The organism is Ruegeria sp. H3 (genome assembly GCF_056533095.1).
The window spans coordinates 222,700-446,298 of the sequence record NZ_JBQFOD010000001.1; the positions used below are offsets into that span (position 1 = coordinate 222,700).

The 223,599-nt window shown below is 56.9% G+C and carries 227 protein-coding genes, 5 tRNA genes, 1 pseudogene and 1 riboswitch (2 of these 234 cut by a window edge); of the genes and pseudogenes, 117 read left to right on the forward strand and 116 right to left on the reverse strand.

The genetic code is table 11. The annotated features are described in order from the left end of the window. The 5 genes from ACR0JE_RS01150 to ACR0JE_RS01170 all read right to left on the reverse strand — a co-directional run. Positions 1–2,175, reverse strand: partial view of a TRAP transporter permease gene (locus ACR0JE_RS01150; RefSeq protein WP_480862392.1) — the 5' portion only. Its footprint begins 438 nt before the window's first position; 2,175 of the gene's 2,613 nt are visible here — the first part of the coding sequence; its start codon is at positions 2,173–2,175; the stop codon falls past the left edge of the window. 102 nt (positions 2,176–2,277) lie between these two features. Further along, complete coding sequence (locus tag ACR0JE_RS01155; protein ID WP_480541320.1) at positions 2,278–3,246, reverse strand: TAXI family TRAP transporter solute-binding subunit; 969 nt, start codon at positions 3,244–3,246, stop codon at positions 2,278–2,280. A gap of 319 nt (positions 3,247–3,565) precedes the next feature. Then, complete coding sequence (locus tag ACR0JE_RS01160) at positions 3,566–4,777, reverse strand: glycosyltransferase family 2 protein (RefSeq protein WP_480862779.1); 1,212 nt, start codon at positions 4,775–4,777, stop codon at positions 3,566–3,568. 239 nt (positions 4,778–5,016) lie between these two features. After that, complete coding sequence (locus ACR0JE_RS01165) at positions 5,017–6,042, reverse strand: formylglycine-generating enzyme family protein (protein ID WP_480862394.1); 1,026 nt, start codon at positions 6,040–6,042, stop codon at positions 5,017–5,019. Positions 6,043–6,099: 57 nt separating this feature from the next. Then, positions 6,100–6,185 (reverse strand) — tRNA-Leu (locus ACR0JE_RS01170). 145 nt (positions 6,186–6,330) lie between these two features. Here ACR0JE_RS01170 and ACR0JE_RS01175 point away from each other — a divergent pair. Next, entirely contained in the window at positions 6,331–6,909 is a 579-nt protein-coding gene (locus ACR0JE_RS01175; protein WP_170532969.1) for a YqaA family protein, read from the forward strand. Then, positions 6,906–7,373 (forward strand): disulfide bond formation protein B, encoded by a 468-nt coding sequence (locus ACR0JE_RS01180; protein WP_480862396.1) that lies wholly within the window; start codon positions 6,906–6,908, stop codon positions 7,371–7,373. Before ACR0JE_RS01175 ends, ACR0JE_RS01180 begins: the two co-directional genes overlap by 4 nt. Here ACR0JE_RS01180 and ACR0JE_RS01185 read toward each other — a convergent pair. Beyond that, entirely contained in the window at positions 7,370–7,957 is a 588-nt protein-coding gene (locus tag ACR0JE_RS01185; RefSeq protein ID WP_353007716.1) for an HNH endonuclease, read from the reverse strand. The genes ACR0JE_RS01180 and ACR0JE_RS01185 overlap by 4 nt on opposite strands. Before the next feature lie 212 nt (positions 7,958–8,169). Here ACR0JE_RS01185 and ACR0JE_RS01190 point away from each other — a divergent pair, with 212 nt between their 5' ends. Together ACR0JE_RS01190 and ACR0JE_RS01195 are read left to right on the forward strand one after the other, a co-directional pair. Beyond that, positions 8,170–8,775 carry an rRNA large subunit pseudouridine synthase E gene (locus tag ACR0JE_RS01190; protein ID WP_480549107.1) on the forward strand — a complete coding sequence of 202 codons (606 nt, stop codon included), beginning with the start codon at positions 8,170–8,172 and terminating at the stop codon, positions 8,773–8,775. A gap of 32 nt (positions 8,776–8,807) precedes the next feature. Next, the gene (locus tag ACR0JE_RS01195) at positions 8,808–9,233 is read left to right on the forward strand and encodes a VOC family protein (RefSeq protein ID WP_480862398.1); all 426 of its coding nucleotides are present in this window, start codon (positions 8,808–8,810) and stop codon (positions 9,231–9,233) included. A 6-nt stretch (positions 9,234–9,239) separates the two neighbouring features. Here ACR0JE_RS01195 and ACR0JE_RS01200 read toward each other — a convergent pair whose 3' ends face one another. Genes ACR0JE_RS01200 through ACR0JE_RS01215 form a run of 4 tightly spaced genes read right to left on the reverse strand, consistent with a single transcriptional unit; the run spans position 9,240 to position 11,336 of the window. Next, positions 9,240–9,542 (reverse strand): putative quinol monooxygenase, encoded by a 303-nt coding sequence (locus ACR0JE_RS01200; RefSeq protein WP_480862400.1) that lies wholly within the window; start codon positions 9,540–9,542, stop codon positions 9,240–9,242. Next, complete coding sequence (locus ACR0JE_RS01205) at positions 9,542–10,039, reverse strand: N-acetyltransferase family protein (protein ID WP_480827490.1); 498 nt, start codon at positions 10,037–10,039, stop codon at positions 9,542–9,544. Before ACR0JE_RS01205 ends, ACR0JE_RS01200 begins: the two co-directional genes overlap by 1 nt. 2 nt (positions 10,040–10,041) lie before the next feature. After that, complete coding sequence (locus tag ACR0JE_RS01210; RefSeq protein ID WP_480541308.1) at positions 10,042–10,707, reverse strand: alpha/beta hydrolase; 666 nt, start codon at positions 10,705–10,707, stop codon at positions 10,042–10,044. Next, complete coding sequence (locus tag ACR0JE_RS01215) at positions 10,704–11,336, reverse strand: DNA-3-methyladenine glycosylase family protein (RefSeq protein ID WP_480862402.1); 633 nt, start codon at positions 11,334–11,336, stop codon at positions 10,704–10,706. The genes ACR0JE_RS01210 and ACR0JE_RS01215 overlap by 4 nt, the downstream gene beginning before the upstream one ends. A 97-nt stretch (positions 11,337–11,433) precedes the next feature. Between ACR0JE_RS01215 and ACR0JE_RS01220 the strand changes: the two genes are divergently transcribed. After that, on the forward strand, positions 11,434–12,660 hold the full coding sequence (locus ACR0JE_RS01220) for an MFS transporter (RefSeq protein WP_480541304.1): 1,227 nt from the start codon (positions 11,434–11,436) through the stop codon (positions 12,658–12,660). Here ACR0JE_RS01220 and ACR0JE_RS01225 read toward each other — a convergent pair whose 3' ends face one another. From ACR0JE_RS01225 to cysS, 3 genes are all read right to left on the reverse strand, one after another. Then, positions 12,661–13,443, reverse strand: a complete 783-nt coding sequence (locus ACR0JE_RS01225; protein WP_480549100.1) for a squalene/phytoene synthase family protein — start codon at positions 13,441–13,443, stop codon at positions 12,661–12,663. Then, positions 13,440–15,074, reverse strand: coding sequence for a citramalate synthase (gene cimA / locus ACR0JE_RS01230; RefSeq protein WP_480549098.1), 1,635 nt, complete (start codon positions 15,072–15,074; stop codon positions 13,440–13,442). Before cimA ends, ACR0JE_RS01225 begins: the two co-directional genes overlap by 4 nt. Positions 15,075–15,138: 64 nt before the next feature. Continuing rightward, a complete protein-coding gene (gene cysS, locus ACR0JE_RS01235; protein ID WP_480862404.1) occupies positions 15,139–16,536 on the reverse strand; it encodes a cysteine--tRNA ligase in 1,398 nt (465 codons plus the stop codon). Positions 16,537–16,743: 207 nt separating this feature from the next. On the opposite strand from cysS, the gene ACR0JE_RS01240 reads away from it, so the two are divergent. Beyond that, positions 16,744–17,088, forward strand: coding sequence for an MmcQ/YjbR family DNA-binding protein (locus tag ACR0JE_RS01240; protein WP_480862406.1), 345 nt, complete (start codon positions 16,744–16,746; stop codon positions 17,086–17,088). A gap of 44 nt (positions 17,089–17,132) precedes the next feature. After that, complete coding sequence (locus ACR0JE_RS01245) at positions 17,133–18,320, forward strand: pyridoxal phosphate-dependent aminotransferase (RefSeq protein WP_480862408.1); 1,188 nt, start codon at positions 17,133–17,135, stop codon at positions 18,318–18,320. Between the two features lie 5 nt (positions 18,321–18,325). Here the strand turns inward: ACR0JE_RS01245 and ACR0JE_RS01250 are convergent, their stop codons facing one another. After that, on the reverse strand, positions 18,326–18,853 hold the full coding sequence (locus ACR0JE_RS01250) for an outer membrane protein (RefSeq protein ID WP_480862410.1): 528 nt from the start codon (positions 18,851–18,853) through the stop codon (positions 18,326–18,328). Between the two features lie 400 nt (positions 18,854–19,253). On the opposite strand from ACR0JE_RS01250, the gene ACR0JE_RS01255 reads away from it, so the two are divergent. Continuing rightward, positions 19,254–20,798 carry a trimethylamine methyltransferase family protein gene (locus ACR0JE_RS01255; protein WP_480862412.1) on the forward strand — a complete coding sequence of 515 codons (1,545 nt, stop codon included), beginning with the start codon at positions 19,254–19,256 and terminating at the stop codon, positions 20,796–20,798. Between the two features lie 51 nt (positions 20,799–20,849). Here the strand turns inward: ACR0JE_RS01255 and ACR0JE_RS01260 are convergent, their stop codons facing one another. Both ACR0JE_RS01260 and ACR0JE_RS01265 read right to left on the reverse strand, forming a co-directional pair. Next, positions 20,850–21,095 (reverse strand): EF-hand domain-containing protein, encoded by a 246-nt coding sequence (locus ACR0JE_RS01260; protein WP_353007741.1) that lies wholly within the window; start codon positions 21,093–21,095, stop codon positions 20,850–20,852. A gap of 542 nt (positions 21,096–21,637) precedes the next feature. Further along, on the reverse strand, positions 21,638–25,258 hold the full coding sequence (locus tag ACR0JE_RS01265; RefSeq protein WP_480862414.1) for a vitamin B12-dependent ribonucleotide reductase: 3,621 nt from the start codon (positions 25,256–25,258) through the stop codon (positions 21,638–21,640). A 520-nt stretch (positions 25,259–25,778) separates the two neighbouring features. On the opposite strand from ACR0JE_RS01265, the gene ACR0JE_RS01270 reads away from it, so the two are divergent. Continuing rightward, positions 25,779–26,213, forward strand: coding sequence for a hypothetical protein (locus tag ACR0JE_RS01270; protein ID WP_480549085.1), 435 nt, complete (start codon positions 25,779–25,781; stop codon positions 26,211–26,213). 229 nt (positions 26,214–26,442) lie between these two features. Here ACR0JE_RS01270 and ACR0JE_RS01275 read toward each other — a convergent pair. From ACR0JE_RS01275 to pdxH, 4 genes are all read right to left on the reverse strand, one after another. Beyond that, positions 26,443–26,519: transfer RNA gene (locus ACR0JE_RS01275), tRNA-Pro, on the reverse strand. A 43-nt stretch (positions 26,520–26,562) separates the two neighbouring features. Further along, positions 26,563–27,027 (reverse strand): DUF192 domain-containing protein, encoded by a 465-nt coding sequence (locus tag ACR0JE_RS01280; protein WP_480862416.1) that lies wholly within the window; start codon positions 27,025–27,027, stop codon positions 26,563–26,565. A gap of 10 nt (positions 27,028–27,037) precedes the next feature. Beyond that, positions 27,038–27,544 (reverse strand): cold-shock protein, encoded by a 507-nt coding sequence (locus ACR0JE_RS01285; RefSeq protein WP_353007746.1) that lies wholly within the window; start codon positions 27,542–27,544, stop codon positions 27,038–27,040. A gap of 142 nt (positions 27,545–27,686) precedes the next feature. After that, positions 27,687–28,292, reverse strand: coding sequence for a pyridoxamine 5'-phosphate oxidase (gene pdxH, locus ACR0JE_RS01290; RefSeq protein ID WP_480862418.1), 606 nt, complete (start codon positions 28,290–28,292; stop codon positions 27,687–27,689). Positions 28,293–28,427: 135 nt separating this feature from the next. Between pdxH and fabI the strand changes: the two genes are divergently transcribed. From fabI to trpE, 5 genes are all read left to right on the forward strand, one after another. Further along, a complete protein-coding gene (gene fabI, locus ACR0JE_RS01295) occupies positions 28,428–29,234 on the forward strand; it encodes an enoyl-ACP reductase FabI (protein ID WP_480862420.1) in 807 nt (268 codons plus the stop codon). A gap of 4 nt (positions 29,235–29,238) precedes the next feature. After that, a complete protein-coding gene (gene gpt / locus ACR0JE_RS01300; RefSeq protein WP_480549079.1) occupies positions 29,239–29,748 on the forward strand; it encodes a xanthine phosphoribosyltransferase in 510 nt (169 codons plus the stop codon). An 81-nt stretch (positions 29,749–29,829) separates the two neighbouring features. Further along, on the forward strand, positions 29,830–31,005 hold the full coding sequence (locus ACR0JE_RS01305; RefSeq protein ID WP_480862422.1) for an aminotransferase: 1,176 nt from the start codon (positions 29,830–29,832) through the stop codon (positions 31,003–31,005). An 80-nt stretch (positions 31,006–31,085) separates the two neighbouring features. After that, entirely contained in the window at positions 31,086–32,927 is a 1,842-nt protein-coding gene (locus ACR0JE_RS01310) for a peptidyl-prolyl cis-trans isomerase (RefSeq protein WP_480862424.1), read from the forward strand. Between the two features lie 9 nt (positions 32,928–32,936). After that, positions 32,937–34,448 (forward strand): anthranilate synthase component I, encoded by a 1,512-nt coding sequence (gene trpE, locus ACR0JE_RS01315; RefSeq protein ID WP_480862426.1) that lies wholly within the window; start codon positions 32,937–32,939, stop codon positions 34,446–34,448. 46 nt (positions 34,449–34,494) lie between these two features. Here trpE and ACR0JE_RS01320 read toward each other — a convergent pair whose 3' ends face one another. After that, positions 34,495–35,904, reverse strand: a complete 1,410-nt coding sequence (locus ACR0JE_RS01320) for a divergent polysaccharide deacetylase family protein (protein WP_480862428.1) — start codon at positions 35,902–35,904, stop codon at positions 34,495–34,497. Between the two features lie 196 nt (positions 35,905–36,100). Here ACR0JE_RS01320 and ACR0JE_RS01325 point away from each other — a divergent pair, with 196 nt between their 5' ends. From ACR0JE_RS01325 to lexA, 6 genes are all read left to right on the forward strand, one after another. After that, positions 36,101–36,682 (forward strand): anthranilate synthase component II, encoded by a 582-nt coding sequence (locus ACR0JE_RS01325; RefSeq protein WP_480862430.1) that lies wholly within the window; start codon positions 36,101–36,103, stop codon positions 36,680–36,682. Next, positions 36,679–37,698: an anthranilate phosphoribosyltransferase gene (gene trpD / locus ACR0JE_RS01330; RefSeq protein ID WP_480862432.1), complete on the forward strand. Its 1,020-nt coding sequence runs from the start codon at positions 36,679–36,681 to the stop codon at positions 37,696–37,698. The genes ACR0JE_RS01325 and trpD overlap by 4 nt, the downstream gene beginning before the upstream one ends. Continuing rightward, positions 37,695–38,507, forward strand: coding sequence for an indole-3-glycerol phosphate synthase TrpC (gene trpC, locus ACR0JE_RS01335; RefSeq protein ID WP_480862434.1), 813 nt, complete (start codon positions 37,695–37,697; stop codon positions 38,505–38,507). Before trpD ends, trpC begins: the two co-directional genes overlap by 4 nt. Next, positions 38,507–38,980: a cyclic pyranopterin monophosphate synthase MoaC gene (gene moaC / locus ACR0JE_RS01340; protein ID WP_480862436.1), complete on the forward strand. Its 474-nt coding sequence runs from the start codon at positions 38,507–38,509 to the stop codon at positions 38,978–38,980. The genes trpC and moaC overlap by 1 nt, the downstream gene beginning before the upstream one ends. Continuing rightward, on the forward strand, positions 38,977–40,149 hold the full coding sequence (locus ACR0JE_RS01345) for a molybdopterin molybdotransferase MoeA (RefSeq protein ID WP_480862438.1): 1,173 nt from the start codon (positions 38,977–38,979) through the stop codon (positions 40,147–40,149). The genes moaC and ACR0JE_RS01345 overlap by 4 nt, the downstream gene beginning before the upstream one ends. A 78-nt stretch (positions 40,150–40,227) precedes the next feature. Beyond that, on the forward strand, positions 40,228–40,926 hold the full coding sequence (gene lexA, locus ACR0JE_RS01350; protein WP_170532872.1) for a transcriptional repressor LexA: 699 nt from the start codon (positions 40,228–40,230) through the stop codon (positions 40,924–40,926). Here the strand turns inward: lexA and ACR0JE_RS01355 are convergent. After that, the gene (locus ACR0JE_RS01355; protein ID WP_480862440.1) at positions 40,920–42,971 is read right to left on the reverse strand and encodes a ComEC/Rec2 family competence protein; all 2,052 of its coding nucleotides are present in this window, start codon (positions 42,969–42,971) and stop codon (positions 40,920–40,922) included. The two genes, lexA and ACR0JE_RS01355, sit on opposite strands and share 7 nt — an antisense overlap. 78 nt (positions 42,972–43,049) lie before the next feature. Between ACR0JE_RS01355 and gltX the strand changes: the two genes are divergently transcribed. Together gltX and gltA are read left to right on the forward strand one after the other, a co-directional pair. Beyond that, positions 43,050–44,450, forward strand: a complete 1,401-nt coding sequence (gltX, locus tag ACR0JE_RS01360; RefSeq protein ID WP_480862442.1) for a glutamate--tRNA ligase — start codon at positions 43,050–43,052, stop codon at positions 44,448–44,450. Positions 44,451–44,572: 122 nt separating this feature from the next. After that, positions 44,573–45,868, forward strand: coding sequence for a citrate synthase (gene gltA, locus ACR0JE_RS01365; protein ID WP_480541260.1), 1,296 nt, complete (start codon positions 44,573–44,575; stop codon positions 45,866–45,868). A 45-nt stretch (positions 45,869–45,913) separates the two neighbouring features. On the opposite strand, the gene ACR0JE_RS01370 is transcribed toward gltA, so the two are convergent. Continuing rightward, positions 45,914–46,981, reverse strand: a complete 1,068-nt coding sequence (locus tag ACR0JE_RS01370) for a PA0069 family radical SAM protein (RefSeq protein ID WP_480862444.1) — start codon at positions 46,979–46,981, stop codon at positions 45,914–45,916. A gap of 287 nt (positions 46,982–47,268) precedes the next feature. Here ACR0JE_RS01370 and ACR0JE_RS01375 point away from each other — a divergent pair, with 287 nt between their 5' ends. After that, complete coding sequence (locus ACR0JE_RS01375; protein ID WP_480541258.1) at positions 47,269–47,967, forward strand: corrinoid protein; 699 nt, start codon at positions 47,269–47,271, stop codon at positions 47,965–47,967. A 192-nt stretch (positions 47,968–48,159) separates the two neighbouring features. After that, positions 48,160–48,816 carry a DUF1638 domain-containing protein gene (locus ACR0JE_RS01380; protein WP_480862446.1) on the forward strand — a complete coding sequence of 219 codons (657 nt, stop codon included), beginning with the start codon at positions 48,160–48,162 and terminating at the stop codon, positions 48,814–48,816. A 9-nt stretch (positions 48,817–48,825) separates the two neighbouring features. Here ACR0JE_RS01380 and ACR0JE_RS01385 read toward each other — a convergent pair whose 3' ends face one another. Then, positions 48,826–49,236, reverse strand: coding sequence for a SufE family protein (locus ACR0JE_RS01385; protein ID WP_480862448.1), 411 nt, complete (start codon positions 49,234–49,236; stop codon positions 48,826–48,828). A gap of 140 nt (positions 49,237–49,376) precedes the next feature. Here ACR0JE_RS01385 and ACR0JE_RS01390 point away from each other — a divergent pair, with 140 nt between their 5' ends. Next, on the forward strand, positions 49,377–49,901 hold the full coding sequence (locus tag ACR0JE_RS01390) for a hypothetical protein (protein WP_480827507.1): 525 nt from the start codon (positions 49,377–49,379) through the stop codon (positions 49,899–49,901). A gap of 6 nt (positions 49,902–49,907) precedes the next feature. Here the strand turns inward: ACR0JE_RS01390 and rnd are convergent, their stop codons facing one another. The 3 genes from rnd to purM all read right to left on the reverse strand — a co-directional run bounded on the left by rnd (position 49,908) and on the right by purM (position 52,819). Then, a complete protein-coding gene (gene rnd / locus ACR0JE_RS01395) occupies positions 49,908–51,065 on the reverse strand; it encodes a ribonuclease D (RefSeq protein WP_480862450.1) in 1,158 nt (385 codons plus the stop codon). 114 nt (positions 51,066–51,179) lie between these two features. Further along, positions 51,180–51,776 (reverse strand): phosphoribosylglycinamide formyltransferase, encoded by a 597-nt coding sequence (gene purN, locus ACR0JE_RS01400; RefSeq protein ID WP_480862452.1) that lies wholly within the window; start codon positions 51,774–51,776, stop codon positions 51,180–51,182. Further along, positions 51,773–52,819 carry a phosphoribosylformylglycinamidine cyclo-ligase gene (purM, locus tag ACR0JE_RS01405; RefSeq protein ID WP_480862454.1) on the reverse strand — a complete coding sequence of 349 codons (1,047 nt, stop codon included), beginning with the start codon at positions 52,817–52,819 and terminating at the stop codon, positions 51,773–51,775. Before purM ends, purN begins: the two co-directional genes overlap by 4 nt. 107 nt (positions 52,820–52,926) lie before the next feature. Between purM and ACR0JE_RS01410 the strand changes: the two genes are divergently transcribed. Beyond that, positions 52,927–53,003, forward strand: a tRNA-Ile gene (locus tag ACR0JE_RS01410). Positions 53,004–53,128: 125 nt separating this feature from the next. Beyond that, on the forward strand, positions 53,129–53,629 hold the full coding sequence (locus ACR0JE_RS01415; RefSeq protein WP_480862456.1) for a flavin reductase family protein: 501 nt from the start codon (positions 53,129–53,131) through the stop codon (positions 53,627–53,629). Here ACR0JE_RS01415 and ACR0JE_RS01420 read toward each other — a convergent pair. The 3 genes from ACR0JE_RS01420 to ACR0JE_RS01430 are packed head-to-tail and all read right to left on the reverse strand — an operon-like array spanning position 53,626 to position 55,858. Beyond that, positions 53,626–54,105, reverse strand: a complete 480-nt coding sequence (locus ACR0JE_RS01420) for a DUF6505 family protein (protein ID WP_480862458.1) — start codon at positions 54,103–54,105, stop codon at positions 53,626–53,628. The genes ACR0JE_RS01415 and ACR0JE_RS01420 overlap by 4 nt on opposite strands. Further along, positions 54,102–54,800, reverse strand: a complete 699-nt coding sequence (locus ACR0JE_RS01425) for a biotin/lipoate--protein ligase family protein (RefSeq protein WP_480862460.1) — start codon at positions 54,798–54,800, stop codon at positions 54,102–54,104. Before ACR0JE_RS01425 ends, ACR0JE_RS01420 begins: the two co-directional genes overlap by 4 nt. Next, positions 54,797–55,858 (reverse strand): Mrp/NBP35 family ATP-binding protein, encoded by a 1,062-nt coding sequence (locus ACR0JE_RS01430; protein ID WP_480862462.1) that lies wholly within the window; start codon positions 55,856–55,858, stop codon positions 54,797–54,799. Before ACR0JE_RS01430 ends, ACR0JE_RS01425 begins: the two co-directional genes overlap by 4 nt. Before the next feature lie 108 nt (positions 55,859–55,966). Between ACR0JE_RS01430 and ACR0JE_RS01435 the strand changes: the two genes are divergently transcribed. Continuing rightward, positions 55,967–56,695, forward strand: a complete 729-nt coding sequence (locus tag ACR0JE_RS01435) for a hypothetical protein (RefSeq protein ID WP_480541240.1) — start codon at positions 55,967–55,969, stop codon at positions 56,693–56,695. On the opposite strand, the gene ACR0JE_RS01440 is transcribed toward ACR0JE_RS01435, so the two are convergent. Further along, entirely contained in the window at positions 56,689–58,644 is a 1,956-nt protein-coding gene (locus tag ACR0JE_RS01440; RefSeq protein ID WP_480862464.1) for a 4Fe-4S binding protein, read from the reverse strand. The genes ACR0JE_RS01435 and ACR0JE_RS01440 overlap by 7 nt on opposite strands. A gap of 232 nt (positions 58,645–58,876) precedes the next feature. Between ACR0JE_RS01440 and ACR0JE_RS01445 the strand changes: the two genes are divergently transcribed. The 10 genes from ACR0JE_RS01445 to ACR0JE_RS01490 all read left to right on the forward strand — a co-directional run bounded on the left by ACR0JE_RS01445 (position 58,877) and on the right by ACR0JE_RS01490 (position 68,115). After that, positions 58,877–59,458 carry a DUF3305 domain-containing protein gene (locus tag ACR0JE_RS01445; RefSeq protein WP_480541236.1) on the forward strand — a complete coding sequence of 194 codons (582 nt, stop codon included), beginning with the start codon at positions 58,877–58,879 and terminating at the stop codon, positions 59,456–59,458. Then, on the forward strand, positions 59,455–60,036 hold the full coding sequence (locus ACR0JE_RS01450; protein ID WP_480541234.1) for a DUF3306 domain-containing protein: 582 nt from the start codon (positions 59,455–59,457) through the stop codon (positions 60,034–60,036). Before ACR0JE_RS01445 ends, ACR0JE_RS01450 begins: the two co-directional genes overlap by 4 nt. A 3-nt stretch (positions 60,037–60,039) precedes the next feature. Then, on the forward strand, positions 60,040–60,651 hold the full coding sequence (locus ACR0JE_RS01455) for a TorD/DmsD family molecular chaperone (RefSeq protein ID WP_480541232.1): 612 nt from the start codon (positions 60,040–60,042) through the stop codon (positions 60,649–60,651). A 58-nt stretch (positions 60,652–60,709) separates the two neighbouring features. After that, positions 60,710–60,898, forward strand: coding sequence for a ubiquinol-cytochrome c reductase iron-sulfur subunit N-terminal domain-containing protein (locus tag ACR0JE_RS01460; protein WP_480862466.1), 189 nt, complete (start codon positions 60,710–60,712; stop codon positions 60,896–60,898). A gap of 153 nt (positions 60,899–61,051) precedes the next feature. Beyond that, positions 61,052–63,946, forward strand: coding sequence for a formate dehydrogenase subunit alpha (locus ACR0JE_RS01465; RefSeq protein WP_480862468.1), 2,895 nt, complete (start codon positions 61,052–61,054; stop codon positions 63,944–63,946). Positions 63,947–63,961: 15 nt separating this feature from the next. Further along, a complete protein-coding gene (fdh3B, locus tag ACR0JE_RS01470) occupies positions 63,962–64,558 on the forward strand; it encodes a formate dehydrogenase FDH3 subunit beta (RefSeq protein ID WP_039530246.1) in 597 nt (198 codons plus the stop codon). Between the two features lie 73 nt (positions 64,559–64,631). Then, the gene (locus ACR0JE_RS01475) at positions 64,632–65,840 is read left to right on the forward strand and encodes a formate dehydrogenase subunit gamma (RefSeq protein WP_480862470.1); all 1,209 of its coding nucleotides are present in this window, start codon (positions 64,632–64,634) and stop codon (positions 65,838–65,840) included. After that, the gene (locus tag ACR0JE_RS01480) at positions 65,841–67,103 is read left to right on the forward strand and encodes a c-type cytochrome (RefSeq protein ID WP_480862472.1); all 1,263 of its coding nucleotides are present in this window, start codon (positions 65,841–65,843) and stop codon (positions 67,101–67,103) included. It abuts the gene before it with no gap. Positions 67,104–67,116: 13 nt separating this feature from the next. Then, the gene (locus tag ACR0JE_RS01485; protein WP_353007795.1) at positions 67,117–67,242 is read left to right on the forward strand and encodes a hypothetical protein; all 126 of its coding nucleotides are present in this window, start codon (positions 67,117–67,119) and stop codon (positions 67,240–67,242) included. Continuing rightward, positions 67,243–68,115, forward strand: coding sequence for a substrate-binding domain-containing protein (locus ACR0JE_RS01490; RefSeq protein ID WP_480862474.1), 873 nt, complete (start codon positions 67,243–67,245; stop codon positions 68,113–68,115). Between the two features lie 39 nt (positions 68,116–68,154). On the opposite strand, the gene ACR0JE_RS01495 is transcribed toward ACR0JE_RS01490, so the two are convergent. The 10 genes from ACR0JE_RS01495 to ACR0JE_RS01540 form a co-directional block, all read right to left on the reverse strand. After that, positions 68,155–68,970 (reverse strand): ABC transporter substrate-binding protein, encoded by an 816-nt coding sequence (locus tag ACR0JE_RS01495; protein WP_480541221.1) that lies wholly within the window; start codon positions 68,968–68,970, stop codon positions 68,155–68,157. A 19-nt stretch (positions 68,971–68,989) separates the two neighbouring features. Next, a complete protein-coding gene (locus ACR0JE_RS01500) occupies positions 68,990–69,724 on the reverse strand; it encodes an ATP-binding cassette domain-containing protein (protein ID WP_480862476.1) in 735 nt (244 codons plus the stop codon). After that, the gene (locus ACR0JE_RS01505; protein ID WP_353007800.1) at positions 69,717–70,430 is read right to left on the reverse strand and encodes an ABC transporter permease; all 714 of its coding nucleotides are present in this window, start codon (positions 70,428–70,430) and stop codon (positions 69,717–69,719) included. Before ACR0JE_RS01505 ends, ACR0JE_RS01500 begins: the two co-directional genes overlap by 8 nt. 160 nt (positions 70,431–70,590) lie before the next feature. Further along, positions 70,591–71,580, reverse strand: coding sequence for an ABC transporter substrate-binding protein (locus tag ACR0JE_RS01510; RefSeq protein WP_480549017.1), 990 nt, complete (start codon positions 71,578–71,580; stop codon positions 70,591–70,593). 62 nt (positions 71,581–71,642) lie between these two features. Further along, positions 71,643–72,488, reverse strand: a complete 846-nt coding sequence (locus tag ACR0JE_RS01515; RefSeq protein ID WP_480862479.1) for an ABC transporter permease — start codon at positions 72,486–72,488, stop codon at positions 71,643–71,645. After that, entirely contained in the window at positions 72,485–73,417 is a 933-nt protein-coding gene (locus tag ACR0JE_RS01520; protein ID WP_480862481.1) for an ABC transporter permease, read from the reverse strand. Before ACR0JE_RS01520 ends, ACR0JE_RS01515 begins: the two co-directional genes overlap by 4 nt. Continuing rightward, on the reverse strand, positions 73,414–73,848 hold the full coding sequence (locus ACR0JE_RS01525) for a GNAT family N-acetyltransferase (protein WP_480862483.1): 435 nt from the start codon (positions 73,846–73,848) through the stop codon (positions 73,414–73,416). Before ACR0JE_RS01525 ends, ACR0JE_RS01520 begins: the two co-directional genes overlap by 4 nt. Then, positions 73,841–74,638, reverse strand: a complete 798-nt coding sequence (locus ACR0JE_RS01530; protein ID WP_480549009.1) for an ABC transporter ATP-binding protein — start codon at positions 74,636–74,638, stop codon at positions 73,841–73,843. The genes ACR0JE_RS01525 and ACR0JE_RS01530 overlap by 8 nt, the downstream gene beginning before the upstream one ends. A gap of 53 nt (positions 74,639–74,691) precedes the next feature. After that, positions 74,692–76,146, reverse strand: coding sequence for a dihydropyrimidinase (gene hydA, locus ACR0JE_RS01535; RefSeq protein ID WP_480862485.1), 1,455 nt, complete (start codon positions 76,144–76,146; stop codon positions 74,692–74,694). Positions 76,147–76,239: 93 nt separating this feature from the next. After that, the gene (locus ACR0JE_RS01540; RefSeq protein ID WP_480862488.1) at positions 76,240–77,490 is read right to left on the reverse strand and encodes a Zn-dependent hydrolase; all 1,251 of its coding nucleotides are present in this window, start codon (positions 77,488–77,490) and stop codon (positions 76,240–76,242) included. A gap of 170 nt (positions 77,491–77,660) precedes the next feature. On the opposite strand from ACR0JE_RS01540, the gene ACR0JE_RS01545 reads away from it, so the two are divergent. Then, entirely contained in the window at positions 77,661–78,269 is a 609-nt protein-coding gene (locus tag ACR0JE_RS01545) for a TetR family transcriptional regulator C-terminal domain-containing protein (RefSeq protein WP_480549003.1), read from the forward strand. A gap of 47 nt (positions 78,270–78,316) precedes the next feature. Here the strand turns inward: ACR0JE_RS01545 and preA are convergent, their stop codons facing one another. The 3 genes from preA to ACR0JE_RS01560 are packed head-to-tail and all read right to left on the reverse strand — an operon-like array spanning position 78,317 to position 81,856. Next, positions 78,317–79,621, reverse strand: coding sequence for an NAD-dependent dihydropyrimidine dehydrogenase subunit PreA (preA, locus tag ACR0JE_RS01550; protein ID WP_480862490.1), 1,305 nt, complete (start codon positions 79,619–79,621; stop codon positions 78,317–78,319). Positions 79,622–79,641: 20 nt separating this feature from the next. Then, the gene (locus ACR0JE_RS01555; protein WP_480862492.1) at positions 79,642–80,478 is read right to left on the reverse strand and encodes a methyltransferase domain-containing protein; all 837 of its coding nucleotides are present in this window, start codon (positions 80,476–80,478) and stop codon (positions 79,642–79,644) included. Between the two features lie 43 nt (positions 80,479–80,521). After that, positions 80,522–81,856 carry an NAD(P)-dependent oxidoreductase gene (locus tag ACR0JE_RS01560; protein ID WP_480862494.1) on the reverse strand — a complete coding sequence of 445 codons (1,335 nt, stop codon included), beginning with the start codon at positions 81,854–81,856 and terminating at the stop codon, positions 80,522–80,524. Between the two features lie 300 nt (positions 81,857–82,156). Between ACR0JE_RS01560 and ACR0JE_RS01565 the strand changes: the two genes are divergently transcribed. The 3 genes from ACR0JE_RS01565 (at position 82,157) to ACR0JE_RS01575 (ending at position 85,230) form a co-directional block, all read left to right on the forward strand. Further along, positions 82,157–83,152: a hypothetical protein gene (locus tag ACR0JE_RS01565; protein ID WP_480862496.1), complete on the forward strand. Its 996-nt coding sequence runs from the start codon at positions 82,157–82,159 to the stop codon at positions 83,150–83,152. A 71-nt stretch (positions 83,153–83,223) separates the two neighbouring features. Beyond that, entirely contained in the window at positions 83,224–84,516 is a 1,293-nt protein-coding gene (locus ACR0JE_RS01570) for an O-acetylhomoserine aminocarboxypropyltransferase/cysteine synthase family protein (RefSeq protein WP_480541192.1), read from the forward strand. Between the two features lie 3 nt (positions 84,517–84,519). Next, positions 84,520–85,230, forward strand: a complete 711-nt coding sequence (locus ACR0JE_RS01575; RefSeq protein ID WP_480541190.1) for a GNAT family N-acetyltransferase — start codon at positions 84,520–84,522, stop codon at positions 85,228–85,230. A gap of 2 nt (positions 85,231–85,232) precedes the next feature. On the opposite strand, the gene ACR0JE_RS01580 is transcribed toward ACR0JE_RS01575, so the two are convergent. Then, a complete protein-coding gene (locus ACR0JE_RS01580; RefSeq protein ID WP_480862499.1) occupies positions 85,233–85,928 on the reverse strand; it encodes an SIMPL domain-containing protein in 696 nt (231 codons plus the stop codon). Positions 85,929–86,091: 163 nt separating this feature from the next. Between ACR0JE_RS01580 and ACR0JE_RS01585 the strand changes: the two genes are divergently transcribed. Both ACR0JE_RS01585 and ACR0JE_RS01590 read left to right on the forward strand, forming a co-directional pair. After that, positions 86,092–88,053 carry a hypothetical protein gene (locus ACR0JE_RS01585; protein WP_480862501.1) on the forward strand — a complete coding sequence of 654 codons (1,962 nt, stop codon included), beginning with the start codon at positions 86,092–86,094 and terminating at the stop codon, positions 88,051–88,053. Next, the gene (locus tag ACR0JE_RS01590) at positions 88,046–88,672 is read left to right on the forward strand and encodes a class I SAM-dependent methyltransferase (protein WP_480862503.1); all 627 of its coding nucleotides are present in this window, start codon (positions 88,046–88,048) and stop codon (positions 88,670–88,672) included. Before ACR0JE_RS01585 ends, ACR0JE_RS01590 begins: the two co-directional genes overlap by 8 nt. Here ACR0JE_RS01590 and hppD read toward each other — a convergent pair. Further along, positions 88,669–89,766, reverse strand: a complete 1,098-nt coding sequence (hppD, locus tag ACR0JE_RS01595) for a 4-hydroxyphenylpyruvate dioxygenase (protein WP_480541184.1) — start codon at positions 89,764–89,766, stop codon at positions 88,669–88,671. The two genes, ACR0JE_RS01590 and hppD, sit on opposite strands and share 4 nt — an antisense overlap. Positions 89,767–89,904: 138 nt before the next feature. Between hppD and ACR0JE_RS01600 the strand changes: the two genes are divergently transcribed. After that, positions 89,905–90,369, forward strand: coding sequence for an Lrp/AsnC family transcriptional regulator (locus ACR0JE_RS01600; protein WP_480862780.1), 465 nt, complete (start codon positions 89,905–89,907; stop codon positions 90,367–90,369). Positions 90,370–90,388: 19 nt separating this feature from the next. Continuing rightward, a complete protein-coding gene (locus tag ACR0JE_RS01605; RefSeq protein WP_480862505.1) occupies positions 90,389–92,269 on the forward strand; it encodes a cation:proton antiporter domain-containing protein in 1,881 nt (626 codons plus the stop codon). Between the two features lie 28 nt (positions 92,270–92,297). Here ACR0JE_RS01605 and cobT read toward each other — a convergent pair whose 3' ends face one another. Continuing rightward, entirely contained in the window at positions 92,298–93,308 is a 1,011-nt protein-coding gene (gene cobT / locus ACR0JE_RS01610) for a nicotinate-nucleotide--dimethylbenzimidazole phosphoribosyltransferase (protein WP_480862507.1), read from the reverse strand. A 78-nt stretch (positions 93,309–93,386) separates the two neighbouring features. Between cobT and cobS the strand changes: the two genes are divergently transcribed. Further along, a complete protein-coding gene (cobS, locus tag ACR0JE_RS01615) occupies positions 93,387–94,151 on the forward strand; it encodes an adenosylcobinamide-GDP ribazoletransferase (protein WP_480862508.1) in 765 nt (254 codons plus the stop codon). 349 nt (positions 94,152–94,500) lie between these two features. Here cobS and ACR0JE_RS01620 read toward each other — a convergent pair whose 3' ends face one another. From ACR0JE_RS01620 to ACR0JE_RS01640, 5 genes are all read right to left on the reverse strand, one after another. Continuing rightward, the gene (locus tag ACR0JE_RS01620; protein WP_170532727.1) at positions 94,501–95,016 is read right to left on the reverse strand and encodes a CarD family transcriptional regulator; all 516 of its coding nucleotides are present in this window, start codon (positions 95,014–95,016) and stop codon (positions 94,501–94,503) included. A 283-nt stretch (positions 95,017–95,299) separates the two neighbouring features. Then, positions 95,300–95,638, reverse strand: a complete 339-nt coding sequence (gene fdxA, locus ACR0JE_RS01625) for a ferredoxin FdxA (RefSeq protein WP_170532724.1) — start codon at positions 95,636–95,638, stop codon at positions 95,300–95,302. 65 nt (positions 95,639–95,703) lie between these two features. Continuing rightward, complete coding sequence (locus ACR0JE_RS01630; RefSeq protein WP_480862510.1) at positions 95,704–96,069, reverse strand: RNA-binding S4 domain-containing protein; 366 nt, start codon at positions 96,067–96,069, stop codon at positions 95,704–95,706. 6 nt (positions 96,070–96,075) lie between these two features. Beyond that, the gene (locus ACR0JE_RS01635; protein ID WP_480862512.1) at positions 96,076–98,886 is read right to left on the reverse strand and encodes a helicase-related protein; all 2,811 of its coding nucleotides are present in this window, start codon (positions 98,884–98,886) and stop codon (positions 96,076–96,078) included. A 22-nt stretch (positions 98,887–98,908) separates the two neighbouring features. Next, positions 98,909–99,478 carry a tetratricopeptide repeat protein gene (locus ACR0JE_RS01640; protein WP_480541172.1) on the reverse strand — a complete coding sequence of 190 codons (570 nt, stop codon included), beginning with the start codon at positions 99,476–99,478 and terminating at the stop codon, positions 98,909–98,911. Positions 99,479–99,547: 69 nt separating this feature from the next. Here ACR0JE_RS01640 and ACR0JE_RS01645 point away from each other — a divergent pair, with 69 nt between their 5' ends. The 3 genes from ACR0JE_RS01645 (at position 99,548) to ACR0JE_RS01655 (ending at position 102,709) form a co-directional block, all read left to right on the forward strand. Next, positions 99,548–99,838: an SCP2 sterol-binding domain-containing protein gene (locus ACR0JE_RS01645; RefSeq protein WP_480548969.1), complete on the forward strand. Its 291-nt coding sequence runs from the start codon at positions 99,548–99,550 to the stop codon at positions 99,836–99,838. Next, on the forward strand, positions 99,838–100,785 hold the full coding sequence (locus tag ACR0JE_RS01650; RefSeq protein ID WP_480862515.1) for an alpha/beta hydrolase: 948 nt from the start codon (positions 99,838–99,840) through the stop codon (positions 100,783–100,785). Before ACR0JE_RS01645 ends, ACR0JE_RS01650 begins: the two co-directional genes overlap by 1 nt. Positions 100,786–100,888: 103 nt before the next feature. After that, positions 100,889–102,709 (forward strand): M3 family oligoendopeptidase, encoded by a 1,821-nt coding sequence (locus ACR0JE_RS01655; RefSeq protein WP_480862517.1) that lies wholly within the window; start codon positions 100,889–100,891, stop codon positions 102,707–102,709. 77 nt (positions 102,710–102,786) lie between these two features. On the opposite strand, the gene ACR0JE_RS01660 is transcribed toward ACR0JE_RS01655, so the two are convergent. The 5 genes from ACR0JE_RS01660 to ACR0JE_RS01680 form a co-directional block, all read right to left on the reverse strand. Then, complete coding sequence (locus tag ACR0JE_RS01660; RefSeq protein ID WP_480862519.1) at positions 102,787–103,953, reverse strand: formylglycine-generating enzyme family protein; 1,167 nt, start codon at positions 103,951–103,953, stop codon at positions 102,787–102,789. Between the two features lie 130 nt (positions 103,954–104,083). Continuing rightward, entirely contained in the window at positions 104,084–104,353 is a 270-nt protein-coding gene (locus ACR0JE_RS01665) for a DksA/TraR family C4-type zinc finger protein (RefSeq protein WP_480862521.1), read from the reverse strand. Between the two features lie 56 nt (positions 104,354–104,409). Continuing rightward, on the reverse strand, positions 104,410–105,384 hold the full coding sequence (locus ACR0JE_RS01670; RefSeq protein ID WP_480862523.1) for a Gfo/Idh/MocA family protein: 975 nt from the start codon (positions 105,382–105,384) through the stop codon (positions 104,410–104,412). 141 nt (positions 105,385–105,525) lie between these two features. Continuing rightward, positions 105,526–106,422 (reverse strand): RNA polymerase sigma factor RpoH, encoded by an 897-nt coding sequence (gene rpoH, locus ACR0JE_RS01675; RefSeq protein ID WP_480541160.1) that lies wholly within the window; start codon positions 106,420–106,422, stop codon positions 105,526–105,528. A gap of 146 nt (positions 106,423–106,568) precedes the next feature. After that, on the reverse strand, positions 106,569–107,603 hold the full coding sequence (locus tag ACR0JE_RS01680) for an RluA family pseudouridine synthase (protein WP_480862525.1): 1,035 nt from the start codon (positions 107,601–107,603) through the stop codon (positions 106,569–106,571). On the opposite strand from ACR0JE_RS01680, the gene ACR0JE_RS01685 reads away from it, so the two are divergent. After that, positions 107,602–107,907, forward strand: a complete 306-nt coding sequence (locus ACR0JE_RS01685) for a DUF6476 family protein (protein WP_480862527.1) — start codon at positions 107,602–107,604, stop codon at positions 107,905–107,907. The two genes, ACR0JE_RS01680 and ACR0JE_RS01685, sit on opposite strands and share 2 nt — an antisense overlap. A gap of 12 nt (positions 107,908–107,919) precedes the next feature. On the opposite strand, the gene ACR0JE_RS01690 is transcribed toward ACR0JE_RS01685, so the two are convergent. The 4 genes from ACR0JE_RS01690 to ACR0JE_RS01705 all read right to left on the reverse strand — a co-directional run bounded on the left by ACR0JE_RS01690 (position 107,920) and on the right by ACR0JE_RS01705 (position 113,582). After that, positions 107,920–109,827, reverse strand: coding sequence for an ATP-grasp fold amidoligase family protein (locus ACR0JE_RS01690; RefSeq protein ID WP_480862528.1), 1,908 nt, complete (start codon positions 109,825–109,827; stop codon positions 107,920–107,922). A gap of 25 nt (positions 109,828–109,852) precedes the next feature. Further along, complete coding sequence (locus tag ACR0JE_RS01695) at positions 109,853–110,908, reverse strand: glycosyltransferase family 2 protein (protein WP_480862530.1); 1,056 nt, start codon at positions 110,906–110,908, stop codon at positions 109,853–109,855. 31 nt (positions 110,909–110,939) lie between these two features. Continuing rightward, on the reverse strand, positions 110,940–111,602 hold the full coding sequence (locus ACR0JE_RS01700) for a class I SAM-dependent methyltransferase (protein WP_353007850.1): 663 nt from the start codon (positions 111,600–111,602) through the stop codon (positions 110,940–110,942). A gap of 96 nt (positions 111,603–111,698) precedes the next feature. Continuing rightward, positions 111,699–113,582: a glycosyltransferase family 2 protein gene (locus tag ACR0JE_RS01705; protein ID WP_480862532.1), complete on the reverse strand. Its 1,884-nt coding sequence runs from the start codon at positions 113,580–113,582 to the stop codon at positions 111,699–111,701. 351 nt (positions 113,583–113,933) lie between these two features. Here ACR0JE_RS01705 and ACR0JE_RS01710 point away from each other — a divergent pair, with 351 nt between their 5' ends. The 8 genes from ACR0JE_RS01710 to ACR0JE_RS01745 all read left to right on the forward strand — a co-directional run bounded on the left by ACR0JE_RS01710 (position 113,934) and on the right by ACR0JE_RS01745 (position 121,075). Further along, on the forward strand, positions 113,934–115,043 hold the full coding sequence (locus tag ACR0JE_RS01710; protein ID WP_480862534.1) for a glycosyltransferase: 1,110 nt from the start codon (positions 113,934–113,936) through the stop codon (positions 115,041–115,043). Further along, the gene (locus tag ACR0JE_RS01715; RefSeq protein WP_480862536.1) at positions 115,030–115,812 is read left to right on the forward strand and encodes an FkbM family methyltransferase; all 783 of its coding nucleotides are present in this window, start codon (positions 115,030–115,032) and stop codon (positions 115,810–115,812) included. Before ACR0JE_RS01710 ends, ACR0JE_RS01715 begins: the two co-directional genes overlap by 14 nt. 716 nt (positions 115,813–116,528) lie before the next feature. Continuing rightward, entirely contained in the window at positions 116,529–116,810 is a 282-nt protein-coding gene (locus ACR0JE_RS01720) for a hypothetical protein (RefSeq protein WP_480862538.1), read from the forward strand. Next, positions 116,807–118,072 carry a relaxase/mobilization nuclease domain-containing protein gene (locus tag ACR0JE_RS01725; RefSeq protein ID WP_480862540.1) on the forward strand — a complete coding sequence of 422 codons (1,266 nt, stop codon included), beginning with the start codon at positions 116,807–116,809 and terminating at the stop codon, positions 118,070–118,072. The genes ACR0JE_RS01720 and ACR0JE_RS01725 overlap by 4 nt, the downstream gene beginning before the upstream one ends. Before the next feature lie 24 nt (positions 118,073–118,096). Further along, positions 118,097–118,432: a hypothetical protein gene (locus tag ACR0JE_RS01730; RefSeq protein WP_480862542.1), complete on the forward strand. Its 336-nt coding sequence runs from the start codon at positions 118,097–118,099 to the stop codon at positions 118,430–118,432. 30 nt (positions 118,433–118,462) lie between these two features. After that, positions 118,463–119,812, forward strand: a complete 1,350-nt coding sequence (locus ACR0JE_RS01735; RefSeq protein ID WP_480862544.1) for a type IV secretory system conjugative DNA transfer family protein — start codon at positions 118,463–118,465, stop codon at positions 119,810–119,812. 12 nt (positions 119,813–119,824) lie between these two features. Then, positions 119,825–120,388, forward strand: a complete 564-nt coding sequence (locus ACR0JE_RS01740; protein WP_480862546.1) for a DUF7678 domain-containing protein — start codon at positions 119,825–119,827, stop codon at positions 120,386–120,388. A gap of 39 nt (positions 120,389–120,427) precedes the next feature. Then, on the forward strand, positions 120,428–121,075 hold the full coding sequence (locus tag ACR0JE_RS01745) for a hypothetical protein (protein WP_480862548.1): 648 nt from the start codon (positions 120,428–120,430) through the stop codon (positions 121,073–121,075). 81 nt (positions 121,076–121,156) lie between these two features. On the opposite strand, the gene ACR0JE_RS01750 is transcribed toward ACR0JE_RS01745, so the two are convergent. Then, positions 121,157–122,482, reverse strand: a complete 1,326-nt coding sequence (locus ACR0JE_RS01750) for a hypothetical protein (RefSeq protein WP_480862550.1) — start codon at positions 122,480–122,482, stop codon at positions 121,157–121,159. A 156-nt stretch (positions 122,483–122,638) separates the two neighbouring features. Further along, positions 122,639–123,343, reverse strand: a complete 705-nt coding sequence (locus tag ACR0JE_RS01755) for a recombinase family protein (RefSeq protein ID WP_480862552.1) — start codon at positions 123,341–123,343, stop codon at positions 122,639–122,641. Positions 123,344–123,413: 70 nt separating this feature from the next. Between ACR0JE_RS01755 and ACR0JE_RS01760 the strand changes: the two genes are divergently transcribed. Beyond that, positions 123,414–124,169, forward strand: a complete 756-nt coding sequence (locus tag ACR0JE_RS01760; protein ID WP_480862554.1) for a hypothetical protein — start codon at positions 123,414–123,416, stop codon at positions 124,167–124,169. A 72-nt stretch (positions 124,170–124,241) separates the two neighbouring features. Here ACR0JE_RS01760 and ACR0JE_RS01765 read toward each other — a convergent pair whose 3' ends face one another. The 4 genes from ACR0JE_RS01765 to ACR0JE_RS01780 all read right to left on the reverse strand — a co-directional run bounded on the left by ACR0JE_RS01765 (position 124,242) and on the right by ACR0JE_RS01780 (position 126,819). Continuing rightward, entirely contained in the window at positions 124,242–124,565 is a 324-nt protein-coding gene (locus ACR0JE_RS01765) for an H-NS histone family protein (RefSeq protein WP_480862556.1), read from the reverse strand. 134 nt (positions 124,566–124,699) lie between these two features. After that, positions 124,700–125,206 carry an antirestriction protein ArdA gene (locus tag ACR0JE_RS01770; RefSeq protein WP_480862558.1) on the reverse strand — a complete coding sequence of 169 codons (507 nt, stop codon included), beginning with the start codon at positions 125,204–125,206 and terminating at the stop codon, positions 124,700–124,702. Positions 125,207–125,499: 293 nt separating this feature from the next. Then, the gene (locus ACR0JE_RS01775) at positions 125,500–125,970 is read right to left on the reverse strand and encodes a hypothetical protein (protein ID WP_480862560.1); all 471 of its coding nucleotides are present in this window, start codon (positions 125,968–125,970) and stop codon (positions 125,500–125,502) included. Between the two features lie 18 nt (positions 125,971–125,988). Continuing rightward, entirely contained in the window at positions 125,989–126,819 is an 831-nt protein-coding gene (locus ACR0JE_RS01780; RefSeq protein WP_480862562.1) for a hypothetical protein, read from the reverse strand. Positions 126,820–127,417: 598 nt separating this feature from the next. Between ACR0JE_RS01780 and ACR0JE_RS01785 the strand changes: the two genes are divergently transcribed. The 6 genes from ACR0JE_RS01785 to ACR0JE_RS01810 all read left to right on the forward strand — a co-directional run bounded on the left by ACR0JE_RS01785 (position 127,418) and on the right by ACR0JE_RS01810 (position 132,124). Further along, the gene (locus tag ACR0JE_RS01785) at positions 127,418–128,404 is read left to right on the forward strand and encodes a hypothetical protein (RefSeq protein WP_480862564.1); all 987 of its coding nucleotides are present in this window, start codon (positions 127,418–127,420) and stop codon (positions 128,402–128,404) included. Positions 128,405–128,557: 153 nt separating this feature from the next. Next, a complete protein-coding gene (locus tag ACR0JE_RS01790) occupies positions 128,558–129,031 on the forward strand; it encodes a TIR domain-containing protein (protein ID WP_480862566.1) in 474 nt (157 codons plus the stop codon). Beyond that, entirely contained in the window at positions 129,028–129,648 is a 621-nt protein-coding gene (locus tag ACR0JE_RS01795) for an Nmad2 family putative nucleotide modification protein (protein WP_480862568.1), read from the forward strand. The genes ACR0JE_RS01790 and ACR0JE_RS01795 overlap by 4 nt, the downstream gene beginning before the upstream one ends. A gap of 8 nt (positions 129,649–129,656) precedes the next feature. Further along, complete coding sequence (locus ACR0JE_RS01800; RefSeq protein WP_480862569.1) at positions 129,657–130,784, forward strand: hypothetical protein; 1,128 nt, start codon at positions 129,657–129,659, stop codon at positions 130,782–130,784. 1 nt (position 130,785) lies between these two features. Then, positions 130,786–131,469, forward strand: a complete 684-nt coding sequence (locus ACR0JE_RS01805; RefSeq protein ID WP_480862570.1) for a hypothetical protein — start codon at positions 130,786–130,788, stop codon at positions 131,467–131,469. Positions 131,470–131,503: 34 nt separating this feature from the next. Beyond that, complete coding sequence (locus tag ACR0JE_RS01810) at positions 131,504–132,124, forward strand: hypothetical protein (protein ID WP_480862572.1); 621 nt, start codon at positions 131,504–131,506, stop codon at positions 132,122–132,124. On the opposite strand, the gene ACR0JE_RS01815 is transcribed toward ACR0JE_RS01810, so the two are convergent. After that, positions 132,114–133,355: a hypothetical protein gene (locus ACR0JE_RS01815; RefSeq protein ID WP_480862574.1), complete on the reverse strand. Its 1,242-nt coding sequence runs from the start codon at positions 133,353–133,355 to the stop codon at positions 132,114–132,116. The two genes, ACR0JE_RS01810 and ACR0JE_RS01815, sit on opposite strands and share 11 nt — an antisense overlap. Before the next feature lie 244 nt (positions 133,356–133,599). Continuing rightward, complete coding sequence (locus ACR0JE_RS01820; RefSeq protein ID WP_480862576.1) at positions 133,600–134,319, reverse strand: hypothetical protein; 720 nt, start codon at positions 134,317–134,319, stop codon at positions 133,600–133,602. A 64-nt stretch (positions 134,320–134,383) separates the two neighbouring features. On the opposite strand from ACR0JE_RS01820, the gene ACR0JE_RS01825 reads away from it, so the two are divergent. The 4 genes and pseudogenes from ACR0JE_RS01825 to ACR0JE_RS01840 form a co-directional block, all read left to right on the forward strand. Then, a complete protein-coding gene (locus ACR0JE_RS01825; RefSeq protein ID WP_480862578.1) occupies positions 134,384–134,635 on the forward strand; it encodes a type II toxin-antitoxin system ParD family antitoxin in 252 nt (83 codons plus the stop codon). Continuing rightward, the gene (locus ACR0JE_RS01830) at positions 134,632–134,928 is read left to right on the forward strand and encodes a type II toxin-antitoxin system RelE/ParE family toxin (RefSeq protein ID WP_480862580.1); all 297 of its coding nucleotides are present in this window, start codon (positions 134,632–134,634) and stop codon (positions 134,926–134,928) included. The genes ACR0JE_RS01825 and ACR0JE_RS01830 overlap by 4 nt, the downstream gene beginning before the upstream one ends. 327 nt (positions 134,929–135,255) lie before the next feature. Next, a complete protein-coding gene (locus ACR0JE_RS01835) occupies positions 135,256–135,555 on the forward strand; it encodes a hypothetical protein (RefSeq protein WP_480862582.1) in 300 nt (99 codons plus the stop codon). After that, a pseudogene (locus tag ACR0JE_RS01840) lies at positions 135,543–136,514 on the forward strand (recombinase family protein); the annotation flags it as partial. The gene ACR0JE_RS01835 and the pseudogene ACR0JE_RS01840, both read left to right, overlap by 13 nt. A gap of 550 nt (positions 136,515–137,064) precedes the next feature. On the opposite strand, the gene ACR0JE_RS01845 reads toward ACR0JE_RS01840, so the two are convergent. Continuing rightward, positions 137,065–137,151, reverse strand: a tRNA-Leu gene (locus tag ACR0JE_RS01845). Positions 137,152–137,291: 140 nt separating this feature from the next. Here ACR0JE_RS01845 and ACR0JE_RS01850 point away from each other — a divergent pair. Both ACR0JE_RS01850 and lipB read left to right on the forward strand, forming a co-directional pair. Then, positions 137,292–137,951 carry a DsbA family oxidoreductase gene (locus tag ACR0JE_RS01850; RefSeq protein WP_480862584.1) on the forward strand — a complete coding sequence of 220 codons (660 nt, stop codon included), beginning with the start codon at positions 137,292–137,294 and terminating at the stop codon, positions 137,949–137,951. A gap of 39 nt (positions 137,952–137,990) precedes the next feature. Then, complete coding sequence (gene lipB / locus ACR0JE_RS01855) at positions 137,991–138,644, forward strand: lipoyl(octanoyl) transferase LipB (RefSeq protein WP_480862587.1); 654 nt, start codon at positions 137,991–137,993, stop codon at positions 138,642–138,644. Between the two features lie 485 nt (positions 138,645–139,129). Here the strand turns inward: lipB and ACR0JE_RS01860 are convergent, their stop codons facing one another. Both ACR0JE_RS01860 and ACR0JE_RS01865 read right to left on the reverse strand, forming a co-directional pair. Further along, positions 139,130–139,549, reverse strand: coding sequence for an HIT family protein (locus ACR0JE_RS01860; RefSeq protein WP_480541138.1), 420 nt, complete (start codon positions 139,547–139,549; stop codon positions 139,130–139,132). An 84-nt stretch (positions 139,550–139,633) separates the two neighbouring features. Further along, entirely contained in the window at positions 139,634–140,389 is a 756-nt protein-coding gene (locus tag ACR0JE_RS01865; protein ID WP_480862589.1) for a glutathione S-transferase family protein, read from the reverse strand. Between the two features lie 189 nt (positions 140,390–140,578). Here ACR0JE_RS01865 and ctaD point away from each other — a divergent pair, with 189 nt between their 5' ends. Beyond that, entirely contained in the window at positions 140,579–142,237 is a 1,659-nt protein-coding gene (gene ctaD, locus ACR0JE_RS01870) for a cytochrome c oxidase subunit I (protein ID WP_170532655.1), read from the forward strand. 119 nt (positions 142,238–142,356) lie between these two features. On the opposite strand, the gene ACR0JE_RS01875 is transcribed toward ctaD, so the two are convergent. After that, positions 142,357–143,454, reverse strand: coding sequence for a S41 family peptidase (locus ACR0JE_RS01875; RefSeq protein ID WP_480862591.1), 1,098 nt, complete (start codon positions 143,452–143,454; stop codon positions 142,357–142,359). A 278-nt stretch (positions 143,455–143,732) separates the two neighbouring features. Between ACR0JE_RS01875 and ACR0JE_RS01880 the strand changes: the two genes are divergently transcribed. Both ACR0JE_RS01880 and ACR0JE_RS01885 read left to right on the forward strand, forming a co-directional pair. Further along, complete coding sequence (locus ACR0JE_RS01880; protein ID WP_480862593.1) at positions 143,733–144,332, forward strand: DsbA family protein; 600 nt, start codon at positions 143,733–143,735, stop codon at positions 144,330–144,332. A gap of 43 nt (positions 144,333–144,375) precedes the next feature. Continuing rightward, positions 144,376–144,867, forward strand: a complete 492-nt coding sequence (locus ACR0JE_RS01885) for a DUF2244 domain-containing protein (RefSeq protein ID WP_480541130.1) — start codon at positions 144,376–144,378, stop codon at positions 144,865–144,867. Between the two features lie 24 nt (positions 144,868–144,891). On the opposite strand, the gene ACR0JE_RS01890 is transcribed toward ACR0JE_RS01885, so the two are convergent. Next, positions 144,892–145,377 (reverse strand): GatB/YqeY domain-containing protein, encoded by a 486-nt coding sequence (locus ACR0JE_RS01890; protein WP_170532647.1) that lies wholly within the window; start codon positions 145,375–145,377, stop codon positions 144,892–144,894. A gap of 183 nt (positions 145,378–145,560) precedes the next feature. Here ACR0JE_RS01890 and carA point away from each other — a divergent pair, with 183 nt between their 5' ends. Both carA and ACR0JE_RS01900 read left to right on the forward strand, forming a co-directional pair. Next, positions 145,561–146,727: a glutamine-hydrolyzing carbamoyl-phosphate synthase small subunit gene (gene carA / locus ACR0JE_RS01895; RefSeq protein ID WP_480862596.1), complete on the forward strand. Its 1,167-nt coding sequence runs from the start codon at positions 145,561–145,563 to the stop codon at positions 146,725–146,727. Positions 146,728–146,808: 81 nt separating this feature from the next. After that, positions 146,809–148,689 (forward strand): glycosyltransferase, encoded by a 1,881-nt coding sequence (locus ACR0JE_RS01900; protein ID WP_480862598.1) that lies wholly within the window; start codon positions 146,809–146,811, stop codon positions 148,687–148,689. 3 nt (positions 148,690–148,692) lie between these two features. Here the strand turns inward: ACR0JE_RS01900 and ACR0JE_RS01905 are convergent, their stop codons facing one another. After that, a complete protein-coding gene (locus ACR0JE_RS01905; protein WP_170532641.1) occupies positions 148,693–149,340 on the reverse strand; it encodes a GntR family transcriptional regulator in 648 nt (215 codons plus the stop codon). Positions 149,341–149,439: 99 nt separating this feature from the next. On the opposite strand from ACR0JE_RS01905, the gene ACR0JE_RS01910 reads away from it, so the two are divergent. The 3 genes from ACR0JE_RS01910 (at position 149,440) to ACR0JE_RS01920 (ending at position 151,689) form a co-directional block, all read left to right on the forward strand. After that, entirely contained in the window at positions 149,440–150,084 is a 645-nt protein-coding gene (locus ACR0JE_RS01910; RefSeq protein ID WP_480541122.1) for a pyrimidine 5'-nucleotidase, read from the forward strand. 86 nt (positions 150,085–150,170) lie between these two features. Then, the gene (locus ACR0JE_RS01915) at positions 150,171–150,419 is read left to right on the forward strand and encodes a hypothetical protein (RefSeq protein ID WP_480541120.1); all 249 of its coding nucleotides are present in this window, start codon (positions 150,171–150,173) and stop codon (positions 150,417–150,419) included. A 73-nt stretch (positions 150,420–150,492) separates the two neighbouring features. Then, positions 150,493–151,689 (forward strand): UbiH/UbiF family hydroxylase, encoded by a 1,197-nt coding sequence (locus ACR0JE_RS01920; protein ID WP_480862601.1) that lies wholly within the window; start codon positions 150,493–150,495, stop codon positions 151,687–151,689. Positions 151,690–151,701: 12 nt separating this feature from the next. On the opposite strand, the gene ACR0JE_RS01925 is transcribed toward ACR0JE_RS01920, so the two are convergent. Beyond that, a complete protein-coding gene (locus ACR0JE_RS01925; protein WP_480862603.1) occupies positions 151,702–152,829 on the reverse strand; it encodes an aminotransferase class V-fold PLP-dependent enzyme in 1,128 nt (375 codons plus the stop codon). Between the two features lie 234 nt (positions 152,830–153,063). On the opposite strand from ACR0JE_RS01925, the gene ACR0JE_RS01930 reads away from it, so the two are divergent. After that, the gene (locus tag ACR0JE_RS01930) at positions 153,064–153,765 is read left to right on the forward strand and encodes a GntR family transcriptional regulator (RefSeq protein WP_480541114.1); all 702 of its coding nucleotides are present in this window, start codon (positions 153,064–153,066) and stop codon (positions 153,763–153,765) included. A gap of 6 nt (positions 153,766–153,771) precedes the next feature. Here ACR0JE_RS01930 and ACR0JE_RS01935 read toward each other — a convergent pair whose 3' ends face one another. After that, positions 153,772–154,230, reverse strand: coding sequence for an Lrp/AsnC family transcriptional regulator (locus ACR0JE_RS01935; protein ID WP_480827552.1), 459 nt, complete (start codon positions 154,228–154,230; stop codon positions 153,772–153,774). Beyond that, positions 154,227–154,682, reverse strand: coding sequence for an Lrp/AsnC family transcriptional regulator (locus ACR0JE_RS01940; RefSeq protein ID WP_480541110.1), 456 nt, complete (start codon positions 154,680–154,682; stop codon positions 154,227–154,229). Before ACR0JE_RS01940 ends, ACR0JE_RS01935 begins: the two co-directional genes overlap by 4 nt. Before the next feature lie 131 nt (positions 154,683–154,813). Here ACR0JE_RS01940 and ilvC point away from each other — a divergent pair, with 131 nt between their 5' ends. Further along, positions 154,814–155,836 (forward strand): ketol-acid reductoisomerase, encoded by a 1,023-nt coding sequence (gene ilvC, locus ACR0JE_RS01945; RefSeq protein ID WP_480547896.1) that lies wholly within the window; start codon positions 154,814–154,816, stop codon positions 155,834–155,836. Positions 155,837–155,881: 45 nt separating this feature from the next. Here the strand turns inward: ilvC and ACR0JE_RS01950 are convergent, their stop codons facing one another. Together ACR0JE_RS01950 and ACR0JE_RS01955 are read right to left on the reverse strand one after the other, a co-directional pair. Next, positions 155,882–156,337, reverse strand: coding sequence for an SRPBCC domain-containing protein (locus tag ACR0JE_RS01950; protein ID WP_480862605.1), 456 nt, complete (start codon positions 156,335–156,337; stop codon positions 155,882–155,884). Continuing rightward, positions 156,334–156,645 carry an ArsR/SmtB family transcription factor gene (locus tag ACR0JE_RS01955; protein WP_480862607.1) on the reverse strand — a complete coding sequence of 104 codons (312 nt, stop codon included), beginning with the start codon at positions 156,643–156,645 and terminating at the stop codon, positions 156,334–156,336. The genes ACR0JE_RS01950 and ACR0JE_RS01955 overlap by 4 nt, the downstream gene beginning before the upstream one ends. A 79-nt stretch (positions 156,646–156,724) precedes the next feature. Here ACR0JE_RS01955 and ACR0JE_RS01960 point away from each other — a divergent pair, with 79 nt between their 5' ends. Continuing rightward, positions 156,725–157,627: a DMT family transporter gene (locus ACR0JE_RS01960; protein WP_480862609.1), complete on the forward strand. Its 903-nt coding sequence runs from the start codon at positions 156,725–156,727 to the stop codon at positions 157,625–157,627. Here ACR0JE_RS01960 and glmM read toward each other — a convergent pair. From glmM to ACR0JE_RS02005, 9 genes are all read right to left on the reverse strand, one after another. After that, a complete protein-coding gene (gene glmM, locus ACR0JE_RS01965; RefSeq protein ID WP_480862611.1) occupies positions 157,624–158,967 on the reverse strand; it encodes a phosphoglucosamine mutase in 1,344 nt (447 codons plus the stop codon). The two genes, ACR0JE_RS01960 and glmM, sit on opposite strands and share 4 nt — an antisense overlap. A 33-nt stretch (positions 158,968–159,000) precedes the next feature. After that, positions 159,001–159,999: a dihydropteroate synthase gene (folP, locus tag ACR0JE_RS01970; RefSeq protein WP_480862613.1), complete on the reverse strand. Its 999-nt coding sequence runs from the start codon at positions 159,997–159,999 to the stop codon at positions 159,001–159,003. Beyond that, a complete protein-coding gene (locus tag ACR0JE_RS01975; RefSeq protein WP_480862615.1) occupies positions 159,996–160,916 on the reverse strand; it encodes a dihydroneopterin aldolase in 921 nt (306 codons plus the stop codon). Before ACR0JE_RS01975 ends, folP begins: the two co-directional genes overlap by 4 nt. A 101-nt stretch (positions 160,917–161,017) precedes the next feature. Further along, on the reverse strand, positions 161,018–162,388 hold the full coding sequence (locus ACR0JE_RS01980) for a multicopper oxidase family protein (protein WP_480862617.1): 1,371 nt from the start codon (positions 162,386–162,388) through the stop codon (positions 161,018–161,020). 73 nt (positions 162,389–162,461) lie between these two features. Beyond that, the gene (locus ACR0JE_RS01985; RefSeq protein WP_480547888.1) at positions 162,462–163,103 is read right to left on the reverse strand and encodes a cell wall hydrolase; all 642 of its coding nucleotides are present in this window, start codon (positions 163,101–163,103) and stop codon (positions 162,462–162,464) included. Between the two features lie 186 nt (positions 163,104–163,289). After that, entirely contained in the window at positions 163,290–165,830 is a 2,541-nt protein-coding gene (locus tag ACR0JE_RS01990; protein ID WP_480862619.1) for a putative PEP-binding protein, read from the reverse strand. Positions 165,831–165,894: 64 nt separating this feature from the next. Continuing rightward, on the reverse strand, positions 165,895–168,141 hold the full coding sequence (glyS, locus tag ACR0JE_RS01995) for a glycine--tRNA ligase subunit beta (RefSeq protein ID WP_480862621.1): 2,247 nt from the start codon (positions 168,139–168,141) through the stop codon (positions 165,895–165,897). Positions 168,142–168,150: 9 nt separating this feature from the next. Beyond that, positions 168,151–169,362 carry a sodium/glutamate symporter gene (gene gltS / locus ACR0JE_RS02000; protein ID WP_480862623.1) on the reverse strand — a complete coding sequence of 404 codons (1,212 nt, stop codon included), beginning with the start codon at positions 169,360–169,362 and terminating at the stop codon, positions 168,151–168,153. Positions 169,363–169,371: 9 nt separating this feature from the next. Next, complete coding sequence (locus ACR0JE_RS02005; protein ID WP_480862625.1) at positions 169,372–169,893, reverse strand: DUF6446 family protein; 522 nt, start codon at positions 169,891–169,893, stop codon at positions 169,372–169,374. A 75-nt stretch (positions 169,894–169,968) separates the two neighbouring features. Here ACR0JE_RS02005 and ACR0JE_RS02010 point away from each other — a divergent pair, with 75 nt between their 5' ends. Further along, positions 169,969–170,601 (forward strand): MarC family protein, encoded by a 633-nt coding sequence (locus ACR0JE_RS02010; RefSeq protein WP_480862627.1) that lies wholly within the window; start codon positions 169,969–169,971, stop codon positions 170,599–170,601. A gap of 8 nt (positions 170,602–170,609) precedes the next feature. On the opposite strand, the gene ACR0JE_RS02015 is transcribed toward ACR0JE_RS02010, so the two are convergent. Next, positions 170,610–171,539, reverse strand: a complete 930-nt coding sequence (locus tag ACR0JE_RS02015) for a glycine--tRNA ligase subunit alpha (protein WP_480862629.1) — start codon at positions 171,537–171,539, stop codon at positions 170,610–170,612. Between the two features lie 207 nt (positions 171,540–171,746). Between ACR0JE_RS02015 and ACR0JE_RS02020 the strand changes: the two genes are divergently transcribed. Next, on the forward strand, positions 171,747–173,486 hold the full coding sequence (locus ACR0JE_RS02020) for a serine protease (RefSeq protein ID WP_480862631.1): 1,740 nt from the start codon (positions 171,747–171,749) through the stop codon (positions 173,484–173,486). 55 nt (positions 173,487–173,541) lie between these two features. On the opposite strand, the gene ACR0JE_RS02025 is transcribed toward ACR0JE_RS02020, so the two are convergent. Together ACR0JE_RS02025 and ACR0JE_RS02030 are read right to left on the reverse strand one after the other, a co-directional pair. Beyond that, a complete protein-coding gene (locus tag ACR0JE_RS02025; protein WP_480862634.1) occupies positions 173,542–175,116 on the reverse strand; it encodes a 5-guanidino-2-oxopentanoate decarboxylase in 1,575 nt (524 codons plus the stop codon). Next, entirely contained in the window at positions 175,116–176,564 is a 1,449-nt protein-coding gene (locus tag ACR0JE_RS02030; RefSeq protein ID WP_480862636.1) for a TrkH family potassium uptake protein, read from the reverse strand. Before ACR0JE_RS02030 ends, ACR0JE_RS02025 begins: the two co-directional genes overlap by 1 nt. 224 nt (positions 176,565–176,788) lie before the next feature. Between ACR0JE_RS02030 and ACR0JE_RS02035 the strand changes: the two genes are divergently transcribed. Next, entirely contained in the window at positions 176,789–177,217 is a 429-nt protein-coding gene (locus ACR0JE_RS02035; RefSeq protein ID WP_480862638.1) for a hypothetical protein, read from the forward strand. A gap of 415 nt (positions 177,218–177,632) precedes the next feature. Here ACR0JE_RS02035 and folE2 read toward each other — a convergent pair whose 3' ends face one another. Then, on the reverse strand, positions 177,633–178,733 hold the full coding sequence (folE2, locus tag ACR0JE_RS02040) for a GTP cyclohydrolase FolE2 (protein WP_480541074.1): 1,101 nt from the start codon (positions 178,731–178,733) through the stop codon (positions 177,633–177,635). 199 nt (positions 178,734–178,932) lie between these two features. After that, positions 178,933–180,123 (reverse strand): O-succinylhomoserine sulfhydrylase, encoded by a 1,191-nt coding sequence (gene metZ / locus ACR0JE_RS02045; protein WP_480862640.1) that lies wholly within the window; start codon positions 180,121–180,123, stop codon positions 178,933–178,935. Positions 180,124–180,187: 64 nt separating this feature from the next. Continuing rightward, positions 180,188–180,265, reverse strand: a riboswitch (SAM riboswitch). 133 nt (positions 180,266–180,398) lie between these two features. Between metZ and ACR0JE_RS02050 the strand changes: the two genes are divergently transcribed. The 5 genes from ACR0JE_RS02050 to ACR0JE_RS02070 all read left to right on the forward strand — a co-directional run bounded on the left by ACR0JE_RS02050 (position 180,399) and on the right by ACR0JE_RS02070 (position 184,281). Then, on the forward strand, positions 180,399–181,334 hold the full coding sequence (locus ACR0JE_RS02050; protein ID WP_480862642.1) for a DUF726 domain-containing protein: 936 nt from the start codon (positions 180,399–180,401) through the stop codon (positions 181,332–181,334). Between the two features lie 23 nt (positions 181,335–181,357). Next, complete coding sequence (locus tag ACR0JE_RS02055) at positions 181,358–182,047, forward strand: glutathione S-transferase N-terminal domain-containing protein (RefSeq protein WP_480862644.1); 690 nt, start codon at positions 181,358–181,360, stop codon at positions 182,045–182,047. Positions 182,048–182,195: 148 nt separating this feature from the next. Further along, positions 182,196–182,945 (forward strand): creatininase family protein, encoded by a 750-nt coding sequence (locus ACR0JE_RS02060; RefSeq protein ID WP_480862646.1) that lies wholly within the window; start codon positions 182,196–182,198, stop codon positions 182,943–182,945. A 257-nt stretch (positions 182,946–183,202) separates the two neighbouring features. Next, entirely contained in the window at positions 183,203–183,526 is a 324-nt protein-coding gene (locus tag ACR0JE_RS02065; RefSeq protein WP_039534845.1) for a 2Fe-2S iron-sulfur cluster-binding protein, read from the forward strand. Then, positions 183,526–184,281 carry an FG-GAP repeat domain-containing protein gene (locus tag ACR0JE_RS02070; protein WP_480862648.1) on the forward strand — a complete coding sequence of 252 codons (756 nt, stop codon included), beginning with the start codon at positions 183,526–183,528 and terminating at the stop codon, positions 184,279–184,281. Before ACR0JE_RS02065 ends, ACR0JE_RS02070 begins: the two co-directional genes overlap by 1 nt. 80 nt (positions 184,282–184,361) lie before the next feature. Here ACR0JE_RS02070 and purD read toward each other — a convergent pair whose 3' ends face one another. Further along, a complete protein-coding gene (gene purD, locus ACR0JE_RS02075; RefSeq protein WP_480862650.1) occupies positions 184,362–185,624 on the reverse strand; it encodes a phosphoribosylamine--glycine ligase in 1,263 nt (420 codons plus the stop codon). Positions 185,625–185,699: 75 nt separating this feature from the next. Here purD and xseA point away from each other — a divergent pair, with 75 nt between their 5' ends. Continuing rightward, the gene (xseA, locus tag ACR0JE_RS02080; protein WP_480862652.1) at positions 185,700–187,184 is read left to right on the forward strand and encodes an exodeoxyribonuclease VII large subunit; all 1,485 of its coding nucleotides are present in this window, start codon (positions 185,700–185,702) and stop codon (positions 187,182–187,184) included. Between the two features lie 3 nt (positions 187,185–187,187). Then, on the forward strand, positions 187,188–187,829 hold the full coding sequence (locus ACR0JE_RS02085) for a glutathione S-transferase family protein (protein ID WP_480862654.1): 642 nt from the start codon (positions 187,188–187,190) through the stop codon (positions 187,827–187,829). A gap of 2 nt (positions 187,830–187,831) precedes the next feature. On the opposite strand, the gene ACR0JE_RS02090 is transcribed toward ACR0JE_RS02085, so the two are convergent. Continuing rightward, a complete protein-coding gene (locus ACR0JE_RS02090; RefSeq protein WP_480827576.1) occupies positions 187,832–188,227 on the reverse strand; it encodes a hypothetical protein in 396 nt (131 codons plus the stop codon). Between the two features lie 129 nt (positions 188,228–188,356). Here ACR0JE_RS02090 and ACR0JE_RS02095 point away from each other — a divergent pair, with 129 nt between their 5' ends. The 5 genes from ACR0JE_RS02095 (at position 188,357) to ACR0JE_RS02115 (ending at position 192,605) form a co-directional block, all read left to right on the forward strand. Beyond that, entirely contained in the window at positions 188,357–188,992 is a 636-nt protein-coding gene (locus tag ACR0JE_RS02095; protein WP_480862656.1) for a lysoplasmalogenase family protein, read from the forward strand. Positions 188,993–189,049: 57 nt separating this feature from the next. Continuing rightward, positions 189,050–190,189 (forward strand): signal recognition particle-docking protein FtsY, encoded by a 1,140-nt coding sequence (ftsY, locus tag ACR0JE_RS02100; RefSeq protein ID WP_480862658.1) that lies wholly within the window; start codon positions 189,050–189,052, stop codon positions 190,187–190,189. A gap of 87 nt (positions 190,190–190,276) precedes the next feature. Then, entirely contained in the window at positions 190,277–191,179 is a 903-nt protein-coding gene (locus ACR0JE_RS02105) for an EamA family transporter (protein WP_480862660.1), read from the forward strand. Positions 191,180–191,195: 16 nt separating this feature from the next. Then, entirely contained in the window at positions 191,196–191,801 is a 606-nt protein-coding gene (locus ACR0JE_RS02110) for an inner membrane-spanning protein YciB (protein WP_480862662.1), read from the forward strand. 135 nt (positions 191,802–191,936) lie between these two features. Beyond that, complete coding sequence (locus ACR0JE_RS02115; RefSeq protein WP_480541044.1) at positions 191,937–192,605, forward strand: Crp/Fnr family transcriptional regulator; 669 nt, start codon at positions 191,937–191,939, stop codon at positions 192,603–192,605. A gap of 191 nt (positions 192,606–192,796) precedes the next feature. Here ACR0JE_RS02115 and ACR0JE_RS02120 read toward each other — a convergent pair whose 3' ends face one another. The 7 genes from ACR0JE_RS02120 to rpiA all read right to left on the reverse strand — a co-directional run bounded on the left by ACR0JE_RS02120 (position 192,797) and on the right by rpiA (position 200,166). Then, positions 192,797–193,783 carry a DMT family transporter gene (locus tag ACR0JE_RS02120; protein ID WP_480862664.1) on the reverse strand — a complete coding sequence of 329 codons (987 nt, stop codon included), beginning with the start codon at positions 193,781–193,783 and terminating at the stop codon, positions 192,797–192,799. 180 nt (positions 193,784–193,963) lie between these two features. Then, on the reverse strand, positions 193,964–195,433 hold the full coding sequence (locus tag ACR0JE_RS02125; RefSeq protein ID WP_480862782.1) for a Do family serine endopeptidase: 1,470 nt from the start codon (positions 195,431–195,433) through the stop codon (positions 193,964–193,966). Positions 195,434–195,583: 150 nt separating this feature from the next. Then, positions 195,584–195,778, reverse strand: a complete 195-nt coding sequence (locus ACR0JE_RS02130) for a DUF2065 domain-containing protein (RefSeq protein WP_480541743.1) — start codon at positions 195,776–195,778, stop codon at positions 195,584–195,586. Then, complete coding sequence (gene hflC / locus ACR0JE_RS02135; RefSeq protein ID WP_480862666.1) at positions 195,778–196,674, reverse strand: protease modulator HflC; 897 nt, start codon at positions 196,672–196,674, stop codon at positions 195,778–195,780. Before hflC ends, ACR0JE_RS02130 begins: the two co-directional genes overlap by 1 nt. Then, the gene (hflK, locus tag ACR0JE_RS02140) at positions 196,674–197,819 is read right to left on the reverse strand and encodes an FtsH protease activity modulator HflK (RefSeq protein WP_480862668.1); all 1,146 of its coding nucleotides are present in this window, start codon (positions 197,817–197,819) and stop codon (positions 196,674–196,676) included. Before hflK ends, hflC begins: the two co-directional genes overlap by 1 nt. A 72-nt stretch (positions 197,820–197,891) precedes the next feature. Further along, positions 197,892–199,250, reverse strand: a complete 1,359-nt coding sequence (gene gor / locus ACR0JE_RS02145; protein WP_480862670.1) for a glutathione-disulfide reductase — start codon at positions 199,248–199,250, stop codon at positions 197,892–197,894. Positions 199,251–199,377: 127 nt separating this feature from the next. Continuing rightward, positions 199,378–200,166, reverse strand: a complete 789-nt coding sequence (gene rpiA, locus ACR0JE_RS02150) for a ribose-5-phosphate isomerase RpiA (protein ID WP_480541034.1) — start codon at positions 200,164–200,166, stop codon at positions 199,378–199,380. Between the two features lie 167 nt (positions 200,167–200,333). On the opposite strand from rpiA, the gene ACR0JE_RS02155 reads away from it, so the two are divergent. From ACR0JE_RS02155 to ACR0JE_RS02170, 4 genes are read left to right on the forward strand one after another with little or no spacing between them, the layout of a single operon-like run. After that, complete coding sequence (locus tag ACR0JE_RS02155) at positions 200,334–201,035, forward strand: glutathione S-transferase family protein (protein WP_480862672.1); 702 nt, start codon at positions 200,334–200,336, stop codon at positions 201,033–201,035. 1 nt (position 201,036) lies between these two features. Continuing rightward, positions 201,037–202,413 carry an L-serine ammonia-lyase gene (locus ACR0JE_RS02160; RefSeq protein ID WP_480862674.1) on the forward strand — a complete coding sequence of 459 codons (1,377 nt, stop codon included), beginning with the start codon at positions 201,037–201,039 and terminating at the stop codon, positions 202,411–202,413. 21 nt (positions 202,414–202,434) lie between these two features. Beyond that, a complete protein-coding gene (locus ACR0JE_RS02165; RefSeq protein ID WP_480862676.1) occupies positions 202,435–202,851 on the forward strand; it encodes a GFA family protein in 417 nt (138 codons plus the stop codon). A 45-nt stretch (positions 202,852–202,896) separates the two neighbouring features. Beyond that, a complete protein-coding gene (locus ACR0JE_RS02170) occupies positions 202,897–203,811 on the forward strand; it encodes a DMT family transporter (protein ID WP_480862678.1) in 915 nt (304 codons plus the stop codon). Here ACR0JE_RS02170 and ACR0JE_RS02175 read toward each other — a convergent pair. Then, on the reverse strand, positions 203,756–204,433 hold the full coding sequence (locus tag ACR0JE_RS02175) for a thiamine diphosphokinase (RefSeq protein ID WP_480862680.1): 678 nt from the start codon (positions 204,431–204,433) through the stop codon (positions 203,756–203,758). The genes ACR0JE_RS02170 and ACR0JE_RS02175 overlap by 56 nt on opposite strands. 151 nt (positions 204,434–204,584) lie before the next feature. Here ACR0JE_RS02175 and ACR0JE_RS02180 point away from each other — a divergent pair, with 151 nt between their 5' ends. After that, positions 204,585–206,108: a hypothetical protein gene (locus tag ACR0JE_RS02180; protein WP_480862682.1), complete on the forward strand. Its 1,524-nt coding sequence runs from the start codon at positions 204,585–204,587 to the stop codon at positions 206,106–206,108. A gap of 51 nt (positions 206,109–206,159) precedes the next feature. On the opposite strand, the gene ACR0JE_RS02185 is transcribed toward ACR0JE_RS02180, so the two are convergent. From ACR0JE_RS02185 to nthA, 5 genes are all read right to left on the reverse strand, one after another. Then, positions 206,160–206,396, reverse strand: coding sequence for a DUF2842 domain-containing protein (locus ACR0JE_RS02185; RefSeq protein ID WP_480541021.1), 237 nt, complete (start codon positions 206,394–206,396; stop codon positions 206,160–206,162). Then, positions 206,396–207,691 carry an adenylosuccinate synthase gene (locus ACR0JE_RS02190; RefSeq protein WP_480541019.1) on the reverse strand — a complete coding sequence of 432 codons (1,296 nt, stop codon included), beginning with the start codon at positions 207,689–207,691 and terminating at the stop codon, positions 206,396–206,398. Before ACR0JE_RS02190 ends, ACR0JE_RS02185 begins: the two co-directional genes overlap by 1 nt. A 214-nt stretch (positions 207,692–207,905) precedes the next feature. Further along, entirely contained in the window at positions 207,906–208,244 is a 339-nt protein-coding gene (locus ACR0JE_RS02195) for a nitrile hydratase accessory protein (RefSeq protein ID WP_480862684.1), read from the reverse strand. After that, entirely contained in the window at positions 208,241–208,918 is a 678-nt protein-coding gene (gene nthB / locus ACR0JE_RS02200; RefSeq protein WP_480862686.1) for a nitrile hydratase subunit beta, read from the reverse strand. Before nthB ends, ACR0JE_RS02195 begins: the two co-directional genes overlap by 4 nt. Beyond that, positions 208,915–209,529: a nitrile hydratase subunit alpha gene (gene nthA, locus ACR0JE_RS02205; protein ID WP_480862689.1), complete on the reverse strand. Its 615-nt coding sequence runs from the start codon at positions 209,527–209,529 to the stop codon at positions 208,915–208,917. Before nthA ends, nthB begins: the two co-directional genes overlap by 4 nt. 151 nt (positions 209,530–209,680) lie before the next feature. Between nthA and secG the strand changes: the two genes are divergently transcribed. The 11 genes from secG (at position 209,681) to ACR0JE_RS02260 (ending at position 218,242) form a co-directional block, all read left to right on the forward strand. Beyond that, complete coding sequence (secG, locus tag ACR0JE_RS02210; protein WP_170533101.1) at positions 209,681–210,046, forward strand: preprotein translocase subunit SecG; 366 nt, start codon at positions 209,681–209,683, stop codon at positions 210,044–210,046. Between the two features lie 159 nt (positions 210,047–210,205). Further along, positions 210,206–211,849 carry a CTP synthase gene (locus ACR0JE_RS02215; RefSeq protein ID WP_480862691.1) on the forward strand — a complete coding sequence of 548 codons (1,644 nt, stop codon included), beginning with the start codon at positions 210,206–210,208 and terminating at the stop codon, positions 211,847–211,849. A gap of 97 nt (positions 211,850–211,946) precedes the next feature. After that, positions 211,947–212,720, forward strand: a complete 774-nt coding sequence (locus ACR0JE_RS02220; RefSeq protein WP_480862693.1) for an isocitrate lyase/PEP mutase family protein — start codon at positions 211,947–211,949, stop codon at positions 212,718–212,720. A 74-nt stretch (positions 212,721–212,794) separates the two neighbouring features. Further along, the gene (locus tag ACR0JE_RS02225; RefSeq protein WP_353007966.1) at positions 212,795–213,088 is read left to right on the forward strand and encodes a DUF1330 domain-containing protein; all 294 of its coding nucleotides are present in this window, start codon (positions 212,795–212,797) and stop codon (positions 213,086–213,088) included. A gap of 42 nt (positions 213,089–213,130) precedes the next feature. Then, on the forward strand, positions 213,131–213,580 hold the full coding sequence (locus ACR0JE_RS02230; RefSeq protein WP_480862695.1) for a tellurite resistance TerB family protein: 450 nt from the start codon (positions 213,131–213,133) through the stop codon (positions 213,578–213,580). Positions 213,581–213,600: 20 nt separating this feature from the next. Further along, positions 213,601–214,038 (forward strand): tellurite resistance TerB family protein, encoded by a 438-nt coding sequence (locus ACR0JE_RS02235; protein ID WP_353007967.1) that lies wholly within the window; start codon positions 213,601–213,603, stop codon positions 214,036–214,038. A 5-nt stretch (positions 214,039–214,043) separates the two neighbouring features. Further along, entirely contained in the window at positions 214,044–214,772 is a 729-nt protein-coding gene (locus ACR0JE_RS02240) for a phosphate/phosphite/phosphonate ABC transporter substrate-binding protein (protein ID WP_480862784.1), read from the forward strand. Positions 214,773–214,912: 140 nt separating this feature from the next. Beyond that, positions 214,913–215,689 carry an ABC transporter ATP-binding protein gene (locus ACR0JE_RS02245; RefSeq protein WP_480827591.1) on the forward strand — a complete coding sequence of 259 codons (777 nt, stop codon included), beginning with the start codon at positions 214,913–214,915 and terminating at the stop codon, positions 215,687–215,689. 34 nt (positions 215,690–215,723) lie between these two features. Continuing rightward, positions 215,724–216,473, forward strand: a complete 750-nt coding sequence (locus ACR0JE_RS02250) for a transporter substrate-binding domain-containing protein (protein ID WP_170532516.1) — start codon at positions 215,724–215,726, stop codon at positions 216,471–216,473. A gap of 78 nt (positions 216,474–216,551) precedes the next feature. Beyond that, positions 216,552–217,439: an ABC transporter permease subunit gene (locus ACR0JE_RS02255; protein WP_170532514.1), complete on the forward strand. Its 888-nt coding sequence runs from the start codon at positions 216,552–216,554 to the stop codon at positions 217,437–217,439. After that, a complete protein-coding gene (locus tag ACR0JE_RS02260) occupies positions 217,436–218,242 on the forward strand; it encodes an ABC transporter permease (RefSeq protein WP_480862697.1) in 807 nt (268 codons plus the stop codon). The genes ACR0JE_RS02255 and ACR0JE_RS02260 overlap by 4 nt, the downstream gene beginning before the upstream one ends. Positions 218,243–218,322: 80 nt before the next feature. Here the strand turns inward: ACR0JE_RS02260 and ACR0JE_RS02265 are convergent. Together ACR0JE_RS02265 and ACR0JE_RS02270 are read right to left on the reverse strand one after the other, a co-directional pair. Beyond that, positions 218,323–218,399: transfer RNA gene (locus ACR0JE_RS02265), tRNA-His, on the reverse strand. A gap of 47 nt (positions 218,400–218,446) precedes the next feature. Further along, a complete protein-coding gene (locus ACR0JE_RS02270) occupies positions 218,447–218,929 on the reverse strand; it encodes an N-acetyltransferase family protein (RefSeq protein WP_480862699.1) in 483 nt (160 codons plus the stop codon). A 77-nt stretch (positions 218,930–219,006) separates the two neighbouring features. On the opposite strand from ACR0JE_RS02270, the gene ACR0JE_RS02275 reads away from it, so the two are divergent. Then, positions 219,007–219,195 (forward strand): DUF6324 family protein, encoded by a 189-nt coding sequence (locus ACR0JE_RS02275; protein WP_480540997.1) that lies wholly within the window; start codon positions 219,007–219,009, stop codon positions 219,193–219,195. 6 nt (positions 219,196–219,201) lie between these two features. Here the strand turns inward: ACR0JE_RS02275 and ACR0JE_RS02280 are convergent, their stop codons facing one another. Further along, positions 219,202–219,633 (reverse strand): MmcB family DNA repair protein, encoded by a 432-nt coding sequence (locus tag ACR0JE_RS02280; RefSeq protein WP_480862701.1) that lies wholly within the window; start codon positions 219,631–219,633, stop codon positions 219,202–219,204. Between the two features lie 113 nt (positions 219,634–219,746). On the opposite strand from ACR0JE_RS02280, the gene ACR0JE_RS02285 reads away from it, so the two are divergent. Both ACR0JE_RS02285 and ACR0JE_RS02290 read left to right on the forward strand, forming a co-directional pair. Next, positions 219,747–220,067: a metalloregulator ArsR/SmtB family transcription factor gene (locus ACR0JE_RS02285; protein ID WP_170532504.1), complete on the forward strand. Its 321-nt coding sequence runs from the start codon at positions 219,747–219,749 to the stop codon at positions 220,065–220,067. Further along, on the forward strand, positions 220,064–220,489 hold the full coding sequence (locus ACR0JE_RS02290) for an SRPBCC family protein (protein WP_480862703.1): 426 nt from the start codon (positions 220,064–220,066) through the stop codon (positions 220,487–220,489). Before ACR0JE_RS02285 ends, ACR0JE_RS02290 begins: the two co-directional genes overlap by 4 nt. Positions 220,490–220,888: 399 nt before the next feature. Here the strand turns inward: ACR0JE_RS02290 and ACR0JE_RS02295 are convergent, their stop codons facing one another. The 4 genes from ACR0JE_RS02295 to ACR0JE_RS02310 form a co-directional block, all read right to left on the reverse strand. Continuing rightward, the gene (locus ACR0JE_RS02295) at positions 220,889–222,025 is read right to left on the reverse strand and encodes an adenylate/guanylate cyclase domain-containing protein (protein ID WP_480862705.1); all 1,137 of its coding nucleotides are present in this window, start codon (positions 222,023–222,025) and stop codon (positions 220,889–220,891) included. 313 nt (positions 222,026–222,338) lie between these two features. Next, positions 222,339–222,626 (reverse strand): hypothetical protein, encoded by a 288-nt coding sequence (locus ACR0JE_RS02300; RefSeq protein ID WP_480862707.1) that lies wholly within the window; start codon positions 222,624–222,626, stop codon positions 222,339–222,341. Between the two features lie 59 nt (positions 222,627–222,685). Then, a complete protein-coding gene (gene nusB / locus ACR0JE_RS02305; protein ID WP_480862709.1) occupies positions 222,686–223,168 on the reverse strand; it encodes a transcription antitermination factor NusB in 483 nt (160 codons plus the stop codon). Then, positions 223,165–223,599 carry the 3' portion of a 6,7-dimethyl-8-ribityllumazine synthase gene (locus tag ACR0JE_RS02310; protein ID WP_480540983.1) on the reverse strand. 117 nt of this gene lie beyond the right edge of the window, so only the last 435 of its 552 coding nucleotides appear in the window; the start codon falls outside the window, past its right edge — the gene reads right to left on this strand; the stop codon is at positions 223,165–223,167. The genes nusB and ACR0JE_RS02310 overlap by 4 nt, the downstream gene beginning before the upstream one ends.

The window sequence follows — 223,599 nt, forward strand, 5'->3', positions numbered from 1 at the left end:
CATGAAGTAATCTGGCCGGAACAGCGCAAAGGCAACAAAGATCAGCGCGATGCTTTCATAAATGCGGCTGTGGGTCAGGAAGTACCCCATGGTGCCAGCAGTGAAGACCAGAATGGCAATGGTCGCAAATATGGCGACGATTATCCCTTCGACCCACGTCACATCGATCAACAGAAGATCCGTGTTGAAGATGAAAACAAAAGGCAGCGCTACGGTCCGCAAGCTGTAAAAGAACGCGGTGAAACCGGTCTTGATCGCATCACCGCCCGATACTGCAGCGGCCGCGAAGCTTGCCAAACCAACTGGCGGCGTCACGTCCGCCATGATCCCAAAGTAGAATACGAACAGGTGCACCGCGATCAACGGCACGATCAGCCCGCTTTGCGCACCCAGTTCAACAACCACTCCGGCCATCAGTGAACTAACGACGATATAATTCGCAGTGGTCGGCAGGCCCATCCCCAGGATCAAGCTGAGGATACCGACCATGATCAACATCAGGATCAGATTGCCGCCCGACAGGAACTCGACCAGATCGGCCATCACCTGGCCCACACCGGTCAGGGTCACGGTGCCCACGATCACGCCTGCGGTGGCCGTGGCCAGAGCAATCCCGATCATGTTGCGCGCCCCGTCGATCAGGCCTTGCCACAAATCAGCAACACCGTCGATGAAGCGGTTGTAGACCTCGCTCTCGCCCCGGAAGATCGCCTTGAGCGGCTTCTGCGTCAGTAGGATCACGAACAGCAGCGCCGTTGCCCAGAAGGCCGATAGACCCGGCGATTTCTGCTCGATCATCAGGAAGTAGACCAGCACGATGATCGGCAGCAGATAATGCAGACCAGCCTTGTAGATGTCGGCGATAACCGGCAGCTCGACCTCTTTGGCGTTTGGATCGTCCGGCTCAAGGTCAGGGACCTGCGCGGCCAGATACAGCAGAGCGACATAGACCGCACAGACGATCAGGCTCAGCACCATGCCAGCGGCCGTTGGCACCATGCTGGTGACCGCATCGACCGGGTATTGCGAGCCGTAGCATAGGCCCGCAAAGACGATGAAGAAGGACAGCATCCCAACCACGGTCCGCGCAAGGTGAACCTCACGGTTGCCCAGCGTCGGCATGTTCCGCTTCACGGCTTCCAGATGCACGATATAGACCAGCGCGATGTAAGAGATCGCAGCCGGCAGGAAGGCATGGGTGATGACCTCAACGTAGGAAATACCCACATACTCCACCATCAGGAAGGCCGCAGCCCCCATCACAGGCGGCATGATCTGGCCGTTCACAGACGAGGCAACCTCGACCGAGCCTGCCTGTTCACTGCTAAAGCCCACGCGCTTCATCAGCGGGATGGTGAATGTGCCTGTGGTGACAACGTTGGCGATGGACGAGCCAGAGATCAGGCCGGTTGCTGCCGAACCCACAACAGCCGCCTTGGCCGGGCCGCCCCGCAGGTGGCCGAGGGCGCCGAAAGCCATCTTGATGAAGTAGTTCCCTGCCCCGGCCTTGTCGAGCAACGCTCCGAACAGCACGAACAGGAACACAAATTTTGTCGAGACACCAAGCGCGATGCCAAACACGCCCTCGGACGTGATCCACATGTGGCTCATCGCCTTTTTCAGGCTGGCCCCTTTCCAGCGGATAACCTCAGGCACCCATTCGGAAGATCCAAAGAATACATAGGCGAGGAAAATCGTTGCAATGATTGCCATTGCCGGGCCAAGCGCGCGTCGCGCGGCCTCAAACAGCAACAGCAAACCGCACAATGCAACCCATTTGTCGGTATCATCTGCAAGACCGCCCGCATTGACGATTTTGTCATAGAAAAAATAGCCATAGAGCGCGACAAACGCCCCGAGCAGGCCCATGATCCAATCCTGTATGGGGATATAGTCTCGCGGGCTGGATTTCAGTGCCGGATAGGCTGCAAAGGCCAGAAACATCGCAAAGGCCAGATGAAACTGCCGTGAGTTGTTCACGATACTACCTGGCAGCACATAGTTCGCTATGGGCGAGGCCAAAACGACCTGAAAGATCGACCAGATCGCTGCCACAATGGCCAGGAAAATCCCGACATTGCCGACCGGATTACGTCCGCCCGCATCGGATGACGCCACAAGATCCTGAAGCTCTTCTTCGGATAGCGGACGATTGGATTGTGTGTCGGAACTCATGCAAATGTCTCCCCGTCGCGACCATTTTTGGCCTTCTGAAATACCCGCTTTGTGCGGGTTTGGGTTGCAGGGCGCCCATAGGCGCCCTGCTTTAGGTCTGGCTTACTGAATCCAGCCTTTTTCTTTGTAGTACTTCTCGGCGCCCGGATGCAGCGGAGCCGACAGGCCGTCCGCGATCATCTCTTCGGGCTTGAGGTTCGCAAATGCCGGGTGAAGCTTTTTGAAGTCATCGAAGTTTTCGAAGACCGAGCTGACAACCGCATAAACCGCGTCATCCGACACATCCGCCGAGGTCACGAAAGTCGCGCCCACACCGAAGGTTGCTGTGTCGCCGTCCGAACCACGGTACATGCCACCAGGAATGGTCGCAGTCCGGTAGAACGAGTTGTCGTCGACCAGCTTGCTTACCGCGTCACCGCTGACGTTCACCAGAACCGAGTCGCAAGCTGTGGTCGCTTCCTGGATCGAGCCCGAGGGGTGACCCACGGTGTAAACCATCGCGTCGATCTGGTTGTCGCACAGAGCCGCCGACTGTTCGGCCGCCTTCAGCTCGGTCGCCAGTTCGAAATCGTCGGTGGTCCAGCCCATTTCGCCCAGCAGAACCTCCATGGTACCGCGCTGACCGGAACCGGGGTTGCCGATGTTAACGCGCTTGCCCTTCAGGTCTTCGAAGTTGGTGATGCCGGAATCGGCACGCGCCACAACGGTGAACGGCTCGGGATGAACCGAGAAGACGGCGCGCAGGTTCTCGAAAGGACCGGCCTCTTCGAACTTCGAGCTGCCGTTATAGGCGTGGTACTGCCAGTCAGACTGCGCCACACCAAACTCCAACTCGCCTTCGCGGATGGTGTTGATGTTGTAAACGGAACCGCCGGTCGATTCGACCGAGCAGCGCACGCCATGTTCCTTGCGGCCTTTGTTCACCAGACGGCAGATCGCGCCACCGGTTGGATAGTAAACGCCAGTCACGCCGCCGGTGCCGATTGTGATGAACTCTTCGGCATAAGCCGCAGGTGCCATCATCGCAGCGGTCACAAACGCGCCGAGGCTAAGCTTGCTGCTGTTTTTCATGTAAAAAACTCCCATTTTTTAGTGTGCGCGGTAAAAGCCAAAAACCCTGCAATAGCGAGGGAGCGCGCTGGTATCTTAGAACCGGCTGCCCTGCAACTGCTGCTACTTTTGAATTTTTCCAATGTCTCCCAACATCTTCGAGGTTTCATTCAGATACAATGAATGTCAAGACCAGCCCCGCGTAGATCGCGCCAAAGCAGCATATCTGAGGCTGTTTTTTGAACTTTCCCCGTTAAGCCATCAAAGACGAAGCGGGCTGCCCGCTTACACGGACAGCCCTGTGAAACTGTTGGTCAGCATTCTCCTAAGATCGGAAAAGTCAGTCGGAATCGGTGTTCTGTTCCCGGGTTGGAATCTCAATAATCCCGAACAAGAATGCGGCAAAGGCGGTTTGCACCGAAACGGCCATCAAGCTGAACCCGGCCACGGTGAGGCGTGTTGGCAAGGGGTTTTCGATATTCCCAAACCCCAGGCGCGCCCATTGGCCGAACGCCACGCCGAACAGGATTACACCGAACAGGAACAACCAAAACGCAAACAGGGCGATATTGTCGGTGGTGGCCCAAGTTCGAAGAATGCGGCTGGGCTCACCCACTGGCAGCAATCCGCTCCGGGTCGCCATCATCCGCGCCAAGGCGCCAAAGGTCAGTAGCTGGGTTCCAAGGATGGTGATCACACAGGCGGCGATAAAGGTGTTTGTGCCCAGCTCGACCGAACCCGCAACCTGAACAGGACCGAACATCAGGATCAGGGCGGCCAGCCCGCCCAAAACGCTGAAAAACAGCCCCGGATAGACAAACAGCCAGCGCGGATTGTGCATAAGCAAAAACTTGAGGTGGCGCCACCCATCCCGCCAAGTACGCAGATGCGGCGGGCGGCTTCGGCCATCGGGCCGCAGGGTGGTCGGCACCTCAGCAATTTTCAGACGCGACATCGCGGATCGCGTCACCATCTCGGAAGCAAATTCCATACCGGAAGTGTGCAGTTGAAGATCCCGGATCGAGTCACGCCGAAATCCGCGCAGGCCGCAGTGGAAATCACCAATACTGATGTTGAACAAGAGCCGGCCAATGAAGCTGAGCACCGGGTTGCCCAGATATCTGTGCAGAAACGGCATCGCACCATCCGAGATACCACCTTTGAACCGGTTGCCCATGACCAGATCGTTTCCGGCCCGCAGCGCCTCGACAAAGGGATCCAGGCTCGAGAAATCATAGCTGTCATCTGCATCGCCCATGATCACATAAGTGCCCAAGGCCGCATCGATCCCGCCCGACAGCGCCGCCCCGTATCCTTTTTGCGGGACATTCACAACACGCGCACCCAGAGCTTGTGCCATTTCAATCGAGCCATCGGTGCTGCCATTATCGGCAATCAGCACCTCGCCCTTGATCTGCGCACGCTCAATAAAATCCTGCGCTTTCTTGATACAAATCTCGATTGTCTCCGCCTCGTTCAGACAAGGCATCAAAATCGTCAGTTCAAGCGCGTCAGTCTGGCTGACGGGCTTGGCGGTTTCTGAATTACCCACCAATGGAACGCACCTTTCAAATCAATACACTAATCAATATTCCACGCGCAGATCAGATTTGTAAGTGAACGATATCCTACATCTGCAGGTGTTTGAGTAAATATTGGCAACAAAATAACTACAAACCTGGCATTAGTTCCTAAGGACAAAAAACACACACAATCCAATCAGCGCACCGAACCTAGGTGGTTTTTTGATTCAGGTACAGCCTCGTCACACGCTGTGGCTCGCTAAGTCAGCTAAGGTTTCTCGATGAGTAATGCCCTCGCCACCCGGAATCCATGACTGTCATTGCGCCATGTCACACGTGTGCGACCGCGTGCAGCGGGCCTCAATGCATCTATACCAGTGGCGTAGCTGCCACCCTTCAAGACCGGTCTACAAGATCCAAACTCTTGAACATAAACCAAGTATTCACTGCTGCTTTCCAAGCCTAGATGAGTATCAGACCAGCAAGATTGGGTCATCTCACGAACGTTTCCGGACATGTGCCTTAAACCCCAGCCATTCACCGCATCCAGTTCCGAAACCGGAACGGACAAACCTAGATCCGTCAAATCCGGTCGCTCAACGCCAAGCGTCGTTTCTGTCGCGTCTCCCGAGAAGTTCGCTTGCTGCGATGTTACTTCCTCGCCCTGCGCATATCTGGTTTGAGTCCCCGCTTTCGCGGCATATTCCCACTCTGCCTCGGTCGGTAGTCGATAAACGTCCTTACCGACGATAGAATTCAGCCAGCTCAGATATTCCTGCACGTCCTCAAAAGACACGTTGATAACCGGATGCTCCGGCCCCAAAAGCGTATACCCACCTAGCCGAAGAATCTTGTGGTCGGGACTATGCGAACACCCTCCAGCATTCACACATTGCATCCATTCGGCATAAGTCACTTCGTTACGGCCGATAGCAAAGGGAACATCCATTTCGACTTCATGGCGCGGATGCTCGTGCGGAATGATGTGAATTTCATCCGGTTCGCGCCGTGTCATCGTGGCGTTTTCGCCGTAGAAATCGAAGGGATTACGTGACTCTTCCGCCGTCGCGCCCATCATGAACGACCCAAGCGGCATGACGATCATCTCAGGGCATTGCTCGCATTCTTTGAACATAACGAGGGGTGCGACCTGACGTCCATCAGATATGTCATAGGACACACCATCCTCGGCCGCAGCAGTACTATAAATGCTCAATCCAACGCCTACGATCAGGATTTTGACAATCAAAGCCAGATCAGATCGGCAATCCGAAACACCGAGGTCAAATTTCATTGTATCTTCGTCCCTTGAAAAAAAGTGTTTCGGAAAATCGGAGAGACATTGAAAATGTGGTGCCCAAGGAGAGACTCGAACTCTCACGCCCGTGAAGGCGGGGGATTTTGAATCCCCTGCGTCTACCATTCCGCCACTTGGGCCACGGACACTGGATTAGCGCCCCCGCGCGGGAAGGTCCAGAGGCAAAAATCAACCAGCTTTCGGTTTGTTTGACCACCAGCAGTTGACGGGTCCGTGGGTGCATGATTTGGCTTGCATGGGCAAAGACCGGGATTTGAGTAGACTATGTTGCGATCGCTTTACGACTGGACCATTCGACTGGCCGAGCACCCCCATGCCCTTTGGGCGCTGGCGATTGTAGCGTTCATCGAAAGCTCATTTTTCCCGATCCCGCCGGATGTGCTGATGATCCCGATGATTCTGGCACGCCCTTCGCGCGCTTGGCTTATCGCGGGTGTTGCGCTGGTTGCGTCGGTGCTGGGCGGTTTGTTGGGTTATGCGATCGGGGCATTTGCCTATGAAAGCATTGGCCAACCCATTCTGGAATCGATGGGCAAGGCCCACGCGATGGAAGAGTTCAACACCCGCTTCAACGATTTCGGCTTCTGGGCTGTGCTGGCGGCGGGGGTGACGCCCTTCCCTTACAAGGTCATCACCATTATGTCGGGCTGGACGGGCATGCCGCTTGGCACCTTCATAGCGACGTCGATTCTGGCGCGTGCGCTTAGGTTCTTTCTTGTGGCAGGCCTTCTTTGGAAATTTGGCGAACCAATCCGCGATTTCATTGAAAAGCGCCTGGGCCTGATGTTCACATTGTTCATCATTCTACTGTTCGGCGGCTTTCTAGCGGTGCGATACCTATGACACAGCGCAGTATTCTGATTGGTCTCGCCGCCGGCGGTTCGGCAGCATTGCTGTTAGGGGCCTGGGGTTTCCAATATCTCGGCGGGCTCGCACCCTGCCAAATGTGTGTTTGGCAACGCTTTCCACATGGGGCCGCATTTGTCATCGGGCTGATCGCACTGATGCTGCCCTTTGTCCGCCTGCTGCCATTGGCGGGCGCACTTGCAGCGCTGACGAGCGCAGGCATTGGCCTGTTTCACACGGGTGTCGAACAAGGCTGGTGGGAAGGCCCAACCAGTTGCACGTCCGGCAGCATTGGCGGCTTGTCGGCGGAAGAACTGATGAACCAGATCATGTCCGCCCCGCTGGTGCGATGCGACGATATCCCGTGGCAAATGCTGGGCTTGTCTCTGGCTGGCTGGAATGCCGTTATGTCTTTGGGTTTAACGTTGATCTGGATCGCGGCCTGGCGGTCCAAATCCTAGAACTCATCCAGTTCTGCATCCCAGTACAGGAAGTCGATCCAGCTGTCGTGCAGGTGGTTTGGCGGGAATTTGCGGCCAATGTTGCGCAAAGCCTCCGCATCGGGCTGGCGCGGGGGCTTGCGCAGGGACATCCCCGCCTGACGCAGGGATTTGGACCCTTTCCTCAAGTTGCAAGGGCTGCACGCCGCCACCACGTTCTGCCAGCTTGTCACCCCGCCTGCTGCGCGCGGAACCACATGGTCAAAGGTCAGATTGTCCCGGCTGCCGCAGTACTGACAGCGAAACTCATCCCTCAGAAATAAATTAAAGCGCGTGAAGGCCACGCGCTTTCTGGGTTTTACATAGTCTTTCAAAACAACGACCGAGGGTATTCGGATCTCGGTACTCGGGCTTCGGACGACTTCGTCATATTCGGCCACGATATCCACCCTGTCCAGCCAGGCAGCTTTGATCGCCTCTTGCCAGGGCCACAGCGACAGCGGGTAGTAGGACAAGGGGCGGTAATCGGCATTCAAAACCAAGGCCGGGTGATGCTTGAGCGTCCCCGGCTCTCTTACAAATTCGGTCCTGAAGTCTCCGTCCATCACAGAATCGCTCCTCGCTCTCAGCTGCCCGTTTGTGACACCAGAGCGGAGAGCACCCGCCCCGGTCTTAAGATAACTATATATCGTGGTAAATCTCTGACAAGCCCTGAGTTTCCACAATATGTCGCTGATTGGGTAAGCCGAATCCGTAACAGGCGCATGACAGTTATCCACAGGTTGCGCACAGCGTGTTTTGCAGGCTATGGCGGGGCATGTCCTGGTTCATTCGATTCAATAAACCCTTTGATGTTCTGCCGCAGTTCACCGACCGCGCGAATGCAGACTCGCCGCGCAGCACCCTGTCGGACTTTATCGACCTTCCCGGCGTCTACCCTGCAGGACGGCTGGATCGGGACAGCGAAGGGCTAATGTTGTTAACCGATCATGGGAGATTGCAGGCACAGATATCGGATCCCAAGCACAAGATGGCCAAAACCTATTGGGTTCAGGTTGAGGGTGAACCTGACGCGGGCGCAATGAACGCGCTGAGGGACGGTGTTGAGCTGAAGGATGGCCTGACCCGCCCCGCCAAAGTACGTCAGATGGATGAACCAGCGGACCTCTGGCCCCGCACCCCGCCAATCCGAGAGCGCAAGACCGTGCCCGACAGCTGGATTGAACTGACGATCCGCGAAGGCAAGAACCGGCAGGTGCGCCGGATGACGGCCGCTGTCGGCCTGCCGACCTTACGCCTGATCCGCTATCGCGTCGGCGACTGGACTTTGGACGATCTTGAGCCCGGCCAATGGAACAGCCTACCCCTGCCCACCCTGAATGCGGCCCCGCAACGTAAACGAGACAGACGCGCACGGCGGTGACACAGCCCGCTTCTTTCTGCTAGAATACGGCCATGAAACTTACGCCAGACATCCCTGCCCCGTCAGGCATTCTGGAGGCTGCGCTATATGTCGATGATCTGGGCGCGGCAGAACAGTTTTATGGTGAAATACTGAGGCTGGAGCGCATTCAGCGGATCAAGGACCGGCACGTGTTTTATCGTGTTGGCGGGTCCGTTCTATTGCTGTTCAATCCGGATCAAACTGAACAACCGCCCCTGAACCCGGACCTGCCCGTGCCGCCTCATGGCGCGCGGGGTCCGGGGCATGTCTGCCTTGTGCTGAACCGTGACGAGATCGCCGCCATGCGCAAACACCTATTGGATTGGAATGTCCCGATCGATGCCGAGTTCGACTGGCCCAGCGGCGCACGGTCACTCTACATCCGCGACCCCGCAGGCAATTCGGTCGAGTTTGCCGAGGGCCATTTGTGGGGCTGATCCAGATCAGCCGAGCGGCTGCTTCTCACCGCCGACAACTTTGTAAATCTCGCTGGAAATCAGACCAACCTCGGCCAAAGTTGCGCGAAAAACGGCCATATGAGGCGTTGCAAAATGCGCCTCAAGCGCGGCTTGATCCTGCCATTCCTCGTAAACGCGAAACCGGGTTTTGTGGCCCAGCACCTGACTGAATTCATAGACCAGACAGCCGGTCTCTTTCACGGTTTCCGCAACCATCTGCTGGGCAGCCTCGCGGGCCCGTTCAACCCCGGCCTCGTTCACTTCCACAACGCCCGTGACAACCAGCATCATCTATCCTCCGTCAGATCATAGCGTTTCGATATGCGATTGACCGGAGTGCCGTCCCGCAGCGGAACGCCGTATTCAACCGAGTAGTCGCGGAAACCCATTTTTTCATAATAGCTTAAGCCAAGAAGGTTGTCCGCTCGGATCGTGGCATTGATCGCGGCAAATCCCAATGCACCTGCCGTTTTGACAGTCTCGGCAAACAGGGCCCGGCCTGCGCCCCGCAGCACCGGGTTTCGGCGGGTGAACGTGGCGACATCGGCGCAATTCTCGGGCAAGGCCTGATGCGTGCCAAGCCATTGAAACCCCGCGACCTCGCCTTGATGATCCAGTGCGACATGGCAACAGACCTTGTCGGCCCCGTTCAGATAGCTCTGCGCAAACAGCGCGTCCGAGAACGGGATTTCGAATGCAGTCGTACCACCCGCCGCGATGATATCGTTAAGAATAAGCCGAGCCTCGGCCACATCCTCTGGCATAATCGGGCGGACGGCAATCATCGCTAAAAGCTCAGCTTGTCACGCATGAAAGCCAGTGCCACACTTAGCCCGTCCGGTGCGATACCGTGGCCGGTTCCCTTCATCACATGCGCATAGACCTCTTTGAAATCAGCAGCTTGAAGGGCTTCGGCCGCCTCGGGCAGCGATTGCGGCGGAACCACATCATCGGCGTCGCCATGAACCAGCAAGATCGGCATCCGGCTGACGGTTTCATCGGGCAGTAGATCGGGTTCCAGCAAGCGGCCCGAGAACGCAACGATCCCGGCTACCGGGTCTTCACGCCGCGGGGCAACATGCAGGCTCATCATCGTGCCCTGAGAGAAACCGAACAGAACGACCTGCTCGGGCAGGACATCTTCATCCACCATCAGTGCGTCGAGGAAGGCGTTGAAGTCGTCGCTCGCCATCTCCATGCCGCGGCGCGCTTCTTCCTCGGACGAGCCGTCAATCCAAGGGATCGGAAACCATTGAAAGCCATTTGGCATTCCGGGAATCTGTTCGGGTGCATCGGGCGCGACGAACAGCGTATCGGGCAGATGTTCACCCAGCGGATCAGCAAGACCCAGCAGATCGGCCCCGTTGGCGCCATAGCCGTGTACGAACACCACGACCGAGCGTGTATCGCCTGAAACCGGCTCTTTCCGGAGCGCGTTCAAAACCCGTGTCATCTGATCCCTTCTCTTTTCTTGGCCACCCGGTAATAGGCCCACAAAACGCGTGCCGCAACCGACCGCCAAGGCGACCATGCCTCGGCCATCTGGCGCAGTTCCTTGTCGGTTGGACGTTGGGGTAGATCGTAAAGCACCCGTGCGGCCTCCTGCAGGGCCAGATCACCCGGCGCGATGACGTCCGCGCGACCAAGCGAGAACATCGCGTAAATCTCAGCGGTCCAGACACCGATGCCCGGAACTTGGATCAATGTCGTGATAACATCCGCATCAGGAGCGTCGCGTAACGCTTTGTAATCAATACGCGCCTCAGCCAACGCCCGCGCATATCGAACCTTCTGACGGCTCAGACCTACAGCCCGCAGATCGTCATCGGTGGCCCACATGATCTTGCGCGGCCCGGTCAGCTTTGCATCCTGCATGCGCTTCCAGATCGCATTGGCCGAGGCCACGCTGACTTGCTGGCTGACAATCGCGCTGAGCAGTTGGGCGAATCCATCGGGCTTGCGCCGCAGGGGCAAAGGGCCGGTCTGCTCCATCGCATAGGCCATGCGCGGGCAGGTGTTGGCCAGCCACTCGGCCCCTTCCGTCACGCAATCGGGCGTTTCAATGATGCGACCTACGGACATGCGCTCTCTGCCTTGTGATACGGGTTGCACGTTAGGGGGATCAGCCTCAGATGCAAGCCGCTTGTGCCTCGGCGCGTTCACCGATACGCATTGGCGCATGACACTGACGACAGCCACCCCGGACGACTCGCAAGCCAAACGCAACGTAGCGGTTTTGGTTGCTGCGCAATCGATCTTGGGCGCGCAAATGCCGATGATCTTTATCGTCGGTGGATTGGCCGGCCAGTCCCTGGCCAGCAACCCCTGCCTAGCGACCCTGCCAATCTCGCTGATCGTTCTGGGATCGATGCTGGCCGCCACGCCTGTCTCGGCCATCATGCAACGTTGGGGGCGCCGGACCGGCTTCCTTGTCGGGGCAACAGCCGGGGCCTTGGGCGGCCTTATCGGAGCCTATGGCCTTTATCTGGGGTCCTTCCCGATCTTCCTGCTCGGCAGCCTGCTGACCGGTATCTACATGAGCGCGCATGGGTTTTACCGTTTTGCCGCAGCGGATACCGCATCAGATGAGTTCCGCCCCAAGGCGATTTCCTATGTGATGGCAGGCGGTTTGGCCGCTGCGATCATCGGACCACAAATCGTCAAACTGACGTCAGAGTCATATGTGATCCCGTTCCTCGGCACATACGTGGCAGTGATCGCGCTGAACGTGATTGGATCGGCGCTGTTCTTCTTTCTCGACATCCCCACCCCGCCGAAACCGACCGAAGATGCGCCCAAGGGCCGCTCGCGGCTAGAGCTGCTGAAAACCCCGCGCATTGCTGTTGCGATCATCTGTGCGATGGTGTCCTACGCGTTGATGAACCTTGTGATGACCTCGACCCCACTGGCGGTTGTGGGCTGCGGCTTCTCGGCCAATGACGCGGCGGATGTGGTCACCTATCACGTGCTGGCCATGTATGTTCCCAGCTTTTTCACGGGTCACCTGATCGCGCGCTTTGGGGTGGAAAAGATCGTGGCTCTTGGCCTTGCGATCCTGGCCGGTGCCGGAGTTGTCGCCTTGCAGGGTGTCGAGTTGGAGAACTTCTTCATCGCTCTGATCCTGCTGGGGATCGGCTGGAACTTTGGCTTTATCGGTGCGACCAGCATGCTGGCCGCGTCGCACGAAGTGCATGAGCGTGGCCGGATGCAGGGCCTGAACGACCTGTTGGTATTCGGCGGTGTGACCGTTGCTTCGCTGGCATCGGGCGGATTGATGAACTGTTCCGGAGGGTCACCGGTTGAAGGCTGGACAGCCGTCAATCTCGCCATGATCCCGCTGTTGACCCTGGCTGGTGGCGCATTGCTGTGGCTTGTCCTCAGACCTGCCGATGCGAAACCGGCCTAATCACCAGCGACCAGTCGCAGCAGTCCACATCAATGACAACCGCCGCCGCACCTCGCTCTGCGCCAAGTCACCTACCGCAACCCGGTCGGGCTGTGCGCTCACCCGTTTCAAAATCCATTCTGCCTGCCATCCGAGATAAAGCGCCGGACGCGCCGCATCTGACACTCCAGACCGGTTTGATCGTGCCCGAGCCAGTCGCGCCAACGCCGCTTCTGCCAGTACCTTCACGCCTTCGGGTCTGCCATCCAGCAATGGTATACGCCCACGCGCCTCAAGCTCTGGGATCGCGCGAAACCAATTCGCCACGCCCACGCCATAGCCGAAATCGCGCAACACATCCTCATCTGCCGCCCCAAGGGACTGAGCTGCGGCCACCAGCAGCGAGCCGGAACTGTGATTGATATAGGCGTCAAAATGTTCCTGATCCTCAAAAGGATCGCGATAGATGTCCCACCGTCGCACCGCCACATATTCATCAAGCATCCTGGCCAAATGAGGCGACAGAACCTGCGACAGAGGCGTTACAACCTCGTGCCGCCGCACGGTGGGCCCTTGCGAGATCTCCTGCAGGGCATCGCGCCACCATTGCAGGCGCATTTCGGCAATCATCGGCTCTTGCGTCACCCAAGGGGCGCGCGCGACCTCGACATTCAGTGCATAGATCGGAAACAAAACCGCCCGCGCCGCAACCGGAGCAGCCATTGCCGCCAGAAACCGATCGGGATCGGCCTTGTGCACCAAAGCGGCACAGGCTTTGACATCCTCGTCAAATGCAGCCGTCACTCTGCCGCTGCCTGCTGAGGGTCACAATCGCGCACCAGTTTCCATTGAATCGCCTCCAGCAGCGCCTCGAAGGACGCGTCGACTATGTTCGCGCTGACCCCAACGGTGGACCACCGCCGCCCCTGCCCGTCTTCGCTGTCGATGATGACACGCGTGACGGCCTCGGTCCCGCCCTGGGTGATCCGCACTTTGAAGTCGACCAGCCGCATATCCGCCAATACCTGCGAATATTGCCCCAGATCCTTGGCCAGCGCCTTGGCCAGCGCGTTCACCGGCCCCCGATCACTGCCTTGCTCGTCCAGAGACTCGCTGACCGACAGTTTCTTTTCACCATCGACCTTCACCACAACCACGGCCTCGGACAGGCTGACCATGTTGTTGTACTTGTTCTTGCGCCGCTCGACGGTGACCTTGTAGCGCTTGACCTCGAAGAACTCGCGCAACTGCCCTAGTTCATCCCGCGCCAGCAGTTCGAAACTGGCCTGCGCGGTGTCATAGGAATAGCCCTCGGCCTCGCGCTGTTTGATCCGCTCAAGAATGCGCCCCAAAGCCGGGTCTCCGTTTTCCACGGACAGCCCGGCCTCGGTCAGGCGTTTGCGCAGATTCGACTGCCCAGCCTGGTTTGACATCGGAATGATCCGTGCATTGCCCACCGTTGCCGGATCGACATGTTCGTAGGTCGATGGATCCTTGAGGATCGCGCTGGCATGCAGCCCCGCCTTATGCGCAAAGGCCGAGGCTCCCACATAGGCCGACTGCTTACTGGGCACCCGGTTCAGGATATCGTCCAGCATCCGGCTGATCCGTGTCAGACCGGCCAGCGCCGCAGGGCTGACACCGATCTCGAACTGCGAGGCATAGGGTTCCTTCAGCAACAAGGTCGGGATCAGAGCCGTCAGGTTCGCATTGCCACACCGCTCTCCTAGCCCATTCAAGGTCCCTTGAATTTGTCGCGCCCCCGCATCGACAGCGGCCAAAGAACAGGCCACCGCATTCTCGGTATCGTTGTGGGTGTGTATACCCAAACGATCCCCCGGCAGGCCCGCTGCGATCAGCTCTGATACAATGCGTCCGACCTCGGCGGGCAAAGCGCCGCCATTGGTGTCACACAACACAACCCAACGCGCGCCCGCATCCAGTGCGGCCCGACAGACCTCAGTCGCATAGGCCGGATTGTCTTTGTAACCGTCAAAGAAATGCTCGGCATCGAACAGAGCTTCACGCCCCTGCGCCACCAGATGTGCAACCGAGGCGCGGACGTTCTCGACATTCTCCTCCAGCGAGATGCCAAGCGCGTGGGTCACGTGATAATCATGCGACTTGCCGACCAGACAGACCGCCTGCGTGCTCGCATTCATCACCGCCGCCAGCACGTCGTCATTTTCTGCCGACCGACCCGAGCGCTTAGTCATCCCAAACGCCGTCAACCGGGCCGAGGTCTTCGGTGCGACGTCAAAAAACGCGCTGTCGGTCGGATTCGCCCCGGGCCAGCCGCCCTCGATGTAGTCGACACCCAACTCGTCCAACGCCTGCGCGATCTGCACCTTCTCAGCAGTCGAGAATTGAACCCCTTGCGTTTGCTGCCCGTCGCGTAGGGTTGTGTCATACAGATAGAGGCGGGTTTTGGTCATTGGTCTGGCTCTTTGGCTTGTTCGGGCATCGCCCCGCCCGGACAGTTCCGGGCGAAGCATCTGATTATACGCTTTCCAGCTTCGACGCGTCGAAACCCGATCCGGCGATGATCTCAACAGCGTCCTTGCTCATGCGCACTTCCAGACCTGCGGCAAGATAGGCGGATTTCAATCGATCCACTTCCGAGAAATCCTTGCTCACCATGGCTTCTACACGCGCGGCTGCCAGCCTTTCTTCGTATTCAGAGAAATCCGCCGCCGGAATGGCAGCCCAGCCGCCCATCTCATCCGTCAGCAGGCCCAGCACTTGCGCACTTGCCAGCAACGCCGCAGCGTCCCCGCCCGAAGCGAGACGGTGAAGCTCGGCGATGGCACCCGCTGTGTTCAGATCATCCGCAAGTGCTGCGATCACCGAGGGTGCCGCGCTGGCGGCGGGCTCGATGCCCGCTGTCAGCGCCCGCCACTTGCGCAGCGTTGCTTTGGCTTCGCGCGCCTTCTTCTCGGTCCAATCCATCGGCTTGCGATAATGGGTCTGCAAGAACACAAACCGGATCACCTCACCCGGCACGCCCTGTTCCAACAGGTCATGCACGGTGAAGAAATTGCCCAGCGATTTGGACATTTTCTTGCCCTCGACTTGCAGCATTTCATTATGCATCCAGACCCGAGCGAACTCACCCTCGGGATGCGCGCAGCAGCTTTGGGCGATCTCGTTCTCATGGTGCGGGAACATCAGATCGTTGCCGCCACCATGAATGTCGAAACTGTCGCCCAGCAGTTCATAGGACATGGCCGAGCATTCGATGTGCCAGCCCGGACGCCCCCGGCCCCAGGGCGACTCCCACCCCGGCAGTTCATCGGTCGAAGGCTTCCAAAGCACGAAATCCATCGGGTTTTTCTTATACGGCGCAACCTCGACCCGTGCGCCCGCGATCATGTCATCGACCGACCGCCCCGACAGCTTGCCATAGTTGTCCTTCCACGAGTCCACCGCAAACAACACGTGACCTTCTGCTTCATAGGCATGGCCCTTCGAGATCAGGTCTTCGATCATCTCGATCATCTGAGGGATGAACTCCGTTGCGCGTGGCATCTGGTTCGGTTCCAGCGTCCCAAGCGCGCCCATATCGTGCAGATACCACCCGATGGTCTCATCCGAGCGTTCGTGGACCAACTGCTCCAAAGACCCTTCGGCCCCGGCTTGTTTGCGCTTCAGCGCGGTCACGTTGATCTTGTCGTCTACGTCGGTGAAATTGCGCACATAGGTGACGTGATCCGCACCATAGACATGGCGCAGCAACCGGAACAGCGTGTCGAACACGACCACGGGTCGCGCATTGCCCAGATGAGCCCGGTCATAGACAGTCGGCCCACAGACATACATCCGCACGTTGTCAGGATCGATCGGAACGAAGTCTTCCTTCGTCCGTGTCCGTGTGTTGTGCAGTTTGAGTGTCGTCATCACTTAGGCTCCTAAAGCGTGCGCGTTGGCGCGGGCTTAGCAACTTGTCTCAGGGATGAAAACGAAAGATACCGGCCCGCTTGATAAATCAGCAGGAAATGCAGCAGATAATGATGCAGGTCATCCGGTTCATGTCGCTGGCATACCACGCGCAACACGCCAAGCCAAGGCTTGAGTTTGCCTCACCTCCCCTGCATGGTGCCAAACATGAGCCGGGATTTCGTCAACTCTGTGTGCCGCGCCCTACCGGGTGCTGAATGGTCCGACCCTTGGGGCGGCGGCCATGATGCTTGGAAGGTGGGCGACAAAATGTTTGCCTGCATCGGGGTTGCCAATGATGGCGTCTCGGTCAAAACCGCCGATATCGAAACCGCACAAATGCTGATCGATGCAGGTGTCGGCGTCAAAGCCCCGTATTTTCACCGCAGTTGGATCCGCCTACCCTTTGACGCGGACGAGGAAGAACTGAGGCACCGCCTGACAGCGTCTTATGATCTGGTCCGTGCCTCTTTGACGAAAAAGGTTCAGGCGACCCTTCCCACGCGCAGCTGATTGACCATCGCGCGCCGTTCGAAACTTCGCAAGCAGGTGTTCAGATGAAAGTGTCAAATCGCATCTCTCAGATCACAGCAGGCGGCAGTGATGGCTGGGATGTGTTCTACCGGGCGCGCCGGATGGCCAGCGCCGGACACGCCGTGACCGAGCTGACAATTGGCGAACACGACACCCGAACCGATATATCGATTTTGCGCGCCATGGACCACTCGGCGCGAAACGGACACACCGGTTACGCAATGGTCCCAGGAACCGATCGACTACGCGACATGGTTGCCGCAAGAACTCAGGCACGAAGCGGTTTACCCACCACGCGCGACAATGTTCTGATCACGCCCGGCGGACAATCCGCCCTGTTCGCAGCACATACGGCCCTGTGTGATCCTGGGGATGTGGGGCTGTACATTGATCCATATTACGCCACTTATCCCGGTACGATCCGCGGGGTTGGCGCAATCGCCCGCCCCATCCAGGCGCAGGCCGAGGAGTCATTTCAACCGCGCGCCGAAGACATCGAAGCTGCGGCGGACGGAGCTGTGTCCCTGCTGATCAACTCACCCAACAATCCAACCGGCGTGGTCTATTCCCACGAAACACTTGAAGGCATCGCGGGGGCCTGTAAACGGCACGATCTTTGGCTGATCTCGGACGAGGTTTATGACACGCAGATCTGGGAGGGTGCACATATCTCTTCCCGTGCCTTGTCGAATATGGCCGAGCGCACGCTTGTTGTTGGGTCCATGTCCAAATCCCATGCCATGACAGGCTCTCGCTGCGGATGGGTTATTGGTCCAGAAGAAGTGATTGCGCATCTGATCAATCTGGCCACGCACACGACCTGCGGCGTGCCAGGTTTCATTCAGGATGCCGCCTGTTTTGCACTGAAGGCCGGCCCGGAGTTAGAGGCTGGTATCGCCGCCCCCTTCCGTCGCCGTCGCGCGCTTGCCATAGAGATTCTGAGCAAGCAGAACGTCGTCAGCCTCGTGCCCGCACAAGGTGCGATGTATCTGATGCTGGATATCCGCGCGACCGGCCTATCCGGTGAAGGTTTTGCAAACGCCTTGCTGGATAATCACGCCATCGCTGTCATGCCTGGCGAAAGCTTTGGCCGGGCCGCAGCAGGCCATATTCGCGTGGCAATGACGGTAGAGGACGCGCGTTTTTCGCAGGCTCTGCAGACCTTGTGCGATTTTGCGGCTGGTCAGGCAAAACATCGCGCGGCTGGGTGAAAGGCTCAGAACCGGAAGGTTGTCCTTAGGTTGAAAACATTCGTGCCCAGTCCACCCTCGGATCGGGTGGCATCGTCGAAGTTCTGGCGCAATGCCTCACCACTAATCACAAGGTTTTCGCCAATCGGATAAGCGACACCGATACCGTAAACCGCCGCTGTATCGCTGTCGGTCGAGGTTTCCGCGCGGGCCGCACCGACGACCACGTATCCGAGCGCGTTGCCAAAATCATACCCGCCACGCAGTTTAACAAGTGACATACTGTCCAGGCTTCCCTGATTTTCGCTGAGGTTCAGGGACAAGCGATTATATTCCAACTCACCCCCCAAAACGAAATTGCCAAAATCCTGATCAAACCCGATATGGGCACCAAATGTGCCTGTGTCCCCGCTGGAGCTGTCAGGGCCGCTTGCCTCGGCATAGCCGAAACTGAAACCCGCATAGGCACCTGTCCAATCCTCTGCCATGGCAGGGCTGGCGCATGTGATCGTCATCGCGACGATCAGGGCCCAACGTGATTTCCAATCCATCATCACCAGTGTTCATCCGTGTCTGGAGCAGCAACAGTCACACTTTTAAACTGGAATGCAGTTTCCAGATTTCAATTCTGATCACAGGATATTCAGTAGTAAGTTAATAAAGTATAACAGATTTCGCCCAAAGCGGGAGAAAATGTGCTCAGAACACGCATTCAACGAGGCCAGCGATACAATCTGTCGGTTTTTGACACCAAAGTCGCAAACGGAACAGAACAGGGTGTGGCCGTCTGACAGCCTATCGGGCAACTGAGAGGTCTCATGGCAAACGAGATTTGGAAAATTCGTCTGATCAGTCGTACCATTGGTGCGGATCGTGGGCGCGCGGCAAGGGGTCGGCCTGGCTTGTCTTGATCGCTCATGCTCAAGATACCTCTTTAAAGACCGGACTTATTCAATGAACACGCAATCTCGTAGTGCCTCTCGTAGCGGTGGACGTTCTGCACGTCGCGCAGCCCGTGCATCCGCCCTTCCAGAACATCTGCGCCCGATCCGCCCCGGCATGGAAGGCGGCACATACAAACCTCTGACCCCGACTCAGGTGGAACAAATCCACAATGCCGCCCTACAAGCCCTTGAAACCATTGGTCTTGCAGACGCCCCCCAAAGCGGTATCGACTATCTGGTCGGTGCAGGCTGTACACTGGGCGACGACGGGCGCATTCGGTTCCCGCGCGCATTGGTCGAAGATACGATCGCAAAGGCCAACCGGTCCATCACGCTCTGCAGCCGCGACGGCCAGACCGACCTCGACCTAACCGGCACCAAGGTTCACTATGGTACAGCCGGGGCCGCTGTAAGTATGGTTGATGTCCATGGCCGCCAATACCGCGATTCAACCGTACAGGATCTGCACGACGCCGCGCGAATTTGCCAGCAGCTGGACAATATCCACTTCGTCCAGCGCCCTATGGTCTGCCGCGACATCCTCGACAATCTCGAGATGGACTACAACACAGTTTACGCTGCATGTTCAGGGACTTACAAACACATCGGAACATCCTTTACCGAGCCGTCGCATGTAGCACCTGCCATCGAGATGCTGCATATGATTGCCGGTGATGAGGACAAATGGCGCGAGCGGCCTTTTGTGTCCAACTCGAACTGCTTTGTCGTTCCGCCGATGAAATTTGCCACCGAAAGCTGCGAAGTGATGGAGGAATGCATCAAGGCCGGAATGCCAGTTCTGTTGCTGTCTGCTGGCATGGCCGGGGCAACCGCCCCATCCACAATTGCCGGGGCGATCACGCAAGCCACAGCCGAATGCCTCGCCGGTTTGGTTTATGTAAACGCCGTAAAGCCGGGCGCTCCCGCGATTTTTGGCACTTGGCCCTTTGGTCTGGACCTGCGCACCGGGGCCATGTCAATCGGATCTGGCGAACAAGCCCTGCTGAGTGCGGGCTGCGCGCAGATGCACCAGTTCTACGACCTGCCGGGAGGCGCCGCCGCGGGCGCGTCAGATTCGAAACTGCCCGATATGCAAGCCGGGTGGGAGCAGATGTGTTCGAACGTCATGGCCGGGTTGTCCGGGCTGAACATGGTCTATGAAGCGGCGGGCATGCATGCTTCGCTTCTGGGCTTTTGCTTTGAAAGCCTGATCCTTAGCGATGATCTGATCGGTCAGGCACAGCGCTGCGTGCGCGGCATCGAAGTCAATGATGAAACACTGGCGCTGGATCAGATTGCCGAGGTCTGCATGGGCGGGCCGGGCCACTACTTGGGAACTGACGCAACGCTCAGCCGGATGCAGGCCGACTATGTCTATCCGATATTTGGCGACCGAACGTCACCAAAAGAATGGGCCGAAATGGGTAAACCAGATTTGCTGGAGAAGGCTAGCGCCCGCAAGGAAGAAATTCTGAGCGCACCGTCGTCCGCTCAGTTTGATCCGTTGCTAGATGCCGAAATTCGCGCCAAGTTCAACATTCACTTACCCGCGTAACCATTTGTAAAGGCGGCCCGAAACCCTCGGGCCGCCCTTATTCAATACAAATCAGCCGTTGCTGGGGGGCAGCAAACCGGCTTCTTGCGCAACTGCGATCTCATCCTGATCCAGCGCGCCATCACCATTTGCATCCATGGCCGAGAACGTATCGGTATCCACTTCTGGTACCACAGCCTGCACTTCTTCGATGGTCAGAACGCCATCGCCATTCGCATCAGCGCTCGATTGCGCCAAAGCCAACGAGGGCAAGCCAAGTGCGAATGCCGAGATAACGGCCAGATGTTGCGGTTTCATGATAGTGCCTCCTGAGTGAGTTTTGCGTTGTTACGTCCGGACAAGCACCACAGACACCATCTTGCCCTTCGCAGTCACCCGCATCCCTTTCATCCCCGAATTTCGCGCCATTCTTTGCGGATTTCCCCGAGTCGGCCCTGCGATCTCCCGCCGGGCGAAATCCGCCGATCTGCTTTCGGCGGTTCTTGCCCGATGACTGCCCGGAGATCCGGCAAGGCTCTGCTGACAACCGCGGTAAGGGGTTGAAAAAAGAAAGGGGGCCGAAGCCCCCTGTCAGTTTCGCCTTCCAGGCTCATTTCGTTGACCGCCCGGTGTTTTTTTGCCTGCGGCCTGGACTGCGCATGGGGCGAGCGCACCCGCCCCGTGAGAGAGTGGGAGGGAGCAAATATTCCGCCCCACCCTGTTCCCGGCCAACACGGGCATGTCGGCCGAGTGGACCAAGGCATCGAAGGTAAGTCTCAGCGCCTTGATCCGTATTCGTCGGGGTCGGTACCTGTGGCAGCTATCCGACCCCTGCGCCCCGGGGTGCCGGGGCGCTGAACTCAGCTACACCCGCTTGTCGCGCCGCAGGTGTTGCATTTCATGCAGGTGCCGTTGCGCACCAGCGTGTAGTTTCCGCATTCGCCGCACGGGTCGCCCTCGTAGCCCTGCATCTTGGCTTTGGTACGAGCGTCCATGGTGGTTGCGACGGCAGTTTCTGCGGCCGGAGCTTCAAATGCAGCGGCTGTTTCTGCCATGCCGTTCAAATCAGCCTGACCCGCGTTGAACACCGCCAGATCTTGCGGCAGGCGCTTGCGCAGATAGCCGGTCGAGCTGATTTGCTTCAACACTTCCAAAGACTTGGACGCCGCACTGTCGCTGATTTCTGAAACGTTCGAGACGTTTTCGTCCTCGCCACGACCCAGATCATCGAAGGTTGCGCCTTCAGGTTTCACATGGGCCAGATCGGTGCGGTCCAAATAAGACACGGCCAATTCGCGGAAAATGTAGTCCAGAATCGACGTCGCGTTCTTGATCGAGTCGTTGCCCTGCACCATCCCCGCCGGTTCGAATTTGGTGAAGGTGAAGGCATCGACAAACTCTTCCAGCGGCACGCCATACTGCAGGCCGACCGAGACCGCGATGGCGAAGTTGTTCATCATTGCCCGGAAGCCAGCGCCTTCCTTGTGCATGTCGATGAAGATCTCACCCAGCTTGCCGTCTTCGAACTCACCGGTGCGCAGGTAAACCTTGTGGCCGCCCACGATCGCCTTCTGGGTATAGCCCTTGCGGCGATGGGGCAGTTTCTCGCGATGACTGCGGATCATTTCCTTGACCACAACCTTCTCAATCACCTTCTCGGCCAGAACGACAGCTTTTTCCTGCGTCGAACCGCTTTCCAAAACTTCTGCCGCTTCGTCGTCGTCCTCGACCAGCGCCGCCGCCAGAGGTTGCGACAGTTTCGAGCCGTCACGATAAAGCGCGTTAGCCTTCACACCCAGCGACCAGCTGAGTTCATAGGCCTTCTGGCAATCCTCGATGGTCGCGTCATTGGGCATGTTGATCGTCTTGCTGATCGCGCCCGAGATAAAGCTTTGCGCTGCCGCCATCATGGTGATGTGGCTATCAACCCCTAGGAAACGCTTACCTTTCTTGCCGCACGGGTTGGCGCAGTCGAAGATCGAATAGTGCTCTTCCTTCAGATGGGGTGCGCCTTCCAGCGTCATGGTTCCGCAGACGTGATCGTTCGCTTCGTCGATATCCGCTTTGGTAAAGCCAAGATGGCGCAGCAGGTCGAAAGTAGGATCGTTCAGCTTGGTCGCCGGGATGCCCAGTACGCCGGTGCAGAAATCCTCACCCAGTGTCCACTGGTTGAAGACGAACCGGATGTCGAAGGCGCTTTCCAGCGCGGCGTCCACTTTGGCCAGTTCATTCGGGCCGAACCCGTGACCTGTCAGCGAGGTGTGGTTGATCCCCGGCGCGTTGCCGATGGTGCCGTGCCCAACCGCATAGCCCACGATCTCTTCGATCTGAGACGAGGAGTAGCCCAGCTTCTCCAGCGCCGACGGTACCGAGCGGTTGATGATCTTGAAGTAACCGCCACCGGCCAGCTTTTTGAATTTAACCAGTGCGAAGTCCGGCTCGATCCCGGTCGTGTCGCAATCCATCACCAGACCGATGGTCCCGGTGGGCGCGATCACGGTGGCCTGTGCGTTGCGATAGCCGTTCTTCTCGCCGAGGCTCAGCGCCTCATCCCAGGCCGACATGGCCAGATCGATGAGACGTTTGTCTGGGCAGTTGCCGTGATCCAGAGGCACAGGCTTGACGGCCAGTTTCTCGTACCCGTTGGTCACACCCTGCGATGCGCGGCGGTGGTTACGGATGACGCGCAGCATGTGCTCGGCATTGCGCTCATACCCTTTGAACGGACCCAGCTCTCCGGCGATCTCAGCCGAGGTCGCATAGGCCACACCAGTCATGATCGCGGTCAGCGCGCCACAGATCGCCCGACCTTCGTCCGAGTCATAGCTGTAGCCCATGTTCATCAGCAGCCCGCCGATATTGGCATAGCCCAGACCCAAGGTGCGGAAATCATAGGAGAGTTTCGCGATTTCCTTGGACGGGAACTGCGCCATCGTTACCGAGATTTCCAGCGTCAGGGTCCACAGGCGCGAAGCGTGCATGTAATCCGCCGCTTGGAACTCGTCATCCTTAAGGAAGGTCAGCAGGTTCATCGACGCCAGGTTGCAAGCCGTGTCATCGAGGAACATGTATTCCGAGCACGGGTTCGAGCCGCGAATCTCGCCATCATTGGGGCATGTGTGCCATTCGTTGACAGTGTCGTGGAACTGGATGCCCGGATCAGCACAGGCCCAAGCGGCATGGCCGACCTTCTCCCACAGATCGCGCGCTTTGACCGTACGGGCAACCTTGCCATCCGTTCGGTTGATCAGTTCCCAATCGGCGTCTTTCTCAACGGCGGTCAGGAACGCATTGGTCACGCGGATCGAGTTGTTCGAGTTCTGGCCCGAGACCGAGCTATAGGCTTCCGAATCCCAGTCCGTGTCGTAGGTCGGGAATTCGATACTGTCGTGTCCCTGCCGTGCGTAGTCCAGCACGCGTTTGATGTAAGTCTCAGGGATCGCGACCTTTTTGGCCTCACGAACCGCTTTCTTCAGACTGTCGTTCGCGTTCGGATCATAAGCGTCATCAGCAGAGCCATCCCACGAACGGATGGCCTCAAAAATGCCGTTCAGCATCTTCTCGTGCATCTTCGATCCGGCAACGATCGAGGCCACCTTCTGTTCTTCGAGCACCTTCCATTCGATGAATTGCTCGATGTCCGGGTGATCTGCATCGACGATCACCATCTTCGCTGCTCGACGGGTTGTCCCGCCTGATTTAATCGCGCCAGCGGCGCGGTCGCCGATCTTGAGAAATCCCATTAGGCCCGAGGATTTGCCGCCGCCCGACAGCGCCTCGCCCTCAGCCCGCAGATGGCTGAAGTTGGTCCCGGTGCCTGAACCGTATTTGAACAAGCGCGCCTCGCGCACCCAAAGATCCATGATGCCGCCCTCGTTCACCAGATCATCATCGACGGACTGGATGAAGCATGCATGCGGCTGCGGATGCTCATAAGCGGATTTCGATTTGGTCAGCTTGCCGGTTTTGTAGTCGACATAGTGGTGACCCTGCGCAGGGCCGTCGATCCCGTAGGCCCAGTGCAAACCGGTGTTAAACCATTGCGGGCTGTTCGGAGCGGCGCGTTGGGTCGCCAGCATATAGCGCATCTCGTCAAAGTAGGCGCGCGCGTCTTCCTCGGTTGAGAAATAGCCGCCCTTCCAGCCCCAGTACGCCCACGCGCCGGCCAGACGATCGAACACTTGCTTGGAGGATGTCTCGCCATCGAATTCAGCGCCATCGGCCGGAACCGAACGCCACAGGAATTCGGGAACGTCTTTCTCTTTGACCTTTTTCAGCTTGCTGGGAACACCGGCCTTGCGGAAATATTTCTGCGCGATAACGTCGCTGGCCACCTGGCTCCAGCTCGACGGAACTTCGATATCATCAAGCCGAAAGACAATAGTGCCGTCGGGATTTCGAATCTCGGACGTGGCCGAAATGAAATCCAAGTCTGCGTATGCATCCTGCCCCGGTTTGGTGAACTTTCTTTCAATTTTCATTTCCGCTGCCTTCGAATTAATGACCGTCTACCCAGCTTCGGGCCTGAGAAATGCCAAGCCCCCCACCTTGCCGAACTCGACAGACGCAAAGGTCCGGACGCTGCCGCGCGCAGCGCAAAACCGCATCAGCGGTTGCACAATCAGTTGGTGTGCGTCCCGTCCCTGCCCTGCGCCTTCTCTGATTTCATACCAGATGTAGTGGCGTCATATTCGGCTCATACAATCTGGCGTATCCACCCATAGAAGGTCAACGGCCTTTTTGAGTCATTTTTGAAATCTTTTGTGTTGACCCGATCATCGCGCCGGGTCTTGCGTGGGGCGTTTCCGATTCCTCCACAGAATGATCCACGGCAAAATCCCGCCGATCCCAAACTCATCAGAATGAAATTCCTGTTTTTACCAGCATGTTTATAAGCGTTTGATGAACCAGACCACTGCTGGTTAGGCTGGAACAGAATCATCGCGAGCCTTCCAAGGGTCGAGGTGGTTAACGCGAAAATCACTAAGGGCTTACAATCAGATGCGGCTGTTTCACTTTCTATCGCCAGTGGCCCTATTCGTGGCGTGCACACCACAAGATGTGTCCGAACCATCACGCAGTGCTCAGTTCAACGACTACCCGACGCGTCTGTTCGAAACCTTCGAAACGAGCTGCACCGGCCCGGGCGACAGTTTTCGCAAGCTGCCCGACAGAAGCTTTGAATGCAGCGAATACCTGCCCCCCGAAGCAGCCGCTTTCCTGATACTAACCTATGATGGCTCGCCTCAGAACCTGCCCAAAAGCGTCATGCGATTGAACCCGAGCAAAACCGCATCTGGCTACCGCGTGGATGCCTCGCTGGTGTTCAGAGTGCCACAGAAAGCAGGATCAGTTGTTGAGGTTCCCGTCGAAAGCGAAGCGTTGGACCAAGCTCTTAGCAGGCTTTATCGCACGATGGGCGGGTTGCCGGGCTGACTATATTTTTACGGCCGCTGTGTTGCTTGCATTATTCAAACAGCTTGTTGTTGGTCCAGTCAAAACTACCTTCGTCCCGCCCCTGAATCGCTGCCTTCCAACCGACCTTTTCCACACGGGCTTTGAAGTTTGGCCCCTCGGGAGAATGGCGTGCAATACACACTATGTGCCAATCAATATCTGGTTGAGTGCACAATACAGCGTGCGCGTAATTTAACATTTTTGGAAGTGGTCGGGGCGGCAGGATTCGAACCTACGACCCCCTGTACCCAAAACAGGTGCGCTACCAGACTGCGCCACGCCCCGGACCGTGCGCCTTCCTAAACGTGCCGATCTGATTTGAAAAGCCCTAACAGGGCCAAATTGCGGGGCCTTGTGAAAAAATTTCATGGCGCATCTGGGTTCCAGCTGCGATTCCATAGCGTGTGGCCAATCCAGCATTGATTTCGAGCACCGCAAACACGGAATCGCCGCCCTCAATCGGGGTCAAATCACCCGGAATCGCGCCTTCATGCACGCTGCTAACCGCCCCGGTTTTGTCGATGAAGATCATGTCCAGCGGAATCAGGGTGTTCTTCATCCAGAACGCCACGCGCTGAGGCGGGTCGAAAACAAACAGCATCCCCGACCTGTTGGGTAAGGACTCTCGAAACATCAAACCACGCGAACGCTCTTGGGGTGTTATCGCCAGTTCAACGTCGAAACGTATCTGAGTCTGATCATTCTTCAGCTCAACCCGGTCAGGGCGGCAGTCCGCCAACGCGCCCCCGGCCCAAAAGGTAAAAATCAGGGCAGGAGCGATTAGGCGACTCATCATCGTGGAATCATTCGTCCAGCGCAGCTTCCCAGGCAAGTACCTGAGCTGCCATCCGGCCCCGTTTGCCATCGATCACACGCATGGCCAGCGCTTCGCCGGGTTGCAGATCGGCAAGGCCTGAGCGACGCAAAACTTCGATATGCAGAAACACATCCTCACCACGACCAAACACATTGGCAAAGCCAAAGCCTTTGCCCTTGTCGAACCATTTCACCCGCGCGGCCTCCATCGGGGCATCTGCGATCACGTCTGGATCAAGTTCGGCGAAATCGGCCAACAGCATCGAATCTGCGCGTGCCGGCGGATCAACGCTGATCACCTCGACCGCCTGAACGCCCCGGTCTGTGCGATGCGTCATAATTTCGATGCCCGCGCCATCCGCGACGGAGCTTTGGCCAAAATTGCGCAAGACGTTCACATGCAACAGAATATCCGGACCGCCTTCGTCAGACACAACGAACCCGTACCCTTTCGCAGGGTCGAACCATTTCACGTGTCCACGTACGCGATACATATTATTCAGATCGTCCGGCACTGTATTCCTTACGCGCATTTATTAAGATCGTTAAGGTTTGTCTGTTTATGGGAATGGCCCGCAAATTCAAGCTGAAAAAACTCATTGTTTTCTGAGCGTTGCATTTCACGTAACGCGAAGATCATGGATTCAGCCTTTCCACTTGCCAGACTGAATCGGACCGATCCCTCGTCCACCTAAAGCGATCATGCAGGCGAAAGGCCCCATCTGCCCAGAATTCAATTTCAGTCGGCGCGATTCTGTACCCTCCCCAAAATGGCGGTCGCGCAGGGTTTGGCCCATGTTTCGCAGTTACCTTTGCAACCTCGGCCATCAGCGCGGCGCGACTGCTCAGCGGCTGAGACTGCCGCGAAGCCCAGGCCCCCAATCGGCTTTTGAGCGATCTGGATGCATAATACTCATCCGCTTTCGGACCCGTTTCGCGCGTTATTATACCACGAACTCGAATTTGACGCCGCAAAGATTTCCAGTGCATCACAAATGCCGCTTTGCCCGCACCATCCAGCTCTGACGCTTTAGTGCTTTCGTAGTTTGTGTAGAAAACGAAGCTGTCCGGTTCGATCTCTTTCAAAAGAACCATACGAACATTGGGCAGACCGTCCTGATCGACAGTCGCCAACGCGATTGCGTTCGGATCATTGACTTCATTCTCTTCAGCCTCACCTAGCCACCGAGCCGCTATTTCAAACGGATCGGAGCCAGCAAAGATGCCATCGCGCTCGTTCATTTCCATCCCCAGGAAAGTACTGAGAAGGAACCTAAGGCGATAACCCGCTACGGGCAAGAGTGGATGGCCTTGATGCAGCGCTAACGATGGCATAAACCAACGCAATACAACGCGAAGACAGGCGGAGAACCAAACATGGCAAATCAGTTGATGGCCGGCAAACGCGGCCTCATCATGGGACTGGCCAATGACAAATCAATCGCATGGGGAATCGCGCGCGCTTTATCCGATGCCGGGGCCGATCTGGCTTTTTCTTATCAAGGCGACGCTCTTAAGAAACGGGTCGACCCATTGGCAGCGCAACTTGGCAGTGAAATCGTCTTGCCGTGCGACGTCAGCGACGAGGCGTCAATCGACGCATTGTTCACCGCGCTTGAAGCAAAATGGGGCAATCTGGATTTTATCGTTCACGCCATCGGGTTCTCGGACAAGAACGAGCTGCGCGGGCGCTATGTCGACACCAGCCGCGCGAATTTCAATTTGACCATGGATGTGTCTGTCTTTTCCTTCACAGCCGTCATGCAGCGCGCGGAAAAAATGATGGGCGAAGGCGGCAGCGCCGTGACCCTGACTTATTATGGCGCCGAGCAGGTGATGCCGCATTATAATGTCATGGGGGTCGCCAAGGCCGCGCTGGAGGCGTCGGTCAAATACTTGGCCGAGGATCTGGGCAAGGATGGCATCCGCGTGAACTCGATCTCGGCCGGGCCGATCAAGACTCTCGCCGCCAGCGGCATTGGCGACTTCCGCTATATCATGAAGTGGAACGAGTATAACTCGCCCCTGCGCCGCAACGTAACCATCGATGATGTCGGCAACTCGGCGCTGTATCTGCTGTCTGACCTCAGCAGCGGTGTGACGGGCGAGAACCTGCATGTGGATTCGGGCTATCACATAGTCGGCATGAAAGCCGTCGATGCCCCAGACGTCGAGAAGGGCTAAGATCATGAGCGCCAAGGATCGCCTGCCCCACGAAAAGGGCTTTCATATCAGCTGGGATCAGATTCACCGCGATTCCCGCGCTCTGGCCTGGCGGCTGGATGGGCAAGGCCCCGATGATGGATCCTGGCGCGCGGTTGTCGCGATCACCCGTGGCGGCATGGCCCCGGCCATGATCGTCAGCCGTGAGCTGGACATCCGCACTGTCGATACGATCAGCGTACGCTCCTACCACCATCAGGAACAGGGCGAGGCCGAGGTGCTCAAGGCCCCAGATGCCCAGTTGATGAGCGATGGCGAAGGCGTTCTAATCATCGACGATCTGGTCGACAGCGGCAAAACCCTGGATCTGGTGCGCAGGATGTTTCCAAAGGCGCATTTCGCGACGGTCTATGCCAAACCCAAGGGCCGCCCGATGGTCGACACGTTTATTACCGAGGTCAGCCAGGACACCTGGATCTTCTTTCCCTGGGATATGGCCTTGCAATATGTCGAACCTTATCGCGGCACGGACTAACTTCTTCTGTTCAAAAATACCTCGGAGCGCGAGGCAGAGCCTCGCACAAGCCCTGCTGGCCCTGTCCAAGGACAAAACCCAATGACTCAAACCCGCACCAGCGTCACCTTTCCGCCCCCGGTGATGGAGGCGCGTCGCTGGCTGGACGGGGTTGCATTTTCAGATGACCAGCCGCTGATCAATGTTAGTCAGGCGGCTCCCGTCGATCCACCACCGCTGGCCATGCGTCAGGCCATGGCCGAGTTTGCAGTAGAGCAAGATAGCGCCCATCTCTATGGGCCCGTCTTGGGTAACAGTGATTTACGCGCGGAGCTGGCCAACCAGATCAGCACCCACTACGCGGCTGAGATCGCCGCGAACCAGGTTGCCATCACCTCGGGGTGCAATCAGGCGTTTTCGGCCGTCATCTCGGCGATCACGGATCAGGGGGATGAGGTCGTCCTACCTACCCCATGGTACTTCAATCACAAAATGTGGCTGGACATGGCAGGCGTGCACTCTGTCGACTTGCCAACCGGCGCTGATCTTTTGCCTGATCCCGAACAGGCGCGTGCGCTGATCACCGACAAAACCCGCGCTATTTCCTTGGTCACGCCCAACAATCCCGGCGGGGTCGAATACCCGGCGGACCTGCTTCGCGCCTTCTACGATCTGGCCCGCGAGGCTGGCATCTACCTGCTGGTCGACGAAACCTACCGCGATTTCGACAGCCGCAGCGGCCCGCCGCATGAGTTATTCCAACAACCGGGCTGGGATCAGACGCTTGTGCATCTCTATTCTTTCTCGAAAGCCTACCGCCTGACCGGTCATCGCGTCGGAGCGATTGCGTCCAGTGCCGCCCTGCTGGCCGAGATCGAAAAGTTTCTGGATACGGTCGCGATTTGCCCCGGCCAGATCGGCCAATTCGCAGCCTTGTGGGGCATGCAGAATCTCAGCCAATGGCTGGCCGGGGAACGCGATGAAATCCTCGACCGGCGCGCCGCGATCGCCGATGGGATGCCCAAGCTGACCGCCAAGGGTTGGCGGTTGTTGGGCCTCGGCGCATATTTCGCCTATCTCGAACACCCGTTCGATATCGCCTCGGATGAACTTGCCCGCCGCCTCGTTCCCGAAGCCGGTATTCTCCTGCTGCCCGGTACGATGTTCATGCCCGCAGGCGATCCTGCCGGTCAGCGCCAGGTGCGCATCGCTTTTGCCAATCTGGATCGAGCTGGGATTGGCCAATTGTTCGACCGCTTGCAGGCAGTTTCCTTCTAAGCTTGCCCCCCGGCGGTGCCCGTCGTATTCAGGGCGGCGACCAACAGGGCAGAGACCTGCCAAAACACCAAGAGGGCATCATGGCTGCAGGCAAGAACAGTCTTTCGAAAACCTTTGTCTGGATATTGATGGGCCTTTTGTTCGTCGGTCTTGCCGGCTTTGGCGCCACCAATCTCAGCGGCACCATCCGCACCGTTGCACAGGTGGGTGAAGAAAGCGTCTCGGTCGATGCCTATGTACGCGAGTTGCAACGCGAGATCCGTGCTGTTGAGGCCCAGACCGGACAATCTCTGCAAATGTCTCAGGCCCGAGAGCTGGGTTTGGAACAGCGCGCCTTGTCCCGCCTGACCGCCCTCGCCGCGTTGGACAACGAAGTCAGCCAGTTGGGCATTTCGATTGGCGACGAAAACCTGCAGGAAGAGATCGTTGCGATCCCAGCCTTTCAGGGCGTTGATGGAAGTTTTGACCGCGAAGCCTATCGGTTCCAACTGGATCAACTGGGTATCTCGGATACCGAATTCGAATCGGATCTGCGCAAGGAATCTTCGCGCACGATCCTGCAGGCAGCTGTGACCAGCGGTGTAGTCATGCCCGATACGCTGACACAAACGCTGGTCGATTATCTGGGCGCACGGCGCAGCTTTACCATCGCGACCCTTGGGGTTGAGGCGCTGACGACGCCGGTTGCGGATCCAACCGATGAACAGGTTCAGGCGTTTTATGATGAAAACACCGATTTGTTCACCCTGCCCCGCACCAAACGACTGACCTATGCGATCCTTTCGCCCGAGATGTTGATCGATACGGTCGAAGTCGACGAAGATACACTGCGCCGGCTCTATGACCAGCGCGCGGCTGAATACCAGCAACCCGAACGCCGGTTGGTCGAACGGCTGAACTTCCCCAGCGAAGAGGCCGCAAATGACGCAATGGCACAGCTTGAAGTCGGGGGTACCACATTTGAACAACTGGTGCGCGACCGCGAGCTTGAGCTTAGCGATATTGATCTGGGTGATGTCACCCGCGACGATCTGGGCGACGCCGCCGATGCCGTATTTGCGGCAGAACTGGATCAGGTTGTCGGACCTCTGCCCTCGGTATTTGGCCCGGCTTTGTTCCGGATAAACGGCTCACTGGCCGCCAACAACGTTCCTTTCGAAGAGGCTGAACCAAGCTTGCGCGGAGAACAGGCTTCCGAGCGCGCGCGACGCCTGATCGAAGCCCAATCTGAGGATATCAACGACCTGCTGGCCGGTGGTGCCACGCTGGAAGAGTTGGCTGCTGAAACCGAGATGGTGCTGGATCAGATCGACTGGACCCGCGACAGCAGCGAACAGGTTGCAGCTTATGACGGGTTCCGCGTGGCCGCCCAAGCGGTACAGGACGGTGACTTCCCAGAGATCGCGTTCCTTGAGGATGGGTCGATCTTCGCGCTGCGTTTGGAAGAAGACCTGCCCCCGCGCCCCGAACCCTTGAACAGCGCACACGACCGCGTCGCTGCGGCCTGGATCGCGGCCGAGACAAATACGGCACTGCAGGATCAGGCGGCCTCGGTCCTCTTGGATCTGGCCACCGATGGAGACTTCACCGCAACCGGCCTGCCTTTCCGCGTGGAAAACGCCCTGACCCGCACCGCATTTCTTGAGGATGTGCCCCCCAGCTTCATGGCAGACGTTTTCGAGATGGAGCCCGGCGAACTGCGCGTGGTCAGCGGCAATGGCGCCGCCTTGATCGTACGTCTGGACGAGATCCTGCCACCGGATGAAACTGACGAGTTGCGACAGCTGCAAGAGGCCCTCAGCGCTCAACTGGATCAGGCCCTGGCGCAGAACATCTTTGACGCCTATGTCCGCGACGCACAGACCCGCGCACGCCCTGTGGTCGATCAGCAAGCCCTGAACGCCGTGCAGGCGAGTTACTAAGAGACCATCATGGCACTGACACCCGATTTCGACACGTTCGCCCGCGCCTATGAGGCGGGTGAAAATCAGGTCGTTTACACGCGCCTTGCTGCTGACCTGGACACACCGGTGTCATTGATGCTGAAGCTGACCGGTGCGCAAAAAGATGCCTTTATGCTGGAATCCGTCACGGGCGGAGAGGTGCGCGGGCGTTATTCGATTGTTGGCATGAAGCCTGATCTGATCTGGCGCTGCCGGGGCGAAACATCCGAGTTGAACCGATCCGCCCGGTTCGATCCCGAGGCGTTTGACCCGCAAACCGGCAACCCAATGGACAATCTACGCGCCCTTCTGTCCGAAAGCCGGATCGCCCTGCCCGATGATCTGCCGCAGGCGGCTGCCGGGCTGTTTGGCTATCTGGGCTACGACATGGTGCGTCTGGTCGAGTATCTGCCGGATGTGAACCCTGATCCGCTGGGATTGCCCGATGCGATCATGCTGCGCCCTTCGGTCGTGGCGGTTTTGGATGGCGTCAAAGGCGAAGTTACAGTGGTCTCTCCTGCATGGTCTAGCGACGGGCAATCGGCCAAAGCAGCCTATGCGCAGGCCGCCGAACGCGTGATGGACGCTGTCCGCGATCTGGAACGCGCCATGCCAGCGGAAACCCGCGATCTGGGTGACGCGTCCGAGGTGGCCCCGCCTGTGTCGAATTTCACCAAATCCGGCTATATGGAAGCGGTTGAAAAGGCCAAGGAATACATCCGAGCAGGCGACATCTTTCAGGTCGTCCCGGCACAGCGCTGGACACAGGATTTCCCGCTGCCGCCGTTCACGCTCTATCGGTCTTTGCGCCGCACCAACCCTTCGCCGTTCATGTTCTACTTCAACTTCGGTGGCTTTCAGGTCGTGGGCGCCAGCCCCGAGATTTTGGTGCGGGTTTTTGGCGATGAAGTCACCATTCGACCCATCGCAGGCACCCGCCCGCGCGGCGCGACACCTGAAGAAGACAAAGCAAACGAGTTGGATTTGCTGGCCGACAAGAAGGAATTGGCCGAACATCTGATGCTGTTGGATTTGGGTCGCAACGATACAGGCCGTGTCGCCAAGATCGGCACTGTGCGGCCAACCGAAGAGTTCATAATCGAACGCTACAGCCACGTGATGCATATCGTGTCGAACGTGGTAGGTGAATTGGCCGAGGACAAAGACGCGCTGGATGCCTTCTTTGCTGGGATGCCTGCGGGTACAGTCTCGGGCGCGCCAAAAGTCCGTGCGATGGAGATTATCGACGAGTTGGAACCCGAAAAGCGCGGCGTTTATGGCGGCGGTGTCGGCTATTTCAGCGCGGGTGGTGACATGGATATGTGTATCGCCCTGCGCACGGCCATCGTGAAAGACCAAAAGCTCTACATTCAGGCAGGCGGTGGCGTGGTCTATGACAGTGACCCCGAGGCAGAGTTTATGGAAACGGTCCATAAATCAAACGCCATCCGGCGGGCAGCAGCAGATGCGGCACGGTTTACCTCAACAGGCAACAGCTAAACAGAAAAAGGGCGGCGATCCCGGATCAGCCGCCTTTCGTCAGCCCTTACTGAACCTCGCGCTTCATCACCGCAGAAATTGGCGCCATGGCGACCCGACTGGCGCGATCCTCAAGCCCCCAGAGCAGCAAGGCCGAGATCGTTTCAGGACGCACGCGACCCAGCATCACGACAGTGCCCTCCTGCCCGGCGCGGAAAACGGCCTGGTCCAGAAAGCGGCGCATGATCTTGGGGTCCTGACGGGCCCCGTCGATATCGCGGAATATAACGCTGGATGGGATGCCGTTGCGCGCGGCGATCTTCTGGACGGTATTGAGCCCGTTGTCTTGTGTGATCAACCCACGGCCTGTGACTCCTGCAATCTCGGCGACCTGATCGGCCAGTTTGCGATTGCCCTGAATGCCGGTTTCAACCCCTTCTAGAATTCCTACAGTTTCCGGCAGGGTTTCCAGCCAGACGGCCATCGAAACTTCGGCATCCTGTGCGCTGGCAGCCTCGGGTAGATCAGCCAGGGCCATCACCTCAAACCCGGCAGCGCGGTGGCGCGCCATTTTTTCGGCGGCGTTTGGATCAGACGGGCTGACGGCAAAGCTGATCGGATAGGGAAAGTCCTGCAAGGCCTCGGCCCCAAAGGACTGTTCATCATCGATCAGGATAATGGACATCAGCGGCTTGGATTCGGCATTTTCAAATGCGGCGGCGTAGGCTTCGATGGGTTTGCCCATAGGGATCAGCCCTGTGACATCACCTGTTTCCTCAGCCGGTGGGTCGTCGCGTTCGGTCAACGGCACCACACGCTTGCCGACGATCGTGCTGGTGCTGGTCTCGTTCTCTCCACCAATCTGAGGCAAGGCGGCAATACGCGGCAAGGTTCGGGGCAGCGTATCTTCGTCCCCTTCCACAGCAATTGGGCTATTTTCAAACGGGTTTTCTTCGGTACTGTCTTCGGTCGAGCCTGGAACGTCGAGGCTTGGCACTGGTTCCAAAACCGCAACTTCTTCAGCTTCAGGCGCAGCGGGTACCTCACCAATAACCTGTGGCTGCACCTCATCCTGAGGGGTTTCAGGCGCGGCTCCGGGCAGAGGCGGCGCAACAGGCGGGTTTGTCAGCACCGCAACCTCATCCGCTGTGTCGGGATCCGGCTGTTCGGGCTGTTGCCCCGGCCCGGTGATGTTTGGCTGGGCATCTGTCTCTTGCTCAAGGCCCGACAGATCGGCCACATCCTCTTCTTGGAAATCGGCAGCTTTTGGCCCAGCGGGTTGTGCATCGACCAGATCGGCGTCCGATCCGGTCTCGGTCACACTGGCCGAGGCTTCGGATGTGGTGACATCCTCGGGCTGTGGTGCCTCGGTTGCCACAACCGGTTTTTGGGTCAACGGTGCCTGCAACGACAAAACCGCGCCCAAAATCAAAACAACGACCGCACCTGCGACCATTCCTCCGACAAATCCGCCCATGTCCAACGCCTTTCGCCTGTCTACTGCTACGCCCGTTCTTACGTCATCTTTTGCAACGCTTGGCCTGATGGCGCGTACGGAACGGGTTGTCCTCTTGACGCTGCCGCCCAAGCCTGAGCATGTATGTCCCGACATTATACCGTGGCCGGGGGCTGTATCGCCAGCCTGAAATGCCCAAGCTAAGATAAGTGCCCAAATGCTGCTGCTGATCGACAACTACGATTCGTTTACCTACAACCTGGTGCATTATCTGGGCGAACTTGGGACCGAAATGGTCATTCGCCGAAATGATGCGCTGGATGTGCAGGAGGCCATGGCGATGAATCCCGCCGGTATCCTGCTTAGCCCCGGCCCTTGCGACCCTGATCAGGCCGGGATTTGCCTGGCCTTGACTGAAGCTGCCGCCGAGACAAAAACACCTTTGATGGGTGTGTGTCTGGGTCATCAGACCATCGGTCAGGTTTTCGGCGGCAAGGTCGTGCGTTGCCATGAGATCGTACATGGCAAGATGGGCACGATGAAACACACGGGCAAAGGCGTCTTTGCGGGCCTGCCCTCACCCTTTAAGGCGACACGCTATCATTCGCTTATTGTTGAGCGTGAGAGCCTGCCGGACTGCCTTGAGATCACAGCAGAATTGGATGACGGCACGATCATGGGTCTGCAGCATAAAGAGCTGCCCATTCACGGGGTTCAGTTCCATCCAGAATCCATCGCATCCGAGCATGGCCACGCCCTGCTCAAGAACTTCCTGCAAGAACTGAAAGTACCCGCATGAGCGACGCATTGAAACCGCTGATCGGTGCGTCTGCCGACCGGCCCCTGACCCGCGCCGAGGCGGAACAGGCCTTTGGCATTCTGTTCGATGGCGAGGCCACGCCCAGCCAGATCGGTGGGCTGCTGATGGCCATGCGCACACGTGGCGAAACCGTGGACGAATACGCCGCCGCCGCCGCTGTGATGCGCGCCAAGTGTAACGCGGTCACCGCCCCGGCGGGCGCGATGGATATCGTGGGCACCGGCGGAGATGGCAAAGGGACACTGAATATCTCGACTGCGACGGCCTTTGTCGTGGCGGGTACCGGTGTCACCGTGGCCAAACACGGCAACAGGAACCTCAGTTCAAAATCCGGCGCAGCAGATGCGCTTGGACAGATGGGCATCAACGTAATGGTCGGCCCGCAAGTGGTTGAAAAGGCGCTGAATGAGGCGGGTATCTGTTTCATGATGGCCCCTATGCATCACCCTGCCATTGCTCATGTCATGCCGTCTCGACAAGAACTGGGAACGCGCACGATCTTCAATATTCTCGGCCCGCTGACCAATCCGGCGGGCGTCAAACGGCAACTAACGGGCGCCTTCTCGCGCGACTTGATCCGTCCGATGGCGGAAACGCTGGGTTTATTGGGTTCAGATCGCGCATGGTTGGTCCATGGATCGGACGGGACGGATGAGCTGACCATCACCGGTGTCAGCTGGGTCGCCGCCCTGGAAGACGACACCATAAAAGAGGTTGAACTGCACCCCGAAGACGCAGGCCTGCCCGTACATCCATTCGAAGAGATCGTTGGCGGCACCCCGGAAGAAAACGCCGTTGCCTTCGGCGCATTGCTGGATGGTACGCCGTCGGCCTATCGTGATGCTGTTCTGCTGAACTCTGCCGCTGCTTTGGTCGTGGCTGAGGCCGCGAGCGATTTGCGCGAAGGCGTTGAAAAGGCAGCCGAAAGCATCGACAGTGGCAAAGCCAAAGAAAAGATCACCGCCCTTGCGCGGATCACACAGGAAGCCGCATGACCGAGACTGTTCTGGACAAAATCAAAGCCTATAAGCTGGAAGAGATCGAAGCGGATAAGGCACAAAAACCGCTGGTCGAGCTGGAAAGCGAAGCACGAGATGCGCCTGAGGTGCGTGGCTTTGCCGAGGCGCTGTACAACGCCTCGCGCACCGGCTACGGTTTGATTGCCGAGGTCAAAAAGGCCAGCCCCTCCAAAGGTTTGATCCGCCCGGATTTTGATCCGCCCGTTCTGGCAAAAGCCTATGAAGACGGCGGCGCAGCCTGTTTGTCGGTTCTGACTGACACACCCAGTTTTCAGGGTGCCAAAGAATATCTGACTGCTGCGCGCGCTGCGACCAATTTACCCGCTTTGCGCAAGGATTTCATGTACGATCCCTATCAGGTCATCGAAGCCCGCGCCTTGGGGGCTGACTGTATCCTGATCATCATGGCCTCGGTCGAAGATTCGCAGGCCGCCGAGTTGGAACAAACCGCGTTTGACTGGGATATGGATGTTCTGATCGAAGTTCACGACGAAGCCGAGCTTGTTCGCGCGACGCAGCTGAAAAGCCCCCTGATCGGGATAAACAACCGCAATCTCAAGACCTTCGAGACCACTCTTGATACCACCCGGCGCCTGTCAAAACTGGTGCCAGGAGATCGGACGATTGTTTGCGAAAGCGGTCTGGGCGCGCCGGAAGATCTGGCCGATATCGCTCGCTACGGTGCACGGTGTTTCCTGATCGGCGAGAGCCTTATGCGGCAGGATGACGTCAGTGCGGCAACCCGCCATATCCTCTCGAAGCCGCTAATCCCCGGGGTGATGTGATGCCGCTTACGCATTTTGATGCCGAAGGTCAGGCGCATATGGTCGATGTCTCGAACAAGGATGTCACCGATCGCGTTGCAGTGGCTGCCGGATACATCAAGATGGCGGCAGAAACCTTTGATTTAATTTCAGAAGGCCGCGCCAAGAAAGGCGATGTTCTAGGCGTTGCGCGTCTTGCGGGGATCATGGGGGCAAAGAAAACACCCGACCTGATCCCGCTGTGCCACCCGCTACCCGTGACCAAGGTCGCGGTCGAACTGACGCTGGACCCTGATCTGCCGGGTGTCCGAATCGAAGCCACGGTCAAAACCTCGGGCCAAACTGGCGTTGAGATGGAGGCCTTGACCGCCGTCTCAACTTCCGCGCTCACGGTCTATGACATGACCAAAGCTGTGGACAAGGCAATGGAGATCGGCGGCATACGCGTTTTGCTGAAAGATGGTGGTAAATCAGGGCGTTACGAAGCGCAATGATCTCGGTCGAAGACGCACGCACCCTGCTGTTTGATCTGGTCGCCCCGCTGCCGGTCGAGCATGTGCCACTTGCCAAATCGGCGGGTCGCGTACTGGCCGAAAACGTCGTCGCAACCCGCGATCAGCCGCCCTTTGCCGCCTCATCGATGGACGGCTACGCAGTCAAAGCGGCCGAGGTCGAACGTCACGCGATGTTCAAAGTTGTAGGCGAGGCCGCCGCGGGCAATCGGTTCGATGGTAGTGTCAGCCCTGGACAAGCCGTGCGGATATTCACCGGCGCGCCGGTGCCGGAAGGGGCTGATTTCATTGTCATACAGGAAGATGTGGATCGTCGCGACGACCTGATCATCATCACCGACGCGCCCGGCCCCAAAACCAATATCCGTCCCGCAGGGGTGGACTTTGCCAAAGGCACCAAGATCTCGGCTCCACGCCTGATCCGGCCCGAGGATGTGGCGCTTATGGCCGCAATGAACATCCCGCAGGTCCCGGTTGCGCGGAAGCCGCAGATCGCCCTGATCTCAACCGGGGACGAATTGGTGATGCCGGGTGAGACCCCGGGCCCAGATCAGATCATTGCCTCGAACACGTTCGGCCTGCATGCGCTGCTCGAAGGGGTTGGCGCCCATGTCCGTGTTCTGCCCATCGCACGGGACACGGTCTCTTCGTTGGAAACCGCGTTTGGACTGGCGAAAGGGGCTGATCTGGTGGTCACGATCGGCGGTGCTTCGGTCGGGGATTATGATCTGGTTTCCGAGGTATCCGAGGCACAGGGGATGGAGCGGTCCTTCTACAAAATCCGGATGCGCCCCGGAAAACCGCTGATGGCTGGACGGATGGGCGATGCCGCGATGGTTGGCCTGCCGGGGAACCCTGTCAGCGCAATGGTGTGCGGCTATCTGTTCCTGATTCCGATGGTACGACGGATGTTGGGGCTCGATACAGTCGTCACGCCCTTCCAGCGAGCGGTTTTGGCCGAAGCGCTGCCTGCAAATGGGCCACGCGAACACTATATGCGTGCCATTCTCGACGAAAACGGCATCCGCGCCTGCGCCGACCAGGACAGTTCCTTGCTGAGCGTTCTGGCCGAAGCCAATGCTTTGATCATGCGTCCGCCCGAAGACCCGGAGCGCGCTGTTGGGGCCGAAATCCTGTATCTGCCGATCTAGAACATCTTCAAATTCGTTGACACAAAACGTGAACATGCGTAGAACAAAAGAAAACGCATGAGCGACGAGGTGTGAGCGATGCTGACCAAGAAGCAGTTGGATTTGCTGGAATTCATCCACAAACGCGTACAGCGGGATGGCGTTCCGCCCAGTTTCGACGAAATGAAGGCCGCTCTGGATCTGCGATCCAAATCCGGCATCCACCGATTGATCACAGCGCTGGAAGAACGGGGCTTTATCCGCCGTCTGGCGCATCGAGCCCGCGCGATTGAGATCGTGAAACTGCCCGAAAGCCTGGGGGGTGAGCCCACGACCGGATTTACCCCAAGGGTCATCGAAGGCGACAAGCCCGAAGGCCCGCGCCCTGCAAATTTCGAACCGGTCTCGGTCGATGCGCTGGAATTGCCGGTCATGGGCCGCATCGCTGCTGGTGTACCGATCGCTGCCATCAGCCACGAATCGCACCGCGTGGCCGTGCCTGGTCCGATGGTATCCGGCCAAGGGTCGCATTACGCGTTGGAAGTGCAAGGCGACTCGATGATCGACGCTGGTATCAATGACGGTGATGTTGTCATCATCCGGGAAACGTCGACCGCAGACAATGGCGATATCGTGGTTGCACTGGTCGAGGATCAGGAGGCGACGCTGAAACGCTTCTTCCGCCGTGGCAATGCCATCGCGCTTGAAGCCGCAAACCCGGCCTATGAAACGCGCGTTCTGCCTGAAGACAAAGTTAAGGTTCAGGGGCGTCTGGTCGGGCTGATCCGCAGCTACTGATCACCAGACTTGTTACGGTCCCCGATAAATTTCGGGGACCAGAGCCGATATCCTGTCAGATCGGCACTGGTGATCACTTTACCATCCGAGATTGACAGGCTGCCTGTGCGGTACAGCCGATCCGGGTCAAACACCCCGCAATCGCCCTGGATGGTCAACTCTACTGCCGAGACCACAATCTGGTTCGCGTTACATTCCGTAAATCCGCGTGCCGCCCGTTTACCGGTGATGTGAACAACCTCTGTCCCCTGCACGGCGATACGCTGGATCAGATCGGCCTCGCCCGGCCAGCGCCCGGCCGCCTGCCCCTGATCCTGCCCGTCTCCGTCATTCTCCAGCCAGACGGTTGCGACAAAGCCGCTGCCTTTCTTCTTGCTCAGCGCCCGACCCTCTTCAGTCATGACACCAACTAGGCCGCCGGATTCTGCAATCAAAACCTCGGGGCGATGGTCTGATGTCCAAAGCAGGAACGCCGCTGCCACAGGGCCAAGGCCCACCCAGCGCATCCGCCCCTGCCAGAGCGCCATCCAAAGCCCACCAAGGGCAATGGCGGGCAACACGAACCAAGGCGGGCTGACCACGTAGCCTTGCGCCCCCTCAAGGCTCGAAACCCAATCGGCAACCAACAAAATCCAGCTTAGCCCGATCCCCATGACCTCGAGTGCGATCCAGTCCAGACCAAATGGCGCCAGCAACGCAGCAACCACGGCAGACGGTACAACAACCGTCCCCATCACGGGCACGGACAACAGATTTGCTAAAAGCCCGTAGTGAGACATGGTGTTGAAATGCGCTGCCCCAATCGGGGCGGTGGCAAGACCTGCTATGGCGGAAGACAACAGCACACCCAGAATGGGCCTGAGCCATTTCGGACCCGGCGTCGGACCAAAATCGCGCAACGTGCCAAATACAGCTACCAGCGCGGTCGTGGCAGCAAACGACATCTGAAAACCGGGGCTGAGCAATGTCTCAGGGCGCAAGATCAACACGATCAACGCAGCCACCGCCACCGCCCGTAACGAAATCGCCCGGCGATCTATCAAAATGGCTCCGAACATGACGCTGACCATGACGAACGCGCGCTCGGTCGCCACATTGCCTCCCGACAGCATCAAGTAAATAACTGCGGCCACAAGAGCACATCCGGCCGCCAGTTTTCGCACTGGCATCCGTAACGCGAGGGTCGGGATCATCGACAGTCCGATCCGGCAGGCCACGAAGACAAATCCGGTCAACAACCCCATGTGCAGGCCGGAGATCGCCAACAGATGCGCAAGGTTCGACGCCCGCAGCGCGTCCAGCGACGCCTGTCCCATGCCGCTGCGATCTCCGGTTGTGACCGCGGCGGCAAACCCGCCGACCTCACCCGGCAGGAGACTGCGCACATGGCCCGAGATCGCCATCCGGATCGCCGTGATCCGAACGCCATCCAGCGCATCCTGTGGCGGGGCGATGGTGAGGACCGGAACGCGTGTGTACCCGACCGCGCCCAAGCGTTGAAACCAGGCATGGCGCCGGAAATCGAACCCTCCGGGCTCGACCGGGCCTTGTGGCGGGGACAGATGGGCCGTGGTCATGATCCGTTGCCCGGGTGCGACACGTCCAATGTCGGAATGGATGGAAAGGCGGATGCGCTGCGGTCGCCGGTCGTTTGGTACGTCCCCTAGTCGCACCTGATCCAGTGTCAGTCGCAGCGCATCCGAGGCAGACCGGTCCATGGCCACCACACGCCCTTCAACTGGCCCGTAGTAACGCCATGACAGAACCGGTTCTGCCACCATATGGGCGCGCGTGCCGGCCAGCACAAAGCCCACCGCAAGCAGCGCCCCCCCGATTGCCAACGAACCCCAACCCGAAGGAAGCACTCGGGTCAGCCAGATCAGACCCAGACCCATACAGCCAAGGCCGAAATAGGCCGTCCAATCCGGCTCGAACCGAAGTCCGAAATAGAGGCCAATCCCGAGCGCAAGGCATACCGGCGACCAGGGAAACAAGAACCCCGTCTGGTTCAGCAGCGCGGCCTGGGCCCGTGCAAGAACACGCATGGTTGCCCCCGTCCTTCGGGCTCGTTAGACAGGCGCCAAACTAAGCCCGACACGGTTACCAAAAGGTTAATCCATACAATGTCCGATCAGGTCGTCACCCGTTTCGCCCCCTCGCCCACCGGCTTTCTGCACATCGGTGGCGCGCGCACCGCGCTGTTCAACTGGCTTTACGCGCGCGGGCGTGGCGGCAAGTTCCTGCTGCGAATCGAGGACACAGACCGCGAGCGTTCGACACCGGAAGCAACTGCCGCCATCCTGCAGGGCATGGCCTGGCTGGGGCTGGATCATGATGGCGATGTGATCTCTCAGTTCGAAGGTGCTGCACGCCACGCAGAGGTGGCGCATCAATTGCTGGCCGAAGGCAAGGCGTATAAGTGTTTCTCAACCCAGGACGAAATCGCTGCTTTTCGCGGGCAGGCCCGGGCCGAGAGCAAATCAACCCTGTTCCGCAGTCCCTGGCGCGATGCCGACCCTGCAACCCATCCGAATGCGCCCTTTGTGATCCGAATAAAGGCCCCGCAGGACGGCTCCACGGTAATCCGCGATCAGGTGCAAGGTGATGTGACGATCCGCAATGATCAATTGGACGACATGGTCCTGCTGCGTTCTGACGGCACGCCAGTCTATATGCTGGCCGTTGTGGTGGACGATCACGATATGGGCGTTACCCATGTTATTCGCGGCGACGACCATCTGAACAATGCCGCGCGTCAGATGATGATCTACCAGGCCATGGGCTGGAAAATCCCCGTTTGGGCGCATATCCCGCTGATCCACGGCCCGGATGGCAAGAAACTGTCCAAGCGCCATGGCGCATTGGGTGCGCAGGAGTATCAGGCGATGGGTTATCCCGCTGCAGGTATGCGCAACTATCTGGCGCGTCTGGGATGGAGCCATGGGGATGACGAGTTTTTCACCGACGCACAAGCTAAAGAGTGGTTTGATCTGGACGGCATAGGCAAAAGCCCGGCGCGTTTCGATCTGAAAAAACTGGAAAATCTGTGTGGGCAGCACATTGCGATCTCTGACGATACTGCACTGCGGCATGAGATCGAAGGGTATCTGGCCGCTGCTGCGCTGCCCGCTCTCACACAGACACAATCGGGTGATCTTGAACGGGCAATGTTTTGTTTGAAGGATCGCGCACGGACCTTCCCGGAACTCCTTGAAAAGGCGTATTTTGTTCTGACTGAACGCCCTATCGTTCCAGATGAGAAGGCGTCCAAGGCGCTCACAAATGTATCCGATGGTATACTGGGAGAATTGACGCCGCAGCTGCAAAATGTTAGCTGGTCGCGAAACGAGCTGGAAGAGGCGCTGAATTCCTTTGCCGAGGCACGGGAACTCAAGTTCGGCAAGCTGGCAGGTCCACTCAGGGCCGTTCTGGCAGGCCGGGCCGTCACACCTTCGGTTTTTGACATGATGCTTGTGCTGGGACGCGATGAAACCCTGGCGCGGCTTTCTGAGGCAGCGACATAAACCCAATCTTCATAAACGGGTAACGCTGCTCCGCTAACACCCGGACTGCGCGCCCGCGCGCAGTCATTGCCCGCATGGTTCGGCGACGATCCGGCCTGCGCACGAATGAAGAAGGGACAACTATGACTGATAGCAGCAAAACAGCCACTCTGACCGTACATGGAAAAGAGTATGAGTTGCCGGTTCACTCACCGACGGCCGGGCCTGACGTTGTCGATATCCGCAAATTGTACGGTCAGGCGGGTGTATTCACCTATGACCCGGGCTTTACCTCAACCGCCAGCTGCGACAGCACCATCACCTATATCGATGGCGAAAAAGGTGAGCTGCTGCACCGCGGCTATCCGATCGACCAACTGGCTGAGAAATCCCATTTCCTGGAAGTGTGCTACCTGCTGCTTTACGGAGAGCTGCCGAGCGCCAAAGACCTGGAAACCTTCGAGACCACGATCACGCGACACACGATGCTGCACGAGCAGATGCTGTATTTCTATCGTGGCTTCCGCCGTGACGCGCATCCGATGGCGATTATGGTGGGTGTTGTTGGCGCCATGTCAGCCTTCTACCACGACTCGACCGACATTTCTGACCCGCACCAGCGTGAAGTCGCATCGCACCGTCTGATCGCCAAGATGCCGACGATTGCGGCCTGGGCTTACAAGTATCACATCGGTCAGCCCTTCGTGTATCCACGTAACGATCTGGACTACGCATCGAACTTCCTGCGCATGTGCTTTGCTGTTCCGGCTGAAGAGTATGAGGTCAACCCGATCCTGAGCCGCGCGATGGACCGTATCTTTACCTTGCATGCGGATCACGAACAGAACGCCTCAACCTCGACCGTGCGTCTGGCCTCGTCTTCGGGTGCCAACCCGTTTGCATGTATCGCCGCCGGTATCGCCTGCCTATGGGGGCCGGCGCATGGCGGTGCAAACCAAGCCTGTCTGGAAATGCTGGAAGAGATCGGCAGCGTCGATCGCATCCCGGAATACATCGCCCGCGCCAAGGACAAGAACGACCCGTTCCGCCTGATGGGCTTTGGCCACCGCGTCTACAAAAACTTTGACCCGCGCGCCAAGGTGATGAAGCAGTCGGCGGATGAAGTTCTGGATCTGCTCGGTGTTGAAAACAACCCGAAACTGCAGGTTGCTAAAGAGCTTGAGAAAGAAGCTCTGCAAGACCCATATTTCGCCGAGAAGAAGCTGTTCCCGAATGTCGATTTCTACTCGGGCATCATTCTCGAGGCGATGGGCTTCCCAACATCAATGTTCACGCCGATCTTTGCGTTGTCGCGCACCGTTGGCTGGGTCAGCCAGTGGAAAGAGATGATCGCCGATCCACAGAACAAGATCGGTCGCCCGCGCCAGTTGTATCTGGGCGAGACGAACCGCAACTATGTGGATATCGAAAAGCGCTAAGCAACAGACCCAAGCAACGCCCCGGATCATCCGGGGCGTTTTGTTTTAGAGCAGGCTCAGCTGATCGCCTGCCTGCGGTGGCTTGGAAAATAGGTCCGTCCGCAAAGGGGCCCCTTCTATGCGCAACCCCAATCGTTTGACCGCCAGTTTGAACCTTTGCGCGACTACCTCGGCATATTCGCCCTCGCCCCGCATCCTATGGCCCCAACGCGGATCATATTCCCGCCCACCATGCATTTCACGCAGGCGCGACATGACCTTTTCCGCGCGCGCCGGTTCATGTTGCGCCAGCCAATCCTTCCACAGCACCGACACTTCGCGCGGCAGACGTAGCATGATCCAACTGGCGGTATCAGCCCCGGCATCCCGTCCCGCCTCAAGCAGCTGTTCCAGTTCATGATCGGTTAACCCGGGAATAAGTGGCGAGGTCATGACCCTCACCGGAATCCCTGCCCCGGTCAGCCGTTCTATCGTCTGCAAACGCCGCTTGGGCGATGGGGCCCGAGGTTCCATCCGGCGCGACAGTTTCGCATCCAGCGTCGTCAGCGATATGCCGACACGCACCAATCCACGCACGGCCATCGGCGCCAAAACATCCAGATCGCGCTCGATCAGCGCTCCTTTGGTCACAATCGCCAACGGATGGTTGAAATCTCGCAAAACCTCAAGGCAGCCTCTTGTTATCAAACGGATTTTCTCGATGGGTTGATATGGATCGGTATTCGTACCCAGCGCCATTGTTGCCACGCGGTATTTGCGCGCCGAAAGCTCTTGCCGCAGCAGATCAGCCGCATTCGGCCGCGCGATCAGCCGTGTTTCGAAATCCAGCCCCGGTGACAGCCCCAGATACGCGTGGCTTGGCCTAGCAAAGCAATAGACACAACCATGTTCACACCCTCGATACGGATTGATCGACCGATCAAAAGGCAAATCCGGGGACCGGTTATAGGAAATGATACTGCGAGCAATCTCCTCCCGAACTTCGGTGCGAAGCGGCGGAAGATCGTCATCCTGAGGCCATCCGTCGTCGGTTTCCAACGTTGTAAAACGTTCGAAGCGCCCGGCATCATTTGATGCCGTTCCTCGCCCCCGTATCCTGGATTGATCGACCATATGTTCGCTCTTTGTTCTCATCCCGACGATACGCAAAGAGCGCAGATCCATCAAGAGCGCTTGAATAGTGCCGTGGCCAATTATCGAGATGAATTTGCCTAACAATCTGAACATTATGCAGAATGATCTTGCAGAAATTTCAGTCGCCCTGTGCAGATTTCTATCTTATAGGTCGGTCCCGAAACGACTGAGGTCGCAATCGTCACAGTCAAACTGCGGCGTTTTGGCCAAAACGGAAAAAATGCCATCTTGGTGCCATTGGCCCACACAGCTCAGGGAAACGCCCCATGTCTGATGAAGAAGATATCGTCCTGTCCGAACTGAATGACGATGAACTTGTCGAACAGATGTTCGATGATCTTTATGACGGCCTAAAAGAAGAAATCGAAGAAGGTGTGAACATCCTGCTGGAACGCGGATGGGCGCCGTACGATATTCTGACCAAAGCGCTTGTTGGCGGCATGACCATCGTGGGACATGACTTCCGCGACGGTATTCTCTTCGTACCCGAAGTTCTTCTGGCGGCGAACGCTATGAAGGGCGGCATGTTTATCCTCAAGCCGCTGCTTGCCGAAACCGGTGCGCCGCGCGTTGGCAAAATGGTCATCGGCACCGTCAAAGGTGACATCCACGACATCGGCAAAAACCTTGTTTCGATGATGATGGAAGGCGCAGGTTTCGAAGTTGTCGATATCGGCATCAACAACCCGGTCGAAAACTATCTGGAAGCGCTGGAAAGCGAAGAGCCTGATATTCTGGGCATGTCCGCCCTGCTGACCACAACCATGCCTTACATGAAAGTCGTGATCGACACATTGGTCGAGCAAGGCGTGCGTGATGACTATATCGTTCTGGTCGGCGGCGCGCCGTTGAACGAAGAATTCGGCAAGGCCATTGGCGCTGATGCCTACTGCCGTGATGCGGCTGTTGCTGTTGAAACCGCCAAGGAGTTTGTTTCGCGCAAGCACAATCAGATGGCGGGTTGATCCGGCAAAGCAATCCAAAACAAAGCCGCCCGATCTTGGGCGGCTTTTTTATGCGCGGCAGTGGCACGTCCCTGGTCTGTCATCAGTTTGTGCAGCAAACGCGTCGGTGGCCATAGGCAGAAAGTCGGCACCAGACTTGCCTTCCTGTACGAAAGATCATTCTTTTATCCAGAAGCTGACGGGTTCAAAGCCATGCCACAGAACACTTTACCTGACGATGCAAGCCTGACCACCGATGGATATTCCGAGAACGATGGCCAGCAGCAGATATTGCTGATCGCGTGCGGGGCTCTGGCGCGTGAGATTCTGGACCTGAAAAAACGCAACGGCTGGGACCATATGGCCCTGACCTGTTTGCCCGCGATCCTGCATATTCACCCGGACCGCATCACTCAGGCAGTCGAAGATGCGGTGGCAAAACACCGCAATGACTATCACCAGATCTTTGTCGTCTACGCAGATTGCGGCACCGGAGGGCTGTTGCAAAAAGCCTGCGAAGAGCTGGGGGTCGAGATGATCAAAGGCCCTCATTGTTATTCGTTTTTTGAAGGCAATCAGATCTTTGCCGACCGCGGCGATGATGAAACAACGGCCTTTTACCTGACGGACTTTCTGGCCCGGCAGTTCGACGCCTTTGTCTGGAAACCGCTGGGCCTGGACCGTCACCCAGAACTACGCGATATGTATTTCGGAAACTACACCAAACTGGTTTATCAGGCTCAGACGGATGATCCGGTCCTCACCGAACGCGCCCGGGCATGTGCCGAAAAAATGGGGTTGGCGTTCGAGCGTCGTCTGACCGGTTATGGCGATCTTGAAGTCACGCTAAATGACTGGGCCAACCGCTAAGGGAGGTTATCAGAGGTTTTGTTGTGCGACTTCTCGGATGCGCTCGATCATCGATCGCAAACCGTTTGAACGTTGTGCAGACAAGTGATCATGCAGGCCAAGGCGGGTCAACTCACCCCCTGCATCCACCTTCACCACCTCTGCCACAGGCAAACCGTTATACAAGGATCGCAATACCGCGATCAGTCCCCGCACGATCAAGGCGTCGCTGTCGCCATCAAAATGGAACGTGCCATTCTCGATCATTGGTTGCAGCCAGACCTGACTGGCGCATCCATCCACCTTGGTCGATGGCACCTTGAAGGCGTCATCCAATGGTTCCATCGCCTTGCCTTGTTCGATCACATGCCGATACCGGTCTTCCCAATCTTCGAGAAACTCAAAATCCTCAACGATTTCTTCAAAGGCGGGCGTTGCCATGGTGGGGCGATCCTTGCGTTGTCTTCACAATTCTGACCTAAGCTCAGCCATCATCGCTGTCCAGCCCCTGCCGTGGCTTTTCAAGGCGTGGAAATTGCGCTAACCCATTGGCTGAACTGCCATCATAAAGCTGTGGGTCCATGCTGAAACCTCTGTCCCTACTTGTCGTCGTATCACTGACCCTGTCCGCCTGCGGCTGGCGGGATTCGCGGGTTAACCCGTCAAACTGGTTCGGCGGCAGCAGATCGACCCCGGTTGAAGCCCCTCCTGCCGAAGAGGCAAATGCACTGATTCCGCAGGAGCGTCAGGGTGGTGGTCTGTTCGCCCGCCCCGAAGAAGAAGATACCAGCGTACCGATTGCTAAAGTCGATGAGTTGCGAATTGAACCGATCCCGTCGGGCGCCATCGTCTATGCCTCAGGCACGGCAATCCGGCAGGGTGCGTTTGATGCGCGGTTGGTCCGGGTGGAGTCGGAAGAGAACCAGAAGAACGGCATCTTGGAATACACCTTCCGTGTCGACTACCCCAAAACCCAGACACCGCAAGGGTCTGAGCGGACGCGTATGGTGTCGGATGCAATCAATGTCTCGACGCAGGAATTGGAAGGCATTCGCCTGGTGCGCGTGGTCGGACAGCAAAACGCATTGGAATCGCGCCGACGCTAACCGTACCTAGAGCGAGACAACTTTGACGTTTTGCCCTTTGGCGGCCAGCGCAATCTTACCTTCGCAAAGTTTCAGCGCGTCTTCACCAAACACTTCAAAGCGCCATCCAGACATGGCGGGCAGTTCACGCTCGCCCGCCGCGATCTGATCCAGTTCCGAACTTGTGGCGATCAGCTTGGCCGCCACCCCGGAGCTTTCGGTCTTTGATTTCAATAGCACGCGCAACAGGTCAGCCAGCGCCGGGTTAACCTTGAGTTTGTCCCGCGAGGTATCGACTTTGGGCAACCTGTCCGCCGGGCAATTCACGCCGCGTTTCACCGCGGCCAGAATTCCGTCGGCAATCGCACCTTTGCGCGCCTCGCGCAGCAACAGGCGAGAGCCACCCAGATCAGAGGGTGTTTTGGGCTTGGTCGAGGCCAACTCAATCAGGGCATCATCCTTGAACACCCGATTGCGCGGCACGTTGTTTTCCTGTGCATACGCCTCGCGGAATTGTGCCAGCTCTCGCACAACGGCCAGAAACTTGGCCGAATTGGTGCGCGTCTTTACCCGTTTCCAGGCATCTTCGGGCTGTATGTCATAGGTCTGCGACTGAGTCAGGGTGCGCAACTCTTCCGCGACCCAGTGGCTGCGCCGGGTCTTTTCAAGTTCCGCCGCCAGATGTTCATAGATCTTCCGCAGATGCGTGACATCCGCCAGGGCATAAGTTTTTTGCGCATCCGTCAGCGGCCGCCGCGACCAATCGGTAAAGCGAGACGTCTTGTCGACACCCTGTTTACAGATTTTGCGTACAAGGGTTTCATACCCCACCTGCTCGCCAAAGCCGCAAACCATTGCGGCAACCTGCGTGTCAAACAAGGGTGTTGGGAAGACGTTGGCCTCGACCCAGAAAATCTCAAGATCCTGCCGAGCGGCGTGGAACACTTTGACCACGCTGTCGTTGCGAAACAAGTCGTAAAGCGGCTCAAGCGACAGACCATCTGCCAATGGGTCGACCAGAACGGCGCTGTCCTCATCTTCTGACGGCACGGCCAGCTGCACCAGGCACAGTTTCGAGTAATAGGTCCGTTCGCGCAGAAACTCGGTGTCTACTGTGACATAGGGATAGCCTGCAGCAGCCGAGCAAAACTTGGCCAGCTCTTGCGTCGTCGTCAGGGTTTTCATGCGCCGTACTATTCTTGCTCTTGTTCTTTATGTGACTGCCCGTTTTTCCGCGTCCCGAGCGATAGATGCGACCATAGGACGAATTTTAGGGATCTGTAAATCACTCAGGGGCGATCAGGGCAGCATAAGGGGTGAACTGTTGCCATCCGCGAAACGACGCAGCACTGCGGGGTATAATTTGTGCTCCCACACCAATACCCGTGCAGCCAGATCATCGGGCGTATCGCCCGGCGAAACCTCAACCCGCGCCTGACCAAGGATCGGGCCGTCATCCAAAGCGGCGGTCACCTCATGCACGGTGCAACCATGCTCGGCATCCCCCGCATCAATAGCGCGCGCATGGGTATTCAGGCCCTTGTATTTAGGCAGCAGCGACGGATGGATGTTCAGCATCCGCCCCTGAAAGCGTGAGACAAAATCAGCCGTCAGAACCCTCATGAACCCTGCCAGGCACACGATATCTGGCTGCGCCTGTTCCAGTGGTTTCAGAAGCTCGGCCTCAAAGGCGGCACGATCGCCCTTGAAGGGGCGATGGTCCACTACGGCGGTTGCAATGCCACGATCCCGGGCCTTCGCTATCCCGCCCGCCTGCGCCTCATTGGACAAGACCAGACAGGGCCGCGCCGGATGATCGCCGGTCATGCTGTCGACAAGCGACACCATGTTGGAGCCACCCCCGGAGATCAGGATCGCAACGCGCTTGTGGCTCACAGCAGTTTGCCTGAATAGGCCACGCCTTCCGCGTCGATGACAGTGCCGATGCGCGAGACGTCCTCACCCGCATCCGCCAACAAAGTTGACAGCGCGTCTGCTTGGTCGGCCGCGCAAACCACGATCATGCCAATGCCGCAATTAAAGGTCTTCAGCATCTCAGCCTTAGAAATCCCGCCGGTTTCGGCCATCCAGCTGAACACAGGGGGTAAATCCCAGGCATCCAGATCAATCTGGGCCCCTAAACCTTCGGGCAAAACGCGCGGCAGGTTCTCGGTCAAGCCACCGCCTGTGATATGGGCCAGCGCATGAACGCCCCCTGCCCGGATCGCAGCCAAGGCGGGTTTTACATAAAGACGTGTCGGCGTCAGCAGCGCCTCTCCCAGCGAGCCGCCACCGAAAGGCGAGTCAGTCTCCCAACCCAGCCCCGAGATCTCAACCAGTTTGCGGACCAGCGAATAGCCGTTGGAATGCACCCCATTCGAGGCAAGCCCCAACAGAACATCGCCGGCCTGGACACCGTCGGGCAGGTCAGCGCCCCGTTCCATTGCACCAACCGAGAAGCCCGCCAGATCAAAATCGCCATCGGGATACATACCCGGCATTTCGGCGGTTTCGCCACCGATCAGCGCGCAACCTGACTGCGCGCAACCTTCGGCAATCCCTTCGATGATCCGCGCGGCCGTATCTGTGTCCAGCTTACCGGTTGCGAAATAGTCGAGGAAGAACAAAGGCTCAGCTCCCTGACAGATCAGGTCGTTGACGCACATGGCGACCAGATCGATACCGACGCCGTCAACAACACCTGTATCAATCGCGATCCGCAGCTTGGTGCCAACACCGTCCGTCGCGCCTACCAAGATGGGGTCGTCATAGCCTGCTGCCTTCAGATCAAACAGCGCGCCAAAGCCGCCCAGACCGCTCATCACACCGGGGCGGTTCGTCCGCTTGGCGGCGGGTTTGATCCGATCGACCAGAGCGTTGCCTGCATCAATATCCACACCTGCATCAGCATAGGTGATTCCGTTCTTGCCCGCTGTCATGGTAGGTCCCTCAAGAATGCTTTGCGGGCGGGTTAGTCGATTGTGCGTCTTGTTGCAACGGTCAGGCTTGACGCGGGCGTTCACCGTGATACTCAAAGCGCTCAGGCGGGCCTGTAGCTCAATTGGTTAGAGCAGAGCGCTCATAACGCTTTGGTTGCGGGTTCAAGTCCTGCCGGGCCTACCAAATTCCCAATTCGCCTGTTGAAGCGTTGATCCGGCATTCGGGTCGAATAGCTGCCGTGCACAGCTTTTGATGGACAAAGCCGTTGCTGCATGGCACCTGAGGCGCGGCGAAGACAAGAGCGTGCGATGACCGAGAAGACCTTTATCCCCGGCCCCGATCAAAGCAGCGATTTTCGCGCGGCATTGGGCTGTTTCGGGACCGGTGTTACGGTTGTGACTACGCATACGGCAAACGGCCCCCGTGCGATTACGGTCAACTCATTTGCATCCGTGTCGCTGGATCCGCCTTTGGTGCTGTGGTGTCTGGCCAAAGATTCGTTTCGCTTCAACGCGTTCAATTCCTGCCAGCACTATGCGATCCACGTCATGGCGCAGGAACAACAGGACGCAGCGCTGAAGTTTGCCCGCGACGGTACCGATTTCTCACATGCCAAGTGGGAGCTGGACGCAGCCGGTCGCCCGCAACTGGCCGAATGTCTTGCTAGGTTCGACTGCGAGCTGCACACCAAACATGAAGCCGGGGATCACCTGATCCTTGTGGGTCAGGTCGAACAGGTGATGTATCGCACCGGCAAAGGCCTGATCTTCAAACGCGGTCAGTTCGGTGGTTTTGTCGACAACGTCTAATCGTCAAGCGACCCATGCACGGCCAGCGCCTCTAACTGCGTCTCTTGCGGTGTGATCACGCGAAATGCTTCATGCACGCCGCTTTCCGTCAGCTCGCGTGCGACGGTTAACAGCGTATTTGGCGCGTGGTCCTCGCAAAGCTCCGACATATGATCGATTTCCGATTGCGCCACGCCATGTGCCGCTTCGACTGAAGGCGCACCGTAGAACTGCACGAAATGCTCGGCCAGATTCTGAATGATCTGATCTTTTTCTGCCGCTTCAATCTGGGTCACCGCGACAAAGGTCACTCGTCCGAAGGTTTCCAGCCCCAACCAACCATTGGCAAAAGCTTGTCGGGATTTCCCTTCAAGATCGCCCTGCCCCCAGTTCGAAAACTCGAACCCGCCCGAGATGCACCATTCCCCGGTCCGCGCAGGGGAATGAAACACGTTCATATCGCTTTCATCGAAATGGATCGCGCGGGCGAGTTTCATTGGTTTGCCTCCAATAGCTCTGTCAGCGGGCGCAGGTGGGTCTCTTCACCATTCCGGATCAACATGCCAAATCGTTCATCCGTACCTAGGAAGACGCCCCCATCGGTGAGAGGCTCCCCCACTCCGCGCAAAAGGCCCAGCCATTCGCCATGCAACGGCGCGTTGCCATCCTCTTGCCAGCGGTTGAGCCAGGTCAGCATGTGCCGTGACCAGCTTTCCACCAGTTGAGTAGCAGACACGTCGGCGCAACCTTCGTCGTAAAGCGCGGTAATATCAGGCGTGTTCCCGGGCGCATCACTGGTTTGCAGCAGTGCCAGCTCCCATCCGATCACCAGCCAGTCAGGCATCTGAGCGGGATCGGAGGACGAGGCTGCAACGTGGAACTGTCCACATGTTGCGCCGTTCACGCAAATCAGTCCGTCCCATCCCAGATGCACAGCCACTTCGGGCGGGGCCAGCGCGCCCAAAGCGTTCTGAAACCCCACCGCACACAGCGGCAACATCGCCATCGCGTCTTGCAATGGCACTTCGGGCGCGAACACGACAGCCACGCGCAGGCGGTCAGCCTGAACGTTGTGGATCACCGTGCCCGCATCACAGCCCAAAGCCGCCATGGCCTGCGCTTTTTCGAACGGATCCTCGCCCCCCTTCGCGGCGAGACCTGTCAGCAGCGGAGGGAAGACCGGATCACTCATGCGTTGCCTTTGGCAATCAGGTCACGGGCAATCTTGCGGAAAGAATCTGCCTGAGCGCTGTCAGGTTTGCTGACGACAATCGGCGCGCCGCCATCTGCGGCCAGTCGGATGTCCAGATGCAGCGGGATTTCCCCTAAAAGGGGAACGCCCAGCCCCTCAGCCTCCGACGCGACACCGCCATGGCCAAAGATATGTTCCTCGTGCCCGCAGTTCGAACAGATGTGCGTCGACATGTTTTCGATCATCCCCAGGATCGGCGTCTTGAGCTGATTGAACATGTCGATCCCTTTGCGGGCGTCGATCAGGGCTACGTCCTGAGGGGTCGATACAACGATCGCGCCGTTCACCTGGAATTTCTGGCTGAGTGTCAGTTGCACATCGCCGGTGCCGGGAGGCAGGTCGACGATCAGCACATCCAAGGCACCCCATTGCACCTGACTCATCATCTGTTGCAGCGCGCCCATCAGCATAGGGCCCCGCCAGACAACCGCCTGCCCTTCGTTGGTCATTAGACCCATCGACATCATGGTGACACCATGATTGCGTAGCGGCAGGATCGTCTTACCATCGGGGCTGGCCGGGCGTCCTGACACGCCCAGCATCCGAGGCTGCGACGGACCGTAGACATCCGCATCCAGCAGACCCACCCGCCGGCCTTCGGCAGCCAGAGCACAGGCGAGGTTCGCGGATACGGTGGATTTACCCACCCCGCCCTTACCCGAGGCCACGGCGATGATCCGATCCACACCGGGGACTGCCTGCGGACCGGTTTGCGAAGGTTTGGGCTTGGGCTTCAAATCCGGCGGGGCCTTATCGGAATGCGCGGTCATCATGGCTGAGACCTTGGCGACCCCATCCACCATCTGTGCGGCCTGTTCGGCTGCCGCGCGCACGGGTTCCATACGCTCGGCATGTTTGGGATCGATCTCGATGACAAACCGGACGGTATCGCCTTCGACATTCAGTGCACGGACAACCCCTGCGCTGACAATATCCTGACCGGAGACCGGGTCAGTGATCTTTTTCAGGTTCGCCAGAACCGCGTCACGGACACTCATGCCTTCATCCCCAAAACCTGCTCCATCGCATGGCTGCATTTCATCGCACCTGTCTCCGTCTTACCTGGTTCATTTGACGCATTTGCCTGTTGGCCGTTAGGTTTGGCCATGCGCTTTGTCCTGTTGTGCCTCAGCCTGACGCTCACCGCCACCCCTTCCGGGTCGCAAGAGGCCATCGGCCTCGCCGCCCCGTCCGAGGTGACAGACACCGGCCTGTTGCAACATATTCTTCCACGCTTTTCGCTCAAGACCGGGATACGGGTTATTGCGGACGAAAGCGGTGTTATGTCGCTGACGGCGGGTCCAACTGGTGATCCGGTCTTTGCCCGCGAAGGTGTGATCTACCATCTGAGCATTCAGGACGACCCCCGGCAGGCCCGATTCCGGGATTGGCTGACATCCGACATCGGGAAACGCACAGTCGAAAGCTTTGCGCCTGATCAGGGCGCGCCCTTTAGCGCCAGTTTTGAGGTCGCCGTCACCGGTAGCGTAACGACAACCGATGGTGACGTGACCCTGGGCGAAGAACTTTCGATGACCCATTGTGGCCGCTGTCACGTGATCGGTCCAAAAAACCGGATGAACGGGTTGGGCTCGACTCCCTCTTTTGCGGTTTTGCGCAGCCTTCCGGATTGGGATGAACGGTTTCAGGCCTTCTTTGCGCTGAACCCTCACCCTGCCTTCACTCAGATCGATGGGCTGACGCCGCCCTTCGATCCGGCGCGCCCATCGCCCATTCATCCGGTTGAGATGACATTGGACGACCTCGACGCCATCCTCGCCTTTGTTTCGATCATTGAAGCGGCGGATCTTGGCAAGCCGCTGCAACATCAATGATCCTTCCGCTTGGAGAAATAGTCATCCGTCGTAATCACCCGAGGTTTGGGATTGGACTGGAACGGATTGTCCTCCATCTTGAATTGCGCGCCGACCCGGCAATTGTCACACATCTGGATCATCCGTGCCTGTTCGGACGAGGCAAACATCGGATGCGTGCCTGAAAGCTTCTCCATGATGCGTTCCACCGTCGATTTCACACCGAACAGGGCACCACATTCGACACAGGCAAAAGGTTCTTCTTCGTTAAGCACCTGCTGAGACAGGGCCGTGTCGCTCAGATCCAGCTGCGGCACCAGTGTGATCGCATCCTCGGGGCAGATGTTGCGACACAGGCCGCATTGCAAGCAAGCATCCTGCTGAAAGTTCAGTTGCGGTTTGTCCGGATTGTCGATCAACGCCCCCGAGGGGCAAAGCGACACACAGCTGAGACACAAGGTACAGGCATCCGTATCCACTGCGACCGCACCATACGGGGCGCCCTCTGGTAAGGATAGCGGCTCTTCCAACATTGGGTTTAATGCTTGTGCCGCCAGCCGCGTGATCTGTCGGCGATTGCCCAGGGGCAACACAGGGTCTGTCAGCGGTGCCAGAACAGACTGCGCATATAGCAGATCAGACAACGCGTCCGGGTCGGCCTCATTAATAAGGCTCAGACCGGCATCTGTGGCGATGGCCGAAGCCAGCGCAAGTTCCCGATCCAGCGCATCCCGCTCAGTCGTTGGCGCAAGCAGGATGTCCACCCGCGCAAACCCGTGGGCCAGACCCGCCAACATCTCGGCATGGCCGAACCCCGAGATGACACTCAGCTCCATCGGGATCACATCGGCGGGCAGGCCACGGCCAAAACGTGCGGCCAACCGGATCATCTCAGCCCCATGGGCATCATGCACCAGCAAGCGCGGTGCACTGCCACCGGCCCGACGATAGGTGCGCGCCAGAACATGCATGCGAGACAGGATCGCGGATACCGGCGGATCCTCGTAAGTGATCGCGGTCGAAGGGCACAAGGCGGCGCAGGCCCCACAACCCGCACAGATCATCGGGTCGATTGCGACATGCTCTCCGGCTGATGTGATCGCCCCGGTTGGGCAGATATCAAGGCAGTTGGTGCAGGCGACCTGTTCGGCGCGCGAATGGGCGCAGAGCGTTTCCTCAAGCCGCACATAGAGCGGTTTTTCAAACGTCCCCACCAGTTGCGCCGCGTCATACGCCAGGCGCGCAACAGCCAACGGATCGCGCGGATCGGCCCGCAGATACCCTTCGCGTTTGGCAGGGGCCTGAACCAACGGCGTGTCACCTGCTAAATCAATTAGAATGTCACAGGCGGATCTGGCCGCATCACGCGGAACGGACCAGACGAAAGCGCCGCGACCCCCAGGCTCCATTTGCTGCAGCTGGTCGATCCGCAGCGCAAATCCTCCCAACGCGCCAGTAACCGACCGCACCTGCCCCTGAACCACGTCAAAAGACCGCGTCATGGGATGCCCGCCATCAGTTGTCAGAACTGTCACGGCCAGCACGCCGGCCAGACGATCCGCGAGTTCGAACGCAACTTCGGAGGGTCCGATGATGCAGCAGGTCCCTTCGCTAATCACATCCACGCTGGGTGTGATGGGCATCGGGATCATGGCCTCGGCCGCCAGAGCAGCCATTTTTGGGGCCGCATCCTGCGCCTGCTCTGACCAGCCCGCGCGATCCCGGATGTCCACGAAAGCGGGCGATTCAACACCCAGATCCTCGGCAAGGTCCCGAAACACATCCTGCTCTTGCCCACAGGCAATCAGCACCAGGTCTTCGCCTGTCAGAAAATCGGCCATCAAACCAAGCTCGCGCGTACACAGTCCAGTGTGAACCTTCGAACACTCCAGATCGCAAGCCGATCCGATCCGCTCAGCATCAACGGGCTGTGACCCCTCACAATCGCAAAGTAAAAGCTTGGTAGTCATATCCCCTCCCCGACTTACTCGCCCCCCACCGCACTGTAGGCTGTATTGCGGGTACGGCAATGTAAACGCCTAACCTCGGCAAAGATCAAACTGCGTTCACACGGGAATTTAGCGATTCCGGCCAATCGATAAATTCCCACATGAAAGGAAAACATCGAAATACGACTAAAGTCGCAGTGCAGGGGCTTGGCAGAACAACAGGTTGTGTACCATAGTGGACATGAGGCCAGGCATGGGAGAGCCTGCCGGGGAGGAGCCAGTGGCCAAGGCCGCAAGCTGTATCGAAATGCCAGTTGGCGTCATTGTGCGCAAAACGCCCGGGGTCACCCGCTGGGCCAAGTGGAATTGGCGCGCGGTCGCTGCCCTGCCGGGTGCAGGCCCTGCGGATTGGGTTGAACTGCGCCGCGAGGGTGATGCTGTCGAATATCACGCCGCCACCCTGCCATTGACCCTCTGGGTGGATGAGACTGAGGCCTACATGGTCAACCTGTCTGATGGGCAACCGTCGATCTATCTGGTTCTGCGCGATGCATTGGACGGGAAACGCCCGATGGATGCGGTGCTGATCACAGCCTCTCCGTTCGAAGGTCAGGACTATGCGGATACGGGTGAGGAACTGGTCGAGAAAATCCCGATGTCCGAAGGTTTGATTGCCTGGGTGCGCGATTTTACCTTGGAACATCACCGCGACGAGGTTTTCATCAAACGCCGCCGCGACAAGAAACGGACCGATCTGGTTGAGGATGGCAAAGGCGATGCGCGGATCCGGCAAGATTCAGACGTATACCGCGCGCCGCGGAGGGTTGTGCAATGACCCAGACCCGCGATTTCTGGTCCCGCCGCAAGGCTGCCGTTCAGGCCGAAGCTGAGGCCGAGGTCATTGCCGCAGAAGAACAGGTGATTGCCCTTCGGCAGGCCGAGTTGGAAGAAAAAAGCGATGCCGAGATATTGGCCGAGTTTAACCTGCCGGATCCTGATCACTTGCAGGCGGGCGATGATGTGTCGGGTTTCATGGCCAAAGCTGTGCCAGACCGTCTGCGCCGCCGCGCTCTGCGACGTCTTTGGCGGCTGAACCCGGTGCTGGCCAATGTGGATGGTCTTGTCGACTACGGCGAGGATTACACCGACGCCGCCTGCGTGGTTGAGAACCTGCAAACCGCGTATCAGGTTGGCAAAGGCATGCTGGCCCATGTCGAGGCGTTGGCGGCTGAGACCGAGGAAGATGAAATCGAGGCTGAGATTCAAGAGCCGGAGGATGAGCCTGAGGTCCAGCCAATCATGGCTGCGGAGTCAGCCCCGAAACCTGTCCCAATGGCCGAGCTCGATGCGGAGGACGAGATCACAGAGCTTCCCCCTGCCCCGCGTCGCATGAGATTTGAATTCGAAGGATAACGCATGACCGCAGATAACGCGCAAACACTGGATATCTCAGCCGAGGATCGGCTGCGCGCGGATTTCTACAATTTCCTCGGTCTGCTTCTGGCCGGTCCACCGGATCAATTGCTGCTGGACCAGATGGCGGGGCTAAGCGGCGATGAAACCGATCTGGGACAAGCCATTCAGGCGATGTCTCGCGTGGCCAAGGTTACCAAACCCGCCGCCGCCGAGCGCGAGTTCAACGCGCTGTTCATTGGCTTGGGGCGTGGCGAGTTGCTGCCCTATGCCAGCTTCTACCTGACAGGTTTCCTGAACGAAAAACCTTTGGCGCAACTGCGCAATGATATGGCCGTGCGCGGCATCACTCGGGCGCAAAACGTGTTCGAACCCGAAGACAATATCGCCTCATTGATGGAGATGATGGCAGGCATGATCGTTGGACGCTTTGGAGCGCCTGCCTCGTTGGATGACCAGAAAGCGTTCTGGAACAAACATATCGGCCCCTGGGCCGCGCATTTCTATTCGGATTTGGAAGCCGCTGAAAACTCGGTTCTCTATGCTTCGGTCGGTACTGCCGGTCGGGTGTTCATGGAGATCGAGCGCGAGGCTTTCCGAATGACGGCGGCATAACCCGCCACTCGCCAGCGCCCGAATTGGCGCTAGATCGCAAATGGGAGAGGAGACACCCATGAGCAAGACCAAGGAAGAAGGCGCAACGCGCCGCGACTTCCTGAAACTGGCTGGAACCGCAGCGCCTGCTGCTGTTGCTGCTGCCAGCCTGAGCGGTCAAGCCGAAGCAGCCGAGCTGCCGACGGATGAGACCCGTATGCAGGATACGCCGCATACCCGCGCGTATCTGGAAAGCGCGCGCTTCTAAGCCACTTGAAAGCGCGCTTTCAGCACGACGACCGCGCCCGGCGCACCAGCCGGACGATGTCATCACCCGACTGACGGTTGCGATTGGCCCTGACGTCGGCATCAACAGTACCAAGCCAGCCATGATCATCATGGCCAGCAAGGGAGGAAAGAAATGCTTAGGAAAAAGACCAACGGGGTTGCGAGACGCCCCCAGCGGACAAGTATCCTGTCCCAGGTCGGCGAGAAAACCGTCGATCGCCGCGCATTCTTGCGTGGCTCGGGCCTGACGATCGGCGGCCTTGCCGCGATCAGCGCCACGGGTGGAACCGTGACGCCTGCCAGTGCCCAGACAGCGGCCAATCAGGCCGTTGAAAACATCAAATCCGTATGCACCCACTGCTCGGTCGGCTGTACAGTCGTAGCCGAAGTTCAGAACGGTGTCTGGGTCGGGCAGGAACCCGGCTGGGACAGCCCGTTCAACCTGGGTGCGCACTGTGCCAAGGGGGCCTCGGTCCGCGAGCACGCCCACGGCGAACGCCGCCTCAAGTATCCGATGAAAAAGGAAGGGGGCGAGTGGAAGCGCATCAGCTGGGAACAGGCGATCGACGAGATCGGCGATGGCATGATGAACATCCGTCAGGAATCCGGGCCGGACAGCGTGTACTGGCTGGGCTCCGCCAAACACAACAACGAACAGGCCTATCTGTTCCGTAAGTTCGCCGCCTACTGGGGTACGAACAACGTGGACCATCAGGCCCGTATCTGCCACTCGACCACTGTTGCGGGTGTTGCGAATACATGGGGCTACGGCGCCATGACCAATTCGTACAATGACATCCACAATTCTCGGGCCATCTTCATCATCGGTGGCAACCCAGCCGAGGCGCACCCCGTCTCGCTGCTGCATGTTCTGCGCGCGAAAGAGCAGAACAACGCGCCGCTGATCGTTTGCGACCCGCGCTTTACCCGCACCGCAGCGCACGCGGATGAGTACGTCCGGTTCCGTCCCGGCACAGACGTTGCCCTGATCTGGGGCATGCTGTGGCACATCTTTGACAACGGATGGGAGGACAAAGAGTTCATCCGCACCCGTGTCTGGGGCATGGACCAGATCCGTACCGAGGTTGCCAACTGGACGCCGGAAGAAACCGAGCGTGTAACTGGTGTGCCCGGATCGCAGCTCAAGCGCGTTGCCCGGACCATGGTCAATAACCGCCCCGGCACGGTGATCTGGTGTATGGGCGGGACCCAGCACACCAACGGCAACAACAACACCCGCGCCTATTGCGTGCTTCAACTTGCCTTGGGCAACATGGGCACCTCCGGGGGTGGCACCAACATCTTCCGCGGCCACGACAACGTGCAGGGCGCGACGGATCTTGGTGTTCTGTCCCACACCCTGCCCGGCTACTATGGCCTGTCGAAAGGGGCTTGGGGTCACTGGGCCCGTGTCTGGGGTGAAGATCCCGAATGGCTGGCAGGTCAGTTCGCGACGATCAAGGACAAGGACGGCAAGGATAAACCGCTGCAGAATGAGCGCGGCATTCCTGTTTCCCGCTGGATCGACGGTGTTCTGGAAGACCCGGCCAACATGGATCAGGACAACAACGTCCGCGCCATGGTTCTGTGGGGCCACGCGCCCAACTCGCAGACCCGGATGACGGAAATGAAAACGGCGATGGAGAAGCTGGACATGCTGGTCGTGATCGACCCGTATCCCACCGTCTCGGCCGTGCTGCATGACCGCACCGATGGCGTCTATCTGTTGCCAGCCTGTACGCAGTTCGAAACCCGTGGCTCTGTCACCGCCTCGAACCGCTCGCTCCAGTGGCGCGACAAGGTTGTGGATCCGCTGTTCGAAAGCCTGCCGGACGAGGTCATCATGGCCAAGTTCGCCAACAAGTTCGGCTGGGCGGATCGGTTGTTCCGCAATATCGATATGGACGACCCGGAAACCCCGAATGTTGAAAGCATCACGCGTGAGTTCAACGCCGGTCTCTGGACCATCGGCTATACCGGTCAGTCGCCGGAACGTCTGAAAAGCCATATGGCCAATCAGCACACGTTCGACAGAACCACGCTGCAAGCCATTGGTGGACCAAACGACGGCGAGTATTACGGTCTGCCCTGGCCTTGCTGGGGAACGCCGGAGATGGGTCATACGGGGACACCAAACCTCTATGACATGTCCAAGCCGGTGGCCGAAGGTGGCCTGACCTTCCGCGCTCGGTTCGGGGTGGAACGGGACGGCGACAACCTGCTGGCCGAAGGGGTCTATAGCGTTGGATCGGAAATTCAGGATGGCTATCCCGAATTCACGATGCAAATGCTGATGGACCTTGGCTGGGACGGTGATCTGACGGCTGAGGAACGTGCAGCCATCGACGCCGTTGCAGGACCAGAGACCAACTGGAAAACCGACCTGTCTGGCGGTATCCAGCGGGTGGCGATCGAGCATGGCTGTGCGCCTTTCGGGAACGCCAAAGCCCGCGCGGTTGTCTGGACCTTCCCGGATCCGATCCCACTGCACCGCGAGCCGCTTTATACAAACCGGCGCGATCTGGTGGAGGACTATCCAACCTACGAGGACCGTCAGGCCTATCGTCTGCCTACCCTTTATGCTTCGATCCAGAAGAACGACTTTTCAAAGGATTACCCGATAATCCTAACGTCAGGTCGTCTGGTCGAATATGAAGGCGGTGGCGATGAGACACGGTCGAACCCGTGGCTGGCCGAGCTTCAGCAGGACATGTTTGTCGAGATCAATCCGCGCGATGCCAACAACCTTGGTATTCGGGACGGATCACAGGTCTGGGTCGAAGGTCCTGAAGGCGGCAAGGTTAAGGTGATGGCGATGCTGACCAACAGGGTCGGTGCCGGTGTGGCCTTCATGCCGTTCCACTTTGGTGGCCATTTCCAGGGCGAGGACCTGAGGGAGAAATACCCCAAAGGTGCCGATCCCTATGTACTGGGTGAAAGTACAAACACCGCCCAGACCTATGGCTACGATTCAGTGACCCAGATGCAGGAGACCAAAGCGACTCTCTGCAAGATCTGGTCAGCGTAAGGAGGAGAAGAGAAAATGGCAGCAAGAGCAAAATTTCTCTGCGACGCCGAACGCTGCATCGAGTGCAATGCCTGCGTCACCGCGTGTAAGAACGAGCACGAGGTACCGTGGGGCGTGAATCGCCGCAGGGTGGTGACGATCAATGACGGTGACCCGGGCGAACGCTCGATCTCGGTGGCCTGTATGCATTGTTCAGACGCGCCCTGCATGGCGGTGTGCCCGGTCGACTGCTTCTATCAGAACGAAGAAGGGGTCGTCCTGCATTCCAAGGACCTGTGCATTGGCTGTGGTTATTGCTTCTACGCGTGCCCGTTCGGCGCGCCGCAGTACCCACAGGCAGGCAACTTCGGATCGCGCGGCAAGATGGACAAATGTACCTTCTGCGCCGGCGGCCCCGAGGAAACGCACTCGACCGCAGAGTTCGCCAAATACGGTCGCAACCGGATCGCCGAGGGCAAACTGCCCATCTGTGCCGAGATGTGTTCCACCAAGGCCCTGCTTGCCGGTGACGGCGACGTGGTCTCGGCCATCTACCGCGAGCGCGTCGTCGCGCGCGGGTTTGGCTCGGGCGCGTGGGGTTGGGGCACCGCCTACGACCAGAAAGACGGTTAAGACCGCTTTCATGAACCAAACAGGCGACCCGCACCCGTGGGTCGCCTGATCTGGAATTTTGACCGAGGTTCAGATGTTCCGCTTACTCATCGCATTGCTTTTGACCATTGGGATGGCTCAAGCCGTCGTCGCACAAACCGACGAGACCGAGGCGCCAGCCACCACAAATGAACGCACCTCGACCGGAGGTGCGTCAACGCTCGAAGATATCCTTGCCCGCCAGCGCGGCGAAAAAGTGGATAACAGTTTTCGATCGGAGAACACCGGCCAGGGCAATGTCGAAGGCCTGTTGGGGCAGTTTGGACCTAGCGGCGTATCCTCGGACAGCGATGTCTACCGCGCGCTGCGCTTTGGGTCGGCAGATGTCACCGTGTCATCGCGCGGCCCGGCAGACAGTGTTCTAATTCAAGACGGCGGGATGTGGTGGTGGCAATTCCGCACCGGACCATTGCGCGAATACGGCACCTATATCATCGCCGGAATGCTGGGTCTGATCCTGCTCTTCTTCCTGATCCGAGGCCGCATTCGCATAGATGGTGAAAAAACAGGCCGAACAGTCACGCGTTTTAAAAGTTTCGAACGCTTTGGTCATTGGCTTTTTGCCGGATCCTTTATCATCCTCGGAATAACCGGATTGCTCACCCTCTATGGTCGCGACGTCCTGATCCCGATTTTTGGCAGGGAAGGGTTTGCGGTGATCGCCCAAGGGTGCAAATGGCTGCACAATAACCTGGCCTGGGCCTTTATGCTGGGCCTGGTCATCGTCACGGTGAACTGGATTTCACACAATATTCCAAATCGGACTGATCTTAAGTGGCTCGCTGCCGGAGGGGGGCTGTTCACCAAGGGCAGCCATCCGCCCGCTAAGAAGTTCAATGCAGGCCAAAAGATCATCTTTTGGGCCTGCATAGTGCTGGGTACCTCAATCAGCCTGTCCGGCCTATCTTTGCTGTTCCCCTTCGAATTGCCGATGTTCGCCAAGACATTCGCCGTTGCCAATTCAACCGGCATTCCGCAGGCTTTGGGCCTGAGCCTGCCGGTCCAGATGTCACCGCAGGAAGAGATGCAATACGCTCAGGTCTGGCATGTGATGGTTGCCTATGTGTTCATCGCGATCATCGTGGCGCATATCTACCTTGGCTCCATCGGCATGGAGGGCGCGTTTGACGCCATGGGCACCGGTGAAGTCGAGGAGCAATGGGCGCGCGAGCACCACTCGCTGTGGTTGGAAGAGGTGCAGGAAAAAGAGGCCAGCAAGGCGGCGGCCTCACCCGCAGAATAGATGCGCGCGCTGGTTCTGGTTTTTGCTCTGATCCCCCTTCCTGCTTGGGCTGATTTCTTCACGCTTAAGGGGCATGGTGGCCCCATCATGGGAATTGCCACCGCATCGGATGGTCGGATCGCGACGGCCAGTTTCGACAATTCAGTCGGGCTGTGGTTAGACCAGACACCCAAATGGCTGGAGGGCCACGAAGCGGCGGTCAATGCGGTCGTGTTCAACGGCACCGCGATCTATTCAGCCGGGGACGATTTCACTCTGCGCCGCTGGCCGGGCGGAGAAATCGTTGGCCAGCACAAAGGCAAGATCGTCGGCATCGCAGCCTCAAAAACGCATGTGGCCACCGCCAGTTGGGATGGCACCATAGGCGTTTGGCCTGTTGACGGTTCAGACGCAATTCTGCTTGGGCCAACCGGCAGCGGGGTAAATGCGGTGGCGTTTTCGCGCGATGGTACACAGCTTTATTCTGCCGGGGTCGATGGCAGCCTGCGGAAATGGGATGTCTCGAACGGGCAAGAGGTGCTGCGACCGGTCGAACACGGGTTTGGCTTGAACGAGTTGATCCTGAACGAAGATGACGGCTGGATCGCCTATGGCGCGGTCGATGGCGTGACCCGCATCCGCGATCTGTCAACAGGTGCGGAACGGGATTTCACACTGGATCGCCGCCCGATTCTGGCCCTTGCCCTCAGCCCGGATCGCTCGCTTTTGGCCGTCGGTGACGGCGAAGGCTATATCATGGTGATCGACACGGAAAACTGGCGCATCGCCAGCGATTTCCGCGCTACCGTGCGCGGCCCGGTCTGGGCCTTAGCGTTTTCAACAGATGGGCAGAATATCCATGCCGGCGGCATCGATGAGGCAATGTATAGTTGGCCGGTATCTGCCCTTGGTGACCAGGAACAAATGGTGGCAGCCGAGCCCAGCTTTCTGAAAGATCCCGCTGAAATGAGCAATGGAGAGCGCCAATTTGCCCGCAAATGCTCGATCTGTCACAGCCTGACACCTGATGGGCAACGCCGCGCAGGCCCTACGCTTCATGGTATCTTTGGGCGGCAAGCCGGCACCCTACCTGGCTATTTCTACTCGGAAACGCTGCAAGACTCTGATATCATTTGGAATGACGAGACGATAAACGCTCTTTTCGACGTCGGGCCAGATCACTACATTCCAGGGTCAAAGATGCCGATGCAGCGGATCACGCAAGCGCAAGACCGGGACGACCTGATTGCTTTCCTGCGCCGAGCAACGGTTGATCGAAACTGAACCGGAGGAGACCATGAAAGCCTTTCTTGCCGCCTTAGCCGCGATGGTCGTCATCACCGTTGCCGCCCCCTACACGCTGGACCAGATGGGTTTCAGCGCGGAAGAAGCCACCTCTGGCGCAGCTGTACGTCTGGATTAAATGTCCGAATATCTGACCACCAAAGAACTGGCCGACCTGCTTCGGATCGGCGAGCGCAAGGCCTACGATCTGGCCTCATCGGGTGAGCTGCCTTGCGTCCGCGCCATGGGCAAGCTGCTGTTTCCCCGGGCCGAGGTCATCGCTTGGCTCAACGCCTCACGGTCGGGCCCGCATGTGGCCGAACCACCCCTGCCCCCAATTGTCGCCGGTAGCCATGATCCCTTGCTGGACTGGGCACTGCGCGAAAGCGGATCGGGACTGGCGACTTACTACGACGGTTCCTTCGACGGTCTGACCCGGCTTGCCGAGCGCAGCGCGCAGGCCGCTGTCTTGCATATCCACGAAGAACACGGGTTCAACACCCAATCCTTACGCGACACGCTGGGCGAGGCGCCTGTTGTTCTGGTCGAGATCGCACAGCGCCAACGGGGTCTGCTTCTTGCACCGGGAACCTCAGGTATCGCGGGTTTTGCTGATCTCAAGGGCCGACGCGTTATCTTGCGTCAGGACAGTGCAGCCAGTCAGCGCCTGTTCGATGCGCAGCTTGAAGCTCATGGCATGACCCGGGATGATCTGGACGCCCTGCCAAACTGCGCCCGCACCGAAGAAGAGCTGGCCATCACCCTGCATGATGGTAAAGCCGAGGCAGGTTTTGGCCTCGGGGCTTTGGCCGGACTCTACAACCTTGGATTTTCGCCGACCCATTCCGAAAGACTGGATCTGGCGATCTGGCGGCGCGCTTACTTTGATGCGCCCATGCAGAAACTGCTGCGCTTTCTGCGCTCAGACCCGTTCAAAGCCCGCGCATCCGAGTTTGGCGGCTACGACCTGACCGGACTTGGACAGGTCCACCACAATGGCTCCAGCGGCTAGGGACTGATCCTATAAAGGACAGTCTAGCCACAAGTCCATTCAGCGCGCGTTGGGAAAGAACACCTGCTGCCCTTGCAAGCGGTATGACTCGATGGCCATTTGTCCGTCCGGCCCCGTCAGCCAATCGACAAACCTCTGCCCGGCCTTGGCCCGCACTTTGGGATGTTTGTCCGGATTCACAAGGATCACCCCATATTGGTTGAACAGGCGCGGGTCTCCCTCGACCAAAATCTCAAGATCGCCCTGATTGCCAAAGGACAACCATGTCGCCCGATCTGTCAGAGTATACGCCCCCATACCGCTGGCCACATTCAGAGTCGCCCCCATGCCCGAGCCAGTTTCACGGTACCAGGTGCCAGACGCCTGCGTCGGATCAATGCCGGTATCCGCCCAATGCCCCATCTCGGCCTTATGCGTGCCGCTGTCATCCCCGCGCGAGACAAACACGGCACTTGCCGCTTCGATCGCCTTGAGCGCGGACAGAATGTCTGACCCACCTTTCACGCCAGCAGGGTCCGATTTTGGCCCGACCAGCACAAAGTCATTATACATCAAATCAAACCGCTCAACGCCCCAGCCATCGGCCACGAACTTCTCTTCCGCTGGTTTGGCATGCACCAGCAATACGTCGCCATCCCCATTGATCGCGTTGCGAATGGCCTGTCCGGTGCCGACAGCAACGACACGCACATCGATCCCGGTCTCAGCCTCAAAGCCGGGAAGGATATAATCCAGCAGGCCCGAATTCTGCGTCGAGGTTGTCGACTGCACAATGATGAACGGCTCCTCTGCAAAGCCCGCACCTGCCATCAGGCCAAGCCCCACTACCGCTGCGCGCAATACTGCCCGAACCATCATGATCTCCGATTTGTTGTTAGGTCACCAAGCCGCCCGCCAGATAACGGCGAGAGGCTTCACTTTCTGGGGAATCCAAAACCTGTTTGGCAGGTCCGTGTTCAACCACACGACCGCCTTGCATCATGACAATATCTGCTGCCAACCGCCGCGCCTGACCAATGTCATGTGTCACCATGACAATTCGCACGCCGCGTGACGACGCCCGCAGGATCATGCGTTCGATCATCTGCGTCGCGTTTGGGTCCAATGCGCTTGTGGGCTCATCCAGAAACAAGGTTTCGGGCGTCGCCGCCAGCGCGCGCAAGATCGCAAGACGCTGCGCCTCACCACCTGACAGAGAACGCGCGGACTGCCGCGCTTTGCCTTCAAGCCCGCCTTCGGCCAACAATTCGACAATCCGCGCCTTGCGCGCTGCGCGTTTCAGGCCCTGACGCCTGAGCACAAAATCCAGATTGGCTGACACCGAACGCCGCAGAAGAACCGGCTGCTGAAACACCATGGCCTGCCTGGCCATGTGATCGGCGTTCAACGCTTCATTATCCTGCAACACTCGCCCCTGATCTGGCGAGATCAGCCCGTGCAAACACCGTAGCAGCAGGCTCTTACCCGCCCCGTTTGGGCCCAACAGCAAAGTTGGTCCCGGCCCATCCAGAACCAGATTGGAAACATCCAGCAAGGCGGAGCCATTGCGGCGGATTTGTACATCGCGCACCTGCAGGCAATTTGTCATTTCCGACACCAGATCACGCATGGCGCAACCCTTCCTGCTCGGCCCGCAGGCTGGCCGCGCTGACCATGGCATTCACGGCCACCGCAATCCCGATCAGGATCGCCCCCAAAGCCAGCGCCAACGCCAGGTTGCCTTTCGAGGTTTCAAGCGCAATCGTCGTGGTCATCACCCGCGTCACGTGGTTGATGTTGCCCCCAACGATGATCACGGCCCCAACCTCGGCAATCGCACGGCCAAATCCGGCCAGCAGCGCCGTGACCAAAGCAAGGCGTGCATCCCAGAGCAAAACCGGAACCGACGCCAAACGCGATACGCCAAGAGAGCGCAGCTGTTCCGAATACTCCTCGGCCAGCATCTCAACCACTTGCCGGGTCAGCGCGGCCACAATTGGCGTGACCAATACGACCTGAGCGATGATCATTGCGGTTGGTGTGTAAAGCAGTTCCAACACACCCAAGGGCCCGGAACGTGAGAGCATCAGATAGACCAACAGCCCCACCACCACAGGCGGGAAACCCATCAGCGCGTTCATCAGCACGATCAAGACCCGCCGCCCAGGAAACCGTGCCACCGCCAGAGCCGCCCCAATGGGCATTCCGATCAGCGCGGAAATCAGCACGGCAAACAGGGAAACTTGCAGAGACAAAAGCACAATCGCCCAAAGCTCTGCATCCCCGTTGAGGATCAGACCCATCGCCATCCTGAATTCTGATGCAAATCCTTGCATTTTACCCCATCATCCAAGTTAATTCGGATGAAATGCGAAATTCTACAGGTGAATACTAACCTGATTTGACCCCGAGTACACGCACAATTCCAACAGTCGGCACAAAAAAACGCGGCCCCAATTTGGGACCGCGCTAAAACGACTTCGAGGATGAATTACCTTAGTTCAAGGCTGCATCAGTGATCTGGTGTGTCCAGGCCCCTTCGGGCTGTTTGGTGATGACCGGATCAGACCCGCCTGCCAGCAATGTGCCCACAGTCCTCTCAAAATCCGCCGGGTCCAGCGCACCATTCGAACCAGCGGTCAGCTTGGCAATCTCACCCATCATACGCTTCTGATGTTCTTCGGTTTGCGCACCGGTTGCGTCATTGTCCAAAACGATCAGAGCAGCCTCTTCCGGGTTTTCCTCGGCATATTTCCAGCCTTTCATCGAGGCGCGCACGAAACGCTGCATCTTGTCCACGAAAGCCTCATCGCTCAGGTTCTCTTCCAGCACGTACAGACCGTCTTCCAACGTCGCGACGCCCTGATCTTCGTACTTGAAGGTCACCAGCTCATCCGGGCTGACGCCCGCATCAATGACCTGCCAGTATTCATTATAGGTCATGGTGCTGATACAATCGGCCTGACGCTGCAGCAGAGGATCCACGTTAAAGCCCTGTTTCAGAACCTCAACACCGTTCTCGCTTTTGCCGCCGGTATCGATGCCCAAGCTGCTCATCCAGCTCATGAACGGGAACTCATTGCCAAAGAACCAAACGCCCAGCGTGCGGTTTTTCAGGTCCTCGGGCGAGGCAATTCCGGCATCCTTCCAGCAGGTCAGCATCATGCCCGAGCTTTTGAAAGGCTGCGCAATATTAACCAAAGGCAGACCCTTTTCGCGCGCGGCCAAAGCGGCAGGCATCCATTCGACGGTCACATCTGCCCCGCCACCGGCGATCACCTGCGTTGGCGCAATATCAGGGCCACCCGGCAGAATGGTCACGTCCAGATCTTCTTCCTCATAGAACCCCTTGTCCTTCGCCACATAGTAGCCCGCGAACTGGGCCTGCGTGACCCATTTCAACTGCAGGTTCACTTCATCTGCGGCCAGTGATGCACTGGCGGCCAGGCTAAAGGCGGCAACCGCCCCGCTGAGTAGCTTTTTCATCTTCATCTTCTCCTAGTTGCTTTGTGTGCCCCGTTTTCGAGGTCTGTTCAGTCTTCTTTTTGTTATCCGCGTTGTGAGGGGTGCCAGAAGGTCACCACCTTTTCGATACCTGCCACCAATGTATAGAACACCGTACCCGCCATGGCCGCCACTGCAATCTCGGCCCAGACCAGATCGATCGACAAGCTGCCCACCCCGGTCGAGATCCGAAAGCCCATGCCGCGCGTGGGCGATCCGAAGTATTCGGCTACAATCGCCCCGATCAGCGCCAGCGTTGTGGCAATCTTGAGCCCGTTGAAAATGAACGGCATCGCCGCAGGCAGGCGTAGCTTGATCAGGGTCTGCATATAACTGGCCGCATAGGTGCGCATCAGATCACGCTGCATGGTGTCCGCCTCGCGCAGGCCCTGTACCGTGTTCACAAGGATCGGAAAGAACACCATTACGACGACCACGGCCGCTTTGGATTGCCAGTCGAACCCGAACCAGCTGACCAGAATGGGCGCAATCCCCACGATGGGCAGGGCCGCGACAAAATTCCCGATGGGCAGCAACCCGCGTGTCAGAAACACCGACCGGTCGATAAGGATTGCTGTCAGGAAAGCTGCGGTACTTCCGATGGCAAACCCGGTGAAAGCCCCTTTGAACACAGTCTGAGTGAAGTCCTGCCACAGAATATCGGTCGAGTTCGCAAAGGTCTGCGCCACCATAGACGGCGGCGGCAGGATCACGGGTGAGACGTTCAGCCCGCGCACCAGACCTTCCCACAAGATCAGCAGTGTGACACCAAACAGCACAGGCACAAAGACCCGCACACCTTTGGAATCTCGATAGATCGACCGCGCCAGCCATGCATTCAGCCACCAGGCACCGACCCAGAAAATTAGCGCAAAGATCAGCCAGCTCATGCGCCCATCCCCATGCGTTTCAGCGTCACCCGTTGCAGCACATCCAGCAAGGTCACGAGTATGCCCGCCAGAATAGCCGCCGCGAACAGAGCCGCCCAGATTGCAAGCGGCGTGCCAAACTGATCCCCGATCAATATCCGCGCACCCAGACCGGAGATTGCGCCTGTCGGAAGTTCTCCGACAATCGTACCGACAAGGGCTGCAGCGATACCCACCTTCAGCGAAGTGAACAGATAGGGCACCGAGGACGGCAAACGCAGCTTCAGAAACGCCTGCAGACCGTTCGCATTGTAGGTTCTCAGCAAATCCAGTTGCGAAGCAGCTGGCGACCGTAACCCCTTGACCATCCCCACCAGAACCGGGAAGTAACATAAATAGGCCGAGATGATCGCCTTCGGAACACCGCGCCCTTCGATCCCGAGCTGAGAACTCAGCACAATGATCATCGGCGCCAAAGCCACAATCGGCACCGTTTGGCTGATAATGGCCCAAGGCATGAGGCTCATATCCACAACGCGGGAATAGACAATAGCGACGGCCCCGAGAATGCCGACAGCCGTGCCCAGAATAAAACCCCAAAGCGTCGATTGAAGGGTGATCCATCCGTGGTAGATGAGCGATCGCTTGGACATGGCTCGCCCGCGCATCGCCATTTCACCGGTGGTTTTCCAAAGCTCCTGGCCAACTTGGACCGGGGTTGGCAGGCGCGGTCGATCCAATTCATAACCCCGCGAGACATGCGAAGGGTTCTGCGCCATCAAAACCCAGCTCGACACCTGCTGGCGATCCCGTGATAGCTCGGGTGTTACTGTTTCCCCGGCGCGTTCCGCCTGATCCAGCGATACGCGGATATTCATCGGTGCCACGGCCAAATACCAAAGCACGACAATGGCCAACAGAACCGTTATCACGGCAAGAGCCTGCTTCATGCGCGCCACTCCATACGGAACACCGGAACCGTATCCGGGGGCACCGGCGGCTCCTCGGCTGTTACTTCGAACCCCTCACGTCGGTAGAACCTTTGCGCCGCTGTGTTGAGCGTATGCGTGGTCAACCAAAGAAAATCCCGCCCTTCCTTAGCCTTGTCGACAAACTGTTTGCCAATTCCATGCCCGGTTCGGCCGCAATACAGAGCGCCGATCTTCTGTTCTTTTGGGTCGACCGACATGTAGCAATCCACCGGTTCACCCGCGACCCAGATTTCACGCGCGTCAAACGCCTCACCAATCATTCCTGCCAATTGATCCACCGATAACTCTTCGCGCATCCACTCGGTCTGGCTGGCCCAGTTGTGAACCACGCGGGCGCATGTTTCCACATCCGTGGGCCTTGCGCGCCTGATCTGGACAGGGTCAGTCATCATAGGAATGCCCCGCCCGCAGCCCGTCACGTACCCGGTGCGCGACCTCGATGAATTCCGGCGTATCGCGAATGTCCAACGGCCGTTCCTTGGGCAACGGGCTGTCAATCACATCCGTGATCCGCCCGGGCCGAGGGCTCATGACGACGATCTTGGTGCTAAGATATACGGCCTCAGGGATCGAGTGGGTAACGAACCCGATTGTCTTCTCGGTCCGTGCCCAAAGCGCCAGAAGCTGTTCGTTCAGGTGGTCCCGCACAATCTCATCCAGCGCCCCGAACGGTTCGTCCATCAGCAGGATATCGGCATCAAAAGCCAAGGCGCGCGCGATACTGGCACGCTGTTGCATCCCACCGGATAGCTGCCACGGAAACTTCCCACCAAACCCTTCCAGATCAACCAGTTCCAGAACCTTCTTAACGCGCTCATCCTGTTCTGCAGCCGAGTACCCCATGATCTCAAGCGGCAGTTTGATGTTTTTGGCAATCGTCCGCCACGGGTACAAGCCGGCAGCCTGAAACACATACCCGTAAGCGCGCTTGCGTCGCGCTTCATCCGGGGTCATGCCATTAACCGTCAACGTTCCGCCTGTCGGTGTTTCCAACGCCGCGATACAGCGCAGGAACGTGGTTTTGCCGCAGCCAGACGGGCCAATGAAGCTGACAAAATCACCCTTGTCGATGGTCAGATTCACATCTTTTAGGGCATGGATCGGGCCATCGTTCGTCTGAAACGTCAGGTCGAGCTGCCTTGCCTCGATCACGGGCTGGGTCTTACTTTCAGTAGTCATTCCATCGCCTTGAAAAGTTTGAGTTTGAGCCGCCACCGGACGGCTCATACAGATCACACACCAGACGCCGGAATACCCGTCCGTTCAATGGGTCGCGGTGCTGTCAGCTCTTTCCAAGTGCTTAACGCTTTGTTCACATGTGTATTGGCTTCGCGCGAGACGAACTTTCCGTGCCCTTCTTGCGTCTGGATCTCACCATCATGCACAGCGACCACACCACGGGTCAGCGTGAATCGCGGCAACCCGCGCACTTCTTTGCCTTCAAACACGTTGTAGTCGATCGACGATTGTTGCGTCTGGGCCGAGATCACCTTGGCCTTGTCCGGATCCCAAACCACCAGATCAGCATCAGCTCCGACAAGAACCGCACCCTTTTTAGGGTAGCAATTCAATATCTTGGCGATGTTTGTTGAAGTAACCGCCACAAACTCGTTCGGCGTCAAACGCCCGGTATTCACCCCATAGGTCCAGAGCATCGGCATCCGATCCTCCAACCCGCCAGTCCCATTGGGAATCTTTGTGAAATCCCCTACGCCATAGCGTTTCTGTTCAGTCGTAAAGGCGCAATGATCCGTGGCCACGACACTCAGAGTGCCCGATTGCAGACCGTTCCACAGACTATCTTGATGCTGCTTGTTCCGGAACGGAGGGCTCATGACCCGCCGCGCCGCATGTTCCCAATCGTGGTGGAAATACTCGCTCTCATCCAAGGTCAGGTGCTGGATCAAAGGTTCTCCCCAAACCCGCTTGCCCTGCATCTTCGCGCGCCGAATGGCCTCATGCGCCTCTTCGCAGGAGGTATGTACCACGTACAAAGGCACGCCCGCCATGTCCGCAATCATGATCGCGCGGTTGGTCGCTTCGCCTTCGACCTGCGGTGGACGGGAATAGGCGTGTGCCTCTGGGCCGGTATTGCCTTCGGCCAGCAGCTTTGCGCTCAGCTCGGCCACCACGTCACCGTTCTCCGCATGCACCATCGCGGTACCACCTAACTCGGCCAAACGTTTGAACGAGGCAAACAACTCATCATCATTCACCATCAACGCGCCTTTATAGGCCATGAAATGCTTGAATGTATTGATGCCACGCGTCTCGATCACCGTCTTGATGTCGTCAAACACCTGCTCTCCCCACCAAGTCACCGCCATGTGGAACGAGTAGTCACAATTCGCCCGCGTCGATTTATTGTCCCAACGCTTGAGCGCATCCAGCAAGCTCTCACCAGGATTGGGCAGCGCGAAATCCACCACCATCGTGGTGCCACCAGCCAAAGCCGCGCGCGTGCCGCTTTCGAAATCGTCGCTGGAATAGGTCCCCATAAACGGCATCTCAAGATGCGTGTGCGGGTCGATCCCACCTGGCATCACGTAGCAACCCGAGGCGTCCAACTCTTTGTCGCCGCGCAGGTCCGGCCCAATCTCGGTGATCACACCGCCCTCAACTTTCACATCCGCCTTATAGGTCAGATCGGCGGTTACGATGGTCCCGTTCTTGATGACAGTACTCATTTCAAACTCCCTGTTGCGGTCTGCGCCGCTTGCTTCATCTGGCTAAAAATATCCCGGGGGAGTCGCGGCCTGCCGCGACGGGGGCAGCGCCCCCTATTCCACGATCTCAGACGTCTCAACGACCGCGTGCAGCAAAACATCCGCCCCGGCAGCAGCCCAATCCTTGCTGATCTCTTCGGCTTCGTTATGGCTCAGCCCATCTACGCAAGGGCACATCACCATCGCGGTCGGCGCGACCCGGTTGATCCAGCAGGCATCATGCCCGGCCCCCGAGATGATATCCGTATGGGAATACCCCAGCCGCTCTGCCGCGTCGCGCACGGCGGCCACACAGCCCTCATCGAATTTGACCGGATCGAATCCACCGACCTTTTCGAGTTCAATCTGCAGGCCCATCTCGTTCACGATATCCTCGGCCGCCACACGCAGGCGATTTTCCATATCGGTGATCACATCCAACTCAGGTGAGCGGAAATCAACCGTGAACACGACCTTGCCCGGGATCACATTGCGGGAATTCGGATAGACATCAATATGCCCCGCTGCCCCAACGGCGTGCGGTGCATGCGACCAGGCAATCTCATCCACTTTCTCAAGAATACGCGCCATCGCCAGGCCCGCATTCTTGCGCATCGGCATCGGAGTCGAGCCAGTGTGGGCATCCTTGCCGGTCACCGTGATCTGAGTCCAACTCAGCCCCTGACCGTGGGTCACAACGCCGATATCCTTGCCCTCGGCCTCCAGGATCGGGCCTTGTTCGATATGCAGTTCAAAGAAGGCATGCATTTTGCGCGCGCCGACCTCTTCCTCACCACGCCAGCCGATCCGCTGTAGTTCATCGCCGAACTTTTTGCCTTCCGCGTCTTCACGGTCATAGGCCCAATCCTGCGTGTGCATCCCCGCAAACACGCCCGAGGACAGCATGGCCGGCGCGTAACGCGTTCCTTCTTCGTTGGTCCAGTTCGTCGCAACGATCGGATGCTTGGTCTTGATGCCCAGATCATTCAACGTGCGAATGATCTCTAGCCCACCCAGCACACCCAGCACGCCGTCATACTTGCCACCTGTCGGCTGGGTATCGAGATGCGAACCTACATAGACTGGCAGAGCCTCCGGGTCGGCTCCCTCGCGCATGGCAAACATGTTGCCCATCTGATCCAGTCCCATGGAACAGCCCGCTTCTTCGCACCAGCTTTGGAACAGCGCGCGCCCTTCGGCATCTTCATCCGTCAGCGTCTGTCGGTTATTACCACCTGCAACACCGGGCCCAATCTTGGCCATCTCCATCAGGCTGTCCCACAACCTGTCGCCATTGATCCTGAGATTCTGCGCCGGAGCTGCCATAGTCACTTTCCCTGTTGCTTGCGATTTGCTCGCTATTGCTGTCTTGATTTGACCATCTGGTCAAACTCACGCTATCACGGGTTCGACATCAGTCAAGAAATTGCGGTGCACCACCAAACTTTTTGGCCTAGTCCATGCGTGCCTGACGAAAAAAGAGACAGTCCAAACAGATGCCCAGCGACCGCGCCCCAACCCGTATTCAGAAAAAGAACCGCGCTGCGATTCTAGAGGCAGCGTTGAACGTGTTTTCGTCAAATGGGTTTCGCGGCTCGACGGTTGATCAGATAGCGGCAGAATCCGGACTGAGTAAGCCGAATTTATTGTACTACTTCCCGTCAAAAGAAGCGATCCATACAGAGCTTCTGTCTGGCCTGCTGGAAACCTGGCTGGCGCCGCTGCACGATCTGGACGAAAACGGTGATCCGCTTGAGGAGCTTCTGTCCTATATTCGCCGAAAGCTGCAGATGAGTCAGGAGCTACCACGAGAAAGCCGCCTGTTTGCCAACGAGTTGGTTCAGGGCGCACCGCGCATTCACGAGGCTTTGTCTCAGGATCTCAAAGCATTGGTCGATAAGAAAACCGCGCTTCTGACCGGGTGGATGGATCAGGGCAAAATCGCGCGGGTGCACCCTTATCACTTGATGTTTTCGATCTGGGCCCTGACCCAGCACTACGCAGACTTCGAAGTTCAGGTGCGCGCGATCCTGGGCGACGAAGACCCGTTTGAAGGCGCAGAAACGTTTGTCGACACCCTGTATCGCAAGCTTTTGACACCTTGAACTAAGGGACCGCACCAACGGCCCCTCAAAGATCTGCGCAAACCTGTTCATTCCGCGGCCTTGGCCATCGGATTGTTGGGATGCGTTGTCCAGTTTGCATAGTCCGGCTGAACCTCGCGCCCGGTACGTGGGTCAACCTCTCCTGCTGCCATCGGCTCCATCGAAATACAGCCCTCTACTGGGCAGACATCGACACAGAGATTACAGGCTACGCATTCTTCGTCGATCACCTCGAACACCCGGTCCGGCGACATGGCGATGGCCTGGTGGCTGGTGTCTTCACAGGCGGCATAACAGCGACCACATTTGATGCACTGGTCCTGATCAATCTTGGCCTTGGCGATGTAGTTCAGGTTCAGATACTGCCAATCGGTTACGTTGGGGATCGCGCGACCAACAACTTCTGAGACTGTGGAATACCCCTTCTCGTCCATCCATTTGGACAGACCCGCCGTCAGTTCATCGATGATCTTGAAACCATAAGTCATGGCCGCTGTGCAGACCTGTACGTTGCCGCAACCCAGCGAAATGAACTCTGCCGCATCACGCCATGTGGTAACGCCACCGATACCTGAAATGGGCAGACCATGCGTTTCCGCATCTCGCGCGATTTCCGAAACCATGGACAGCGCAATCGGCTTCACCGCCGGACCGCAATACCCGCCATGGCTGCCCTTGCCATCAATCGAAGGTTCGGGGCTGAACGTATCCAGATTGACGCTGGTGATCGAGTTGATCGTGTTGATCAGCGACACCGCATCCGCGCCGCCATTCTTGGCCGCTGCTGCAGGTTTGCGGATATCAGTGATGTTCGGCGTCAGCTTCACGATCACTGGGCGGTCGTAGTACATCTTGCACCAGCGAGTGACCATTTCGATGTATTCCGGTACCTGACCGACGGCTGCGCCCATGCCCCGCTCGCTCATCCCGTGCGGACAGCCAAAGTTCAGCTCGATCCCGTCCGCGCCGGTCTCAGCCACGCGGGGCAGGATGGCTTTCCACGCGCCCTCCTCACACGGCACCATGATTGAGGCGATCAACGCCCGGTCCGGGTAGTCCGCCTTGACCCGCGCCATTTCCTCAAGGTTCACCTCAAGCGGTCGGTCGGTGATCAGTTCGATATTGTTCAGGCCCAGCAACCGCCGATCTGCGCCATATATCGCACCGTAACGCGGCCCGTTCACATTCACGACCGGAGGGCCCTCGGCCCCCAGTGTTTTCCAGACCACGCCGCCCCATCCGGCCTCAAAGGCGCGGCGGACGTTGTATTCCTTGTCGGTTGGCGGGGCCGAGGCCAGCCAGTAGGGGTTGGGGCTGGAAATGCCCAGAAAGTCTGTCGTCAGGTCAGCCATGGGTACTCCTTTCCGGCTCCTCAGCCGGTTTTCTTGAAAATCATCTCGGTCGGGCGAATCCGCCCGGCATGCAGGTTTGCAACGTAGTTTTGAAACTTCTCAGGCGCCGTCTCGCCCATCATCAGGTGGATGCCCAACGGCGCGGGGCCGGATTCGGAAATCTTTGCAAAGACTTCCTCGAAGAACTTGATGGCGAATTCGGTACGATCCGCCTCGGTCACCAATTCAAGCCCCGCCGATGCGGCTGCGTCCTTGTAGAGCTCGGGCGCGTCTACAAAGGATGTCTCAGCAACGCTTGACCAGGGCAAAGGGAACGCCAGAGGTTCGTCTGTTTCACCGGCCATCACGTCGAACAGAGCAAACTGCCCACCTGTCGCCAAAGCACGCGCAACCTCAGCGAACAACCCGGCCTTGTCTTCGATGTTCATACCAACATGCAACATAACTGCCAGATCGAACCCCGCATCCGGCACTGGCATGTCCAAAGCGCTGCCGACGTGGAACGCGACCTTGTCGGAATGCCCCACGATCTCGCTGAGAGCCTTTGCCGTTTCGACAAATTCGGGTGTCAGGTCGACCCCCGTCACAGTCGAGTCATAGCGATCCACGATATAGCGCGATGTTCCACCAATCCCGCAGCCCACATCCAGCACCCGCGTCGCATGGGTCAAAGACAATTGGTCAAACAGGTGATCGGTGGCCAGAACGCCGCCCGTGTGGAACTCGTCACCAGCTTTCAGATCGGCGACCGTGGCCGCATCCGGGTCCACGCCGCTGGCTTTCAGCGCGTCGCGCACGCGGTCCGTCAGGGCACCGGTGGTATAATGTTTGGCAACTGCGTCTTCGATCTGGGACATAACGATACCTCAGCGAATAGGTTGGCTTGAAAGCCTCACCCTATCACGAAACCAGGCTCGCGTGGATGTCCATCGCCGCATCCCGGCCTTCGGCCACGGCGGTCACAGTCAGGTCTTCGCCCCCGGCCGCACAATCTCCACCAGCCCAGACACCGGAGATGGAAGTACGCCCAGCCCCGCTGACGGCGATCTTGTTGCCGTCCAGTTCCAGCCCTTCGGGCGCGCCATCCAACGTCTGGCCAATGGCTTTCAGAACCTGATCCGCGGGCAGCCGAACCGTCTCACCGGTTCCGCTCAACTGACCGTTTTGGTTCGAAGTGTATTCCAGCTCGATCTCAACCGCCGCACCGTTGCCATGCACAGCGACAGGCTGAACATTGGTCATGATCCGCACGCCATGCGAGGCCGCAAGGTCCTGCTCATACCGGCTGGCCCCCATCGCGTCGCGCCCACGACGATAGGCGATCGTGACCTGCTCGGCCCCCAGCAGCTTTGACTTCACCGCCGCATCAACAGCCGTCATGCCGCCGCCGATCACAACCACATTCCGACCGACCGGCAGATCAGCAAGATCCGAAGCTTGCCGCACGTCAGAGATAAAATCGACTGCCGGGCGCACGCCGTCCTTTTCCACACCCTGTGCCCGCAGCGCATTCACACCAGCCAGGCCAATAGACAGAAAAACGGCATCGTAATTTTCAATCAGCCCCTCCAGAGAGAGGCCCTCGCCCAGCAAAGAACCGGTTTCGATAGCGATACCGCCGATTTTCAGCAGCCAGTCCACCTCGGCCTGTGCAAAGTCATTGGTCGATTTATAGGCCGCGATTCCATACTCGTTCAGACCACCCGGCTTGGGCTTGCCTTCGTGAATCACCACATCATGGCCCAGCATGGCCAGCCGATGGGCGCAAGCGAGACCCGCTGGTCCTGCGCCAACAACGGCCACAGTTTTGCCGGTCGCCGCAGCGCGTTCAAAAGGATGTTCGCCAGAGGCCATCACATCATCGGTTGCGAAACGCTGAAGCCGCCCGATCTCAACTGGTTTGCCTTCGGCGGCTTCGCGCACGCAGGCCTCTTCGCACAAGGTTTCGGTCGGACAGACCCGAGCACACATGCCACCCAGGATATTCTGGTCCAGAATGGTCTTTCCCGCCGATTGCGGCTGACCCGCCTGTATCTGGCGGATGAACAACGGAATATCGATATCCGTCGGACAGGCCGTCACGCATGGCGCGTCGTAACAGAAATAGCAGCGATCTGCGGCCACGGCGGCCTCATGCGGGGCCAAAGGCGGATGCAGATCCGTAAAATTCGATGTCAGTTCATCGCTGGAAAGCCGCCCGGAAACGATCCCGGGTGCCATCTGGCCCTGTGCCATCGCTCTACTCCCTGTAGATATGTTTGTTGTGACCTCAGCTTGCCACAAATCGAAATTTTATCAATTGGTAAAATTTATCAATTGGTCAAAATTTTGAAAATGCACGAGAATTCGTTCGAAATATCGGCGTTTTCGCAGGTTTTTGGCAATAAACTAGGCAGCGCTGACACGCTGAAGTGCTGCAACTCGGGTTGGCATTGGACAACCCGCGCACCACAAACGACTTTTGACGCCCTACACCGGTTGCTGTAAGCCCAATCTCAGATGCGTGAGATCAACGCATGTTTAGGACGGGCACAGATGCGGGCAGCTTCGCAAGACTTCAATATTGTCATCATTGGTCAGAACAACCGCCTGCAATATGAGGCGGTCCTGTTCGCCGCCTCGCTGCGCCATTCCGCGCCCGACTTCAAAGGGCGTCTGTTCGTCGCCACACCCAAACCCGGTCCGCGCTGGAACCAGAACCCGACCATTCAAGATCAGGACGTACTCAAGGCCCTGAATCAGCTTGATGCGGAAGTCCTGCCTTTTGACAATCATGTCTTTGGCGAAAGCTATCCTAACGGGAACAAGATCGAAGCGCTTTTGGCCCTGCCCGAAGGCGAACCCTTTGTTTTCTTTGATACAGATACCCTGATCACTGGCGATCTGGGCGACGTTCCGTTTGATTTTGGCCGCCCCGGCGCCTCGCAAAAAGTCGAAGGCACATGGCCCAAGCCCACGCTTTACGGGCCAGGGTTTGAGGGCATCTGGTCTGCGCTTTATCGCCGTTTTGATCTGGATTTCGACGGCTCGATTGACACCGACCAACCGCAGGGACATTGGCGTCGGTATCTGTATTTCAACGCAGGCTATTTCTTTTTCAAATGCCCGCGTCAGTTTGGCGAGCGGTTTCTGGACTATGCGCGCACCATCCGGGATGAGAACCTCCCTGAACTGGTCGGACAGAACCTTGATCCATGGCTGGATCAGGCCGCCCTGCCCCTTGTGATCCATTCCCTTGGCGGTGGGCGAGACGCTTTGCCCGAAGGGCTGTTGGATGGCTCGGTCAGCTGTCACTATCGCTTATTCCCGCTGCTCTATGCGCGCGAGAGTGATCATGTGATCGACGTTCTGGAAACCGTCGTGGCCCCGAACAAGGTCAAGAAGGTTCTCAAGCAATATGATCCGATCAAAAAGCTTGTGATTCAGGGCAAGGGTCAGAAAATCCGGGACCTGTTTGATCGCAACGCCCTACCCAGCCGCGAACAGGTGATCCGCAACAGGATCAAAGCACAGGGCCTCTGGATGCGCTGAAAGCGGCGTTGTGTGACAGCGGGCAATGTCCTACAGATTTCGCAAGTTCTATTTCGACAGGAGAGTTTACGATGTCCGACGGCCCTACCTATGGTTTCGACACCCTACAGATTCACGCCGGCGCACGCCCTGACCCGGCAACCGGTGCGCGCCAGACTCCGATCTATCAAACTACCGCCTATGTGTTCCGCGATGCCGATCACGCGGCAGCCCTGTTCAATCTGCAGGAAGTGGGCTTCATCTATTCTCGCCTGACCAACCCCACAGTGGCTGTGTTGCAGGAACGTGTTGCGACGCTAGAGGGCGGCGTTGGCGCGGTCTGCTGCTCCTCGGGTCACGCGGCGCAGATCATGGCGCTGTTCCCGCTGATGGGGCCGGGTTGCAACGTGGTGGCCTCGACCCGCCTGTATGGCGGCACGGTCACGCAGTTCAGCCAGACGATCAAGCGCTTCGGTTGGTCGGCCAAATTCGTCGACACCGACGATCTGGAGGCCGTGAAAGCCGCCATTGACGAAAACACCCGCGCGGTATTCTGCGAATCCATCGCCAACCCCGGCGGTTATGTCACCGATATCCGATCGCTGGCGGATGTGGCGGACGCGGCAGGCATTCCGCTGATCGTCGACAACACCTCGGCCACGCCCTACCTGTGCCGCCCGATTGAACACGGCGCGACTCTGGTCGTGCATTCGACTACCAAATACCTGACTGGCAACGGCACGGTCACCGGTGGCTGCATCGTGGATTCGGGCAAGTTCGACTGGTCGGCGAATGACAAATTTCCCTCGCTCAGCCAGCCCGAGCAAGCGTATCACGGGTTGAAATTCCATGAGACCTTCGGCCCGCTGGCCTTCACCTTCCACGGCATCGCAATTGGCCTGCGCGATCTGGGCATGACCATGAACCCGCAGGCGGCGCATTACACGCTGATGGGGATCGAGACGCTTTCGCTGCGGATGGAGCGCCACGTCGAGAACGCCCAGAAGATCGCCGCCTGGCTCGAAGCGGATGACCGGGTCGACTACGTGACGTATGCGGGCCTGCCCTCGTCGCCCTATCACGACCGGGTCAAGGCACAGTATCCGCGCGGTGCCGGTGCCCTGTTCACCTTTGCCGTCAAAGGCGGCTATGACGCCTGCATCAAACTGGTCAACGCTTTAGAGATCTTCAGCCACGTTGCCAACCTCGGCGATGCGCGCTCGCTGATCATCCACTCGGCGTCGACCACGCACCGCCAGTTGACGCCCGAGCAGCAAGAGGCCGCAGGAGCCGGTCCAAACGTTGTGCGCGTTTCCATCGGGATCGAGGATGCCAACGACCTGATCGCCGATCTGGATCAGGCTTTGGCCAAAGCCAGCGCATAAACCATGAGCGGGCACGACACCAACACGCTGGGTCAACCCATCGGACGGCCGGTCAAGGGCGAGTTCCCTCGCCCCACACCACCGTATACCCCGATGGAGGGCCAGTATTGCTCGGTCGTGCCACTTGATGTGAACAGGCACGCGCCCGGATTGTTCCGGGCGTTTGCCAATGATGCCGATCACCGGAACTGGACCTACCTGCCCTATGGGCCGTTTGACACGGAACGGGCGTTTGAAACCTGGGCGCGTGCCACCTGTATGGATGCAGACCCGATGTTCCATACGGTTCTGAATGCGGAGGAGGTGCCGATCGGTATGGCCTCATATCTGCGGATCGAGCCCGCAGCGGGTGCGATCGAAGTGGGGCATATCCATTTCTCACCCCTGTTGCAGCGCACACCGCAATCGACCGAGGTTATGTATCTGATGATGAAACGCGTCTTCGATGAGTTGGGCTACCGACGCTACGAATGGAAATGCGATGCGCTAAACGCACCGTCTTGTGCGGCGGCACGGCGTCTAGGTTTTACCTTCGAAGGGATCTTCCGCCAAGCGACCCACTACAAAAGGCGCAACCGAGATACGGCGTGGTTTTCCGTTCTCGACAGTGAATGGCCCCGCATCCGGGGCGCATTCGAGGCTTGGTTGTCGCCTGACAATTTCGACGCGACGGGCCAGCAACGACAGCCGCTGATGGCCCGCGCCGACAACTGAGCTTACTCAGAAATCTCGAACTCCATCGAAACGCTGACGGATACCGTGATCTCACCGCCTGCTACGGGCACTCCACCAGTGTCGGCGACGCTAAAGGCGCGCATCTCTGCCATGGGCCGGACCCCTCCGGTGCGCTCGGAAATCGACTGAACCGGACCCAGCGTGACATTGGCCGCTTGCGCCAGTTGCTCGGCCTTTGACGTGGCTTCGCCCACGGCTTTGGCGCGTGCCTGAACCTCGATAGGTTTGGTGTCCTGCAGACCAAAGCTCAGCCCGCCAAAATCATTCGCCCCGTCCTGAATGACCGCGTCCATGATCTCCCCCAGCTGAGACAGGTCTCGCACCCGAACAAACACGCGGTTCGAGGCGACAAAGCCCGTGATCTCGGGCGGCTCTCCGTTCTGCTGATTGCGGTTCGACCAGACTGGTGAGAGCGACAGGTCGCGTGTTTGCACATCCCGATCCTCGATCCCCATGTCTGTCAGTCGGGACAGCACCTGCGCCACCGCATCAGATGTGGCTTTCATCGCAACCGACGCCTCAGCGTTCTGATTGGTCACACCCAGTGTGATCGTCGCCATATCAGGTGCAACTTGCACGGTTCCAGTCGCGTCAACGGTAATGCGACGTTCTTCCGCATGGGCGATACCAGCGGCAGTCGCGGCCATCATGGCGGTCAGAAAAGCGAATGTCTTCAAGGTCATCCCTCCAAATTACTCCCGTTCAACATGGGTTGGCAGGGCTTTGCCATACAAGGGGAGAGGTTGCGTTTTTCTTTCCCTCGGCGGGTTCCTGCTCTACTGTCACTCTGCGAGCGTGTGATCGTTTGCGCTGATGATATAGTTATGGTTCTCCGGGAATATGAAACCCGCCTTTACGCTATCTTTTTCTGCAACCGGTATTTCGTTGCACCATCTGTCCGAAGGTGAGTGGTACGAGATCGGCACTGTATCGCTGGATACAGATGACCTGAACGGGCAGATACAGGCGCTGCGAGATCAGGGTTTTGCACTGGAAAACAACCTGAGTTGCAATGTGGTTATCCCAGCGGATCAAATCCGCTATCTCACGATTCCATCGGAAGGTCTGTCTACTGACGAAAACGCGCAAATGGTGAAGGGCGCGTTGGTCGATGCCACACCATATGAGCGCGACGAACTGAGTTTTGCCTCGATCACCAAAGACGGCCTGGTCTATGGGGCGGCAGTGGCACGCCAGACCTTGAACGAAGCGCATAGCTTTACCACCGAGCATGGATTCGTGCCGGTCGCTTATACCGCAGAACCCGGTGATGACGAGTTCCCTGGCGTGCCGGTGTTTGACCTGGATGCAGAACCGCTGATTGCTGTTCCGATTGCGACGCCAGAGGCCAGTCCTGCCACGGAAACGCCGGAACCCAAAGAAGACACCAATCCGTCAACCCCCAAGGTTCACGCCATAGCGGAAACCACCGCCCCGGACGCGTTTCGAACGCCTGCGCCATCGCAGGGTGACTCGGCAAGCAGCGGCGCGGGTCTCAACAAATTTGCCCTGCCTGCGGTCGCAGCGACGGGTTTGTTGGCCCTTGTGATTGGCGCGTGGTCTCTTATCGGATCGCCGGAAGAGGAGATTGTGGCCGAGGGAGACTTGGAACCTGAAACCACATCCCCTGAGGCTGAAATGGCCGCTGATCTGGCGGTGGACATCCAGCCGGAGGTACCTGAGGCGGGAAATACCGAACCTGAGGTAGAACCCGTACCAGAAGACGATCAGGTGGCGACCGTAGAGCCCGCACCCGAGGCGACAGCCGAAGATCAACCCGCCTTGTCTGCGACCGATGCGGCGATCCTTGAGGCGTTGAAGGTAGAACCCACGCCGGTCGAGGACGTTGCACAGGAAACCGAGACGGCTCCGCAATCTGAAATCGCCACAGGTGTTGTTGAGACCGCCCCAGCACAGCCCGAAGAACCAGTTGCCGTTGAACCGGACGATCTGTATTTGGCTTCGGTTGGCAAATCCGATTTTTCCAACGACGCGGTGGCCCTGGCACCGTCAGCGAGTTTTGAAACAGATCAGCCCTTTGATCTGCCCGCTCTGGCGCGCGCCTCCATCCCCGGGTTTGATCTGGATGAGCGCGGGCTGGTCACCCCAACGCCCGAAGGCACGCTGAACCCTGATGGCGTGCTGGTCTATCTCGGCCGCCCCTCGTCTGTGCCGCCAGCAGTACCTTTGCGGTTCGAACAAGAACCGGTGGTCGAGGAAACAACCTCGCGCTTGGCCGGAATACGGCCCAAGCCCCGCCCTGAGAACCTGCAAGATCAATTCGAACGTCAGCAACTGGGCGGCAGATCGTTACAAGAACTGTCTGTGTTGCGGCCCAAGCAACGCCCCGCTTCGCTACAAGCCAGCCCCGAGGTGGATGATACCCCGACTGCCTTGGCCGTCGTCCTTGTTCCGCGTCCCAAGGCACGCCCTGCAGGGCTGGTTCGGACTGCGGCAGCGGCATCGGCGACCAATCTGGGATCAACCGCCGGGCTGGATCAGAACAGTGGTGGGGCCGAAACCTTCGAGCCCAAAACCGTTGCCCCCAAGATCCCCACGACCGCATCGGTGGCGCGGCAAGCGACCATCGACAACGCGATCAACCTGCGCCGCCTGAACCTGATCGGGGTCTACGGCACACCAGCCAACCGGCGCGCCTTGGTGCGCTTGCCCAGCGGACGATACAAGAAACTGAAAGTGGGTGACCGAGTCGACGGCGGCAAGGTCGTCGCAATCAGCGACAGTGAGTTGCTATATCAAAAGAAGGGTCGCAACGTGTCCCTCAAGATGCCGCGTGGATGATCATTTTGCGTATCAAAGGCGCGTTTTTGAAGGGTACGAACACTCTGCTCTTCAGTTAATTTCGTCTTACGAGAACCTGATGCAAGAGGCCGTACTGGGCCCTCTTGTCGATTTTCTGCCCGGCCCTGATGCGCATGTTTTGGATGTGGGTGCGGGTCCTGGTGCGTTGGCTGCCTGGCTGGTTGAACATGGGTTTCTTGTCACGGCCGTTGAACCCGTCGCCCGATTCCGAGATCACGCTCAGACCAGCTATCGCCACCTCGAGATAGAGTGGTTTGATGCAAGTCTGCCAAATTTGACCAACTTACCCAAAGACCAAACCAGCTTTGACGCCGCCCTGGCAATCGGAGTGCTACATCATCTAAATCCGCAGGATCAGAAAACCGCTATTGAAGCACTGGCTACACGGCTGAAACCATCAGGCCGCCTGATCCTGTCACTGCGCCACGGCCCCTGCCCTGTGGACAGACCGGGGTTTCCAATCTGCGCCGACGATCTAGTGACCGTCGCGCAGCACGCCGGGCTAAAGGTTCTTCATCGCTCCGGCCACGCTTCCCTTCAAGAGGGAAACAGGTATGCCGGAGTGACTTGGACTAAGCTTGCGTTCGAAGCGGACTAAGCCGCTGAAATCTCGCCGCTTTCGATCTGCTCGCGTTCAATGGACTCGAACAAGGCCTGAAAATTCCCCTCTCCGAACCCATCATCGCCCTTGCGCTGAATGAACTCAAAAAAGATCGGGCCGATCACGGTTTTCGAGAAAATCTGAAGCAAAATCCGCGTCTCACCGCCATCCACCACGCCTTCGCCGTCGATCAGGATGCCGTGCTTAATCATCCGATCCAGCGGCTCGTCATGATCTTTCACGCGGTCCTTTGACATATCATAGTAGGATTGGTTCGGGCCTGGCATGAACTTTAGCCCCTTCTCGGCAATCGCGTCGGTCGAGGCATAGATATCCTCGCTGCCCACCGCGATATGCTGGATACCTTCGCCCTTGTACTTCTTGAGGTACGAGACGATCTGACCCGTTTCGCCGCGATCTTCGTTGATCGGGATACGGATACGGCCGCAAGGCGAGGTCAACGCGCGGCTATAGAGCCCCGTGAACTTGCCCTGAATATCAAAGAACCGGATTTCGCGGAAGTTGAACAAGTCGCCATAAAACTTGAACCACTTGTCCATATTGCCCTTAAAAACGTTATGGGTCAGGTGGTCGAGGTAGTAGAACCCATCACCGCGTGGTTTGGATTCCTTGATCCATTCGAATTCCTGGTTGTAGGGCGATGTGTCGTAATACTGATCAATGAAGTAGATCAGCGACCCGCCAATCCCTTTGATCGCGGGTACATCCATGGTTTTGTCCGCGCCATCATAGGGTTCGGCCCCTTTTGAAACCGCATGCTCATACGCCTGCTGCGCATCGACAACCCGCCAGCCCATTGCAGGCGCACAGGGGCCGTGTTCGGCGACAAACTTTGCGGCAAAACTCTCAGGATCAGCATTGAGGATATAAGTCACGTCCCCTTGCTGCCACAGCTCGATCAGGGGTTTTTTCTTGTGACGGGCAACAAGGTCATAGCCCATGGTCGCAAACAGATCCCGCAATTCCTGCGGGTTGGGATGGGCGAATTCGACGAACTCGAACCCGTCGGTTCCAGCCGGGTTCTCTGCGCTGATGATGGATTTCGGGGCGTTATGCGGGAAAGGACCCATGGCGCGTCTCCTTTGAAAACAGGAATTTCTTTGCTGATTCCAAGATATGTCTCAAACAACGCTGTTTCTGCGCATTGTTTTCAGATAAACTACGTTTGCACGCGCAAAACACGCGCAATTTTGAACAAATACAATGAAATGCCGCAAGCACTGGATCATATCGATATCAGATTGTTGGCCGCGCTGCAGCGCGATGCGCATCTGACCGCGCAACAGCTGGGCGAGGTGCTAAACCTGTCTGCAAGTCAGGCCGGTCGCCGCCGCCAACGGCTGGAGGCCGAAGGATACATCACTGGTTATACCGCGCGACTGGACCCGCTGAAACTGGGCCTGCAAGTCCAGGGGTTTGTTCAGGTCCATCTCGGCACGCATGGGCCGGATCAATCGGCCAGCTTTGCCCGTATGGTCGACGCCCGCCCCGAGATCACCAGCGCCTGGACGATGACCGGAGAGGCAGATTACCTGTTGCATGTCTATTGCGACGATCTATCTGCGCTCAACAGCTTGCTTCATCAGGTGATCCTGCCGCATCCTGCAGTTGCACGGGTTCAAAGCCAGATCGTGATGGACCAATTGAAACGCGACGCCCCCCTGCCGACCTGAGCAGGCAACGAGGACACATATGGACGATTTCCTGTACCAGGCTTCTATTTATCTCGCTGCTGCGGTGATTGCCGTTCCGCTATCGGCGCGTCTGGGATTGGGATCGGTTCTGGGATATCTGGCCGCCGGCCTTATCATCGGCCCGGTTCTGGGCCTTGTTGGGGCTGAAACCGAAGACCTGCAGCATGTGGCCGAGTTCGGCGTGGTCATGATGCTGTTCCTGATCGGGTTGGAGCTGGAACCGCGCGCGCTTTGGGATATGCGGGACAGGTTGTTGGGACTGGGCGGTTTGCAGGTTCTACTGTCCACCGCAGTGATTGCGGGCGTGGCGATTTATGCCAGCCACCCGTGGACCGTGGCGCTCGCCGTCGGCCTGACCCTATGCCTGTCTTCAACCGCAATTGTACTGCAAACCCTGTCTGAAAAGGGGCTGATGCAGACAAATGGCGGGCGCGCGACCTTTTCAGTCCTGTTGACACAAGACATCGCCGTCATCCCGATTCTGGCGATGTTGCCCTTGCTGGCCCTGCCGGCCATCCCTCATATCGAGGCCGATGGGTCGATTGACCGCAGCGCCGCAGAGCATTTGCATGATGCGCATCACAGCCTGTCCTTGGTTGAGGGATTACCTGGTTGGGCCGTCACATTGGTGACAATCGGAGCCATTGCCTTTGTTATTCTGGCAGGTGTCTACCTGACCCGCCCTCTGTTCCGCTTTATCCACGCCTCGCGCCTGCGCGAGATGTACACCGCATTGGCCCTGATGATCGTGGTTGGCATTTCCTTCCTGATGACACTGGTTGGCCTGTCACCCGCTCTGGGCGCATTTCTGGCGGGTGTTGTGCTGGCCAGCTCGGAATTCCGGCATGAGATGGAAAGCGACCTTGAGCCCTTCAAAGGCCTTTTTCTAGGCCTTTTCTTCATCACGGTTGGGGCCGGGATCGACGTTGGGTATTTCTTCAACGATCCGTTTGACCTGATCGGTCTTGCCCTGCTGGTGATCCTGGCCAAGGGGATCATCCTCTATATTGTTGGCAAAGCCTTCAAGCTGAAAGGCCGGGATCACTGGCTTTTCACCCTGGGTTTGGCGCAGGCAGGTGAGTTTGGCTTTGTCCTTTTGGCCTTTTCACGGCAACAGAATGTGATCCCTCAGGACCTGGCGCAAAAGCTGCTTATGATCATCGCGTTGACGATGCTGATTACGCCGCTTTTGTTCATCATCTACGATCTGCTGTCGCGGAAACTTGGTGAACCGACAGCGACGATGGAACCGGACGAGATCGACGAAAAAGGCCCTGTGATCATCGCCGGCATTGGACGGTTCGGTCAGATCGTCAATCGCCTTGTGGTGGCCAGCGGGTTCAAGACCATCGTTCTGGACCATGATATCGAGACGATCCAGCTGATGCGCCGTTTCGGCGTCAAAGGCTTTCTGGGTGACCCAACCCGGCCCGAGCTTTTGCGCGCAGCGGGGCTGGATAAGGCGTCAGTTCTGGTTGCGGCAATGGATGATCGAAAGACGGTGACGCGACTGGTCGGATTTGCCCGCCGCCAACGCCCGGACCTGCACATCATCGCCCGCGCCCATGACCGGACCCATGTGTACGAGCTGTACCAGGCAGGGGCCAACGACATCGTGCGTGAAATGTTCGACAGCTCCTTACGCGCCGGTCGGTACGTATTGGAAAATATCGGGCTCAGCGAATACGAAGCCGCGCAGGCCGAACAGACCTTCTACCATCACGACCGGGCATCGGTACGCGAACTGGCCGAGCTGTGGGTACCCGGCATGCCCACCGCAGAGAACAAGAAATACATCGAGCGGGCGCAGTCTTTGGAGAAAGACCTGGAGACCGCGCTTCTGGAACTGGCCGAGGAACACGCCCAGAAATCTGCCTGATCGGGTGCAGCCCGAACAGGCGATCAGGTCATCCGTCTGACACGCCAGCCTCGGCAAAGGTGGCCATGCCGGAATGGCAGGCCACGGCGCTTTTGATGATATTGATGGCCAGCGCCCCGCCAGAGCCTTCGCCCAATCGCAGGCCAAGGCTCAACAGCGGCTCTTTGCCCAGCTTCGCAAGCATGGCTCCATGCGCACCCTCGGCACTTTGATGGCCTGCGACCGCATGGTCCAACGCCGCGACAGATACACGCGCGAGACAGGCAGCTGCGGAAGTGCAGATAAACCCGTCCAGAATGACAGGGATGCGCAATACGCGGGCGGCAGCAATCGCACCGGCCATCGCGGCAATCTCACGTCCACCTAGACAGCGCAGAACCTCCAGCCCATCGTCGGTAGCATGGCGCGCAACGCCTTCGGACACAACGCGGGTTTTGTTAGCAAGGCCAGCATCGTCAACACCGGTGCCACGTCCGGTCCAATCGGCAGCCTCACCCCCGAACAGCGCGCAGGCGATGGCCGCAGCGGGGGTGGTGTTGCCGATCCCCATCTCTCCGACCACCAGCAGATCGGCTTGTGGATCGACCGCGTTCCAACCGGTTTGCAGCGCGCTCAGAAGTTCGACCTCGCTCATGGCCGGGCCTTGTGTAAAATCTGCGGTCGGGCGATCCAGCTCCAGCGCATGGACATCCATCTTCGCCCCGGCCGCCTTGGCCAGTTGATTGATCGCAGCCCCGCCATGTTCGAAATTCATCACCATCTGCACGGTCACTTCAGGCGGAAAGGCCGACACACCCTGCGCCGTGACCCCGTGATTGCCTGCAAACACAATGACCTGAGGCTGTTCGATCTGTGGGCGCGCATCGCCGCGCCACGACGCGTACCAGATCGCCAGATCCTCGAGCCGCCCCAACGCACCCGGAGGTTTGGTCAGCTGGCCATTGCGCGTGGCGGCGCCGTCTGCGGCCGCTATGTCCGGACCAGGCGCGTTGATCAACGCATCGCGGAACGTGTTCAAATCATTCAGTTCGGGCAGCATCAAAGCCTCATTGCATCAGAGTGGTCCTGCGTGTTTAACCGAAGCTGAGAGACCAACAAGACCCTGAAAGGCGCGAAGGTGCATAAAAACGACACCAATCCAGTTTCTGCGTGGGACATCCCGCTGGCGCTGGTCCTGTTGACGCGCCTGCCCATGCCCCGTCTGCCGGATCATGTCTTTGCCCGGCAGGCTCATGCGGTCTGGGCTTTTCCAGTGGTCGGATTTGTCGTCGGCGGGCTGGCTTGTGCGGTGGGTTGGGTCTTGCTAGCGCTGTCCGTGTCCTCGTTCGTTTCCGCTGTTCTGGTTGTTGGGGCCCTGATCATGGCGACGGGCGCCATGCATGAAGACGGTTTGGCCGACACGTTTGACGGGCTTTGGGGCGGATTCACACCCGAGCGCCGGCTGGAAATCATGAAGGACAGCCATATCGGGACATATGGCGTTTTGGCCCTGATCGGTGCACAACTGATCCGCATCTCAGCGATTGCTGCGCTTTTGTCCGAAGGTGCGTTCTGGGCAATCCTTACCGCCTGCGTGCTGTCCCGTGCCATGATGCCGGTTCTCATGACCGCCTTGCCCAATGCACGGCAATCGGGCCTAAGCCATTCGGTCGGCACACCAAATGCGATGACCGGAACCCTGTCGTTAGGTCTGGCAATCGTGATCGGCCTGCCGCTGGCTGGAACACTGTTTTTGTTGCCTGCGATTTGCGCTGCGGTCGTTGTTTTTGGCCTTTGCCTTTTGGCCAAGAAGAAGATCGGCGGCCAGACCGGCGACATTCTTGGGGCGTCTCAGCAACTGGCCGAGATTACATTCTTGGTCGCAATCAGCGCCCAGCTGTAAACATCAGGCCCGCCTACGCCTTTGGCAAACATGCCCAATCAGCAGATAGAGCACAGGAATAAGGCTCAGTACGCCTGCCGATCCCCACACCAATCCCGCTTGCTGCAAAAGAACCTGACCCGTCTCCGGGTCATAACACCGGCCCAACTCGTTGAAGCAATCACGCCACTTGAAGTATCTGGAATAGTAAGCTGCCCAAAACACACCGGACATGGCAAGCAAAGCGCATCCTATGACTATCCTGATCACGGCCGGTTCCTCAGCCAATGGGCGTTTGGGCTTAGCCCAACTTAGATAGAAAAAGCCGCCCTGAAGTCAGAACGGCTTTGACAACTTAGCGTCAGTGCATTCAGGCAGCAGCAGCGCGCGAGGTCAGCACCTCATCCACTTGTTTGGCTGCCGACAGCTCACCTGCGCCCGAAACAGCAGCAACTTCCCGGGTCAGGCGTTCCAGCGCGGCTTCGTACAGCTGACGCTCGGAATAGCTCTGCTCGCGCTGATCGTCGGTGCGGTGCAGGTCACGAACCACTTCGGCGATCGAGATCAGATCACCCGAATTGATCTTTTGTTCATATTCCTGCGCCCGGCGCGACCACATGGCGCGCTTTACCTTGGCCTTGCCTTTCAGCGTTTTCATCGCCTGGCTGATCACGTCCGGCGAGCTAAGCGAACGCAGCCCGGATTCGGTGACCTTGTTGGTCGGCACCCGCAGGGTCATCTTGTCTTTCTCGAATGAGATGACAAACAGCTCAAGCGAATAGCCCGCGACTTCCTGTTCCTCGATCGAGATGATCTGGCCCACGCCATGGGCGGGGTAGACAACATAGTCGTTGGGGCGGAACTCAAGCTTTTTCGACTTTGTCATTCAGTGTATTCCTTGGTTTTGGACCGGTAAGCAGACGACAAAACACCACAAGCGGGGACTGTTTCAGCCCCGACAGGCGGCATATTTGTCATAAATTCAGAACTCCAAAGCGAGCATACTTACGGAGTGCATCCCGATCTCAGTCATCATGTAAGGAGGGAGTATATCACAAAAATGCGACACCCGAAAGTTTACCTAAGGTAAAATCGAAATATTCGCCCTGATTTCAGAGAATTACCACGCCGCATTGAAGAGCATCGTCCCAGGTCAGGCGGCGAATCGCTTATCCGCCCTCGCCGGGCGCTTCGGAGAAGTATTTCTCCATCTTGCCTTCTTCGCCGTCCCGCTCCTCTGCTTCGGGCAGAGGATCCTTCTTGGTCACGATCACGGGCCAAACTTCAGAGAATTTGCGGTTAAACTCGACCCATGTCTCCATCCCCGGCTCGGTGTCTGGGCGGATGGCATCGGCGGGGCATTCAGGTTCGCACACGCCGCAATCGATGCATTCGTCGGGATGAATGACCAGCGCATTCTCACCTTCGTAAAAACAGTCCACCGGGCAAACTTCGACACAGTCGGTGTATTTGCAGGCGATGCAGTTTTCGGTGACGACATAAGTCATTGCTGAGTTCCCGTATGATCTTTGGCGATTAGCTAATTCAGACTGGCCTTATCTTCAAGGTCAGATCAGTCATCCAGCGTGCGAGAAAGATCAATTGCTCGCCGATCTTTCTTGGTTGGACGACCTTTTCCCTCGAAACCGGGATTCGTGGGCCGTACCTCCTGTTTCGGGGTCAAATCCGAATACAGCGTTTGTGCCTCGGTCGCCGGACCACGCCTATCACCCAGCGCCTCAACCTTGACGACCCGAACAGTGCGCGCCTGAGGGAAGGTCAAAACATCGCCGGGCCCCACCGCTTGGGCAGGTTTCAGGACCCGGTTTCCGTTCAATCGAACATGGCCGCCGCTGACCTGTTTGGCCGCCAGGCTGCGGGTCTTGAAGAACCGCGCCTGCCAGAGCCATTTGTCGATCCGCAGCTTGGCCTGATCCATGACGGATCAGTTGCCGTCCTTCAAACCCATCAGCGCTGCTGCAAACGGGTTGTCCGGGTCGATCGCCTTTTCTTTCTTCGGAGGCCGGGACGAGAAGGATTTTGCGCCCTGCGGCTTGCCACCCTTTTTGCCTTGCGGCTTGCGACCGTCCTGAGGTTTGCCACGCGGCTTGCCTTTGCCCTGCCCCTGCTCGCGGCGCGGGCCGCGATTTTGCTGGCGCTGACGGCCCCAAGTGAAGGTGTAGAACACCTCGACCTCGGGTTCGTCATTTGCGGGCTCTGCGGCCGGAGCCTCGGCTGCCGCCTCGGTGCTTGTCGTGGCCTCGGCTGACGCATCGGCAGGTGCGGCGACCTCTGCGGTCGGAGCTTCAGCTACCGAGGTTTCTTCGGCAGTGGGTTGCTCTGCCGCTTCAGTGGCAGGTGCTTCAGCCGGTGCAGCTTTGACCTTTTCACGCTCGCCGCGTTCGGCCTTGTAGCCCAGCCCCTGCATCAGGTCCGCGAACTGTTCCAGCGTCATGCCCGTGATCGAAAGCATGTCAGGCTTGGCTTCAAAGCCACCCCGGCTGTCCTCGGCCCGCAGCATATCGGCCAGACGTTCCAGCATGTCGATCCGGATCGAGCGCTCGCCCGCATCGCGGTAGCCACACATGGTGTCGTATCCCTGCGGCGCATCCTTGGCGACGGGCACGGTAACCAGCCCCGGAGGCGGCGCTTCGGGGAATTCCTGCAGGCCACTGGACAATGCCCAAAGTACCAGACGCAAGCGCGTCGGCGCTGGCTTCAGCAGCAGCGGCATGAAGATGGTGAACTGACCAAAACGGATACCGTGCTTGCGCAATGCGCCGCGAGCGTCCTGATCCAGATCCTTGACCTCTTGCGCGACCTGCGCGCGGGGCAGCACGCCCAACGCCTCGAGCATGCGGAAGGCAAAGCCTTTCGCCAGACCGGACAGTTCCTCGTCCCGCGACAGGTTTAGCAGCGGCTCGAACAGCGCGGCCACTTTGCGGTCGATGAAGTGCTGCAACCGGCGCTGCACCTTCTGTTCGACGTCTGGCCCCGCGGCCTCATCCACAAAAACCTCGACCATCGGCTTGAGAGGCTCGGCCCCGGCAACCAGTTTACCGACAGCGTATTCGCCCCACATCAGGCCGCCCTGATCAGTGAAATCAATTTCGGTATCGGGTGCATTGTAGAAGCGATCGGCACGCAGATGGAATTGCGGCGCGAGGGCTTGCAGTGAGGCCGACTTGAGCGCTTTCGCCTCAGCCCCCTGCGCAGCTTTGTCCGGAGAAAACCGGAACCCTTCCAGACGACCGACGAATTCGCCTTCGACGGTCACTTCACCCTTGTCATTTACTTCGGCCAAAAGGGCCTCCTTCTGTTTGAGCCGGCGCAGCAACACGGATGTGCGCCGGTCCACAAATCTTTGAGTCAAACGTTCGTGAAGAGCGTCTGACAGCCTGTCTTCTACAGTGCGCGTCTCGTCCCGCCAATGCGATTCGTCACGCACCCAGCCGTTTCGTTGCGCAACATAGGTCCAGGTGCGAATATACGCCAACCTTTTGGAAAGAGCATCGATATCGCCATCTGTCCGGTCGATACGTCGCACCTGCCGGGCCAAGAAATCATCAGGGATAGACCCGCGCTCGTGCAGGTGGCCAAAGATCACTTCGAGCAAACCTGCATGTTCGGCGTGGCTGATCCCCCGGAAATCGGGAATACGGCACACATCCCATAGCAAACGGACCGATGTCCCATCGCTGGCACGCGCCACAACATCGGTGACTTGTGACAGGGATTTCAGGGCATTCAGGTCATCAGCCGGGCGCGCCTTAACCAGGTTTTCGCCCTGCGGACTGGCCTCAAGCGCGTCGATCAGCGCCTCAATCGAGCCAAAGCGAAGGGCGGCATTTCGCCAGTTCAGCTTTTTCATCGGCGTAAACCGGCTGTCCATGATCGCCTGCGCCACGCCCTCATCCAGCGGAGACGCCTCACCCGTCACACCGAAAGTGCCATCTGACATGCCGCGCCCTGCCCGGCCTGCGATCTGTGCTAACTCATTCGGCGCGAGCGGGCGCATCCGGCGGCCATCGAATTTTGACAGGGATGAGAACGCCACATGGTTCACATCAAGATTTAACCCCATCCCAATGGCGTCTGTGGCGACCAGATAATCGACCTCACCATTCTGATAAAGGTCGACCTGTGCATTGCGCGTGCGCGGGCTAAGCGCCCCCATGACCACGGCCGCGCCGCCCTTTTGACGGCGCAATAGTTCAGCAATGGCATAGACATTGTCGACCGAGAAGCCGACGATGGCACTGCGTGCGGGCATCCGGCTGATTTTTTTTGAACCGGTATAGACCAGCTGCGACATCCGCTCGCGCCGTACGAACTGCGCCTCGGGAACCAGCGCAGCGATCGGGCCGCGCATAGTGTCCGAGCCCAGAAAGAGGGTCTCATGGGTTCCACGGGATCTCAGCAACCGATCTGTAAAAACGTGACCGCGTTCCGGATCAGCGCAAAGCTGGATTTCATCGATGGCAACAAAATCAGCCCCCATCCCCTCGGGCATCGCTTCGACCGTACAGACCCAATACTGGGTGCGGGGCGGCACAATCCGCTCTTCGCCCGTGACCAGAGCCACAACAGACGGGCCGCGAATTGCGACGATCTTGTCATAGACCTCGCGTGCGAGCAGACGTAGCGGCAGGCCGATGACACCCGTTCGATGTCCCAGCATGCGTTCAATAGCGTAATGGGTTTTGCCTGTATTCGTCGGGCCAAGTACGGCCACTACTCGGGATGACCCGCTCACCTGTGCCCCCTGCCCCAGTGTCTCAGAGAGCTGAGCCTTCGACCTGAGGCTTTAGTCGATTCACCGCATTGGTTACTTCTTCGTGATGGGGATGTATAGCCAGTGCACGCTGATAGGCATCGAATGCACGCTCGGGCTTGCCCACAACCTCAAAGATCAGACCCAGACCATAGATAGCATCGTAGTTATTGGGGTTCAGGGTCAGCGCATATTCCAAATCGGCTGCAGCCATGCCGAACCGTTCCTGCCCAAAAAACGCTGACGCTCGCACATGCCAGCCTTCGGCGAAATCAGGGGCGTGATCTGTCAGGGCTGTCAGATGCTCAATGGCGGTTTCGACATCCCCATCATCCAGCGCCTCTCGCCCGCGCTCTAACAACAGGTCCGCCGAGGCCGAACCAGATTGCGACCAAAGCGCCTGAAGCTGCCGATCCAAACCAATTGCCTGCTGCGGCGTTGATTGAGCCAGTTGCTGTAACAACTGAGTCTCATCCCGGGAATCGGCCTCTTGCGCGACGCAAGTTCCGGAAATCATGACTAGCAGCGCGATTGCCGCAACGGTACCTTTGAGATTGTTTGTTGCAATGCCCATAACAATGCTCAGTGTAGCGTTGCGACCGGGGATGTCCATTCACGGCGCACAAACAAAATGAGGAGCACCATGAGCGACACTTTGGAAGCAGCCGTATCCGCGCTGAATGAAAAACTGGCGGGTGGCGACTTTGACGCCTCGGCCAAATTTGCAATTGCCGATCTGGGCGCAATCATTCTCGATTCGGACGGTGCGCGCATCAGCGATGACGAAGCAGACGTCACCCTAAGCGCCGATGCCGATACGTTTCAGGAGATTCTCAGCGGCGCGCTGAACCCCACGGGCGCATTCATGTCCGGCAAGCTGAGCGTAGATGGTGACATGGGCGTCGCCATGAAGCTCGCCTCGGTGCTGGCCTGATGAAACTGTCGCCGGCCCCCTTTTTCGAAGATGTGGCCGGCGGTCCCGCCGGTGGTGCGGCTCATTGGTTGCAGACGACGGACGGGCCCCGCATTCGCATGGGCCATTGGCGGCCTCAGGGCGATGCAAACGGCACGGTATTTATGTTTCCAGGCCGCACCGAATATATTGAAAAATACGGCAGCACCGCTGCGGAGTTTTCTGAACGCGGGTTCGCCATGCTGGCTGTTGACTGGCGCGGTCAGGGCTTGGCAGATCGGTTGCTGGACAACCCCCGCATTGGCCATGTGGACCGTTTCCCGGACTATCAGCATGACGTGCAGGCCGTCATTGATCTGGCCACGCAGCTTGACCTGCCGAAACCCTGGTATGTGATCGGGCATTCGATGGGCGGGGCCATCGGGTTTCGCGCGGTTGTCGAGCAAGGATGCTTTGCCGCCTGTGCCTTCACCGGCCCGATGTGGGGCATATTCTTTACCCCTGTCATGAAGCCGCTCAGTCGTTTGACGGCCTATTGGGGCACTGCACTTGGCCTGGGCGGACGGACGCCGCCAACAACTTCATTGGAAAGCTATGTGCTGTCGCAACCATTTCAGGACAATGTGCTGACCCGCGATCCCGCGATGTTCAAGATGATGCAGGATCAGCTGACCGCACATCCCGATCTGTCACTTGGCGCCCCGTCCAATCGGTGGCTGCGCGAGGCATTAACAGAATGCGCCTGGCTGATGGATGAGCCTGCCCCTGATACACCTTGCCTGACCTTCCTGGGCAGCCACGAACAAATCGTGGACCGCAAGGCGATCCGCGCCCGAATGGCAAACTGGCCGAACGGTACGCTGGTTGAGATCCCCGATGGTGAACACGAAGTGCTGATGGAAGCGCCTGATGTGCGTGGTCCGGTGCTGGATCAGCTGGCGGCTCATTTTCTGTCACACCAATCGTAGGGCGCAACTTGGGCCGAGTTGAGCCCCAATGCGCCAACTGTCCGCTTGTGATCCCGGCGCGGCAGCCCTAGATGTTTGCCAAAGCAGTTTCAAAAGGTGATCTATGCGCGACCTTCCCTTTCCCGTCCGTGATGCAAACGCTGTCAGTGGCACCGATAACCTGGGCAACCTGCCGGAATGGGATCTGAGCGACCTTTATGCCTCAGAAGACGCGCCTGAACTGGCGCGAGATCTGGATTGGTTAGATGGCGAATGCGCCTCTTTCGCATCAGACTACGAAGGCAAGCTGACCGACCTAAGCGCCGATGGCCTGCTAACCTGTGTTTTGCGTAATGAAAAGATCAACGCAATTGCCGGGCGGATCATGTCCTTCGCTGGTCTGCGCTACTACCAATTGACCACCGATGCGGATCGCGCGAAATTCCTGTCGGACATGCAGGAAAAGATCACCGTCTTTACCACCCCACTGGTGTTTTTCACGCTCGAACTCAACCGCATCGACGATGATGTGCTCAAAGCGCATTTCGCAGCCAATGCTGATCTGGCGCGGTACGAGCCGGTCTTCCGTCGCATCCGTGCGATGAAGCCTTATCAACTATCTGACGAATTGGAGAAATTCCTGCACGATCTGGGCGTTGTTGGCGATGCCTGGGAACGCCTGTTCGACGAGACCATTGCGGGTCTGACCTTTGACGTTGACGGCGAAGAACTGAACATCGAAGGCACTCTGAACCTGCTGACCGAGCAGGATCGCAGCAAGCGCGAGGCGGCGGCGCGTGAACTGGCATCGGTGTTTCAGGTCAACATCAAAACCTTCGCCCGTGTGCACAACACGCAAGCTAAGGAAAAGGAAATCGTCGACCGCTGGCGCAACATGCCAACCGCGCAGACCGGTCGCCATCTGTCGAACGATGTGGAACCCGAAGTGGTCGAGGCCCTACGCGAAGCAGTTGTGGCCGCCTACCCCAAGCTGAGTCATCGGTACTATGAGTTGAAACGCAAGTGGCTGGGTCTGGACGTCATGCAGGTCTGGGATCGCAACGCGCCCTTGCCGATGGAAGACACCCGCATCGTTGGCTGGGATGAGGCCGAAAAGACCGTTATGGACGCCTACAATGCGTTTGATCCGCGTATGGGAGAGATCGCCTCACCCTTCTTCTCAAAAGGTTGGATCGACGCGGCGGTGAAGCCGGGTAAAGCGCCCGGTGCCTTTGCGCACCCCACCGTGACTGACGTGCACCCCTACGTGATGCTCAACTATCTGGGCAAACCGCGCGACGTAATGACCCTGGCGCATGAGCTGGGCCATGGTGTCCATCAGGTACTGGCGGCAGATCAGGGCGAGATGCTGTCCTCGACCCCGCTGACACTGGCCGAGACCGCTAGCGTGTTTGGTGAAATGCTGACTTTCCGCAAAATGCTGGACAAGGCCGAAACCAAGGAACAGCGCAAGGTGCTGCTGGCCGGCAAGGTCGAGGACATGATCAACACGGTCGTCCGCCAGATCGCCTTCTACGATTTCGAATGCAAGCTGCACGCTGCCCGCCGCGAGGGCGAACTGACCCCGGACGACATCAACGCCCTGTGGATGAGCGTTCAGGCGGAAAGCCTCGGGCCGTCATTCGAGTTCATGGAAGGGTATGAAACGTTCTGGGCTTACATCCCCCATTTCGTGCACTCCCCCTTCTACGTCTACGCCTATGCGTTTGGAGACGGCCTCGTGAACGCACTTTATTCAGTCTACGAAAGCGGCGCTGAGGGGTTCGAGGACAAGTATTTCGACATGCTGCGCGCTGGTGGGTCGAAACACCACAAGGACCTGCTCGCCCCATTTGGACTGGATGCCAGCGACCCGAAATTCTGGGACAAGGGCCTGTCGATGATCTCGGGCTTTATTGACGAGTTGGAAGCGATGGAAAGCTGAATCAGGACAGGCCAATAATCGCTTTGTCCGCTTCGCGGACGAAGCGGACGTTACGCGCGACAGTTTGAATGGCGGCTTCACCGCATCGGTGCCAAATCACGCACCACTCGAAACCCGATCCATGGCGACCAGCTATCGCCCGGTCTTGAGGTGCGGCGTGCAGGACGCGCCAGTTCGACGTTGCCAGCATAAAATCCGCCTTTTATGGCACGTGCACATTCTACTTGATCCTCGTCAGCGTCCAAGTACTCGCTTGATGATGCGAGTTTGCGGTGAGGACCTTCCCCGCAAGTGCTTGTTCGTTCTGAGGCGTTGCCAGACATATGTCGTAGACCCCAGTGATTTGCTGCATCAAGGTCATCGACAGGGAGAAGCTCCCGCGCACTGCCAAGCTCGTAATTCCATACCGGAGAGCCGTCGACAATATCGACGCTGTAAACGAGGAAATTCGCCTGCTGCAAAGTGAGCGTATCGCCTTGTGCGAACTGTGTAGATGATCCAGCGCGTGCCGCATACTCCCACTCCGCCTCTGTCGGAAGGCGGTAAACTTCTGCACCCACTTTTTCATTGAGCCAATTCGTATATGTCTCCATCTCAGGATACGTAAGGCCGGTCATCGGGCTCCTTGGGTGCGTAGCGTGCGGGCCATTCGGGAGGCGAAATCTGATACGTGCATCCGGGGTGGGCAAACAGTTGGCATTTTTTTCACAAGCAACGTAAGCGTATTGCGATACGTCGTGTTGGTTCTGCTCACAAGCGCCGTCTTGAACGCAAGCTGCCCATTCTTCACGTGTGACTTCATTCCGGCCCATGGCAATCGGCATATCAATTGAAACACGATGCTGTGGTAGTTCGTGGAGAAAGGGATTGCCCGAATATTGCGGGTCTTCCGTGCGAATGATATTGCCACTTTCGTAATATTTGAGCAGTCCGGGCTCCGGTTGATCGGGGTTGATGCCAAGATGTAAATAGGCACTCCGAAGCTTCTCAAGGTAGTGTGTCGGGTCGCTGTTTGTGTTTAGAAAAAACCGCAGCCTCGCAGCATTTGCTTCACTCAATGACGAGCCCATTTGAAATATTCCCATCGGGAGAACGACCATCTCTGGGCAATCATCGCATTCTTGAAACGCGTCAAGGTTGCCGACCGGGCTACCCGACGCAATGGAATAAAGCTCTTCAGCCGATGCGGTGCTTCCAAGCAGAATGAAAAAGATCAAAGTCAAGGGGATCGAAAAATTGCTCATATGTTCTTCTCAAAATGGGTCGCTCGCGAAACTAGAAAGTTCATGTGGCGCCTTTATGGCGGCAGGAAAGCGGACATTCGCCGCACTGTAGCAACGGCGTCAATATGGGCTCAAAGCAGCCAAACCAACCTCACCTCAACTGACTATCCTTGGACCCGCGTCGATTGATCCCACCGGGCGCCTTGAACGCCCCATCCCGCTCCTGCTGGCAATCCAGGCACAGTTTCACGCCCGGCAAGGCGGCGCGTCGTTTTTCGGGGATCGGTTCCTCGCACTCCGCACAATGAGTCAGGCTTTCACCCACAGGTCGCTTTTGCGCCTGCATCCGGGCCAGCTCGTCCGATATCGACGCCTCGATCTGTTCGTTTACCGCGCCGTCGCGTGCCCAACCGCCTGCCATGGGGTCTCTCCTGTGTTCAAGGCGGTCAGGATAACCAAGCCAGCAGGTAAGGCAAGTTACAGGGCCACGGCCCCATCAAAGACCTGATCAATCATCCGTTGCGTCCCGTGCGAGAATTCCAGCGGGCAAGGGTAATCGGCACCGTCGCGCACCGACCGGCAGAACGCCTCAATCTGCAGCTTATAGTGATCATCGCCCGGAAAGCGCGTGACCTGCACCTCAAGCCCGGGGCGGTGCAGTTCCACCCGAGCCTCGCCAAAGACCCGCGCGTTGAACGGGGCGGTCAGGCGGATCACGCCGCCTTCACCGTGAAACACCATCTCCTGATGCGGGTGCATCCGGATCGAGACATAGGCCGAATAGGTGAAATCAGGGAACTGCGCTCGGATTTCAGTGAAGATGTCGATGTCGTTTTGCCAACGGATGGCGGATTGAACGCCGTAGGGTTCCTGCCCCGTTGCAAACCGCGCCGAGCCGATCACATAGACGCCAATATCCCGCAGGCCGCCGCCGCCCGTTTCCGCCTTGTTGCGGATGTTTCCAGTATCCGCGCGATTATCAAAGCTGAACGCGCCGGTCACGTGCACCAGTTTGCCGATGGCCCCGTCAGCGATCAGTTTGCGCACCAGCTGCCACTGCGGATGGTGGACAATCATATAGGCCTCAGCCGCCAACAGACCGGTCTGGTCGCGTTTGTCGATCAAGGCGTCGAACTCTGCGGCGCGCATGGTCATCGGTTTTTCACACAGAACGTGCTTGCCAGCATCCAGTGCCTTCAGGCTCCATTCCACATGCATGTGATTTGGCAAAGGGATGTAGACAGCATCAACCCGAGGGTCCGCTAGGATTGCATCGTAGCTGTTATAGATATTCAGGTCAGGGCAGAACGCCTGAAACGGGGCGGCCTTCGTCGGCTCCGAAGTCGCAAGCCCATAAAGCTGTGCGCCGTCCGCTGCGTGGATCGCAGGGGCCAGATACTGTTGCGCGAATTTCGAGGCGCCAAGAACGCCCCATCGAACCGGATTCTGCATTTTCCCCTCCCGTTAGCGCAATCATAGTTGCTTTCTATTTAGCGGGAGATGGCGGTGCTGTCATGCGGCTTTCCATCCGATCAGCCAAAAGAAAACCGGCTCAACGGGGTTGAGCCGGCTCGATCTACATTCAATGTACTCTTAGGTCGTACTGAGCATGCCCTTTTCGCGGGCCAGTTCGCGCATCTTCTTCTGCAGCTTTTCAAAGGCGCGCACTTCGATCTGGCGAATGCGTTCGCGGCTTACATTGTACTGCGTGCTCAGTTCTTCAAGCGTGACGGCCTGATCCATCAGACGGCGCTGTGTCAGGATGTCTTTTTCCCGATCATTCAGCACCTCCAATGCCGCTGCCAGAAGCTCTCGCCGTGCGTGCAACTCATCACGGGCCTCATAGTCGCCGGCCTGGTCTGCATCTTCATCCTCAAGCCAATCCTGCCACTGCATTGTACCTTCGCCTTCGGACCCGACGGTCGCGTTCAGCGAGGCGTCACCACCGGACATCCGGCGGTTCATGCTGATCACTTCTTCTTCTGTAACGCCCAGATCTTCGGCGATCTGTTTGACGTTTTCCGGCCGCAGGTCTCCTTCCTCAAGCGCACCGATACGTGCCTTGGCCTTGCGCAGATTAAAGAACAGCTTTTTCTGCGCCGAGGTGGTGCCCAGCTTGACCATCGACCATGACCGCAGAACGTATTCCTGGATCGAAGCGCGAATCCACCACATCGCATAGGTCGCCAGCCGGAAACCTTTTTCCGGATCGAACTTTTTCACGGCCTGCATCAGGCCCACATTTGCTTCGGAAATCACTTCGGCCTGCGGCAGACCATAGCCGCGATAACCCATAGCGATCTTGGCCGCCAGACGCAGATGCGACGTGACCATTTTATGCGCGGCTTCAGTATCTTGCTCTTCCACCCAACGCTTGGCGAGCATGTATTCTTCTTCCGGCTCCAGCAGAGGAAATTTGCGGATTTCCTGCATATAGCGGTTCAGGCCGCCCTCGGGCGTCGGTGCGGGGAGATTTGCGTAATTTGCCATATATGATGTCCCTCCGACAAATGTTTACTTCTTTAACATAGGAGATAGGTAAGGAACCCACGCCTTTCAAGAGGTACCGTTAACAGTTTGGAATTAAGCTTTGGTAAAGGAAAGATAAGAAACCCTTACTCACAACAGTTTGCGGATTATGTCAGCGGTGTGCGCAGAGTGTCGATCAAATTCCGCATATCTTCTGGCAATTCGGCCTCAAACCGCAGGTTTTCACCCGTTACAGGGTGCTCAAAGCCCAAAACAGCAGCATGCAGCGCCTGTCGTGGAAAGGCGCGTACGGCCTCGGCAGTCATGGCGCTGAAGGCTTTGGCCGCAAGTTTGCGCTTACCGCCATAGACCGGATCGCCCACCAGCCCGTGCCCGGCATGGGCCATATGCACCCTGATCTGATGTGTGCGACCGGTTTCCAGCCAGCATTCGATCAGGGCCAGCCCGGCGGGATTGCCAAAACTCTCGACCACCCGTGCCCGGGTGACGGCATGACGCCCGCCATGGAACAGCACGGCCTGCCTTTGTCGGTCCGTCTTGTGCCGCGCCAGTTGCGTGGTCAAACGCATGATGTTGCCCGGCTCGAAGCTGACGCCTTTTACCCCGCGCAGTCGCGGATCGTTGGCATCCGGCACCCCGTAGCAGATGGCGCGATAATAACGCTCGACACTATGCGCCTCGAATTGGGCGGCCAACCCGTGATGCGCGGCATCTGATTTAGCTACGACCAGCAAACCACTGGTTTCTTTATCTATTCTATGAACGATACCGGGGCGCTTGACACCACCGACCCCAGAGAGATCGTCGCCGCAATGGTGCAACAGAGCGTTGACCAGTGTCCCATTGGGCGAGCCCGGCGCCGGATGCACCACCATGCCTGCCGGTTTGTTGATCACGATCAGGTCTGCGTCCTCATAGACAATCTCCAGCGGAATGTCCTCGGGGCCGATATGGCTGTCTTCGGCTTCGACAACCGAGATGGCCACCGCAGCGCCTTCGAGCACTTTATATTTCGGATCGAGAATCGTGGCACCGTCAATGGACACCGCACCATCTTCAATCAAACGCACCAGACGCGTGCGCGACAGGCTTTCATCGGCTGGCACATCACGCGAAAGCGCCTTATCAAGACGAGGCGGCGGATCGACCGCGATCTGAAACTCTATCTGGCGGGTGCCCATGACTGTTCCTTCCGACCCCCAAGACGAACCGCAAGAGACGCCGCAATTGCGATTGCTGCGGCGCATGGTCATGCTGCTGACCGCGGTGATGATTGGCGGGGTTCTAGTGACATTCGCACTGATTGTCATCCGCCTATCGGACCGCACTCCCACCCTGCCCGATCAGGTCGAATTGCCCGATGGGGCACGCGCGCAGGCGGTCACGATTGGCAGCAACTGGTATGCGGTCGTAACCGACGACAACCGCATTCTGATCTTCGACAAGACAACCGGTAACCTGCGGCAAAGGATATCCGTAGACTAAAACGGTGTTGCTTTAGTTCGGGAACAGTCGCGTGCCCGTCCACGCATCGCCCAACTGAGTGTCAAGCTCTGGCGTGCGCATCTGACGTTTCCCGCCAAACGGACAGAGCGTGATTTCACCTAGGTAAATCTTGTCGCCAATCGCATAGAGGTCGACCCTTGCGAACTCGACCCGTTGGCCAATGGCTTCGGCGATCCGCACCATATCGTGATAGCGTTCTGGCTTTGGCTCGGTATCTTCGCTGGTCTTGAAGTACAACTCTTTGGGAATAAAGTTGAAATCCCGGTCGTGGATCATCTGCACATGCCCGCGCGAGCGGTCCCGGTCGACCTGAACCAGCTGAACCCGCCCGGCAACAACCCAGAATTTCCAGTCGATGATATCCTCTCCTTCAGCGGCGAGGTCTTCTTCTATAAAATACCGCGTGTCGATGGTTGAATACCACCATTCGGCCGCCCAGTAACCGTGAGGCACAGGCTTCTTGCTCCAATTCACAAGCTTTTCATTGGCCAGGGCGCGCTCTTCATCGCTCGTGGGCCAGATCATACGATGGTTCTGACCCTGGCCGTTGTTGCATTTGAGCCAGTAGCTACCCGGTTCCAGATCAAGATCTTCGGGCAATTCCGGCGTTGGAGAGTTCCAGTACCGCTTGACCGGTGTAAGAAGACCTTGGGCAGGTTCAGGAACATAGCCTTCTGCCGTCAGTTTGTCGGCGGCAGATACTACGGGCATCTCGGCGAACAATTTCATGACCAAGAGTTTTTCAGTCACGGTCATTGGGTTGGACAAGTCCGGCAAATAGCGTTGGTTATTTGCAAATCGCGACAGGGACATCGATAAAGCATGCATTCGGGATACATCGTTTTGGTAGTGATCCCAGCCGCGTTGATAACCCGCTTGGGGCGCGCCGTTCACACCATATAGATCACGTTCTTTGATCTTATCCAGCTCAAGTTGCGCCACTTTCAAGTATTGTTCTGAATTAGAAACCTGAGCAACAGACATCACGCCGTTTGTGGATGCGCTAATCTCTTCCTTGCTAACGCGTAATTCGGGCAGATCGCCCGGAAACTCGATCTTCTTAGGCGCATCTCTACCCTTTCGCGGCAATGGTGCGTCCGCTGGGCTGACGCCCAGCCCGCGCAGGCGACGATCCAGGAACGAATGACGTTTGATCCCGTTGGCGACCCACCACCTCATCCTGCGACCCCATAGATGTACCGCAAGGGTTTCGTCGGTCAGATACTTGTTGCGAAACTCGCGCGCAGGAATGTCGTTCGCCTGGCCCGTTTGACGAAATGGAAGCGGATAGAACACAGATACAGGGCTTGCGTGCTCGATTTCGCCATGATGTTGAAGGAACCATGTCAACACGCCCGGTCCATAGACACTATGAGCCTGTTCCGACGCGTGGGGCAGCTCGCCGGCCCGTTTCTGACGCTCCAACTCTTCTCGTTCTTCTCCTTCAACCCAAGGTCGAATTGGGAACGGATCGAGGCTGTATTCAGTATAGCCCTGCAAGGCCGGGCTGTCTTGCGGCAGCCGCATGATCGCATTGCAGATCGTCGTATTGTTGAAATAGCCGAAGATATGATCCGCTTTTGGTATCGGCGCCAACGCGATCACATCCGTATCGCACCAAAGGAAATCGGTTTTCTTCAACAGTTGCAGTCTGAAAATGTCAGATTGCGGAACTGGCGTATTGAACGTGTTGTTCACTATGAACTGTTTGGGCTCATGAATCTCATTTGCTGAAACCAATTCAATACCTTCGGGGACGTTCTCGACCTCGCCATAATGGAACAGTACCACCTTGTGCCCATTCGCAACGAAAGACAGAAGACACATCTGCTCAAGAAAGCTCAGCGGGCCTTCCAACCAGAGCATTCCAATCGTCGGGAGCTTGGGGTCGACAACCATTGCGTTGATACTCCGGGGTCTTAGGTCACATTTCCGGTTGGTTTAGGCCAGACGGGCGCTGCACGTTTTCGCTTGTGACGCGGTCGCGCACGCCGCGATCCTGCTTTACAAAACTTGCGGCGGGTTTTTCCACAAGCCGTTGATATAGCTGCTCATACTCTGGGATCTGCATCAGGTTCGAGATCAGATCCTTATGCCAACGGAATGCCTTACGATGCAATCGCTGAAGGGTTTCGTCTGATTTGAACTGCTCCAATATCTCGGCCGTTTCGTCCTGATAACGCAGGATGGTTTCGTCCTTGGAGCCGCCTCGGTTCCAGCGATCCCAATAGTCGGTTCCAAGTGTATGAGACGAATGATTTGCCCGTCCACGGCTACGCTTGGCCAGATACGCCTGTGTTGAACGCACAGCATAGTGGTTGATCTGTGCAATTTCAAACCCAAATGGCGGCGAAACATGGTTGCCGAAAGGTGCGGGCTCTCTGGCATGCCCACCCGCCACGGACCGGAATACGCTGGACTGGAATTCGGGTCTGGGATGTGGGTTGTGCAGACCGAAACGATTATAAAACTCGCCTTGCCGGAAAATCGACTTCACAAAACGACGCCCGGCCCCGCCCTGCTCAAAATCCAATTCACCGTCATCGAACTGCGCCGTAACAGGGGAATCGCGCAGTATGTGCCGACCGCTATTCGAGAATATCTTCCAGGGGATCGAGATCACATCCACGTCGGGAGTCGCCTCGATCAGATCGTCAACCTTATTGTTGCCCACATGGATATTCAGAAACTCGTCGGCATCGCAGACATAAACCCACTTGGCCTCTTTCACTGCGGGCAATCGACGCGCCTGCCTGAGGGCTGATCGGTGAATTCCTCCGGCGCCGACCCGGTTGCGTCGAAATTCGACATGCCCAAGCTCTTGCAACCGTCGCAGGATACGGTTTGTCCCGTCCGAACAATCGTTGGTGTAGACGATGATGTTGTCAAAGCCGAGCACCTTATGATGGGCCACCCATTCAAGGATGTAAGGCCCTTCATTTTTCATGGCCGAGATGACGATTTTCTCAGGGTTTTGCATCTGATGCGCTCGGTCTCAATACGTGGCCAGATCAGTCCTTACTATCGACCTGAGGTTCGATTTTCTCGATCGCAATTTGCGCACCCGCAATGGCTCTGATGCGCAGATGCCTTGGATACTGACCCAGGAATTCGTTCACGGCGCGTATGACCCCATCCCCCCACCAGCCGCGGCGATGGTAGTCGTCGAATGCCATGATGCCGCCAATCTTCATCTTGGGAAACAGCGCAGCCAGATCCGCCGAAACACCTTCGTAAGAATGATCCCCGTCCACATAGGCAAAGGATATGCTTTCATCATCGAACAGGTTCAGAGCCGGGACTGAGAAGTCGCGTATAATGCCAACCTTCCCGTCTTCGATCTCTTTCTCAAACGACTTTTTAACCTTCTGGAAGATGGCTTCCATCTTCTCGTCTTCGGTCCGACCGACAAAGGCAGTTGTGTGCGACTCTTCCCCGATATGTTTCCAAGGGTCGATCAGGAACAACTGACTGGGTTCCAACAGCTTCAGTATGGTCGGAGAAAACTCCCCCTGCCAGACACCGATCTCAACCGCGACCCCACCTTTGGGCAAGCGGGACAGAAAGGTCCGCCGGATCGCCTCTTTCGAGTTCTTGCGCTTGGTCGCCTTGTCCGCCTTGGGTTTGGGCTGGCTTCCCGGCGCTACGCCAATCACCTTGGGTTCTTCTGACATCTCGACCTCACATCGCAGACGGGTTTAAGCCTTGCACAGAACCCGTTTTTGTTCGTTGAGCCATCGTTATCACGCCAGCCCTTCAAGAACCAGAAGCTAAGTCTCTTCTGCGTTAAGTGGTGGTAATTTGTCGATCCCAAGCCACGGTGGTTGCAGGCTGGTTATCCTGTATCGGCTGGCATTCTGCCCCAGAAATGTGTTGATCGCCGCATTCATCCCGCCATATGAACCACCCCCGCGACGGCGATAGGTGGTGAAGGCGATGCTACCCCCAGGGGCCAGCACACGGTCAATCCTGCGCAGCAAACCATTCATAACCCGCTCGGACCGGACGCCTCTGATTACTGCCACTCCTACGGATTCAACCGGAAACAGCTTGAGCATCAAGGGCGGCATCGCCCGATAGACGCGCAATCGACCAGACAGAATGGGTTCGCGAAAATACTCCAGAAATGCATAGAACGCGCGATCCAACGCCTGCAGTTCGGGATTTTGCGTTGTATCGGCACAGGCGAAACCGTTCCACGTCAGCCCCCATGGCGCCAGTATCGAAAGTTTCGAGACAGATGTCAGCGCCAATATTTCCTCAACAATTTCGGTTTCAACCTGCCCGATCAGGACCCAGGATTTCTTGCCACTGATTGATTTGAGAAAACTGCGTCGCTGCTTGGCGGTCCTTTCAATCTCGGGCGAAACAGCCGGAAGATGGCTTATGTCCTTTGGATCAAAGGGCACGGAAACCTGCGTTGGCTCAGTGATCTGCGCATGTAATGCAGCTGCTTGTTCATGCACGAAAGGTGTGTCCAACGCGTCCAGCCGCACGAACCAAGGGTAGTTGTTCGGCTTGGAGTTTTGTGCGTTTGACATCTGCCCGATGCGATTCCACTTGGCGACCTGGGCAAAGGTAACATTCGGATCTTTGTAAGTTTCCGGATCGAAAGACACATTGGCCTCTTCGACGACGCCCAGATCAAGGGCCTTTACATTCTGGCCGCCCTTGAAGCTTTTATACTTCTTAACAAAACCAATGGCGGCCTCAGTTTCTCGAATTGCGCCGATCCGGTTCTTATGGAACGCCACTGCCTGTAGGTGTAACGTATCCAATTCATCGTCTGAACGTAGTCGATCGTAGGTTTCGCGAAGACGCGCAACTTTCGACAGGATCGAAGTTTCTTCGACTTCGTTGTAGCAGTGTAGATGCCAGTAGGCCTGTCCGGTTGTCTCCATCTTTGGGTGAAAGGCTGTGGTGTTCACGTCGCCGCGGACGCGTTTCATCAAATAGCTTTCGATCGATCGCACAGCATAGTGGTTCATCCGAAACAGGCTGCCCCCGAACCCTGCGCCGGTTGTTGAAAAGGCCCACCCCCTACGCCGCATCGCAGGCGGCAAGGGATCCCCATCGCCATCAATCCAGGCGAAACTCTCTGCTTTATTCCCAACGGGCCCACGCGGACGGTGTGTGTTTAGAGAATGATAAGACCCGTTGTTTCGGATCAGGGACTTAAACGCGCGCAGGTTCTGCGGCAGAACCGCACCCAAATCGCAAGCTTTGGTGAATTGTTCGATCACAAAACGATCTTCAAAATCGACGACCCCGTTGTGCCCAAACAACTGCCATAGCGCTGCAAACCCGTCGGCATTGGGCTGAGCCTGGAACAAGTCATCGAGAGTGCCATCGCCGATGCGGATGTCAAAAAACTCATCCACATCGCAGACCATGATCCACTCGGCTTCTTTGTACCAGGGATGCTTCATCGCATTTGTGTAGGCAGAGGCCTGCGGACCGTGTTCCCAAGGCCCAGGATTATCGATATGAGCCAGAAACCCAAGCTCTTCGCAGCGTTTGAGGATGGCATCGGTTCCATCCGAACAATCGTTCGAACTGACAATGAAATGCGTGAACCCGATCGAAAGATAATAGGCGATCCACTCAAGAATAAACGGCCCTTCGTCTTTCATCGTGGATACGACAAGTCTCATCTATTCTCACCTACAACCGCGTTCAGAGCGTCAAGACCGTAAGTAAAACCATGGCTTAGGTGGCCAGCGCAACAGTCTTGACTGCTCAGCTTTGTTACGGGTCCATATTGTGCTTTGCAAGCGCGCGCACGTGATCGCATAGACACGATAGGTCAACAAATCCGCCCCGCCCCTCAAGATGCAACTTGCCACTTGGTCCGTGCATCGTGCACCACCAACAAAGGCATTAAGCGGCTATTTGTTGGCCGCATGGATGTCATAGGCCGCGCGTCAGAAGCGGTTCCACAAGACAGGCGGGCGCAGCAAATACATTGCTTTGTGTTGAAGCGCCTGAAACAAGAGGTCGAGCACATGCCAACGATTTTTTCCAACGCGCCGCTGGGAAACAATCCGTATCAGCGCATGATCTACAGCAGCTTCACTGACTATGACGTCCGGGTTGTTCGGTTAAATGCCTTCTACACAGATGGATTACCCCCGATGCAGGCCGGTGATATCTACTGGATTCACTGGGAAACGGTCGAATTTGGCAGCAGGAACGATATCCCCGCTGAGGAACGTTTTGCCAAGATCGAAGCTGGTCTTGCAGCGCTTCGGGACAAGGGTCTGAAAATCATATGGACGGTTCACAACTTCCACCCGCATAACTCTGGCAGGGATATGGACGCGATCCACAAAGGTCGCGCCGTGCTGGTACGCCAAGCAGACAGAATTCACCTGCACACACCCCACGCGGTCACCTTGATGGCTCAGACTTATCACATCCCACAGCATATGATCCTGCGTGTCGCCCATCCCAGTTACCTGGGGGTTTATGAGCCTGCCGAAGACACGTTGGCTCGACGCGACACCCTGCCGCCCGCAGAACACCGCCGTTTCGTGCATATCGGGAAAGTACAGGAAAACCGCGGCGGTCGGTTTATGTGGCAGGCTCTGAAAGCACTCAATATCCGCGAGCAAGCCTGGGAATTGGACATCGCAGGCGCTGTCATCGCAGGCGAGCGTCGGGGGCAGCAGCCAATCAGAGCGATGCCCAATGTCCGGTTTCATGACCGGTATCTGCCGGATGAAGAACTGCGCGATATACTCGCCCACAGCCATGTGTGCGTTGCGCCCTTCAGCCGTATTCTGACATCGGGTTCGGTCAATCTGGCGCTGACCTTCGGCCTTCCGGTCATTGGGCCAAATGTCGAGGCGCTCAGGGACCATCTGCCCGAAGCCACGCATCGGGCATTGTACACCGATGGCAAAGTGCGGGGCATGATGTTCCAGATGCGAAAACTTATTGATATGGACACAGAAGAACTGTTGGCACTGCGCGCGGCTTGCATGGATCATGCCGTTTCAATTCGACCAGAAGTTCAAAGCCAGGCGTTGCGCGAGGCAGTGTTACAAGACACGCCCGCTGCTGTCACACAAACCTGCTTTGCTACCGAGGGTGTCAAACATGCCGAAAATTGATGCCTTCTCCTTTCGCCGACTGCTGCGATCTGTTGGCCTGAAAGTCGTCGAGTTCGAAACCGGCGAGTTTGTTGGCCCGCGCCCGGTCATGCGCCGGCTCAACTCTGCTGGCCTTTCTGTCATTCAAGGCGGTGTGACATCTGCAAACCTTAGGAGTTTTGAATTCGAGGTCGACACAATCCTTGATGTCGGTGTCGATGCCGGTACGCCCTTCTTGTACGAAGCATTTCCCGACAAAAAGTTCGTCTTGTTTGATCCCATCGAAGAAACCGCCCAAAGGGTCGCATCTTGGCGCGAACGCATCGATTATGAACTTCACATTGTCGCGCTGGACGCGGATGAAGGTGAGGTTGAACTAATCATTCCCACAACGGATCGCAAACGACGGTCCTTGGCGACAGTCGCGGGTTTTTCAGCGGAATATGAGAACCGTATCGTGGATACGGAAAAACGCATTGTCCCGAAACAGCGCCTCGACAGTTATACCAATGAAATTCCCGGCCGATTTGGTTTGAAAATCGATACCGAAGGCAATGAGCTGGCCGTGATCCGAGGGGCAAGGGAAACCCTGAAACGGACAGAATTCGTTCTTGCAGAGGTTTCGGTGAAACGGCGTTTCAAGGATGGCTATCGTTTTAGTGAGTTTGTCGCCGAGATGGGCAAACACGGCTTTGAACTGATCGAGGCCCCGCGCCCGGTAGACAGAGACGCTCCTGATTGCGATCTGCTGTTCGTGCCATGGGATTCGAATTGGTTCGATTTGGATTAAGTTGATGACGGCCAGCAACACCTCCAAGACTGCAGGCATCCCCCTGAAGTCGCTATGAATATTTCAGCGAGAAGTGCGAAGGACCCGCATGGCTATTGACCGCACAGCTTTCCTGATCCGCACTTATGATAACAACTCTCAAGTTCGACAGCTTGTGCGTGAACTCAATGAACATGTGACCCAAAACGTCTATCTGGTATGATGAAAGCGATGGCCCAATCGACTTCGGCAATGATCCCAAACCGTTACTGTCTCCTCAAACAACTTCGAAATGGGGCTTCAGCTGACATCCTGATGATTGGGATGGTTTTGTGGCGATTGCTGTTACTACATCGCCGCCGAAGAGATCGAGGATTTCGACTATTTCTGTCTTTTTAAAGCAGATTTGGCCCAAAGGGATAAGGCCGTGTCGACGACGGTGGAAACAGAAGCGGAATAGTTACTTCTGGGTTATTCCCAAAAAACAAAGGTCTCGCCAAAAAGACGTAACCCAGTGTTTTTGTGGTGCGCTCGGGAAGAGCGACTTCGAACTGTTCTGGTCAAGACAAGACCCCTGATCTGGATGAGATATTCAACGAGCTAGAGCGTTGGCATGACATCCTGAAAGATCACGACAAATCGTTTCTGCGGGGGCCGCGACCATGACACGCCCCGCTCCGTTTTCCCTTCGATTGACCGACACTGAGCGCAAGCGACTGGAATCCCAAGCTGGGTCCATGCCGTTGGCTTCATACATCAAGTCCGTGGTTTTTGCCGACGAGGCCCCCAAATACCGTAGGCGGAAAAAACCACCTGTTGCGGAGCAACAGCTCTTGGCTGAGGTGCTGGCGCGTCTTGGCCAAACCCGTACATCAAGCAATCTCAACCAGATCGCCAAGCATCTCAATCAAGGGACTTTGATTCTTGATGAGGAGTTGGAAGCTGACCTCAAACGCGCCGTCGCTGAGGTGGCATGGCTGCGGGCCGCGCTGATTGAAGCATTGGGGATCAAATCTTGATCCTTAAAGGCTCACAACGTGGCGGTGCAAAGGCTTTGGCTGATCACCTTATGAATGAGCGTGACAATGATCATGTCTCATGCTTAGAGTTGCGTGGTTTTTTATCTGATCAACTTCACGGTGCCTTATCCGAGGCACACGCCATTTCCAAAGCAACCTGTTGCAAGCAATTTATGTTTTCACTGAGCTTGAACCCACCTGCTGGGCACGATGTCACTGAGGATGCGTTTATTGAGGCGGCGGATCGGGCCGAAGAAAAGCTTGGCCTGAGTGATCAACCCCGCGCAGTCATTCTCCATGAAAAAGAAGGCCGTCGCCATGCCCATGTAGTTTGGTCGCGCATCGACGCGGACGAGATTAAGGCAATTAACCTGCCCCACTTCAAAAACAAGCTGCGGGATGTGTCCCGTGATCTGTTTCTGGATCATGGATGGAACTTACCCGATGGTTTGGCAACCTATGGGAACAAGTCCCCCCTGAACTTCACATTGGAAGAATGGCAACAGGCCAAGCGCCAAAACCTTGACCCGCGTGAGATCAAACAAGCATTCCAACAGGCATGGGAACGCAGCGATAGTCAGATCGGTTTCAAAAACGCCCTTGAAGATCGAGGGTACTTCTTGGCGAAGGGAGATCGGCGCGGCTTCGTCGCTTTGGATATCTATGGGAACATCTATGCAATTCCCAAATGGACCAGCCTGAAAGCCAAAGATGTCAGGGCAAAGCTAGGTTCACAAGAAGACTTGCCATCAGTTGCGGACACACATTCTGAAATTCGAGGCAAAGTCACCAGCCAAATTCGAGACTTCATCTCTCAAACAAAGGATCGCCAGTCCCGCGAATTTGACCCGCTACGCGATGAGCATACGAACCTCAAACATGCCCATCAAAAAGAGCGACAGAAGCTAAGAGACGGTCAGGTAAAACGGTGGGCCGAAGAAACTAAGGCCCGGTCCGACAGGCTCAATAAGGGGCTGCGAGGCTTGTTTGATCGCCTGACAGGCAAAGCCAAATCTATTCGCTCTCAAAACGAAAAAGAAGCACGCGCCCGTGCCCGTCGCGACCAGAAACAGCGCGACTTCATGGTTTGGGAACAGATGAAGGAACGTCGTGCCCTGCAAAAACGCGTTGTTGCACTGAAGAAACGACATCAAGGCGAACGCCAGCTTTTGGCACGCTCCATCAATCAAGCTCTGAGTAAATCGAACCAAACTCCATCTAAATCAATTTCACGCAAGCCCAGACTTGGCTTGTCCCTCTAATCCTTAAGAAAACTGGATGTTTGAATGCTGAACCTCCCTCAAGAACTGAGTTATACACCCATGTTCATTCGTATCGGCATCATTGTCGGAATGACTTTTGTCGGGCTGGCCATTGGGTGGCTGCTCTCCGCAAACTCCGCGCAGTTTCGGCGATTTGCTGTGCCTGTCATTGGCCTAGGATTGGCGGCACTGGTCCTTACGCCTTGGGCCATACTAGCTTGGAATGCCGCCATCGTCCTTGCTGTGACCGGTTTCATTGTCGGTTTCCGCTATTGGCGATTGGGTTGGTTCTCTGGGGCATTCTCGCCGCCTACAACATTCGGGTCCAGCCGCTGGGCTACGCCTGAGGATGTCGCCTAGAATGGCGTCCTTGGCTCAAACGGGATTAGGTTGGGCAGTATCTTCACCGAAGCAGGTTCTGAGAAAATTTCATATGGCGGTGATCGGCATCTCCTGACGATTGCTCCAACTCGCGCAGGCAAAGGCACAACTCAGATCGTGCCCAATCTCGTGACATATCAGGGCTCCGTCCTGATCATTGATCCCAAAGGCGAAAACGCCAAAATCACAGCGGATCGCCGCAAGGCAATGGGCCAAGATGTTAGGATCATTGACCCATGGAACATAGTGAACAATGACACCATCGAACCATCCCGTTTCAACCCACTCGACTGGTTGCAAGTTGATGATCCTGACATCGGGGAAAACGCGATGCTTCTGGCAGATGCTCTTGTTGTCGGAGACAATCACTCTGACAGCTTTTGGATCGAAGAGGCCAAAGCCCTTATCCAAGGTGTCATTCTCTACGTTGCCACTGACCCGCAAGAAGATGGTCAACGCCATCTTGGGCGCGTCCGCGAACTCTTGTTGCTTGATGGCGAAATGCAACAAGAGTTCTTCAAGCACATGTTCAAATCGCCCCACCACATTGTCGCAAGCACAGGGGCGCGGTGTTTGCAGAAAGAGCAAAAACTGATTGCCAATGTGATGGCGTCCGCCCAAGCCCAGACCCACTTTCTGGATAGTGCCCGTCTTCAGGACAATCTGCGGGTTTCTGACTTCAGTTTTGAAGACCTAAAGACAAAACCGACGACAATTTACCTCGTGCTGCCTGCGGACCGGTTGAACACTTTTGGCCGCTGGCTGCGTCTGCTGGTACAACAGGCAATCACCATCAATGCCCGCAACATCGACGTGCTGCCACCAAAACCTGTCCTGTTTATACTGGATGAGTTCGCCGCCCTCGGAAAACTGAGCATGATCGAACAGGCATACGGTTTAATGGCCGGATTTGGCATTCAGCTTTGGGCTGTAGTTCAAGACCTGAATCAGCTTGAGCGCATCTACGACAAGGGCTGGCAGTCGTTTATCGCCAATGCCGGAATGATCAACTACTTCGGCTCTTCGGACAAAATGACCTCCGAGTATTTCTCGTCCATGTGTGGTGAAACAACGGTTTGGAATTTCTCGTCAGCCCTGTCGCATGCGTTCGGCAGCAGCAATAATAGCGTGAACACGACCGATACGAATTCTGATACGCGCGCCGCATCGCAACGCAAGCTGATCTATCCAGACGAGTTGATGCGCCTCAAACCCGGCCAACAGCTTATCTTGATCGAGAATATGCACCCGCTCATGGCTCAAAAAATACGTTGGTTTGATGACCCTAAATTGAGTGAGTTGGGCATAAATCTACATGCCTCTGTCAAGACCGACACCAGCAATCACATGCAAGGATAAGGAATTCTTCAAATGGCCGATGATCCCAAAAAACCAAACAAGGGCTTTCAGTTTCGCAAAGGTGATGACGCGAACAACAAGAAGATTCAATTCAGACCCGATGAAGACCCTCGCACCATTGCGGACAAGGATGCCACGGCCCCAACCCACAAGCCCAAACAGGTCAAATCACTCGGCGCAGCGTCTTTTTCGCCGATGGGCACGATTGCGATTAAGGGCACTCGTAACGTCAACATATCGGTCATCTCAGAGGAAATCCCCGACCGTGAGGAACTGGTTCGGTTGGATCGTGAAGACATCACCGTTCAATATGAAAATAAAGGTTTGACGGTGCTTGTTCGCAAAGAGGATGAGATGAGCAGTCGCGGTATTGATGGCGGTTACATTTCTCGATTGACCGTCACCCAAGGCGAAGTTGGAAACGAAGAGATACTGGCGCATTTTGATAAAGGCCAATGGCTGAAAGAACCTGAGACCTTTGTTGAAAAACAAGTCGTTGAAGAAGCCAAAGCGATGGATAACGGTATTGATCGCGAGTTCAGAACGCCAGACCGCGAGAATGATCCAGAGTTATGATTTCTAGAAATAGGTCATAATTTATGATATAATTTTTAAATGAATGAACCAGTCTTTCCCCTTTTCCCTGAAACAGAGCAAGAAGGCCGCATGGTGGTCAACGCGCTTGGCACAGAAGAAAATGTGGTCATGCCCAAAGGGTGGTGGGATTACTTCGATTGGTGCGAAGCTCAAGGATGGGACATGAAGGAATGGGTACGGCAGCTTGATGTGATGCGCCCAGTCGATATGACGCTCAGTGAGCACATATGGGGATCGCTCTGGAAGCTGGAATGCAGTCGATACAAGCAAGGTTTATCAGACCCGTCTGCCGCCTCTCCTGATGGCTACGATGAGTTCTTGGAAGCAGTCAGAAGCGGTGAATGCAGCGAGCTTTTTCCGCGCGATCATCCCGGACAAGAACCTAACCGAGATGAGTGTCTACCCCGCGTCGTTAAAAACGCATCAGGCAATGATGAAGTTATCTCTTTGCCTCTAAAGCACTGGAAGCACTTTGATTGGTTGGCCATGCAAGGTGTCGATATGGATGAGTGGCTAAAAAAATGTGATCTGGGCAAAGCTGACTACGACGGCTTTCGGCTCAGTTTTTCAGGCCATGCAGAGATGCTTTTGGTTCAAAGCGAAGAACGCCTTCATAACAAAGGCGTCGATGTGCCCCTGTTCATCAAGCCAGACAGAAACGGCTAAATACGAGAACGCGCCACTAACCTCAGAGAGGTACTGGGCAACAGCGTTCGAAAACAAACTCCAATAAGTAAACGAAGTATATCATTTACGAGTTGACGCAAGCACCAATAGTGCATCGTCCCGCTGCTTCGATGTTATCAGACCCTTATTGCACAACACATCGAGTGTGTACTTCGCCGCCCTTTTTAATTCATCTCTCCGGTCTTCATTGCTTAAATATTGAACACCTTCGAACTCATTACTCTTGAACCCATAGATTTGCGACCTAACGTCGTCGCCATGATCAATAAAAAATCCGCGAACTTCATCTGACTCCACTTCAAAACCGCAGGACGGGTTTGAAAATTCATAAAAGCAGTATCCAGCCTTCTTTCTTGTTAAGTCCAAATATTCGATAAATGCTTTATCTGTATAGTGAGCGACTTCTCCTTCACCATGTGTAATCGCGCCACGATAGCGAAGATCGCTTTCAAAAACATTACCTTCAAACTCTAAGTATCCAGCGCGGGAATATGGACGTTTTCCTTTAGAGAGTTTAATTTCAAATAGGCCAAAGGTTGCAACACTCCCGTCCCTGACACAAAGGGTCAACCAGTTCCCAAGCTTGTCAACTAAATCACCTCTACCATACCTCCTCATTACACTTTCATGCTGGTAATCCACTTCTACAGGGTTTCCCCATGTCCTGTGATCTTCCAGTCGTTTAAAGTAATTTTCAAAAAGATCGACAGTTTTTCGCTCGTTCGACTTAAAAACGCTTTCTCCCAAACTTCCCGTAACCCATCCAAAGTATACAGTTGATACTCCGTCACCTGATGTCAAAATAATGAAGTTCATGATCGGGGTGCTATGTCTTAGTATGACGATTTTATGTGTGCCCCCGAACTCTTTTGGTCGAGCTATATGCTGAAACGGACCAGCAAAAAGTTGCGATGGACCAACGATGTCGGTCCATTCACCCTCTCTCCTCCCCGGAAGCCATTTATTGTAAATAGAGAGCCATTTACTTGAAATTACATCACTATGAGATGAATATGAGCCAAGATCGGTCCGCTTGACCTCAACGGCGTCAAAAATAGCGGAATTTATTTCACGAAAAACAACAGAAGATCGTATTTTAGTAACTTCTGTCTTCTTCGAGAACGTTTCTAAATCCTCCATCATCTCTCTTCGGGCATTTATGCTTGTTCCTAAAAACTCTTCAATCGCCGTATTGACATCAGACTTTAGAACAAAAAGCTCCACCGCGCATGCAATCAGGAAAGAGGCCGCTGATATTAATGATGCACGCGCTGCCTCAATCTTAATTCCTATAAGACCAAATAATTCAGGATAAACAAGAGAAACCAAAGAGAACGCAAACAGCAAAAAATTTGCATTTCTTTTTTTAAATATGCTATTCTTCATGCGATTAGAAAGTAACTTATTATGAGAAATGAATTTAACAAGGGAGGCACCCCGCTACCGGTGGGGGCAAAGGTTCTATATTTTATCGGCTTTGGGCTCATTGCTACTATGCTGATCGAAGGCACACAAGAAAAAACAATTAAGGAACCAGTAGTGTTAGAAAAATCGCTCTGCCCCTGATCTACCTTCTCGCCTCTCCACGACTGGGTTTTTGGGCCTTCCAACGTGAATACCGCGTTCTTTTGCAGCTTTCATACCTGCCTTGGTGCGTTCGCTGATCAAATTGCGCTCATATTCCGCAAATACTGCCAACTGACCAAAGATCATTCGCCCTACGGCTGTTGACGTGTCGATACCTTGGGTAATTGCGTGAAAGTGGATACCTCGGTTTTGCAAGTCTTCCAGAATAGACAACAAATGGATGGTAGATCGCCCCAGCCTGTCCAGTTTCCAAACGGTGAGTGTGTCGCCTCGCTTCAAGTCAACGAGCATCTGATCAAGTGCGGGCCGTGCCGCCTTTGCGCCTGAGACACCGTGATCAGTGTAGAGTTTGACACATCCGGCCTCTTTGAGCGCGTCTATCTGTAACGCTTCTGATTGGTCCGCATCAGACACGCGGATATAGCCGATCTTCCGGCCATTTCGGGCATCTGATTGATTGGACGCATCTTTCTTGGTTTTGCGCTCTTTCACCTCTCCAGTGTGACAGGTGAAATCCATCGAACAAGCGGTTTTCATGGCAAAAAGTCCTTGTCTTAAGGGGTCCCTTTGCAAAGCCGCTCTAAGGTTGGGTTTGGTGATCTCATTGATCTGAGATTTCTGTGGATAATCAACGCCTGAGTGATTTGGCGCGTCAGTCATGATAAATGTAGAAAAAGGGACCCCTTTCGGCCCCGGCAATCCGACGACTCAAGCGACGAAAGGGATTGCTTTGAATATTCATCGTAAATTCGATCTCCACACCGTCACCGCGCATGACTATGCCGTTGTTCGCAAGACTGGTGGATTGGCCATTCGCAACGACACATCAACACTCATGATCTTCTCGAAAGAACGTGATGGGTCATGGACCATGATTGAGGCTGCACATGAAGACTGTCGTGACGTGAGCTTGATCGAACCGGATGCGATCATCAAATCGCCCGCCTATTTGGGGCGCGGTTTGTTGGCATCCAGTGAGAGCGTGGGCAACGCAGCAGGCACAGGCATCGCAAACGTCCTTGCCAAACGCAAAGCAAAGAAAGGGTCTGGCCTTCGTATTCGGCTGAAATCTCTGGATCACCCCGAGCTGTTCATTCCCATCCCCGAAGATATCAGCCGCATTCAAGCCTTCGAAGCCGTCAGCCAGTTCTTTGAAATGGGTAAGGTCGAGGGGCGCAAGATCGACTTTCCACACTACATGCAAAACACGTCAGCCAGTCCAAGGTCAGATAGATCAAAGACGTTGATTGAGGGTGATCCCGGGGAAGCGTTGGCACGGTTCGTCAAACATCCCGGTACGCTGGCTGTGCTGTGTGGCGGCTTCGGTTTCCTCGCACACAACGTCTATTCCTTCACAGAACGCCACGGCGGGTTTGAGAACGCGTTTCCAGAGGACAAGGCGGGCTTCTTTGTGTTCCTGGCTTTGGCTATCGTCTTCGGCTGTCTCAGCCTGTCACGCTGGAAAAAGACCAAACGCCAGCAATGATGGCACCCATCAAACTTGCCTAGAATGCCCCGTTTTTGGGGCATTCAGTTTTTGAGAACGGAATCCAAAAACTCAGATCGTTAGATCGTCGATGGATTTCCCGGCTTCCAAAGCCGCTTTCACCCATGCAGGTTTACGACCTCGTCCGGTCCATGTCTGTGTCGGATCATCCGGGTTGGCATATTTGGCAGCCGACTTGGTCCCCGCTTTTTTGCCCTTGCGACTATGCAGAGCAATCACATCCTCAAAAGCCACGCCCAGCTTATCCGCAATCGCGCGCATTTCTTTCAATGCAGCTTGCAATGTCTCCTTTTCCACTTCCACAGCGCGCTTTTCGATCTTCACTGCAAGCTCTTTCAGTTCAGCCGCATTCAGGCCGCTAATGTCCACCGACATCTTGTTTCCCTTCATTCTGTCCAACCGCGACAAAGCAGAAAACCATTCCTAGAGCAAGTAAAGCCATCTATGCGCGGCCAATAGCGGCAAAACCAAGCCAAAGGATAAAATGACTAGAAGGAGCCATAGGCTCCTCACCCAACCCGATAGATCAATCGCTGGCCCGCAATTTCTATCTCAGAATAATCCATAGCCAAATCGCGGGCGAAAGCATCAAAGTCGAAATAGAATCGCATGCTTTCCGGCATGTCGCCAATGATACCTTCATCAACAAATTGCTCGGCCAAGTCACGCAGACTATCGAGATGGTAGATATCAACGTCCAACTCGTTTGGATCATCAGCTTCAAGATCAAACTCTAGGCCGTATTCTCCAACGCCTATGATGTATCGCCGCTTGTCTTCCTCGTTCCAGACATCAACAGCATTCAAATACAGCCCAATATTGCCCTGACTAAGCCCGATGACTCTTGCCAGTGCAGCGTCGATATCCGAGCCATCGATGAACTGGATTTCGAATTCTTCGACGGGTTCACCGTGAGCATCCACCAGCCTATGGGCGATAGTGTGAAATTCGTCCTCGTTCTCAAAGTAAAACCCGACAGCGTCTAAACTATATGGTTGTGCGAATAGCTTTGTCATTTTCTGTTCCTCTCTTTGTCCTGACGTGTTGCGCATGCAACCGTCTGGCCTCCGCCGAGGAACGGGGGTGCAAGGATCAAGGTCGTGTGCCTGCCACACGGGACCAGAGCCACGCGGAGCTGCAATGCACATGAAGCGAGCATGGCGAGGACCCACCCATTGATCCGCGCCGTGGGCGGTAGCCCTAAGACTCGAAAACTATTTCGAAAAGTGAGCGACCGATACAGTCGCGAAACACATCAGACATCTGGCAGGTGCTTTTTAAAGAAATGAAGTTCGGCTTGGGTAGTGCGCTAGTTAAAAACGCAATCCATTACCAATTGAGCCCGATCCGGACCGGGTAAATGGCCGGAGAATACATTCCCCGGAAGCCCGGATAACTCAAGCATGACCTGTCGCAAATCAGCGGGAGTACTGATGAATCCTAAATCTCTTAAAGCGCGAGATGCGAAGCAATCAGCATTTACCTCATTATTTTGTTCAGGACGAAGAGCATGATGACCACACTCGTGAGCGAACCACCATTGCTGAACTAAAGGAGAAAACTGATTCAGTATATTTGGGTTCATAACAATAATTGGACGCCCCAAATGCCGTGTGGCAATACCAACATTGTTTAAACTGTAGTCTGGTATGTACTGAACTGGCTCTCCTTGGAAGGAGGTGCAAGGTAACGGCTGCGCTTGAGCTTTAAACGAACTCAACAGAACTAATACAAATGCAAAGATGCAAGAATTCACTCTAAAGAAATATTTCACTGTCACAATATTCACTCCTCATATCTAACTCCCGCAACTACTCGTCCTCATAATTTCGAATTGAGCTTGCGAGATCATTATTTCTTTAGTCGCGGCAGGTAAGTTAGGAATTTTTGTTTTTAACTCTTGTATTGCATTGGAAGATTTTGAACAATTCCCTGAATAAGCTTCCAATATTGACCTGCCAACCAAAAACTGCGCCGCAGATGTAAAGCGATTTATATCTTTTGTCGCTAAAACTTTCGTAACAGCTTCTCGAGAACGACTTCGAGCCAAATCCAAATCACGACTTTCTCCATCACCGTAGAGTATTCGAGAAACTTGATTAATAGCGACGGCCTTTAGAAAGTCAGTTTGAGCGTTTTTTTCAGCGATATAAGCAATTTCAAGTGCCTTCGCTTGACGACCTATGCCAGCGTAGTTTTCAGAAAATAGAATCAAATCTCCAGTCTCAATAAAGTTTAAAACATCATCTCCAATAGCCTCGAGATTGGAGAGATGACTCATTACTTCAATATTCATTGGTCCTGAAATAGCTACCAGCTTCATAGGATCACCGCTGGATGCAGCTTCGGCCGCTTTCCAGCTTAGCTCGCTCAAACCCCGGGCAATCTGTTTGGCTTGCTGAACTTTTCGCTCACCTCTATCAAGCTCGGACAGTATTCTATCGTAGATGCCTAGCCCCCCAACAGCGATTGAAATCGTAAGTGCGACAAGCCCAGCCCAAACCCCAAAACGATGCGAAAAGGAAGATTTCTCTGCTTCAAAATCGGCCTCTAGTCGCGCTATGCGATCAAGTAAATCCGTTCTAGATTTTGTAGCTGTAGGCGCATTAGCTACCGAGTCATCAATCACAAGCATCACCCTGAAAAAGTGTCTAACAATAAATTTGACTGAATTCTCAGATGCTACCTTCGCTGTTGGCTAAAAGCAACAGAGAAGGTATCATTACTTAATAGGCTGTAAAGATAGCGTTGTTCGCGAGGATAGAACGTTTGCCAATGGCAGCCCAAAACATCGCCTATTACTCGTCCCACTATCAGATGTTTCGAATTCAATTGGCTACAGTGCCCGCTGTATTAGTGGATGCAGGGTAAGTGATATCTCTTGCTCGGGTTTAGATTCGATAAGCTGACGGCATTCGATCCGCGCAGGGTTGATCTATGGGGTGTTGGGGAGAGATGACTTCTCCCTGACGAGGGATTAAACAACGATATGTTTGCTGGCTGGTTCAGGACTCAATGTCCTGCTCCAGTCATAGCTTAGGGGGATGCAACGGGGGCGCGCAGCGAACCCCCTTGCCAAGATGTGCGGTACTACCGCACACATCTTGCAGCGAGCGCGAAATTCGAAACCTGCTTTGAATGCGGGTCCGTTAAGGGTAGCAAAATCAATTCACTGATGCCAAATGCATAGCATGTTAGAGAACCAAATAACTTCTATTGAAACGGCTATGTCCGCCGCGCTGGCCCACTATGAGGTAACAACTGGCGAGCCGTTCGACGTGGTGCCTAAACTTACGTCTGTTGAAGACGATGAATTCTGGGCTGTCGCCGAACTAGATGGCGATACTGTTAGCATCTCAGTCAGTATAGGTGTTGTGCAATCGCTTTCTGACTTATGGGACGCAGTGGTTAAGGATGACGATTTTCTCAATGGCGTAGGTACGCCAGTTTCGATTGATCAAGCTGAAATGGTGCATCTTGGTTTGGTATGGCTCTTACTACATGAACTGCATCACTTTCAGATGGGGCATTTTAGTTTTACTGGGCGCTTGCGCCTAACCGAGGCTAACGTACCTGAGCGGTTAGGCTTGGTTCAGCAAACCACTGAGCGTCCCAGCGCGTATGACACAATCGACAAAGCTGATTGGCCGAAAGTTGAACCTTGCCTTGAAATGCAAGCCGATCACGACGCCATAGAAATGCTACTAGATGCATATTCTGCAGATGGATGGGAGTTAATCCGCAGCCGTACTGCGGCCATCTCTGCTGTTATGATGCTGATCGAGCGAGAAGATTCAAAGGGGGGACATGGCGGTGTTTCGCACCCCAAAGCCGCAACGCGTGTTTTCCAATTGCTCGGGCATGTGATTGAGATGCCGCTGATCCAAGAAAAATCAGCTCAAGCTCGACCCGAGTTGAACATTGATCCTGCAATCCCATCGGATGAAGAACAAAGCGCCTTCAACCGCCAAGTGACAATCCCCTGCTTTTTCGACGCGCTGAATCTAGCACGTATCGCTGAGGCCGATACCGCGATGGAAGATTTGGGAAAGGTGCAAGACTTCTTTCGGGACGTCCAGATCGCAAAGTTGGGTGATGCGACGCAATTTCGGCACCTGACTACAAGCGGGGCTTGTCAATGGGCAGAATTAGCTATGCTAAACCGGAAAGAGCATTATGAACCCTACAACTCGGTTATGGTTGCCACATTGTAAGTAAAGCACCAATATAAGAGGATTTATTCAAATATTTTTATTGACTGATCTCGCAGCGTATCTGATGATCACCATGAGAACAAAAAGATAACATCAGGGAGGACACGCTGAGCGCTGCGGCGCTTGTGTCCTCTTTTTTTTAAGGGTTACGAAATGGCAAAAACGCAAAATATCTTCATCAGCCACATCCACGAGGATGACGCCGGCTTAAAGAAGGTCAAGGACTTGTGCCGCAAGCATGGTTTGACCGTTCGCGATGGCTCTATAAACAAAGAAAAACCAAACAAGGCCAAAAACGCGGACTACATTCTCAACAAAGTAATTGGCCCTCGCATCAAATGGTGCAGCACTATGGTTGTGTACATCACACCACAGACAAAAAATAGCGAATGGGTCAACAAAGAGATTTTGCGAGCCGAACGTCTAGGCAAACGCATAGTAGGCGTTTGGGCTCACGGCCATGCAGGGTGTGAACCACCTGCAGCGCTTAAACATATGTCGGATGCCATGGTTGGTTGGGACGGTGGAAGAATCGTTGACGCCGTGACTGGTAACTTTGATGGCCAAGAAAATACCGATGGGTCCGTCGCATCGCCACCAACATACAAGAGGGTCGCCTGCCAGTGACCAAATTGTACTGCTACAAAGTCGCCCGTGACTTCGGGTTTGCCCCGAATCCGTTCTGGGGTGTTTGTTCGCTTGCTTGTTGTAAGCCAGATATCCGCCGCAGGGCTCAAATTGGAGATTGGGTCATTGGTGGCGGTTCCGCGCAAAACAAGATGCGTCATCGCGTCGTTTTTGCAATGCACGTGACAGAAACCATGTCATTCGACGAGTATTGGAACGATCCCCGCTTCCAATGCAAAAAACCGGTTCTGACGAAGTCAGCAAAGCATTTTTTTGGCGACAATATCTATCACGATGTCATTGAAGGGCAGTCTGCAACCCAAGCCGATTCACACCACAGTCATGCTGGAGGAAAAACAAACTACTTGAACTTACATCGCGACATTGGCAGCAACCGCATCCTTTTAAGCGATGACTACATCTACTTTGGAAAAGACGCGCAACTGCCGCCCAAAGACATTCAACACTTCGAAGGAACAGATTTTCCGACAGATGTGCGAAACTATCAAAATTCTTACAAACCCGAACACATAGACAAAATAGTTTCATGGCTTCGCAGCTATCAAGAGTGGGGCTTGCGTGGTTTGCCTGAAGCTTGGAAAAACCCTTTTTCTTAGGACATATTATGACCCTTTCGATCAAAGAATATCAAGAAATCGCGACCATTACTGACCGATTTGAAGACGATGAGATTTCACCCATTCTGCTAGGCTTGTTCGGAGAAGCGGGAAGTGTGATGTCCTCTGTGAAGAAACTCAAGAGAGAGAGCACCGCCTTTATCGGGTTTGAAAACTCTGTAATTGATGAGCTCGGCGATGCCTTTTGGTATTTCACTGCATTGGTTCGGAGGCTTGATGTTTCGCTCGATGACCTACTAGCAAAGGCAGTTGCGAAAGGACCAAACAGTAGAGGCTTCCAGCCAACTGATGATCCGACACGCCCTTTTGCGTCTGTGAGGGAAACCAATGTTGAGTCATGTGATATGACGGAAGCGCTTCTAAGTCTTGGACAGTCCACGACATCGCTTTTTAGCGCAACCAAATCGGAAACGAAGATCGGCGAAGAAGAGCTTATGGCCTTTTTGGATGCGTATTTTCAAGTCATCGCATCCGCAGAAATATCTTTCAATCGTGTGCTGTCCGCTAATGCAGCAAAAATAAAGGACAGATTCGTTCTTCCCGATCCCGACGAATTGCCAGACTTCGACAAGAACTTTCCAGAGGTAGAGCAACTCCCCCGTCAGTTTGAAATCGAAATGATGGAACGTGAGAATGGCAAAGTTTATCTCAGATGGAATGGTGTATTTGTAGGTGACCCGTTAACCGACAACATACGTGAGGAAGACGGGTTTAGGTACCACGATGTTATTCACTTTGCTCATGCCGCAATCCTACATTGGTCCCCGACAATGCGCGCTCTTTTGAAGCAAAAACGAAAAAGCAAAGCTGATTTTGACGAGGGTGAAGACAGTGGACGGGGCAGCGTGGTTGAGGAAGGACTTGCCGCTTGGGTGTTCTCTAAGGCAAAGGATCTCGATTACTTTGAAGGCCACGACAAAATCTCAATCGATATCTTGAAGGGCGTCAAAGACTTTGTACGAGGCTATGAGGTCGAAGCTTGCCCGGCTTCACTTTGGGAGAGGGCGCTGCTTGATGGATATGCGGTGTTTCGGAAAGTAAGGGAGAATCGTGGGGGCGTAATTGTCGGTGATCGAAAAGCACGCACCATCCAGTATCGCCCATTAGAGGATTGAAATGACAACTGCTGCTCCAGAACCCACACCGCTGCTCGATTTTGAAGTGGCCTCCGACTTGAGTGTTAAGCTTCAAATCGGAGGGTATGCTATTATTGGTGTTTTGACAGTTGCTTTGTTGGGCGTTGCATGGTGGTTTTGGGGTCGAAAATTTCTACTCCGGGATTTAGAGTTTGACGCCGCTGAGTTCGGCTTTGGAAGCTCGAAGTTCCAGTTTACACCAAATGCTATGGATCGACAGATTGCCTATGCGATCTGGGTGGAGTTGAGTACACGCAAAATCGGCCTTGAAATCGACCTCGAACACGATGTCATCACCGAGGTTTACAACTCTTGGTATGAGTTCTTTGGCGTCACTCGAAATCTCATAAAAGAAGTCCCCGCGCACAAATTGAAGCAAAAGGGAACTCGTGCAATCGTCAAAACTTCTGTCCATGTACTAAACGACGGATTGCGACCGCATCTCACCCGGTGGCAGGCTAGATTTCGCGGCTGGTTCGAGGCTCAGACGATCAGCGAAAAAGAGCCTCAATCGATTCAAACCGAGTTCCCAGCGTTTGAAGAACTAAGCGAAGACTTGCTAGCAATCAATGCAAAGCTCATCACATATAGAAAGACCATGTATGAGCTCGCAACTGGAGACAAGGAAGTCGTCATAGATATCGAAAACGAAAGCGAAGCCTAATATCAATCGCTATCAAATCGCAAAGTCAGCCCCCATGAAAAATACACCCACACTATTAACCACCATCGCACTCTTGATAGCTTCTTTGGCATATGTGTTTGGAGAACCACAACCATCACTCGGGGGATTCGGATCATATTTGGGCGGGATAGCGACTGCCATAGCAATTGGGTGGATAATTTTAAACTCAAACAAACAAAGAAAGGCACTAGAGCTACAACAAGAGGAACTATCTTTGCAAAGAGAAGCAACGGAAGAAATCGCGGAGGCAAACAACATTTCAAGTGCGATTTCCCTGTTTTCACCTGCTATGGATTGCCTAACTAAAGACTGTCAGGCGATCTGGAAACACTATTCCAACTGTGAGTTAGAAAGTGAAAACAATGATACATCAATAGAAGAAGTAGACATAAATTTAGCAACAGCAAATGTAGCGGAAAACATCCAATTTGGAAAATGGGTAAAACAAAAAGTCATCGAAGAAGATATACTGATCATATCGATGGCTTCAACAATAGTACAACGGTACGAATACTTAGCAAAGCACCTTAAAGAGTCTGGAAAAGATTCTGAGCTTTACAAAGTTCTACTCGACGCATCCCAAGCCAAAAAGGCACATCGAAGATTAAAAAGCATCTTAGATATTAAAGATTAAACCTTCTCCTTATTTGATCAATTCTCGGATCATCTTCCAATTCATAGTCTTCCAAAATTCTGGTACTAACGATATCCGGGCTAATTTCCAAAACAGTATGAACCGTTTTCTTAATATCCTCAGCGTCAGCTTTGAACATCTCGGCCAATCCCTCTTCGGTAGTAATTGATTTATACTTTCCATTCTCCATATCTCTAATCCTTTGCATAGCAGTTTTAACGTCAACCGCATTATTATCTGTACTGTAATCATAAAAAAGAGGGCGCCCAAATTTCGCCCACACTCTATTTAACTCCAAATTCTCTTCGTTTGTCAAATTTTCAATTTTTGTTTCGTTTAAAAGATGCACAGATGCATCCAAGTCTCTAAATCCTAATTTGACGAACGTATTAGCTTCGCGTTGGATGTCGCCGACTTCCGATGCCCGCAACAACGAAATAAGTCTCAATAAGCTGACATGCGGATGCCTAGTATAATTCTTGCTTCCCTTTCCCACTAAATACTTTGAAATGCCATCTCTACAAACGTGATCAATTTCGATGCCGTCCAATTCCCTACTCATGAGCGACATCACGAGGTTCCAGCAGTCCACTTTATAGTGAAATCTTCGGTCAACATAATTTCGGGAATCGCGACGCCCCCTATCACTCTCCATTCGTTGAAGCGCATTTTCAAACTCGGTTTGAGATGAGCTTCTAAATCGTTTTATCTGCGCAGGGTCGACATGGTCTCTAAGAAGGGTCAACTTTCCTTCTTGAAACAATTCTACAAGCTTCCCTAGAGACGAGTGCTTGTCATTTACACGTAGCGAAGAAATTAATTGTGACATCGCTTGTGTTTCTTGATCGCTTAACTCTTCTGAGCGTTCAAAAGAGTTTCGAATTTTTCCTGTAATTTCTCGAATGCTCCCGCGCGAACTCATTAACCTATCAATACGATCGTAACGGTGTTCGAGAGAATCAAGAAGCTCCAACAGACTTGGCGTTGAGAGAACTGGCGTGAATCCGACGATATTTGAGTAAATTGGAAGAATCGAAAAAATGCTTCGCCCTAAAGCATCATACTCGGGATCTTTGCTGGCCGTAGAACGGAATATATAAGGATGCACTAAGCTGAAATCATAATAGTACAGCTTTTTGGTATTCTCTAAATCTGAAATATCACCGAGACAAGCCGTGTATGAGCGCCTTGCGGCCATAAATTTTTTTGTAATCTCTTCATTTCGGTCCAACTCGCTACACTCCCTACACTAAAAAATCTTATTCGGATGCTACATCTTTATTATCTGAAATAATATTGACCAACACCAAAAAACCGGCACCAAAACTTTTCTGTAGCTCGAAACCCTATCGACTTGTGGGTATCGATGCAACAAGTCTCTCAAGTTAGACATCAAGATTATTGCTAATACAGAGCAGGATAAACTGATAATGTAGCTCGTGAATCAGATGAAACCTAAAGCACGTTTGGATGGGTCACCTCACGACTAGAACGGCAACGCGGTGCAACTCACATGGATTATCAGCTATCCACTCAGTCAATTGTTTTAGATCATACGGAATATCTAGCACTCGTGCTTTAACCAACACAAACTCGTGCTTCCCCTCATCATGATTTTCAACCAAAGGGTCTGTTTCGCCATCTGGATTTTCCGGCAGGAGGTTCTCCCCAGCCACTATGAGCGCTGAGAATTCGCCGCCCCGCCCGAGTGGAATTGGATGCCATTGCCCTCTCACCCCTTGTAGCGCAACGGCATGGCCATCGATGTCGCTTGTGAATTCAAGCAGAAATGGTTGCCCCAGCTTCATCGTCGTACCTGCCGCCTCTAACTGGCTTTCGCGTTCCACAATCCCAAACTGCGATTTGGCTATGACGATCCGCAAACGATCCGATGTGGCCCTTTCCTCCAAGATTTCACGCCACCGCATCTCAGGCGTCTGAGGGAATATCTCGGGCGCTTCCAGATGCGCGACATTGAAGTGATGACTAAGCAGAAAACCATGCAGCACCTTCGCCCGTATCGCTGAATATTCCCCCCGTTGCAGATTGCGCCGATAGTTATCCGCCAAGCTCCAAGGCGGATTGAACGGTGTTTGTAAGAACTGATCAAACGGTTCATTCGTCAATTCCGCTGCTGCAACTAGGGCTTTGTAAAGCTTCGCTTTATGCGCCTTGCTCTTTGGATCAAATGACATGAGGATTATGTTCCTATGGCAATATTTGTCATTTTCTGACATACTATTCGTAGGAGGACCAGATATGGCCAGCATGAATATTTCCCTGCCCGACCCAATGCGGGACTGGGTGGAACAGCAGATGAAATCCGGGCGTTACGACAACGCCAGCGAGTACATGCGTGACCTCATCCGCCATGATCAGGACCGTGCCTCCAAGATCGCTGCCATGCAACGTCTGGTCGATGAGGCGATGGCCAGTGAAGACAGCGGCAAGTCCCTTGCCGAAATCCGTGCCATTGCCAGACAACAGGCAGGAATTACAGCCTCAGAATGAACTATCGCCTTTCTGCAAAGGCGGAAGCCGATCTGATCCAAATCTATGTTGATGGCGTTCAAGATTTTGGCGTCGTGCAGGCCGAAGCCTATCAGGACAAAATCGACCAAACAATTGAACTGATCGCGGAAAACCCGGAAATGGCGCGTTTGCGGGATGAGACCACTCCACCCGTCCGAATCCATCCGGTGCATGCGCATGTAATCATCTATCTGGTTGACGATAACCGGATCGTCAGAATTTTGCGTGTGCGGCACGGTCGTGAGAACTGGCCGGAAAACCCCATCGGGTAGTCGTTTCAGCGCTCCTGATCACCCGATTACACCCTCCTTTCACCTGAGATGACCGTGGGCCTGCCACGGTATGGTCACATCTAAGCGCATAGGATGATTGAAGAATTATTCTTGCGTGAGGCAAGATGATGTGGTCATATGTTCCATATTTGTTCTCACTCCGGTTTATGGCGTGACCATAGTGGAACGAACCCATCACCAAACAATTAAGGCGCTTCGGGTGGGACCTGAATCAAAATGCGCTGCCTCTCACCAGAGGCTCGAACGCGCATTTTGATGCTCAGTTATCCAGCCACCCGAAACGCCAGAAAAGAAAGGAGCGCGTGCATGACCTGTCCACCAGATAAAGAAGATATGCCTATTCGACCCAGCCTCTCCGTGGATTGGGAAGTTTATGCAGCCATGCTGGAAGACAGCGACATGCCGCTGGATCAGCAACAAGAACTGATCGAAACTCTGTGGTCCATCGTCGTGATGTTTGTCGATCTCGGTTACGACCTGCACCCCATCCCGCAAATCTGTGGAGAAAATGAAGAAGCATTAGATCAGGATTCCACAGATTTGGTATCCTTGTTGAACAACAAATGGGCGCAGACCCGCGCAGAGGAGGACCAATGGCAGGAGTAACATCAAAACCAACAAAGGCCGTGATCTATGCCCGCGTGTCTGGGGCCAAGCAGGTGCGCGAAGGTGATGGTCTGGCCTCACAGGAGAACCGTTGCCGTGAATACGCCACTTACAAAGACTATGATGTGGTTGAGGTGTTCAAAGACGATATGTCGGGCAAATTCGAACGCCGTCCCGCAATGGATCGTATGCTGGCCTTCCTGCGCCTGCATCCCAAAGACAGCGTTGTTGTCATCATTGACGACATCAGCCGCTTTGCCCGCAACGTGCAGGCCCATATTGCCCTGCGTGAAACTCTCTCGGACGCTGGCGGCATTCTGGAAAGCCCATCCATTGAGTTTGGCGAAGATAGTGACTCGCGTCTTGTAGAACACATGCTGGCCTCCGTCGCGCAACACCAACGCGAGAAGAATGCGGAGCAAACCTCCAACCGCATGAAAGGGCGAATGATGAACGGCTATTCCGTCTTCGCCGCCCCTATCGGATATGAGTACAAGAAGACAGGCTCACACGGTAAACTCCTGACCCGCGTTGAACCCATTGCCGCTATCATCAAGGAAGCATTGGAAGGTTATGCCTCTGGTCGGTTCTCGGCACAGGCGGATGTGCGACGGTTCTTAGAAAGCCAGCCTGACTTTCCCAAAGACCTGCCGGATGGGAAAATCCGCCAGCAGAAGGTGACGGACATGCTGAACCGCGTGATCTATGCGGGTTATGTTGAACATGAACCTTGGGGCATCACACGCCGCAAAGGCCATCATGACGCACTGATCTCGCTGGAAACCTATGAGGCCATTCAAGAACGCCGAACTGGCAGAGCCATTGCGGCCAAACGCCCTGACATCAGCGAAGACTTCCCGCTGCGTGGTGCGGTGAACTGCGCGTGCTGCGATAAGCCTATGACCGCGTACCATGCGCGGAGCGCCACAGGCAGACGCTATCCCTACTACAACTGCCAGACAAAAGGCTGCTCTGAATATCGCAAAGGTATTCGTGCAGAGAAGATAGACACAGGCTTTGAGGCAATCTTGCGCTCGCTTACCCCAAGCAAAAACATGCTCGATATCGCTTTGTCGATGTTGAAAGACGCATGGGATCAACGCGGCGATCAGGCAAAGCAGGCAATGGCCGAAATCAAGCGCCAGCATAAAGAGTTGGGCAAGCAACAAGATGCGCTGGTCGAGCGCATGATCGAGACCTCGAATCCAAAAGTGATGGCGGCGCTTGAAAGCAAAATTGCGAAGCTGGAAGAGGACAAACTACTGCTGACCGATAAGCTATCTCAAAACACCAAACCCACACGCAGCCTCAGCGAAGTTATCGAACTCTTGCGAGACTTCCTCTCAAACCCTTGGAATATCTATGAAAACGGATCACTACTCGTGAAGAAAACCATCCTCAATGCAGCCTTCAAAGCCCCATTGGTATACGACCGCCAAAACGGTTATCGAACTCCACAAACATCTGTGATCTTTGAGTTTTTAGCGGATTTCACATCAAAATGTGAAATGGTGCGGTCGAGAAGACTCGAACTTCCACGGGTGTTACCCCACAGCGACCTCAACGCTGCGCGTCTACCAATTCCGCCACGACCGCACTGCCAGTGACTTGGTAGAGGGGCGTATAGACGCAGATGGGGGCGATGTGAAGAGGCAAAACAGCGTTGGTTTAAATTCCATCTGAACCGGCATATCTGTGGGTCAGGTGAAACAAAAACAGACTGGCTGGACCTTATCATGAGTACCTCTGACCCACGGCCCGTTCTTCAGGTGGATATCGTCTCGGATGTTGTTTGCCCCTGGTGTATTGTCGGATTTCGGCAGCTCGATCTGGCTTTGCAACAGCAACAGGCTTTGGCCCGTCTCAGGTGGCATCCTTTTGAATTGAACCCGACGATGCCTCCGGAAGGTCAGAACCTGCGCGCGCATATTGCGGAAAAATATGGCTCGACGACTGAGCAAAGCCAACAAGCCCGCGACAAGTTGACCGCTTTGGGGTCGGAGCTTGGGTTTACTTTTAATTTCAATGACAAAAGCCGCATTGTTAATACATTCGCAGCGCATCAGCTGTTGGATTGGGCCGAAATACAAGGGCGGCAACACCCGTTGAAGCTGGCCTTGTTCGAGGTGTATTTCACCCAGCAAAAGGATGTCTCAGATACCGCTGTTCTGATTGAGGCTGTTTCTGCAGCGGGGCTCGACCCCGATGATGCCCTTGCGGCGCTTGAATCTGGGACCCATGCCGCTTCGGTGCGCGAGAAACAGCAGTTCTGGACCAGTCGTGGCATTTCGGGTGTTCCATCCATGGTATTCGGGGGCAAATACCTGCTGACCGGGGCGCAAGGCACCGAGACCTACGCGCAAGTGTTACAGCGCTGCCTGGCCGAGGCGGCCTAGCCCCTTCCCCCTGCCCCGCATACGCGATAGGAGGCCGGCATGGAATGGAAAGTCACTGATGGTCTGACCCGGTATGAGGATGCCGTTGCCTTCATGGAGGCGCGCGTGGCCGCGATAGCGGCAGGCGATGCAGAGGAGTGCGTCTGGCTGCTGGAACATCCCCCGCTTTATACTGCCGGAACCTCGGCCAAAATCTCGGACCTAAAGGACCCGGACCGCTTCCCCGTGTACGAAAGCAAGCGTGGCGGGGAATATACCTATCACGGCCCGGGGCAGCGCGTTGCTTATGTAATGCTGAACTTGAACACACGCGGCCGCGATGTGCGCCAGTTTGTGAAACAGCTGGAAACCTGGGTGATCGCGGCGCTGGGTGAATTCAACGTTCAAGGCGAAATTCGGGACGGCCGGGTTGGCGTTTGGGTCCAGCGAGATGACAAGCCGCTGACTTCGGCGGGCCAACCTGCCGAGGATAAAATTGCAGCTATTGGACTGCGCCTCCGCAAATGGGTTAGCTTTCACGGTATCTCAATCAATGTCGAACCGGAACTGGATCATTTCACCGGAATCGTACCCTGCGGCATCACCGAACACGGGGTCACTTCGCTGGTTGATCTGGGTTTGCCCGTGACGATGGCGGATGTGGATGCAGCGCTGCAGAAGACCTTCTACGAGGTTTTCGAAAGCCCAGCTTAGTAGTTACTTCGAGTGATTCGAATCGCAATTTGATAGCTTGCAGACACAATCCCATGGGCTCAGATCGCTCTGTTTCCCAATTTTCTAGGTCTTGCATAATTTTGCAACGATATTAACTCTCGTTTTAACCAACGTTCACTTCTGTGAATACAATGCCAACGTTTACGAGTAGCATGGAACAGCCAATCTAGAGTGAGTGGTATGTTAAACCGGTGATCCAGGGCTTGCCCTGCGAAATCCGATCAGTGTTTGGTTACGAGTCTGCCGTTCCGACCCCAAATCGGAACGGCAATTCTCTTTCTAAGCTTTCGACTGACTGGACCATCCCTTCAAAACCACATCATCCCTATTGCAAGATCACAGCGCTATCGCTCGTCGCGGCAGGCTCGACATTGTTTGCAAAGGCTTTGAGTGTTCAAAAGTTGTGCGTTTGCACCTAACTCTGGGCCATACCCACATTGGCTGGCGCGTTTCCGTCGCCTCACTCAGTTTAGCGCATTCCTGATCTTTTCCGCATGCTCGGCAATTAGATCAAAATCCCCCATATTGCCCGGCGGGCGCATTGAAATACCTTCGTGCCTGGGCAGAACATGGAAATGAAGGTGAAATACCTCCTGCCCACCAGCTGCTTCGTTGAATTGCTGGATGGTGACCCCGTCGGCCTCAAACGCCTGTTTCACCGCGTGGGACAGCTTCTGCACGGTCGCCATTACTGCAGATAGTTGTTCGGGCGTAGCATCCAGCATGTTGCGGCACGGACTTTTGGGTATGACCAGTAAATGGCCGTCTGATCGCGGCATGATATCCATGAAGGCCAGCGTGCCTTCATCCTCGTAAACACGGGTCGACGGGATTTCACCGCGCAGAATCTTGGCGAAGATGTTGTCGGGGTCATAGCTGGACATATGCAGGCTCCGGTTGGATGCTGGTTTCCTACCTGTGTTTGTGCGAGGCCCCATCGATGCGGTCAAGCCGCAAAAAAACGGGTGCTACAGCGACAAGGGCGTCGCCAACCAGTCCTGATACATCCTATCCCGGTGCGCCAACAAACCAGATGACAATACGGCCCTCGTTTCATCCGAGACATGTGCGAACACAGCTCGGGTGCTGGGCCGCATGGCGCAGAGCACATCTGGCAAGGGTGAGAACAGGGCCATGAAGGCGGCGCAGTAGATATCTGCGGCGGTCAGACGATTGCTGAACAGAAAATCTCCCCCGGTTTCAAGCCGAGCGCTGACGTTTTTTAGGATCGCATTTGCACGCCCTTCGGCCAAAGCGCCTGCCTCGGGGTCATACCCGTATTTTGCGCCCAGATAGTCGGCGATTTTGGGGTGAAATCCACCATCCCGCCCTTCAAGCCCCGCATGGATCTGCTGCAACCGCCTGTGCCAGCCCAGCCCTCCGGGGGCCGCCAGGAGGTTTATGAACGCCATGATCTCAGAGGCTGCCGCCTCAGGAACCAAATCCGGGTCAGGCGCGATGCGCTGAGCCAGCGAAACGATCCGGGCCGCGTCCGAAACCGGGTTTTCATCTTCCCAAAAGACAACCGGAGCGCTGTCTGTCTGAGCCCAAACGGCCTGTGCGCGGTCCTGCTGATCCAAATAGACGGGCATCCATGATATGTTCTTGACGTGGAATAATCCTTTGGCCGCCTCGCTCCAGGGGCTGGGCACGCCGCCAACCACGATCATACGCAGCCCTGACGCTGTTTTTGCCTGCTCGGTCGTCGCGTATTTCAGCATCATTCAGAGTCCTCCAGCAAAGACATGTGTGCCCTTTGACCAAGTGCTGCAACCGCTGCCCGCGACAATTAATCTTGATCCATATCAAACTCGACCATTGAAGGCGCCCTCTTCGCATTCTAAAACCAGCAGGAATCCCGCGCGTTGGAGAGGTCCGGCTGCGCGGTGCAGTTGCAACAGGAGGCACCTATAATGGCAGACGCAGCCATTCATGGTCACGATCATGAAGACCAGCGCAGTTTCTTTGTGCGTTGGTTCATGTCGACCAACCACAAAGACATCGGGATTCTCTACCTGATCTTCTCGGCTCTGGCCGGTCTGATCTCGGTGGCGATGACCGTTTACATGCGGCTTGAACTGATGCACCCCGGTGTGCAGTACATGTGCCTCGAAGGGTTCATGGCCGACCCGTGTACCCCCAACGGTCACCTGTGGAACGTCATGATCACCTATCACGGTGTTCTGATGATGTTCTTCGTTGTCATCCCAGCCCTCTTTGGTGGATTTGGCAACTATTTCATGCCCTTGCAGATCGGCGCGCCGGATATGGCGTTCCCGCGGATGAACAACCTGTCCTTCTGGCTGTACGTCGCTGGTACCTCGCTGGGTATCGCTTCGCTGCTGAGCCCCGGCGGTAACGATCAGCTTGGCTCGGGCGTGGGCTGGGTTCTGTATCCGCCGCTGTCGACGACCGAAGGCGGCATGTCCATGGACCTTGCGATTTTCGCCGTACACGTATCGGGCGCCTCCTCGATTCTCGGCGCGATTAACATGATCACCACCTTCCTGAACATGCGTGCCCCGGGCATGACCCTGTTCAAGGTGCCGCTGTTCAGCTGGTCGATCTTCATCACCTCGTGGCTGATTCTTCTGTCGCTGCCGGTTCTGGCGGGCGCAATCACCATGCTGCTGATGGACCGCAACTTTGGCTTCACCTTCTTTGATCCGGCCGGTGGTGGTGATCCGATCCTGTATCAGCACATCCTGTGGTTCTTCGGCCACCCGGAAGTGTACATCGTGATCCTGCCCGGTTTTGGCATCATCAGCCACGTGATCGCCACCTTCTCGCGCAAGCCGATCTTCGGTTACCTGCCGATGGTCTGGGCGATCATCGCAATCGGTGTTCTGGGCTTCGTCGTTTGGGCGCACCATATGTACACCGTTGGCATGTCGCTGCGTCAGCAGGCTTACTTCATGCTGGCCACGATGGTCATCGCGGTTCCGACCGGTGTTAAGGTCTTCTCGTGGATTGCAACGATGTGGGGCGGCTCCATCGAGTTCAAGACGCCGATGCTGTTTGCCTTCGGCTTCCTGTTCCTGTTCACCGTTGGCGGTGTGACGGGCGTGGTTCTGTCGCAGGCCGGTATCGACCGTGCCTATCACGACACCTACTACGTTGTGGCGCACTTCCACTATGTGATGAGCTTGGGTGCCGTCTTTGCGATCTTCGCGGGTGTGTATTTCTACTTCTCGAAGATGACGGGTCGTCAGTACTCGGAGTTCTGGGGCAAGGTTCATTTCTGGCTGTTCTTCATCGGCGCCAACCTGACCTTCTTCCCGCAGCACTTCCTGGGCCGTCAGGGCATGCCGCGCCGCTATATCGACTATCCCGAAGCGTTCGCGCAGTGGAACTATGTCTCGTCGATCGGCGCGTTCATCTCGTTTGCCTCGTTCATCCTGTTCTTCGGCATCGTGTTCTACGCCCTGTTCCGTGGCGCGAAAGAGACACGTCCGAACCCGTGGAATGAATACGCAGACACGCTGGAATGGACCCTGCCCACCCCGCCGCCTGAACACACGTTCGAGCAGCTGCCAAAGCAGGAAGACTGGGATAAGGGCCACGCGCACTGATCCGGTCAGAGACCACAGAAAACCCCGCCCGAACCGGCGGGGTTTTTTCTTTGTGCAGCAAACGCCTAAATGCGGTAGTTGCCTGAGAGATCATATCCGCTGAGACAGCGCATATGGGGTCAGATGTTCACCCCTCTGAGGATGTCGCGATAGACCCCATCGTCTGGGTCTGCATTCAACGCCCCTGCCACCCAAGCCCTGTCCAGCTTAAGTGTTCCAACCGGCACGATTTGCTCGGCGATTTCGGCGGGTGTCGTTTCATCGATCCGACCAGTGGCCCAATCGTGATATGCGGTCGAATATCGCACACTCGCCCCGCTTGCGGGCAGATCGAGTAAACCTCCTTCTGCATAGAACCTGAGCCCATCGCCCATTTCCTCGCCTATGATTTGGCATCTGGCTCCCAAGCGGAATTTGATGATCGCCACGAACACGATCGCTGCAGAAAACGTAAACTTATCGACGAGCAATCCGACGTTTCGATCTGTTGCACCCTCCGATATCGCATCGATAAGAGGCATTGTTTTAAGAAAATCGCCTCCGGTATTTCCCCTGACATCAATAAGAAGAGGTGTGCTCGCGCGCGACCTTACGTGTTCGGCGGCCGAAAATATCGCATCAGGCAGCTTCTTTTCACCCAGGTCAAAGAAACTCGGAAACGCAAGTACGAGCCCGTCTTCGAGAAAATCTTGAACGTTCAGAAACTCCTTTGGGACCCATGCGGCATCGGATTTTCCATGTTCGTTTCTTGGATACCAGATTGATCCTGAAACCGTGTTTTCGGCGTGCATTCTCAGATAGGTTGTTTGTCCCGCACCCGTCCTGAGTTTGTATTCGATCAAACCGACCTCTTTACAAACACCCAAGCGTTTCAAGGCGTGCGGCCATGCGAATAGCATCGGGCCAACTACACGCTTACGCTGACGTGTTCCCGCCAAATAGTCGACAGCGCGCGCCTCGATTTCTTTCACAGAAACACCATTCACAGCGATCAATCGCGCACCCGGTACGGCACCAAGGCCTGGCGCACTTCCCACCAGGTTCACGTGGCTACCGATGGCAACGAACCGCAAGGGCAACACTGAAATTGCATTGTTCGGAATCAGTCGGGTATGGCCATTCCCCGGAAGGGCGAGCAAGCGCATCAAGGACATCAAAAAGTCGTCCCTTGCATCGGCAAGCGCGACCTGTCGAGCGTCAGCAATGTGCTGATCCAAAACCTCTCGCGTGACCTTGTTGAAACTGGGATCGGTCGACAAAACCGTCGTCACTACATGCTCTAGATCGCTCAACAAAGACATGCGCAGAGACTATAGGGACACACCGGGATGTCCACTTCCCATACGACGAAGCACGACGCCAGGTCGTTTCGAAACAAAAAGCTCGCCCGCTCCGAACCGCTTGCCAAAAACCCCGCAGCCCGTTCAATTCGCCAAATACTCGAAAATAAGCTATTCTCGTCAGGGCAACTGTTCCGGCAACCCGGAGGGTTCATATGCCTGAAATCGACTTTTGGTATTCGATCGGCAGCACCTACAGCTTTCTGACCGTCATGAGGTTGGACGACTGGTGCGCCGAAACCGATGCAACCGTGCATTGGCGCCCCTTTAACGTGCGCACCGTCATGATGGCGCAGCAGAACGCTCCTTTTGCGGGCAAGCCCGAAAAAACCGCCTATATGTGGCGGGATATTGAGCGTCGGGCCGCCAAGTATCACATCCATGCAAAACTGCCCGCACCCTACCCCATCTCGGACCTTGGACTTGCCAATCAGGTGGCGTTTCTGGGGATGCAGGACGGTTGGGGGCAGGATTTTACTCAGAACCTCTATCGGATCTGGTTTGAAGAGGGCGTTGAAGCTGGTAGCGAATCCGCCTTATCCGAAGCCTTGTTGCGCTGTCAGCAGGACCCGCGCCTGACACTTGCACGTGCCCGCGACGCAGATTGTATTGCCGGGCTTGAGGCCGAAACCGAACGCGCGAGCAAACTTGGCGTTTTCGGCGCACCCAGCTTTGTTGTGCGCGATGAAGTGTTCTGGGGCGATGATAGGTTGGACGACGCTTTGTCCTGGGCTCGCGTTGGACATGTCGTCTAAACTTTGCCATCGACACTGCAGGCTCATAAGCTAGGTTTCAGCCATGCCCTACCAATGGACCCAAACCTCGGACACGGAACAAGAGCTACGCTTGTGGCCACACAATTCGTTGCCACCACGTGGGGCAATGATCGTCATATTCTCGGTATTTCTGTTCGGGCTGATCCCGATCCTGGCGATGCTGGGATCGGTCGTACTTTGGGGTCTGTTGCCCTTCTTGTTGCTGACAGTTCTGGGCCTGTGGCTGGCAATCCAAACGAACTACAAGGCGCGCAGCGTGTTTGAGGTGCTCACACTGAATGGGACCCGCGCCCAGCTGATCCATCGCACACCGGGTAGGCAACAGCAGGAATGGTCCTGCAACCGCTATTGGGCGCGTCCAGAGATGCACAGGAAAGGCGGGCCAGTTCCGTACTACGTCACCCTTGTCGGTGACGGGCGCGAGGTAGAGATTGGCGCGTTCCTGTCTGAAGAGGAACGTATCAGCCTATATGATGAGCTGGTGGAACGACTGCGCGGTCCTGCCGCGCAGTAGCTAAATTCACATCTGGTTGGATGCTCAGCAGCCGTCGCTTGATGCGGCACAGAGGTGGTCTTTGACCATAGGGCCGACCCTGCCAAAATCCATCTGGCCGGTATAGCGCGTCTTAAGCTCACCCATCACCTTGCCCATATCCCGGATCGAACCGGCACCAGTGGACGTGATCGCCGATTGGATCGCCTGTGTGACCTCATCGTCATCCAGCTGTTTGGGCAGGAATTCCTCGATGATCGCAACCTCACGCATTTCACGTTCGGCCAGATCCAGGCGTCCGCCCTCTTCATAAGCGCGCGCGCTTTCCTTGCGCTGCTTGGTCATTTTACCAAGAATTTCAAGAACCTCGGCATCGCCGCACCCTTTCGCCTCTTCATTGTCAGAAGCGCGCGAGGCGATATCTCGATCCTTGATTGCGGCGTTGATCAGACGCAGTGTCGATAGACGTTCGACCGCTTTGTCTTTCATTGCTTGCTTCAGGGCGGTGTTCACCCGTGATCGCATGTCCATTTGGTTTGTCCATCCCCATGACAAAGGAACCCCGAACATATCCAAACAAAAAGCATGATACAACAGGGTGCGAAACCACTTAACCCATTGATAAATAACGATAGCCAAAAATTTGAACATACTTGACCCGAAGGCATAACCCCCTTAGTTATGCGCCGATTTACCCTTTAGGAGAGTTGCGCCATGGTCCAGAATGCCCCGTCCAAGCCCACCGCATGTCTGGCTCTGGCCGACGGAACCCTGTTTTATGGCGTAGGCTTCGGCGCAACAGGCCAAACTGTGGCCGAGCTGTGCTTTAACACCGCGATGACGGGATATCAGGAAATCATGACTGATCCCTCCTACGCTGGGCAGATCATCACTTTCACCTTCCCGCATATCGGCAACGTCGGTGTGAACCCCGAAGATGACGAAACCAACGATCCGGTGGCCGCCGGTATGGTGGTCAAATGGGATCCGACCGAACCCTCGAACTGGCGTTCCGCCGAAGAGTTGAAGGATTGGCTGGCTCGCCGTGGCCGGATCGCCATCGGCGGCGTTGATACCCGCCGCCTGACCCGAGCGATCCGTCAACAAGGCGCGCCGCATGTGGCGCTGGCCCATGACCCGGAAGGGAAGTTCGATATTGAGGCATTGATTGCAGCGGCGCGTGGGTTTGCCGGTCTGGAAGGCATGGACCTGGCCAAAGAAGTCACCTGCGCGCAAAGCTATCGCTGGGATGAAATGCGGTGGGCCTGGCCCGAGGGCTATGCCCGTCAGGAAGCGCCTGTTCACAAGGTCGTTGCAATCGACTATGGCGCCAAGCGCAACATCTTGCGCTGTCTTGCCTCGGCGGGCTGCGATGTGACCGTGCTGCCGGCAACCGCCACTGCCGCCGAGGTTCTGGCTCACAATCCCGACGGAGTGTTCCTGTCAAACGGTCCGGGCGATCCGGCCGCGACTGGTGAGTACGCCGTGCCGATGATTAAAGAAATTCTTGAGACGACAGAACTGCCGGTCTTCGGCATCTGCCTTGGCCACCAGATGTTGGCTCTGGCGCTTGGCGGGCAGACCATCAAGATGAACCACGGCCATCATGGTGCGAACCACCCGGTCAAGGACTTGGAGACCGGCAAGGTCGAGATCACCTCGATGAACCATGGCTTTGCGGTGGATGCCGAGACCCTACCCGAGGGCATTGTAGAAACCCATCGATCCTTGTTTGACGGATCGAACTGCGGCATCCGCATGACGGATCGCCCCGTCTATTCGGTTCAATACCACCCTGAGGCGTCACCCGGACCGCAGGACAGTTTCTACCTGTTCGAGCGTTTCGCTGACGCCATGGCGGGCCGTAAAGCGCAGGCATAATCGCCCACTGCCCAAGGTTAACCCGCTATTAACCTAAATGGATCAACCCTGACGACAGGTCGCTGCGTCAGGGTTTTTTTAATGGTTGAATTGAATCTTCAGAATTTCACCTCTGCAGCACCGATCCCGCCGCAAGGTTTGCGCAAACCCCTTGGGGCCTGTCTCATTGAACAAGGCGCAATAACGGCGGATCAATTGAGGCAAGCGCTGGACCTCCAAACGCGACAGAAAGCCTCTTTGGGCGAAATTCTGGTTGGCGAGGGGTGGGTCAGTCGCGCTGATGTTCTGATGGCTCTGTCCACACAAAGCGGCTGGCAAATTGCCGACCTTGAAGAAATCCCGCCCGCCCCGGGCTTGTCCGAGTTCAAGCCGGTGGAATTCTGGCTGGCGCATAATGTCATCCCGTGGATGCGCATCGGCCCCCTTCTTCTGGTCGCCACTGCCCGGCCTGACCGGTTTCCAACTGTCACCGCTGAAATGCAGGACTGCCCCTATGCAATCATCCCGGTTCTGGCCGCGCCAGACAAGATTGACCGGGTGATATCGCAGCAATTTGCGATGCCTTTGGCCCAGGCCGCCGAAGCACGCGTGGATGAGGCGCAAAGCTGCCGCACCTGGACACCGGTCTCGCGCGCTGTTCCGGTTTTGGGCGCATTTGGGGTGACGACCCTTTTTGCGCTGATGCCGAAGTTCGGGCTTACCATTCTTCTGATTGCGGCTGTTACCACGTTGATCCTGTTCATGATCTTGCGAGTGGCAGGCGCGTTGACCTTTCTGGTATCGCGGATCAGACCACGCGAGGCTGATCCCAAAACCGCCCCGATTTCCCTGCGACAACCTTGTGTCTCTATCATGGTCCCGCTGTACAAAGAACGCGAGATTGCAGGCGCTTTGATCCAACGCTTGCAACGGTTGACCTATCCCAAAGCGCTGCTGGATGTGATCCTGGTGCTGGAAGAAAGTGACGATGTCACGCGCGAAACCGTTGCCAAGGTCGACCTGCCCAGTTGGATCAGAACCGTCGAAGTTCCCGAGTTGAACGGCCTGACCACAAAGCCGCGCGCGATGAACTATGCGCTGGATTTCTGCCGGGGCGACATTCTGGGCGTTTGGGATGCCGAAGATGCGCCTCAACCGGATCAGATCGAACGCGTTGTCGAACACTTCACCCAAGCCGCACCGGATGTGGTTTGCCTGCAAGGGGTTCTGGACTATTACAACCCTCGCACCAATTGGCGCTCGCGCTGTTTTGCGATTGAGTACAATAGCTGGTTTCGCGTTATTTTGCAGGGGATTGCCCGGTTGGGCCTTGTGGTGCCATTAGGTGGAACCACGTTTTTCTTTCGCCGTGACAAACTGGTCGAACTGGGCGGCTGGGATGCCCATAACGTGACCGAAGATGCAGACTTAGGCGTGCGCCTCAGCCGTGCCGGATACAGGACCGAGATGGTTGATACCACAACCTATGAAGAGGCCAATTTCCGCGCCTGGCCCTGGGTCAAACAGCGTTCGCGCTGGCTCAAGGGGTTTATGGTCACCTATCTGGTGCATATGCGCAGCCCCTTGAAACTGTACCGCGATCTTGGACTGATGAAGTTTGCCGGGATTCAGGCGTTCTTTCTGGGCACTCTGGGACAGTTCCTTCTGGCTCCGGTACTATGGGTCTTTTGGTTATCGACACTGGGTGTGTCGAACCCAATGCAAACCATCTTGCACTCTGCTCTCATCCCGCCTTTGCTAATGCTGTTCATTGTAACCGAAACGATCAACATTGCGGTTGGGATGCTTGCCGTCGCCGCACGCGAGCGGCGGTTCCTTCTGCCATGGGTGCCGACGATGGGGCTGTATTTTCCCTTGGGCGTCGTTGCGGCCTACAAGGCGTTGTGGGAGTTGGTGTTCAACCCGTTCTTCTGGGACAAAACCCAACACGGCCAAGCAGCCGAGGACCTGCAACAGGTCTAAGCGTCAGTTTTCCCGCCGCACGGCATCCTGTTTGAGGCGTGTCATAAACGCGACGGAGATATGCTCTTTCAGGGCGCGGCCTGCGGCTTCTTCATCCCGTGCGGCAATGGCATCGACAATGGCTTTGTGTTCGCTCTGCGCAATCTCGCCACGCCCTTGAACCGCCAGGGACGTTGTTGCCATCAAGGCCATCGTGCGGTGTACCAGATCCAGTTGTTGCACCAGATACCGGTTGTGCGAGGCCAAATGTATCTGCTCATGAAACCGACGGTTTGCACGCGCCAAGGCGGTTGGGTCATCGACCAAAGCATCATCCTCGGCCACCATTTCCTGCAGAACTCTGATTTCTTCTTCGGTGGCATGCTTGGCGGCCAGACGGGCGGCTAGACCTTCTAGCTCGCGCCGTACCACATACAACTCAGCCATCTGGTTGTGATCCAAAGACGCCACGATCAGCGACCGCCCGTCCCGTTCCAACAAAGACTGCGTCTCAAGCCGCTGAAGCGCCTCGCGGATCGGAGTACGCGAGACACCAAACCGCTCGGCCAACTCACTTTCGACCAGACGATTGCCGGGTTTGTAGACACCCACGTCAATCGCTTCCAAGATCAGGCTATAGGCGTCCTTGTTGGATTGTCGGGATTGGGGCATGTGTCTTACGTCTCCTCGTTCGGACATGTCTATCCGTGTCCGGGCCGTGCAATCAAGCCCGGCATTGAAAAGCACCAGATTGCAGCCTAAACCCACATCATGGTCAAACCTGCCTTTAGCCACGTCACCCAATGGGTGTTCGATCTGGACAACACTCTTTATCCGCCGCACATGCGCCTGTTCGACCAGATCGAGGTGTTGATGACGGATTACGTCGTACAGGCCATTGGCGTGGACCGGGCCGAGGCCGACCGGCTGCGCAACCATTACTGGCGCGAATATGGCACCACGCTGGCAGGGTTGATGGCTGAACACGACCTGGACCCTGATCCCTATCTGCATGCGGTCCATCAGGTCGATATGAGCCATATGGACGCCGATGCCGAACTGGCTTCCCAAATCCGCGCCCTGCCCGGCCGTCGTATCGTTTATACCAATGGCAGCGCGCCCTATGCGGAACGTGTGCTTGAGGCGCGTGGACTGACAGGACTGTTTGATGCGATCTACGGCGTCGAACATGCAGGCTATCGCCCGAAACCGGAAAAGGCAGCTTTCGAGACGATCTTTGCGCAGGATGGCATTCAGGCCGATAAGGCTGCCATGTTCGAGGATGACCCCCGCAATCTGGCCGCCCCGCACGAGATGGGAATGCGCACCGTTCACGTCGCGCCAGACCCGCATGAGGCCGACCATATCCACCATCACACGGACGATCTAACCGCCTTTCTGGCGCGCCTGCGATAGGCTGTCACACTGCGACGATCTGCACATTCTGCACCTGCAGCATCAATCCTATATCCCGTTTTGCGACGAACAGAACGGAGACCCCGATGACCGCGATCGAGATGCCTCGGCGCCAGCCGATTTGGCAGCGCTTGTTTTATAGAATTCCCCTGCTTGGCTGGCTGGCACGAGACGCCGCAGAGGGCAAACCCGAAGACCTGGTGTATACTGCGGCGGCGATCTTCAGCATGTGGGGGTGCTCGGCTTTGCTATTCGGTCTGCCGGGTCTTTACATCCCAGCGGTACTGATGGTCCCAATCATGTTCCTGATCCTCATCCTGATTTCACGCGGATAGGGCACGAGACAGGATGTCACTTGGCGCAGGCGACGGAACCGCACTAGGGTCTGCCGGGAACGGAGTGAGCGCCATGAGCAACAGCTGTGACATCCTGATTTCCGGCGGTGGCATCGCCGGCATGACTGCGGCGGCGGCCTTTGGCACAGCTGGGTACAATGTGGTCTGCGTTGACCCGACCCCTCCGATCACTGAACGCGATGTTGATGGGTCAGACCTGCGGACCACGGCCTTTCTTCAGCCCGCGCAGGCGTTGTTGGAACAGTGTGGATTGTGGGGCCGGCTGAAATCGTACGCAGCTCCCTTGCAGATTATGCGTATCGTTGACGCGGGCGGTGACATCCCTGAACCGCGCGTGGTGCGGGATTTCAACGCCTCTGACATCTCGGATCAGCCATTTGGCTGGAACCTGCCCAACTGGCTGCTGCGACGCGAGATGGTGGCTCGGCTGGCCGAGTTGCCCAACGTCGATTTCCGCCCCGGAACAGGTACCGTCAGCCTGTTCACCCGCACCGCTGAGGCGCGTGTCGGCCTGAGTGATGGCAGCCGGCTCCAGTGCAAACTGATCATCGCTGCAGACGGTCGGAATTCTCCCATGCGCGAAGCCGCGGGAATTACAGTTCACACCACACGCTATGGCCAGAAAGCGCTTGCCTTTGCCGTCACACATCCCATAGCGCATGAAAACGTCTCGACCGAGATACACCTGTCCGGTGGCCCCTTCACGCTGGTGCCTTTGCCCGATTGGCAGGGTCAACCTTCATCTGCAATCGTCTGGATGGAACGCGGGCCACGTGCGATTGAGTTGCTGAACCTCGATACCAATGCATTCGAAACCGCGATGACCGAGCGGTCCTGCGGTTTGTTCGGGCCGTTGAAACTGGCCTCGCGCCGGACGATCTGGCCAATCATCAGCCAATCTGCTGCGCGCCTGTCGGGCGAGCGCATCGCGCTGATGGCCGAGGCCGCCCATGTGGTGCCCCCTATCGGCGCGCAAGGCCTGAACATGTCGCTGGGTGATCTGCGGTCGCTGCTGGATCTGGCGCAAGCCCGACCCGATGGTTTGGGCGACGCGCAAATGCTGGATGCCTATCACAAGGCGCGACACGCCGAGATTGACCTGCGGGTTAAAGGCATTGACCTGCTGAACCGCGCCTCGATGATCGAGGCGCGCCCGTTGCGCGATGCCCGCGCTATGGGGCTGAACGCCTTGTATTCGATGGCACCAGTACGCAAGACGCTGATGCAGATGGGCCTCGGCGTTCGCTAAGGCCCAACAGGTTCATAGAACCTGATCCAGAACGCGTTTCAAGCGGGCGATGGTGCCATCGACATCATACAGCTTGTCGAGGCCGAACAGACCAAGCCGAAACGTGCTGAACCCAGCCGGTTCGTCACATTGCAGCGGCACGCCAGCCGCGATCTGCATTCCCAACGCAGCAAACTTCTTGCCATTCTGAATGTCCGGATCAGCCGTATAGCTGACAACAACGCCTGGCGCGCCAAAGCCATCCGCGGCCACCGAGACGGCACCTTTTTCCTTCAACAGCGCCCGCACGCCATTGCCCAATGCCCATTGCGCTTTCCGCAGCTTATCGAACCCGTAACCTTGCGTCTCAAGCATCGTATCGCGAAACGCGGTCAACGCATCCGTGGGCATAGTCGCGTGATAGGCATGCCCCCCATTTTCATAGGCCTGCATAATCTGACGCCACTTTTTGAGATCCACTGCAAAACTGTCGGACTCGGTCTCTTGCAACAGCGCCTCGGCCCGCTCGGACAGCATGACAAGACCGGCGCAGGGCGATGCGCTCCAGCCCTTTTGTGGGGCCGAGATCAGGACGTCCACACCGGTTGCTTTCATATCCACCCAGGCGCAGCCAGACGCGATGCAATCCAGAACCATCAACGCACCGACCTCATGCGCAGCAGTAGCCATAGCGGCCACATAGTCATTGGGCAGGATCACCCCGGCCGAGGTTTCCACATGCGGTGCGAAGACCACATCCGGGCGGGTCTCACGAATGGTGGCAACCACATCCTCGATAGGTGCAGGTGCAAAGGGCGATGGGCTGGAATTCCCCGTTTCCCGGGCTTTCAGGACAGTCACCGCTTTGGTCAAAGCACCGCTTTCGACGATCTGGCTCCACCGGTAGGAAAACCACCCATTTCTCACCACCAGAACCTCGGCGTTGCGGGCGAATTGACGGGCAACAGCCTCCATCCCATAGGTGCCGCCACCGGGTATGATGGCGACGCCATCGGCGTTGTATACCTCGCGCAGCATGTCAGAGATATCGCGCATGACCTGCTGAAATCTAGACGACATGTGATTCAACGAGCGATCGGTAAAGACAACCGAGAACTCTTCAAGACCGTCTGGATCCACGGTTTCCAGCAATGCAGGCATTTCGAATCCTTCTCTACAGCATTTGGTTGAAAGACTGGCGGGATTACATGGGCGGGTAAAGTCAAAACGGCGCGACAAAACTGACCCAAGGTCAAGTGAAACAATCCCTGAGATTCCGTACTAAAGGCTTCAAATACAGCAAAAATGACGCCAATTAGTATCAGCTCCCCTTTACACTTTTGCTTGCTTCTGACCAGATGCATACACTTTTTGCTTGAAGGGATAATTTCACAGGTGAATGTTCAAAAGCGGATCAGCTTCCAGGTCGTTCGTGACGAAGTCAAACGCCGTATCGAAAGCCGCATCTGGCCTCAGGGCTCGCTTTTACCGACAGAAACGCAACTGGCTGAAGAGTTCAACTGCGCCCGTGCAACTGTGAATCGGGCGCTGCGCGAACTCGCCGATCAGGGCTTTGTCGAACGCAAGCGCAAAAGCGGGACGCGGGTTAAAAAGGAACCAAGCCGTCATGCAAAGCTAGAGCTTTTGCTGGCCCGGCAGATGGTGCAAAACCAAAACGCTGACTATCGGTATGCGCTGGTAGAACGGAATGTAGAATTCAGCCCGGGATGGCTGGCTTCGCAGCTCGGCGTAGCATGCGACGCACGTGTTCTGAATCTGACCTGCATGCACTATGCCGACAACCGCCCCTTTCAGTTGGAAGAGCGCTGGATCAATATCGAAGCCGTTCCCGAGATCGAAGATGCCAATCTAACCGATAGTGGTCCGCATGAATGGCTGTTGAACGCCGCGCCGTTTAACGAAGCGGAAGTATCGTTCAGCGCAGTCTCGGCTGACAGTCGCCTTACAGAGTTCATGGGTACGACAGCCGGGACCTCGATGATCCAGATGGAAAAGACGACATGGAAAGATGACACCCCGTTAAGTTTTGCCCGGATCACGCATCACCCGAGCTATCGCATCCGGACAAAGTACTAGACGCTGTCACCCAATCGGCCCGGGCAGCCGTTCCTCGCTGAGTAGGACATTCGCCTCAACATCGCCTGCACCCGGCAGGGTCATGATCCGGCGGCGCAGTACCCGCTCGAAATCGGACAAGTCACGCGCCACAACACGCAACCGGTAATCATACAGCCCCAACACATGTTCGACAGTCTGCACTTCGGGGATAGCACTGACGGCGCGTTCGAAATCTTCCAGACTGACCTGTCCTTTGCGGGCCAGCTTCACACCCAGGAAAACCGTAACGCCGAACCCCAAAGCCTCGGCATTCAGGCGCAGCCGGCGGCCCTTGATGACGCCGGCCTCTTCGAGCCTGCGAATACGCCGCCACGTGGCGGGCTGTGACAATCCGAGTTTGCGACCAAGGGCACCCGCGCTTTGGGTTGCGTCCAGACATAGGGCGCGCAGGATCTGTCGATCAGTTTCGTCGAGTTCGATCATACCGGCAGCACCTCGTCCCGCTTGACCCGCGCGATATGCATTAACGCTTCGATATCAGCGATATGCGGCAGGGTCAGGATGCGATCCCGATACAGCTGCTGATAATGCGCCATATCCTTTGCCAGAATGGACAGGCGCACATCCACCCTACCCAGAAAGGTCTGTATCTCGATCACTTCTGGCACCTGTCGGGCTGCAGCGGTGAACTCATCAAATGCGCGCGGCTGTGTCTTATCCAGTGTCACACGCAATGACACCTCGACCGCGTAGCCCAAAGCGGTCCAGTCAATCACTGCCTCTTGGCCCTCGACAATTCCTGCGGCCTGCATCTTTTCGATACGTCGCCAACAAACACCTTGCGTGATCCGACACCGTTCGGCCAATTCAGCGGTCGAAAGGCTGGGCTCGGCCTGAAAATGGCGCAAGATACGTCGATCAATCTCATCAAGCATGAATTTTCCAGAATCTTTCACCAACACGAATACTTCTTCTTGTTTTTTGTGAATATCTGATGCCGACGCGCTCGCCAATACCAAAAGCTCCGGCTAAAAGCACAGCAATCGAAACAGAAAGGACCAGCGAAATGCGCGTCTACTACGATCGCGATTGCGACATCAACCTGATCAAAGACAAAAAAGTGGCCATTCTGGGCTATGGCTCGCAAGGTCACGCGCACGCGCTGAACCTGCGCGACTCGGGTGCGAAGAACCTGGTCGTCGCCCTGCGCGAAGGTTCGCCCTCGGCCAAGAAAGCCGAAGGTGAAGGTCTGACGGTCATGGGTATCGCCGAAGCGGCCGCATGGTGCGACGTCATCATGTTCACCATGCCCGACGAACTGCAGGCTGAAACCTACAAGAAATACGTGCATGACAACATCAAGCCGGGCTCGGCCATTGCCTTCGCTCACGGCCTGAACGTGCATTTCGGCCTGATCGAGCCGAAAGAAGGCGTCGACGTGATCATGATGGCCCCCAAAGGCCCCGGCCACACCGTTCGCGGCGAATACACCAAAGGCGGCGGCGTGCCCTGCCTTGTTGCTGTAGACAACGATGCAACCGGCAAAGCGCTGGAAATCGGCCTGTCCTACTGCTCGGCCATCGGTGGCGGCCGCTCGGGCATCATCGAGACCAACTTCCGCGAAGAATGCGAAACCGACCTGTTCGGCGAACAAGCCGTACTGTGCGGTGGCCTGGTTGAGCTGATCCGCTGCGGCTTTGAAACTCTGGTCGAAGCGGGCTACGCGCCCGAGATGGCTTACTTCGAGTGTCTGCACGAAGTGAAGCTGATCGTTGACCTGATCTATGAAGGCGGTATCGCGAACATGGATTACTCGATCTCGAACACGGCTGAGTACGGCCAATACGTCACCGGCCCGCGTATCCTGAAATACGACGAGACCAAAGCACGTATGAAAGAGGTTCTGAACGACATCCAGCAGGGTAAATTCGTTCGCGACTTCATGCTGGAAAACGCCGTTGGCCAGCCGACCATCAAAGCGTCGCGCCGTGCAAATGACGAGCACATGATCGAGGAAACCGGTGCAAAACTGCGCGCCATGATGCCCTGGATCTCGGCCGGTAAAATGGTCGACAAAGAAAAGAACTAAGCCTGACAGATGTCAGAGTTGGGGCGACCCAAGTGGTCGCCCTTTTTATTTCGTGAATGCGTTGGCGTAACACTCGCCTAGAACAAAATCCCAGCCTGTATCGTATCCGCCACGTTTCTCCGGCGCCTCTGCAGCCCAGACTTCCCACCCCGAGTGGGTCAATGTCACAAGGGTTTTGCCGGGATCGCTCTCTTCGAAAAGCACTTCAACCTGAGTGGGAAAGTCTTTGTTCGTGCCAGGATGCCAAGTGAACGCCACGCGCCGCCCGTCTTCATAGATAAGCACCTCGCCCCAGTCGGCCCTTTCGCCATCGCACATCGTTTCATACACCGCACCACCAACCCAAGGCTCGATCATGACCGCCAGCGCTGGTTTTCCCTTGGTGGCCGACACTGCATGGCCGTCCAGCGGCCACCAGTTTGCAACGCGATGGACGAAAACATCGAAAGCCCTATTCGGCACAGCGTTCACGGTAATAGATTTGACAATTGGATCGGTCATATATCGCGCCTTTCCCGATTGATTTCTTCTGCAAAACTGCCCAGCACGTCGGACCAGTATCTTTCCAGCCATGCCCGAATGCTGTCCAACCCGTCTGGACGTGCAAAGTAAATACGACGCGTCCCTTCTGACCGGCATTCGACCAATCCGGCGTCAGACAAAACCCTTAGATGCTGCGATACCGCTGGGCGGCTGACGGGCAGCGTCTCCGCCAAGGCCCCGACCGCAGAAGGCCGGGCCGCTACCGCTTCGAAAACTCTCAGGCGCGTTGGATCACCTAAGGCTGAAAATGTATCATGGTAAGCCATAACTTACCGTAAGTTATTACTTACGTATTGTCAAATTCAGTCACGTGACATCTGTAAAATCAAAGGATAAGGGGGAGTTATGGTTCAAGACCCCAACTACCGCGATTGGAGTGGTGTGATTTCACTCGGCCTCATCTGGGGCGGTACCTTCATGGTGGTTGCCATAGCGCTCGAGGGCTATGGACCAGTGACCGTCGCAACGGCACGGACGACGTTGGGGGCGATCACCTTGCTGTGTTTAATGGCTGTCACTGGCCGTAGGGTGCCCGGACCGGATCGCCGCCTTTGGGGGTCGATTGCCATCATCGGGCTGCTGTCCACCGCCCTGCCCTTCATGCTGCTCAGCTGGGGGCAACAATATGTGCCGTCGGCTTTCGCAGGCCTTTCCATGGCAGCTATCCCGCTGATGGTTCTGCCATTGGCCCATTTCTTTTCCGACGAACCGCTGAATGCGCGCAGAATGCTGGGTGTATCTCTAGGGTTTACCGGCGCTTTGGTCCTGATAGGTCCGGGGCTTGCCCAGATCGGACAAGGGGCCGAGCCTTTGGCCCAGCTTGCCTGTATCACAGCTGCGCTGTGCTATTCTGTGGCCTCGATCTTCACCCGGCGCTGCCCGCCAATCGACCCGGTGACTCTGGCCGCGCTAACGCTTGTGGTCGGCGCAGTTTGCTTGTTGCCACTTATGCTGGTCATAGAAGGGCTACCGGAATGGGAAGGCGCGCGCTCGGGTCTTGCCATCATCATCCTCGGGCTGGTTCCGACCGCCTTTGCAACGCTTCTGCGGGTCTCGATCATTCGCAGTGCGGGGTCAGTCTTTCTGACGCTGGTGAACTATCAGGTTCCGATCTGGTCGATGGTGTTCGGTGCCTGGGTTCTGTCCGAGGCGCTGCCACTGCGATTCTTCATCGCGCTGGCGATGATCCTGACCGGGCTGGCGATCAGCCAGTGGTTCAGCCTGCGTAAATTGCTGATCGGCCGCTAGCCGGCAGCCGCTTCGACCTCGGCCACGATGCCATCGACCACCTGAGACAGAAGCGCATCATCCTCGCATTCTGCCATCACTCGGATCAATGGTTCTGTGCCTGATTTTCGGATCAACAGACGCCCCTGCCCGTTCAGGCGGGCCTCAGCATCGGCAATAGCCGCTTTAACGTTTTGCGCCTCAAGCGGGGCCTGACCGGCAGCATAGCGGACGTTCTTAAGCAGTTGCGGCACGGTCTCAAACTGCCGCGCGAGATCCGAGGCTTTACGGCCCGACAGAACCATTTCGGCCAGAAAATGCAGACCTGCCATAAGCCCGTCACCGGTGGTGGCATAGTCGCTCATCACGATATGGCCGGATTGTTCCCCACCCAGGTTGAAGCCACCGTCTCGCATGCGTTCGACCACATATCGGTCGCCAACCGCGGTGCGTTCCAGCTGCAAACCCTGCGATTGCAAATGCCGTTCTAGCCCAAGGTTAGACATAACGGTGGCGACCAAAGCGCCGCCTTTCAACTGGCCAGACTTAGCCCAGGCCGAGGCCAGCAAGGCCATCAACTGATCGCCATCCGCTACTTTTCCAGTCTCATCGATAACGACGACCCGATCCGCGTCGCCATCCAGGCAAATCCCCACATTCGCACCATGCGCCACCACCGTCTCTGCGGCCAATTGCGGTTGTGTCGATCCGCAGTTGAGGTTGATGTTCTTGCCGTTCGGCGCAATGCCAACCGGGATCACCTCGGCCCCCAACTCCCACAGCACTTCCGGCGCGGTGCGGTGCGCGGCCCCGTTGGCGCAATCGATCACAACCTTCAGGCCATCCAGCCGCACATCGCGTGGCAAAGAGGATTTGATCCGCTCGCCATAGCGAAAACGCGCATCGTCGACGCGGCGGGCGCGGCCGATATTCTGTGCTTGGGCCGGGCTGACGCCCTCTTCAATCAGGCGCTCAATCTCGATCTCGGCCTGGTCAGACAGTTTGAATCCATCAGGCCCAAAAAACTTGATCCCATTGTCGATGGCCGGGTTGTGGCTGGCCGAGATCATGACCCCCAGATCGGCGCGCATGGACCGGGTCATCAGACCCACTGCGGGTGTCGGCACAGGGCCCAACAGCAGCACGTTCATTCCAGTTGAGGTCAAACCTGCTGTCAGCGCGTTTTCCAGCATATAGCCGGACAGCCGGGTATCCTTACCGATAACCACACGGTGTACGCCTGAGGCGTCACGGCGGAAATACCGCCCAACCGCAGCCCCGATACGCAAGGCCATTTCGGCTGTCATCGGATGGGTATTGGCCGTGCCCCGCACACCATCTGTTCCGAACAACTTGCGCATCAATGACCCCTCACCAAAATCGTTGAGACCGGATTACCGGACCGCGGCCCATAGACGCAAGGCCTGAGCAGTTTCTGCCACGTCATGCACCCGGATGATCTGCACACCTTGGGACAATCCGTCCAGAGCAAGGGCGATTGATCCCGGCGCGCGGGCGGTTTTTTGCGGCTCTTTCCCGATTGATCCGATAAAGCCCTTGCGCGACACACCCAACAGAATCGGGCAGCCCAACCCGTGAAACACGCTGAGATTGCGCAGAAGGTCCAGATTGTGCTGTTCGGTTTTGCCAAAACCGATGCCGGGATCAACGATGATCAGATCGCGACGCAGGCCCATCGTCTCTAGACGTGCAATCTGACCTTCCAGAAAATCGTAAACGTCCAGCACCACGTCATCGTATTGCGGATCATCCTGCATCGTGGCCGGATCGCCCTGCATGTGCATCACGCAAACCGGCGCGCCGAGCCCGGCGCAGAACTGGGCAAGCTTGGGGTCGAAAGTAAAGCCCGAAACATCGTTGACCAAACCCGCCCCGGCTGCGCAGGCTGCTTTGGCCACCGCCGCCTTGCGGGTGTCGATCGAAATCAAAGCATCTGTTTCGGCCCGGATCGCTTCGATCAGCGGGCGTGTCCGGGCTATTTCTTCGTCTTCTGGGATAAAATCTGCGCCGGGTCGCGTGGATTCGCCACCAATATCCAGAATGGTTGCGCCATGAGCGACCATATCAGCCGCGCCTGCCCGCGCCGCGTCGACGGTGCTATGTACCCCCCCATCCGAGAAACTGTCTGGCGTGGCGTTCAGAATGCCCATGATCTGAGGTCGTGCCATGTCGAGGCCCGCAATAGCTGCGCGCGGACGGCTGAGGCGGTCCAACTGATCAGCCGGGACCTCTGCCGCTATCACGACACTTGGCTCGCGATCCCGCAACAGAACCTCGACATGGGTAAACCAGAGCGCCTGACCCGCCAACGGCACAGCTTCCTCGGGCCGGGCTGCGCCATGTTGAACGAGCGGGCGGTAGTATTCCCTCACAATTGTGCCTGATCGACGGCAACCGCGCGCAGCGGCGTCTTGGGTTCTTTCGGCAACTCGCCTCCGATGACCATCATCTCGCTGGCCTCAAATGTCGCGGCAAACCACGCGGCTAGTGCAACCGCGTCCGAAGGCGCAGCTGATGGACCGTCAACCGCATCCAACACGATCTTGGACGGGGCCCAAACGCAGATTTGGCCGTTTTTCATCGCCCAATCCAACTCGGTTCGAGTTGAAACAACGACACAGCGGTGATCCCGTGCGGCCAAAACCCATGCGTTTTGTTCGATGGACAGCAGGTCGATCCGGCGCTGAGTCATGGCGTGGCCGGTTTGCGGCACTTCCAGATCAGAGGCGCCAACACACAGGATCAGCGGTCGCTGGCGATTTTCCAATTGGTCAATCCAGCCTTTCAGGTTGCCTGATGCAATGGCGTCATTGGACAGGAAAACCAGACGCGGATGCGGGCGTTCTTCTTCGACCACATCGTGGTGAACCGCATCCTTGCCGCGCACAATTTCGACCCCCAATGCACCGGGTCCGCGATCCAGCTTCTCGATCCGGACGAACACGCGCACAGCCTGCGGTTCCAACAAGATACGCTCGGCTACTCGTTCGGCCAGCGTTTCAAGAAGGTTCAGACGCTCTGCCGCCAATTCATAGGCAATCGCTTCGGTCACGCGGTCATACGACAGGATACGATCCACATCATCGTCAATATCCGCCGTCAGCGGGCGGACTTCGACAACGATGTTAAAGCAGATGCGCTGGGTCGTGCCGCGCTCGGCCTGAAAAGCTCCGATCTCAACTTCGACGGTGTGATCGCGAAGCGAAATGCGATCCAGCGGCCCTCGGGGCGAGGTCGCCTCGGACCGTTCAGACGGGTGCGCAAAGGCAAGGCGGATTTCAGAACTCATGGATCAGGCCTTTTCCGGCTCGTAAAACAGTTCGCCCAGTCTAGGCGTTTCGAGGGCCTATAACATTCATGCAAACGCCATTCCAACCACTGATTGCGGCGTCAAGTAACGCGGAACCAGCTCATCATGCCAGCGGCGGCGTGGCCCAGCATGTGGCAATGCAGCAGCCAATCCCCCGGATTATCCGCGACCAGTACCACCTGCCGGGTCTGCTCGCGTTCAATCAGAACCGTATCACGCCAGGGACCCAGCGACCCATCCTCCAATACCAGACGGAGGTGATGACCATGCAGATGCATGGCATGTGGGAAAGCGGTTTCGTTTACGAACGCAATCCGGTGAATGCTGCCTCGCGCGGCATCCAGAAACGGATCAGATGGGCGCTCGGCGATACCGTTCAACGCCCAGAACCGCCCAAGCTGCGCCAGTTCACGCCCTGACAAGTCCGCACCGCCAAGCTGCGCGCTTTGCAACCACCGCATCGCCCCGCCCTGTAAAACCATCTGGTGCAACGGGGCAGTGCTGATCTGCGTCACCTCAGGCACGGGATTGGGTGGAAGGGATGCTATGCCATCGCGCGGGGCACGGGCCGCGCTTTCTTTCACATCGAACCGCACCAGACCAAAGCCGCCGTCTCGCTCGACGCTGACCAGACTTGCCGTGGTCTCGGCAAGAACATCGACAATCAAATCAATCCTTTGCGCGGGGGCCAACGGGAAAGTGTCGGCGACCCTCAGCGGGAATTCCAAAGGCATCCCATCCAACGCGACAATCCACCCGGCCAGGCCGTCGAGGTCCAGATCGTATATCCGCGCGTTTGATGCATTTATCAGGCGGAGCCTGAGGCGCTGGTTTCGACCCACCGAGAAGGCCGGATCAAATACGCCATTGACGGTGACGATATTCCCAAGTCGGCCCGCATGGCTCAGATCATGGCCATTGTTGAAATCATCGGTAATTTGCGCTGTTTCCGGGTCCAGACGCCAATCATCCAGCATCAGGATTAAGTCCTGATCTACTTTGGGGCCGGCGGCTTCCTCGACGATCAGGGGCCCATAGAGCCCGCGCGCAACCTGTTCAACCGAGCGATTATGCGCATGATACCAATAGGTGCCAGCGTCAGGGACGACAAAGTCATAGTCAAAGGTTCCATCGGGCGCGACAGCCTCTTGCGTCAAGCCCGGCACCCCGTCCATCGCATTGTTTATACGAATACCATGCCAATGGATCGACGTCGGTTGAGGAAGCTTGTTTACAAAGCGGCGTTGAACTCGATCTCCTTGCCGGAACTTCAGCGTTTGGCCCGGAACCGCACCCTCAAAGCCCCAGATTTCCGTTTCAGGAAACCCTTCTGGCGCAAGGCGCTGACGGGCAACACGCGCCTCAAGCTGCGGGAACTCGGCCTTCGCCGCAACGGGCAGCAACGACACTGCTGCCGCGGCTTGCAGGAATTGTCTTCGATTGAATGGCATTGCGGGCCTCCTGACCCGCAATATAGACCGCAACATGCCCCGCGCCATCAAGCTTCCAGCGCGGGTGCGTCAATCAGTTGCTCGCCGTCCGGTAGTTGTGGCGATAGAAGATATGCACACCGATCTTGGCTGTCTGTTTGTAGACCCGCGCCCAGGACGGACGCACAGCGGTTGTGTGATAATGGGTCGCCCCTTCGGTCAATTCCTTCGAGATCCCGTCAATGGCCGCGCGCGCCACTTTTGATACACGTTCGAACGCTTTCTGTTCGTGGATCACCTCTTTGCGGCCATCACAGGTATAGGTGAACTGACACTGGTATTTTTTGCCCGTGCCCTGGCGGATCACACCGCACAGGCTGTCAGGAAAGCGGCTGCTTTTGACCCGGTTCAGGATCACTTCGGCCACGGCAAACTGACCGCGCACGCTTTCACCACGGGCTTCGAAATACAGCGCCTCAGCCAGGCATTGCCAGTTCTCATCTCCGGTGGCTTTCGGTTGCTGGTCCAGCCAGTCCTTGGAATAGGAGACTTGAATTGGTTCGGCCGACTTACGCGGCTTGAACAATTTGAAATAGTCACGGAAACTTTGCGCCGGCAATTCATTGCGGGCGACAAGTTCTTGCTTAGCAGAATCGGTTGCTTCCCTCTCGGCGAAGGAAGCACTTGGCAGCATGGTTGCTGCCAATGTGGCAACAGCCATTATGTAACGTAGCATCAGATAACCTCGCACAGGCACTTAACGCGCCAAACCCTCCCCCGGCGGGCGCGACGAGGCATTTAGCGCAGTCTGGCGCAAACGTCCAGATCAGAAGAAAAAGCAAGTGGAAAATCGCTCGTGGAGAAGAAAAAATTCTCCACAAGAGTGCCTATAACCCACCATTTCTTGGGTTTCAGCCCGCTGTCAACCCCCAAGTCTGGACGAAATCGCCAGTTGAGCGGCAGCCAGCCGAGCGACGGGCACCCGGAACGGCGAGCAGGAAACATAGTCAAACCCAAGATCACGGCAAATGGCGATTGATTCGGGGTTACCCCCATGTTCACCACAGACCGATAGGGTGACATCAGGCTTGGCCAGACGCCCGCGTTCAGCGCCAAGTTTCAGCAATTCGCCTACCCCATCCGGGTCAAGAACATGGAATGGGTCTTCGGTAAACACCCCCTGCCGAACATAGGCAGACATAAACCGGCCCGCATCATCGCGCGATAGGCCATAGGTCATCTGGGTCAGGTCATTGGTTCCGAAGCTCAGGAAAGACGTATGTGGCGCAATCTCTTCCGCCCGCAAACAGGCGCGCGGCGTTTCAACCATCACCCCAAGCCGATACTCAAACTCGTGGCCTTTTTCGGACGCGACTGCCGCAGCCACCGAGTCGATGCGGGATTTGACCAGCTCAACCTCGCGCTTGGCCGAGACCAGCGGGATCATCACCTCGGGCACCACCGGCGCGCCGTTTTTGCTGGCCTCCAACGTGGCTTCAAAGATCGCGCGGGCCTGCATGTCGTATATCTCGGGTACGGTCACCCCAAGCCGCACGCCGCGCATGCCCAGCATCGGATTGTATTCCGACATCGCCTCGACTCTGCGTTCGACGTCAGAAACAGGTAAGTCCAAGGCTTCGGCCAGTTCGCGTTGGCCGCTGCGGGTCGTCGGCAGAAACTCGTGCAACGGAGGGTCGAACAGGCGGATGCAAACCGGCTGGCCTTCCATGATCCGGAACAGCTGGATGAAATCCTCGCGCTGCATGGGCAGCAGTCGTTCCAGTACCGCAGACCGCCCAGATGGGGTCTGCGCAAAGATCATCTCACGCATGACGATCAGGCGGCCGGGATCAAAGAACATATGCTCAGTCCGGCACAGCCCTATGCCTTGCGCCTCGAAATTGCGCGCGGTCTGGGCGTCTGCCGGTGTATCCGCATTGGCCCGGATCGCAATATCCCGCTCGGCGTCTGCCCAGCCCATAAGCGTCTGAAAACAATCGTCCAAAGCCGCTTCCAGCATCGCGGGCTGCCCAGCCAGAACCTGCCCGGACGTCCCGTCGATGGTCAGAACATCCCCAGTTTTGAACACCCGCCCATCCGGCGCAGTCAGAAGCTTTTTCTTGGTTTGGAACCGCATCCCCGACGCCCCGACGATACAAGGCAGGCCCAGCCCGCGTCCGATGACCGCCGCATGGCTGGTCATACCCCCCTTTTCGGTCAGAACTGCGACTGCCGCATGCATGCCCCGCACATCCTCGGGCGAGGTTTCGCGGCGGACCAGAATACAAGCCTCGCCCCGCGCGGCGCTGGCCTGTGCCTCAGCCGCGGTGAACACAATCCTACCCGTTGATGCTCCGGGGCTGGCCGCAATACCGGTTGTCAGGATATCGCGCTTTGCATCTGGGTGGACCTGACGGTGCAACAGCTCGTTCAGCGCGTGCGGATCGACGCGCATCACCGCTTCTTGCGGTGGGATGATCCCGTCTTCGGCCAGTCTTACAGCAATGCGCATCGCAGCGCGAGCAGACCGCTGCACGCGTACCCCATCCAGAATATGCACATGGCCGTTTTCGATCACGAACTCGACCTGCATTTCCTCGCGCAGTTTCTCGCGCATCAGCGCGGCCTGCGCTTTGAGATCGGCAAAAGCTTTGGGTGCCAGTTCTTCCAGTGACTGCCCGCGCGGGTCTTTTTCCAAGTACAGCGCCGCAACACCTTCGCCCAACGCATCGCGCCCCTGGCTCTGGCTCAGATACCGCCCGGTGATCTGTGGCATTCCGGTTGTGATATCAACCAGTTGCAATACACCCGAGCCGCATTCGCCCTGCCCCACTCCGGGTATCATTTCCTGAATGACCAACCCAAGCCCCGCATCTGCAGGGGCTCCTTTAGCCTGACGCAGCAACCGAGCCGACGTGCCATCCCACGCCCGCGCCATGGATCGTAAGACACCGACCAACTGCTCTCCGCGATCCTGGGGAAAGGCCTCGTCGGTCTCATCCTCATAAGCGCGCAGAGACAGTTTTAACCCTTCGCTGCCATCAGCTTCGATGTCATCAAACACATCCGCATCCAGCCGCGCGACGTGGATGGCGTAGCTTTGAACAAATCTCAGATACAGCGCGGCGGCAGCTTCGGCCCCCATCTGATCAGATAGGTCCACATAGCGCGCGTCGTTCATTCCGATGTTCAGAACCGCACCTGGCCCGCCCCAATCGGGGTCTTCGGAACTGGGTCGCACGCACAGCAACGCCGTGTCGTCAAACTGTTCCAAAATCGCGGTAATGTCAGGCACCTGACCATCGGCAATCTGTTGCACCAGATCAAAAGACAGCGCCACGGTGCGCGGCACCGGCATGTCCAGTCGAACCAGACGTTGCAGACACTTAGCCCGCCCGCCATGGGTATTGGCGGCAACGGGCGCTTTGGGCGTGATGAGCGTGGTATGCGGGTTATTCTGCACTGCGGCACCTTTTAGCTTCGCCGCAGCATAAGCCCTTGCACCAACGGCGCAAGGGCGATCTGGCTTATCCTTCGATCTTGGTCAGATCGGCCACGCTGGAACAGATCGTGCGGATCTGGCTCAGCAGGTTCAGACGGTTGCGGCGCAGGATGTCATTGTCGGTGTTGACCTGCACATCCTCAAAGAACGCATCCACTGGGCCGCGAAGGGCGGCCATGGCGGCCATGGCGGTCGGGAAATCCTCGGCCTTCAGCGCCGGGTCGATCTGCGTCTGCGCCTGATCCAGCGCGGCAAACAGCGCCTTTTCGCTGTCCGTCTCGGCAAATTTCACATCCGCGCCGTAGGAGTATTCGACGCCGTCCTTTTCCTCGGCCTGCGTCAGGATGTTGTTGGCGCGCTTGAACCCCTGCACAAGGTTTTCGCCATCCTCAGTCGCAATTACCGCGTTCAGAGCACGGGCGCGTTTGACGAGCAGGTTTAGGTCATCATTGCCGTCCATCGCGATACAGGCGTCGATGACGTCGTGGCGGATACCCTCGTCGCGGAGGAAGACTTTGAGGCGGTCGTGGAAGAAGGAGAGGAGGTCGAGCGCTCGTTCCTTTTCCCATTCTTGCGGAGGAACACCATTGTTGAACCCAGAGTCCATCAAGTCTGCGGCATCGCGAGACGCGGCAACCAAGTCCGAAACAACGTTCTCTTCAGAGAGTATTCCCATGGCTGCCAAGGCAGGTAGTTTCAACGAAGTCTCAAGCGTCTTTGACGCCACTTTCAGCATGTCGGCCATGGCCCTGCGCCCACCAACTACGAAACCAGTCGCCCAAGGTGCTCTCAGGTCATTCTCCAATACCAACCGAATAACCCCCAACGCCGCTCGGCGCAGGGCAAACGGGTCTTTTGACCCGGTCGGTTTCTCATCAATTGCCCAGAACCCGGTCAGCGTGTCCAGCTTATCAGCCAGTGCCACGGTCACCGACAGCGGCGCGGTTGGCACATCATCCGACGGACCAAGCGGCGAATAATGCTCCTGCGCTACAGCGGCCACGGCGGCATTTTCGCCTGCGGCCTCAATATAATAGCGCCCCATGAGTCCCTGAAGTTCAGGGAATTCATAGACCATCTCGGAACTCAGATCAGCCTTGGCCAGACGTGCGGCTTTTTCGGCCTGATCGGCATCTGCGCCGGTCACCGGGGCCAGTTCGCGGGCCAGCGCAGCGATGCGGTCGATGCGGTCAGCCTGAGTGCCCAGCTTGTTGTGGAAGGCCACATTCTCCAGCGTGCGGGTCCATTGGGCGATGTCCGATTTAGCGACACGCAGGTCATTCTCCCAGAAGAATTTCGCATCGGCCAGACGGGCCGAGAGGACTTTCTGGTTCCCGGCCAGAATGGTCGCGCCATTGTCGGCGGTTTCGCGGTTGGCGACGGTGATGAACCGTTCGATCCGGCCCGTTTTAGGGTTCTTCACGGAAAAGAACTTCTGATGTTCTTTCATCGAGGTTTGCAGCACCTCGGGCGGCAGTTCCAGGAACCCCTCGTCGATCTGACCCATCAGGACAACGGGCCATTCGACCAGACCGGCGACCTCGGCCAGCAGGCCCTTGTCTTCGACCACCTCAAGACCGGCGGCAAAACCCATGTTCTGGGCGTCGTTCCAGATATGCTCGGCGCGTTCTTCGGGCGACAAGACCACAAAGGCGCGTTTCAACTGGGCTGCGTAATCCTCGAACGATGTGACCGAGAACCGGTTCGGCGACATGAAACGGTGGCCTTCGGTGGTATCTCCGGCTTTGATCCCCTCGATCTCCAAAGGCACAACCTGCGCGCCCGCCTCATCGCTGAGGATGCACAGGATCGAGTGCAAGGGCCGCACCCAGCGCATCGGGCCACTGCCCCAGCGCATCGATTTGGGCCAAGGGAAGTTGCGGATGGTGGCCTCAAGCACTTCGGCCACGATCTCGGCCGCAGGACGCCCAGCTTTTTCGACGGTGGCGAAATAAACAGCGCCTTTGGGTGTCTCGCGTTCTTCCAACTGATCCCGTGTCAGGCCCGCGCCGCGCAGAAACCCTTCGATCGCCTTGTCTGGCGCACCAACCTTGGGACCTTTGCGTTCCTCACGGATCGTCGGGCTTTCTGCCAGCACCCCTTCGACCGCCAGCGTCAGGCGGCGCGGCGTGGTCAGGGCGGCGGCCCCAGCATAGGTCAGACCGGCCTCGACCAAACCATCGGTGATCCGTTTTTTCAGCTCATCTCCGGCGCGGGTTTGCATGCGCGCGGGGATCTCCTCAGAGAACAGTTCGATCAACAGGTCGGGCATAGTCGGTCCTTAGAAATTCACAATCGTCTGAATGACGATGGCATTGGCGATATCCACAAAGAAGGCGGATACAAGGGGCAGCACAATAAAGGCAATAGGCGACGGACCATATCGCTTGGTTACGGCTGTCATATTTGCAATTGCGGTGGGGGTTGCCCCCAGGGCGAAGCCACCGAAACCGGCGGCCAGAACTGCGGCACGGTAGTTCGAGCCCATGACGGGGAACAGGACCCAAAGCACGAATAGCACCGCAAACAGCGTCTGGGCGGTCATGATCACTGCTATGGCAAGCCCCAGCTCGGCGATTGTCCAGAGTTGCAGGCTCATGAGCGACATGGCTAGAAAGGCCCCCAGCGCGAATTCCGAGATGAGTGCCAGCGACGGGGTCCGTGACACTTTCGGCGCGCCCGGAAAGACAGCTGAGCGCAGATTGGCGATGACAATGCCCATGATCAGGCAAGGCACAAAAAGGGGCAGTTTTAGGCCCGCGGCGCTGATCACCTGATCCAGCCCATATCCCGTGATGATTGCCAGGTTCAGATACAGCAACACCCGCATGATCGTCAGGTGGTTGATCTGGTTTTTTGTCTCTGTAGCGTCATCGGGCAGGCCGACGCTGTGTTCTTCCTCGGGCCTACTGGGGCTGAGGTTTCGCCCTTCGATCAACAGGCGCGCTATGGGACCACCCACCAGAGCGGCCAGAACCAAACCCAAAGTCGCAACGGCAACACCCAGTTCGGTCGCACCGTCCAGCCCTGTCGCCTGGGCCACTTCGGGGGCCCAGGCAATCGCTGTTCCATGCCCCCCGATCAGCGCGGCAGACCCGAACAGAACCCCCGCCTGCGCAGGATAGCCAAACAGAGCCGCGCCCGCAGCACCGATAACGTTTTGGAACACGATGGTCGCCAATGTCAGGATCAACAACAAAAGCAATGGCTTGCCGCCAGCGATCAGATCCCACAGGCGCGCGTTCAGTCCAATCCCGGCAAAGAACAGAACCAGAAGGAAATCACGGGCTGTCAGGCCAAAGGACAGCTCGACCCCGAACAGCAGGTAGAGCAGCAGCACAACAATTGATGCCAGCAACCCCCCCGTCACCGGCTCGGGGATGTTGAAGCTGCGCAACGCAGAAACCCGGGCGTTGATCTCGGCCCCGATCAGATAGACGGCAAAACCCAGCGTGGCCGCCAGAAAATCGGGGATTTCGACGACATGGCTCACAGCGTTCCTCTATTCCTGCGGTTTGGGCGGGCATTCTTCGCCCACTACCGTACCGTCATAGGCCTTTTCGCCGCAATTGTTGAGCGCGTGCCAGACATAGCCCTTGCCGTCTTGAGTCACGGCCACGATGCGATCAACGCCATAGTGGATATTCTTGGCGCCCATGAACGCTTGCGCCTGCCCGTCTTTCAGCGCATCCGCCAAGGCCGGCGCGTCATAGCAATCGAACCAACCCGGCGCGGTCAGTGGTTCAGGGTCTTCCACCGGAGTGAAAGCGGTCATCTGATCTGGCGTCAGGTCCGTCTCGAAACACGCCCGGTAGCGAATCGGAGAGCTATCGGCATCGATTGCCTGAAACGCGGTATAGGCAATCGCTTGGGGCTGATCCGCCCCCGTCGCCAGCAACAGCACATCCTGACCGGGCTGCGGCGCGACCTCGTAATAGAAACCATAGACCTGCAGATAATACATCCCTCCGCCAGCCAAAGCGGCCGACAACAATAGGATCAGAGCGAGCAATTTTCCGGTCATCTATGACGCCTCTTTCATATTGGCAGAAAATAGGACAGGGTCCGCAGCTGTACAGGACGAAACGAGGCAACCCGCATGGATACCACCCTTGCCGTCGGTTTTTTTGGCGCGCTGTTTGCGATCATGAACCCGGTCACAAACCTGCCCGTGTTTCTGAGTGTCACGCAGGACCTGCCTGTTCCAGACCAGCGCAAAGTTGCCGCGAAAACAGCGACCTACTGCCTGGTCCTGGGATCGGCCTTTGCGCTGATCGGCAATCAGGCGTTGGGATTGTTTGGCATCAGTGTCGATGACCTGCGCGTGGCCGGTGGTCTGGTCGTTCTGATGATCGGGCTGAACATGCTGAACGGGAACGAAAGCAGCTCGCATCATGGAACCGAAGGAGAGAAGAAATCTTACCCGGCGCCCGAGACGGTGGCGTTTTATCCGCTGGCCTTTCCAATTCTGGTCGGCCCCGGCACGATCACCACGCTGATCCTGTACGCAAGTCACATAAAGAAACCCGTTGAAGCCATTGCTTATGCTGGTGTATTTCTGGTCGTCGTTGCGATGCTGTTCGTCACGTTCTGGAACGCCTCGGCCTTGGCCAAGCGCCTGTCCGAAAATGCCCGCGTGATCATGAGCCGCTTCATGGGCATGATCCTGTCGGCCATCGCCATTGGCATGATCGCCGATGGCCTGAAGGTGTTGCTGCCTGGATTGGCCTAAGCCGCGCATCAGGCCCCGAACCCGGCGGCCTCGGTCTGGACAAAAGCATCAGCACATTGCTTGGCCAACGCACGAACCCGGCCGATATAGGCTTGGCGTTCCGTGACCGAGATCACCCCCCGTGCGTCCAACAGGTTGAAGATGTGGCTGGCCTTGATGCACTGGTCATAGGCCGGATGTGCCATGACGATACGCTTGCCGGTCTTGGGATCTTCATGTTCCTGCGCCAGAATGGTGGCGCATTCTGCCTCGGCCTCTTCAAAATGGCGCAGCAAGACCTCGGTATTGGCCACGTCAAAGTTCCAACGGGCGTATTCTTCTTCGGTTTGCTTGAAGATATCGCCATAGGTCAGCGGGCTGGGCGACTGAGGGTCATTGAACGGCATGTCCATCACGTGGTCGATGCCCAGCACATACATGGCCAGACGTTCCAGACCATAGGTTAGCTCGCCCGAGACCGGCGCGCAGTCATGGCCACCCACCTGTTGGAAATATGTAAACTGGCTGACTTCCATACCGTCGCACCAGACCTCCCACCCAAGGCCCCAGGCGCCAAGGGTCGGACTTTCCCAGTCGTCCTCGACAAAACGGATGTCATGCAGCTCCATGTCGATGCCGATGGCCTCGAGGCTGCCGAGATAGAGCTCTTGTAGGTCCGGCGGGCTGGGTTTGATCAGTACCTGATACTGATAGTAGTGCTGCAGCCGGTTGGGGTTTTCACCGTAACGCCCATCCGTTGGACGGCGCGACGGCTGAACATAGGCTGCAGCCCAGGGTTTGGACCCCAGCGCACGCAATGTGGTCGCAGGGTGGAACGTCCCTGCCCCGACTTCCATGTCATAAGGCTGCAGAATCGCACAGCCTTTCGAGGCCCAATAGGTCTGAAGCCGCAGGATTACTTCCTGAAAAGAACGCGGTGCGCTGGACGGTTCGGTCATGACATTCCCTTTGGGCGCTACATGCACCCGGTTCCGGTCGGTTTCGCCCTTCCTATGCAAGGGGCCAAGGGGCGTCAACGGGCCAATCGGCACATCCTGTATCTGCACAGCCACACAGTGAAATCTGCATATTCGCGCCATGGTATTTAGACCGCGAAATCGCGTATTCTGCGCGAAATGTTCAACACTGCATAAAACGGGCAGAATATGACACGAGTTTTGACGGCATTTCTTTTGTTTCTTCTATTGGGAGTGCACACCGCATCTGCACAGCAAGACCAAGGCGTCTGGGTGCAGGTCGAAGCCCAGCCTTCCTTGCGTGAAGCGCAGGATCGTGCGCAGGCTTATGCCAGCGCTCTGCCCGATGTGAACGGGTTCCGCCTGAACAGTGGCTGGTACGCCATTGTGATCGGCCCCTATGCCCGCAGCGACGCGGAACAGGTTCTTCGAGTCTATCGCGCCGAGAGGCAAATCCCGCGCGACAGCTTCATTGCATTCTCCAACGATCTTGGTCAGCAGTTTTGGCCCATTGGCGTTAATCTTCTGGATCGCGGGATAGTTGCGCCCCCGGTTGAACCGGAACCACAGCCGGAACAGAACCTGTCAGAAGTTACTCCGCAGGACGCAGACGAAACACGCGCCGAAGCGCTGCAATCAGAACGGTTGCTGACTGCGCAGGAGCGGAAAGACCTGCAAACCGCCTTGCAGGCCGCAGGGTTCTATAACTCGTCAATCGATGGCGCATTTGGTCAGGGCACCCGCCGCTCGATGGGCGATTGGCAGCGTTTCAACGGCTATAAGCCGACGGGCGTTCTGACAACATTGCAGCGCAAGGCCCTAATGGATGACTACAACGCGCCGCTGATCAGCGTCGGGATGGCATCTTATGCCGACGATCAGGCTGGTGTGTCTTTGGACATGCCATTGGGCGCGCTGGAATTTGACCGCTACGAGGCTCCGTTTGTCCATTTCAAATCAAGCGATGATATCGGTGCTCAGGCGCTGCTGATCTCGCAGGCGGGCGACAAATCTACCTTGCGGGCGCTGTATGAAGTGATGCAGTCACTGGAAATCGTACCGCTTGATGGCCCGCGTGAACTGCGCGGTGATCGGTTCTCGTTGGAAGGTCGCGGAAACGGCATTGTTTCGTTCACACAGGCCTCGCTGAAAGACGGGCAGATCAAAGGGTTCACTCTGGTCTGGCCGGAAGGGGACGAGGCGCGCCGCCTGCGTGTTCTGGCCGCCATGGCGCAGAGCTTTGCGACCACCGATGCGGTTCTGGACTCAGCAGCAGGCGCATCCGCGGATCAGCGAATCGACCTGATTTCGGGCCTGCAAGTGCGCAAACCGCGCCTGTCGCGTTCGGGTTTCTTTGCCGATACCAGCGGGGCGGTTCTGACCGTGTCCGAGGCGGCAGATAACTGCACCCGGATTACGCTGGACGGCGATCAGGAGGTTCAGGTGGCTTGGACCGATGCCGATCTGGGTGTCTCGGTCCTGCGCCCCAGTCAGAGCCTTGCGCCGATGAATGTCGCCGCCTTCAGCGCGGACACGCCGCGCATTCAATCCGAGGTCGCGGTATCCGGCTTTTCCTATCAGGGTGCGCTTGGCGCCCCGACCCTGACTTATGGGCAGATCGCAGATATCCGTGGCCTGAACGGAGAAGAAGGTGTGAAACGTCTGGCCCTGAACGCCCAGCCTGGTGATGCGGGCGGCCCTGTCTTCAACGACAGCGGCAATGTTGTGGGCATGCTGCTGCCAACCCCGACCGAGGGGCGCACCCTGCCCGCCTCGGTCAGCCTGGCCGCAACCGCCGCGCGTTTGACAGATGTGTTGACCCAGGCCGGTGTGTCCGGGCAGCCCAGTCAGGAAAGCACACAAATCTCACCGAACGAGTTGAACCGCCGGGCGACAGGCATGACAGTTCTGGTCCATTGCTGGGACTAAGCTTACCGCATTGGTAAACCTGAAAGCGTCGCAGACCTCTGCGGCGCTTTTCGTTTCACAGGATATCAGGCGTGATGTAGATCAGCGTTGGCCCGTCGGCCTCAAACGCGGTGCGCGCGGCATCCTGCAATGAATCCAGCGTAGATGGCGCAGCAGATCGCGCGCCAAACGCCTCGGCCAATTTGCAGAAATCAGGATTGCGCGCCACAACCGCATTCGGGGCGATCTGACTGCGGACCATGCTGTCCTCGATCTCTTTCAGCTTGCCATTGTCCCACAGGATAATGGGCAGAGGCAGACCCAGTTCCACCGCAACGCCCAGTTCCTGCATCGTGTAGTGGAAGCCGTAGTCTCCGGCGATAACCGCCGTTGGTTTACCCCTTCGCGCTAGCGCCCCGCCAATCCCGGCAGGCAGCGCATATCCCAACGTGCCAAAGCCTGTCGGGTGGTGCCAATGGTGGGGATAGGCCATATCCCAGACTTCTTTCGCGACATAGGCGAACTGCGTCATGTCGGAATAAATCATCGTATCGGCAGGCATTGCAGCGCGCAGGGCGTCGACAACCGGCACGATGCCCGGCCGTTCGGCATCCACCTCAGCCCGCCAGCGGGCGCGCGTTTCGGCAACCTCTTCCGCGGTCCAGCCCATGGCGGGTTTGGCATCTTCGGTGACCGCCCATAGCGCCCGCGCGAAACTTGCACTATCCGCCTGAATTTTGACGGCGGCCCGGTGATGATCCGAAAGCACCTCGGGGTCCAGATCAACGCGGATCAGGGTGGCTTTGTGCCCAAGCTCGCGCCGCCACAGATCGACCTCTCCCAGTTCCGCACCAACCGCGATCACCAGATCGGCCGAGGCGATGACATCGGCGCTGCCGGGTCGGGGCAGCATCGCCCCGAAATCCAGCGGATAGTTCACCCCCGCCAACCCACGCCCGGCATAGGTGGTGAAACAGGCCGCGCCCAGCTGTGTCAGGATTTGCCGCCATTCGTTCGAGCGGCAACCTCCCCCCAGAATGAACAACGGTCGTTTGGCAAGGTTCAGCAGCGAAACAACTGGCGCGACATCGGGCGGCTGTGCCTTGGTGCGCAGCGCTGTTTGGTTGGGAAACGGGGCTGGATCGGCATCTGCTTCCAACTTGGCAATCGGCACCTGAATATGCTTGGGCCGGGGGCGATTGAGCTCAAATTCCTCAAACGCGCGTTCCACCAGCCCATAGGCAGCCTGTGCCGTATTCGCCTGTGCGGACCAGTCTGCGACAGTTCCCGCCGCCGCTTGCTGATCCTTCATCTGATGCAACTGGCCGCGATACTCCTGCGCCTCATCCAGACAGGATGAAAGAACCAGCATCGGCACCGAGTCGCTGTAGGCCTGCCCCATGGGCGTCATGATGTTGCATAGCCCCGGCCCGGTGATCACATAGGCCACACCCGGTCTACCGGTCGCACGGGCATAGCCATCGGCCATAAACCCCGCCCCTTGTTCGTGCCGCGCCAGAACATGGGTGATCCCCGCCTCTTCGATACCCCGGTACAGTTCCTGATTGTGCACACCGGGAATGCCAAAGATCACATCAACGCCTCGATCCCTGAGCATGTGCGAGAGTTGCGCGCCAAGGGGTCTTTTCATCAGCTTCTCCAGAATTGAACGGTAAAGATTGCATAAACGGCCAACAGCTCAAGCCGTCCCACGAGCATGCCGATGATCAACAACCATTTCGCCGTATCGTTCAGCCCGGAAAAGTTGCCTGCCGGCCCGATCTGATCACCCAGGCCCGGGCCAACATTGGCCAGTGCGGTGGCCGCGCCAGAAACCGAGGTAATAAAATCCAACCCTGTCAAAGCCAGCGCCCAAGACAGTACGCCCATAGACAGCACAAAGAACATGAAAAAGCTCATGACCGAGGTCAGAACATCCCGGCTGACAGGGCGGCCGTCATATAAGGGTACAAACACGCCATGTGGTGATCGAATACGCCGGATTTGCGTTTTGATCGACGCAAAAAGAAGTTGATATCGGAACACTTTGATCGAACAGGCGGTCGAGCCCGCGCAACCGCCGATCAGGCCGATCAAGAAAAACAACATGATAGCAAAGCTGCCCCAGTTCATATAGTCAACGCTGGCATAGCCTGTCCCTGAAATGATCGACGTGATGTTAAACAGGGATTCCCGGAAGGCCTGTTCCCAATGGTGTGGAAACACAGATGTCAGGAACACTGACATGACGACGACCAGAACCAATATCGTGGCTATAAATGCTCTGATCTGACTGTCACGCCACAGTGAAAGCGTATGCCCGTTGGCAAGTTGCACGTAGCGCACAAAAGGCAGAGCCGCCAAAATCATGAAAACCGATGCGGCATATTCCGACGGCCCTGTAAACGTCCCAAATGAAGCATCATAGTTCGAAAACCCGCCCGTCGAGATTGTCGTGAAGGCGTGCACCAGCGCATCGAAAAAACCCATGCCCAGTGCAGCATAAACCAACATGCAGACAACCGTCAGGAACACGTAGATCAGGGATATCTGGCCCGCAATCTCCTGCGCGCGCGGCAGGATTTTCCCCATGGTTTCAAACCCTTCCGAACGGAAGATTTGCATTCCGCCCACGCGTAGCTCGGGCAAGAACACCATCGCGACAACGATGATACCGATGCCGCCCAGCCACTGTAAAATGCCACGCCAAAGCAACAAACCTTGGGGCAGATCATCCAGGCCTGAAATGACCGTTGAACCGGTGGTGGTCAGCCCTGACATCGCCTCGAAATACGCATCGACAAAGCGCAGTTCGGTTTCACCAAACAGAAACGGGATCGCCCCAAAGACTGGCAAGGCAACCCAGACGCCCGTGGTTAACAAAAAGGTCTGACGAATAGTCAGACCTTCGCCCACCCCGTTCGAGCAACTGATGGCCAGAACCGAACCTGCCAGCATGGTAATAATGGCGCTTTCCAAAAAGACATGCCATTCGCCGCGTCCTTCGATCAGGTCGGCAACCATAGGCGGCAGCATGGTCGCCCCAAGAATGGCGACCAGCAAGCCAATCACATATCCGACCGGGCGAAGATCCATCATGAGGCGCAGCGTTGGCGCGCCGACCCGACCGTGTCAAGCAGATGATCCGCGATTATTCGTCGGAACTCTGGGTTGCCTTGGGCATCGCAGGCGGTTTTGACGGCGCGCGTGTACGGCGAGCTTGAGGTTTCGGTGTTTCGGCCGCCTGCGCTGTTTTCACCGCAGTCGCCTTCCGCGGTTTGGACGCAGCTTTAGGGACAGTTGCCGTTTTTGCTGCTGTTGCAGTGGCATTTGCAACCGCGGGCTTAGGAGTAACCGGTTTTGAAGCCCGCGCTTTCGGCGCTGGTTTCGCCGCGACGGGTTTGGCAGCGGTGGGCTTTGGCGTTGCAGTCTTTGTTACGGGCGCTGCAGGTTTGGGGATTGTAGCTTCCGCTTTGACAGGCGCTTTGGCTGCAGCTGTAGGCTTCGCCACCGGCTCGGATTTGGCCACAATTGTGGGCTTTGCTGCAGGTGCAGGTTTAGCTGCTGTGCGCGGTTTGGCCTTGAACTTCGCTGTTGCTGCTGCTTTGGGCGTCGCTGTTGCTGCCGCCTTAGGCTTTGATGCAGCGGGTTTTTTTGCCGGGGTGGCTTTGGCACGTTTTGCGACAGGTTTCTTGGGTGCAAGCGTTTTGGTTACCGGGGTCGAACCCAGTGCCGTCGTCTGCACTGCCTGAACCTGAGCCAATGGAAATTCCATTGCCGAACGGGCAACGATTTGCATGATCTTGATTTGGCTCACCATGGCGTAACCAGCCACGCGAAATGCCGCTGCCTGAAACTCCAGCGGTTGGGTAATTGGATTCATTACATGTCTCTCCTGTAACAGCGAAGCAGCTTAAAATCTGAGGGTGAGTGTCCCTGTCCGCCCAGATCATCTGGGCAGAGCTTTGGGTATTGCAGTCCAAGGCGTGGCACGTCTCGGTGTCCTTCCGGGGCAGCACGCAGGTCAAAGCCCGTCATGCAGCAGCTGCATTCCCGAACATTCTTACACTACAACATCGCGCGAGTGCAGCATTTTTGCTGCAATGCGGCGATAGGGCGCTGATACGCGTTCTTTGTGATGAAAATCCAGGCGCTTAGGCGCTGTCGTTACCCGACGTGAAACAGGGTTGTGAACAATCTTGGGTCCAGACTGACAGACTCGAAGGTGGGCCCCTCAGTCAAAACCGAAACCGCGTCATGGCTGTGCAGACTTTCCTGATGGCTCGCGATTACACGGAAATCTCCGACATGATGGTCGGCCAACAGTTCAGCACAGAACAGCCGCGCGGCGTCTTCGACGAAGATTGGATTGGCCGCGTTCAATTCGGCAAAGGCCTGTTCATCTTCACGTTTCACCATGACCTGCGTTTCTGTCGGCACGGCGCGGCGGCACAGCTCGATCAGGTCTTCGAACCACAGGCAATCTGCATCGCAATCCACCACGACGGAAATCCGCGCGACCGAACGCTGAGAGTGCGGCGTTGCAAGCTGCCCCCGCTGCGACCGCGCATGCTCGCTCAGCTCCAGCGAACAGGGGCAAGTCGAAGAATAGACATAGTCCAAATGCATGATCTTCTGACGCACACCGTTCTGTTCGACCAGTTCCAGCGCGATGTCATAATACTGATAGCCTATCAGCCCCGAACGCAGGCTTTCGACCTTCGCCGGATAGGAAAACCGCATCTGGATGCGGGCATCGAAACTGTCGAGATCGGTCAGATAATCGCTCAGCGCGGCCTCAATCACCTCGAAGCTGAACGTCCTTTCCGCATGTTTGTAGAACGAGCGCATGATGCGGGACATGTTGATGCCCTTCTTCTCGGCCTCAAGGCTTACGGTGCCTGTGATCGAGGTTTCAAGCGTCAGGTCATCGCCGCCCTTGCGATGGAAGCGGATTGGAAGTCGGAAGTTGGAAATTCCGACGTGCTGGATCTGCTGCTTTGCACCACGGATCAAACTAGAGGGACCGTTTTGCAGATCGGGTAGCGAGGCGCGATAGGCGGCATCCACCGCAAATTCTTCGGGATACTCCCGCGCGAGCGCCGGATAATTCTGTGCATTGAACCCCGGGATCAGCCGCGCCACAGCCGGATCAAGCTGCGAAATCTCAAGAGACGATGCAGTTTCGGCCCATTTGCGCAGCAGCTTCAGGGCGGCGGCGGCCTCGTCACGGTCCGGAGTATCAATATCGCGCGGATGAACGTTCATTGGCTGAGGGTCCTCGATTGGTCATCCTTGATATAGATGACTGCAGTTCATTTGCCAGTGTAGCGTTTTACGGACGCGATACCATTCCGGATTGAAATGAAATGAAAAATACCGGCGTTTTTAGGCCGATACCGTCGGCGAGCACGGGGATACGCCGCGTCTTATCCAAAAGTTGGAGGTATTTTCGCCCCCAATCTCCTCAGGTTTGTGACGCCTTCAAAGCGTTGCGGATGTCCGTCAGCAGATCATTTGCGTCCTCAAGCCCCACCGAAAACCGGATCAAACCGGGGGTGATGCCCAACTCATCCTTCTGCTCGTCACTCAAGCGCTGATGTGTGGTGGTCGCCGGATGGGTGGCAATGGATTTCGCATCGCCAAGATTGTTCGAGATCACGGGGATCGTCATAGCATTAAGAAACTTGAACGCAGCCTCTTTGCCGCCTTTGATGTCAAGCGACAGAACTGTGCCACCTTTTCCGCCCAATTGCGACCGCACCAGTGCGTTCTGCGCGTGGGTTTTCAGCCCTGGATAAAGCGTCCGCTTCAAAGCAGGATGTCCTTCCAACGCTTCGGCGATGTGCTGGGCTGTGGCCGCTTGCGCGTTCACACGCAACGCCATGGTTTCCAGACCTTTCAGCATGACCCAAGCATTGAATGGGCTCAACGCACCACCGGTGTGTTTCAGATAGGGTTCGACCGTGCCTCGAATAAAGTCTCGGGTGCCGATGATGACACCGCCCAAGGCGCGTCCCTGTCCGTCAATATGTTTGGTGGCCGAATATACAACTACATCCGCGCCCTGCTCGATCGCACGCGAAAATACGGGGGTGGAGAACACATTATCCACCACGACCAAGGCACCTGCCGCATGGGCCAGCTTGGCGACCGTCTCGATATCGATCACCTCAAGTGTCGGGTTCGACATGGATTCGAAGAACACCGCCTTGGTGTCTGGCCGAATTGCTGCCTCCCACTGCTCTAGATCTGTGCCATCCACAAAAGTCACCTCAACCCCGAACCGGGTCAGGATGTTCTCGACAATATACAGACAGGACCCAAACAGCGCTTTGGCCGAAACGATATGGTCCCCAGCCTTCAGCATTGAGGTCAGCGCACCATTCACAGCAGCCATCCCTGACGCGGTAGCAAAGGCATCCTCGGCCCCTTCCATCGCGGCGATGCGCTGTTCGAACATGGACACAGTCGGATTGCCGTAACGGGCATAGATAAACTCATCAGGGCCGCATTCCAGAAACCGGGCCTCGGCCTGCTCGGCATTGTCGTAGACAAAGCCCTGGGTCAGGAAGATCGCCTCGCTTACCTCATTGTACTGACTGCGACGAATGCCGCCATGGACGGCCTGAGTGCGTTTGTTCCAGCTCTCGCTCATGTCATTCCTTTCGGCCTCGACCCCCGAGGCGCATAAAAAAACCCCAGACGCGGTCAAGCGAAAGGGGCCTTTCATCCTGACCTTTTAGCGGTGTTGTTTAGCGTGGCCCGCAATCCGGTAACAAATCGCCACGTGGTGTTGTTGCCCATACGCCGCAGTTGCGAATTCGTCAAGCCCGACACCTGCAACGTCACGGTTCTGTAATCGTTCAGTCATGGAAGCGTCATAGCGTTATGACAAAGCGGCACCACAACATCTTGTGTGAGGCAGAGCATATGCCAATAGTCAGGATCAATGCTGTCAATGGACGTGCTGAGTTGCACGGAAGTTCCCGCCCCCTGATCGGGGCTTTGCAGCAGAGCCAGCAGTCCGACGGACCTGTCATTATCATGACCCACGGGTACAAGTACCGGCCAGATGATGCCGATGCCTGCCCTCACCGTCATATCTTGTCGCTACATCCCAAGGCAAAGCCCTGGTACAGCCCCAGTTGGCCGCAACATCTTGGCTTTGGCAGCGGGTTCGAAGACGAAGGTCTGGCCATCACTTTTGGTTGGGACGCGCGCGGCCCACTCTGGTCGGCGCAACGTCGCGCTGTTAAGGCAGGCAAGGTCCTGGCAGAGGTCATTCGTCACGTCCATCACTTGAACCCTCGGCGTCCGATCCATTTTATCGGCCACTCGATGGGTACCGAACTGGCGCTTGAGGCGCTTCACCACATTCCATCGGGCGCGCTCAGCCGGATCGTTTCCCTCACCGGGGCCGCCTATCAATCCCGTGCAGTCGTGGCCCTGACAACGCCCGCCGGGTGCGCCGCCGAGTTCATCAATATCATCAGCCGCGAAAACGATCTCTTCGACTTTCTGTTTGAAACTTTCATTCAGCCGCCCTGTCGCGGGGATCTCAGCATTGGCGCGGGACTGACGGCGCCAAACGCCGTTACATTGCAGATCGATTGTCCGGCGACGGTAGATCACCTGTCGGCTCTGATATTCCCAGTCGCATCGCCTGAACGGCGCATCTGTCATTGGTCCAGTTACACACGCCCTGGCGTGCTGCGCGTCTATAACGCCTTGCTGCGCGATACTGAGCGCTTGTGCCTACAAACGCTTAAGCGCGGTATCCCCGAAACACCGCACAAGCGTTGGTCACGGCTTTTTGCACTCCCCCGTCCGCAGGCCCTCTTGCCGTTTGCTCAGAAAGCATCATGATCCCCTCAGCTTGAGGAGATATCATGATCGATCTGTATTTCTGGCCCACGCCAAATGGCTGGAAGGTATCCATCGCTTTGGAAGAGATGGAACTGCCTTACACCACCCATCTGATTAATATTGGCAAGGGCGACCAGTTCGATCCTGACTTTCTGAAGATTTCGCCCAACAACCGGATGCCTGCCATCGTTGACCCTGACGGCCCGAATGACGCACCCGTTTCCGTGTTCGAAAGTGGCGCGATCTTGATGTATCTGGCGCGCAAGACGGGGCGTTTCTATGGCGAATCCGAACGGGACCGCATCGCCATCGAAGAGTGGCTGATGTGGCAGATGGGCGGTGTAGGCCCGATGGCCGGACAAGCGCATCACTTCCTGAAATATGCCCCTCAGATGGACCCACCCCAAGACCTGCCCTATGCCAAGGATCGCTATCGCGCCGAGGTTGGGCGCCTTTACGGCGTGCTCGATCGACGACTGGCCGAAAACGAATACGTCGCGGGCGACTTCTACTCGATCGCCGATATGGCGATCTGGGGTTGGGCCAGCCTATGGGAGGGTCAGCAGCAAGTCCTGGAAGACAAACCGCATTTCGCGCGCTGGCTCGACGCGGTCAGCGCCCGCCGAGCGGTACAGGCAGGCCGCGCCCTTCACGCAGAACTCAGAGGGGATCACCGGGACAAGACAGCACAAAGTGTTTTATTCAAGCGGTAGCAGCAACTAGGCTGTATTTCTGATCAAACGGCCTCTTAGCTACCAAAACGGATTGCGCATGCGCCTTTTCGCACGAAACAAAACAGTTTGGGCGCTCTGCGTCCTTGGTGCCGCTTTGGCTGGCGCGGGCTATTTTTGGGCAAAACCCATGCAAACCCTCGCAAACAAAGAACTATTTCTGGAATACATGACCTGGCCCGAAATCCATGCCGCCCTAGATGCGGGCTACACGACCGTAGTTATTCCAACCGGCGGAACCGAACAGAATGGCCCCCATGCGGCGCTTGGAAAACACAACTTCGTTGTCGCACATACCAGCCGGCAAATTGCCCAAGACCTTGGCAAAACCCTTGTCGCCCCGGTCATAAAATACGTCCCAGAAGGTGCGGTTACGCCAAACCCAACGGGTCACATGCAATGGCCTGGAACGATATCTGTACCTGAACCTGTTTTCGAACAGCTACTTGTCGCGACGATCCGCAGCTTGGCCACACACGGGTTCAATGAAATCCTGCTGATTGGAGACAGCGGAGGGAACCAGGCAGCGCAAAACCAGGCCGCTGCTTCGATGACTCTTGAGCTTGCGCCTGTCGGGGTCACGGTGCGGCATGTTTCTGACTACTACGAAGACAATGGCCAGGTCACTTACCTGCAAAACCAAGGCTTCAGTGCCGAACAAATCGGAAATCATGCCGCCTTGCGAGACACGTCAGAGCTTTTATACGTCGAACCAGATGCGGCAGGTCGCACGGAAACACCGGTGCCTGCAGGCTGGAACACTGGCTTTGACGGGCGACCTGATCTTGCCACCTCGGAAATCGGCAAAGCGATGATCCAGCTCAAGATCGACGCCGCACTAGCCCAGATACGCCGTTTCAGGGAAGAAGATAAGAAATAGAAACGGTCAAGCTACACCTTCGGCGCAACGAGCATTGACCCGACAAGGTTCGGTTCACTGCAGAAGCCCGTTCCATTCGCAACACCAGACACTCGACCTGATGTCGCCCCACGCTGCCCCCCAAAAAACCGCAAACAAACGGTGAATAGTTATCGAGATAGCCCAGACGCGGCGCGATGCGTCGCAATTGCCACTGGAAACGCTTAGCTCCCTTGACTAATGAAGAATTCGACACTTGCAGAAGGAAGACGCACGCAATGGCAAAGATCACCTATGTCGAGCATGGCGGTACCGAACACACAGTCGAGGTTGCCAACGGACTGACGGTCATGGAAGGGGCCCGTGACAACAATATTCCAGGCATTGAGGCCGATTGCGGCGGTGCCTGCGCCTGCTCAACCTGCCATGTCTATATCCACCCTGACTGGGTCGAGAAAATCCCCGCCAAGGATGATATGGAAGAAGACATGCTGGACTTCGCCTACGAGCCCGACCCTGCCCGTTCGCGCCTAACCTGCCAGATCAAGGTGACGGATGCACTGGATGGTCTGGTTGTACAAATGCCCGAAAAGCAGATCTGATGCCAACCAAAGCGCCGCGCCCGCCCGCTCGCCTCTGGCACTTTCGGGCCCGCGGCGCTCTGTCAGCGTGTTGCATGTGGCTTGCCGGAGCAAGCTTTGTAACCGCCGATACAATAACCTCAGCCCGGTTCACGGAACCAACCACGCGCTACGCGCATGGTGTCTTGGGTGACAACATCGAATACGGCGCGCTAGAACTAAGCGTCGAAGGTGAAGATGGCACCAAAGTCACGACTATCACCCTGCCAGAAGATCGCGTTTTCGAAGACTTGGCGCCCAGGCTCTGGGACGTCGATTCCGATGGCGATGTCGAAGCTGTCGTCGTTGAGTCTCAAGACCAGCGCGGTGCTCAACTCGCAATCTACGATGCAACCGGAACAAAAATCGCCGCCACCCCGCATATCGGCACCCGCTTCCGTTGGCTGGCCCCAATCGGAGCTGCTGATTTGGATGGCGACGACCATGTCGAGATTGCCTATATCGACCGCCCTCACCTCGCAAAAACCCTGCGTATCTGGCGCTTCAAGGATGATCAGCTGACCGAGATCGCCGCAATCCCGGGCCTGACCAATCACAAGATCGGTGAGGATTTTATCTCGGGCGGCCTGCGCCTCTGCAACGGCCAGGCGGAGCTGATCGTTGTCAACGCCGATTGGTCGCGGATCATCAGCGTCTCGCACCAATCCGATTGGACCCAAACCGTTCTCGGCCCGTTCAACGGCCCGAACAGCCTCACCCAAGCCCTAAAATGCTGATCCCTACTTCATCTGGCTACAAATATCCTGGGGGTGAGGCCGCAGGCCGAGGGGGCAAAGCCCCCTAGCCCGCCCGTCGCTCACAGCGCCCGCCAACCAATATCGCGGCGGTAGAACCCCTCCGGCCAGTCCACCCCATCCACCATCGCATAGGCCCGATCCCGCGCCTTCTGCAGCGTGTCCCCGCGTGCGGTGACGTTCAGCACCCGACCGCCAGAAGCCTGAACCTGCCCCTCAACCGCCTTGGTGCCTGCATGAAACACCATGTTGCTGCTGTCTTCGGGCAGTTCATCCAAACCGTTTATGATAGAGCCTTTCTCATACACCCCGGGATAGCCCTGCGCAGCCATGACCACGGTTATCGCATGGTCCTCAGCCCAATTCACCCGGGTCTCCTCCAGCCGCCCCTCGGCCGCTGCATGCATCAAATCCATAGCTTGCGCGCCCAGACGCATCATCAGCACCTGACATTCGGGGTCGCCGAACCGCACATTGTATTCCACCAAACGTGGTTGCCCATCCTTGATCATCAAACCGGCATAGAGCACCCCCTGAAACGGCATCCCGCGTCGCTTCATCTCGGCCATGGTCGGGCGGATGATTTCATCCATCGCACGGGCTTCGACCTCAGCGCTCAGAACCGGAGCGGGAGAATAGGCGCCCATGCCACCGGTGTTCAGCCCGGTATCGCCTTCGCCCACACGCTTGTGATCCTGTGCTGTGCCGATGGACAAGATGTTCTCTCCGTCGCACAACACGAAGAGAGAAGCTTCCTCACCCTCCATGAACTCTTCGATCACAACTTCGGCCCCTGCACCCCCAAAGGCACCGCCGAACATGTCATCGATGGCCTCTAACGCAGTTTGCACGTCCATCGCAACGATCACACCCTTGCCTGCGGCGAGACCATCGGCCTTGACCACGATGGGCGCGCCCTGCTCTCGGATATAGGCTTTTGCCGGTTCCGCCTCAGTGAACCTTGCATAGGCCGCCGTGGGTGCTGCGGCTGCATCACAAATCTCTTTGGTAAAGCTTTTTGAGGCCTCAAGTTGCGCCGCTGCGGCCGAGGGGCCAAAGACCAGCACGCCAGCCTCTCGCAACCGATCAGCAACGCCTGCGGCCAATGGCGCTTCGGGTCCGACGATGACAAAATCAATCGCGTTTTCCTCGGCGAAACTGACCACAGCGCCACCATCCTCGATATCCAGTGCGGCGCATTCGGCGATCTGAGCGATCCCGGCATTTCCCGGCGCAACGATCAAGCGGTCGCATTTGGGGTTTTGCATCACCGCCCAGGCCAGGCTGTGCTCGCGCCCGCCGCTGCCGAGAATAAGGATGTTCATGAAAGCTCTCCGATCTGCTTGGCCTTGCCTGCGCGGCGTTCTAAGCTGGGTGGGCATTTGACACAAGGCGCTGAAATGTCCGATCTGCTCGACGAGCCCATTCCTGGCCAAAACACTCCCGAATATTCGGTTTCTGAGCTCTCGGGAGAGGTAAAACGCACGCTCGAAGGGTCGTTTGGACGAATCCGTGTACGCGGTGAGGTCGGGCGGGTGTTCAAAGCGCGCTCGGGGCATCTGTACTACGACATCAAGGATGATCGGAACGTGCTGGCCTGCACCACGTGGAAGGGTCAAATCTCGGGCCTGTCGGTCGTACCTGAAGAAGGGCTAGAGGTTGTCGTGACCGGCCGCCTAACCGCTTTTGGTGCGCAGTCCAAATACAACATGAATGTGGATGAGGTCGCCGTCGCGGGCCAAGGTGCTTTGATGGCGCTGCTGGAGAAGCGTAAGAAACAATTGGAGGCCGAGGGCCTGTTCGCAGCCGAACGCAAAAAGCCACTGCCCTATCTGCCGCACATTATCGGTGTTGTGACCTCACCCTCTGGCGCGGTGATCCGTGATATCCTGCACAGACTGAGGGAACGCTTTCCCCGCAAGGTTCTGATCTGGCCGGTTGCTGTTCAGGGGGCCAACTGCGCACCCGAAGTGACACGCGCCATCGAAGGGTTCAACGCGCTCAAACCCGGGGGCGCGTTGCCTCGCCCTGATCTGATCATCGTTGCGCGCGGCGGCGGGTCGATCGAAGATCTGTGGGGGTTCAATGAAGAAAGCGTTGCACGTGCCACTGCCGCCTCGGACATCCCGTTGATCTCGGCTGTGGGTCACGAAACGGATACAACGCTTATCGATTTTGTCTCGGACCGCCGGGCACCCACGCCGACTGCTGCCGCTGAGCTGGCTGTCCCCGTCCGGATGGAGCTGCTGGCTTGGACCAATGAACAGGGTGCACGCCTGTCCCGTGCGGCCAGCGATGCGGTCCAGCGCCGCAGCCAGCGTTTGCGCGATATTGCCCGCGCCCTACCGCGCCCGGATAGTTTGTTGAACACTCCCCGGCAACGGCTTGATCTGATTGCAGAACGACTGACACCCGCTTTGACCAGAGGCGTGCAAAACCGACGCTTGCAACTGGTTGAGATGTCGGCCCATCTGCGCCCCTCAACCTTGCGCGGCGTTGTCGCATCTCGGCAGGAAAGCCTGCGCAACCTGTCTTCGCGCCTATCCGTGCGTCCGATCCAACGCGAGATTGACCAGCAGCGCCAAGCCACCAACAGACTGGCCGAACGACTAGACACCGCTCAAAGCACCCGATTGGATCGCCTGCGCCAACAGCTGGATGCCACAGACCGCCTGCGCGAAACGCTTAGCTACAAAGCCACGCTGGAACGCGGCTATGCCGTTGTGCGGGCCGAGGGCGACGTGATTACCACCAAGTCACAAGCCTCCAAGCACCTGGTGCTGGAAATCGAGTTCACCGATGGTCGCCTGACGACCGGAGGTTCCAGCAAATCGCCCCCCAAAAAGGCTAAGACAGATGCTCCCGATCAGGGCTCTCTCTTCTAAACCATGCTGACGATTTGGGGGCGCAAAACATCATCGAATGTGCAAGCCCTCATGTGGTGTGTCGGAGAGTTGGGACTGGAGTATCACCGCCATGATGTTGGCCATCACTTTGGCGGGCTCGACACGCAAGCCTTTGCCAATCTGAACCCAAATCGCACAATCCCGGTCCTTCAGGATGGTACCAACCCGCCCGTATGGGAGACCGGGGCCATTCTACGCTATCTTGCCGACTGCTACGCACCCGACACGTTTTGGCCCAAAGACGCGGTTCAGCGCGCCGACGTGGACAAATGGGCCGAATGGGCGAAGATCAATGTTGCAATGGGTTTCACGGTCCCGGTGTTCTGGCAGGTGGTTCGAACCGCACCTGCCGATAGGGACAAGGTTAAGATCAAGAACGCCATTGAACAGCTTGAAACAAAATTGGAAATTGCAGATCAACACTTAACGACAGACACGTTTCTAAGCGGATCCGACTTGACCCTGGCCGACATCCAGTTCGGCCACATCCTGTACCGATACTACGATATCGAGATTTCGCGCGCGCAGTTCCCCAATCTTAAACGCTACTACGACCAACTCACAGCAAGACCCGCGTTCAGACAGCATGTCATGATCAGCTACGAAGACCTAAGGGTGAGCTGAGATCAAACCCCAACCTCTGGCCCAAGGCAGATCATCTCTTCACCCAGATCTTCGGCCTCATACAACTGCGTCGCCTGTGGGTCGCCTTCGAACTGGGCAACCAAACCACCGCCCATTCGCGTGAAAACCCAGCATTGCGGGTCTGACCTGTCTTCGTAGACAAAGCAAATCTGATCTTCGCGCTGATACCACACACCTTCCTTGCAGTTGCCATCAAGAAACGACCAGATCACGCGACGATTGGGCAAATAGCGTTCTACCCCGTAAACCTCGCCGCTATAGCCGTAAAACAGGGTTTTTCCGCGCGTATAGTCATCGAATTCCGCCCCAGATAACGCCGTTTGCGCCCCCACAGGATGGGCCGAAAGCACAAGAAGAATCGCAAAGAACCTCAGCATGGCGCCATAGTGTCAGATACATGCGGTCAAAGCTATGCGCGCTGCGCGTTCGCATGCCTCCACGTCACCTGTTGTGCCAATTGCAGATTTCGAACGACAGTAAACCCGCGAGAGTGGGAGGAAACCAGAGTGAACAGCCTGATTTGGATCGCAGCCACATGCGCCCTGGCCTATCTGCCCCTGTCGCCACGCCCGGCCAGCACAATACGCACTGCGCTTAAAACTGCCTCTGTCGCCCTATTGGCCCTGTTCGCGGCTCTCAGCGGGTCCGCAACCCTGTTGATCCTTGCTTTGGCCCTTTGCGCTATCGGGGACGCACTACTTTCCCGCGAGTCCGAGACCAGCTTTATGGCCGGTGTTGGCGCATTTGCGGCAGGCCACCTTGCCTATGTCGCTCTCTTCCTGTCTCATCCCAGCAGCGATGCGACACTTATCTTCGACCATCCCGGATATGTCTGGCCCCTCATTTTGCTGGGCATTGTCGCCGCCACCCTCCTGGCCCCCCGCGCCGGAGACCTCAGGGTGCCGGTGCTGGCTTATATCCCCATCATCCTCGGCATGGGCATCACAGTCCTCGCTCTGCCCGATACAGGCGCCCTTCGTTGGGCCATGCCCGCTGCGATGGCCTTCATCGCCTCAGATCTGATCCTCGCAACTGAAAAATTCCTGTTACCTGCCAACCACCCGGCTCTGAAACTCACGCCCTATCTGATCTGGCCGCTCTATTGGGGCGCACAAGCCGGGTTCCTGATCGCCTTCACCTGACCCTTTGCAACTGCCTTAAATCCGCATTAGGTGAAAGGATCACCTGCGGAGACCAAAATGGCGTTTTTTTCAAAGCTCAAGGACAAGCTGTTCAAATCCTCCTCGCGCCTCGAAGAGGGGTTGGATGCGATTGTCGAGGATGGCGGCGAGGAAACCGCACCCGACCCGGTGATCCCGCAGCCCGAGCCCGAAACGCAACCCGTTCCAGAGGTACCCAGCCCGGCCCCCATCCCCGTGCCATCCGAGCCTCCTGCTCCTACACCTGCAGACCCCACGCCTGAACCAACGCCGCCGGAGGTGCCGGAGTCAAAAGGCCTGCTGGGCCGATTGTTCAGCCGCGGCGATGCCCAAACCGTAGTCCGCCGCACGCTGGATGACGACATGCTGGAACAGCTTGAAGAGCTGCTGATCGCCTCGGATATGGGCGTCGACACCGCCCTGCGCGTAACCGCAAACATGGCCGAGGGTCGCTTTGGCCGCAAACTCTCGACGAGCGAAATCAAACAATTGCTGGCACAGGAAGTCGCCCGCGTCATGGAGCCTGTGGCCCGCCCATTACCGATTTATGCCAAACGCCCGCAGGTGGTTCTGGTCGTCGGCGTTAACGGCTCGGGCAAAACAACGACCATCGGTAAGCTCGCCAGCCAGTTCAAAGCCGCAGGCAAGCGGGTTGTCATCGCCGCCGGCGACACCTTCCGCGCCGCCGCCGTTGAACAACTCCAGGTCTGGGGCGAGCGCGCCGGTGTCCCGGTTTTAACCGCGCCAGAAGGTTCGGACCCCGCAAGCCTCGCCTTCGATGCCCTCACCAAAGCCCAGGAAGATGGCGCCGATCTGTTGATGATCGACACGGCAGGCCGCCTTCAAAACCGAGCAGATCTGATGGAGGAACTGGCCAAGATCGTCCGCGTTATTCGCAAGGTCGACGACACGGCCCCGCACAACACCCTGCTTGTGCTCGATGCGACCACGGGTCAAAACGCGCTCAGCCAAGTGGAAACCTTCCGCAATCTGGCCGATGTCTCAGGCCTTGTGATGACCAAGCTCGACGGCACCGCCAAGGGCGGCGTTCTGGTGGCGCTTGCGGACAAGTTTGGCCTGCCGATCCACGCCATCGGCGTCGGCGAACAAATTGACGACCTCGCCCCCTTCGACCCCGAAGAGTTCGCCGCCGCCCTGACCGGCCTGGACCAAAGTTGATCCAAACCTTCATCTGGCCGTAAATATCCTCGGGGGTCTGGGGGCAGACAGCCTCTAGCCTCTCCCTCCAGCAAAAAGATCTGATACTTGAGCGACTGGCTGATCTCACTTGAAGGCACCGAAGCGGGCCACCAGCTTGCCCTTGGGCTGGCGCTCATGGCCGCTTTTTTGCACGCGGTCTTCGGGGCACTTCAGAAAGGCCGCCACGATCCCTGGCTGTCGCGCGGAGCGATCGACGCCTGCTATTGCGTAATGGCCGCCCCTTTTGCGTTCTTCGTCGTGCCCTGGCCCGAACCCTATATGTGGCCGATCTTTGCCGTCGTCTGGCTGATCCACATCGCCTACAAAACGCTTCAGGCCATGGCCTACACCAAAGGGTCTTATACGGTCGTTTACCCCGTTGTGCGGGGCACCGGCCCGCTGTTCACCGTGATTGGCGCCTATCTGTTGTTCGGCGAGACTTTCAGCGGCACTCAGTGGTTTGGTGTTGCGGTTCTGCTGGCCGGGATATTCGGCCTCGCCCTCTACAACCTGCGTTTTCTGGAAACCAACCGGGAAACGCTTGGGATCGCGCTGGCGTTGGCGGTTACAACCGGCCTCTTCGTGGCGCTTTACACGACCTACGATGCTTATGGCATCCGTGCCACCGCCGATCCGTTCACCTTTCTGGCGTGGTTTTTCATGATCGACGGCGCGGCCATGCCAATCTACGCCTTCCTCAGATGGCGCGCCATGATTAACCGTCCTGCCATTGGTCCGCTCATGCTGCGTGGTCTTGCAGGCGGCATCATCGCGCCCATGTCTTTCGGGGCGATCATGCTGGCCACACGGCTCGACAAAGTAGGCGAAGCCGCCGTTCTGCGCGAGACCTCAACAGTCTTTGCAGCCTTGATCGGTTGGCTTGTATTGAAAGAAACCGTCGGCCCCAGACGCATTGCTTTGATGGCATTGATTGCATTGGGCGCCGTAATCGTTGAAATAGGCGGGTAAGCAGCAGGAAGATACGATGACAGGCAAAAAAGACATCAACCCGTTTCTGAAACAGGTGCTGGAGCTTGGCCCGCCACTGGCCTTTTTCTTCATTTACCTGCGCCTGCGCGATGACAGCTTTCTGATCGGCGGCACAGAGTATTCCGGCTTTATCATCGCCACGATCATATTTGTGCCTCTGATGCTGGCCGCAATGGGCATCCTGTGGTTTCTGACCGGTAAACTCAGCAGATTACAGATTTTCACCGCCTTCATGGTCATCTTCTTCGGTGGCCTGACCGCCTGGTTCAATGATGAACGGTTCTTCAAGATGAAAACGACGCTGGTTTACGGTGTCTTCTCGACCATCCTTGGGATCGGTCTGCTTCAGGGGAAATCCTATCTGGCCTATGTGTTGGATGAGATGCTGCCGATGAAACACGAAGGCTGGATGATACTAACCCGTCGGCTCTGTGCCTGCTTTGCCGTGCTTGCTGTGGCAAACGAAATCGTCTGGCGCACCATGTCCACGGATTTGTGGGTGAAGATCGAAACCTTTGCTTTCCCGATCGCCCTAATGGCGTTTCTGATGCTGCAATTCAGCCTGCTACAAAACTATATGGAAGAACCGGATCAGCAATGAGCGCCAGCGCTGCGTTGATGCACCACCATCACACCGCCCAAGTGATCCGCTCGCTGCAAAAGAACTTGGCTTAAGCCCGAAGCTATGAAAGGTTAAAGCACCACTCATCACCTAAATCCGGAGTTCACCGCCCGTATGACGGCCTTTCCTTCTAGTGGCTTTCTATCCGAAGCCTCTGACGAGCTTCGAGAGATGCTCTCTGATCTTGCCTCTGAACTGACCCTTGAACAGGGCGAAACCCTGTTTGAACAGGGTGACGAGGGCGACGCGCTCTACGCGATACTCTCAGGCACGCTCGAAGTGTCGTTTTTGGCCATGAGCGGGCGAAAGCTGACCCTGACCCTGATGCGCCCCGGCGAAGTGTTTGGCGAGATTGCTTTGTTTGACAGTGGCCCGCGCACCGCCACGGTCACCGCAGCCGAACCGTCGCGTGTTCTGCGCGTGCGCCGCCGTGATGCGATGGACCAAATCCGCCAGCATCCCGATCTGGCCGTTGATATGGTGCGTTTGGCCGGTTTACGCATGCGCTGGATGGATTCCCAGCTGAACGAGCAGGTCTTTCTGCCCATGCCGATCCGCCTGGCCCGCAAATTGCTTCATCTGTCCAATCTTCAGGACGACCCATCGGCACGAATCACGCTATCGCAAAGCGAATTGGCCGAATTTGTCGGCGCCACGCGCGAGGCGGTGTCAAAAACCATCTCAACCTGGAAGCGCGACAACGTGGTCGAAGCCTCGCGCGGAGGTTTGCTGATTCAGGATTTCGAAGCCCTGCGTGAATTAGCCGAATCCGACCTGATCTGACGATTTCGTCGTTTGGTGTGATCTGGTTCACAGAAGAACAGGCCGAACCTAACCTAAGGTGAGCTTGTTACCGTAGGAGGTCAGAGAATCATCCCCGATATCTGTCCACTGATCTCTCCCTGTATCTGAGCCATATGTCATCCCGACATATGGCTCATTTTCTTTGCAAACTCGGGCCTTGCTCGCGCGTATCAGTACCTGCGATGCACGTGTTTACCACGAACAACCATTCGGTTCTTTTGCTTTTCCCGCAGGAAGACAAACAGACCCGAACCGAGGATCAAGAGTATTCCAAAAACAACCGGCAAACCCGGTAGCTCGCCCCAGATCACCCAGCCCCAAAAAATCGCCAGCGGCAGGCCCACATATTCGAAAGGGGCCACGGTGGCCGCGTCCGCGATGCGATAGGCCTGCCCAAGGCAATACCCGATAAGAGCTGCGTTCAACCCCAAACCTGCGAACAACCAGAGGTCATGACCTTCAGGCCAGACCCAGGCACGGAATAGGAACAGTAAGCTTTCATTCTCGACACCCTCAGTAAATCGTCCATCTCCGGCGACGAGCCAGAAGATAATGCTGACAAAAATAAAGGCAGATTGAATATAGACCGCCATGGCAGACGCCTTGGATTTGGCGCCCAGATATCGCGTCATGACGTTGTTCAGCGCATAGGTGAATGCGGCTGCAATGGGCAGGACATAAACCCACAGGCTAATCGTGCGCTCTGCTCCGCTTTCCCAGGGACGTGTCATGATGATCACGCCTGCAAACCCGACCAGAACCGCGCCAATGCGCATCGGTCCGACCTTTTCGCCCAGGATCGGGATGCTGAGCAAGGTGATCATCAAAGGGGCCACGAAAAACACAGCCGTCGCTTCGGCCAGAGGCATAACCGCAAGCGCGGTGAAAAATGTCAGGTTTGCAATCACCAGAAACGTCGCCCGCAGAACATGCAGGCCCGGCTGATCGGTTTTCAGGATACTCCATCCCCCCTCCAACTGAACCAGAGCAAGGCTAAAGCCGATCCCAATCAGAGAACGGGTGAATACCATTTGGTGCAAAGGATACCCGCCCGACAGAAACTTGATCAGCATGTCATTGAGAGAAATCCCCAGCATTCCGATCAGGATAAAGACGATAGCCAATGTAGGGTTTTGTAAAATCTTGTTTTCTGACACAATATTCCCTTTCATCCGGCCCCTAACACGGGTTTCGGATCAGGTCCGCTCTGTTTGCGACATGATGTTAGACATTAATTACAGCCCCGGTTCAGAAAGATTGACCACCGCTTAGCAGACAAAAAAAGAGGCCCCGGATCGGAGCCTCTTAGATCATTTCTTGGAAGATCAAAACCGGTGTTATTCTTCCAGGCTGAGCGCAACAAACCGTGGGTCACCGCCACGACGCACCAGCAACAGCAGAGACTTGCGTCCGGCCACCTGTGCCTCTTCCATCCGGTCTTCCAAGTCTTCGATTGTGCCGACCTTTTGCTGGCCCGCTTCGGTGATCAAATCACCAGCCCGCAGGCCCTTGGCATAGGCTTCCGAAGCCTGATCCACATCTGAAACCACCAGCCCTTCGGCATCCGCGTCCAGACCAAGTTCTTCGCGCAGCGTGTCGGTGAGCGGTGAAATCGTCAGACCCAGAATATCCGTATTTTCATCAGCAGGCGTGTCTTCGGCTTCTTCTTCGCCATTCTCGGCGCGCTCCGCATCTTCGCGGCGGCCCAGCGTGACCAAGACGGTCTGGGTGCTGCCATCCCGGCTGACCACGACGCGAACGGCTTTGCCGACCGTTGTTTCACCGACCTGACGGACAAGGCCGCGTGTATCCTCAACATCGACGCCGTCAAAGCTGAGGATGACGTCACCCGCCAGCAGGCCAGCCTCTTTCGCAGGGCCTTCGGGCACATCGCTGATCAGCGCACCACCGGGTTTTTCAAGGCCCATGGCTTCGGCCATGTCTTCGGTCACGTCCTGAATACGGACACCCAGCCAGCCTCGGCGGGTTTCCCCGAACTCGCGCAGCTGATCGACAACTTTGACCACCACATTGGAAGCCATCGAAAAGCCAATCCCGATGGACCCACCATTGGGCGAAAGAATCGCGGTATTCACGCCTATCACCTGGCCATCCATGTTGAACAGCGGACCGCCCGAGTTGCCTCGGTTGATCGCCGCATCGGTCTGGATGTAGTCATCATAAGATCCGCTCAGCGCGCGATTGCGGGCAGATACGATCCCGGCCGAGACCGAGAATCCCTGGCCCAACGGATTGCCCATGGCAATCACCCAATCCCCAACCCGCGCAATATCGCTGTCACCGAATTGGACGTATTTCAACGGGCCAGAAGCTTCGACCTTGAGCAGAGCAATGTCGGTCTTTTCATCGGTGCCAATCACTTTGGCGGGCAGCTCTTTCTTGGGCTGACCATCGCCCGGGAAGAATTCCACCAGGATTTCATCCGCTTCGGCAATGACGTGATTGTTGGTGACGATGAATCCATCTTCCGAGATCACAAACCCCGAGCCAAGGGCATTGCTACGGCGAGGGACGTTTTCGCCATTGTCGCCGCGATCCTGGAACTCGCGAAAGAAGTCTTCGAACGGGGACCCTTCGGGAACAATGCCTTGCGGGCCGGTTTGACCTTCGATCAGGGTCGATGTGGTGATGTTCACCACAGCCGGGCTGATCTGTTCCGCCAGCGGTGCCAAGCTTTCGCCACGCGCATACGCCGACACCGTCTGCGCAACGATCAGAACCATTCCCGCAAATGCCAGCCACATCAGCCGCATGAAACTAAACCCTTCGTCCTGACGGACGGACATACTGCGTGCTTGTACCTGCACTTGGGAACTCCTTGTCGTCACTATCTACGGACCGCCCTTAAGCCGCCCTCTTGGCAACCAATGTAGTCGGTTTGCTGCAACCCGCAACTCAGGATCGCGGGGAAATCACCGCCACGTGAAGCCCTGAAGTCAAAACCCGACCTGATAGGCACCCCAAATCAGGACCAGCCCACTGACCACACAGAGCAATCCGGATAACCGTCGCGCCTGTTCTGGAAGGGATCGGAGTGCCTCCAGCATCCGTTCAATAAGCGAAGGGGCCAGCGCATAGGCCAGCCCCTCGACAATCAGTACCAGCCCGAAGGCCAGAAGGATCATACCCATTACTCAGAGGCCGCAGCAGCCGGTGCAGCACGTCCGGTGGGCGAGGCCAGGTAATTGAAGAACTCGGAATCCGGGCTCAGGATCAACGAACTGTTGCTGCCTTGAAGTGCATTCTCATAGGCCGTCAGAGAGCGGTAGAACTCAAAGAACTCCGGGTCCGCGCCATAGGCTTCGGCAAAGATTGCATTGCGTTCCGCATCTGCCTCACCGCGAATGATCTCGGCCTCACGGTTGGCGTCCGAGACCAGTTCCACCACGGTCCGGTCGGCCTGCGCACGAACACGCTGCGCCGCCTCGTTACCACGCGCGCGCTCGTCGGTTGCTTCTCGTTCCCGCTCGGCCTTCATCCGATCGAATGTGGCCTCAAGGTTGGCCTGCGGCAAATCGGTTGCTTTCAGGCGCACGTCGATCACATTGACGCCCAGCGCGCGCGCCTCGGCAATCGCGCTGTTGCGGATACGCAGCATCAGAGCCGCCCGGTCCGAGCTCAGGATATCGCGCGAGGAGACCGAACCCAGAACTTCGCGCGTTTCAGCGCGCAGGATGCGATCCAAACGATCCTCGGCCACCGGAACTCCACCAACACCTACGGCCTGGCGGAACTGTTCCAGATCGGAAATCCGGTAACGGGCGAACGCATCAACAACCAGACGACGGTCGTCCAGAGGAGTGACCTCAAGCGGCTGTACGTCAATCGAAAGGATACGGTCATCATAACGGACAACCTCCTGTATCAGCGGGATTTTAAACGCCAGACCGGGCTCTTCTTTTACAGCGACAACCCGACCAAACTGCAGAACCAGCGCGCGTTCGCGTTCATCCACAATGAAGATCGAGGACAAGCCGACAACGGCCAGAATAGCAATGACAATCAGAATGATAGGTGATTTACGCATCAGTTGCTCTCCGCTGTGTTGCTACGGCGCAGTTCGTTCAGCGGCAGATAAGGGACAACACCCTGCCCTGAGCCAGTCGAGTTTTCATCAAGGATGATCTTGTCAACATCACCCAGAACCTGCTCCATCCGCTCTAAGTAGAGGCGCTTTCGGGTCACGTCTGGCGCTTTGGTATATTCTTCCAAAACTGCGCTAAAGCGGCTGGCTTCACCCTGAGCGCCGTTGATCTGCTGGGCGCGATAGGCTTCAGCTTCTTCCAGAACTTGCGCCGCTTCACCGCGCGCTTCGGCGAGAACCCGGTTGGCATAAGCGTCAGCGACGTTCTGCAGACGGTCACGCTCCTGCGCGGCGGCCTGAACATCGCGGAATGCGGCGATCACGTCCTGCGGCGGGTCAGCCTTGTCGAAGTTAACACGGACGATGTTTACACCGGAATCATAACTGTCCATTGTGGACTGGATCAGCTCTTGCAAACGATCAGCAATGATCCCGCGATCCCGGTTCAGAATCGGTGCCAGTTCGCTTTGGGCTATGATCTCACGCATCGCCGATTCCGACACGGCGCGGATCGTCTGGCGCGGGTCACGCAGGTTAAACAGGTATTTGGCCGGATCGTTGATGTTCCAGACAACCTGATAATCAATATCGACCACGTTTTCGTCGCCGGTCAGCATCAAACCATCATCACTGCCGCGCGCACCGCCCATGTCTTCATTCTGTTCACGTGTGACCGGAATGACTTCGGCGGTTACCAACGGCCAAGGTGCAAAGTTCAGACCCGGGTTCCCAACAGCGGAAAATTCACCCAGAAACAGCTCAACAGACTGTTCTTCGGGTTTCACGGTGTAAAAACTGGCAGCCGCCCAAAGGCCAATGGCAACCAAAGCGCCAATCGCCACAGTCCCTTTGGTGAACAACGGACCACCGCCACCACCGCCTGAACCGTTTGTGCCACGACCACCGCCGCCACGACCGCCCATCAGAACGCGCAGCTGTTCCTGGCCTTTTTTCATCAGCTCATCGATCTCGGGGATCTGCGGGCCGTCACCTTCGGGAGGCTTACGCCCGTCCCCGTTGTTACCCCGATTTCCTCCGCCTCCGGATGAGCCTCCGCCCCCCCAGGGGCCACCGCTGTTGCCCGCCATATTTTTCGATTCCTTCGTTTAGGCCCGTGTGATCACGGGGTCCCTTGTAACTTGTGTGCGCTCGGTTGCAAATCAAGCCGTGCGTACAGGTTGCCGCATTGTCACCAATTCCTCGGCCATCACCGGATGAACTGCAACCGTGCGGTCAAAATCTTCCTTGGTGGCGCCCATTTTTACGGCGATACCGGCCAACTGAATCATCTCACCCGCGCCGGGGGCTACGATATGGCAGCCCAGTACTTTGCGCGACGCCTGGCTGACGATCAACTTCATCAGAACCCGCTGGGTGCCACCAGCGAACGCCTTCTGCATCGGTTTGAACGAGGTTGCATAAACCTCAATTGGTTCCTGAGCCGACGCTTCTTCCTCGCTCAGACCGACCGTTCCGAATTCAGGCTGCGTAAAGATCGCAGTGGGAATAAGGTCGTGATCCACCGGTGTCGGGTTACCCTTGAACACGGTTTCAACAAAGGCCATGCCCTCGCGAATGGCAACCGGCGTCAGGTTCACCCGGTCGGTCACGTCGCCAATCGCGTAAATCGAGGGCACACCGGTCTGGCTGTATTCATCCACGATGATCTCACCCTTGCGGCCGCGCTCGACACCTATGGCTTCCAGCCCCAGATTGTCCGCGTTCGGCGTACGACCGGTGGCGTACATCACGACGTCAAACTGATCCTCAGTGCCATCCGTAGCCTTGACGCGGATTTTGTCGCCCTCTTTCGTCATCTCCAGCACATTGGTGCCCAGACGCACGTCGATGCCGTTCTGGCGCATCTCTTCACAGATCAACCCTCGCGCTTCTTCGTCGAACCCGCGCAGGATTTGCGCACCGCGATAGAATTGCGTGGTCTTGACCCCCAATCCGTTCATGATCCCGGCGAACTCACTGGCGATGTAGCCGCCACCGACGATCAGAATGCTTTCGGGTAGTTTCGCCAGATGAAAAATCTCGTTCGACGTGATCGCCAGTTCCGAGCCCGGGAAGTCCGGCACTACCGGACGACCGCCTGTTGCAATCAGAATGTGCTTTGCGGTTTTGCGGGTCCCATCGGCCAGCTCAACCGTGTGCGCGTCGACCACATGCGCGCGCTGATCAAAGCTTTCGACGCCGTTGTTCTTGAGGATGTTGCGGTAGATGCCTTCCAGTCGATCCAGTTCGGTAACCAGCTTGCCATGGAAGGTGTTCCATTCGAAGGCACCCGGCTGAATGTCCCAGCCATAGGCCTGCGCATCCTCGACCATGCCCGAATATTCGCTGGCAAAGACCATCAGCTTTTTCGGCACACAGCCGCGGATCACGCAGGTGCCGCCATAGCGATCCTCTTCGGCCAGCGCCACCTTGGCGCCGGTTTCTCCTGCTGCCACGCGCGCCGCGCGCACCCCGCCAGAGCCGCCTCCGATGACAAACAGATCATAGTCAAAGCTCATGCCGGGTTCCTTCGTTCAGTCTTCAAAAATTCTTTGGATATCTGGGCGCAAAAAGTCAGCTGCCAACCCCTTGCCGCGCAAATCTCGGTTTTTTCATTCATAGGGCCAAGTTTCGTAAGGGTTCGGATCAATCCGTCAGATCCGAAAACAGGTTCTCGCGCGCGCCACTCAAAAGCTGATCCATCTCGATCGTGCCTGCGTTGATGTCCCGCAGCTCGACCCGACCATCTCCATGGCCAACGACGACCTTATCGCAGATATCGATAAACAGACCATTCTCAACAACACCGGGCACCTGATTGAGCACCAGCGCCATCTGGCGAGCATTGCCGATCCGTTGCAGATGCAGGTCCAGGACATGGTTGCCCTCATCGGTCACATAGGGGGCCTCTCCATTCATGCGCAGCGCACAATTGGTGCCCAGCACATCCATCGTATCCAGAACCTCTTCGATCAGAGTGCGCGTGGTCTGCCAGCCAAATGGGATCACTTCGACCGGCAGGGGAAACGCACCCAGGGTTTCGACCTCTTTGCCTGCATCGGCAATCACCACCATTTGATCGCTGGCCGTTGCCACGATCTTTTCCTGAAGATGCGCCCCACCACCGCCTTTTATCAGGTTCAGATCACCGTCGAACTCATCTGCCCCATCAATCGTCAGATCCAGCCACCCGGCCTGATCCAACGAGACAACTTCGATCCCAACCTCACGTGCCAGTTGCGCCGTGCGGGTCGACGTTGGAACACCCTTGATCCGCAAACCCTCCTGCGCCACCCGCTCGCCCAATCGACGCACCAGCCAGGCGGCGGTTGAACCGGTTCCCAATCCAACGCGCATTCCATCTTCGACCATTTCAGCGGCGCGCCTTGCCGCGACATATTTTGCGGTATCGATTGGCGACATCTCTGTGGTCATCGGCAGCTTTCCCGGAATGGTTTTTCTGAGTTATACGGAATGCAAAACGCAACGGCGAGACCCAATTCATGCAAGACCGCTATGAAAGTCGCTTAGACTACGCGTTTCCCATCGGATACGTCGCAATCATGCCTTCCCAATTTGACCTCGCATCATAAGTACGCGCCATGACACAGCCCTATCGCCTGCACTACGCCCCCGACAACGCCTCACTGGTGATCCGGTTGGTGTTGGAAGAGATGGGCTTGCCCTATGAAACCGTGCTGGTCGATCGCAGCCAGAACGAACAGGACAGCGCTGCCTATCGTGCGCTGAACCCAAACGGTTTGATACCGGTTCTGGAAACACCGCAGGGGGCTATTTTCGAAACCGCCGCCATTCTGCTGTGGCTTGCCGATACCCACGCCCACCTTGCCCCAGCCGCCGATCATCCGGATCGCGCGCCATTTCTGAAATGGTTGTTTTTTGCGTCGAACACATTGCACGCTGATCTGCGCATTCTGTTCTATGCCGAGAAATACATCGACCCGTCGCAGGCCGAGGCCCTACGTGCCGGGATGCGGCCTCGCTTGCGGATGCATCTACAAAAGCTGGATGCCGTCGCAAAAGAAGCCCCCGATTGGCTGAACGCAGATAAACCCTCGGTCCTGACATATTACGTGGGATGCATGATGCGCTGGATGGCGATTTATCCTGCACAAGCGGATCGCAGCTGGTATCAGCTGGCAGATACGCCCTATTTGCAGAGGATACTGATGCAGTTGGAATCGCGCCCTGCAGCCCGCACCGCCATCGCCGCCGAAGGGCTTGGGGCTAATCCGTTTACCTCGCCCACCTATGCCAACCCTCCAGAAGGCTCAGCTGTCTGACATGTTCCTCTCGGTTTTTGATATGTTCAAGGTGGGCATTGGCCCGTCTTCTTCGCACACGATGGGCCCGATGGTGGCTGCCGCGCGCTTTCTGGACATGATGCGCGCATCGCCATTTGAATTCTCCGGCCTGCGCGGGTCACTGCACGGGTCGCTGGCGTTTACCGGAGTTGGCCACGCCACGGACCGCGCCACCATTTTGGGTCTCGCAGGATTTGTGCCCGAGACCTATGACAATGAAAAAGCTGAAGCTGCACTCGCCTCAATTGCCGAAACCCATACGGTTTCGCCTGACGGCCTGCCGCCTCTGGCGTTCGACCCCAAGGCTGATCTGGTCTTTGACTACGAACATACCCTGCCCGGTCACGCCAATGGCATGATCCTGATGGCCACCGATGCACAAGGCGACGTGATCTTGCGGCAGGTGTTCTATTCCATCGGCGGTGGCTTTGTTCTAACCGAGGAGGAACTGGCCGACGGCAAGGCCACGGATGAGGGTGTGCCGCCCGTTCCCTTCCCCTTCAAATCCGCCGCTGAAATGCTGGAGATGTCGAAGACCAGTGGGAAAACCATCGCACAGATGAAGCGCGACAACGAAGTCGCGCGCCGATGTCCAGACAGCTTTGCCAAGGGATCCGCCCGATTGTGGCAGGTCATGAACGACTGCATCGAGCGCGGCCTGACGACCGATGGCATTCTTCCCGGTGGCCTGAAGGTACGAAGACGTGCCAAAGGCATCTATGATGCGCTCATGGCCGAGCGTGGCATGAACCTGACCGCGCCGCATACGATCAATGACTGGATGAGCGTCTACGCCATGGCGGTGAACGAGGAAAACGCCGCCGGTGGTCAGGTCGTCACCGCACCCACCAACGGTGCGGCAGGCGTGCTGCCTGCGGTCATACGCTACTATCTTGACCATGTGCCGGGCGCATCGGAAAGCCATATCCAGGATTTCCTTCTGACAGCCGCCGCGATCGGTGGATTGGTCAAGTTCAACGCCTCGATCTCGGGCGCGGAAGCAGGCTGTCAGGCCGAGGTCGGCAGCGCCTCGGCCATGGCCGCCGCTGGGCTATGCGCGGTGATGGGTGGCACACCCGAACAGGTAGAAAACGCGGCCGAGATCGCGTTGGAACATCATCTGGGCATGACCTGTGATCCCGTAGCAGGCCTTGTGCAGGTGCCGTGTATCGAACGGAACGGGTTGGGGGCGATCAAAGCGGTTTCGGCCGCCTCTCTGGCGCTACGCGGTGATGGGCAGCATTTTGTACCGCTGGACTCGGTGATCGAAACGATGCGCCAGACCGGCCAGGATATGCACGAAAAGTATAAGGAAACATCGCTTGGCGGTCTGGCCGTCAACGTGCCAAACTGCTGACGGAGTATCGGAGGGGACACTATGCGCGGACAGTGCCTGTGTGGCAAAATTAGCTACCACGTCGATCCTCCGGTTCTGTCCTGCGTCACTTGCCATTGCGACAGTTGCCGCCGTCAATGCGCTGCGCCGATGACCACATATTTCGGGGTCCGCGACGGGCAGTGGCGATGGACCGGTGAAGAGCCCAAACGCTTCAACTCTTCTCCCGGAGTCGAGCGCAGCTTTTGCCCCTATTGCGGAACCCCGATCTCGTTTCGATCAAACAAGATGTCAGACGTGCTGCATCTATATGTTGCAACCCTGGACAACCCCGAGGCATTGCAGCCGACCCTGCATGTCGCGCATGAGGAAAAGCTGAGCTGGCTCAAGCTTGGTGATGATCTGCCCACCTGCATCGGACCGGATTACACAAAAGTTCAGCCGCTGCCCGACAGCTGATAACAGCGCTTTCCACCGTGATCCGAAACGGTTAGCGTCGCGCCCATGACACAGGATCGTCCCGTTTTCGGCATCGTTCTGATGCTTGGTTTCTGCGTACTCGCACCGCTTGGCGATTCAATCGCCAAGCTGCTGGGTGAATCCACCCCGCTAGGGCTGCTGGTATTGGTCCGTTTTGCGATTCAAGCAGTGATCCTGATCCCGCTGGTGGCTGCAACTGGCCGACCCTGGCGCATGCGGGGGCGCGTTCTGCGTCTGACCGTAATCCGCACCGGTCTTCATATCATCGGCATTACAGCGATGTTCAGCGCGCTGCAATTCCTGCCACTGGCAGATGCGGTCGCCATAGCGTTCGTGATGCCCTTTATCATGTTGCTTCTTGGAAAGTATGTATTGAATGAAGAGGTCGGCCATCGGCGCCTGATCGCATGTGTCGTTGGATTTGCCGGAACGCTGTTGGTCATCCAGCCCAGCTTTGCCGAAGTAGGATTGCCTGCCCTGCTACCACTGATCGTTGCCGTGGTTTTTGCGCTGTTTATGCTGGTCACCCGACAGATCGCCAAGGAAACCGATCCGATATCCTTGCAGGCGGTGTCCGGAGTGATGGCCACGATCTTTCTGCTCCCCCTCATTCTGTGGGGAACCCAATCCGGAATCTGGGAGCTGTCTTTGATCATGCCGACCGGCAACGCGCACTGGCTTTTGCTGGCCATCGGTATTCTGGGAACCGTCGCCCATCTGTTGATGACATGGTCGCTGCGCTATGCGCCATCAGCGACGCTCGCCCCAATGCAATATTTGGAGATCCCGGTGGCAACCCTTTTTGGCTGGCTGATCTTTCACGATCTGCCCAACGGGATCGCAGCGCTTGGCATCCTGATCACCATGGCCGCCGGGCTGTATGTCATTCTACGAGAGAGGGCCACCGCCCGGTCTGCCCCGACAGAAACGCCTGCATGACCTGATCCAATGCGGCGCGCGGCACCATGACCAGCAGCCCCGGCCCATCCAGATGTAGTTGAACCTGTGACACTGCCCTGTTCGAGGTTCCGACTTGTCCATCTGGTTCGAAAACTAATTTGTCGATGGACCATTCAAGCCCGCGACTTCGCCCCGTCACACGCCGCAGCGGAAACAGAGAGACGATATCGCCCGGTGCGAGGTCCAGAACAATCGATGGTGGTGCGTGAAACACCACCTCTTGCGCGCCCAATAAGATGCAGACCGGGTTCAAACGCGTGACCAGAGTATTGAGCACCGCCAATTGATGATCCAGTCGACCGCCCAGAAAACCAGCCCCGATAACAAGCGGGGCGTCGATACTGCGCAGAGCCTTGTCAAAATCCGTGCTGTCTTGTTCATCGATCTGAAACAGACGATCCTCAGCTATGCACCTGCGCGTCGCGGCATCTAGTGAATCAAAGTCACCGATCACCGCCTCGGGAACAACACCCGAATCAACCAGAATCGATGCACCGCCATCCGCCGCAACCACTGAATTGACACGATTCAGCACCAAATTCAGGTCGGAAACCCCAATTTTTCCCCCTCCGACCAGCCCAATTGGGCCGTTTGAACGCACAATTGGCTCATTTTTTCTCAGATTGATCATTTTTTCTGGGTTTGGACACATTGAGACCACAAATTGATAGGTTCATGTAGAGCTGTAGGCCAATGTGTGCGCTCGATTCTGGGTAAGTTGGCTTTGTTAGTTTGTAGAGGACGTGTGTCTGATGGTACAGAATAAGAAGGTGTTAACTGTTTCTTATGGGGCCTTTTCCTGCACATTAGAAGGGTTCGACAACTCGTTTGAAACACTCAAAGCCATTGCAGACTACTTCCGCGAAATCGCAGCAGATGATCGGTACTTCGGTTCTGAACCCCCTCGACTGGATGCTGAAATGCTGTCGCGCATTGCCCAGGGCGACAAAGCCCAACACGTAGAGGCCCGGCAAGACGAATCCGGTCTGCTGCTGCGTGCGACAAAAACCGCGCCGGACACCGCGCCCGAGACTGCCACAAAGGATGCAGCCATGTCCTCGCACCGCCCCCCATCCCCTTCGACCGTTGCCACCCCCTCTTCGGTTGAACCTCCCGCAGCTAACGCCGAGCCACTTGCGGCTGACAGCATCTCAGCCAAGCTGCAGCGCATTCGCGCTGTGGTCACGCATTCGAACACGGCTCCGATCACCGACGCGGAAGATGAAGATACCTCTCTGCTTGGCGCAAAACCGGCCCCTGTCGATGCAGTCGCAGCTGCATTTGAAGCCGGTGCGCTGAAGGCGGAAGATCTGAATCCAGCGCCAGAGAAAGCACAACCTGAGGCGAAAGAAGATAGTCTTTCCACGGTTGCTGAGTTCTTCGAAGATGAGGCAGAAGCAGATATTCAGCCCGATGACGCCTTGCCAACCGAACCCGAAACCACCGTCCAGGACGACACAGTCTCCGATGGCATCCTGAACATCATGAAAGATGAGGGTGCGTCGGAGCAAGCAGACGAGTCGATTGCGCTGGGTGTTCTGTCCGCCGAGGATGAAAAGAACCTTCTGGATGATATCTCAAGTGTCGAAGCCGAGATGGCTGGCGGCACTGATGAAACGCCCAACGAAGCAAGCACCTTGGATCAGGACGTACTTCGCCTGATGGAAAAAGCCGACCAGCAGATGGGCGATCCTTCGGCCAGCGACACGCGCGAAACCTATTCGCATCTGCGCAATGCTGTTGCGGCTGCCGAAGTTGATGGCAAGACCGACACTGCCTCGGTGGATCAGCCCTATCGCGGTGATCTGGCCTCGGCCGTCAGCCCACGCCGCCCTGAAATTCAGGTCACCAGCATGCGCCCTGAATCCGACGCGGCGGCGCCTTTGAAGCTTGTTGCTGAACAGCGCGTCGATCAGAGCGACGCGATTGCAGGCCCGATTGCCCCTCGCCGGGTCAAAACTGATCAAGAGGATAGCGCGGCAGAGGAAAGCGGGTTCGCCCAGTTCGCACAGGAACAAGGCGCACAGTCCTTGCTGGATCTGCTCGAAGCTGCGGCATCCTATCTGTCCTTCATCGAGGGTCAGGAACAGTTCTCGCGCCCGCAACTGATGAACAAGGTCCGTTCGTTGAAACAGGATGAGTTCAATCGCGAAGAAAGCCTGCGCTCTTTCGGTCAGCTGCTGCGCGATGGTAAAATCCAGAAAGCCGGCGGCGGTCGGTTTGCCGCCTCGAACCTGATCGGGTTCCGCCCCGACAATGAACGCGCCGCAGGATAATCAACCAACCATAGAAGCAAAGGGCCGAGAGATATCTCGGCCCTTTTTTGTTTAGTCATCTTGCGTGTCTTCTTTACCAACCCCGCGAAAGACAAATTTGAAGGGCAAGGCCCAGACAATGCCCAGGACGATGTAAACCAGCAGTTCGACCAGAATAGACGGGCGATCCAGCCAGTTCACAACTGTCACCACCGCGACGATATAAAGCGGCAACCCGACCAGCAAGATCACCAGAGACCAGCGGCGGCGGGCCTTGTAGCTGAGGCCGGTATTTTTGTCGCCGCCCATCAATCTGCAAACGGGTCGGTCACCAGAATGGTATCATCCCGCTCCGGGCTGGTGGACAAAAGGGCCACAGGGCATTCGATCAGTTCTTCAACGCGACGCACATATTTGATCGCATTGGCGGGTAAATCCGCCCAGCTGCGCGCACCTTCGGTGGATTCGCTCCATCCAGGCACTTCTTCGTAGATCGGTTTGCAGCGGGCCTGCTGATCGGCCGCAGTTGGCAGATAGTCCAGATGCTCACCGTCCAACTCATAGCCAGTACAGATCTTCAGCGTCTCGAACCCGTCCAGAACGTCAAGTTTGGTCAGCGAGATACCATTGACCCCACTGGTAGCGCAGGTCTGACGCACCAAACAGGCGTCGAACCAACCGCAACGGCGCTTGCGGCCTGTGGTCGTTCCGAATTCATGACCACGTTCACCCAAGCGTTGCCCATCTGAATCTTCTAGCTCGGTCGGGAACGGGCCTTCGCCAACACGGGTGGTGTAGGCTTTGACAATCCCAAGCACAAAATCAATCGAACCCGGCCCGATGCCCACACCCGTGGCCGCCTGCCCTGCGATCACATTCGATGAGGTCACAAACGGATAGGTCCCGAAGTCAATATCCAGCAACGCGCCTTGGGCGCCTTCGAACAGGATGCGCTTACCCGCTTTGCGCTTTTCGTTCAGCACCTTCCAGACTGGTGCCGCAAACGGCAGAATCTCCTGCGCGATCTCCTTCAGTTGCGAAATCAGCGCATCACGGTCGACAGGTTCGATGCCCAAGCCTTTGCGCAGCGGATCATGATGCTGCAACGCGCGATCTACCCGAGCCTCTAGCGTCGCTTCATCCGCCAAATCAGCGACGCGTACAGAACGCCGTCCGACCTTGTCTTCATACGCCGGACCGATGCCTCGACCGGTGGTCCCGATCTTGGTGCCCTTGCTCGCCGCTTCCTCGCGCGCGCGGTCCAATTCACCGTGGATCGGCAGGATCAGAGGCGTATTCTCGGCGATCATCAGTGTTTCTGGCGTGATCTCAACACCTTGTGCCCGGATCGTCCCGATTTCCTTGAGCAGGTGCCAGGGGTCCAGCACGACGCCATTGCCAATGACGCTCAGCTTGCCGCCACGCACGACACCCGAAGGCAGAGCATGCAGTTTGTAGACTTCACCATCAATGACCAGAGTATGCCCGGCATTGTGCCCGCCCTGAAAACGCGCGATGACGTCCGCCCGTTCGCTGAGCCAATCGACAATCTTGCCTTTTCCTTCGTCACCCCACTGGGCGCCGACAACAACCACGTTGGCCATATCCGGTCCTTTTCGTGCTGAGTAATCAAACTCGGCTCGTATAGCGGGGCTCTAGCGGCAGGGAAACTGGTATTTCGCCGCAGACGGTAATCGCGCTGCCGCGCGATGCCTCCGGCGGGGATATTTGTAGCCAGATGAAGATCGGATCCTCTGCTTCATCTGGCCAGCAATATCCCGGGGGATCGCCCGGAACGGGCGGCGGGGGCAGCGCCCCCTACCCGCCTTGTTGCAAATGCACCGGCTGCCCATGGGGTGTGGTCAGATAGGCCTGTTCCCACTCCTGCTTAAGGGTCTGCACAACATCCGGTGAGGCCGCGCCGCGTTCTGCCAGCAAAGCTTCAAGTGTTTCAAGCCAGGCATGAAAATAGTCATCCCCACCATCCAATTCGCGGCTCAGACCGTTGCGTTTCAGTGTATCCGAAAAGCGCCCCGCCCAGTCGGGCCAATCGAACCAGCCGACTTCATTCAGCGCCACGGTCACCGCAAAGACCTGTGCGTGCCACGGTTCCGCAAAGACCGGTTCGGGAGCCGTGACGTCCAGACATGTGCTCATGTGGGCTCCAGATAGCTTTGCCAGAGGTCCAGCACCACCTCATCCTCGGGATGCTCTGGATTGGCCCACAGTTCTGATGCGGGAAACAGAACGGCATAAAGCGGTTCTGGTGCCTCACCCAACCCATGCGCATTTGAATCGGGCAGGACATGGGCCCCGTGCAGGCGCAGGATTCGTCCCCGAGCTCCAGTAGCGTAGGCAGGCAGACGGGTATGGCCGCCTTCAACCAGACGATTGGCTGATGGATGTGCAGTGACAACATTCTGCCCCGGCGCAAAGCGCGGGGCGATGGTCGAAGGACGATCTGCTGGCCCGCCTTTGGCCAGTGCCGCTGCAACCGCATCCTTCCGCAAGCATTTCACGGAAAGAGGATGCGGTTGGTCCCCGCTAGCGCTTTTCAGATCGTCCAAGGACAGCACGCCTTGTTCAACCAACAGATCGGCGAGGCCGGATATCCATTTCTCATAGTAAGAAAACCGCGCGTAGTCCTTGGGTGAAAGACGCTCACGCGCGTGGCGCGAGATATCTATGTTCCATTGCCCCAGAAACCCTGCTGCCAAGGTGACCGCCAATGCCCGTGCATGCCAGTCTTCGGCGAAAACCGGGGCACCTTCACCTTCCGGATGGATCGGGCCGTCACCAAAGCGCCCGCCCATATCGTGAACGCGGGTCATGATGGCACCTTGGGAAGCCCAGTGCCGATCATGCTGTCACGCGTGACCAGAGCCGCCAGCTCGTCCTCGTTCAGGCCCTCCGAGCCTTTGGGTCGCGTGGGTAAAACAAGATAGCGAATCTCGGCAGTTGAGTCCCAGACCCGTACCGCAGTGTCTTCGGGCAAGGTAACGCCAAACTCCGCGAGCACTTTGCGCGGTTCCCGCACCGCGCGGGCGCGATAGGCGTCGGATTTGTACCAACCCGGCGGAATGCCAAGCAGTGGCCATGGATAACAACTGCATAAGGTGCACACGACCATGTTGTGCCGCTCGGGCGTATTTTCGACCACGACAATATGTTCGCCCTGCCGCCCGTAGTAACCGAGATCCGCAACGACCGACGTTGCATCCGCAAGAAGTGCCGCCTTGAATGCCGGGTCACTCCAGGCTTTCGCCACAACATGCGCACCGTTCTGAGGCCCGATTTTATTCTGATATGTATCAATGATCTCATCCAGCGCAGCTGGATCTATCAGCCCCTTACGGGTCAGAATCGTTTCCAGCGCTTTGACGCGCAATGCGGGTTCAGGCGGGAGCAAGGCATGCGGGTGGTCAGGATCGTCATGAGGCATAGGCCGCAGCCTGCGTCACGTATTGGCGTTCTGTCCAGTCCCTTTGCTGTGATATGAGACATCACGCAGGGTGATGCGAACTCCTGACTTGCCCCCGCTGACAAACTTGCATAAGTACCACGCGATACACGCCACGCTGTTCGGGACCACCATGGAAAACGTCGTTCTAATCATCCATCTTCTTCTGGCTTTGGGCCTGATCGCCGTTGTGCTGATGCAGCGGTCCGAAGGCGGTGGCCTTGGGATGGGCGGCGGCGGTGGTGGCGCTATGACCGGGCGCGCAGCGGCAACGGCGCTGGGTAAACTGACCTGGATTCTGGCCGCGTGCTTTATCGTGACCTCGATCACGCTGACGATTCTAGCAGCGCAGAAGTCTTCAGGCAGCTCGGTGATTGACCGTTTGGGTGTTCCGGCACCGGCCGCGACCGAAGAAAGCACACCGGCCGTTCCGTCGGCGGATGACCTGCTGCCTCCGGCGCAGGGCGACAACGCACCGCTGATCCCGCAAGCCGACTGATACACAAAACCTAGAAATCTGAAAGAGAACTGCAACAGCATCTTGCGGTTCTCTTGCGCTATGGGCGCGAATCCTTTATATGTGAAGTCCCGTGGTGCTGCGGTTTTTTCAAGCCGCCGGGCAGCTGATAATGACGTCTCACGGGAGCAGCCGAAAAACATGGCGCGATTTATTTTCATCACTGGTGGTGTGGTTTCATCCTTGGGCAAAGGGCTGGCTTCAGCGGCTTTAGGTGCTTTGTTGCAGGCTCGGGGATATTCGGTGCGTCTGCGTAAGCTTGACCCCTATCTGAACGTCGATCCGGGCACGATGTCGCCCTTTGAACATGGCGAAGTTTTTGTCACGGATGATGGCGCCGAAACCGATCTGGACCTCGGTCATTACGAACGCTTCACCGGAGTGGCTGCCCGCAAGACCGACTCGGTCAGCTCGGGGCGGATCTATTCCAACGTGCTGGAGAAAGAGCGCCGCGGCGATTACCTTGGCAAGACCATTCAGGTGATCCCCCACGTCACCAACGAGATTAAGGATTTCATCGCGATTGGCGAAGATGAGGTTGATTTCATGCTGTGCGAAATCGGCGGCACCGTAGGTGACATCGAAGGCCTGCCGTTCTTTGAAGCCATCCGTCAGTTCAGCCAGGACAAGCCGCGCGGCCAGTGTATTTTCATGCACCTGACATTGCTGCCCTACATCAAGGCCTCGGGTGAGTTGAAAACCAAACCAACCCAGCACTCGGTGAAAGAGCTGCGCTCGATCGGTCTGGCCCCTGACATTCTGGTCTGCCGGTCCGAGGGTCCGATTCCGACCAAGGAACGCGAAAAGCTGGCGCTGTTCTGTAACGTGCGCCCGGACAGCGTGATCGCGGCGCAGGATCTCTCCACGATCTACGACGCCCCGCTGGCCTATCACCGCGAGGGTCTGGATCAGGCCGTTCTGGACGCGTTCCAGATCAGCCCTGCCCCGAAACCGGACTTGGCAAAATGGGAAGACGTCAGCGACCGCATCCACAATGCCGAAGGGGAAGTGAAGGTCGCCATCGTCGGCAAATACACACAGTTGGAAGACGCCTATAAGTCGATTGCCGAGGCTCTGACTCATGGCGGCATGGCCAACCGGGTCAAGGTCAAGGTTGAGTGGGTGGATGCCGAGATTTTCGACACCGAAGATGCTGCGCCCCATCTGGAAGGCTTCCACGCAATCCTCGTGCCCGGCGGGTTTGGTGAGCGTGGCACCGAAGGCAAGATCAAGGCGGCGCAATATGCGCGCGAGCACAAAGTACCTTATCTGGGTATCTGCCTCGGCATGCAGATGGCGGTGATCGAAGCCGCGCGGAATGCAGCAGGCATCAAAGAGGCCGGTTCCGAGGAATTTGACCATGAGTCTGGCAAAAAGCGTTTTGAGCCGGTGGTTTATCACCTGAAAGAATGGGTTCAGGGAAACCACAAGGTGGAGCGCAAAGTCGGCGACGACAAAGGCGGCACCATGCGTTTGGGTGCCTACAATGCGGTTCTGGCCGAAGGCTCGAAAGTGGCCGAGGTTTATGGCGGCACTCAGATCGAGGAGCGCCACCGCCACCGCTATGAAGTGGACATCAAATATCGCAAACAGCTTGAAGGTGCGGGGCTGAACTTCTCGGGCATGTCGCCGGATGGACGTCTGCCAGAAATTGTTGAATGGTCGGATCACCCCTGGTTCATTGGGGTTCAGTATCACCCTGAACTAAAATCCAAGCCCTTCGATCCACATCCGCTGTTTCGCGACTTTGTCCGCGCGGCCAAGGACACCTCGCGCCTGGTCTGATCCGGTCGCAGCCAAGTGATGTACCGACACAATTAAGCGCTTAGCGATTGCCTGCCATGGGGTTAACTGTTGAATAAGCTTCGACAGGAGAACCCCCATGACCACCCAATCCCAACGCGCCGAAACCTTTACCAGCCTGCACAAAAAGGGTGATCCCGTCATCCTGTTCAACATCTGGGACGCTGGCAGTGCCGGTGCGGTGCGCGACGCCGGAGCGAAGGCGATAGCTACCGGCAGTGCTCCGGTCGCGATGGCGCGGGGCTATTCCGACGGGCAGGATTTCCCCATGGAAGCCGCCTTGGACAATGTCAGACGCATCGTCAAAGCGGTTGATCTGCCCGTGACGCTGGATTTCGAATCTGGCTATGCCGTTGATCCGGAAGCAATTTCCGACAACGTTGTCCGCGCGCTGGACTGCGGTGTTGTCGGATTCAACTTCGAGGATCAGATCATTGGCGGAGATGGTCTTTACCCTATTGCGGATCAAACCTCTCGGGTCGAAGCGGTGCGCAAAGCCTGCGACGGGGCTGGTATTCCGGCCTATATCAACGCCCGCACCGATATCTTCCTGAAAGCCCCGGCTGACACTCATGACGCAGCCATGCTAGACGATGCGATTGCACGAGCCGCCGCGTATCAATCCGCAGGGGCAAGCGGCTTCTTTGCTCCCGGCCTGAAGGATGAGGCGATGATCGGTCAACTTTGCGAAGCAACCGACCTGCCCGTCAACATCATCGCCCTGCCCGGCACGCCGGATACCCCGCGCCTAGCAGAGCTTGGGGTCGCGCGGGTCAGCTATGGGCCCGTGCCCTACCGGCAGATGATTGGGTGGCTTACAGAACAGGCGCACGCCGCAATCAACCACAGCTGAGACCCTGGCGGATCGGGATTGCTATTTTCGTCAATTCTAAGCACCTTGCCTGGGAAACTGGGTAGGAGGCTGTGATGAGCAAAGGCTATTGGGTGGCCCATGTCGATGTAGACGACATGGAGAGGTACAAAGACTATATCGCGGCTAATGGCGAGGCATTCGCCGCCTTTGGCGCTCGCTTTCTGGTGCGCGGTGGAACGCGAGAGCTTAAGGAAGGCGCCGCGCGTGCCCGCACAGTGGTAATCGAATTTCCCAGCTACGAAGACGCGCTGGCCTGCTATGAAAGTGAGGGTTATCAATACGCCAAAAGCCTGCGTGATCCGGTATCGAATGGCGATCTTGTGATCATTCAGGGCTATGACGGGTAGTCGTAGCTTGGCGCGCCACAAAATATGGGGTAATCTGCCCTTATGTTGAAGAAGTTCTTTCAGGCGTTCCGACCGCCCCAAACCAATCATTTGCCCGATCCTGATGCTGAACTGGCATTGGGCGCGTTGATGGTGCGTGTGGCACAGGCGGATCGGGACTATAAGCTGGAAGAAATCAGCCTGATCGACCGGATTTTGGCGCGTTTGTATGAGCATAACGCGATTGAAGCCGCTAAAGTGCGCGCCACCTGCGAGAAACTGCATGCCGCTGCACCCGAAACCGACACGTTTGGCAAACTGATCCGCGAAACCACTGACCTTCAGGAACGCCTTGCCGCGCTGGATGCGTTGTGGGAGGTCGTTCTGGCCGATGGCGACTCGGATGAGGGTGAGATTAAGATCGTTGAAGAGGCGCGCGCTGCGATGGGCCTTAGCTTCAATGACAGCAAGGCTGCGCGTGAACGGGTGCAAAGCCGCTTGGAAGCCAGCTAGCCCGCGTCTATATCTGTGTCATGTTTAGTGATTTTCTGTCCCGGCTGACACAGCCCGCTCCCGACCCGCTTCCCGATGATGACGCACGCCTGGCGCTGACCGCCCTGCTAGTGCGCATCGCACGATCCGACAATGACTATGCCGACTCCGAGATGGCGCGTATCGATAAGATATCGACCCAACGCTATGGTCTGTCTCCGTTCGAAGCAGCCGGACTGCGCGCACGTGCTGAAGATCTCGAGGCCGAGGCCCCCGATACCGTCCGCTTTACCCGCGCCATTAAGGAGGCCGTTGCCTACGAGGATCGGCTGGCCGTCGTGCAGGCCATGTGGTCGGTCGCCTTGGCGGATGGGCAGCGGACAGGTGAAGAAGATTCCCTGCTGCGCCTTGTGGTTAGCTTGCTGGGCGTTAGCGATGTGGATTCGGCGCTGGCCCGGCAAAAGGCTGCACAATCGTGACAGCGATGCTGGGCATGTATGACATGCCTGCCCTGGAGGCCGCCAATAATCGATTCTGGTCACTGATCCGCAGCCATCTTGGATTTGGCCCGGCGCAACTGGATCGGCATCGAGATGTTTGGGATATCTGGCAAGACCCCGATCTTGTTTTCGCCCAGACCTGCGGCATGCCCTACCGCACCCGCCTTCATGGCCACGTTCAACTGGTCGGAACGCCAGACTATCGACTACCAGGGTGTCCGGCTGGTCACTATTGCTCGGTCTTTGTGGCGCGATGCGACGACCCACGCGAGCTTGCCGACCTAGCGATGGGACGGTTCGCCTATAACGAGGCGCTTTCGCAATCTGGTTGGGCTGCGCCGATCACACATCTGGACAATTTGGGTTTGAAACCCGCCGAACTTATCCAAACCGGCGAACACGCCCTGTCCGCCCAGGCCGTTGCCGACCACGACGCAGATTTTGCCGCTTTGGATGCACTGACATGGGCGCTGTTGAAGGAGCATACGGATCTGGGCCAGTATCTGCGCGACGTTGCCCGCACATCGCCAACCCCTGCGCTGCCCTACATCACTTCGCAAACCCAGGACCCGGATCAGATTGCAGATGCCGTTCATACGGCCATCACCGCTCTTTCTGAAGAAGACAAGCGCCTCCTTCACATCCGTGGGTTGATCAATATTCCCGCCGAAGAATATCTGGCCGTTCCCACGCCCCCTCCACCTAGAGCCTGATTGCACAGTCTCTACTCATTTTGATAATAACCTCTGGTCAATTCGGCAGATTCGATCCCTGATTCTGTGATTTGCGCATTGCATTGTGCCGGATTTTCCGTCCTATTAGCGCATCAATACCAGCAACAACGGGATCCTTCGTGTCAGACCCATCAGCCGTCATCGAGATCAAGAACCTTCACAAAAGCTTCGGCAATCTCGAGGTGCTCAAGGGTGTCGACATCACTGCAAGGCGCGGGGATGTGGTGTCGCTCATAGGATCATCCGGATCGGGAAAATCAACCCTGCTGCGTTGCTGCAACCTGCTGGAAGACAGCCAGCAAGGCGAGATCCTATTCAAAGGCGAACCCGTACAATGGGCTGGCAAAGGTCATGGCCGCCACCCCGCGGACCCCAAGCAGGTTCTGCGCATTCGGACTAACCTGTCTATGGTGTTCCAACAATTCAACCTTTGGGCACATATGACCATCTTGCAGAATGTAATGGAGGCTCCGGTCACCGTTTTGGGCCGTGACAAGGCCGAAGTGGAAGACAGCGCCCGCAAGTATCTTGATAAGGTTGGCATTGGCGACAAATGCGACGTCTACCCCGCGCAACTGTCTGGTGGTCAGCAACAGCGCGCCGCCATAGCGCGTGGATTGTGCATGGAGCCCGAAGCACTGTTGTTTGACGAGCCGACCTCGGCCCTGGATCCCGAGCTGGAACAGGAAGTGATCAAAGTGATCAAGGACCTGGCCGCAGAAGGCCGGACCATGATCATCGTGACCCATGACATGCAGATGGCCGCCGATATCTCAAGCCATGTCGTATTCCTGCATCAAGGACTGATCGAAGAAGAAGGCACACCCGAAGACATCTTTACCGCCCCTGAGTCTAAGCGACTTCAGGGTTTTCTGTCCGCTACCAAAGCGGCATAATTTCAAAGAACAGAACCAAACTGGGGAGTAACCAATGAAAAACCTAATTCTGACCACTGCAGCGCTGGCTTTGACCGCCGGGATGGCCATGGCCGACACCGTGCGCATGGGCACCGAGGGCGCCTACCCTCCGTATAACTTCATCAACGATGCCGGTGAGATCGACGGGTTCGAGCGGGACGTAGGTGACGAGCTGTGCAAACGCGCCGGGCTGGAATGCGAGTGGGTTAAGAACGACTGGGATTCGATCATCCCGAACCTGGTATCGGGTAACTACGACACCATCATCGCGGGCATGTCGATCACCGACGAACGTGATGAAGTCATCGATTTCACACAGGACTATTATCCGCCAACCGCGTCGGCCTATGTCGCGACCTCTGACGCAGCCGATGTCACCGGTGGTGTTGTTGCTGCGCAAACCGCCACCATTCAGGCAGGCCACGTCGCCGAAACCGGCGCTACTCTGGTTGAATTCGCGACCCCGGAAGAAACCATCGCAGCCGTCCGCAACGGCGAAGCCGATGCTGTTCTAGCTGACCGCGACTATCTGGTGCCGCTGGTCGAAGAATCGGGCGGTGAGTTGGTCTTTGTCGGCGATCCAGTTCCGCTGGGCGGTGGCGTCGGCATGGGCCTGCGTGAAAGCGATGGTGAATTGCGCGGCAAGTTCGACGAAGCCATCACGTCGATGAAAGCTGACGGCACGCTTAACGAGATGCTGATCAAGTGGTTCGGTGAAGGCACCGCCACATACGGCGCTGACGGTTCGGTCGTCACCAACTGATACTGACCTGTCCCGGCCCGGCGTCCTTGCGCCGGGCCCGTTCCGGCCTTGCCGGACCAGACGTTCGAAAGACGCCTTATGTTCTCCTACTGCGCTGATCCTGACACGCTGGGCACGTTCCGCTGGTTCTCGTGCTATCTGACCAATGGCGTCCACTGGTCGTTCTACCTATCTTTCATCAAGGTTCTGGCCCTGCTGGCCGTGACTGCGCCCGTCGCGCTCGGCTTTGGCTTTGCAGGCGCGATGGCCGCACGGTCGCACTTTCTGCCTCTCAGTTGGCTGGGCAAGGCTTATATCGCGATTGTACGCGGCGTGCCCGACATTGCCTTTTTCCTGTTCTTCGTCATCGCTCTGGATCAGGGGTTTGAATGGATCCGCCACAAGATCCTCTGCCCCGACTGGACCGATCCGATCCGTCAGGGCAACGATTTTCTGGTGTGTCAGGCCGCCAAGCTGCCGCTTGGGACTTCGCCAGAATGGGTGCACGAGACCTACGGCTTTTTCCTTGCAGTGATTACATTCTCTATCGTGTTCGGCGCTTTTGCTGCCAATGTCCTGTTCGGCGGAATGCGCGCCGTGCCACATGCGCAGCTGGAAACGGCCGAGGCCTATGGCATGACCCGCAGCCAGACCTTTTGGCGCATCCTTGTGCCGCAAATGTGGGTCTACGCCCTGCCCGGCCTTTCAAACCTTTGGATGGTTCTGATCAAGGCCACGCCGCTGCTGTTCTTGCTGGGTGTTGAAGACATCGTCTATTGGGCCCGCGAACTGGGCGGCACCAAGACATCGCGCTTCACCGACTACCCTCATGGCGACTGGCGCATGTGGTACTTTCTGGCCCTGCTGGTCTTTTATCTTGGCATGACCCGTGTGTCCGAGATCGGGCTGGAGAAACTGATGCGCCGCTTGTCGCATGGTCAGGCCACTTCGGGCGGAGAGCTTCTGCGCAAGGAGACCACGGCATGAGCTGCTTGCAAACTATTCAAAATTACGGCCTGCGATCTCTGGGCTATGGCGAACGGCTTCTGCCTAAAACTGACTTTACCCTGTGCGAGCATTTCACCCTGATCGGTTCAGGTATGATCTGGAATGTCTATTTCGGCATCATGGCAATGGTCACGGGGTTCTTTCTGGCCACCGCACTGGCGGTTGGAAAAGCATCGCCCAACAAATGGCTGCGCAAACCGTCCGAATGGTTCATCTTTCTGTTCAGGGGCTCGCCGCTGTTCATCCAGTTCTTCTTTGCCTATTTCTTCTTCCTGTCGTTGAAGAAACCCTATCCGATGTTCGACGCGTTCACTTCGGCCTGGCTGGGGGCGCTGATCGTACTGTTCCTGAACACCTCCGCTTATTCGGGTGAGATCTTTTATGGCGCGTTACGCTCGATCCCCAAGGGCGATCTTGAGGCTGCGGATGCTTATGGCATGTCTGGCTGGGCACGGTTCCGCCGCATCGTCTGGCCGACCATGTTGCGGCTGGCCTGGCCCGCCTATACGAACGAAGCGATCTTTGTGTTCCAGTCCACAACACTGGTCTTTTTCTCGGCCTTCCCGGCCTGGCAGCAGCGCGGAGACGCCTTGTACTATGCCAGCTACTTTGCCGATAAAACCTTCAACCCGTTTGTGCCCTACCCGATTTTGGCCTTTTATTTCATCCTGTTGACCCTTGTCATCGTGTGGGTTTTTGGACTGGTGAACAAGCGCCTGAACCGCCATCTGCCCGTCGCAAGACAAAGCAAGATGAAATTCAGACTGAACCTCGCGCGCTGACCCTGCGCGCGAGTTCAGCAGATCAAACAAGTTTGATCACGCCACAATTGCTCATCTATTCGCTTGCTATGTTGGGGACTTGGTACCGCCTCCCTGGCTTGAACAGGGGACCTCTGGATCCACAATCCAGCGCTCTAACCAACTGAGCTAAGGCGGCACTCGTGAAGGGCGATGTACCGAACGCGTCCGGGGATTGCAAGAGGATTAAAGCTGAATTTTCCAGCTTTGTTCGACAAGATCGACCCCAAAAGAATGCACCTGTTTGCTACCCATAAGCTGCCATCCATTGGCCCGATACAGCGCACAGGCCGCGCGGTGGCTTTCGTGGGTCCATAGCTGCATTTGCTGGTATCCGGCCTGCTTGGCAAAGCCCATACAGGTCTCCAGAAGTCGCTTGCCCAACCCCAGCCCGCGCGCATCGGGCACCAGCAGGAACAGCCTCAGTTTCGCGGTCTGTGCGTCCAGCCTGACACAGAAGATACTGCCCAGCCTTTCACCTGCGCGCTCAGCGATCCAGCCGCATTCGCAGGATGGATCATGGTCGGCAATGAACTCTCGAAGGATGCCTGCCACCAACGGAGCAAAACTGTCGTCGAACCCTTCATCACGTGCATAGAGCGTGCCGTGCCGTTCGACCAGCCAGGGCGCATCATCGGCCCGAAACGATCTGAGAACCACATCATCCATACCCTATCTGACCGCAAAGGCGGCTTGATTCTCAACCCTTTGCGCGCTAGCACGAACGCTCAGTCCCGGAGGCGAATATGGGTATCAACACCGAACGCGACATTCAGGCCAACCTGCAGATCGGCCCAACTGATCAGGGTATGGTGCGTCTGTTCATCGAGGCTGATGGCCTCGAGGTCCCGATGGATTTCGACCCGGAAGAGGCTGAGGAAATCGCCGAAGAAATTCGCGCCGCAGCGCAAGCCGCCCGTGCCGTCAGTGACTGAGCTTTTCTAAAGTCGCGGATCACGCAGTATGTGCAGACGCCGTGCCGCATCGGTTGCAAATTTCTGGATCATCTTCTTACGCCGCGCTGGGGCCAGTTTGTCCTCGGGCGCCATTCGGATGATCTCGGCATCATAAGCGTCGGCAATGATCAGGCCGGTTTCCTGAGGCAGTAATTCCGTCGGGAAATCTGTATCAACGGCCCAAAAGAATCGATCACACCACTCAAGATATCCCTGCCATTTCGCGTCTGACTGATAGTCCGCGCGGCTGGATTTGCATTCGATCACCCAGAGCTCACCTTTGGGGCCCAGCCCCATAACATCGACCCGCAAACCACGGGCTGGCACGAATTCTTCAACAGAAACAAACCCATGTGCGGTAAGGTGCCGCGCGACACCACGTGCGAGTTTCTGTCCGGGTTGTAGATCCAATGTCATGAGAAAAATGTGAACAATTAGTGAACAAATGTAAAGCACAGATCCGGGCTTGACATGATACCTTTTGGTATTCAATTAATGTGATACCGAAAGGTACTACTTATGAGGCACCGATGGAGAACTTAACTCAAAACGCGTTTCGTGCGCTGGCCGATCCAACCCGTCGAGACATTGTCAAATTGCTGGCGTCCGAGGACATGACGATCGGCCAGTTGACCGACCGGTTCGACATGACCCGGGCCGCCGTCAAGAAGCATCTGACGGTCCTGTCCGATGGCGGGCTGATCACAGTGGAAGCCCGCGGTCGGGAACGCATCAACCGAATAGAACCACAGGGCATGGCGCCTGTGCTGGACTGGTTCAGATACTTTGACCAGTTCTGGGATGATCGCCTTAGCTCTCTTAAAGAAGCGATTGAAAGGAAAGACAAATGAGTAATTCTGTGTTGCAAAAATCCATTTTCCTGCGGGCCGAGCCGGACACGGTCTGGGCCTACCTGACCGAGCCCGAGCGGCTAGCCGAATGGTTTCACAAACCCGAACGCAAACTGGCCAAAGGCCAAAAGCTGGAGATGTTTGGAACCACCAGTGGCGATCTGCTGATCTGGGGTGAAGTCCGGGAAGCGCGCGCGCCAGAATATCTGGAATACACGTTCACCGTCAAACCTATGGGTGATGCTGTCAGCGTAGTCAAATGGACGTTAACACCCGTTGCGGGCGGCACACGGCTAAGCCTGCTACATGAAGGCCTGCCCCAAACCGCCGAGGCCTTTGGCCTGATCCTGGCGCTGGACAATGGCTGGGACGAGCATTTCGGCAAGATGCGCACCGCCCTGCACGAGCCGGTCGACGCCTGATCTGTCGACAAACCCCTTGTACGAACCCGCCCGACGCCCTAACTAAGCGCTTGGCGGGTTCTGCCCTTCTTGTGACTGGTAGCATTCTGGTGGCCTTAAGCAATTCCGAGGGGGCTGGCTCTGTTCAGGTCCTGGCCTGATTACCTGGCGCCCACCTGTACATACAGGTCCTCGGGAATCAAACCGCACGGTTGACTGGTGGTCCCGCCGCTTCCCCAAATTGGTTCAAAGTATCACCAACGTCGGTCTCTGTGCGCCTGGATGTCATGCAGATCAAATAAGTCCGCCTGATAATCCAACTCTTCCAAACGCAATGCTGGCGCAGTAGACAGGCCTTCCAGTTGAACCTAAGCGCCCATTCCCTGGCTCCTAGGAACATTCATGCAAACTGGTTCAAAGCTATCCTTCGATGAGAGAAAACAATTCGATTGGTTCAGCAAGGCCGCGAACTTCGTGAAACCCACAAGGCAAAAACAGATCAGGCGACGCGCTAGCAATCGCTGATGTTACCAGCACTCTATAGCCGATGGATTTGGTTAGACCCTCTATGCGACTGGCGACGTTCACTGCGCCCCCGAGAACCGTAAAATCAAGTCTTCCAGGACTGCCGATATTGCCATAGCTGACTTGCCCAACATTGATCCCAATCCCAACATCCAAAGACGGCTTTTGCGCCTCATCGCGCCGATGGTTGAGCGTCGTCAAACCGGCCAATACACTTTGCGCGGCATGCGCAGCCTTTCGGCACCGGTCGGCGTGATCAGTCGGAGATGCGATGGTGAAGATCGAGAGAATCCCGTCACCCATAAACTTTAGAACATCGCCGCCGTTCTCTTCTACAGATTGCACAACCAAATCGAAGTAACCGCTCAGCGCGTCAAAGACATCTACCTCGGGTGCGGCTTCTGAAAGGGCCGTGAAACCTCGCAAATCAGAAAACATGACGACTGCATCAACTGTCGTACGTTCGCCCCGCTTGATCCGCCCATTCCACACCGCATCAGAGGGTCCATCACCAAGATAAGTTCGTAGCAGTCCCTTGGCTGACTTGCGCATTGTGACAGGTTCCAAAGCGGAAGACAGAGCAGGCAGAGCTGCCTCAATCAATTCCAGATGGCGCGGTAAAAAACCATCGGGGTCCTGCGTAACAAATGTACAGCCATGCAGAGACCCATCGCCATAATACATCAGGGTGGCATAGTAGTCTGTGCCACCCAACTCAGCGAATTCAAGGTATGATGAATGTTCAGTCTTTGGATCAAGTTGTCGCAGGCTTTTGTGAAGCGGTTTTCTGTGCTCCAGAATGTACTCAAATGAGCTGCCGACATACCCTTCTGTCAACATCGTTTCATGAGTCACGTCGTAGCTGTCGGTCCCGTCAGGGGTCCAAACAATCCCCCATGCAATTAGTAACGGATTGGCGAAACGCTGACCGATATTGACTCGCCAGAGCGGAACGCCTTCCTCGATCAAAGATGAGCAGAAATGAGAAACTACTTTCACGGGGTCGCCAGAGCGGCGTCCTTCGGTAATCATCCAGTCGGTTAGCTGTGCTACTGGGGCCATGACATCAAACTAGTCCCTTGGACAAGATGATCAAAGTTCCTTCCTTTTCGCAGGTTGTTCAAAGCGCGATATTGAAGGAGTATGATCAAACCAAGGCCCCAGATACGCCATTCTAAATATCCGCGATAGGCTAAGATCGACCGCATACAAACATGACAGCGACTGCATCTGCTTTTAAGCAGCAACAGTCAATGCCGGTGCAACCATCTCGCGATATGCCAGAAAGCCAATGAGAGGCTCGGGGTGATACAGCCTGGCATCAAAATTAGCGTGAAACACGCGCCTATTGCTTGATCGCAACGGGTTTCAAGTCTTGTAAAACTGGTGTGCCCCCGCGCGGACCTTTGGGTTTTTCGGCCATGCTCATGATCTTGTAGCCAAACTGAACCCCGGCAAAGACGATCCCATTCATGAACCAGATCATCAGCAACGCGATCAGGCCGACATCCGAGCCGATCATCAGGCTGCGCAGATTGGCTACGTTGAAGACCAGCAACACCCCGACAAACACCGCCGAGATGACAAATCCCCAGACAACTTGCGTGATGTAGAGACGGATCAATTTAGGCATGGCAGACCTCCTTGCGCTATTGACGTGAGTCTAGCGCCTGTGAGGCTGCGGTAAAGGCGTCAGAACGCCTCGGGCTGCGCCTCGCGCGCCATGTGATCCAGAACGGCGTTGACGAATTTGGGCTCTTTACCTTCCGGGAAAAAAGCGCGCGCCACGTCCACGAATTCAGTGATGACCACTTTGGGCGGCGTATCGCTTTGGGTCAGCTCGGCACCTGCCGCGCGGAACAGCGCCCGCAAGGTCGGGTCAATCCGAGCAATCGGCCATTTCGCAACCAAGGCACGGTCCGTCATCTGATCAATTGGCGCTTGATAGTTCACCGCATTGTCGACCAGCGACCGGAAGACGCTGATATCGCCGTCCAGCATCTCCTCACCCTCATAGACGGCACCAAACCGGTGATCCAGAAACTCATTCACGACCGTTTCGGTCGTCTGCCCCGATTGCTCCATCTGGAACAGCGCCTGCACGGCATAAAGCCGGGCGGCGGATTTCATCAGGCGTTTCTGGTTGGCCGGTTTCGGCGCATCTGTGTGGGTCATACTGTCGTGGATCCGTTGCTGTCGCCCGCCACAAGGATGGACTCGGACGGCGGCTTGAAGCCCACGCCCTTTTTGGAAGAGCCCCACTTACGGCCGAGTGCGATCAGATGCAAGGCCGCAGCAGCCGCTCCGCCGCCTTTGTTCATCTTTTCGGGGTTGGCGCGGACTTCGGCCTGTTCGTTGTTTTCAACCGTCAGGATACCGTTGCCGATCAGCAGGCCTTGAAGACCCATCAACTGAATGGCGCGGCTGGAGTCGTTGCAGACGGTTTCATAATGCGTGGTCTCGCCCCGAATGACACAACCCAGTGCAACATAACCATCGAAATTGCACTGGCGATCAGCCATGGCGATGGCGGTTGGTATTTCCAGCGCGCCGGGAACCTCGACAACTTCGAAAGTGCCACCTGCCGCTTCGATTTCAGCCTTAGC

What these genes read in the sequence shown, in the direction of transcription:
- ACR0JE_RS01850 (WP_480862584.1), top strand. Translation starts at nt 137,292, where the DNA reads ATGAGTACCTCTGACCCACGGCCCGTTCTTCAGGTGGATATCGTCTCG.
- ACR0JE_RS01705 (WP_480862532.1), bottom strand. Translation starts at nt 113,582, where the DNA reads ATGAGACTTGTCGTATCCACGATGAAAGACGAAGGGCCGTTTATTCTT.
- gor (WP_480862670.1), bottom strand. Translation starts at nt 199,250, where the DNA reads ATGAGCTTTGACTATGATCTGTTTGTCATCGGAGGCGGCTCTGGCGGG.
- nthA (WP_480862689.1), bottom strand. Translation starts at nt 209,529, where the DNA reads ATGCCTCATGACGATCCTGACCACCCGCATGCCTTGCTCCCGCCTGAA.
- ACR0JE_RS01455 (WP_480541232.1), top strand. Translation starts at nt 60,040, where the DNA reads ATGACCGCAGATAACGCGCAAACACTGGATATCTCAGCCGAGGATCGG.
- ctaD (WP_170532655.1), top strand. Translation starts at nt 140,579, where the DNA reads ATGGCAGACGCAGCCATTCATGGTCACGATCATGAAGACCAGCGCAGT.
- ACR0JE_RS01680 (WP_480862525.1), bottom strand. Translation starts at nt 107,603, where the DNA reads ATGGGCACCCGCCAGATAGAGTTTCAGATCGCGGTCGATCCGCCGCCT.
- ACR0JE_RS01385 (WP_480862448.1), bottom strand. Translation starts at nt 49,236, where the DNA reads ATGGCAACGCCCGCCTTTGAAGAAATCGTTGAGGATTTTGAGTTTCTC.
- ACR0JE_RS01825 (WP_480862578.1), top strand. Translation starts at nt 134,384, where the DNA reads ATGGCCAGCATGAATATTTCCCTGCCCGACCCAATGCGGGACTGGGTG.
- pdxH (WP_480862418.1), bottom strand. Translation starts at nt 28,292, where the DNA reads ATGAACGAGCGCGATGGCATCTTTGCTGGCTCCGATCCGTTTGAAATA.
- ACR0JE_RS01325 (WP_480862430.1), top strand. Translation starts at nt 36,101, where the DNA reads ATGCTGCTGCTGATCGACAACTACGATTCGTTTACCTACAACCTGGTG.
- gpt (WP_480549079.1), top strand. Translation starts at nt 29,239, where the DNA reads ATGAGCGCCAAGGATCGCCTGCCCCACGAAAAGGGCTTTCATATCAGC.
- ACR0JE_RS01155 (WP_480541320.1), bottom strand. Translation starts at nt 3,246, where the DNA reads ATGAAAAACAGCAGCAAGCTTAGCCTCGGCGCGTTTGTGACCGCTGCG.
- ACR0JE_RS01910 (WP_480541122.1), top strand. Translation starts at nt 149,440, where the DNA reads ATGGTCAAACCTGCCTTTAGCCACGTCACCCAATGGGTGTTCGATCTG.
- ACR0JE_RS02030 (WP_480862636.1), bottom strand. Translation starts at nt 176,564, where the DNA reads ATGATGGATCTTCGCCCGGTCGGATATGTGATTGGCTTGCTGGTCGCC.
- ACR0JE_RS01915 (WP_480541120.1), top strand. Translation starts at nt 150,171, where the DNA reads ATGACCGCGATCGAGATGCCTCGGCGCCAGCCGATTTGGCAGCGCTTG.
- hydA (WP_480862485.1), bottom strand. Translation starts at nt 76,146, where the DNA reads ATGAGTACTGTCATCAAGAACGGGACCATCGTAACCGCCGATCTGACC.
- hflK (WP_480862668.1), bottom strand. Translation starts at nt 197,819, where the DNA reads ATGGCGGGCAACAGCGGTGGCCCCTGGGGGGGCGGAGGCTCATCCGGA.
- ACR0JE_RS02050 (WP_480862642.1), top strand. Translation starts at nt 180,399, where the DNA reads ATGCCAATAGTCAGGATCAATGCTGTCAATGGACGTGCTGAGTTGCAC.
- preA (WP_480862490.1), bottom strand. Translation starts at nt 79,621, where the DNA reads ATGGCTGACCTGACGACAGACTTTCTGGGCATTTCCAGCCCCAACCCC.
- ACR0JE_RS01500 (WP_480862476.1), bottom strand. Translation starts at nt 69,724, where the DNA reads ATGCGTGATCTGGTGTCGGAAATGACAAATTGCCTGCAGGTGCGCGAT.
- lipB (WP_480862587.1), top strand. Translation starts at nt 137,991, where the DNA reads ATGGAATGGAAAGTCACTGATGGTCTGACCCGGTATGAGGATGCCGTT.
- ACR0JE_RS01820 (WP_480862576.1), bottom strand. Translation starts at nt 134,319, where the DNA reads ATGTCATTTGATCCAAAGAGCAAGGCGCATAAAGCGAAGCTTTACAAA.
- ACR0JE_RS01540 (WP_480862488.1), bottom strand. Translation starts at nt 77,490, where the DNA reads ATGGCAGCTCCGGCGCAGAATCTCAGGATCAATGGCGACAGGTTGTGG.
- gltA (WP_480541260.1), top strand. Translation starts at nt 44,573, where the DNA reads ATGACTGATAGCAGCAAAACAGCCACTCTGACCGTACATGGAAAAGAG.
- ACR0JE_RS01495 (WP_480541221.1), bottom strand. Translation starts at nt 68,970, where the DNA reads ATGGTTCGGGCAGTATTGCGCGCAGCGGTAGTGGGGCTTGGCCTGATG.
- ACR0JE_RS01720 (WP_480862538.1), top strand. Translation starts at nt 116,529, where the DNA reads ATGCCGTTGGCTTCATACATCAAGTCCGTGGTTTTTGCCGACGAGGCC.
- ACR0JE_RS01920 (WP_480862601.1), top strand. Translation starts at nt 150,493, where the DNA reads ATGAGCAACAGCTGTGACATCCTGATTTCCGGCGGTGGCATCGCCGGC.
- ACR0JE_RS01460 (WP_480862466.1), top strand. Translation starts at nt 60,710, where the DNA reads ATGAGCAAGACCAAGGAAGAAGGCGCAACGCGCCGCGACTTCCTGAAA.
- ACR0JE_RS01695 (WP_480862530.1), bottom strand. Translation starts at nt 110,908, where the DNA reads ATGCAAAACCCTGAGAAAATCGTCATCTCGGCCATGAAAAATGAAGGG.
- hppD (WP_480541184.1), bottom strand. Translation starts at nt 89,766, where the DNA reads ATGGGTCCTTTCCCGCATAACGCCCCGAAATCCATCATCAGCGCAGAG.
- moaC (WP_480862436.1), top strand. Translation starts at nt 38,507, where the DNA reads ATGCCGCTTACGCATTTTGATGCCGAAGGTCAGGCGCATATGGTCGAT.
- ACR0JE_RS01600 (WP_480862780.1), top strand. Translation starts at nt 89,905, where the DNA reads ATGCCGCAAGCACTGGATCATATCGATATCAGATTGTTGGCCGCGCTG.
- ACR0JE_RS01715 (WP_480862536.1), top strand. Translation starts at nt 115,030, where the DNA reads ATGCCGAAAATTGATGCCTTCTCCTTTCGCCGACTGCTGCGATCTGTT.
- ACR0JE_RS01490 (WP_480862474.1), top strand. Translation starts at nt 67,243, where the DNA reads ATGTCCGAATATCTGACCACCAAAGAACTGGCCGACCTGCTTCGGATC.
- ACR0JE_RS02185 (WP_480541021.1), bottom strand. Translation starts at nt 206,396, where the DNA reads ATGGGCGGCGACAAAAATACCGGCCTCAGCTACAAGGCCCGCCGCCGC.
- ACR0JE_RS02250 (WP_170532516.1), top strand. Translation starts at nt 215,724, where the DNA reads ATGAAAAACCTAATTCTGACCACTGCAGCGCTGGCTTTGACCGCCGGG.
- ACR0JE_RS01935 (WP_480827552.1), bottom strand. Translation starts at nt 154,230, where the DNA reads ATGATCGAACTCGACGAAACTGATCGACAGATCCTGCGCGCCCTATGT.
- ACR0JE_RS01240 (WP_480862406.1), top strand. Translation starts at nt 16,744, where the DNA reads ATGAGCCGGGATTTCGTCAACTCTGTGTGCCGCGCCCTACCGGGTGCT.
- ACR0JE_RS01305 (WP_480862422.1), top strand. Translation starts at nt 29,830, where the DNA reads ATGACTCAAACCCGCACCAGCGTCACCTTTCCGCCCCCGGTGATGGAG.
- ACR0JE_RS01750 (WP_480862550.1), bottom strand. Translation starts at nt 122,482, where the DNA reads ATGAAGAATAGCATATTTAAAAAAAGAAATGCAAATTTTTTGCTGTTT.
- ACR0JE_RS01165 (WP_480862394.1), bottom strand. Translation starts at nt 6,042, where the DNA reads ATGAAATTTGACCTCGGTGTTTCGGATTGCCGATCTGATCTGGCTTTG.
- ACR0JE_RS02270 (WP_480862699.1), bottom strand. Translation starts at nt 218,929, where the DNA reads ATGGATGATGTGGTTCTCAGATCGTTTCGGGCCGATGATGCGCCCTGG.
- rpiA (WP_480541034.1), bottom strand. Translation starts at nt 200,166, where the DNA reads ATGACCACAGAGATGTCGCCAATCGATACCGCAAAATATGTCGCGGCA.
- ACR0JE_RS02025 (WP_480862634.1), bottom strand. Translation starts at nt 175,116, where the DNA reads ATGAAAAGACCCCTTGGCGCGCAACTCTCGCACATGCTCAGGGATCGA.
- ACR0JE_RS01200 (WP_480862400.1), bottom strand. Translation starts at nt 9,542, where the DNA reads ATGCTGGTTGTCACGGGCGTTGTGGAAGTGAACGAGGCCGGGGTTGAA.
- ACR0JE_RS01645 (WP_480548969.1), top strand. Translation starts at nt 99,548, where the DNA reads ATGAGCGACACTTTGGAAGCAGCCGTATCCGCGCTGAATGAAAAACTG.
- fdxA (WP_170532724.1), bottom strand. Translation starts at nt 95,638, where the DNA reads ATGACTTATGTCGTCACCGAAAACTGCATCGCCTGCAAATACACCGAC.
- ACR0JE_RS01700 (WP_353007850.1), bottom strand. Translation starts at nt 111,602, where the DNA reads ATGTCAGAAGAACCCAAGGTGATTGGCGTAGCGCCGGGAAGCCAGCCC.
- fabI (WP_480862420.1), top strand. Translation starts at nt 28,428, where the DNA reads ATGGCAAATCAGTTGATGGCCGGCAAACGCGGCCTCATCATGGGACTG.
- ACR0JE_RS02055 (WP_480862644.1), top strand. Translation starts at nt 181,358, where the DNA reads ATGATCGATCTGTATTTCTGGCCCACGCCAAATGGCTGGAAGGTATCC.
- fdh3B (WP_039530246.1), top strand. Translation starts at nt 63,962, where the DNA reads ATGGCAGCAAGAGCAAAATTTCTCTGCGACGCCGAACGCTGCATCGAG.
- ACR0JE_RS02300 (WP_480862707.1), bottom strand. Translation starts at nt 222,626, where the DNA reads ATGCCTAAATTGATCCGTCTCTACATCACGCAAGTTGTCTGGGGATTT.
- ACR0JE_RS01345 (WP_480862438.1), top strand. Translation starts at nt 38,977, where the DNA reads ATGATCTCGGTCGAAGACGCACGCACCCTGCTGTTTGATCTGGTCGCC.
- ACR0JE_RS01985 (WP_480547888.1), bottom strand. Translation starts at nt 163,103, where the DNA reads ATGCTACGTTACATAATGGCTGTTGCCACATTGGCAGCAACCATGCTG.
- lexA (WP_170532872.1), top strand. Translation starts at nt 40,228, where the DNA reads ATGCTGACCAAGAAGCAGTTGGATTTGCTGGAATTCATCCACAAACGC.
- ACR0JE_RS02275 (WP_480540997.1), top strand. Translation starts at nt 219,007, where the DNA reads ATGGGTATCAACACCGAACGCGACATTCAGGCCAACCTGCAGATCGGC.
- ACR0JE_RS02195 (WP_480862684.1), bottom strand. Translation starts at nt 208,244, where the DNA reads ATGAGCACATGTCTGGACGTCACGGCTCCCGAACCGGTCTTTGCGGAA.
- ACR0JE_RS01415 (WP_480862456.1), top strand. Translation starts at nt 53,129, where the DNA reads ATGACCGAGAAGACCTTTATCCCCGGCCCCGATCAAAGCAGCGATTTT.
- ACR0JE_RS01650 (WP_480862515.1), top strand. Translation starts at nt 99,838, where the DNA reads ATGAAACTGTCGCCGGCCCCCTTTTTCGAAGATGTGGCCGGCGGTCCC.
- ACR0JE_RS02010 (WP_480862627.1), top strand. Translation starts at nt 169,969, where the DNA reads ATGGATACCACCCTTGCCGTCGGTTTTTTTGGCGCGCTGTTTGCGATC.
- ACR0JE_RS02225 (WP_353007966.1), top strand. Translation starts at nt 212,795, where the DNA reads ATGAGCAAAGGCTATTGGGTGGCCCATGTCGATGTAGACGACATGGAG.
- purD (WP_480862650.1), bottom strand. Translation starts at nt 185,624, where the DNA reads ATGAACATCCTTATTCTCGGCAGCGGCGGGCGCGAGCACAGCCTGGCC.
- ACR0JE_RS01245 (WP_480862408.1), top strand. Translation starts at nt 17,133, where the DNA reads ATGAAAGTGTCAAATCGCATCTCTCAGATCACAGCAGGCGGCAGTGAT.
- metZ (WP_480862640.1), bottom strand. Translation starts at nt 180,123, where the DNA reads ATGAGCGAGAGCTGGAACAAACGCACTCAGGCCGTCCATGGCGGCATT.
- ACR0JE_RS01515 (WP_480862479.1), bottom strand. Translation starts at nt 72,488, where the DNA reads ATGAGCTGGCTGATCTTTGCGCTAATTTTCTGGGTCGGTGCCTGGTGG.
- hflC (WP_480862666.1), bottom strand. Translation starts at nt 196,674, where the DNA reads ATGCGTAAATCACCTATCATTCTGATTGTCATTGCTATTCTGGCCGTT.
- ACR0JE_RS01320 (WP_480862428.1), bottom strand. Translation starts at nt 35,904, where the DNA reads ATGGGCGGATTTGTCGGAGGAATGGTCGCAGGTGCGGTCGTTGTTTTG.
- ACR0JE_RS01565 (WP_480862496.1), top strand. Translation starts at nt 82,157, where the DNA reads ATGCGGGCAGCTTCGCAAGACTTCAATATTGTCATCATTGGTCAGAAC.
- ACR0JE_RS02260 (WP_480862697.1), top strand. Translation starts at nt 217,436, where the DNA reads ATGAGCTGCTTGCAAACTATTCAAAATTACGGCCTGCGATCTCTGGGC.
- ACR0JE_RS01665 (WP_480862521.1), bottom strand. Translation starts at nt 104,353, where the DNA reads ATGGCAGGCGGTTGGGCACGCGACGGCGCGGTAAACGAACAGATCGAG.
- ACR0JE_RS01190 (WP_480549107.1), top strand. Translation starts at nt 8,170, where the DNA reads ATGTCCTGGTTCATTCGATTCAATAAACCCTTTGATGTTCTGCCGCAG.
- ACR0JE_RS02005 (WP_480862625.1), bottom strand. Translation starts at nt 169,893, where the DNA reads ATGACCGGAAAATTGCTCGCTCTGATCCTATTGTTGTCGGCCGCTTTG.
- ACR0JE_RS01740 (WP_480862546.1), top strand. Translation starts at nt 119,825, where the DNA reads ATGGCCGATGATCCCAAAAAACCAAACAAGGGCTTTCAGTTTCGCAAA.
- ACR0JE_RS02060 (WP_480862646.1), top strand. Translation starts at nt 182,196, where the DNA reads ATGCAAACCCTCGCAAACAAAGAACTATTTCTGGAATACATGACCTGG.
- ACR0JE_RS02015 (WP_480862629.1), bottom strand. Translation starts at nt 171,539, where the DNA reads ATGACCGAACCGTCCAGCGCACCGCGTTCTTTTCAGGAAGTAATCCTG.
- secG (WP_170533101.1), top strand. Translation starts at nt 209,681, where the DNA reads ATGGAAAACGTCGTTCTAATCATCCATCTTCTTCTGGCTTTGGGCCTG.
- ACR0JE_RS01175 (WP_170532969.1), top strand. Translation starts at nt 6,331, where the DNA reads ATGTTGCGATCGCTTTACGACTGGACCATTCGACTGGCCGAGCACCCC.
- ACR0JE_RS01475 (WP_480862470.1), top strand. Translation starts at nt 64,632, where the DNA reads ATGTTCCGCTTACTCATCGCATTGCTTTTGACCATTGGGATGGCTCAA.
- ACR0JE_RS01800 (WP_480862569.1), top strand. Translation starts at nt 129,657, where the DNA reads ATGACCCTTTCGATCAAAGAATATCAAGAAATCGCGACCATTACTGAC.
- ACR0JE_RS02065 (WP_039534845.1), top strand. Translation starts at nt 183,203, where the DNA reads ATGGCAAAGATCACCTATGTCGAGCATGGCGGTACCGAACACACAGTC.
- ACR0JE_RS01860 (WP_480541138.1), bottom strand. Translation starts at nt 139,549, where the DNA reads ATGTCCAGCTATGACCCCGACAACATCTTCGCCAAGATTCTGCGCGGT.
- purM (WP_480862454.1), bottom strand. Translation starts at nt 52,819, where the DNA reads ATGACAGCGGGCAAGAACGGAATCACCTATGCTGATGCAGGTGTGGAT.
- ACR0JE_RS02090 (WP_480827576.1), bottom strand. Translation starts at nt 188,227, where the DNA reads ATGCTGAGGTTCTTTGCGATTCTTCTTGTGCTTTCGGCCCATCCTGTG.
- ACR0JE_RS02235 (WP_353007967.1), top strand. Translation starts at nt 213,601, where the DNA reads ATGTTTAGTGATTTTCTGTCCCGGCTGACACAGCCCGCTCCCGACCCG.
- ACR0JE_RS02085 (WP_480862654.1), top strand. Translation starts at nt 187,188, where the DNA reads ATGCTGACGATTTGGGGGCGCAAAACATCATCGAATGTGCAAGCCCTC.
- ACR0JE_RS01885 (WP_480541130.1), top strand. Translation starts at nt 144,376, where the DNA reads ATGCCCTACCAATGGACCCAAACCTCGGACACGGAACAAGAGCTACGC.
- ACR0JE_RS01575 (WP_480541190.1), top strand. Translation starts at nt 84,520, where the DNA reads ATGAGCGGGCACGACACCAACACGCTGGGTCAACCCATCGGACGGCCG.
- ACR0JE_RS01370 (WP_480862444.1), bottom strand. Translation starts at nt 46,981, where the DNA reads ATGGTCGATCAATCCAGGATACGGGGGCGAGGAACGGCATCAAATGAT.
- ACR0JE_RS01280 (WP_480862416.1), bottom strand. Translation starts at nt 27,027, where the DNA reads ATGAGTCGCCTAATCGCTCCTGCCCTGATTTTTACCTTTTGGGCCGGG.
- ACR0JE_RS01710 (WP_480862534.1), top strand. Translation starts at nt 113,934, where the DNA reads ATGCCAACGATTTTTTCCAACGCGCCGCTGGGAAACAATCCGTATCAG.
- rpoH (WP_480541160.1), bottom strand. Translation starts at nt 106,422, where the DNA reads ATGGCAAATTACGCAAATCTCCCCGCACCGACGCCCGAGGGCGGCCTG.
- ACR0JE_RS01670 (WP_480862523.1), bottom strand. Translation starts at nt 105,384, where the DNA reads ATGCAGAATCCGGTTCGATGGGGCGTTCTTGGCGCCTCGAAATTCGCG.
- trpE (WP_480862426.1), top strand. Translation starts at nt 32,937, where the DNA reads ATGGCACTGACACCCGATTTCGACACGTTCGCCCGCGCCTATGAGGCG.
- carA (WP_480862596.1), top strand. Translation starts at nt 145,561, where the DNA reads ATGGTCCAGAATGCCCCGTCCAAGCCCACCGCATGTCTGGCTCTGGCC.
- ACR0JE_RS01220 (WP_480541304.1), top strand. Translation starts at nt 11,434, where the DNA reads ATGACACTGACGACAGCCACCCCGGACGACTCGCAAGCCAAACGCAAC.
- ACR0JE_RS01835 (WP_480862582.1), top strand. Translation starts at nt 135,256, where the DNA reads ATGACCTGTCCACCAGATAAAGAAGATATGCCTATTCGACCCAGCCTC.
- ACR0JE_RS01785 (WP_480862564.1), top strand. Translation starts at nt 127,418, where the DNA reads ATGTCCGCCGCGCTGGCCCACTATGAGGTAACAACTGGCGAGCCGTTC.
- nthB (WP_480862686.1), bottom strand. Translation starts at nt 208,918, where the DNA reads ATGACCCGCGTTCACGATATGGGCGGGCGCTTTGGTGACGGCCCGATC.
- ACR0JE_RS02280 (WP_480862701.1), bottom strand. Translation starts at nt 219,633, where the DNA reads ATGACATTGGATCTACAACCCGGACAGAAACTCGCACGTGGTGTCGCG.
- ACR0JE_RS01605 (WP_480862505.1), top strand. Translation starts at nt 90,389, where the DNA reads ATGGACGATTTCCTGTACCAGGCTTCTATTTATCTCGCTGCTGCGGTG.
- ACR0JE_RS01900 (WP_480862598.1), top strand. Translation starts at nt 146,809, where the DNA reads ATGGTTGAATTGAATCTTCAGAATTTCACCTCTGCAGCACCGATCCCG.
- ACR0JE_RS01215 (WP_480862402.1), bottom strand. Translation starts at nt 11,336, where the DNA reads ATGTCCGTAGGTCGCATCATTGAAACGCCCGATTGCGTGACGGAAGGG.
- ACR0JE_RS01465 (WP_480862468.1), top strand. Translation starts at nt 61,052, where the DNA reads ATGCTTAGGAAAAAGACCAACGGGGTTGCGAGACGCCCCCAGCGGACA.
- ACR0JE_RS01955 (WP_480862607.1), bottom strand. Translation starts at nt 156,645, where the DNA reads ATGGCTTACCATGATACATTTTCAGCCTTAGGTGATCCAACGCGCCTG.
- ACR0JE_RS01940 (WP_480541110.1), bottom strand. Translation starts at nt 154,682, where the DNA reads ATGCTTGATGAGATTGATCGACGTATCTTGCGCCATTTTCAGGCCGAG.
- ACR0JE_RS01285 (WP_353007746.1), bottom strand. Translation starts at nt 27,544, where the DNA reads ATGTATCGCGTACGTGGACACGTGAAATGGTTCGACCCTGCGAAAGGG.
- ftsY (WP_480862658.1), top strand. Translation starts at nt 189,050, where the DNA reads ATGGCGTTTTTTTCAAAGCTCAAGGACAAGCTGTTCAAATCCTCCTCG.
- ACR0JE_RS01685 (WP_480862527.1), top strand. Translation starts at nt 107,602, where the DNA reads ATGACTGTTCCTTCCGACCCCCAAGACGAACCGCAAGAGACGCCGCAA.
- ACR0JE_RS02220 (WP_480862693.1), top strand. Translation starts at nt 211,947, where the DNA reads ATGACCACCCAATCCCAACGCGCCGAAACCTTTACCAGCCTGCACAAA.
- ACR0JE_RS01560 (WP_480862494.1), bottom strand. Translation starts at nt 81,856, where the DNA reads ATGGCACAGGGCCAGATGGCACCCGGGATCGTTTCCGGGCGGCTTTCC.
- ACR0JE_RS02160 (WP_480862674.1), top strand. Translation starts at nt 201,037, where the DNA reads ATGTTCCTCTCGGTTTTTGATATGTTCAAGGTGGGCATTGGCCCGTCT.
- ACR0JE_RS01755 (WP_480862552.1), bottom strand. Translation starts at nt 123,343, where the DNA reads ATGACTGACGCGCCAAATCACTCAGGCGTTGATTATCCACAGAAATCT.
- ACR0JE_RS01765 (WP_480862556.1), bottom strand. Translation starts at nt 124,565, where the DNA reads ATGTCGGTGGACATTAGCGGCCTGAATGCGGCTGAACTGAAAGAGCTT.
- ACR0JE_RS01830 (WP_480862580.1), top strand. Translation starts at nt 134,632, where the DNA reads ATGAACTATCGCCTTTCTGCAAAGGCGGAAGCCGATCTGATCCAAATC.
- ACR0JE_RS01420 (WP_480862458.1), bottom strand. Translation starts at nt 54,105, where the DNA reads ATGAAACTCGCCCGCGCGATCCATTTCGATGAAAGCGATATGAACGTG.
- nusB (WP_480862709.1), bottom strand. Translation starts at nt 223,168, where the DNA reads ATGACCCACACAGATGCGCCGAAACCGGCCAACCAGAAACGCCTGATG.
- gltX (WP_480862442.1), top strand. Translation starts at nt 43,050, where the DNA reads ATGTCCGATCAGGTCGTCACCCGTTTCGCCCCCTCGCCCACCGGCTTT.
- ACR0JE_RS01255 (WP_480862412.1), top strand. Translation starts at nt 19,254, where the DNA reads ATGAACACGCAATCTCGTAGTGCCTCTCGTAGCGGTGGACGTTCTGCA.
- ACR0JE_RS01585 (WP_480862501.1), top strand. Translation starts at nt 86,092, where the DNA reads ATGAAACCCGCCTTTACGCTATCTTTTTCTGCAACCGGTATTTCGTTG.
- trpC (WP_480862434.1), top strand. Translation starts at nt 37,695, where the DNA reads ATGACCGAGACTGTTCTGGACAAAATCAAAGCCTATAAGCTGGAAGAG.
- xseA (WP_480862652.1), top strand. Translation starts at nt 185,700, where the DNA reads ATGTCCGATCTGCTCGACGAGCCCATTCCTGGCCAAAACACTCCCGAA.
- ACR0JE_RS01905 (WP_170532641.1), bottom strand. Translation starts at nt 149,340, where the DNA reads ATGCCCCAATCCCGACAATCCAACAAGGACGCCTATAGCCTGATCTTG.
- ACR0JE_RS01690 (WP_480862528.1), bottom strand. Translation starts at nt 109,827, where the DNA reads ATGGTTGTCGACCCCAAGCTCCCGACGATTGGAATGCTCTGGTTGGAA.
- ACR0JE_RS02255 (WP_170532514.1), top strand. Translation starts at nt 216,552, where the DNA reads ATGTTCTCCTACTGCGCTGATCCTGACACGCTGGGCACGTTCCGCTGG.
- ACR0JE_RS01450 (WP_480541234.1), top strand. Translation starts at nt 59,455, where the DNA reads ATGACCCAGACCCGCGATTTCTGGTCCCGCCGCAAGGCTGCCGTTCAG.
- ACR0JE_RS01520 (WP_480862481.1), bottom strand. Translation starts at nt 73,417, where the DNA reads ATGAAGCAGGCTCTTGCCGTGATAACGGTTCTGTTGGCCATTGTCGTG.
- ACR0JE_RS01770 (WP_480862558.1), bottom strand. Translation starts at nt 125,206, where the DNA reads ATGACAAAGCTATTCGCACAACCATATAGTTTAGACGCTGTCGGGTTT.
- ACR0JE_RS01390 (WP_480827507.1), top strand. Translation starts at nt 49,377, where the DNA reads ATGCTGAAACCTCTGTCCCTACTTGTCGTCGTATCACTGACCCTGTCC.
- ACR0JE_RS01745 (WP_480862548.1), top strand. Translation starts at nt 120,428, where the DNA reads ATGAATGAACCAGTCTTTCCCCTTTTCCCTGAAACAGAGCAAGAAGGC.
- ACR0JE_RS01525 (WP_480862483.1), bottom strand. Translation starts at nt 73,848, where the DNA reads ATGACTGACCCTGTCCAGATCAGGCGCGCAAGGCCCACGGATGTGGAA.
- ACR0JE_RS01210 (WP_480541308.1), bottom strand. Translation starts at nt 10,707, where the DNA reads ATGACACGGGTTTTGAACGCGCTCCGGAAAGAGCCGGTTTCAGGCGAT.
- ACR0JE_RS01355 (WP_480862440.1), bottom strand. Translation starts at nt 42,971, where the DNA reads ATGCGTGTTCTTGCACGGGCCCAGGCCGCGCTGCTGAACCAGACGGGG.
- ACR0JE_RS01925 (WP_480862603.1), bottom strand. Translation starts at nt 152,829, where the DNA reads ATGCCTGCATTGCTGGAAACCGTGGATCCAGACGGTCTTGAAGAGTTC.
- ACR0JE_RS01620 (WP_170532727.1), bottom strand. Translation starts at nt 95,016, where the DNA reads ATGACAAAGTCGAAAAAGCTTGAGTTCCGCCCCAACGACTATGTTGTC.
- ACR0JE_RS01880 (WP_480862593.1), top strand. Translation starts at nt 143,733, where the DNA reads ATGCCTGAAATCGACTTTTGGTATTCGATCGGCAGCACCTACAGCTTT.
- cimA (WP_480549098.1), bottom strand. Translation starts at nt 15,074, where the DNA reads ATGACCAAAACCCGCCTCTATCTGTATGACACAACCCTACGCGACGGG.
- ACR0JE_RS01265 (WP_480862414.1), bottom strand. Translation starts at nt 25,258, where the DNA reads ATGAAAATTGAAAGAAAGTTCACCAAACCGGGGCAGGATGCATACGCA.
- ACR0JE_RS02070 (WP_480862648.1), top strand. Translation starts at nt 183,526, where the DNA reads ATGCCAACCAAAGCGCCGCGCCCGCCCGCTCGCCTCTGGCACTTTCGG.
- ACR0JE_RS01185 (WP_353007716.1), bottom strand. Translation starts at nt 7,957, where the DNA reads ATGGACGGAGACTTCAGGACCGAATTTGTAAGAGAGCCGGGGACGCTC.
- ACR0JE_RS01630 (WP_480862510.1), bottom strand. Translation starts at nt 96,069, where the DNA reads ATGGATCAGGCCAAGCTGCGGATCGACAAATGGCTCTGGCAGGCGCGG.
- ACR0JE_RS01195 (WP_480862398.1), top strand. Translation starts at nt 8,808, where the DNA reads ATGAAACTTACGCCAGACATCCCTGCCCCGTCAGGCATTCTGGAGGCT.
- ACR0JE_RS01790 (WP_480862566.1), top strand. Translation starts at nt 128,558, where the DNA reads ATGGCAAAAACGCAAAATATCTTCATCAGCCACATCCACGAGGATGAC.
- ACR0JE_RS01510 (WP_480549017.1), bottom strand. Translation starts at nt 71,580, where the DNA reads ATGAAAAAGCTACTCAGCGGGGCGGTTGCCGCCTTTAGCCTGGCCGCC.
- ACR0JE_RS01545 (WP_480549003.1), top strand. Translation starts at nt 77,661, where the DNA reads ATGCCCAGCGACCGCGCCCCAACCCGTATTCAGAAAAAGAACCGCGCT.
- ACR0JE_RS01805 (WP_480862570.1), top strand. Translation starts at nt 130,786, where the DNA reads ATGACAACTGCTGCTCCAGAACCCACACCGCTGCTCGATTTTGAAGTG.
- ilvC (WP_480547896.1), top strand. Translation starts at nt 154,814, where the DNA reads ATGCGCGTCTACTACGATCGCGATTGCGACATCAACCTGATCAAAGAC.
- ACR0JE_RS01730 (WP_480862542.1), top strand. Translation starts at nt 118,097, where the DNA reads ATGCTGAACCTCCCTCAAGAACTGAGTTATACACCCATGTTCATTCGT.
- ACR0JE_RS01865 (WP_480862589.1), bottom strand. Translation starts at nt 140,389, where the DNA reads ATGATGCTGAAATACGCGACGACCGAGCAGGCAAAAACAGCGTCAGGG.
- ACR0JE_RS01445 (WP_480541236.1), top strand. Translation starts at nt 58,877, where the DNA reads ATGGGAGAGCCTGCCGGGGAGGAGCCAGTGGCCAAGGCCGCAAGCTGT.
- ACR0JE_RS01435 (WP_480541240.1), top strand. Translation starts at nt 55,967, where the DNA reads ATGCGCTTTGTCCTGTTGTGCCTCAGCCTGACGCTCACCGCCACCCCT.
- ACR0JE_RS01505 (WP_353007800.1), bottom strand. Translation starts at nt 70,430, where the DNA reads ATGCAAGGATTTGCATCAGAATTCAGGATGGCGATGGGTCTGATCCTC.
- ACR0JE_RS01260 (WP_353007741.1), bottom strand. Translation starts at nt 21,095, where the DNA reads ATGAAACCGCAACATCTGGCCGTTATCTCGGCATTCGCACTTGGCTTG.
- ACR0JE_RS01375 (WP_480541258.1), top strand. Translation starts at nt 47,269, where the DNA reads ATGTCTGATGAAGAAGATATCGTCCTGTCCGAACTGAATGACGATGAA.
- ACR0JE_RS01980 (WP_480862617.1), bottom strand. Translation starts at nt 162,388, where the DNA reads ATGCCATTCAATCGAAGACAATTCCTGCAAGCCGCGGCAGCAGTGTCG.
- ACR0JE_RS02285 (WP_170532504.1), top strand. Translation starts at nt 219,747, where the DNA reads ATGGAGAACTTAACTCAAAACGCGTTTCGTGCGCTGGCCGATCCAACC.
- ACR0JE_RS01975 (WP_480862615.1), bottom strand. Translation starts at nt 160,916, where the DNA reads ATGAGTTCTGAAATCCGCCTTGCCTTTGCGCACCCGTCTGAACGGTCC.
- ACR0JE_RS01660 (WP_480862519.1), bottom strand. Translation starts at nt 103,953, where the DNA reads ATGAGCAATTTTTCGATCCCCTTGACTTTGATCTTTTTCATTCTGCTT.
- ACR0JE_RS01890 (WP_170532647.1), bottom strand. Translation starts at nt 145,377, where the DNA reads ATGGACATGCGATCACGGGTGAACACCGCCCTGAAGCAAGCAATGAAA.
- folE2 (WP_480541074.1), bottom strand. Translation starts at nt 178,733, where the DNA reads ATGAACGTTCATCCGCGCGATATTGATACTCCGGACCGTGACGAGGCC.
- ACR0JE_RS01430 (WP_480862462.1), bottom strand. Translation starts at nt 55,858, where the DNA reads ATGAGTGTCCGTGACGCGGTTCTGGCGAACCTGAAAAAGATCACTGAC.
- glyS (WP_480862621.1), bottom strand. Translation starts at nt 168,141, where the DNA reads ATGCCCGACCTGTTGATCGAACTGTTCTCTGAGGAGATCCCCGCGCGC.
- ACR0JE_RS01530 (WP_480549009.1), bottom strand. Translation starts at nt 74,638, where the DNA reads ATGACTACTGAAAGTAAGACCCAGCCCGTGATCGAGGCAAGGCAGCTC.
- ACR0JE_RS02230 (WP_480862695.1), top strand. Translation starts at nt 213,131, where the DNA reads ATGTTGAAGAAGTTCTTTCAGGCGTTCCGACCGCCCCAAACCAATCAT.
- ACR0JE_RS01440 (WP_480862464.1), bottom strand. Translation starts at nt 58,644, where the DNA reads ATGACTACCAAGCTTTTACTTTGCGATTGTGAGGGGTCACAGCCCGTT.
- ACR0JE_RS01555 (WP_480862492.1), bottom strand. Translation starts at nt 80,478, where the DNA reads ATGTCCCAGATCGAAGACGCAGTTGCCAAACATTATACCACCGGTGCC.
- rnd (WP_480862450.1), bottom strand. Translation starts at nt 51,065, where the DNA reads ATGAAAACCCTGACGACGACGCAAGAGCTGGCCAAGTTTTGCTCGGCT.
- ACR0JE_RS01810 (WP_480862572.1), top strand. Translation starts at nt 131,504, where the DNA reads ATGAAAAATACACCCACACTATTAACCACCATCGCACTCTTGATAGCT.
- ACR0JE_RS01570 (WP_480541192.1), top strand. Translation starts at nt 83,224, where the DNA reads ATGTCCGACGGCCCTACCTATGGTTTCGACACCCTACAGATTCACGCC.
- ACR0JE_RS01485 (WP_353007795.1), top strand. Translation starts at nt 67,117, where the DNA reads ATGAAAGCCTTTCTTGCCGCCTTAGCCGCGATGGTCGTCATCACCGTT.
- ACR0JE_RS01655 (WP_480862517.1), top strand. Translation starts at nt 100,889, where the DNA reads ATGCGCGACCTTCCCTTTCCCGTCCGTGATGCAAACGCTGTCAGTGGC.
- ACR0JE_RS02130 (WP_480541743.1), bottom strand. Translation starts at nt 195,778, where the DNA reads ATGGGTATGATCCTTCTGGCCTTCGGGCTGGTACTGATTGTCGAGGGG.
- ACR0JE_RS02020 (WP_480862631.1), top strand. Translation starts at nt 171,747, where the DNA reads ATGACACGAGTTTTGACGGCATTTCTTTTGTTTCTTCTATTGGGAGTG.
- ACR0JE_RS02125 (WP_480862782.1), bottom strand. Translation starts at nt 195,433, where the DNA reads ATGTCCGTCCGTCAGGACGAAGGGTTTAGTTTCATGCGGCTGATGTGG.
- ACR0JE_RS02115 (WP_480541044.1), top strand. Translation starts at nt 191,937, where the DNA reads ATGACGGCCTTTCCTTCTAGTGGCTTTCTATCCGAAGCCTCTGACGAG.
- ACR0JE_RS02155 (WP_480862672.1), top strand. Translation starts at nt 200,334, where the DNA reads ATGACACAGCCCTATCGCCTGCACTACGCCCCCGACAACGCCTCACTG.
- ACR0JE_RS01180 (WP_480862396.1), top strand. Translation starts at nt 6,906, where the DNA reads ATGACACAGCGCAGTATTCTGATTGGTCTCGCCGCCGGCGGTTCGGCA.
- ACR0JE_RS01380 (WP_480862446.1), top strand. Translation starts at nt 48,160, where the DNA reads ATGCCACAGAACACTTTACCTGACGATGCAAGCCTGACCACCGATGGA.
- ACR0JE_RS01425 (WP_480862460.1), bottom strand. Translation starts at nt 54,800, where the DNA reads ATGAGTGATCCGGTCTTCCCTCCGCTGCTGACAGGTCTCGCCGCGAAG.
- ACR0JE_RS01250 (WP_480862410.1), bottom strand. Translation starts at nt 18,853, where the DNA reads ATGATGGATTGGAAATCACGTTGGGCCCTGATCGTCGCGATGACGATC.
- trpD (WP_480862432.1), top strand. Translation starts at nt 36,679, where the DNA reads ATGAGCGACGCATTGAAACCGCTGATCGGTGCGTCTGCCGACCGGCCC.
- ACR0JE_RS02190 (WP_480541019.1), bottom strand. Translation starts at nt 207,691, where the DNA reads ATGGCCAACGTGGTTGTTGTCGGCGCCCAGTGGGGTGACGAAGGAAAA.
- ACR0JE_RS01960 (WP_480862609.1), top strand. Translation starts at nt 156,725, where the DNA reads ATGGTTCAAGACCCCAACTACCGCGATTGGAGTGGTGTGATTTCACTC.
- ACR0JE_RS01480 (WP_480862472.1), top strand. Translation starts at nt 65,841, where the DNA reads ATGCGCGCGCTGGTTCTGGTTTTTGCTCTGATCCCCCTTCCTGCTTGG.
- ACR0JE_RS01205 (WP_480827490.1), bottom strand. Translation starts at nt 10,039, where the DNA reads ATGATTGCCGTCCGCCCGATTATGCCAGAGGATGTGGCCGAGGCTCGG.
- ACR0JE_RS02290 (WP_480862703.1), top strand. Translation starts at nt 220,064, where the DNA reads ATGAGTAATTCTGTGTTGCAAAAATCCATTTTCCTGCGGGCCGAGCCG.
- ACR0JE_RS02165 (WP_480862676.1), top strand. Translation starts at nt 202,435, where the DNA reads ATGCGCGGACAGTGCCTGTGTGGCAAAATTAGCTACCACGTCGATCCT.
- cysS (WP_480862404.1), bottom strand. Translation starts at nt 16,536, where the DNA reads ATGACGACACTCAAACTGCACAACACACGGACACGGACGAAGGAAGAC.
- ACR0JE_RS01640 (WP_480541172.1), bottom strand. Translation starts at nt 99,478, where the DNA reads ATGGGCATTGCAACAAACAATCTCAAAGGTACCGTTGCGGCAATCGCG.
- glmM (WP_480862611.1), bottom strand. Translation starts at nt 158,967, where the DNA reads ATGCGCAAGTTGTTCGGAACAGATGGTGTGCGGGGCACGGCCAATACC.
- ACR0JE_RS02215 (WP_480862691.1), top strand. Translation starts at nt 210,206, where the DNA reads ATGGCGCGATTTATTTTCATCACTGGTGGTGTGGTTTCATCCTTGGGC.
- ACR0JE_RS01310 (WP_480862424.1), top strand. Translation starts at nt 31,086, where the DNA reads ATGGCTGCAGGCAAGAACAGTCTTTCGAAAACCTTTGTCTGGATATTG.
- ACR0JE_RS02295 (WP_480862705.1), bottom strand. Translation starts at nt 222,025, where the DNA reads ATGATTACCGAAGGACGCCGCTCTGGCGACCCCGTGAAAGTAGTTTCT.
- ACR0JE_RS02170 (WP_480862678.1), top strand. Translation starts at nt 202,897, where the DNA reads ATGACACAGGATCGTCCCGTTTTCGGCATCGTTCTGATGCTTGGTTTC.
- ACR0JE_RS01950 (WP_480862605.1), bottom strand. Translation starts at nt 156,337, where the DNA reads ATGACCGATCCAATTGTCAAATCTATTACCGTGAACGCTGTGCCGAAT.
- cobT (WP_480862507.1), bottom strand. Translation starts at nt 93,308, where the DNA reads ATGCTGCCCGAACTGAATGATTTGAACACGTTCCGCGATGCGTTGATC.
- ACR0JE_RS02240 (WP_480862784.1), top strand. Translation starts at nt 214,044, where the DNA reads ATGCTGGGCATGTATGACATGCCTGCCCTGGAGGCCGCCAATAATCGA.
- ACR0JE_RS01270 (WP_480549085.1), top strand. Translation starts at nt 25,779, where the DNA reads ATGCGGCTGTTTCACTTTCTATCGCCAGTGGCCCTATTCGTGGCGTGC.
- ACR0JE_RS02110 (WP_480862662.1), top strand. Translation starts at nt 191,196, where the DNA reads ATGACAGGCAAAAAAGACATCAACCCGTTTCTGAAACAGGTGCTGGAG.
- ACR0JE_RS02180 (WP_480862682.1), top strand. Translation starts at nt 204,585, where the DNA reads ATGGTACAGAATAAGAAGGTGTTAACTGTTTCTTATGGGGCCTTTTCC.